At 34.3% G+C, this 230,686-nt stretch carries 192 protein-coding genes, 6 tRNA genes and 3 pseudogenes (2 of these 201 cut by a window edge); 122 read left to right on the forward strand and 79 right to left on the reverse strand.

What is annotated here, in order from left to right:
- Window positions 1–1,528, reverse strand: the 5' portion of a protein-coding gene (gene dxs / locus ACFFVB_RS09090) for a 1-deoxy-D-xylulose-5-phosphate synthase (protein WP_382382409.1). Its footprint begins 245 nt before the window's first position; 1,528 of the gene's 1,773 nt are visible here — the first part of the coding sequence; its start codon is at window positions 1,526–1,528; its stop codon lies off the left edge, out of view.
- Window positions 1,529–1,568: 40 nt separating this feature from the next.
- Between dxs and ACFFVB_RS09095 the strand changes: the two genes are divergently transcribed.
- Window positions 1,569–2,018, forward strand: a complete 450-nt coding sequence (locus ACFFVB_RS09095) for a nucleoside deaminase (RefSeq protein ID WP_382382410.1) — start codon at window positions 1,569–1,571, stop codon at window positions 2,016–2,018.
- Here ACFFVB_RS09095 and ACFFVB_RS09100 read toward each other — a convergent pair.
- From ACFFVB_RS09100 to ACFFVB_RS09135, 8 genes are all read right to left on the reverse strand, one after another.
- Window positions 2,015–2,254 carry a hypothetical protein gene (locus ACFFVB_RS09100; RefSeq protein WP_382382411.1) on the reverse strand — a complete coding sequence of 80 codons (240 nt, stop codon included), beginning with the start codon at window positions 2,252–2,254 and terminating at the stop codon, window positions 2,015–2,017. The genes ACFFVB_RS09095 and ACFFVB_RS09100 overlap by 4 nt on opposite strands.
- A gap of 193 nt (window positions 2,255–2,447) precedes the next feature.
- Window positions 2,448–4,235: a chloride channel protein gene (locus ACFFVB_RS09105; protein WP_382382412.1), complete on the reverse strand. Its 1,788-nt coding sequence runs from the start codon at window positions 4,233–4,235 to the stop codon at window positions 2,448–2,450.
- Window positions 4,236–4,285: 50 nt separating this feature from the next.
- Window positions 4,286–6,079, reverse strand: coding sequence for a chloride channel protein (locus ACFFVB_RS09110; protein ID WP_382382413.1), 1,794 nt, complete (start codon window positions 6,077–6,079; stop codon window positions 4,286–4,288).
- 40 nt (window positions 6,080–6,119) lie between these two features.
- Window positions 6,120–7,874, reverse strand: coding sequence for an aspartate--tRNA ligase (gene aspS, locus ACFFVB_RS09115; RefSeq protein WP_382382414.1), 1,755 nt, complete (start codon window positions 7,872–7,874; stop codon window positions 6,120–6,122).
- A gap of 106 nt (window positions 7,875–7,980) precedes the next feature.
- Window positions 7,981–11,460, reverse strand: coding sequence for an efflux RND transporter permease subunit (locus tag ACFFVB_RS09120; protein ID WP_382382415.1), 3,480 nt, complete (start codon window positions 11,458–11,460; stop codon window positions 7,981–7,983).
- A gap of 9 nt (window positions 11,461–11,469) precedes the next feature.
- Window positions 11,470–12,636, reverse strand: a complete 1,167-nt coding sequence (locus tag ACFFVB_RS09125; protein WP_382382416.1) for an efflux RND transporter periplasmic adaptor subunit — start codon at window positions 12,634–12,636, stop codon at window positions 11,470–11,472.
- A gap of 11 nt (window positions 12,637–12,647) precedes the next feature.
- The gene (locus ACFFVB_RS09130) at window positions 12,648–13,991 is read right to left on the reverse strand and encodes a TolC family protein (protein WP_382382417.1); all 1,344 of its coding nucleotides are present in this window, start codon (window positions 13,989–13,991) and stop codon (window positions 12,648–12,650) included.
- Between the two features lie 3 nt (window positions 13,992–13,994).
- The gene (locus tag ACFFVB_RS09135) at window positions 13,995–14,603 is read right to left on the reverse strand and encodes a TetR/AcrR family transcriptional regulator (RefSeq protein WP_382382418.1); all 609 of its coding nucleotides are present in this window, start codon (window positions 14,601–14,603) and stop codon (window positions 13,995–13,997) included.
- A 129-nt stretch (window positions 14,604–14,732) separates the two neighbouring features.
- Here ACFFVB_RS09135 and ACFFVB_RS09140 point away from each other — a divergent pair, with 129 nt between their 5' ends.
- The gene (locus ACFFVB_RS09140; protein WP_382382419.1) at window positions 14,733–15,707 is read left to right on the forward strand and encodes a polyprenyl synthetase family protein; all 975 of its coding nucleotides are present in this window, start codon (window positions 14,733–14,735) and stop codon (window positions 15,705–15,707) included.
- A 13-nt stretch (window positions 15,708–15,720) separates the two neighbouring features.
- Window positions 15,721–16,071 (forward strand): hypothetical protein, encoded by a 351-nt coding sequence (locus ACFFVB_RS09145; RefSeq protein WP_382382420.1) that lies wholly within the window; start codon window positions 15,721–15,723, stop codon window positions 16,069–16,071.
- A 192-nt stretch (window positions 16,072–16,263) separates the two neighbouring features.
- Here ACFFVB_RS09145 and ACFFVB_RS09150 read toward each other — a convergent pair whose 3' ends face one another.
- Complete coding sequence (locus tag ACFFVB_RS09150) at window positions 16,264–16,401, reverse strand: hypothetical protein (protein WP_382382421.1); 138 nt, start codon at window positions 16,399–16,401, stop codon at window positions 16,264–16,266.
- A gap of 58 nt (window positions 16,402–16,459) precedes the next feature.
- Window positions 16,460–16,891: an alpha-ketoglutarate decarboxylase gene (locus ACFFVB_RS09155; protein WP_382382422.1), complete on the reverse strand. Its 432-nt coding sequence runs from the start codon at window positions 16,889–16,891 to the stop codon at window positions 16,460–16,462.
- A gap of 214 nt (window positions 16,892–17,105) precedes the next feature.
- Here ACFFVB_RS09155 and ACFFVB_RS09160 point away from each other — a divergent pair, with 214 nt between their 5' ends.
- Both ACFFVB_RS09160 and odhB read left to right on the forward strand, forming a co-directional pair.
- A complete protein-coding gene (locus ACFFVB_RS09160) occupies window positions 17,106–19,865 on the forward strand; it encodes a 2-oxoglutarate dehydrogenase E1 component (protein ID WP_382382423.1) in 2,760 nt (919 codons plus the stop codon).
- A 33-nt stretch (window positions 19,866–19,898) separates the two neighbouring features.
- Entirely contained in the window at window positions 19,899–21,116 is a 1,218-nt protein-coding gene (gene odhB / locus ACFFVB_RS09165; RefSeq protein ID WP_382382424.1) for a 2-oxoglutarate dehydrogenase complex dihydrolipoyllysine-residue succinyltransferase, read from the forward strand.
- A gap of 396 nt (window positions 21,117–21,512) precedes the next feature.
- Here the strand turns inward: odhB and ACFFVB_RS09170 are convergent, their stop codons facing one another.
- Window positions 21,513–22,145, reverse strand: a complete 633-nt coding sequence (locus ACFFVB_RS09170; RefSeq protein ID WP_382382425.1) for a DNA-binding response regulator — start codon at window positions 22,143–22,145, stop codon at window positions 21,513–21,515.
- Window positions 22,146–22,164: 19 nt separating this feature from the next.
- Window positions 22,165–22,626 (reverse strand): retropepsin-like aspartic protease family protein, encoded by a 462-nt coding sequence (locus ACFFVB_RS09175; protein ID WP_382382426.1) that lies wholly within the window; start codon window positions 22,624–22,626, stop codon window positions 22,165–22,167.
- 52 nt (window positions 22,627–22,678) lie between these two features.
- Here ACFFVB_RS09175 and ACFFVB_RS09180 point away from each other — a divergent pair, with 52 nt between their 5' ends.
- The 8 genes from ACFFVB_RS09180 to ACFFVB_RS09215 all read left to right on the forward strand — a co-directional run bounded on the left by ACFFVB_RS09180 (window position 22,679) and on the right by ACFFVB_RS09215 (window position 27,925).
- Window positions 22,679–23,446: a TatD family hydrolase gene (locus tag ACFFVB_RS09180; RefSeq protein WP_382382427.1), complete on the forward strand. Its 768-nt coding sequence runs from the start codon at window positions 22,679–22,681 to the stop codon at window positions 23,444–23,446.
- Window positions 23,447–23,452: 6 nt separating this feature from the next.
- Entirely contained in the window at window positions 23,453–24,484 is a 1,032-nt protein-coding gene (locus ACFFVB_RS09185) for an asparaginase (RefSeq protein WP_382382428.1), read from the forward strand.
- A 73-nt stretch (window positions 24,485–24,557) separates the two neighbouring features.
- A tRNA-Ser gene (locus ACFFVB_RS09190) sits at window positions 24,558–24,645 on the forward strand.
- A gap of 88 nt (window positions 24,646–24,733) precedes the next feature.
- Window positions 24,734–25,507: a MotA/TolQ/ExbB proton channel family protein gene (locus ACFFVB_RS09195; protein ID WP_382382429.1), complete on the forward strand. Its 774-nt coding sequence runs from the start codon at window positions 24,734–24,736 to the stop codon at window positions 25,505–25,507.
- Window positions 25,508–25,528: 21 nt separating this feature from the next.
- Window positions 25,529–25,945 (forward strand): hypothetical protein, encoded by a 417-nt coding sequence (locus ACFFVB_RS09200; protein ID WP_382382430.1) that lies wholly within the window; start codon window positions 25,529–25,531, stop codon window positions 25,943–25,945.
- Window positions 25,946–25,951: 6 nt separating this feature from the next.
- On the forward strand, window positions 25,952–26,590 hold the full coding sequence (locus tag ACFFVB_RS09205; protein ID WP_382382431.1) for an ExbD/TolR family protein: 639 nt from the start codon (window positions 25,952–25,954) through the stop codon (window positions 26,588–26,590).
- A 16-nt stretch (window positions 26,591–26,606) separates the two neighbouring features.
- Window positions 26,607–27,092 (forward strand): ExbD/TolR family protein, encoded by a 486-nt coding sequence (locus ACFFVB_RS09210; RefSeq protein WP_382382432.1) that lies wholly within the window; start codon window positions 26,607–26,609, stop codon window positions 27,090–27,092.
- A gap of 113 nt (window positions 27,093–27,205) precedes the next feature.
- On the forward strand, window positions 27,206–27,925 hold the full coding sequence (locus ACFFVB_RS09215; RefSeq protein WP_382382433.1) for a porin family protein: 720 nt from the start codon (window positions 27,206–27,208) through the stop codon (window positions 27,923–27,925).
- On the opposite strand, the gene ACFFVB_RS09220 is transcribed toward ACFFVB_RS09215, so the two are convergent.
- From ACFFVB_RS09220 to rplM, 11 genes are all read right to left on the reverse strand, one after another.
- Complete coding sequence (locus tag ACFFVB_RS09220) at window positions 27,920–28,516, reverse strand: hypothetical protein (protein ID WP_382382434.1); 597 nt, start codon at window positions 28,514–28,516, stop codon at window positions 27,920–27,922. The two genes, ACFFVB_RS09215 and ACFFVB_RS09220, sit on opposite strands and share 6 nt — an antisense overlap.
- Window positions 28,517–28,594: 78 nt before the next feature.
- The gene (gene rpoN / locus ACFFVB_RS09225) at window positions 28,595–30,058 is read right to left on the reverse strand and encodes an RNA polymerase factor sigma-54 (RefSeq protein WP_382382435.1); all 1,464 of its coding nucleotides are present in this window, start codon (window positions 30,056–30,058) and stop codon (window positions 28,595–28,597) included.
- An 87-nt stretch (window positions 30,059–30,145) separates the two neighbouring features.
- Window positions 30,146–31,579 carry an asparagine--tRNA ligase gene (gene asnS / locus ACFFVB_RS09230; RefSeq protein WP_382382436.1) on the reverse strand — a complete coding sequence of 478 codons (1,434 nt, stop codon included), beginning with the start codon at window positions 31,577–31,579 and terminating at the stop codon, window positions 30,146–30,148.
- 49 nt (window positions 31,580–31,628) lie between these two features.
- Window positions 31,629–34,040, reverse strand: coding sequence for an efflux RND transporter permease subunit (locus ACFFVB_RS09235; RefSeq protein ID WP_382382437.1), 2,412 nt, complete (start codon window positions 34,038–34,040; stop codon window positions 31,629–31,631).
- Window positions 34,041–34,099: 59 nt separating this feature from the next.
- Window positions 34,100–35,347 carry a DUF5686 family C-terminal domain-containing protein gene (locus ACFFVB_RS09240; RefSeq protein WP_382382438.1) on the reverse strand — a complete coding sequence of 416 codons (1,248 nt, stop codon included), beginning with the start codon at window positions 35,345–35,347 and terminating at the stop codon, window positions 34,100–34,102.
- Window positions 35,348–35,487: 140 nt separating this feature from the next.
- The gene (frr, locus tag ACFFVB_RS09245; protein ID WP_382382439.1) at window positions 35,488–36,045 is read right to left on the reverse strand and encodes a ribosome recycling factor; all 558 of its coding nucleotides are present in this window, start codon (window positions 36,043–36,045) and stop codon (window positions 35,488–35,490) included.
- Between the two features lie 48 nt (window positions 36,046–36,093).
- A complete protein-coding gene (gene pyrH / locus ACFFVB_RS09250; protein ID WP_382382440.1) occupies window positions 36,094–36,801 on the reverse strand; it encodes a UMP kinase in 708 nt (235 codons plus the stop codon).
- 167 nt (window positions 36,802–36,968) lie between these two features.
- On the reverse strand, window positions 36,969–37,934 hold the full coding sequence (gene tsf, locus ACFFVB_RS09255) for a translation elongation factor Ts (RefSeq protein WP_382382441.1): 966 nt from the start codon (window positions 37,932–37,934) through the stop codon (window positions 36,969–36,971).
- Window positions 37,935–38,035: 101 nt separating this feature from the next.
- Window positions 38,036–38,809, reverse strand: coding sequence for a 30S ribosomal protein S2 (gene rpsB, locus ACFFVB_RS09260; RefSeq protein ID WP_382382442.1), 774 nt, complete (start codon window positions 38,807–38,809; stop codon window positions 38,036–38,038).
- 203 nt (window positions 38,810–39,012) lie between these two features.
- On the reverse strand, window positions 39,013–39,399 hold the full coding sequence (gene rpsI, locus ACFFVB_RS09265; RefSeq protein WP_038526375.1) for a 30S ribosomal protein S9: 387 nt from the start codon (window positions 39,397–39,399) through the stop codon (window positions 39,013–39,015).
- On the reverse strand, window positions 39,399–39,854 hold the full coding sequence (gene rplM / locus ACFFVB_RS09270; RefSeq protein ID WP_382382443.1) for a 50S ribosomal protein L13: 456 nt from the start codon (window positions 39,852–39,854) through the stop codon (window positions 39,399–39,401). Before rplM ends, rpsI begins: the two co-directional genes overlap by 1 nt.
- A gap of 372 nt (window positions 39,855–40,226) precedes the next feature.
- Here rplM and ACFFVB_RS09275 point away from each other — a divergent pair, with 372 nt between their 5' ends.
- The 3 genes from ACFFVB_RS09275 (at window position 40,227) to ACFFVB_RS09285 (ending at window position 42,981) form a co-directional block, all read left to right on the forward strand.
- Window positions 40,227–40,559, forward strand: coding sequence for a DUF2853 family protein (locus ACFFVB_RS09275; protein ID WP_382382444.1), 333 nt, complete (start codon window positions 40,227–40,229; stop codon window positions 40,557–40,559).
- A gap of 399 nt (window positions 40,560–40,958) precedes the next feature.
- Window positions 40,959–42,026 carry a methyltransferase gene (locus ACFFVB_RS09280; protein ID WP_382382445.1) on the forward strand — a complete coding sequence of 356 codons (1,068 nt, stop codon included), beginning with the start codon at window positions 40,959–40,961 and terminating at the stop codon, window positions 42,024–42,026.
- A 154-nt stretch (window positions 42,027–42,180) separates the two neighbouring features.
- Complete coding sequence (locus tag ACFFVB_RS09285; protein WP_382382446.1) at window positions 42,181–42,981, forward strand: aspartate dehydrogenase domain-containing protein; 801 nt, start codon at window positions 42,181–42,183, stop codon at window positions 42,979–42,981.
- On the opposite strand, the gene ACFFVB_RS09290 is transcribed toward ACFFVB_RS09285, so the two are convergent.
- Window positions 42,968–43,882 carry an NAD(P)-dependent oxidoreductase gene (locus ACFFVB_RS09290; protein WP_382382447.1) on the reverse strand — a complete coding sequence of 305 codons (915 nt, stop codon included), beginning with the start codon at window positions 43,880–43,882 and terminating at the stop codon, window positions 42,968–42,970. The genes ACFFVB_RS09285 and ACFFVB_RS09290 overlap by 14 nt on opposite strands.
- 315 nt (window positions 43,883–44,197) lie before the next feature.
- Between ACFFVB_RS09290 and ACFFVB_RS09295 the strand changes: the two genes are divergently transcribed.
- Both ACFFVB_RS09295 and ACFFVB_RS09300 read left to right on the forward strand, forming a co-directional pair.
- Complete coding sequence (locus tag ACFFVB_RS09295) at window positions 44,198–44,758, forward strand: type 1 glutamine amidotransferase domain-containing protein (RefSeq protein WP_382382448.1); 561 nt, start codon at window positions 44,198–44,200, stop codon at window positions 44,756–44,758.
- 140 nt (window positions 44,759–44,898) lie between these two features.
- The gene (locus ACFFVB_RS09300; protein ID WP_382382449.1) at window positions 44,899–45,696 is read left to right on the forward strand and encodes a TspO-related membrane protein; all 798 of its coding nucleotides are present in this window, start codon (window positions 44,899–44,901) and stop codon (window positions 45,694–45,696) included.
- Window positions 45,697–45,982: 286 nt separating this feature from the next.
- Here ACFFVB_RS09300 and ACFFVB_RS09305 read toward each other — a convergent pair.
- Window positions 45,983–46,237, reverse strand: a pseudogene (locus ACFFVB_RS09305) (DUF3427 domain-containing protein); the annotation flags it as partial.
- Window positions 46,238–46,446: 209 nt separating this feature from the next.
- Between ACFFVB_RS09305 and ACFFVB_RS09310 the strand changes: the two are divergent.
- Together ACFFVB_RS09310 and ACFFVB_RS09315 are read left to right on the forward strand one after the other, a co-directional pair.
- A complete protein-coding gene (locus tag ACFFVB_RS09310) occupies window positions 46,447–46,776 on the forward strand; it encodes a hypothetical protein (RefSeq protein ID WP_382382450.1) in 330 nt (109 codons plus the stop codon).
- Window positions 46,776–47,861, forward strand: a complete 1,086-nt coding sequence (locus ACFFVB_RS09315) for an ImmA/IrrE family metallo-endopeptidase (protein ID WP_382382451.1) — start codon at window positions 46,776–46,778, stop codon at window positions 47,859–47,861. The genes ACFFVB_RS09310 and ACFFVB_RS09315 overlap by 1 nt, the downstream gene beginning before the upstream one ends.
- Here the strand turns inward: ACFFVB_RS09315 and ACFFVB_RS09320 are convergent, their stop codons facing one another.
- From ACFFVB_RS09320 to polA, 6 genes are all read right to left on the reverse strand, one after another.
- Complete coding sequence (locus ACFFVB_RS09320) at window positions 47,862–48,773, reverse strand: alpha-glutamyl/putrescinyl thymine pyrophosphorylase clade 3 protein (RefSeq protein WP_382382452.1); 912 nt, start codon at window positions 48,771–48,773, stop codon at window positions 47,862–47,864.
- A complete protein-coding gene (locus ACFFVB_RS09325; protein WP_382382453.1) occupies window positions 48,770–49,564 on the reverse strand; it encodes a hypothetical protein in 795 nt (264 codons plus the stop codon). Before ACFFVB_RS09325 ends, ACFFVB_RS09320 begins: the two co-directional genes overlap by 4 nt.
- Complete coding sequence (locus ACFFVB_RS09330) at window positions 49,565–50,536, reverse strand: thymidylate synthase (RefSeq protein ID WP_382382454.1); 972 nt, start codon at window positions 50,534–50,536, stop codon at window positions 49,565–49,567.
- 128 nt (window positions 50,537–50,664) lie between these two features.
- Window positions 50,665–51,060, reverse strand: coding sequence for a (deoxy)nucleoside triphosphate pyrophosphohydrolase (locus ACFFVB_RS09335; RefSeq protein ID WP_382382455.1), 396 nt, complete (start codon window positions 51,058–51,060; stop codon window positions 50,665–50,667).
- Between the two features lie 19 nt (window positions 51,061–51,079).
- Window positions 51,080–51,328 carry a hypothetical protein gene (locus ACFFVB_RS09340; protein WP_382382456.1) on the reverse strand — a complete coding sequence of 83 codons (249 nt, stop codon included), beginning with the start codon at window positions 51,326–51,328 and terminating at the stop codon, window positions 51,080–51,082.
- Window positions 51,329–51,360: 32 nt separating this feature from the next.
- Window positions 51,361–54,201, reverse strand: a complete 2,841-nt coding sequence (polA, locus tag ACFFVB_RS09345) for a DNA polymerase I (RefSeq protein ID WP_382382457.1) — start codon at window positions 54,199–54,201, stop codon at window positions 51,361–51,363.
- 198 nt (window positions 54,202–54,399) lie between these two features.
- Here polA and ACFFVB_RS09350 point away from each other — a divergent pair, with 198 nt between their 5' ends.
- The 4 genes from ACFFVB_RS09350 to ACFFVB_RS09365 all read left to right on the forward strand — a co-directional run bounded on the left by ACFFVB_RS09350 (window position 54,400) and on the right by ACFFVB_RS09365 (window position 58,198).
- Window positions 54,400–55,029 (forward strand): TetR/AcrR family transcriptional regulator, encoded by a 630-nt coding sequence (locus ACFFVB_RS09350; protein WP_382382458.1) that lies wholly within the window; start codon window positions 54,400–54,402, stop codon window positions 55,027–55,029.
- Window positions 55,022–56,416 (forward strand): aldehyde dehydrogenase family protein, encoded by a 1,395-nt coding sequence (locus ACFFVB_RS09355; RefSeq protein WP_382382459.1) that lies wholly within the window; start codon window positions 55,022–55,024, stop codon window positions 56,414–56,416. Before ACFFVB_RS09350 ends, ACFFVB_RS09355 begins: the two co-directional genes overlap by 8 nt.
- A 108-nt stretch (window positions 56,417–56,524) precedes the next feature.
- The gene (locus ACFFVB_RS09360) at window positions 56,525–57,760 is read left to right on the forward strand and encodes a metallophosphoesterase (RefSeq protein WP_382382460.1); all 1,236 of its coding nucleotides are present in this window, start codon (window positions 56,525–56,527) and stop codon (window positions 57,758–57,760) included.
- Window positions 57,761–57,901: 141 nt separating this feature from the next.
- Window positions 57,902–58,198: a thioredoxin family protein gene (locus ACFFVB_RS09365; RefSeq protein ID WP_382382461.1), complete on the forward strand. Its 297-nt coding sequence runs from the start codon at window positions 57,902–57,904 to the stop codon at window positions 58,196–58,198.
- Here the strand turns inward: ACFFVB_RS09365 and ACFFVB_RS09370 are convergent.
- Window positions 58,195–58,821, reverse strand: a complete 627-nt coding sequence (locus tag ACFFVB_RS09370; RefSeq protein WP_382382462.1) for a polysaccharide deacetylase family protein — start codon at window positions 58,819–58,821, stop codon at window positions 58,195–58,197. The two genes, ACFFVB_RS09365 and ACFFVB_RS09370, sit on opposite strands and share 4 nt — an antisense overlap.
- Before the next feature lie 2 nt (window positions 58,822–58,823).
- Window positions 58,824–62,132 (reverse strand): glycosyltransferase family 117 protein, encoded by a 3,309-nt coding sequence (locus tag ACFFVB_RS09375; protein ID WP_382382463.1) that lies wholly within the window; start codon window positions 62,130–62,132, stop codon window positions 58,824–58,826.
- A gap of 151 nt (window positions 62,133–62,283) precedes the next feature.
- Between ACFFVB_RS09375 and ACFFVB_RS09380 the strand changes: the two genes are divergently transcribed.
- Window positions 62,284–62,356: transfer RNA gene (locus ACFFVB_RS09380), tRNA-Gln, on the forward strand.
- A gap of 126 nt (window positions 62,357–62,482) precedes the next feature.
- Here ACFFVB_RS09380 and ACFFVB_RS09385 read toward each other — a convergent pair.
- Both ACFFVB_RS09385 and ACFFVB_RS09390 read right to left on the reverse strand, forming a co-directional pair.
- Window positions 62,483–63,406 (reverse strand): annotated as a pseudogene (locus ACFFVB_RS09385) (ISAon1 family transposase); the annotation flags it as partial.
- 55 nt (window positions 63,407–63,461) lie between these two features.
- A complete protein-coding gene (locus ACFFVB_RS09390; protein WP_382382464.1) occupies window positions 63,462–63,803 on the reverse strand; it encodes an ISAon1 family transposase N-terminal region protein in 342 nt (113 codons plus the stop codon).
- Window positions 63,804–65,085: 1,282 nt separating this feature from the next.
- Here ACFFVB_RS09390 and ACFFVB_RS09395 point away from each other — a divergent pair.
- A complete protein-coding gene (locus tag ACFFVB_RS09395) occupies window positions 65,086–65,541 on the forward strand; it encodes a hypothetical protein (RefSeq protein ID WP_382382465.1) in 456 nt (151 codons plus the stop codon).
- A 295-nt stretch (window positions 65,542–65,836) separates the two neighbouring features.
- Here the strand turns inward: ACFFVB_RS09395 and ACFFVB_RS09400 are convergent, their stop codons facing one another.
- Window positions 65,837–66,664: a universal stress protein gene (locus tag ACFFVB_RS09400; protein ID WP_382382466.1), complete on the reverse strand. Its 828-nt coding sequence runs from the start codon at window positions 66,662–66,664 to the stop codon at window positions 65,837–65,839.
- A gap of 155 nt (window positions 66,665–66,819) precedes the next feature.
- Here ACFFVB_RS09400 and rimP point away from each other — a divergent pair, with 155 nt between their 5' ends.
- Genes rimP through infB form a run of 3 tightly spaced genes read left to right on the forward strand, consistent with a single transcriptional unit; the run spans window position 66,820 to window position 71,526 of the window.
- A complete protein-coding gene (gene rimP / locus ACFFVB_RS09405; protein WP_382382467.1) occupies window positions 66,820–67,281 on the forward strand; it encodes a ribosome assembly cofactor RimP in 462 nt (153 codons plus the stop codon).
- A 12-nt stretch (window positions 67,282–67,293) separates the two neighbouring features.
- Window positions 67,294–68,526, forward strand: coding sequence for a transcription termination factor NusA (gene nusA, locus ACFFVB_RS09410; RefSeq protein WP_382382468.1), 1,233 nt, complete (start codon window positions 67,294–67,296; stop codon window positions 68,524–68,526).
- A gap of 30 nt (window positions 68,527–68,556) precedes the next feature.
- On the forward strand, window positions 68,557–71,526 hold the full coding sequence (gene infB, locus ACFFVB_RS09415) for a translation initiation factor IF-2 (RefSeq protein ID WP_382382469.1): 2,970 nt from the start codon (window positions 68,557–68,559) through the stop codon (window positions 71,524–71,526).
- Between the two features lie 190 nt (window positions 71,527–71,716).
- Here infB and ACFFVB_RS09420 read toward each other — a convergent pair whose 3' ends face one another.
- Window positions 71,717–72,112: an SPOR domain-containing protein gene (locus tag ACFFVB_RS09420; RefSeq protein ID WP_382382470.1), complete on the reverse strand. Its 396-nt coding sequence runs from the start codon at window positions 72,110–72,112 to the stop codon at window positions 71,717–71,719.
- Between the two features lie 210 nt (window positions 72,113–72,322).
- Here ACFFVB_RS09420 and ACFFVB_RS09425 point away from each other — a divergent pair, with 210 nt between their 5' ends.
- The 13 genes and pseudogenes from ACFFVB_RS09425 (at window position 72,323) to ACFFVB_RS09485 (ending at window position 88,470) form a co-directional block, all read left to right on the forward strand.
- Window positions 72,323–73,615 carry a c-type cytochrome gene (locus tag ACFFVB_RS09425; protein WP_382382471.1) on the forward strand — a complete coding sequence of 431 codons (1,293 nt, stop codon included), beginning with the start codon at window positions 72,323–72,325 and terminating at the stop codon, window positions 73,613–73,615.
- 30 nt (window positions 73,616–73,645) lie between these two features.
- Window positions 73,646–76,930 (forward strand): TAT-variant-translocated molybdopterin oxidoreductase, encoded by a 3,285-nt coding sequence (locus ACFFVB_RS09430; protein WP_382382472.1) that lies wholly within the window; start codon window positions 73,646–73,648, stop codon window positions 76,928–76,930.
- Between the two features lie 31 nt (window positions 76,931–76,961).
- Window positions 76,962–78,383 (forward strand): annotated as a pseudogene (nrfD, locus tag ACFFVB_RS09435) (NrfD/PsrC family molybdoenzyme membrane anchor subunit); the annotation flags it as partial.
- A gap of 39 nt (window positions 78,384–78,422) precedes the next feature.
- Window positions 78,423–78,956 carry a DUF3341 domain-containing protein gene (locus ACFFVB_RS09440; protein WP_382382473.1) on the forward strand — a complete coding sequence of 178 codons (534 nt, stop codon included), beginning with the start codon at window positions 78,423–78,425 and terminating at the stop codon, window positions 78,954–78,956.
- Window positions 78,957–78,965: 9 nt separating this feature from the next.
- Window positions 78,966–79,523, forward strand: a complete 558-nt coding sequence (locus ACFFVB_RS09445) for a c-type cytochrome (protein WP_382382474.1) — start codon at window positions 78,966–78,968, stop codon at window positions 79,521–79,523.
- Between the two features lie 28 nt (window positions 79,524–79,551).
- The gene (locus ACFFVB_RS09450) at window positions 79,552–80,886 is read left to right on the forward strand and encodes a quinol:cytochrome C oxidoreductase (RefSeq protein WP_382382475.1); all 1,335 of its coding nucleotides are present in this window, start codon (window positions 79,552–79,554) and stop codon (window positions 80,884–80,886) included.
- 46 nt (window positions 80,887–80,932) lie between these two features.
- A complete protein-coding gene (locus tag ACFFVB_RS09455; protein ID WP_382382476.1) occupies window positions 80,933–82,006 on the forward strand; it encodes a cytochrome c oxidase subunit II in 1,074 nt (357 codons plus the stop codon).
- Window positions 82,007–82,042: 36 nt separating this feature from the next.
- Window positions 82,043–83,836, forward strand: a complete 1,794-nt coding sequence (locus ACFFVB_RS09460) for a cytochrome c oxidase subunit I (RefSeq protein ID WP_382382477.1) — start codon at window positions 82,043–82,045, stop codon at window positions 83,834–83,836.
- 84 nt (window positions 83,837–83,920) lie between these two features.
- Window positions 83,921–84,739, forward strand: coding sequence for a DNA/RNA non-specific endonuclease (locus tag ACFFVB_RS09465; RefSeq protein WP_382382478.1), 819 nt, complete (start codon window positions 83,921–83,923; stop codon window positions 84,737–84,739).
- 57 nt (window positions 84,740–84,796) lie between these two features.
- The gene (gene ruvB / locus ACFFVB_RS09470; RefSeq protein WP_382382479.1) at window positions 84,797–85,819 is read left to right on the forward strand and encodes a Holliday junction branch migration DNA helicase RuvB; all 1,023 of its coding nucleotides are present in this window, start codon (window positions 84,797–84,799) and stop codon (window positions 85,817–85,819) included.
- 10 nt (window positions 85,820–85,829) lie between these two features.
- Window positions 85,830–86,564, forward strand: a complete 735-nt coding sequence (locus tag ACFFVB_RS09475) for a class I SAM-dependent methyltransferase (RefSeq protein WP_382382480.1) — start codon at window positions 85,830–85,832, stop codon at window positions 86,562–86,564.
- A gap of 14 nt (window positions 86,565–86,578) precedes the next feature.
- A complete protein-coding gene (gene queG / locus ACFFVB_RS09480; RefSeq protein ID WP_382382481.1) occupies window positions 86,579–87,499 on the forward strand; it encodes a tRNA epoxyqueuosine(34) reductase QueG in 921 nt (306 codons plus the stop codon).
- 65 nt (window positions 87,500–87,564) lie between these two features.
- A complete protein-coding gene (locus ACFFVB_RS09485; protein ID WP_382382482.1) occupies window positions 87,565–88,470 on the forward strand; it encodes a hypothetical protein in 906 nt (301 codons plus the stop codon).
- A 167-nt stretch (window positions 88,471–88,637) separates the two neighbouring features.
- Here the strand turns inward: ACFFVB_RS09485 and ACFFVB_RS09490 are convergent, their stop codons facing one another.
- Window positions 88,638–90,509, reverse strand: coding sequence for a BamA/TamA family outer membrane protein (locus ACFFVB_RS09490; RefSeq protein WP_382382483.1), 1,872 nt, complete (start codon window positions 90,507–90,509; stop codon window positions 88,638–88,640).
- A gap of 373 nt (window positions 90,510–90,882) precedes the next feature.
- On the opposite strand from ACFFVB_RS09490, the gene ACFFVB_RS09495 reads away from it, so the two are divergent.
- The 23 genes from ACFFVB_RS09495 to tsaB all read left to right on the forward strand — a co-directional run bounded on the left by ACFFVB_RS09495 (window position 90,883) and on the right by tsaB (window position 118,925).
- Window positions 90,883–93,156 carry an NADP-dependent malic enzyme gene (locus ACFFVB_RS09495; RefSeq protein ID WP_382382484.1) on the forward strand — a complete coding sequence of 758 codons (2,274 nt, stop codon included), beginning with the start codon at window positions 90,883–90,885 and terminating at the stop codon, window positions 93,154–93,156.
- A 74-nt stretch (window positions 93,157–93,230) separates the two neighbouring features.
- The gene (gene ruvA, locus ACFFVB_RS09500) at window positions 93,231–93,812 is read left to right on the forward strand and encodes a Holliday junction branch migration protein RuvA (protein WP_382382485.1); all 582 of its coding nucleotides are present in this window, start codon (window positions 93,231–93,233) and stop codon (window positions 93,810–93,812) included.
- A gap of 6 nt (window positions 93,813–93,818) precedes the next feature.
- Entirely contained in the window at window positions 93,819–101,018 is a 7,200-nt protein-coding gene (gene sov, locus ACFFVB_RS09505; protein ID WP_382382486.1) for a T9SS outer membrane translocon Sov/SprA, read from the forward strand.
- Between the two features lie 67 nt (window positions 101,019–101,085).
- Entirely contained in the window at window positions 101,086–101,466 is a 381-nt protein-coding gene (gene gcvH, locus ACFFVB_RS09510) for a glycine cleavage system protein GcvH (protein ID WP_382382487.1), read from the forward strand.
- A 61-nt stretch (window positions 101,467–101,527) separates the two neighbouring features.
- The gene (locus ACFFVB_RS09515) at window positions 101,528–101,839 is read left to right on the forward strand and encodes a VanZ family protein (protein WP_382382488.1); all 312 of its coding nucleotides are present in this window, start codon (window positions 101,528–101,530) and stop codon (window positions 101,837–101,839) included.
- 57 nt (window positions 101,840–101,896) lie between these two features.
- A complete protein-coding gene (locus ACFFVB_RS09520; protein WP_382382489.1) occupies window positions 101,897–102,616 on the forward strand; it encodes an energy transducer TonB in 720 nt (239 codons plus the stop codon).
- Between the two features lie 119 nt (window positions 102,617–102,735).
- Complete coding sequence (locus tag ACFFVB_RS09525; protein ID WP_382382490.1) at window positions 102,736–103,542, forward strand: energy transducer TonB; 807 nt, start codon at window positions 102,736–102,738, stop codon at window positions 103,540–103,542.
- A 117-nt stretch (window positions 103,543–103,659) separates the two neighbouring features.
- Window positions 103,660–105,759 (forward strand): gliding motility outer membrane protein RemB, encoded by a 2,100-nt coding sequence (gene remB, locus ACFFVB_RS09530; protein ID WP_382382491.1) that lies wholly within the window; start codon window positions 103,660–103,662, stop codon window positions 105,757–105,759.
- Window positions 105,760–105,822: 63 nt separating this feature from the next.
- Window positions 105,823–106,716, forward strand: coding sequence for a heme o synthase (cyoE, locus tag ACFFVB_RS09535; protein ID WP_382382492.1), 894 nt, complete (start codon window positions 105,823–105,825; stop codon window positions 106,714–106,716).
- Window position 106,717: 1 nt separating this feature from the next.
- A complete protein-coding gene (locus ACFFVB_RS09540) occupies window positions 106,718–107,299 on the forward strand; it encodes a cytochrome c oxidase subunit 3 (RefSeq protein ID WP_382382493.1) in 582 nt (193 codons plus the stop codon).
- 44 nt (window positions 107,300–107,343) lie between these two features.
- Window positions 107,344–108,324 carry a cytochrome c oxidase subunit 3 gene (locus ACFFVB_RS09545; protein ID WP_382382494.1) on the forward strand — a complete coding sequence of 327 codons (981 nt, stop codon included), beginning with the start codon at window positions 107,344–107,346 and terminating at the stop codon, window positions 108,322–108,324.
- A 25-nt stretch (window positions 108,325–108,349) separates the two neighbouring features.
- The gene (locus ACFFVB_RS09550) at window positions 108,350–108,730 is read left to right on the forward strand and encodes a cytochrome C oxidase subunit IV family protein (RefSeq protein WP_382382495.1); all 381 of its coding nucleotides are present in this window, start codon (window positions 108,350–108,352) and stop codon (window positions 108,728–108,730) included.
- Window positions 108,731–108,840: 110 nt separating this feature from the next.
- Window positions 108,841–109,557, forward strand: a complete 717-nt coding sequence (locus tag ACFFVB_RS09555) for a hypothetical protein (protein WP_382382496.1) — start codon at window positions 108,841–108,843, stop codon at window positions 109,555–109,557.
- Entirely contained in the window at window positions 109,550–110,296 is a 747-nt protein-coding gene (locus ACFFVB_RS09560) for an SCO family protein (RefSeq protein ID WP_382382497.1), read from the forward strand. Before ACFFVB_RS09555 ends, ACFFVB_RS09560 begins: the two co-directional genes overlap by 8 nt.
- Window positions 110,289–110,837 carry a DUF420 domain-containing protein gene (locus tag ACFFVB_RS09565; protein ID WP_382382498.1) on the forward strand — a complete coding sequence of 183 codons (549 nt, stop codon included), beginning with the start codon at window positions 110,289–110,291 and terminating at the stop codon, window positions 110,835–110,837. The genes ACFFVB_RS09560 and ACFFVB_RS09565 overlap by 8 nt, the downstream gene beginning before the upstream one ends.
- Window positions 110,837–111,058 (forward strand): CAMCR motif-containing small membrane protein, encoded by a 222-nt coding sequence (locus ACFFVB_RS09570; RefSeq protein WP_382382499.1) that lies wholly within the window; start codon window positions 110,837–110,839, stop codon window positions 111,056–111,058. Before ACFFVB_RS09565 ends, ACFFVB_RS09570 begins: the two co-directional genes overlap by 1 nt.
- A 129-nt stretch (window positions 111,059–111,187) precedes the next feature.
- The gene (locus tag ACFFVB_RS09575) at window positions 111,188–111,889 is read left to right on the forward strand and encodes an ABC transporter ATP-binding protein (protein WP_382382500.1); all 702 of its coding nucleotides are present in this window, start codon (window positions 111,188–111,190) and stop codon (window positions 111,887–111,889) included.
- Window positions 111,882–113,126 (forward strand): ABC transporter permease, encoded by a 1,245-nt coding sequence (locus ACFFVB_RS09580; protein ID WP_382382501.1) that lies wholly within the window; start codon window positions 111,882–111,884, stop codon window positions 113,124–113,126. The genes ACFFVB_RS09575 and ACFFVB_RS09580 overlap by 8 nt, the downstream gene beginning before the upstream one ends.
- Window position 113,127: 1 nt before the next feature.
- Window positions 113,128–114,387: an ABC transporter permease gene (locus ACFFVB_RS09585; RefSeq protein WP_382382502.1), complete on the forward strand. Its 1,260-nt coding sequence runs from the start codon at window positions 113,128–113,130 to the stop codon at window positions 114,385–114,387.
- A gap of 18 nt (window positions 114,388–114,405) precedes the next feature.
- Window positions 114,406–115,563: an efflux RND transporter periplasmic adaptor subunit gene (locus tag ACFFVB_RS09590; RefSeq protein WP_382382503.1), complete on the forward strand. Its 1,158-nt coding sequence runs from the start codon at window positions 114,406–114,408 to the stop codon at window positions 115,561–115,563.
- A gap of 52 nt (window positions 115,564–115,615) precedes the next feature.
- Window positions 115,616–116,968, forward strand: a complete 1,353-nt coding sequence (locus tag ACFFVB_RS09595; protein ID WP_382382504.1) for a TolC family protein — start codon at window positions 115,616–115,618, stop codon at window positions 116,966–116,968.
- 3 nt (window positions 116,969–116,971) lie between these two features.
- Window positions 116,972–118,231 carry an efflux RND transporter periplasmic adaptor subunit gene (locus ACFFVB_RS09600; RefSeq protein ID WP_382382505.1) on the forward strand — a complete coding sequence of 420 codons (1,260 nt, stop codon included), beginning with the start codon at window positions 116,972–116,974 and terminating at the stop codon, window positions 118,229–118,231.
- Between the two features lie 19 nt (window positions 118,232–118,250).
- The gene (gene tsaB / locus ACFFVB_RS09605; protein ID WP_382382506.1) at window positions 118,251–118,925 is read left to right on the forward strand and encodes a tRNA (adenosine(37)-N6)-threonylcarbamoyltransferase complex dimerization subunit type 1 TsaB; all 675 of its coding nucleotides are present in this window, start codon (window positions 118,251–118,253) and stop codon (window positions 118,923–118,925) included.
- Here tsaB and ACFFVB_RS09610 read toward each other — a convergent pair whose 3' ends face one another.
- A complete protein-coding gene (locus ACFFVB_RS09610) occupies window positions 118,926–119,744 on the reverse strand; it encodes a mechanosensitive ion channel family protein (RefSeq protein WP_382382507.1) in 819 nt (272 codons plus the stop codon).
- Window positions 119,745–119,984: 240 nt separating this feature from the next.
- Complete coding sequence (locus ACFFVB_RS09615) at window positions 119,985–120,887, reverse strand: NifU family protein (RefSeq protein ID WP_382382508.1); 903 nt, start codon at window positions 120,885–120,887, stop codon at window positions 119,985–119,987.
- A 278-nt stretch (window positions 120,888–121,165) separates the two neighbouring features.
- Here ACFFVB_RS09615 and ACFFVB_RS09620 point away from each other — a divergent pair, with 278 nt between their 5' ends.
- The gene (locus ACFFVB_RS09620) at window positions 121,166–122,167 is read left to right on the forward strand and encodes a PorP/SprF family type IX secretion system membrane protein (protein ID WP_382382509.1); all 1,002 of its coding nucleotides are present in this window, start codon (window positions 121,166–121,168) and stop codon (window positions 122,165–122,167) included.
- A gap of 24 nt (window positions 122,168–122,191) precedes the next feature.
- A complete protein-coding gene (locus ACFFVB_RS09625; protein WP_382382782.1) occupies window positions 122,192–122,713 on the forward strand; it encodes a gamma carbonic anhydrase family protein in 522 nt (173 codons plus the stop codon).
- Here the strand turns inward: ACFFVB_RS09625 and murI are convergent.
- The 8 genes from murI to ACFFVB_RS09665 form a co-directional block, all read right to left on the reverse strand.
- Complete coding sequence (gene murI, locus ACFFVB_RS09630; protein ID WP_382382510.1) at window positions 122,710–123,489, reverse strand: glutamate racemase; 780 nt, start codon at window positions 123,487–123,489, stop codon at window positions 122,710–122,712. The two genes, ACFFVB_RS09625 and murI, sit on opposite strands and share 4 nt — an antisense overlap.
- Before the next feature lie 65 nt (window positions 123,490–123,554).
- Complete coding sequence (locus ACFFVB_RS09635) at window positions 123,555–124,064, reverse strand: OmpH/Skp family outer membrane protein (protein WP_382382511.1); 510 nt, start codon at window positions 124,062–124,064, stop codon at window positions 123,555–123,557.
- A 42-nt stretch (window positions 124,065–124,106) separates the two neighbouring features.
- Window positions 124,107–125,168: an OmpH/Skp family outer membrane protein gene (locus ACFFVB_RS09640; RefSeq protein ID WP_382382512.1), complete on the reverse strand. Its 1,062-nt coding sequence runs from the start codon at window positions 125,166–125,168 to the stop codon at window positions 124,107–124,109.
- A 169-nt stretch (window positions 125,169–125,337) separates the two neighbouring features.
- Window positions 125,338–128,013, reverse strand: coding sequence for a BamA/OMP85 family outer membrane protein (locus tag ACFFVB_RS09645; RefSeq protein WP_382382513.1), 2,676 nt, complete (start codon window positions 128,011–128,013; stop codon window positions 125,338–125,340).
- Window positions 127,946–128,629, reverse strand: coding sequence for an undecaprenyl pyrophosphate synthase (gene uppS, locus ACFFVB_RS09650; RefSeq protein WP_382382784.1), 684 nt, complete (start codon window positions 128,627–128,629; stop codon window positions 127,946–127,948). The genes ACFFVB_RS09645 and uppS overlap by 68 nt, the downstream gene beginning before the upstream one ends.
- Before the next feature lie 63 nt (window positions 128,630–128,692).
- A complete protein-coding gene (gene porG, locus ACFFVB_RS09655; protein ID WP_382382514.1) occupies window positions 128,693–129,388 on the reverse strand; it encodes a type IX secretion system protein PorG in 696 nt (231 codons plus the stop codon).
- Window positions 129,389–129,487: 99 nt separating this feature from the next.
- Window positions 129,488–130,372: an NAD kinase gene (locus ACFFVB_RS09660; protein ID WP_382382515.1), complete on the reverse strand. Its 885-nt coding sequence runs from the start codon at window positions 130,370–130,372 to the stop codon at window positions 129,488–129,490.
- A gap of 2 nt (window positions 130,373–130,374) precedes the next feature.
- Window positions 130,375–131,034, reverse strand: coding sequence for a CBS domain-containing protein (locus tag ACFFVB_RS09665; protein WP_382382516.1), 660 nt, complete (start codon window positions 131,032–131,034; stop codon window positions 130,375–130,377).
- Between the two features lie 91 nt (window positions 131,035–131,125).
- Here ACFFVB_RS09665 and ACFFVB_RS09670 point away from each other — a divergent pair, with 91 nt between their 5' ends.
- The 7 genes from ACFFVB_RS09670 (at window position 131,126) to clpX (ending at window position 137,649) form a co-directional block, all read left to right on the forward strand.
- The gene (locus tag ACFFVB_RS09670) at window positions 131,126–131,839 is read left to right on the forward strand and encodes a pyridoxine 5'-phosphate synthase (protein WP_382382517.1); all 714 of its coding nucleotides are present in this window, start codon (window positions 131,126–131,128) and stop codon (window positions 131,837–131,839) included.
- 21 nt (window positions 131,840–131,860) lie between these two features.
- Window positions 131,861–132,625 carry an alpha/beta fold hydrolase gene (locus ACFFVB_RS09675; protein WP_382382518.1) on the forward strand — a complete coding sequence of 255 codons (765 nt, stop codon included), beginning with the start codon at window positions 131,861–131,863 and terminating at the stop codon, window positions 132,623–132,625.
- A 41-nt stretch (window positions 132,626–132,666) separates the two neighbouring features.
- Window positions 132,667–133,713: an energy transducer TonB gene (locus tag ACFFVB_RS09680; RefSeq protein WP_382382519.1), complete on the forward strand. Its 1,047-nt coding sequence runs from the start codon at window positions 132,667–132,669 to the stop codon at window positions 133,711–133,713.
- A gap of 31 nt (window positions 133,714–133,744) precedes the next feature.
- On the forward strand, window positions 133,745–134,095 hold the full coding sequence (locus tag ACFFVB_RS09685) for a phage holin family protein (protein ID WP_382382520.1): 351 nt from the start codon (window positions 133,745–133,747) through the stop codon (window positions 134,093–134,095).
- Between the two features lie 162 nt (window positions 134,096–134,257).
- Window positions 134,258–135,586 (forward strand): trigger factor, encoded by a 1,329-nt coding sequence (gene tig, locus ACFFVB_RS09690; RefSeq protein WP_382382521.1) that lies wholly within the window; start codon window positions 134,258–134,260, stop codon window positions 135,584–135,586.
- Between the two features lie 94 nt (window positions 135,587–135,680).
- Window positions 135,681–136,355, forward strand: a complete 675-nt coding sequence (gene clpP, locus ACFFVB_RS09695) for an ATP-dependent Clp endopeptidase proteolytic subunit ClpP (RefSeq protein ID WP_382382522.1) — start codon at window positions 135,681–135,683, stop codon at window positions 136,353–136,355.
- A 61-nt stretch (window positions 136,356–136,416) separates the two neighbouring features.
- On the forward strand, window positions 136,417–137,649 hold the full coding sequence (clpX, locus tag ACFFVB_RS09700) for an ATP-dependent Clp protease ATP-binding subunit ClpX (protein WP_382382523.1): 1,233 nt from the start codon (window positions 136,417–136,419) through the stop codon (window positions 137,647–137,649).
- Between the two features lie 173 nt (window positions 137,650–137,822).
- Here the strand turns inward: clpX and ACFFVB_RS09705 are convergent, their stop codons facing one another.
- Window positions 137,823–139,355: a GH3 auxin-responsive promoter family protein gene (locus ACFFVB_RS09705; protein WP_382382524.1), complete on the reverse strand. Its 1,533-nt coding sequence runs from the start codon at window positions 139,353–139,355 to the stop codon at window positions 137,823–137,825.
- Window positions 139,356–139,395: 40 nt separating this feature from the next.
- Here ACFFVB_RS09705 and ACFFVB_RS09710 point away from each other — a divergent pair, with 40 nt between their 5' ends.
- Complete coding sequence (locus ACFFVB_RS09710; RefSeq protein ID WP_382382525.1) at window positions 139,396–140,190, forward strand: DUF2797 domain-containing protein; 795 nt, start codon at window positions 139,396–139,398, stop codon at window positions 140,188–140,190.
- A gap of 63 nt (window positions 140,191–140,253) precedes the next feature.
- Here the strand turns inward: ACFFVB_RS09710 and rpsU are convergent, their stop codons facing one another.
- The 3 genes from rpsU to ACFFVB_RS09725 all read right to left on the reverse strand — a co-directional run bounded on the left by rpsU (window position 140,254) and on the right by ACFFVB_RS09725 (window position 142,198).
- The gene (gene rpsU, locus ACFFVB_RS09715) at window positions 140,254–140,448 is read right to left on the reverse strand and encodes a 30S ribosomal protein S21 (RefSeq protein WP_318496787.1); all 195 of its coding nucleotides are present in this window, start codon (window positions 140,446–140,448) and stop codon (window positions 140,254–140,256) included.
- Window positions 140,449–140,489: 41 nt separating this feature from the next.
- Window positions 140,490–141,353, reverse strand: coding sequence for a sigma-70 family RNA polymerase sigma factor (locus tag ACFFVB_RS09720; protein ID WP_057777960.1), 864 nt, complete (start codon window positions 141,351–141,353; stop codon window positions 140,490–140,492).
- A 140-nt stretch (window positions 141,354–141,493) separates the two neighbouring features.
- A complete protein-coding gene (locus ACFFVB_RS09725; protein WP_382382526.1) occupies window positions 141,494–142,198 on the reverse strand; it encodes a queuosine precursor transporter in 705 nt (234 codons plus the stop codon).
- A gap of 157 nt (window positions 142,199–142,355) precedes the next feature.
- On the opposite strand from ACFFVB_RS09725, the gene folK reads away from it, so the two are divergent.
- A complete protein-coding gene (gene folK, locus ACFFVB_RS09730; RefSeq protein WP_382382527.1) occupies window positions 142,356–143,477 on the forward strand; it encodes a 2-amino-4-hydroxy-6-hydroxymethyldihydropteridine diphosphokinase in 1,122 nt (373 codons plus the stop codon).
- Here the strand turns inward: folK and ACFFVB_RS09735 are convergent.
- Window positions 143,474–144,010 (reverse strand): RNA methyltransferase, encoded by a 537-nt coding sequence (locus ACFFVB_RS09735; RefSeq protein ID WP_382382528.1) that lies wholly within the window; start codon window positions 144,008–144,010, stop codon window positions 143,474–143,476. The two genes, folK and ACFFVB_RS09735, sit on opposite strands and share 4 nt — an antisense overlap.
- 134 nt (window positions 144,011–144,144) lie before the next feature.
- On the opposite strand from ACFFVB_RS09735, the gene mutS reads away from it, so the two are divergent.
- From mutS to ACFFVB_RS09760, 5 genes are all read left to right on the forward strand, one after another.
- Window positions 144,145–146,766, forward strand: a complete 2,622-nt coding sequence (gene mutS, locus ACFFVB_RS09740) for a DNA mismatch repair protein MutS (RefSeq protein WP_382382529.1) — start codon at window positions 144,145–144,147, stop codon at window positions 146,764–146,766.
- A 131-nt stretch (window positions 146,767–146,897) separates the two neighbouring features.
- Window positions 146,898–146,969, forward strand: a tRNA-Gly gene (locus ACFFVB_RS09745).
- A gap of 36 nt (window positions 146,970–147,005) precedes the next feature.
- Window positions 147,006–147,091: transfer RNA gene (locus ACFFVB_RS09750), tRNA-Leu, on the forward strand.
- Between the two features lie 85 nt (window positions 147,092–147,176).
- A tRNA-Leu gene (locus ACFFVB_RS09755) sits at window positions 147,177–147,262 on the forward strand.
- Window positions 147,263–147,774: 512 nt separating this feature from the next.
- A complete protein-coding gene (locus ACFFVB_RS09760) occupies window positions 147,775–148,722 on the forward strand; it encodes a sugar phosphate isomerase/epimerase family protein (RefSeq protein ID WP_382382530.1) in 948 nt (315 codons plus the stop codon).
- 59 nt (window positions 148,723–148,781) lie between these two features.
- On the opposite strand, the gene ACFFVB_RS09765 is transcribed toward ACFFVB_RS09760, so the two are convergent.
- Window positions 148,782–151,103 carry a patatin-like phospholipase family protein gene (locus tag ACFFVB_RS09765; RefSeq protein WP_382382531.1) on the reverse strand — a complete coding sequence of 774 codons (2,322 nt, stop codon included), beginning with the start codon at window positions 151,101–151,103 and terminating at the stop codon, window positions 148,782–148,784.
- A gap of 247 nt (window positions 151,104–151,350) precedes the next feature.
- Between ACFFVB_RS09765 and ACFFVB_RS09770 the strand changes: the two genes are divergently transcribed.
- The 4 genes from ACFFVB_RS09770 (at window position 151,351) to ACFFVB_RS09785 (ending at window position 155,663) form a co-directional block, all read left to right on the forward strand.
- Window positions 151,351–153,600, forward strand: a complete 2,250-nt coding sequence (locus ACFFVB_RS09770; protein ID WP_382382532.1) for a transglycosylase domain-containing protein — start codon at window positions 151,351–151,353, stop codon at window positions 153,598–153,600.
- A 69-nt stretch (window positions 153,601–153,669) separates the two neighbouring features.
- On the forward strand, window positions 153,670–154,659 hold the full coding sequence (mgrA, locus tag ACFFVB_RS09775; protein WP_382382533.1) for an L-glyceraldehyde 3-phosphate reductase: 990 nt from the start codon (window positions 153,670–153,672) through the stop codon (window positions 154,657–154,659).
- A 46-nt stretch (window positions 154,660–154,705) separates the two neighbouring features.
- The gene (locus tag ACFFVB_RS09780; RefSeq protein ID WP_382382534.1) at window positions 154,706–155,158 is read left to right on the forward strand and encodes a GNAT family N-acetyltransferase; all 453 of its coding nucleotides are present in this window, start codon (window positions 154,706–154,708) and stop codon (window positions 155,156–155,158) included.
- A 361-nt stretch (window positions 155,159–155,519) separates the two neighbouring features.
- Window positions 155,520–155,663 carry a hypothetical protein gene (locus tag ACFFVB_RS09785; protein WP_382382535.1) on the forward strand — a complete coding sequence of 48 codons (144 nt, stop codon included), beginning with the start codon at window positions 155,520–155,522 and terminating at the stop codon, window positions 155,661–155,663.
- 75 nt (window positions 155,664–155,738) lie between these two features.
- Here the strand turns inward: ACFFVB_RS09785 and ACFFVB_RS09790 are convergent, their stop codons facing one another.
- Window positions 155,739–156,194, reverse strand: a complete 456-nt coding sequence (locus tag ACFFVB_RS09790) for a hypothetical protein (RefSeq protein ID WP_382382536.1) — start codon at window positions 156,192–156,194, stop codon at window positions 155,739–155,741.
- 101 nt (window positions 156,195–156,295) lie between these two features.
- Entirely contained in the window at window positions 156,296–157,543 is a 1,248-nt protein-coding gene (locus ACFFVB_RS09795) for a 3-deoxy-D-manno-octulosonic acid transferase (protein WP_382382537.1), read from the reverse strand.
- A gap of 156 nt (window positions 157,544–157,699) precedes the next feature.
- Between ACFFVB_RS09795 and ACFFVB_RS09800 the strand changes: the two genes are divergently transcribed.
- The 3 genes from ACFFVB_RS09800 (at window position 157,700) to ACFFVB_RS09810 (ending at window position 160,281) form a co-directional block, all read left to right on the forward strand.
- The gene (locus tag ACFFVB_RS09800; protein WP_382382538.1) at window positions 157,700–158,833 is read left to right on the forward strand and encodes a DegT/DnrJ/EryC1/StrS family aminotransferase; all 1,134 of its coding nucleotides are present in this window, start codon (window positions 157,700–157,702) and stop codon (window positions 158,831–158,833) included.
- On the forward strand, window positions 158,826–159,848 hold the full coding sequence (gene galE / locus ACFFVB_RS09805; protein WP_382382539.1) for a UDP-glucose 4-epimerase GalE: 1,023 nt from the start codon (window positions 158,826–158,828) through the stop codon (window positions 159,846–159,848). The genes ACFFVB_RS09800 and galE overlap by 8 nt, the downstream gene beginning before the upstream one ends.
- A 241-nt stretch (window positions 159,849–160,089) precedes the next feature.
- Window positions 160,090–160,281, forward strand: coding sequence for a hypothetical protein (locus ACFFVB_RS09810; RefSeq protein WP_382382540.1), 192 nt, complete (start codon window positions 160,090–160,092; stop codon window positions 160,279–160,281).
- Between the two features lie 39 nt (window positions 160,282–160,320).
- Here the strand turns inward: ACFFVB_RS09810 and lspA are convergent, their stop codons facing one another.
- Genes lspA through ACFFVB_RS09835 form a run of 5 tightly spaced genes read right to left on the reverse strand, consistent with a single transcriptional unit; the run spans window position 160,321 to window position 164,860 of the window.
- Entirely contained in the window at window positions 160,321–160,821 is a 501-nt protein-coding gene (gene lspA, locus ACFFVB_RS09815; RefSeq protein ID WP_382382541.1) for a signal peptidase II, read from the reverse strand.
- Complete coding sequence (fabD, locus tag ACFFVB_RS09820) at window positions 160,821–161,717, reverse strand: ACP S-malonyltransferase (protein WP_382382542.1); 897 nt, start codon at window positions 161,715–161,717, stop codon at window positions 160,821–160,823. Before fabD ends, lspA begins: the two co-directional genes overlap by 1 nt.
- A 60-nt stretch (window positions 161,718–161,777) precedes the next feature.
- On the reverse strand, window positions 161,778–162,335 hold the full coding sequence (locus ACFFVB_RS09825; RefSeq protein ID WP_382382543.1) for a sugar O-acetyltransferase: 558 nt from the start codon (window positions 162,333–162,335) through the stop codon (window positions 161,778–161,780).
- A gap of 13 nt (window positions 162,336–162,348) precedes the next feature.
- A complete protein-coding gene (locus ACFFVB_RS09830) occupies window positions 162,349–163,908 on the reverse strand; it encodes an NAD(P)/FAD-dependent oxidoreductase (RefSeq protein ID WP_382382544.1) in 1,560 nt (519 codons plus the stop codon).
- Between the two features lie 46 nt (window positions 163,909–163,954).
- Window positions 163,955–164,860 (reverse strand): dihydrofolate reductase, encoded by a 906-nt coding sequence (locus ACFFVB_RS09835; RefSeq protein WP_382382545.1) that lies wholly within the window; start codon window positions 164,858–164,860, stop codon window positions 163,955–163,957.
- Window positions 164,861–165,105: 245 nt separating this feature from the next.
- Between ACFFVB_RS09835 and ACFFVB_RS09840 the strand changes: the two genes are divergently transcribed.
- The gene (locus tag ACFFVB_RS09840; RefSeq protein ID WP_382382546.1) at window positions 165,106–165,402 is read left to right on the forward strand and encodes an isoamylase early set domain-containing protein; all 297 of its coding nucleotides are present in this window, start codon (window positions 165,106–165,108) and stop codon (window positions 165,400–165,402) included.
- 39 nt (window positions 165,403–165,441) lie between these two features.
- Here the strand turns inward: ACFFVB_RS09840 and ACFFVB_RS09845 are convergent, their stop codons facing one another.
- The 5 genes from ACFFVB_RS09845 to ACFFVB_RS09865 form a co-directional block, all read right to left on the reverse strand.
- A complete protein-coding gene (locus ACFFVB_RS09845) occupies window positions 165,442–166,266 on the reverse strand; it encodes a thymidylate synthase (protein WP_382382547.1) in 825 nt (274 codons plus the stop codon).
- Between the two features lie 150 nt (window positions 166,267–166,416).
- Window positions 166,417–168,132 (reverse strand): NupC/NupG family nucleoside CNT transporter, encoded by a 1,716-nt coding sequence (locus ACFFVB_RS09850; RefSeq protein ID WP_382382548.1) that lies wholly within the window; start codon window positions 168,130–168,132, stop codon window positions 166,417–166,419.
- Between the two features lie 17 nt (window positions 168,133–168,149).
- A complete protein-coding gene (locus tag ACFFVB_RS09855) occupies window positions 168,150–168,761 on the reverse strand; it encodes a bifunctional nuclease family protein (RefSeq protein ID WP_382382549.1) in 612 nt (203 codons plus the stop codon).
- Between the two features lie 169 nt (window positions 168,762–168,930).
- Window positions 168,931–169,893 (reverse strand): electron transfer flavoprotein subunit alpha/FixB family protein, encoded by a 963-nt coding sequence (locus tag ACFFVB_RS09860; RefSeq protein WP_382382550.1) that lies wholly within the window; start codon window positions 169,891–169,893, stop codon window positions 168,931–168,933.
- Between the two features lie 53 nt (window positions 169,894–169,946).
- Window positions 169,947–170,693, reverse strand: coding sequence for an electron transfer flavoprotein subunit beta/FixA family protein (locus tag ACFFVB_RS09865; RefSeq protein WP_382382551.1), 747 nt, complete (start codon window positions 170,691–170,693; stop codon window positions 169,947–169,949).
- A gap of 702 nt (window positions 170,694–171,395) precedes the next feature.
- On the opposite strand from ACFFVB_RS09865, the gene ACFFVB_RS09870 reads away from it, so the two are divergent.
- The 5 genes from ACFFVB_RS09870 to ACFFVB_RS09890 all read left to right on the forward strand — a co-directional run bounded on the left by ACFFVB_RS09870 (window position 171,396) and on the right by ACFFVB_RS09890 (window position 179,171).
- A complete protein-coding gene (locus tag ACFFVB_RS09870; protein ID WP_382382552.1) occupies window positions 171,396–172,376 on the forward strand; it encodes a pyruvate dehydrogenase complex E1 component subunit beta in 981 nt (326 codons plus the stop codon).
- Window positions 172,377–172,444: 68 nt separating this feature from the next.
- Entirely contained in the window at window positions 172,445–174,937 is a 2,493-nt protein-coding gene (locus tag ACFFVB_RS09875; protein ID WP_382382553.1) for a DUF5686 family protein, read from the forward strand.
- A gap of 131 nt (window positions 174,938–175,068) precedes the next feature.
- On the forward strand, window positions 175,069–175,596 hold the full coding sequence (locus ACFFVB_RS09880; protein WP_382382554.1) for an inorganic diphosphatase: 528 nt from the start codon (window positions 175,069–175,071) through the stop codon (window positions 175,594–175,596).
- 122 nt (window positions 175,597–175,718) lie between these two features.
- On the forward strand, window positions 175,719–178,052 hold the full coding sequence (locus tag ACFFVB_RS09885) for a sodium-translocating pyrophosphatase (protein WP_382382555.1): 2,334 nt from the start codon (window positions 175,719–175,721) through the stop codon (window positions 178,050–178,052).
- Window positions 178,053–178,172: 120 nt separating this feature from the next.
- Window positions 178,173–179,171: an App1 family protein phosphatidate phosphatase gene (locus ACFFVB_RS09890; protein WP_382382556.1), complete on the forward strand. Its 999-nt coding sequence runs from the start codon at window positions 178,173–178,175 to the stop codon at window positions 179,169–179,171.
- 4 nt (window positions 179,172–179,175) lie between these two features.
- Here the strand turns inward: ACFFVB_RS09890 and ACFFVB_RS09895 are convergent, their stop codons facing one another.
- Window positions 179,176–179,790: a deoxynucleoside kinase gene (locus ACFFVB_RS09895; protein ID WP_382382557.1), complete on the reverse strand. Its 615-nt coding sequence runs from the start codon at window positions 179,788–179,790 to the stop codon at window positions 179,176–179,178.
- 3 nt (window positions 179,791–179,793) lie between these two features.
- On the reverse strand, window positions 179,794–180,573 hold the full coding sequence (locus ACFFVB_RS09900; protein WP_382382558.1) for a hypothetical protein: 780 nt from the start codon (window positions 180,571–180,573) through the stop codon (window positions 179,794–179,796).
- 170 nt (window positions 180,574–180,743) lie between these two features.
- On the opposite strand from ACFFVB_RS09900, the gene ACFFVB_RS09905 reads away from it, so the two are divergent.
- The 3 genes from ACFFVB_RS09905 (at window position 180,744) to ACFFVB_RS09915 (ending at window position 184,545) form a co-directional block, all read left to right on the forward strand.
- On the forward strand, window positions 180,744–181,589 hold the full coding sequence (locus tag ACFFVB_RS09905) for a GLPGLI family protein (RefSeq protein ID WP_382382559.1): 846 nt from the start codon (window positions 180,744–180,746) through the stop codon (window positions 181,587–181,589).
- Window positions 181,590–181,620: 31 nt separating this feature from the next.
- Window positions 181,621–184,326 carry a carboxypeptidase regulatory-like domain-containing protein gene (locus ACFFVB_RS09910; protein ID WP_382382560.1) on the forward strand — a complete coding sequence of 902 codons (2,706 nt, stop codon included), beginning with the start codon at window positions 181,621–181,623 and terminating at the stop codon, window positions 184,324–184,326.
- Between the two features lie 137 nt (window positions 184,327–184,463).
- Window positions 184,464–184,545, forward strand: a tRNA-Tyr gene (locus ACFFVB_RS09915).
- 612 nt (window positions 184,546–185,157) lie between these two features.
- Here ACFFVB_RS09915 and metK read toward each other — a convergent pair.
- From metK to ACFFVB_RS09940, 5 genes are all read right to left on the reverse strand, one after another.
- A complete protein-coding gene (gene metK, locus ACFFVB_RS09920; RefSeq protein ID WP_382382561.1) occupies window positions 185,158–186,411 on the reverse strand; it encodes a methionine adenosyltransferase in 1,254 nt (417 codons plus the stop codon).
- 241 nt (window positions 186,412–186,652) lie between these two features.
- Window positions 186,653–187,879, reverse strand: a complete 1,227-nt coding sequence (locus ACFFVB_RS09925; RefSeq protein WP_382382562.1) for an ammonium transporter — start codon at window positions 187,877–187,879, stop codon at window positions 186,653–186,655.
- Between the two features lie 19 nt (window positions 187,880–187,898).
- On the reverse strand, window positions 187,899–188,237 hold the full coding sequence (locus ACFFVB_RS09930) for a P-II family nitrogen regulator (protein WP_382382563.1): 339 nt from the start codon (window positions 188,235–188,237) through the stop codon (window positions 187,899–187,901).
- Window positions 188,238–188,380: 143 nt separating this feature from the next.
- Complete coding sequence (locus ACFFVB_RS09935; RefSeq protein ID WP_382382786.1) at window positions 188,381–189,676, reverse strand: ammonium transporter; 1,296 nt, start codon at window positions 189,674–189,676, stop codon at window positions 188,381–188,383.
- A gap of 78 nt (window positions 189,677–189,754) precedes the next feature.
- The gene (locus tag ACFFVB_RS09940) at window positions 189,755–190,774 is read right to left on the reverse strand and encodes an outer membrane beta-barrel protein (RefSeq protein WP_382382564.1); all 1,020 of its coding nucleotides are present in this window, start codon (window positions 190,772–190,774) and stop codon (window positions 189,755–189,757) included.
- A gap of 454 nt (window positions 190,775–191,228) precedes the next feature.
- On the opposite strand from ACFFVB_RS09940, the gene gltB reads away from it, so the two are divergent.
- From gltB to ACFFVB_RS09980, 8 genes are all read left to right on the forward strand, one after another.
- Window positions 191,229–195,734: a glutamate synthase large subunit gene (gene gltB / locus ACFFVB_RS09945; RefSeq protein ID WP_382382565.1), complete on the forward strand. Its 4,506-nt coding sequence runs from the start codon at window positions 191,229–191,231 to the stop codon at window positions 195,732–195,734.
- Between the two features lie 5 nt (window positions 195,735–195,739).
- Window positions 195,740–197,206 carry a glutamate synthase subunit beta gene (locus ACFFVB_RS09950; RefSeq protein ID WP_382382566.1) on the forward strand — a complete coding sequence of 489 codons (1,467 nt, stop codon included), beginning with the start codon at window positions 195,740–195,742 and terminating at the stop codon, window positions 197,204–197,206.
- 498 nt (window positions 197,207–197,704) lie between these two features.
- Window positions 197,705–199,390, forward strand: a complete 1,686-nt coding sequence (ilvD, locus tag ACFFVB_RS09955) for a dihydroxy-acid dehydratase (RefSeq protein WP_382382567.1) — start codon at window positions 197,705–197,707, stop codon at window positions 199,388–199,390.
- 9 nt (window positions 199,391–199,399) lie between these two features.
- Complete coding sequence (gene ilvB / locus ACFFVB_RS09960) at window positions 199,400–201,133, forward strand: biosynthetic-type acetolactate synthase large subunit (protein ID WP_382382568.1); 1,734 nt, start codon at window positions 199,400–199,402, stop codon at window positions 201,131–201,133.
- 2 nt (window positions 201,134–201,135) lie between these two features.
- Window positions 201,136–201,663 (forward strand): acetolactate synthase small subunit, encoded by a 528-nt coding sequence (gene ilvN / locus ACFFVB_RS09965; RefSeq protein ID WP_382382569.1) that lies wholly within the window; start codon window positions 201,136–201,138, stop codon window positions 201,661–201,663.
- A gap of 10 nt (window positions 201,664–201,673) precedes the next feature.
- Window positions 201,674–203,176 (forward strand): ketol-acid reductoisomerase, encoded by a 1,503-nt coding sequence (gene ilvC / locus ACFFVB_RS09970; protein WP_382382570.1) that lies wholly within the window; start codon window positions 201,674–201,676, stop codon window positions 203,174–203,176.
- 7 nt (window positions 203,177–203,183) lie between these two features.
- The gene (ilvA, locus tag ACFFVB_RS09975) at window positions 203,184–204,449 is read left to right on the forward strand and encodes a threonine ammonia-lyase IlvA (protein ID WP_382382571.1); all 1,266 of its coding nucleotides are present in this window, start codon (window positions 203,184–203,186) and stop codon (window positions 204,447–204,449) included.
- Between the two features lie 75 nt (window positions 204,450–204,524).
- Entirely contained in the window at window positions 204,525–206,117 is a 1,593-nt protein-coding gene (locus ACFFVB_RS09980) for an NADP-dependent glyceraldehyde-3-phosphate dehydrogenase (protein WP_382382572.1), read from the forward strand.
- A 447-nt stretch (window positions 206,118–206,564) separates the two neighbouring features.
- Here ACFFVB_RS09980 and ACFFVB_RS09985 read toward each other — a convergent pair whose 3' ends face one another.
- Window positions 206,565–209,387, reverse strand: coding sequence for a TonB-dependent receptor (locus ACFFVB_RS09985; protein WP_382382573.1), 2,823 nt, complete (start codon window positions 209,385–209,387; stop codon window positions 206,565–206,567).
- Between the two features lie 210 nt (window positions 209,388–209,597).
- Between ACFFVB_RS09985 and ACFFVB_RS09990 the strand changes: the two genes are divergently transcribed.
- From ACFFVB_RS09990 to azu, 16 genes are all read left to right on the forward strand, one after another.
- Window positions 209,598–210,629, forward strand: coding sequence for a helix-turn-helix transcriptional regulator (locus ACFFVB_RS09990; protein ID WP_382382574.1), 1,032 nt, complete (start codon window positions 209,598–209,600; stop codon window positions 210,627–210,629).
- A gap of 182 nt (window positions 210,630–210,811) precedes the next feature.
- Window positions 210,812–211,981, forward strand: a complete 1,170-nt coding sequence (locus ACFFVB_RS09995; protein ID WP_382382575.1) for an MFS transporter — start codon at window positions 210,812–210,814, stop codon at window positions 211,979–211,981.
- 6 nt (window positions 211,982–211,987) lie between these two features.
- Complete coding sequence (locus ACFFVB_RS10000; protein WP_382382576.1) at window positions 211,988–213,133, forward strand: Gfo/Idh/MocA family protein; 1,146 nt, start codon at window positions 211,988–211,990, stop codon at window positions 213,131–213,133.
- 72 nt (window positions 213,134–213,205) lie between these two features.
- Window positions 213,206–214,258 carry a sugar phosphate isomerase/epimerase family protein gene (locus ACFFVB_RS10005; protein ID WP_382382577.1) on the forward strand — a complete coding sequence of 351 codons (1,053 nt, stop codon included), beginning with the start codon at window positions 213,206–213,208 and terminating at the stop codon, window positions 214,256–214,258.
- Between the two features lie 16 nt (window positions 214,259–214,274).
- The gene (locus tag ACFFVB_RS10010; RefSeq protein WP_382382578.1) at window positions 214,275–215,252 is read left to right on the forward strand and encodes a ThuA domain-containing protein; all 978 of its coding nucleotides are present in this window, start codon (window positions 214,275–214,277) and stop codon (window positions 215,250–215,252) included.
- 515 nt (window positions 215,253–215,767) lie between these two features.
- Entirely contained in the window at window positions 215,768–216,382 is a 615-nt protein-coding gene (locus tag ACFFVB_RS10015; protein WP_382382580.1) for a GNAT family N-acetyltransferase, read from the forward strand.
- A 66-nt stretch (window positions 216,383–216,448) separates the two neighbouring features.
- On the forward strand, window positions 216,449–217,021 hold the full coding sequence (locus tag ACFFVB_RS10020; RefSeq protein WP_382382581.1) for a GNAT family N-acetyltransferase: 573 nt from the start codon (window positions 216,449–216,451) through the stop codon (window positions 217,019–217,021).
- Between the two features lie 32 nt (window positions 217,022–217,053).
- Window positions 217,054–218,235 (forward strand): argininosuccinate synthase, encoded by a 1,182-nt coding sequence (locus tag ACFFVB_RS10025; RefSeq protein WP_382382583.1) that lies wholly within the window; start codon window positions 217,054–217,056, stop codon window positions 218,233–218,235.
- Entirely contained in the window at window positions 218,232–219,209 is a 978-nt protein-coding gene (gene argC, locus ACFFVB_RS10030) for an N-acetyl-gamma-glutamyl-phosphate reductase (RefSeq protein WP_382382584.1), read from the forward strand. Before ACFFVB_RS10025 ends, argC begins: the two co-directional genes overlap by 4 nt.
- A gap of 12 nt (window positions 219,210–219,221) precedes the next feature.
- Window positions 219,222–220,022, forward strand: coding sequence for a pyrroline-5-carboxylate reductase (gene proC / locus ACFFVB_RS10035; protein WP_382382585.1), 801 nt, complete (start codon window positions 219,222–219,224; stop codon window positions 220,020–220,022).
- Window positions 220,019–221,146 carry an aspartate aminotransferase family protein gene (locus tag ACFFVB_RS10040; RefSeq protein WP_382382586.1) on the forward strand — a complete coding sequence of 376 codons (1,128 nt, stop codon included), beginning with the start codon at window positions 220,019–220,021 and terminating at the stop codon, window positions 221,144–221,146. Before proC ends, ACFFVB_RS10040 begins: the two co-directional genes overlap by 4 nt.
- A 1-nt stretch (window position 221,147) precedes the next feature.
- Window positions 221,148–222,083 (forward strand): Rossmann-fold NAD(P)-binding domain-containing protein, encoded by a 936-nt coding sequence (locus ACFFVB_RS10045; protein WP_382382588.1) that lies wholly within the window; start codon window positions 221,148–221,150, stop codon window positions 222,081–222,083.
- Window position 222,084: 1 nt separating this feature from the next.
- Window positions 222,085–222,861 (forward strand): acetylglutamate kinase, encoded by a 777-nt coding sequence (argB, locus tag ACFFVB_RS10050; RefSeq protein WP_382382589.1) that lies wholly within the window; start codon window positions 222,085–222,087, stop codon window positions 222,859–222,861.
- A complete protein-coding gene (locus ACFFVB_RS10055; protein ID WP_382382591.1) occupies window positions 222,861–223,925 on the forward strand; it encodes a M20 family metallo-hydrolase in 1,065 nt (354 codons plus the stop codon). The genes argB and ACFFVB_RS10055 overlap by 1 nt, the downstream gene beginning before the upstream one ends.
- Before the next feature lie 51 nt (window positions 223,926–223,976).
- Entirely contained in the window at window positions 223,977–225,254 is a 1,278-nt protein-coding gene (gene argH / locus ACFFVB_RS10060) for an argininosuccinate lyase (RefSeq protein ID WP_382382592.1), read from the forward strand.
- Between the two features lie 22 nt (window positions 225,255–225,276).
- Window positions 225,277–225,816 (forward strand): azurin, encoded by a 540-nt coding sequence (gene azu, locus ACFFVB_RS10065; protein ID WP_382382593.1) that lies wholly within the window; start codon window positions 225,277–225,279, stop codon window positions 225,814–225,816.
- Between the two features lie 82 nt (window positions 225,817–225,898).
- On the opposite strand, the gene leuB is transcribed toward azu, so the two are convergent.
- The 4 genes from leuB to ACFFVB_RS10085 all read right to left on the reverse strand — a co-directional run bounded on the left by leuB (window position 225,899) and on the right by ACFFVB_RS10085 (window position 230,279).
- Window positions 225,899–227,017 carry a 3-isopropylmalate dehydrogenase gene (leuB, locus tag ACFFVB_RS10070; RefSeq protein ID WP_382382594.1) on the reverse strand — a complete coding sequence of 373 codons (1,119 nt, stop codon included), beginning with the start codon at window positions 227,015–227,017 and terminating at the stop codon, window positions 225,899–225,901.
- Between the two features lie 62 nt (window positions 227,018–227,079).
- A complete protein-coding gene (gene leuD / locus ACFFVB_RS10075) occupies window positions 227,080–227,664 on the reverse strand; it encodes a 3-isopropylmalate dehydratase small subunit (RefSeq protein WP_382382596.1) in 585 nt (194 codons plus the stop codon).
- Window positions 227,665–229,047: a 3-isopropylmalate dehydratase large subunit gene (gene leuC, locus ACFFVB_RS10080; protein WP_382382597.1), complete on the reverse strand. Its 1,383-nt coding sequence runs from the start codon at window positions 229,045–229,047 to the stop codon at window positions 227,665–227,667.
- A 56-nt stretch (window positions 229,048–229,103) separates the two neighbouring features.
- Window positions 229,104–230,279: a 2-isopropylmalate synthase gene (locus ACFFVB_RS10085; RefSeq protein ID WP_382382599.1), complete on the reverse strand. Its 1,176-nt coding sequence runs from the start codon at window positions 230,277–230,279 to the stop codon at window positions 229,104–229,106.
- A gap of 146 nt (window positions 230,280–230,425) precedes the next feature.
- Here ACFFVB_RS10085 and ACFFVB_RS10090 point away from each other — a divergent pair, with 146 nt between their 5' ends.
- Window positions 230,426–230,686, forward strand: partial view of a hypothetical protein gene (locus ACFFVB_RS10090; RefSeq protein ID WP_382382787.1) — the 5' portion only. 1,296 nt of this gene lie beyond the right edge of the window; the window shows 261 of its 1,557 coding nt (coding positions 1–261); it begins with the start codon at window positions 230,426–230,428; the stop codon falls past the right edge of the window.

Below are 230,686 nucleotides of genomic sequence, written 5' to 3' on the forward strand. Positions count from 1 at the left end.
CTAAAGGTTTTATAAATCGCATATTATAAACAGCAATGCTGTTTTGCTCACTTTCGTTTAATAAGCTTAGCGCATCTTCGACGTTATTAGTCATTGTTCCTATACTCAATATGGCAATTTTTGTTCCGTGTTTAAGTATTTCTCCTTTGCCTATTTCTATTTTAGAAAAGGGCTGTTTCCAATTTAATTCTCGACCTCTACCACGCGGATAACGAATGGCAATGGGGTGTTCTAATCCCAATTGAGCCGTATACATAATGTTGCGTAATTCGACTTCGTCTTTAGGTGCAAAAATAATCAGGTTTGGAATACATCGTAAATAGGCTATATCGAAAACACCTTGGTGTGTAGCTCCATCTTCTCCAACCAATCCTGCACGATCCAAACAAAAAATAACGGGTAAATTTTGAATGGCGACATCATGAATAATTTGGTCGTACGCCCGTTGCAAAAACGTCGAATATATATTGCAAAATGGGATAAAACCCTGTGTTGTAAGTCCCGCAGATAAAGTCACAGCATGTTGCTCTGCAATACCAACATCGAAAGCACGATCTGGAAATTCTTTCATCATAAACTTTAAAGAACTTCCTGTTGGCATAGCCGGAGTAATACCAATTATTTTCTCATTGATTTTTGCTAATTCAACTATGGTATAACCAAAAACATCTTGGAATTTTGGAGGTAATATGGTTGTTGATTTCGCAAATAAATCACCGGTTTTAGCATCAAATTTTCCCGGGGCATGATATTTTACTTGATCTAATTCTGCTTGCTTTAATCCTTTTCCTTTAGTCGTTATTAGATGTAGGAATTTAGGACCTTTAACTGTTTTTAATCGTTCTAATTCCGAAATTACCTTAGGTAAGTCGTGTCCGTCAATCGGTCCTGAATAATTGAAATTTAGTGCTTCAAAAATATTATCTTGTTTCTGAGTTTCTCTTTTAACGTTTGTTAGATACATTTTTAAAGCTCCTACACTTGGATCGATTCCAATGGCATTATCATTTAAAATGACCAATAAATTGGCATCGGTAACACCAGCATGATTTAAACCTTCGAAAGCCATACCACTAGCAATAGAAGCATCTCCAATTATAGCAACATGTTGCTTGTTAAAATCACCTTTAAGTTTAGAGCCAATAGCCATGCCTAGAGCCGCCGAAATCGAGGTAGACGAATGTCCTACGCCAAAAGCATCGTATTTACTCTCGTCGCGTTTGGGGAAGCCACTCAAGCCTCCGAGCTGTCTGTTGGTGTCGAAAAGGGCTTTGCGTTCTGTTAGTATTTTATGAACGTAAGCTTGGTGTCCAACATCCCATATTAAAATATCGTCTGGTGTATTAAAAACATAATGTAAAGCAATAGTAAGCTCTACAACGCCTAAACTGGCACCCAAATGTCCTTCTTTAGTAGCGACGATTTGAATAATAAAATCGCGCAATTCTTTTGCGAGTTTCGGTAAATCTTCTTTAGGCAATAATCGAAGATCTGCTGGTGAATTAATATGTTGTAGTAAATGTGTCATGCTGATACAAATGTACGTTTTGAAATTGTATTTTTACATCATGGAAAATATTTTTGATGATTCTTATTTTATGAAGAAAGCACTTCAGGAAGCTGAGGTGGCCTTCGATAAAGGAGAAATTCCGGTTGGTGCTGTTATTGTTATCGATAATAAAATTATAGCCCGGGCACATAATTTAACAGAAACCTTAAACGATGTTACAGCACATGCCGAGATGCAAGCCATTACGGCTGCTGCTAATTATTTAGGCGGAAAATATCTTAAAAAATGTACGTTGTATGTAACGTTAGAGCCATGCCAAATGTGCGGTGGTGCGTTGTATTGGAGTCAGATTGCACATATTGTTTATGGCGCCAGAGATGAATCCCGAGGTTGTATTAATTTGAATACAAAGTTGCATCCTAAAACGATTATAAAAGGTGGTGTGATGGCCGAAGAAGCTTCAACCTTAATGACGCGTTTTTTTGTAGAAAAGCGTAATCTAAATTAAAGCTTTCTTTCGTCGCCTTCCTTTTCTCGCATCTTTTCTAAATTCTCTTTAGTCAGCATATAATCTTTAGGATCTTTATCTTTCCATCGGTAATAAGAAAATATAGGGAATACGACTAGAAACAGGCCAACAACGCCATAGCCGATAAGTTTTTCTGAGTAAGGCAAGTCGAAAATTAGACCTGAAAAAATGCTTCCAAAGGCGAGAAGACCTAGTGTAATTATGAGTTGCTTCATGTTAATTTGTACGGTTTATTAAGTGGTATCTATAAGCCGTTAAAAGTACCAATTACTTATAGATATTTAGTCGTTTATGCCTCTTATAATATTAAATGCTATACTATTAATAATGTTTCGAATCCAAACAATCTAGAGTGTATTTATAGCTTTTTCTTAACTGTTTGGGATTTAATTTAATGCACTCACAACTTTAACTTGTGAATTCTATAAGTTGATGTCTATAGGCTGTTAAAAGTTTAGATTTAGAGATGTAACCATAGTATTTTTCATCTTTAATTACCGGTAAATTCCATGCGCCACTCGTTTTAAATTTATCCATAATTACGTTCATGGAATCTTTATCGTAATCAATAAGACTTACAGGTACTTGCATCAGGTTTGAAACACTAACAGTGTCGTACTTATCTGCGTCAAACATGATGTGCCTGATATCGTCTAGTCTTAGCGATCCTAAGAATTCATGGTTATCGTTGACGACAGGAAAGTGATTTCGTGATGATTTTGACACTGCATTTTTTAAAATATGCCCAAGTTTCATATCGGGTTTTAAAATGATAAAGTTGTTTTCAATAACCTTATCGATATCTAAAACCATGAGTACGTTTTTATCCTTATCGTGGGTCATAAGTTCACCACGTTCGGCCAATCTCATGGTGTAAATAGAATGAGATACGTAGTGTTTTGTTATGGCAAATGAAATGGCAGAAACAATCATTAAAGGCACAAATAATTCATAACCACTTGTAATTTCAGCAATAAGGAAAATAGCCGTAAGCGGTGCGTGAAGCACGCCTGCCATTAGTCCGGTCATGCCAATAAGCGTAAAATTGGTTTCAGATACATGAAAACCAAATCCAATATTGTTAATTATTTTAGCGCAAGCATGTCCTAAAGTGGAGCCCATAACAAGTGTTGGAATAAAAATACCACCCACACCTCCAGCTCCAAAAGTAACGGTCATAGCAATGGCTTTAAACGCTGATATTCCTAAAAGCAGAAGGATAACAATCCAAATGTTTGATAAGTCTACATTAAAAGGCGTATGGCCAATAGCAGTGATGTGATCGCCTTTTAATAGATTATTCATTAGCCCGTAACCTTCACCATAAAGTTGCGGAATAAAAAACAACATGGTGCCAATGGCAACGCCACCTATAAGAAGACGTAAAGCACGACTTTCAAATTGTTTAAAGAACGCTGTAATGTTAAAAAATACTTTTGAAAAATAGACGGAAGCTAATGCTGTAACTAAACCTAATAGAATGTAAAACGGGATGTCTTCGACCATAAATTGATCTATTAATTTAAAATTAAGTAGAACATCGGTTCCTAAAAACAAGTATGAGGTGACCACGGCAGAAATAGATGCTAATAAAAGCGGAACTAAAGAAACGAAAGCGATATCTAAGCTGAAAATTTCTACAGCAAAAACAATAGCGGCTAATGGAGCTTTAAACATGGAAGCCATAGCTCCGGCAGCAGCGCAACCTATTAAAAGCATTCTTGTTTTTGTATTCATATGAAACAATTGCGCCGTGTTAGAACCCAATGCTGCACCAATACTAACGGCTGGGCCTTGTAATCCAACCGATCCACCAAATCCAGCGGTTAATGGTGCTGTAATTAATGAAGCGTAAATGTTGTATTTAGGGATGATGCCGTTTAGTTTTGAAATGGCATGTAATGTCGATGAGATACCGTGTCCAATATGTTTTTTTAGCCAAGTTTGTTTTAATATATAAACAAGTAACAGACCAATAATTGGAAGAATAAAGTATAGCGCACTTTCAGAGTCTTTAAATACATTTAAGTCAAAAAGAGAGCGAATAAAATAGGTGAGGTTTTTAAGAATTACTGTACCCATTCCTGATAAAAAACCAATAAGTATACTCAGGATATAAACAAATTGCCTTTCGGAAATATGTTTGTATTTCCAAATTAAAAATTGGCGAAGAAGGGGTTTTGTGCTGAATGGCATAGTATAAAAATACTAAAAAAAAACGCGTAATTAAATTTAGATTTCAGGTATTAGCTGGTGAAATTAATAAGCTGACGACGGTAGGCTGTAAGTAGTTTAGATTTTGAAATGAATCCGATATACTTATCATCTCTAATTACAGGCAGATTCCAAGCTCCTGAGTCTTGAAACTTCTTCATAATATCTTTCATTCTATCGTTGTGTAAATCTATAATTTCTGGTGGTGCTTGCATCACGTCACGTGCAAAGACTTCTTCATATAAGGTTTGGTCGAACATAATTGGTCTAATATCATCCAAGAGAATAATACCTTCAATTTTTTTCGATTTCACATTGATAACAGGAAATATATTTCGATTCGATTTTACAACGGCTTTATGTACAATATCTCCTAAGTTCATATCCGGGCTAACCTTTACAAACTTGGTTTCAATTAAGGCTTCGATATTCATTAAAGTTAATACCGCTTGATCTTTATCATGAGTAATTAAATCACCTTTTCTGGCTAATTCCATGCTGTACACAGAATATGGTAAGAAGTATTTAGTTACAATAAAACAAATAACAACAGTAATCATTAATGGGATAAATAATTTATAACCACCAGTTAATTCTGCAATTAAGAAAATAGCGGTAAGTGGAGCTTGTAAGACGCCTCCAAGTACACCTGCCATACCGACTAGCGTAAAATTGCTTTCGGATAAATGTAATCTAAAGAATCCTAAGGTGTTTATAAATTTAGCAAATCCGAAACCTAGAACAGAACCCATAAATAAGCTAGGGGAGAAGATCCCACCAATACCTCCAGCTCCAAAAGTAAGCGCACTAGCAATAACTTTAAACATTATTAAACCAAGCAATAAGGCTAGAATTGCCCAATTGTTTGTAATGTCTATATGTAAGAAGTTATCGGTAACGACCTCGTTAAAATTACCTGTAACCATATTGTTTATCACTTCGAATCCTTCACCATAAAGAGGAGGAATAAAAAACACGATAACTCCAAGTCCTGCTCCTCCAATTAATAATCGTTTTATAGGCGACTTAATGCTGTCAAAAAAATCGTGAAAGAAGGCGTAAACTTTAGTAAAATAGATGGATGTTAAAGCAGCTAAAATACCAAATGCTATAAAAAATGGAACTTGTTCGAGTGTAAAAATATCAACCAATTGGAAAGGTAATATCGTATCCGATCCATAGAAAAAATAGGATAATAATACACCAGAAATTGAAGATATTAGAAGTGGGAGTAAAGAGAGTAATGTTAAATCTAAACTAAACACTTCTATAGCAAAAATAATGGCAGCAATAGGCGCTTTAAATATACAAGCAATCGCACCTGCAGCAGCACATCCCATTAATAAGGTACGTGTTGCTTGATTGGTATGGAATAATCTTGAAATATTAGAACTTATCGCTGCTGCCGTTGAAACTGTTGGGCCTTCTAGTCCGACAGAACCACCAAATCCCACGGTAAGTGGCGCGGTAACTAATGCAGAGAACATTTGATATTGTCTCATAATCCCTTTTTTCTTTGCAATGGCGCGAAGGGTAGAGGGAATTCCATGACCAAATTCTTGGCGTACAACGTATTTTTTAACCAAATAGGTTAACGTTAAACCAACTAAAGGAAACAAAAAGTAAAAGGGGTGATGATAACCACTAACGACTTTAGTTTCTATAAGGTGCTGAATGTAGTGTGTCGAATTTTTAAGAATTACAGCACCTAATCCCGCTATTAAACCAACTACAATACTTAAAAAGTACACGAAATTTCTATGGCTAACATGTTTTGTTTTCCAAAGTAGAAATTTTGTAAGTAGAGATTTTTTTTGTGTTGGCATAATTAGAGTTTAAAAATCCCGCATTGGCGGGATTTAATAGTTATGATTTTATGTTTAATTTTAAGCTTAGCTCTTCAAGTTGTGCATCGTCTATTTTAGAAGGCGCATCAATCATCACATCGCGACCAGAATTGTTTTTCGGGAATGCAATAAAATCCCGAATGGTTTCTTGTCCGCCAAGGATGGCTACCAAACGGTCTAGTCCAAATGCTAATCCACCGTGTGGTGGTGCACCATATTCGAACGCATCCATTAAGAATCCAAATTGCGCTTTGGCATCTGCTTCAGAGAAGCCTAAATGTTTTAGCATAATGGCTTGCGTTGCTTTATCGTGAATACGAATAGAACCTCCTCCAATTTCATTACCATTTAAAACTAAATCGTAAGCATTGGCTTTTACCTCTCCAGGATTAGTGTCTAATAATTCTATTTGACCTGGTTTTGGAGATGTAAATGGGTGGTGCATGGCGTGGTAACGCTCAGTATCTTCATCCCATTCTAAAAGCGGAAAGTCCATGACCCATAATGGAGCAAATACTTTAGGATCTCTTAATCCTAAACGCGTTGCTAATTCCATACGTAAGGCACTTAATTGTGCACGAACTTTATTTGTTGGTCCAGAAAGCACACAAACTAAATCGCCTGCTTTGGCATTTGTAATTTCAGCCCATTTTGCTAAATCGTCTTGATCGTAAAATTTATCTACTGAAGATTTATACGTTCCATCCTCATTACAACGAGAATAAATCATTCCTAACGCACCAACTTGCGGACGCTTAACCCACTCGATTAATTTGTCTATTTCTTTACGTGTATAACTGTTTCCGCCAGGAACAGCAATACCAACAACTAACTCAGCATCATTAAAAACCTTGAAGTCTTTATGTTGTGTTACTGCATTTAATTCTCCGAATTCCATTCCGAAACGGATGTCTGGTTTATCGTTTCCATATAAACGCATGGCATCGTCGTACAGCATTCTCGGGAATTTTTCAATCTCTACACCATTTACTTCTTTAAGTAAGTGACGTGTTAAGCCTTCAAATACATCTAAAATATCGTCCTGCTCTACAAACGCCATTTCACAGTCAATTTGTGTGAATTCCGGCTGTCTGTCGGCACGTAAATCTTCATCTCTAAAACACTTTACAATCTGGAAATATTTATCCATACCTCCAACCATAAGCAATTGCTTAAAGGTTTGTGGCGACTGTGGCAAAGCATAAAACTGACCTTCGTTCATTCTTGAAGGGACCACAAAATCACGTGCGCCTTCTGGAGTCGATTTAATTAAATATGGTGTTTCCACTTCAATAAAGTCTTGATTAGAAAGGAAATTTCTAACCTCTTGAGTCACTTTATGACGGAAAATTAAGTTGTTTTTTACAGGATTACGACGAATATCTAGGTAACGATATTTCATACGTAATTCTTCTCCTCCATCGGTTTTATCTTCTATGGTGAATGGAGGCGTTAAAGCCGTGTTCAAAATAGTTAATTCTGAAACTAAAATTTCGATATCTCCAGTAGGAATATTTGGGTTTTTAGAATCACGTTCTATAACCGTTCCTTTAACTTGAATTACGAATTCACGACCTAATTTCTGAGCTTGCTCCATCATGGCTTTTGGTGTGCGCTCTTCATCAAAAATAAGTTGAGTAATACCATAACGATCTCGTAAATCTACCCAAACCATAAATCCTTTGTCACGTACTTTTTGTACCCAACCAGAAAGTGTTACTTCATTATTTATATGAGACGATCTTAGTTCGCCACAATTATTACTTCTATACATATCTAAATTTTTGATGTGCAAATTTAATGAAGATAAATGATTATAAACTAATAAATCCGAAGCATTATACCTCGGATTTATTAGTTTGCGTATTACAACCTTTTCGTTAGTCGGCTACACTTGCAATTCGTTTTTCTGATAACCACATTTTAAATCGTGAGGTTAGGTAGAAGAATACAGGAACGACAATTAGGGTTAAGAATGTTGCTACGAATAATCCGTAGATTACGGTCCAAGCTAAAGGTCCCCAGAATACTACGTTATCTCCTCCAATATAGATGTTAGGATTAAAATCGCTAACCAATGTAAAGAAGTTAATGTTTAATCCAATTGCTAACGGAATAAGACCTAAAATGGTGGTGATTGCCGTTAATAATACGGGACGTAAACGTGCTTTTCCAGCATGTACAATACATTCGAATAAATCATCATGCTCTAAATAGTCGTCATCATCCATATCTAATGCAATTTTCTTTCTATCTATAAGGAGTTGCGCGTAATCTAGAAGTACTACTCCGTTGTTTACTACAATACCAGCTAATGAAATAATTCCCATCATGGTCATCATAATAACAAAAGGATCTCCCGTAATTACTAATCCGCCAAATACACCAATAAAACTTAAGAAAATGGCCAACATAATTATTCCTGGCTTAGATACAGAATTGAATTGGAAAATTAAGATGAAAAAGATAAGAGATAATCCTGTAAAGAATGCACCCATTAAGAATTTCATTTGCTTATTTTGTTCTTCAATTTGTCCGGTATAATCGATTTTTACATCTGCCGGTAAACCTTTAAAGGCTTTCATTTCTCGTTGTACTTTATTCACAATAGCTGCGGCATCTGTAAAACCTGGAGATAAAGCGGAATAAACGGTAACTACTCGTTTCGTGTCTTTATGTTTAATAGCACTATATCCAGAAGTGTTACTTTGTTTTGCTACGGCAGAAACGGGAATTTCTTTAATTTTCCCGGTATTATCTCTAAATGTAATTTTCTGATTAAAAATCGCACTCGTATTATATCTATTGGCTTCGTTAAAACGTACATAGATATCGTAATCGTCTCCATCTTCTTTGTACACTCCAGCTTTACTACCAAAAATTGAATTCCTTAACTGTGTTCCAACCTGACTTGCACTAACACCAAGTTCTCCAGATTTAGCACGGTCTACTTCTACTAACATCGTTGGTTTCCCTTTATTAACATCGATCTTTAATTCATCGATACCCGGAATGCTTTTCTGATTTATAAAATCTCGCATTTCTTGAGCCAAACCAATAAGTTCTTCGTAGTCGTTACCTTCTATTTCAATATTAATAGGCGCACCTGTTGGCGGTCCGTTCTGATCTTTTTCAACCGAAATTAAAATTCCAGGATAAATACCAACTAACGCTTTTTGTACTTTCTGACGTAGTAATTCACTATCTGCACCACGTCTGTATTTGTACTCACGCATGGATGCTGTAATTTTTGCTTTATGAGGCATTTCTGCGGCAGAACCTCCATCGGTTTGTGGATTTCCTGCACCTTCTCCAACTTGCGAAACAGCACTTTCTACTAAAAAGTTATAGTCACCATCTTTATACGCATCGTCGTCTAAAACAGCATATACTTTTTTCTCTATTTCCTTAGTAATCGTATTGGTTTTTTCGATATCGGTACCTTCAGGATATTCTACATAAACAATAATCTGATTGGGTTTGTTATCTGGGAAAAATTCAACTTTTGTACGTTGAGATTTTAACGATGCTCCAAAAGCGATAAATGATACGATTAACCCAATAAACGTAATAATGGTAATAAAAGCCGGCCACCTTTTACTTAATGCACGACGTAATTCACGTTCGTAAAGGTTTTCAAATTTCACCAGGATTTTAGTTTGGAAGGTATTTGACCACTTACGCAAAAACAATCTGTAAATCCAGAGCATTGCACTAGTGAAAAGCATTAGACCACCCAATCCTCTATAGTCTCCACCAAATATTAATATTAGTATACCTATTATTGTAATAATACCAGTTATAGTAACAATATTTTTTAAAGGCATATCTACGTCTTCAACAGTCATGAATTTAGATACCAATACCGAGTTAAAGAAAATAGCAACAATTAAAGATGAACCTAATACGGTTGATAATGTAATTGGGAGAAGAATCATAAACTTACCCATTACCCCAGGCCAAAGTCCTAGCGGAATAAATGCTGCAACTGTCGTAGCTGTTGATATAATAATAGGAAAAGCAATTTCTCCAATACCGACTTTAGCGGCTTTCTTACGGCTCATGCCTTCCTCGTCCATTAAACGGTATACGTTTTCTACAACCACAATACCGTTATCTACCAGCATTCCCAGTCCCATAATAAGACCAAACAGTACCATAGTATTTAAGGTGTAGCCTAGGAAGTCTAATATCATTAAAGACATAAACATAGACATCGGTATGGCGAAACCTACAAAGAGTGCATTTTTAAACCCTAAGAAAAACATTAGGACTGTAATTACAAGGATAACACCAAAAATAATATTGTTTACTAAATCGTCTACTGCCCCAATAGTTACAGAAGATTGGTCGTTTGTAATGCTTACGGTTAAATCTTGTGGGAATACATTTTCTTTGGTGTCTGCTACAATTTGCTGAATTTGCTCTGCAGCATCTACCATGTTTTTTCCAGCTCGTTTTTTTACATCTAACATCACTACACGATGTCCGAATTCTCGAGCATAAGTTGTTCTGTCTTTTTCTTTAAACGTTACACTAGCAACATCTTTTAAGTAAATAGGATTGCCGTTATCCGATTTTATAACAAAGTTATTTAATAGTTGAGGATCTTCAACTTCACCTAAAATTCTAATCGTACGACGCTGTCCGCTTGAAATTAAATTTCCTGCAGACATGGTTACGTTTCCACCGCGTACAGAATTAATAACATCGTCGAAACTCACTTGCGCCGCCATCATTTTATAAATGTCTACTGCAATTTCTACTTCTTTTTCTTGCGCACCACGAATGTCTACTTGTTTGATTTCTTGAAGGTCTTCAATTTCATCTTGAAGGTATTCACCAAAATCTTTCAATTTATCTACTGGATAATCTCCAGAGATATTAATGTTAAGAATAGGCATTTCTTCCGATAGGTTTAAATCGAAAGCATTAGGCTCTACTTTGGCATCGTTAAATGTAGGCCAATCTTCTCCAGCAGTTTCAGAATCTATTTCGTCTTTAACCTTTTGTTTTGCGGCTTCTACAGAAATATCTTCGTCAAATTCTACAACAATCATAGAATAATCTTCCTGAGATGTAGACGTGATTTCAACCACGTTACTTATGGTTTTTAACTTGTCTTCTAAAGGATCTGTTATTAGTTTTTCAATATCTTCTGCTGTGTTTCCAGGGTATATTGAGCTTACATATATTTTTGTTTCTACAACTTCAGGGAAGCTTTCGCGAGGCATGTGGTAATATGCGGTAATTCCTAAATAGAAAATTACAGCCATAATCACATAAATCGTGGTTTTGTTATTAATTGCCCACGACGACATTCCGAATTCTTTGTCGATTTTCTTTTTGTGTTTTGTCATGATTTCGGCTTAGTATTTAATAACTTTTACTGTTTGTCCATCTGTTACACTACGTGCACCTTCTTTAATGATTTCTGCGCCAGCTTCGATACCACTTAATACTTCGATGATGTCGCCTTGTGTTTTTCCTGTTTTAATAATTACACGTTCTGCAAGACCTTCGTTATTTGACTCCTTATTCTTGATAACATAAATATATTGTTCTCCGTTTGCGTTTTCAGAAATGATGCTTAACGGGATTAATACAGCATTTTGATTCGTGTAATCGTTAATTTTAAGCTTAGCAGTTAAGTTAGGCTTTATGTTTTTTTCTTTATTAGGAACAGCAACTTCCACTTTAAAGGTTCTGTTTGCTGGGTTAATAAAATTACTAGCCTGGCGTACTTCTGTGTCTACAGAGGTTCCTAAAACTGGAAATTCTACCTTTACTTGTTTACCTTCAACCACATCTGAAATATAGTTTTCTGGTACTTCCGTTTCTATATACATGTCTTTAAGGTTCACAATTCTAATTAATTGCGATTGTCCCGGCATAACAACACTACCTTGGTCTGTAATAATATCGTCGATTACTCCTGAAAAAGGTGCAACAATAGTTGTTTTAGCCAACTGAGATTTTAATTGATTTACCGCTTGTTCTTGAGCTTCGTACGTTGATTTTGCTTGAAGAAACTGAATTTCACTACCGATTTTTTGATCCCAAAGACGTTTCTGGCGTTCGAAAGTTGTTTCTGCTAAAGCCAATTGAATTTGCATTTGTGCGACTTGTTGTTCTAAACCGCCATCGTCTATTTTAGCTAAAGCCTGTCCTTTACTTACTTGTTGTCCTTCTTTAACAAAAACGTTTTGTAATATTCCAGATAATTCAGGATAGATAACGATATTTTGCTTGGTTTGCACACTTCCTTGTAGTTCTAAATAATGAACAAAGTTTTCTGATACAGCTTTAACCGTAGTTACTAAAGGCAGTTTTTTAGTATCGTCTAGTGATTCGATTTTTTCATCAATTAATCTAATCTGGTCACTTAAAGCGATTTGTTGTGTTTCTAATGCTGTACGTCTTTCACGAATGGTTTCAAGATTTCCTTCTGCTAAAATTTCATCTACAGATTTTTCTTTTCCTCCGCAGGAAATTAATAGAAAAGTAAGTGCGGCGATTGTATATATGTGTTTCATTATTGACATGTTTAGTTGTTTAAATTGCTTAAAATGGCGTCTAGTTCTGCTTTTTTATTTATGATATCTAACATAGATTGTAAATATTCTTGTTGTGCGGAATAGAGTTGTGTTTGTGCTTGACGTAAATCGAAACTTGACGAAATCCCTTCAAAGAATTTTGTTTGGTTTTTACGTTCTATGCGTTCTGCTAGGTTTAAATTTTCTTTTTTGTTTGAATAATCTTCTATAGCATATTGGTATTCGCTCTTAGCAGTTGCAATTTGAAATTTAAGTTGTTGCTCGGTATCAACTAAAGATTCATTTGCTTTATCTAAATCAATTCGAGCTTGCTGTGTTGCTGCCGAACGTCCTAAAGAGCTAAAAATAGGAATACTTAAGTTTACACCAAACAGAGAAGATCCGTACCATTTTTGACTATCTTTAAAGAACCCGAATTCTTCGCCATAGGCGCTATATCCTCCGTTAACAAAAGCACTTAATGTTGGTAAGCCATCACTCATAGCTAACTTTACAAATAAGTCTTTGCTTTCTACATCGTTTTGTGCAATAAGATAATCTATAGTGTTTTCTACATTTTCGTCTGCTGCTAAAGCTTCTAAAGATGTGTATTGCAAGGCTAATATTTCAAGGTTATCTGTAAGTGTTGTATCTGTATTTAAATCGATTCCTAATGTAATGTTTAGCATTTGGTACGATAATACATTTAAACGTTTTACATTATTTAAATCACTGATTAAACCAGAAAGGGTAATTTTAATTTGTTCTACACTTTCTTCTTCCTCTAAACCATTTTCATAAGTTTTCTGAATTTCATTTAAATTCGATTCTAAAATGGCTTTGTTGCTTTCTAAAATATTTAAACTTTCGTTTGTAAGTAATACGTTTCCGTATGCGTTAATAACTGCCTTTCTAACTTCAAGGTCTGTTTTAATTTTAGAGTTTTCAGAAATTTGAAGATATACTTTTGCTGCCTGTAAGCCGACAATATACGAGCCGTCGAAAAGTAACTGATTTAAAGTTGCTGTAGCCCCAATGTTTTGTTTCGGACTAAACTCTACAGGGATAAAGGTGCCTGGAGTTCCACCTACAATTTCGCCTGGAAGTAAGGATACTTGCTGCTTAATCCAGTTTTGGTAATCTACAGCAGCACTAATTTGCGGTAAACCTGTAGCGGTGGTTTCCCATTTTTGCTCTTCTGCAATTTCTATATCTCGAGCCGCATTTTTAACGGTTCTGTTATGTGTTAAAGCGTAATCTATGGCTTCTTGTAAGCTAAATGAAACGGGAACTTCTTGTGCGAAGGCCGTAAAACTTAGGTATAAACTAAAGAGTATTATTAGCTTGTTTCTCATTACTTAATGTTGATTATTGTTTTTTTTTTTTTCGTTTAAAAAGTCAATACCTAGAGGTGTACAGATGCCTCTTAAATGGTATTCAAGGTAATTATCTAATAATTGTGCTAATGTAAATTTGTTAGCAGGAAATATTTCGTCGTCTTTAAGTGCATTCATCGAACTAAAGTAAATTCTTGAAATAAAATCGTTATCTAAATCTGCCCTATAAAGTCCAGCAGCTATTCCTCGGTTTAAATTGTCCTTAATACAGTCCTGCATCACTTCAAATTGTTTTTGTCTTAAAATGGAATGGATACGTGGATAGTATTTTTTTAATTGAAACTCAGGCGATTTTTTTTGATTACTCATGTAGGTTCTAATAAACTCTTTTATTTTAAAAAGTTCATCGATCGGGTTGGCCTCTAAAGTGCAAATAGCATCTATAGATTCCGAAATACGATCAAATTTATAGATGGCCGTAGCTTCTATTAATTTGGTTTTGGTTTCGAAATACTGATAAATGGTTTTTTTAGAAATGGCCATCTCATTCGCAATATCGTCCATAGTCACACTTTTAAATCCTAGATTTAAAAATAACTCAGCCGATTTAATAATAATTTTATCTTTCATTAGCATTTAATTCGGTGCAAATATAGATAAGGAAACTTCTAAAACAAATAAAGTTTCCATAGTTTTAATTGTTTGTTAACATTGAGAAATTCTATGCGGTAATAACGTTTATTCTGTTATTTTTGCAGGATGCAAAACATACCATTTTATCAAGAGGAGTTTATTTCCTTTTTAAAACAATATAAAACAGATAAAGAGCCAGCCTCTTTATACGATCCGATTACATATATTTTACATTTAGGAGGTAAGCGTTTAAGACCCGTTTTAACTTTAATGACGGCTGAAATTTTTAACGCCAATTATAAAACAGCTTTAAATGCGGCTCTAAGTATAGAGGTGTTTCATAATTTTTCATTAGTGCATGACGATATTATGGACGATGCTCCTTTACGTCGTGGAAATCAGACTGTTCATGAAAAGTGGGATGTAAACACTGGGATTTTGTCTGGAGATGCAATGTTAATCATGGCGTACCAATTGTTCGAAAACTACGAGCCTGAAGTCTTTAGAGATTTAGCTCGGCTTTTTAGTAAAACCGCTTTAGAGGTTTGCGAAGGACAACAGTACGATGTAGATTTTGAAAATCGTGACGATGTAACGATTCCAGAATATCTAAAAATGATCGAATATAAAACCGCTGTTTTAGTAGGGGCTGCCATGCAAATGGGTGCAATTGTTGCAAAAGCCTCAAAAGCAGAGCAAGAAGGCATTTATAATTTTGGAAGAAATTTAGGAATTGCATTCCAACTACAAGACGATTATTTAGATGCTTTTGGAGATCCAAAAACCTTTGGAAAGCAAGTGGGAGGTGATATTATAGAGAATAAAAAAACGTTCTTATATTTAAAAGCTTTAGAGTTTTCTGAAGCAGAGCAACAGCAAGAACTTCAAGATTTGTTTAGTGTAAGTCCAACCGATAGTAATGATAAAGTCCAATCGGTAAAGCAATTGTTTATAAGTAGTGGTGCTGCTAGGGCGACAACCAAAGAAATTGAAAGTTATACTAAACAAGCATTTTCTGTGCTAGATGCGTTAGATATTAGCGATAATGAAAAAGATTTATTAAGGCAATTTGGTGAAAATTTAATGACCCGAAAAGTATAAATATCAAATTATTTTGAATCCTCCAGAAACGATACAAGGCCTATTAAACACATCCTTACAATATGAATTGTACGGTAATTTGGTGTTTCAATTAAATAAAGACTTCCGATTGGCAAATGTAGATTTTGATGTAGAATCTACTATTTTACCAGACGAATTGAAAATTCAACTTCACGAAACCGTTTTTCAGTTAATCCAAAATGCATTCGCAGAATATTTAAATCTGCTCTATATTATAGATGTGTCTGAAACACAAATTAAAAGTCTAGATGGTAGCGATACGTTAAAGTTGTCTGAACAGGTTACATTTCTAATATTAAAACGCGAGTGGCAAAAGGTTTGGTTTAAACATCAATATAAGTAAGGCGATTACTGTTATAATCTAATGAAATGGTGTCAAGAATCTTTTGTGGGATTTTGTGACACCATTATAGTTTTTATACTAGTATTTAAGAAAGCATAGATCTTAAGATGCTTTATAATATTTCCTTTTAAAAGAATCAAGTGTGTTAAGGAGTGTTTACGTTACTTAAGTTTATGTCTATTTGGTTATAGTTTAAAACATGTTAAACACGAATCCTAATAACCAATATAGAATTAAAAAAACAACCACAGTTCCTATACACCCACATTTTCCGCCACCTATTTTTTTAGCTCCCCAGGCAGCTCCAATAATTTTTAATAATTTTTCCATGTTATTCTTTTTTTTGGGAAAAGTATAATAAATAAGAATAATAAATTATCGCTATCAATTAAAAATATACTCTTATAAATGGCGCCCAAGGTGTGGCGTAAATACTTTTGTCGTCGTCGTAAAGCACGTCGTAGCGCACGCCAACGGTTACATTGTTTGTTTGGTACCCGACTCCTAAAAGCAAAGCTGGGAACCAATATTTTTCGTCTTCAAATAATACCCTATCATTGTCGTATTTTCTGTTAACGTGTAATTGTTGGAATTCTCCAGACAGTTGGATATTTTGTATTGGATTGAAAAGAGCTGTAAGTGTACCTCCTATTGTAGTAGATTTATAAAAATTCTTTTGAGAGTTGTAAGTGAAATTTAAACCAGCCCCAAAAGCAAATTGAGGATTAACTTGGTAAATGGCTGAAGGTTCTAATGTGCCGCTAAAAAACTCATTACCAAAACTTAATCCAATGCCTCCTCCAAATCTAATATTGTCCATTAAATGTGAATTTTGTGCAGAGATATTCTTAAAACAAAGCGAAAATAATAAAATAAGGATTGCGTTTTTGATAATAAATAAGTCGTTTTTGTTCATTGTTCGAAAAAAAGTGAAGTATAAATCTGTTATAAATATAATAAAATTACATCTAAGTTTAGTAAAATTCGTATTTTTGATAAAATTTTGTCAACGCGAGAATTTCTCAAATAATATAATGGATAAATATTCCTTTTTAAACGCAGCACATACAGCATACTTTGCTGAATTATACGATCAATATTTACAAAACCCAGACTCTGTAGAGCCAAGTTGGAGAGCTTTTTTTCAAGGTTATGATTTTGGTAGCGAAAACGATATCGTGGACGCAGAGGTTCAGGAGAATTTTTCCTGCGACCATGTATCAGAAAACTTAACTAAAGAGTTCCAAGTTGTTCAACTGATAGCCGGTTATCGTACTCGAGGGCATTTGTTTACAAAAACAAATCCTGTTCGCGATCGTAGAACCTATTCGCCAACTTTGGCTTTAGAAAATTTCGGATTGTCTAATAGTGATTTAAACACTGTTTTTTCAGCTGGAGAAATCCTAGGTATTGGATCTCAAACGCTAAAAGAAATTGTTAATCATTTAGAAAAAATATACTGTGATTCTATAGGTATAGAATATATGTATGTTAGAAATCCAGACCGAAAGGCTTGGATTCAAGGTAAACTAAATATTAACGACAATCAGCCTAACTTCGATGCTAATCAAAAGAAGCATATTCTTAAAAAGCTAAACGAAGCGGTTTCTTTCGAGAGCTTCTTGCATACTAAATATGTAGGTCAGAAACGATTTTCACTAGAAGGTGGAGAGTCTTTAATTCCTGCACTTGATGCTGTTATTGAAAAAGCAGCAGATTATGGTGTGAAAGAATTTGTAATGGGTATGGCTCACCGTGGTCGATTAAGTACACTTACAAATATCTTCGGAAAATCGGCTAAAGATATCTTTAGCGAATTTGATGGAAAAGATTACGCCGAAGAAATTTTTGATGGTGATGTAAAATACCACTTAGGTTGGACGAGTAATCGTGAGACCAATAGCGGAAAAAAAATAAATCTAAATATTGCTCCAAATCCATCTCACTTAGAAACGGTTGGTGCAGTAGTAGAAGGTATTGTTCGTGCTAAACAAGACGATAAATATGCAGAAGATCCATCTCAGGTGTTACCAATTGTGGTTCATGGGGATGCGGCTATTGCTGGTCAAGGTTTAGTATACGAAATTGTGCAAATGGCGCAATTAGATGGTTACAAAACCAACGGAACTCTTCATATCGTTGTAAATAATCAAATTGGATTTACAACCAATTATTTAGATGCACGTTCTAGTACATACTGTACAGATGTTGCGAAAGTAACATTATCTCCAGTATTGCACGTAAATGCAGACGATGTAGAAGCTGTTGTTCATGCCACGTTATTCGCATTAGATTTTAGAATGCATTTTAAACGTGATGTATTTATTGATTTATTAGGATACAGAAAATACGGGCATAACGAAGGTGACGAACCTCGTTTTACTCAACCTAAATTATATAAAGCCATTGCTAAGCATAAAAATCCAAGAGATATTTATGCTGAAAAATTAATTAGCGAAGGTGTAATCGATAAAGGTTATGTTAAGGATCTTGAAGAAACTTACAAGGCATCTTTAGAAGAAAAGTTAGTAGATTCTCGTAAAGAGGAAAAAACAGTAATCACACCATTCATGCAAGATGAGTGGCAAGATTTTGTTCGCGTTACCGAGCAAGATATGATGAAGCCTATCGATACTACTTTTTCTAAAGAAAAATTAGCTCAGATAACAGATGTTATTTCTGCATTACCTGAAGATAAAAAATTCATTCGTAAAATTGAACGTCTAGTGAAAACTAGAAAAACAATGTTCGAAGAGGATCGTTTAGATTGGGCTATGGCAGAGCATTTAGCTTACGGGACACTTTTAGAAGAAGGTTTCGATGTTAGAATGTCTGGACAAGATGTAGAGCGTGGTACATTCTCTCACCGTCATGCTGTAATAAAAGTGGAAGATAGCGAAGAAGAAGTTGTCTTATTAAATAATTTAAGTGATACGCAAGGTCGATTCTTTATTTATAACTCTTTATTATCTGAATATGGCGTTGTAGGTTTCGATTATGGTTATGCTATGGCGAGCCCAAAAACATTAACGATTTGGGAAGCACAATTTGGAGACTTTGGTAACGGAGCTCAAATTATGTTAGACCAATACATTTCTGCGGCCGAAGATAAATGGAAACTTCAAAACGGATTGGTAATGTTATTACCACACGGTTACGAAGGGCAAGGTGCAGAGCACTCTTCAGGACGTATGGAACGTTATTTACAATTATGTGCTAAAGACAATATGTTTGTTGCAGATTGTACAACACCTGCAAATATTTATCATTTGTTACGTAAGCAAATGAAATCTAACTTTAGAAAACCATTAATTGTTTTTACACCTAAGAGTTTATTACGTCATCCAAAAGTAGTATCTACTGTAGATGAATTTGCAAATGGAAGTTTCCAAATGTTAATAGACGATGCAGTTGCAAAAGTAGATACAGTAAAATCTCTTGTTTTTGTAACAGGTAAATTCTACTACGATTTATTAGAAGTAAAAGAAGCAGAAGGTAGAGACGATGTTGCCTTAGTTAGAATAGAACAATTATTCCCATTACCAGCGACAGCGATTAGAGACGCAATTGCTAAATATAGTAATGCAGAAGAAGTTGTTTGGGCTCAGGAAGAACCTAGAAATATGGGGGCTTATGCACACATGTTAATGCATTTAGATGAAGCGAGATCATTTAGATTTGCATCTAGACGTCCTTATGGTGCTCCTGCTGCGGGTAGTTCAACACGATCAAAACGCCGTCATAAAGAAGTAATCGATTATGTTTTCGATAAAACAAAAAACAACCAACGATAATTTAAAAATAAGATTAAACTAAAATATTGAACGATGATTTTAGAAATGAAAGTACCTTCTCCTGGAGAATCTATCACAGAAGTTGAAATAGCAACATGGTTAGTACAAGATGGTGATTATGTAGAGAAAGATCAAGCAATTGCTGAGGTTGATAGTGATAAAGCGACACTAGAACTTCCTGCTGAAGAAAGCGGAATTATAACGCTTAAAGCAGAAGAAGGAGATGCTGTTGCCGTTGGTGAAGTTGTATGTTTAATAGATACAAGTGCAGCAAAACCAGAAGGTGATGCTCCTGCAAAAGAAGCTAAAAAAGAGGAAGCTCCTGCGCCAAAAGCAGAAGCACCTAAAGCAGCTCCCGTAGTAGAAAAAACCTATGCATCTGGTACAGCAAGTCCTGCCGCTAAAAAGATTTTAGCAGAAAAAGGGATGGATGCTGCTGGTATTGTAGGTACGGGTAAGGCAGGTCGCGTAACTAAAGACGATGCTGTTCAGGCAAAGCCTTCTATGGGAACTCCTACAGGAGGAAGTAGAGGAGAATCTCGTTCTAAATTATCTATGTTACGTCGTAAAGTTGCAGAACGTTTAGTTGCTGTTAAAAACGAAACGGCTATGCTAACGACGTTTAACGAAGTTGATATGTCTCCAATCTTTACTTTAAGAAACGAGTATAAAGAAGCGTTTAAAGCGAAACATGGTGTTGGATTAGGATTTATGAGTTTCTTTACTTTAGCCGTGGTTAGAGCTTTAGAAATGTATCCTGCAGTGAACTCTATGATGGATGGAAAAGAAATGTTGTCTTACGATTTCTGTGATATTAGTATCGCGGTTTCTGGTCCTAAAGGATTAATGGTTCCTGTAATTAGAAATGCAGAAAACTTAAGTTTTAGAGGTGTTGAAGCGGAAGTAAAACGTTTAGCATTACGTGCTAGAGATGGTCAGATCACAGTAGACGAAATGACTGGAGGAACATTCACAATCACAAATGGTGGTGTTTTTGGTAGTATGTTATCTACACCAATTATTAACCCGCCTCAAAGTGGTATTTTAGGAATGCATAATATTGTAGAGCGTCCAGTTGCTGTAGATGGTCAGGTTGTAATTAGACCTATTATGTATGTCGCATTATCTTACGATCACAGAATTATTGATGGTAAAGAAAGTGTTGGATTCTTAGTTGCTGTAAAAGAAGCTTTAGAAAATCCACAAGAATTTTTAATGAACAATGATGTTAAGAGATCTTTAGAACTATAAAGAATAATCTTAATTTTCAATTATATAAAAAAGGGCAATCTAATAGGTTGTCCTTTTTTTTATATTAATGTATAAAAAATACAACAATATTTAGAGCAACAATAGTTAGAGTTAATACCGATAACCCTATTATAATTGGAAGGTGTTGAGCATTTGTTTTTTTTTCCATGTTATTTGAATTTACGAGTTGAAATAAATTAAAACAAAATATGGGATGGATACATTTAGTAAGTAACACATTGAAACTTGATTTTTTAATGTGTTCATCTTAAAATCAAAAACTCTGCACCATTACAATGCAGAGTTCTCTAAAATAATTCTCCCTAAGAACTAATTAATAGCCTTGTAAAGGTATGTGAAATGAATGTGTCCTGAAATACGTAATTCTACGTATATTTAGAAAAGGTCTCTATTATTCGTTGCCCAAATAAATAAAGCGTTATGTTTTCCTTGAATATTTAACTTGTTTACAATGTTACTTCTGTGCTTGTCTACAGTGCGAGAAGACACATTAAGATTGTCGGCTATTTCTGGACTAGTTTTGTTTAAGGAAATAAGTTTAATGATTTTTATTTCTGTTTTAGTCAGCTTTTTTAAAATAGTAGGATCTACGTTTTTATTAGACTTTTCTAAATTTGGTATAATATCTTGACTAAAATAGGGTGTGTTTTGTATAACGCTTTCAATACAATTTTCAATCTCTTCTACAGCAAACTCTTTTAAGATGTAACCGTAAACATTTAATTCTTGTGCTTTTTCGTAAACATCTTCACGCTTATCAAAAGTGATTAAAATTATTTTTGTGGGAATATTATTATTTTTACAATCTTCTGCTATTTCTAAACCGGATCTTTGGGGCATTCTAATATCTAGAATGGCAATCTCAGGTTTTAGTTTTACAATAAGGTTGTAAGCTGCTTGCCCATCGGTAGCGCTACCTACAATATTATAGTTTATAGAAGTTAAATAGTTGGTCATGCCCTTAAGCATTAACGGGTGATCATCTGCTATAACGATGGAAGATTTCATAATATAGGGCGTATTATAATTAAACCTTTAAAAGTACAATATCTTTTTTAAGATATAAGTATTTTCGGTCGTAGTCTATAATGGCTTTACCTTTTTTAAGTATATCGGCTCCAATAATACCATCTACAGGATTTGAATTATGACTTATTAAAGCGGTATTAACATGTGTCATATTAAACAGGATTAAAGTCAGTTTTTCCTTTTTCCACTTTCCTATTTTTATGCTATTTTTTTTAGAAAGTTGAGTGGTCATATTTGTAGCACCTGCACCAGCTGCTTTAATTTTAGAATCTTTCACCTTTAAATTAAAAGGTTCAATAGCTTCAAACCCTACACACGAACTTGACGCTCCAGTATCTAAGATAAAAACTCCTTTTTTCCCATTTATAGTCGCTTTTATTTCAAAATGATTGGTTTTAGTCAGTTTTAGTTTCACTTTAACGTAATCTCTTTCTAATAAAAAATCTTGAAGTGTTTTCATCTTAAAAATAATTTAGGCAAAGATAGTAATGTAAAACCATTAATTTTGCAGAATGATTATTACAGACACACACACACATTTATATAGTGACGCTTTTGATGAGGATAGACATGAAATGGTAAATCGTGCTATTGAAGCTGGTATTACTCGGTTTTTTATTCCAGCAATCGATTCAACTTTTACAGAAAGTATGCTTCAGCTTAATAAGGATTTTCCAGAACATACATTTTTAATGTCAGGTTTGCATCCTACACATGTAAAGGAAAATTATGAAGAAGAACTACTTCATGTTGCCGCTTTACTAAGTCAGCATAAATACTATGCAATAGGAGAGATTGGTATCGATTTATATTGGGATAAATCGACTTTAGGCATACAGCAAGATGCGTTTAGAAGACAAATTCAGCTAGCTAAAGTTCACAAATTACCAATAGTGATTCATTGTAGAGAAGCGTTCGATGAGGTTTTCGAAATTTTAGAAGCAGAGCAGGGAGATGATTTATTTGGAATTTTTCATTGTTTCACAGGGAATCTAGAACAAGCCAAATTAGCCATTTCGTATAATATGAAATTAGGAATTGGTGGTGTGGTAACGTTTAAAAATGGTAAAATAGATAAGTTTCTTAATGAAATCGATCTAGAGCATATCGTTTTAGAGACCGATTCGCCATATTTAGCACCAACACCTTTTCGCGGTAAACGAAACGAAAGTTTTTATGTTTTAAGAGTTTTAGAAAAACTTTCCGATATCTATCAGATTTCAGAAGAAGAAGTCGCACATATTACAACCCAAAATTCTAAAGCCGTTTTCGGTATTTAAAAGAATATGACGAAATCTAGACCAAACATTTTACTTATTTACACGGGAGGAACCATTGGTATGGTTAAAGATTTTGAAACAGGGGCTCTAAAGGCTTTCGATTTTAAAAATCTGTTAGATAGGATTCCTGAATTAAAGCATTTGGATTGTGATATTGAAACTTTTTCGTTTGCAGAACCAATAGATTCTAGCAATATGAATCCGAAGTATTGGGTTGAAATTGCTGAAATTATAGAATCTAATTACAACCTTTTTGATGGTTTTGTTGTGCTTCATGGTAGTGATACTATGAGCTATACTGCATCTGCTTTAAGTTTTATGCTAGAACATTTAGCAAAGCCTGTTGTGTTTACAGGTTCCCAATTACCAATAGGGGATTTACGAACAGACGCTAAAGAGAACTTAATTACTTCCATCCATGTGGCGTCTTTGCAGCATTTTAATGAACCCGTAATTAAGGAGGTAACCTTGTATTTTGAGTATAAATTGTATCGCGCAAATCGAACAACTAAAATAAACGCAGAGCATTTTGAAGCATTTGCATCCTTAAATTATCCAGATTTAGTGACTTCTGGAGTCCATTTAAAGGTGAATACCGACTATTTATTTAAGCCAAACACTAAAAAAAGGTTCAAAGTAAACAAGAATTTTGACACTAATATTGCGCTTGTAAAGCTGTATCCTGGAATTTCTGAAGCACTTTTGCGAGCCGTTTTTAGCACATTTGGGTTAAAAGGTGTCATTTTGGAATCTTACGGAGCGGGAAATTGTACTACCGAAACGTGGTTTTTAAACATTTTAAAAGAGGCTATTTTAAATGGTATTCAAATCATAAATGTAACGCAATGTTCGGGAGGAAGTGTGCTTATGGGGCAATATCAGTCGAGCGAATTGTTGTTAAAATTAGGTATAATCTCCGGAAAAGACATGACAACGGAGGCTGCAGTATGTAAATTAATGTATTTACTAGGACAGAATGTTTCCTCTAAAGTATTCAAAACCATATATGAAACATCTTTACGTGGAGAATTGACTTAAAATTAACTGATAAAACTTTCCGGTCTAAAAGATTTTTTGTTATTTGCCATACGTTAATTAAAATACAAATTATAGAGAGGTGGCCGAGTGGTCGAAGGCGCACGCCTGGAAAGTGTGTATACGCCAAAAGCGTATCGAGGGTTCGAATCCCTTCCTCTCTGCAGATAAATCTGATAGCATTTTTTGTTTTTTAATTGCAATTTTTTTATATCTTTAACACTTTAACTAATAAAATTAAGATCAGAACAAATGAAAAGATTATTTTCTATCCTAGCCATTACACTAATGGTGGCATTCGGAACTGTTAATGCAACTACAACTAGCGCTGCTACTGTAGCAACTACCGTAGTTTCTTCAATTCAAGACGATGCAGCAGCGACTGCAACTGAAGATTTAGGTTTTCATCAAGAATTAAAAAAGCGTTTTATAGAAGGAGGCGCTGGATTCATGGGAATCGTATTATTATGTTTAATTCTAGGATTAGCGATTGCTATCGAGAGAATTATCTTTTTAAATTTATCTTCAACAAACACTAAAAAATTAACTCAAAAAGTAGAAGATGCATTACAATCAGGTGGTGTTGAGGCTGCAAAGGAAGTTTGTAGAAATACAAAAGGACCTGTTGCTTCTATTTTCTATCAAGGTTTAGATAGAACCGATGAGGGTATCGAAGCTGCTGAGAAAGCTGTTGTAGCTTATGGTGGTGTTCAGATGGGTCAATTAGAGAAAAACGTATCTTGGATTTCATTATTTATCGCCTTAGCTCCGATGTTAGGATTCATGGGAACGGTAATTGGTATGATTGCTGCCTTCGATAAGATTGAAGCTGCTGGAGATATGCAACCATCACTTGTTGCTGGGGGTATTAAAGTAGCCTTATTAACAACTGTATTTGGTTTAATTGTTGCAATTATTCTTCAAATTTTTTACAATTACATTATCGCTAAAATTGATAGTATCGTTAACGATATGGAAGATGCTTCGATTACATTAATGGACTTGTTAATTAGATACAAGAAGTAATAATTTAAAACACATTAAACGATGAGTTTACATAAAATAATAACAATTATTGTTGGAATACTTTCAGTAATCGGTATCATCTTTGCTTTGATGATTATGTCTGGAAATGATAGTATGATTGACAATTTGCTATATGTTACTTATGCAGTCCTTGTTTTAATATTAGCTTTAGTTCTAATATTTGTAATTACAGGATTGTTTAAGGGAGACATTAAAAAGACCCTATTCTCTGTAGGTGCATTTGTAGCGATTTTATTTATCGCTTACGCAATGTCTTCAGGAACAGATTTAGATTTAACTCCTTTTATTGATAAAGGAATGGATGTTTCAGAATCAACATCTAAGTATGTTGGAGCTGGACTATATGCTTTTTATATCTTAGGTGTTATCGCGATAGGATCTATGGTATATGCTAATATTAAAAAATTAATAAACTAAGTAATTATGGCAAAAAGATCAGCACCAGAAGTTAATGCAGGCTCTATGGCTGACATCGCTTTCTTACTTTTAATATTTTTCTTAGTAACTACTACAATTGAAACTGATTCTGGTTTAAGTAGAAAACTTCCTCCTATGGATGACACTGAACAACCAGATGTAATTATTAAGGAGCAGAATATTTTTCAATTACAGGTTAACAAAACAAATGATCTGTTATTGACAACTGGAGGAGAAGAGAAAGTGATTGAGATTAAAGAGTTGCGTCAAGCAGCAGTTGATTTCTTAGATAACGGATCTGGAACAGGACCAAATGCTTGTAAAAATTGTGAAGGAAAGAGGAATCCTAAATCTTCTGTTAATTTCGATAAAGCAATTATTTCTCTTCAGAACGATAGAGCAACTAAATATGATGTGTACATCGCTGTACAAAACGAAATATTAGCAGCCTATAATCAGCTTAGAAATAGGGAGTTTAAAAAAGCGTTTCCTAATGAGAATATGAATTTTGTTGAAGCAGATAAGAAATATTCTGACGCACGAACTTCATCTTCTGAAAAGGAAAAGTTAAAAGAGAAATTAGAGACTATTAAAGTATTAGTACCTCAAAAGTTCTCTGAAGCAGAGCCTAAAAAGTCTAATTAGATAAACACAAAAATTTATGTCTAAATTTAAAAAGAAATCAGGAGGAGATTTGCCTGCAATATCTACCGCATCATTACCGGATATTGTATTTATGTTATTATTCTTCTTCATGGTTGCTACTGTTATGAGACAGAATACTTTAATGATTGAGAACAAATTGCCAGCTGCAGATCAGGTTGAAAAACTTGATAAAAAAGATTTGGTAATGTATATCTATGCAGGTAAACCTAGTGATAGGTTTCAAAGTCAATATGGTACGGAGTCTAGAATTCAATTAAATGATAAGTTTGCAGATGTATCTGAAATCGCATCATTTATTGCAGCAGAAAGAGCCTCTAAACGTGAAGAATTAGTACCTTTTTTAACGACAGCTTTAAAAGTTGATAGTAAAGCCAATATGGGTTTAGTATCAGATATAAAGCAAGAATTACGTAAAGTAAATGCGTTAAAAATTAATTACACAACTAGAAAGGGTGATGCACTTGCTGGTTTAAAAAAGTAAGTTTACTCTTAATTTTATATTATATAAAGGTGTTTTGATTTATCAAAACACCTTTTTTATATTTATAATATATTGCCTACCCTTTTTTACTAAGTTTAGCAAACTGGTCTACTATGAAAACGTATTGCATTCTATTTTTTATTATAAGTTTTGGGTTCTCTAAAGCTTGTTTCTCTCAGGGAGATATTCCTGTGCCTTCTAAGGTCATAGACTCGTTATATAAAGAAGATCAATTTTACCTTGGGTTAACTTATAATATTTTAGTAAAACTACCAACTGGGGTTAAACAAACGGGTTTCTCTTTAGGATTACAAGGGGGATTTATTAAAGATATTCCTTTAAATAAGAGACGCAACATTGCTATTGGTTTAGGAATTGGTTATTCGTATAATTCGTATAATCAAAATATTGGTATTATTAAGGACGATAGTAACGAGGCTAAATACTTTGTCCTAGACGACACTTATGAGTTTGACTATACTAAAAACAACTTTTATCAGCATGCAATAGAATTACCTATTGAATTTAGATGGAGAACATCTACTCCTGAAAGTTATCGATTCTGGCGTATTTACACTGGGTTTAAAGTGGGGTATCTGTTTAGTAATATTAGTAACTTTAAAGGTGAAGTAGGATCGCTACGATATAACGATATAGACGGCTTTAACGACTTGCAATATGGACTAACGCTTAGTGCCGGTTATAATACATGGAATTTTTATGTGTATTATGCATTAAATCCGATGTTTAACGATGACGTTAAAACAGCTCTGAAAGGTGAGCGTATTGAAATGAGTGCTATAAAACTTGGATTGATATTTTATATTTTATAACCATCTAGAGATTAGCATAAGTTGAGGAGTTATACCAATTAAACATCCCATTAAAATCTCTATATTGGAGTGCGCATTTAAACTTAATCTAGAAGTGGCAATGGCGCCCATAATAAATATAACCAAGGCAATACTTCCAAGTATATTGATGCTAAAATGTACACTTAATGCAATAAAGAAGGTTAAAATTCCTGATATGGCTAACATATGTATGCTAACTTTAAACTTCAGCACATTTAGTAATATGGATGCTAATGTAGATACTAATACACCTACATAGAAATAATAGAGTTCTATAAATTCATAAGGTGTTAATACACGTTTTACTACAATTAATATAATAATACTATAGATTAATAAAGGGATAATGCGTTCTTCGGTTGTTTTTAATTCTAAAGATTCTATTTTACCAATCGATTTTAATAAGACGTTTACTAAAAGAGGAAGAATTAAGGTTAGGATTACAATAGGAACTAATTTCGTTTGAATTAGTGCTAATGGAATAAATCTAGGTGATTTAGAAAAATAGAAGAGTACGCCTATTAGCGGCATGAAAATGGGATGAAAAATGTATGAAATACTTTTTTGCATATGTTAACTATATAGGTGTAATCTGGTTTAAAACCTTAAAAGCAATCTAAATAAATCGTTTTGTGAGTAGGTTCAGGATTAAATTTTCTTCCTCAATCGCGCCACTGGTACATCTAATTGTTCTCTATATTTAGCTACAGTACGTCTAGCGATAGGATACCCTTTTTGTTTTAATATGCCGGCAAGATTTTCGTCGGTTAAAGGTTTTCTTTTATCTTCCTCATCTATAACCGTCCCAAGAATCATTTTAATTTCACGCGTAGACACATCTTCACCTTGGTCATTTTTCATGGACTCAGAGAAGAACTCCTTGATTAATTTTGTTCCGTAAGGTGTATCTACATATTTACTGTTTGCTACTCTAGAAACCGTTGAAACGTCCATGTTAATCTCGTCTGCGATATCTTTAAGAATCATGGGTTTTAGATTACGCTCATCACCAGTTAAAAAGTATTCTTTCTGGTAATGCATAATCGCACTCATGGTTAAAAATAATGTTTGCTGACGTTGCTTTATGGCTTCAATAAACCATTTCGCGGCATCTAATTTTTGCTTGATAAAAGATACAGCATCTTTCTGTGACCTAGACTTGTCTGTGGTGTCTTTATACCCTTTAAGCATCTCGTTATATTCTCGAGAAACATGTAGTTCGGGTGCATTTCTACCGTTTAATGTAAGATCTAATTCGCCATCGGTTATTCTAATTGCAAAATCAGGAACGACATGTTCTACAATTCTGTTATTTCCAGAATACGAACCTCCAGGTTTCGGATTTAATCGTTCTATTTCTTCTATGGCATCTTTAAGTTGATCTTCGCTAATATCAAACTTATGCAATAGTTTCTGATAATGCTTTTTAGTGAATTGATCGAAAGCATCATCTATAATTTGCGTTGCTAAAACAATATCGGCAGCTTTCTCTTTTCTATGTAATTGAATGCTTAAACATTCCTGAAGATTTCGTGCTCCAACACCAGAAGGATCCAATTGATGGACAATATTAAACACCTTGTTTATGAGTTCTTCAGAGGTATATACGTTTTGTGTAAAAGCCAAATCATCCATAATATCTGGAGTCGATCGGCGTATATAACCACTTTCGTCTACGCTTCCTACTAGAAACTCAGCAATATCACGTTCCTCATCAGTTAAACGAAACGTGTTTAATTGAGAGATTAAATGTTGTGTAAATGACGTTCCCGCTGCATAGGGCATAGTTTTTTCTTCATCGTCACTACTATAGTTGTTTGCTTGTGTTCTATAATCAGGGATTTCATCGTCGCTTAAATATTCATCAACATTAATGTCTTCTGAATTTATAGTTTCCGAATCGTCGTTATAGTCGTCTTGTGTATTGTCGAAATCGTCATCAAACTCATTCTCTTGCTCTTCTTTTCCGCTATCTAAAGCTGGATTTTCCTCAAGTTCTTGCTTTAAGCGTTGTTCAAATGCTTGCGTAGGCAACTGAATCAATTTCATTAATTGAATTTGTTGCGGCGATAATTTCTGCGATAATTTGAACTGTAAGTTTTGCTTAAGCATAAATTTTGATGCGATTTAACATAAAAATAAAAAAAACAATCTACATACAAGGTGTACGTAGATTGTTTTTATGAGTAATTTATGAGATTAAAATTCTGCGTTCTGTGGTGTTCTAGGGAAAGGAATCACATCGCGTATGTTAGACATACCCGTTGCAAACATAACTAAACGTTCGAAACCTAAACCAAATCCAGAGTGTACAGCACTACCATATTTTCTTAAATCTAGGTACCACCAAAGTTCTTCTTCATCAAGACCTAAGACAGCCATTTTTTGTTTTAGTACATCTAAACGTTCTTCACGTTGTGCTCCACCAACAATTTCTCCAATACCTGGGAATAAAATATCCATAGCACGAACCGTTTTACCGTCTTCGTTTAAACGCATATAGAATGCTTTAATATTTGCAGGGTAATCGAATAATATTACAGGACATTTAAAGTGTTTTTCTACAAGAAAACGTTCATGTTCACTTTGTAAGTCTGCACCCCATTCGTCGATAATATATTTAAATTTCTTTTTCTTGTTTGGTTTACTATTACGTAAAATATCTATCGCCTCAGTATAGCTAACACGCTTAAAGTTATTGTCGGCTACGAAACGTAATTTTTCAAGTAATGATAGTTCATTACGTTCTGCTTGTGGTTTTTTCTTATCCTCGTCTTGTAAACGCTGATCTAAAAATTCTAAATCTTCAGCGTTATTCTCTAGGATATAATTAATAACAGATTTCATAAAATCTTCAGCTAAATCCATGTTCCCAGCAAGGTCCATAAATGCAACTTCAGGTTCTATCATCCAGAATTCTGATAAGTGTCTAGACGTGTTAGAATTTTCTGCTCTAAACGTAGGGCCAAAGGTGTATACTTTACCTAAAGACATCGCATAAGTTTCGGCTTCTAATTGACCAGAAACAGTAAGGTTTGTTTCTTTTCCGAAGAAATCTTCTGTATAATTTACTTTTCCATCTTCTGTAAGTGGTGGATTTTTAGCATCTAAATTGGTTACTCTAAACATTTCACCTGCACCTTCTGCGTCACTACCAGTAATAATTGGCGTGTGTACATAGAAGAATCCATTTTCATTAAAATATTTATGAATAGCAAAAGATAAAGACGAGCGTAAACGCATTACCGCACTAAACGTACTTGTTCTGGTACGTAAATGAGCATTTTCTCTTAAAAATTCGAAAGAGTGTTTTTTAGGCTGAATTGGATACGTTTCTGGATCAGAATCTCCTAAAATTTCAATCGAAGTTACTTTAATTTCAACAGACTGACCTTTACCTTGACTTTCTGCTAATTCTCCTTTTATATGAACTGCAGCACCTGTAGTGATACGTTTTAGTACGTCTTCATCTGTATTTTCAAAATCTACAACACATTGAATGTTTTGTAATGAAGAACCATCATTTAAAGCAATAAATCGGTTTGCTCTAAAAGTTCTTACCCAGCCTTTAACTTCTACCTCATGTAGAGAAGCGTCTTGTTTTAGTAATTCTGAAATTGTAATTGGTTTCATTTTTAATATTTTTAAACATGCAAATATAATTCTTTATGCACAGGATAATTTAATTGTTGGTATTGTTTTCGTCTTCTTCATCATCACTTTCATTAGGTATGATGTTTATTGTAGGCTCTCTTAATACCGTTTTGTTGGCTATATTACGTTCTAAAGACAATAGTAATGAAGGTAATAATAATAGGTTAGACAACATAGCGAATAAAAGGGTTACAGATACTAAACCTCCTAAAGCGACGGTTCCTCCAAAACTAGATATCATAAAGACTGAGAATCCGAAGAATAAAACAGTCGATGTATAAAACATACTAACTCCAGTTTCGCGCAATGCACCATAAACCGAGCGTTTAATTTTCCAGTTACTAGCTTGTAATTCTTGACGGTATTTCGCTAAAAAGTGGATCGTATCATCTACAGAAATACCAAAGGCTATACTAAATACTAAGATGGTCGATGGTTTTAAAGGTACACCTAAATATCCCATTAAACCTGCAGTAACAAGTAATGGTAATAGGTTAGGGAGGAGGGAGATTATTATCATTTTAAAGGACCTAAACATATAAGCCATAAATAATGAAATAAGTATAATCGCTAATGATAATGAAATGGCTAAATTTTTAACCAAATAAGTCGTTCCTTTTTGAAAGACTAACGCTTTACCCGTCATCGTGACTTTGTAGCGGTCTACAGGGAATAATTTATTAATTTTGGTTTGTAGCACGTCTTCTATGTCTTGCATTTTATCTGTACCAATATCCTTCATAAAGGTGGTAATACGTGCATAACGACCTGTACTGTCTACAAAACTATTAAGCATCTTCGTATCGTTAGACGAGTTTTTTGCATAAGACAAGATAAAACTACTCTCTTGCGATGTTGGTAATTGATAGTATTTTGGATTCCCGTTATAATAGGCTTGTTTAGAGTATTTCACTAAACTAACTACAGAAAGCGGTCTAGATAATTCAGGAATATCAATAATGGCTTCCTCTAATTCATCTATTTTTTTAAGCGTGCTTAACTTCATAACACCCTTTTTACGTTGGGTATCAATCATTAATTCTAAAGGCATAATACCGTCAAACTCTTGTTCAAAAAACTCAATATCTCTAAAGAATGAGGTTTTCTGAGGCATATCTTCTAATAAACTACCAGAAATTTTTATCTGATAAATTCCAATAATACTCACGATTAATAGCACAATAGACGTAATGTAAATAGTAATACGTCTGTGTCTTACCATACGCTCCATCCAGCCCACAAAAGAATTGATCCAACGTCTGTTTAAATGTTCTAAATGGCGCTCCTTAGGATAAGGCAAGAAGGAATATAAAATCGGAATAATAAGCAGACATAAAATAAATATAGAGACTATACTTAACGATGCGACAATTCCAAACTCCTTTAATAACGTGCTTTCTGTTAGAATAAATGTAGCAAATCCAGACGCTGTAGTAAAATTAGTCATTAGGGTGGCGTTACCAACTTTAGTAATGACGCGTTGTAATGATTTAATTTTATTTCCGTGAGACTTAACTTCTTGTTGATATTTATTAATTAAGAAGATACAGTTAGGGATACCAATTACAATAATTAGTGGCGGAATAATCGCTGTTAAAACTGTGATTTCATATTCAAAGAAGCCAAGAATCCCCATGGTCCACATCACGCCAACAGATACTACAATTAGTGATATAAAGGTGGCTCTAAACGACCTAAAGAAGAAAAAGAATATCAGTGAGGTTACTAGTAATGCGGCGCCTACAAAAAGGCCCATTTCATCTACTATATTTTGAGAACTTAAAGTTCTTACATAGGGCATTCCCGAAATGCGAACATCTATATTGGTCTCTTTTTCGAATGTTTTAACTCTAGGAATAAGTACATCCATCACAAAATCTTTTCGTGCCGATGTATTTACTATACTTTTATCCATAGAGATAATCGTACGGATGGTCTTTGTTTTTCTATTAAAAAGGAAATTATCGTAAAACGGATATTTATTAAATAGCTCGTCTTGTAAGGTTTTTAATTGCTTATTACTTGATAGGGAGTCTTTTATAAAAGGCTCTAAAGTGAATTTTTTAAGGCTATCGTTTTTAATTAATTTTTGTAAATCTTTAATAGAGATTACGGCTTCAATTTCCTTAGATGATTTAAATGACTCCGCAAGTGCATTCCAAGCGTTAAGTTTCTCAACAGTAAAAAAGGTACTATCCTTAACTCCTATAACAATCATATTTCCCTCTTCACCAAAAATATTTAAAAACTCGTTATAGGTTTGGTTAACCTCATGGTGGTCGGGTAATAAATTAGCTTCGGTAAATGTAAAACGTATATTTTTCCATTGCGTGCTAAAAAGGATAGTTACTAAAACAATTGCAATTAAAATGGCAATCCTATTTCGTAATATAAGTCTAGCTAGACGTTCCCAAAAGCTATTAGTAAATTGTTTAATCATAAGTCTATTAAAGAACCGCAAATGTAGAAAAAAGCAATGTATTACTTAGGTCTAAAGTATTATAATGTAACGTTAAAAGTGAATTTCAAGGCGATATTATCTTCTATTTCGGGTAAATGATATGCGCCGTAGCGATACGTTAAGCTAAGTCCGAAACCAAATATAAGCTGATTCAATTCGAAGCCCGATTCCAAATACCCTTTATCTAAGGTATTAAAAGTAATGCCTTCATGGCGTTCGGGATGTTGCATATCTCCAATAGCAAAGCGTGACAATAATACCAATTGAGGTCTTGAGAATGTGGAATGATAAAAAGGTTTGAAGAAGTGCTTAAACTGCAGTATTGAAAACATATCAGAAAAGAACTCATTAAAATACATGGTTTCAAAACTATTTAAACCCGCTACAGAAAAACGTTGCATGATTGTAGCCTTGGTTATATTGTTAGGATATGCATGGTACAAATGTGTAAGTGGTGCATCTCCAATAGCAACTCCCGAAGCAAAATCTAGTTCGGTGTGGGATTCTTTATTGTGAATGAAGTGATAAGAAGCCTTAAAATCTAATTTTTGAAAATTGAATTGACCATCCAAAGGTCCATTAAAACTCTGTGTATATTGTAGTGTTAATTTAGGAAATGCATTGTGGGTTTTCTTTACACCACCCTCAATGGGTTTGTAAATATCAAACGGACTCCAAAGCAATGCTATTTTTGCTACTGTTAGATCGTAACTTGTAAAAGCACCTTCGTCGGTAACAAATGTATAATCAAATTTCGGATCAATATTAGTGGTGTAAAATTGAGTCTCGGTATTTAATCTAGGAGTATAATCATGTTGTAATGAAATAGATTTAGTGACATGATGATAAAACAAACTGATATTCAGTAAACGGGGTTCGAAAAATTGAAATATGCGTTTGTCAGTTAAGTATTTTGTACTTGCTGCTTCTTGAAGGTCGTCGGTATAGGCGGCATTTAGCCACGTATTATGGGTTTCGTTTATGCGAAATCCGGCACCTATGCTATATTTATACTTACTATCTTTAAAACCATAAACGGTATAACCATTTATTCTAAATTTTTCAGATAATTTATCACTTGTTGTTCCTCCTAAACCAGTACGAATTCCTTCATATTGGTTGAATTTTATTAGGTATCTTAAATCTAAATTAAAGTATTTTAGAGGAATATAACCATTACCAAAATTATGAATAAAATCTGCTTTTCTTTTTGCTTTTAGACTGTCTTGTGCGCGACTCATATCACTTTCTAAAACTTGAGTTCTACCTATTGCGATAGAGAACAAAAATATAAAGCTTAGATAGTATTTTAGCATGTAGGTTAGAGTCGTGAATTAAACGGCTACAAAGTTAAGACAATAATTGTAATAACGGCTAAACTGATTATATGGTATAAAAAAAAGCGACTCTAAAGTCGCTTTAATTATTATACTGTCATGATTTCCTTTTCTTTAACAACAAGAACTTCATCTATCTTTTTTACATAAATATCTGTGAGCCTTTGTATTTCGGCTTCAGTGTCTTTTTTTATGTCTTCGGAAACGTCGTCTAATTTTTTAACGTCGTTATTTCCTTCTTTTCTAGCATTTCTAACTCCGATTTTTCCATCTTCAGCTTCAGCTTTTGCTTGTTTTGCTAATTCACGTCTGCGTTCTTCAGTAAGTGCAGGAACGTTTATAATAATCATGTCGCCATTATTCATAGGGTTAAATCCTAAGTTAGCATTCATAATTGCTTTTTCTATTTCGTGAAGCATTTTTTTCTCCCAGGGCTGAACACTAATCGTTCTACCATCTGGAGTGTTTACGTTTGCAACCTGGCTTAAAGGGGTTTGCGAACCGTAATAATCTACCATAACACTACCAAGCATTGCTGGACTTGCTTTTCCTGCTCTAATGTTTACAAATTGTTTTTCAAGATGTCTAACAGCAGCATCCATAGCTTCTTTTGCTGAATCTATAATAAATTGAATATCTTCATTCATGGTATAAAAACTTTACTTTAATATATCTTTAAAAATTAAATATTAAGATTAAATGGTTACTTGTGTACCTATGTTATGTCCAGAAATTACTTTAAGTAAATTTCCTTTAGTGTTCATATCAAAAACAATGATAGGCAATTTATTTTCTTGACTCAGTGTAAAAGCAGTAGTATCCATAACTTTTAGACCTTTCTTTAGAACATCGTCGAAAGAAATATTATCAAACTTCACTGCTGTACTATCCTTTTCTGGGTCTGCTGTATAAATACCATCTACACGTGTACCTTTAATAATTACATCGGCTTCAATTTCGATTGCTCTTAATACGGCAGCAGAATCTGTAGTAAAATACGGATTTCCTGTTCCACCACCAAAAATAACAACGCGACCTTTTTCTAGGTGACGCATCGCTTTTCTACGGATAAATGGTTCTGCAACTTCGTTAATTTTAATAGCTGTTTGCAAGCGTGTAGGAATATCTGCATCTTCCAGGGCACTTTGTAATGCTAAACCGTTTATAACAGTTGCTAGCATCCCCATATGATCGCCTTGAACACGATCCATACCGTTACTTGCTCCAGAAACACCTCTAAAAATATTACCTCCACCAATTACAATTGCCACTTCAACACCAGCGTCTGTAACGGTTTTAATGTCTTTGGCGTATTCGGCTAAACGTACTGGGTCTATACCATATTGACGTTCGCCCATTAAAGCTTCGCCTGATAATTTTAAAAGGATGCGATTAAATTTCATAGTCTGTTTTATAGAAGTTGTGCAAAATTACATAAATTTTTTAAAATGACTATTTAAAATTTAGTTTCCTAAATTCTAGTCATAGGTATTAAAAAAAAAAGACCATTAGCTCTAATACGAGTAATGGTCTTTTATAATTGTACTGAAAATATTCAGTGTATTTTATGTTATCCTAAAGCAACACGTGTAAAAGCAGTTACAGATACACCGTCGAAAGTTTCAACGTATTTTGCAACAGTTACTTTTTCATCTTTAATAAATCTCTGATCTAATAAACATTGTTCTTGATCTAAAGTTGTGTTGTCTGAGATGTAACGTTCCATTTTTCCTGGAAGAATTTTATCCCAAATTTTCTCTGGTTTATTTTCTGCCTTAAGTTCAGCTTTAGCAGTTTCTTCTGCTTGAGCTAATACTTCAGGAGTAATTTGAGCCATAGAAATATATTGAGGTACGTTTTTAAGTGTTTTACCTAAACGACCTAATTCGATATTATCTTTTTCGATAACTGCAATTCTAGCTTCAGTTTCTGATGCTACGAAAGCAGGATCAAAATCTTTATAAGATAAAGAAGAAGCACCCATAGATGCAACTTGCATAGCTAAATCTTTAGTTAAGACATCTGCATTGTCTACAACAGCAGAAAGTCCTACTAAAGCAGCAATTTTATTAATGTGAACGTAAGAACCTACATAAGGAGCTTCTAATTTAGAGTAATCTTTAATCTCTAATTTTTCACCGATAACACCAGTTTGTTCAACTAATTTATCAGCAACAGTAAGACCGTCAAAATCTGAAGCTAAAAGTTCTTCTTTTGAGTTTACAGTCATTGCGATATCAGCAAGTTTATTTGCTAATGCAACGAAGTTTTCGTTTTTACCAACAAAATCAGTTTCACAACCTAATACTATAGATACACCTACAGTGTTAGTATCGTTTACTTTAGCTACGGCAGCACCTTCGCTAGAATCTCTATCTGCTCTATTTGCAGCAACTTTTTGACCTTTTTTACGTAAGACATCGATTGCTTTATCGAAATCTCCTTCAGCTTCAACTAACGCTTTTTTACAGTCCATCATCCCTGCACCAGTAGCTTGTCTTAGTTTGTTTACCTCTGCGGCTGTTACTTTTACCATAATTTCTAAGTAATATGAGTTAAAAAAAAGTCGTTCAATTATTTTTCTGCAAAGAAAAGAACTAAACGACTTATTTATATTATGTAATGATTATTTGTAGTTTATTCCTCTTCTTCTGTAGATGTTGCTTTTGCTTTAGGAGCAGAAGGTTTTTCATCTTTTACAGAGTCTTTAGAATCTTTTTCAGCTTTACGTTCAGCTAAACCATCTGCAATAGCACCAGTTACGTGAGTTAAAACTTTATCGATAGATTTAGAAGCATCATCATTTGAAGGGATAACGAAATCAACCTGACGTGGGTCAGAGTTAGTATCTACCATTGCAAATATTGGAATGTTTAATTTTTGCGCTTCTTTAATCGCGATATGCTCACGTTTAATGTCTACTACAAATAAAGCTGCTGGTAAACGAGTCATGTCGCTAATAGAACCTAAGTTTTTCTCTAACTTAGCTCTTAAACGATCTACTTGTAAACGTTCTTTCTTAGAAAGCGTTAAGAATGTACCATCTTTCTTCATTCTATCAATAGAAGCCATTTTTTTAACAGCTTTTCTAATAGTTACAAAGTTAGTTAACATTCCACCAGGCCATCTTTCAGTAATGTAAGGCATGTTAATTGCCCCAGCTTTTTCTGATACGATGTCTTTAGCTTGTTTTTTTGTTGCAACGAAAAGGATTTTACGTCCAGAAGCAGCAATTTTGCTTAAAGCTTCACCAGCTTCATCAATCTTAGCTGCTGTTTTATATAAATTGATAATATGGATACCGTTACGTTCCATATATACGTAAGGAGCCATGTTTGGATCCCATTTACGAGTCAAGTGACCGAAGTGTACACCTGCTTCAAGTAAGTCTTTTACTTCTACTTTTGCCATTTTGTAATAGTTTACGTTCTGTTGAATTAGCAATGTTCCATCTCGTTTTAAGTATAAGACTTTAAACTTTTTGGCTGCATTTAGATGCTAAACTAAATCCTGTTTTTCAACTAGGACAACAATAACTTGTTTTTAATTTTTTGAAAATCAACCAGATTGAGAGCGCTATGACGCAATTCTCAATCGAGTTGAGGATGGTAATATTAACGTTTCGAGAATTGGAATTTCTTACGCGCTTTCTTCTGACCGAATTTCTTACGTTCAACCATTCTAGGATCTCTAGTTAATAAACCTTCTGGCTTAAGAATTAATCTGTTTTCTGCATCGATCTCACACATAACGCGAGAAATTGCTAAACGGATTGCTTCTGCTTGACCAGTAATACCTCCTCCGTATACATTTACTGTAATATCAAAGTTGCCATCATTGTTAGTCATGGTTAAAGGTTGGTTTACTTTATACTGCAAAGTTGCAGTAGTAAAATAATCCGCCACGTCTTTTTTGTTGACTGTAATCTTACCCTCACCTGGGGCAACATATACACGAGCAACAGCCGTCTTTCTACGGCCGATTTTGTGAATTACTTCCATTACTTAAATTCGTTTAAATTGATTGTTTTTGGTTTTTGAGCATCATGAGCATGAGCTGTACCAGAAACAACTGTTAGATTACGGAATAAAGCGGCACCTAATTTGTTCTTAGGCAACATTCCTTTTACTGATTTTTCTACTAACCTTGCTGGATCTTTTCCAAACAATTCTGTAGCAGTTAAACTTCTTTGACCACCTGGATAACCCGTGTGACGAATGTACGTTTTGTCATTCCACTTGTTACCTGTTAAGTTGATTTTTTCTGCATTGATAACTATTACGTTATCCCCGCAATCAACGTGTGGTGTGAAATTAGGTTTGTGTTTACCTCTAATAAGTTTTGCAACTTTAGAAGCTAAACGACCTAAACTTTGACCTTCAGCATCAACTAAAACCCACTCTTTATTAACAGTAGCTTTGTTGGCTGAAATCGTTTTGTAGCTTAATGTATCCACACTAATTAATTTTATTTATTAAACATTCCTCTCTTAAAAAGAGTTTGCAAATTTACGATAATCTATGTGATTACCAAATTGTAGGGTGCTATTTTTTTGGTTTTTAATATTATAGCTCATTTTTAAGGCTTAATAAAAGAGTTTCAGTAATTTATGTGATTGTTCTCTCTGTTTTTAAAACTGGATAGAAATTTGAATTTTCAACTTAATAAAATAAAGCAGACTATTTAGTTTACTGCTCGCGATTTTTTAATACTAAGTGTTGAGATTCAAGTGGTACCGAAATAATAAATTCATTTAAAGCATAGCTCTTTTATGATTTATTTTTTAACTTACTACTTTATAATTATCAAATCAATAAAAATTTATATTATGAGTGATGTACAAACCAAATTAGCTCAACTAAAAGCAACTGCCGAAAAACAATTAGGCGATTGTGGTGTAAGTAATATAGACCATGAGAAATTGGATGGCTATGTAAACAGTTTAAAAACGATGGTAAATAATAAGGATGCCGTTTTAGTATCTGGATTAGATCCCTCCGAATTAGAAACTGTGAGACGTAATTTTATAGAAAAGAAATTAGGAGTAACCGATAAAGACAAAGCAATGGCCGCTATTACAGCTGTGGTCGATAAAATGTCTGGAATTAAAATGAAAAGTAGACCTGCATTTTACTATTTAGTGTCTGAAGCATTAAGTTAGTATAAAGGGCCTTATTCAATTAATAATAAAAGAGGTTACCAAATTTAGGTAGCCTTTTTTGTATCTATTATCTGTATTGTTACTACTCTGAATCTCATTATAATTAGGCGATGAATTTATGCTTAAGTATTGATAGATAATAATATAGTAAATGCGATGTTATAGGGTTTAATAAAGTATCTTTGCAATTGTATTATTTATCTGTTGATATTAATTGTTTTCTTTCGCACAACTTCAGCGAAGTATATTGACTTTCACTTAAAGTCTTTGTATTGATTAATCTAAACTCTAGTGGCCATTTAATGCCTGATTGCTAGTAAGTAACTATGTTATAGTAATTTTAATCTTACGCTTTGCTTTCCTCATTACTCTGCAATCCGTTTTTATTTAAGTCAAACGATGATTACAGATATACGTGTAAACAAACCCATGCCCTTTTTTTCAGAAGAGCCCTTAATATTCTTTAATCGTACCACAAATGTGTCGCTTACCATAAAAGCACTAGAAGCTGGTAAACCTGTATTGATTTCTGAATTTTATAATAACGGTTTGGACTTGCTTAAAGCGCTTCATCAGTATTTAAAAAAGCAATTTCCTAATCAGACGTTTAAAGAACAGCGTGCGTATCGTATAGCCTATCAAAAGTTATCCAAGCTGATTTATATAGAAATTGTAGATCATAAATTGAATGTTAAGAAAGCACCTTCTATTGGCTGGTTACTTAAACTGTATCCGGAACATAGTAGTTTTTTATTGCCCTTTACCAAAGTACAAGGTTTAAACAGTGCTTGGCAATGGTACCAAAACGGAATGGACCTTCCGGTGTTAAGAAGTAAAATTCATCCGTATTATGGCGTTTATTTTCCTACACGTTTCGATCATTTAATTCTTTTCGATAATTGGTTGAAACGTTACAGCGGACCAAAAAAATCGGCTATAGATGTCGGTATAGGAAGTGGAGTGTTGGCTTTGCAAATGGTTAAGTTTGGTTTTCAGAAAGTGTTTGGTACCGATACCAATCCGAATGCCATTGTCGGACTTACAGAATCTATGGGAGATACAAAAATGTCTCGGAAAATAGAACTGGATTTTGCGCCGCTTTTTGGTAAATGGGAGAAGCAGACCGAACTTATTGTTTTTAATCCGCCGTGGTTGCCAGCAGCTCATGATCTGGATAAAATTGATGAAGCTATTTCTTATCCCGAAACATTGTTTCCTGATTTTTTCGAAGCGGCAAAAAAACGCTTATTGCCCGACGGAAAGCTTGTTCTTATATTTTCTAATTTGGCACAAATAACACAGGTTACAGAGGCGCATCCTATAGAAAAGGAATTAGCAGAAGGCGGACGTTTTAAATTAGAACAGTGTTTAAAACGCCCCGTAAAAGCGGCTTCAAATCAGACCAAACGCGATCAGAATTGGCGTGCGGCCGAAGAAGTCGAGTTGTGGATTCTCGTTCATGCTTAATTATGCTTTTTGGACATGGTTGATGAGACATGTTCTTCTATATTCAACATTAAAAATGAAGTTTAAAGCAAGATAATTGAGGTTTTTGTTTTTGAAAAAAATGATATCTCGTAACCGTTGGTTTTTGATTTTAAAAAGCTATATTTTTGTTGTTATGGAAACAAAAACATTAGCAATTGTAGGTTGTGGTAGGCTTGCAAGTATCGTATTACAGGCCTTAGATAAGGGCTTGTTATCTGACTATAAAATTATTGGAACCTATTCAAGAACTTTCGAAAAAGCTGAAAGTTTCGCAAACTTTATTCAGCAATCAGAACATGGAGGTGCCTGCACACCATGTCATTCTTTGGAAGCGTTATTAGATTTAAAACCGGATTATATTGCTGAAATAGCTTCTCCAGACTCTTTAAAGGAATTGATTATTCCGGCATTGAAAAACGGATCTTCAGTAATCACACTTTCCATCGGAGGATTGGCCGATCCTGAATTTTATGAATTGGTTAAAAAAACAGCTTCAGAACATGGTACACGAGTACACATTGCATCTGGAGCCATTGGTGGTTTCGATGTGTTAAGAACAGTCTCTTTAATGGAAGAAAGTACTGTGACTTTCGATACAACAAAAGGGCCAAGACCATTAAGACACACCGCTGTTTACGACGAAGCTATAGAAAGTGAAACACGTAAAGTTTTTGAAGGGAATGCTGTCGAAGCTATTAAACTATTTCCGCGACAAGTAAATGTTTCGGTAGCAGCTGCATTGGCATCTACGGGACCTGAAAATGTAAACGTGTCTATTACGTCTGTTCCAGATTATGTTGGGGACGATCACCGTATTGAAATAAAAAGCCAGCAAATTCATGCTGTTATAGACGTGTATAGTCAAACAGCACAAATTGCAGGCTGGAGTATTGTTAATACATTAAGAAATATTACATCTCCTATTGCTTTTTAAAGTAGGCGGTAATGTTAGCTAAAACTTTTTCGCTTAATCTTACAAAGGCTTGTTGGGTTCTACCAGTAGAAACTTCAAGGCAATTAACGTTTGGTTTACTTAAAAGGTCTTTATCTCCTAAAGCACCAAGAGTGTCACAATACACAACATTGTCGCCTGTGTCTAGCCATTTTTTAAATGGTTCTGCATCCCAAGCAGGCGACAATCCTGTGTTGAATAGCATTTTATGATTCCCTAGTTTAGAGAACTCATTCTCATGTAGTAAAACAGTGTTTTTATTTAAACAAGCAATAACAACTTCATTGACTTCTAGTAATTCATCTAGCGGTAAAAATTCATAGCCTTTATCTTTAGCGTCTTGCTTTTCACTACGGGCAAAGTACGTAATATCTGCACCAAAAAAGCGAAGCGCATCGGCAACCATACCTCCAGATTTTCCTAATCCTACAATACCAACTTTTAATCCGGTAATTTCTCGTGGAATACCACTCCAAGGGTTTCTAGGCTTACCATCAGGAGTTTTTCCAATACCGTGTAAACATCTTACTAGCTCACTAACTATATATTCTACAACACCTTCATCTCCATAATCGCGAACACCTTTAACTATAATGCCTTGGGAATTCGCATAATTAATATCCACATTCGCGCTTTCTGGCGCATACAAAGAACAACACATGCCTATGTATTTTATATTAGGGCAACGTTCTAAGATGTCTTTGGTTAGTGTTACTCTGTGACTTAATAAAACGGCATCGGCATCACCAATACGATCTACAATAGCATCTGCACTGGTAGGTGTGTCTGTATGTAGTATTAGTGTTTCTGTAAAAGATTCTAAAGCTTTGTCCGCAGAAGGAATGAGTTGTAAGGGATCGATCCCTATCATTTTTTTAAACATAATATTTCTATTTATGGGCATGGCGCACCTTTAATCTGATTTGTTTTTAGTTCTAATATGCAAAGATAAGATCTTAAGAGCAATCACGTGTTGCTTCGAATTTTTTATTGACTGGTATACTAGAAAGTGCTCCAAACTATAAGCTTATAACTTTTTATTTGCGTTCACTTTTCATGTATTTGAATCAATAGTAATGCAATCTGTTTCTGAACTTTGTACTATACAAAGACGAAAGGATTATAGGGTCGAGTTATTTTAGAACTCCCAATAGATAATTCATTTCGTAACGTTTAATGCACATTAAAAATTATTAAAATGAAAGATTTAAAAAATAAGACTGTTGCTATTTTAGCAACCAACGGATTTGAAGAAAGTGAATTAAAATCGCCTAAAAATGCTTTGTTAGAAGCAGGAGCCGAGGTACACATTGTATCCTTAGAATCTGGAGAAATTAAAGCATGGGCAGATGGAGATTGGGGAGATACCTATAAAGTAGATAAAACTTTAGACGAAGTGTCTCAGTCAGATTATAACGCTTTGGTGCTTCCCGGAGGAGTCATCAATCCAGATTTATTAAGACGAGAAACGAAAGCGATAAGTTTTGTGAAGTCGTTTTTTGAAAACCATAAACCAGTAGCAGCTATTTGTCATGCGCCTTGGTTATTGGCAGAAGCCGATGTTTTAAAAGGACGCAAAGTAACGTCTTTCCATTCTATAAAAACCGATATAATTAACGCGGGTGCAGAATGGGTAGATCAGGAAGTTGTGGTAGATCACGGTTTAGTGACTAGCCGTTCGCCAGAAGATTTACCAGCATTTAATGCGAAGGTTATAGAAGAAATTAAGGAAGGTAAGCACGATATGCAAACCGCATAGACTTAAGAAAACTGATTTTACAAAAAGGGTTAGATGTATTAAAATCTAACCCTTTTTAATGTGTGAGATTTAAAACACTCGCATAAAAACATTAAATTACAATAGGTTTTAATGCATAATGACTTCATAAAAAGAATGGTATGAAAAAGCAACTACAAATAGTAAATGGAATTAGTTTTATATGCATGGTTATCTTGAATTATGTTTCGAATACCGGCATATTAAATAATACAACAATTGGAGAAGTTTCTAAACAATACCATACTTTGTTTACACCTGCAGGTTATGCGTTTTCCATTTGGGGATTAATTTATGTGTTGGTTTTAGGGTTTGTAATATATCAAGGGCGAAGTCTTTTTGTTAAGGTAAGAGACGACGATTTTGTATTAAAAACAGGCTGGTGGTTTGTGCTGTCTTGCGTTGCCAATTGCCTATGGATTCTAGCATGGATTTACGAGTATACTTTATTGTCTTCTGTATTTATTTTTTTACTACTCTTTTCGTTGATTCAGATTGTGCTAAAAAACAGGATGCAATTATTTGATGGTCCAATTTCAGTGATCGCTTTTCTCTGGTGGCCCTTTGTGTTTTATAGTGGTTGGATTACCGTGGCAAGTATTGCTAACGTTTCGGCGGTTTTAGTAAAATACAATTGGGATGGTTTTGGTCTGTCGCCAACATTTTGGACGCTTCTACTTATAGGTATAGCTACAGCAATAAATCTAGTAGTAACCTGGAAACGAAACATGAGAGAATTTGCTTTGGTGGGCGCTTGGGCTTTGGTTGCTATTTATGTGGCGAATAGTGACGAAAATATGGCCGTGGGGTATACCGCAATGGGATCTGCTATCCTTTTAGTGATGAGTAGTCTGTATCACGGCTATATAAACCGAGCAACAAATCCGGCTGTAAAACTTAAGGCATATTTTGAGGAGTGATAGGAGACTTTTTATTTGTGCTTTTTAGATGCCGATATACTGTATTTATATGCTAGCTTACTCAATCCTATTCTAGCATGAATAACTTCTAATTTAGTTAAGGCATGTCTATACAATAACCACGCTATAACCATAAGGTATCTATGGCTTTGGTATGGCGTATGATTTGTATTAAAATAATTATACTGTTTTTAATATGGAGTAAAAGAATATGGTGATTTGAAGGGTATATATTTGTTGTTGAATAGTAGGTTAGGAAATTGTTTGGGAAGTTGAAACACTTAATCTAGCCAACAGAAAGTTTTGCTGCATCTTTCCATAAATAATGAGGCATAGGTTCTTTAAGGTCCCAATTAATACTCATTGGTTTCGAACCATAAAAATCTTTCAATTCGCCTTCACCAATAAAAACGTAACCTAAACTATTTCCAAACTCGTTTTTTGCTTTTTCTCGGATAAAAAGTAGTACTCTTTTTTCAGTTTCTTTATGTTTTACATAAGATAAGCCTTTGCCCGAATCTGGTCTAGCCGAATTTTGCGTTTGCCAATGAAATCATCATAAGTTGTTGCTAGATAAAAGTTTTTTGGACGTTATTATTTTTATAAATACATGAGTAAGTATAGTTTAAGTTTTATAGTATCAAATTTTAAACTAAAATTGTTCTTATTTCTTTACTTTCAAATTTTGTTCATAAATTAGCATCAAATTTTTGACTTGAATCTCCATAGAATATTTAAAAGAATTAATTTTTGATTGTTGCATTTAAAGATATAGTTTTAAGGGATTTATGCGAAGATGAGGATAAATGTATTCTTATATATGGTCAAGAAGCGACTACTCAATTACAAAATAGACTTTTAGATTTATTTGCAGCTGAAAGTATTTTAGATATTCTAGTTGGAAATTTAAAGGAAATAAGGTTTGGCGATACATTATCTTTTCAATTAGATCTTGATAATAAATATTTTTTAGAATTAGTGCCTAACCATACTGATTTGAAGGATTTTAATCAGGAAAATTTAATAGACAAGTCAGAGATTAAAAGGATAAAAATTATTGCAATTAACAAAAAGATATAATGATAAATTTTGAGCCAAATTGGACTTCATCTCCAGGTAACACAATAAATGATATCTTAAATAGTAGAAATATTGGCGTTGCAACTTTTGCTGAGAAAATAGATGAATCCACGGATTTAGTATTAAAACTAATTGAAGGATCAATTAAAATAAATAAGGAATTGGCATCTAAATTATCTACAGAGTTAGGTGCATCACCCTTATTTTGGATTAATCGAGAAGTACAATATAGAGATTTATTAAAAATTAATCAGCCAAAGTTGTTATCTAATTGGATAAGTTCACTTCCAATTAAGGATATGATTAAGTTTGGTTGGATCAAAGGAGTTGAAAATTTAGAAAAGGAATGTTTGAATTATTTTGGAATTAGTGATGTGCATTCATATTATAAAAAATATCCAAATGTCAATTCTCTTTCTTTTAGAAAAACCGATACTTATAAATCGGATTTGGCGGCAATTTTTAGTTGGATAAGACGAGGTGAAATACTTTCAGATAATTATCCATTAAATGAATGGAACAGACAAAAATTTCTAGATTCTTTAGATGAGATTAAGACTTTAACTAGAGAAAAAAATCCAAAAAAGTTTTTACCCAAACTTATTTCAACATGTGCAGGTTGTGGAGTTGTATTAACAATTGTTCCTACTCCAAAGAATTGCCCTGTTAGTGGTGTTGTTAAATTCATTGATAATAGAGCCTTAATACAAATGAGTTTTAGGTACTTGTCAGATGATCAATTCTGGTTTACCTTTTTCCATGAAGCGGGTCATTTAATTTTGCATAATCCAGAAAATCCAATTTTAGAAACTAACAAAAGCGATATTGATGAAAAGGAAAATGAGGCAAATGCTTTCGCTCAAGAGGTTTTAATTCCTTATTATTTGAAAGAAGAAATGATGAGCATCAGAGGAAATAAAAAGAAAATAGTTGGTTTTTCCGTTAAAGCTGGTGTTTCTCCTGGTATTGTGGTTGGTCAATTACAACACCTAAAAATAATTAAATTTGAATATTTAAATGGTTACAAAAGAAGATATAATTGGTCTGATATAAATGAAACTTTAGGTAGTCTAAATTTATTATAATTACCCTCTGAAATGAATATATTTACTTGGACTTTTCTGCCAATTACATATAGAATCTTCTATTATTTGCATTCCAAAATTTAAACCTAAATGAGCTTCTAAGGCGTTAATCTTAATATTTAAACTTTTTTTAGATTTGTCATTAAAAAGTTTTTTAGCACCCTCATATGGTCCTGTGGATTCATTTAAATAAGTTGAGTCAGGTTCTATATTAACTATTCCAAGCTTACCAATCATTGTTAAATAGTCAAATTTCGCAAGTCTTCCAAAATATTTTACTACACTCATAGACTTGTAAAGTTTGTTGAATAAAGTTTTTGGATCAGAACCTGCAGTTGCAATTAAATTTTGAATGAACCATTCATGACTTTTACTTGGTCCTATCCAATTAACATAACTTTCAAATGTAGCTCCTGTGCCTTTATCTTGTATACTTACATATTTTCTGTGATTACTGAATGTTCCTTTCTGTTTTAAATTTTGATGATTTCTTCTCAACCATGTTCTAAATAAAGAAGGGTCATTGGATATAGTTTGCCAATCCCAAACTATTGAAGAGCCTAACCCATTATAGGTGAACCTTACTAAATTCCATCCATGTTCTTTGTGCTTACCATAATGTGTAGCTAAAAAGATTAACCAAAGTGCTTCATCGATATCTCTATTTTGAAAATGGTAACATGCAGCTGTTAATGGATTAAAAGAAGTTTTACTTGGGTCGCAAACGATAGAGCTATAACTTTTGGATTTAAAAATTTGGGCAATTTTGATTCTCCTATCACTATCAATAATTTGACGAATTAAGCAATCTTTATCTGAAGGATCATTTATTCCAGGCATGCTATGAATCTTTGTAAATTCAGTCAATTTTGTCTCTAAGTTGTTATATAGTACTTTGTCTTTTATTCTCATACTTTAATTTTATTTGAAAGCCAATCTCTAATAGATTTTTGAACAATACTTGTTACACCAAAACTACTTTGAATATTATGATTAAAACCAAAGACTTTAATTGCTTGTTTTAATTTAACTCCACCAATTTTATTTACATCACCTTCAAAAGAATACCCATTTACGTTTTTACCGTTTTTTCTATTTAAAACCCAATTTGTTTGTAGTTCTTTTGTATATGAAATATCGCTAATTTGTTCAAAGGTTTTAATAACAGTGCTTCCATTTAATACTAAATAATTAATATTTGAGTTTCTTAAAAGGTGACCAAATAATAAAGAGGATTTATCTAGTAAAAAATGTTTTTGATTTGGACTTAGATCTGACCATTTCTTTGATGTCGCATAAGGTATTAGGTCTAAATGGCATGCTTCAGTTGATGGGAAGTAATAGGAGTATGATGAACCGGAAATTAAATAATCTAACTTTTTAAACCACTGATCGTAAGGGTTTCTGCTGAAATATTCATCACAAAGTGTCTTAATGGAATTTGTTTTAGTATTGTCGATCTCTGTCCAATTATTGATGTTTAATGATTTTAGAGTATGGAATCGTCTATTGTTTTCGTTTAATTCAATACCATTTAAATCTTCGAATTCTCTATTGCTAGGGTTTATGCCAAGAGTTGCAATTTTCGAATTAGAAATACTACCAAAAGAGTAAATTGGTGTACTCCAGGGTATAACATCTGCATATTTAATATCTGCATCTGTTAATGTGTTATTTATTAATTTAAGAATTTTTAGTTTCATCTAAAGTCTTCTAATTTTTTGCTTTGTTTTAACTCTTTGATCAATAAAACTATTATATATAGAATTATTGATTTCTTTTTTTATTTCTTCTATTTGGGTGTATTTGTTTCTTTTTAGTAAGGTGTGAATTTTTAACAAGGATACTAGATCTTGCCAGTATGGTTCTAGCTCGTTAGTATTTATTTGGTCGAATTTCTCTTCGCTTATTAATTTCTCTATTGAAATAATTTTTTCTAACGAGTTCCAGGGATTGATTAAAGGCATTTTTGGCATCTGATAATGGGTTGATTGCGTGCCTTCACTTAGATACTTTTCAGCATTTTTTTTGTTTTTTTTATATAAATGTAAACTTCCAACAGTATGATAATAAGAACCTATTTCGATACCTAATGTTGTAGCTATTATTTCTTGTAACATAGTGAAACAAAAAATATCATGCGATAGACCAAGAAAAGCATCATTAGATCTCATAGAAGTCATCATAATTAATTTGTCCTTTCTGATTGTAAATTGTAAAGTTGTGGTACAGGGAATATCTTTGTGCTGATCAATTAAATCTTTCGCATCAAAAAGTTGAATTACTGCTCTTCTGGAACTTGGCTTTTTTCTTAAAATGGCAATGACATTCTCAACTTGATTTATGTGTCCGTCTTTTTTAAAGAGTCTTGGACCATAACCTCCATAAATTGTTTCATTATCGTCAGAAGATTTTACATATTGGGGTATGTAATATTTAATATATTTTAATGCATTAGTTTTGCTTAAATACCATAGTAATTCCCCTAAAGAACTAAATGCTTTTCCTTTTGTTTCAGTAATACTTAATCTGGCCCTTGGATTTTGTAATTCTATTAAACAACCAAATATTTCAGAACTAGCTCCTTTTGTCGGGACTATATCAAACGGTTGTTTTAGAAGTTCTGTAAAAACTCTATTTAAAAGATCATCTAAGGTTTTTTCTTTTATATGCATTAAGGAATTTTATCAAAATATGAATCTTTAGGCTAAAAGTCATGATTAATAAAAATTTTATTTATCAATAAAATTTTTCTTTATAAAAAATATAGAATTAACAAAGTTTATTGAATTTCTTATTAATATTACAACTCATAATTAGATAAAAAATATTTTAAAACAAACAAATCAGCTTCAGCCCAATCTAAATTAAGCAATTCCTCCACATTAGCAAGCAAGAAGTTAGAATGTTCTCTTAATTTTAATTCACCCGAAAGGTATTCCGAAACAAAAGGAATTAATTTAATTTTAAAATCTGGATATTGATGCGTAACAGGAGTCAGTCTTTCTTTGATATCAATTTGAATATTTAATTCTTCAAAAATCTCTCTTTTAATACAATCGACTTCAGATTCTCCTGCTTCAATTTTCCCTCCTGCAAATTCCCATTTTAAAGGAAGCTTCATGGTTCCGCTTCTTTGAACAGCTAGAATTTTAGTGTCAAATTTTATGATAGCACAAGTTACAAGAATGGTTTTCATTAATTTATTGTTAACTTTTCTATGCAGCTAATTTCTCTTCAGTTAAAAAGAGATCAAGTGCATCCTCGGTATCGAAATGAAAATTACTATCTGATTTATTTAAGAAAAAATTTATTAAATCTAAATGAGATTTGAACACTCTAAACGAGACTCCTTCGTAGTTATAAATAAAAAAGACTTCATTTAAATTCCCATTCGTAACTAATACTGTTTCTATGGTTCTTGATGCTCTTAGGTATTCTACTTTTATGGCTCTATAAGTATTCATCTTTCGTAATCATTTTCTAGTTTACTTATTCCTTAATGCGCCTCCAACCAGTTATCGCCAGTATCCATTTCTACATCCAACGGAACATCCATTATAAAGGCATTTTCCATTTCGGTTTTTACTAGTGTTTTTATGGTTTCTAGTTCAGGTTTGTAAACATCGAACACCAATTCATCGTGTACTTGTAGTAGCATTTTTGTTTTAAACTCGCCAGCGACTAATTTCTCATGAATATTAATCATGGCCAGTTTTATAATATCGGCAGCACTTCCTTGTATTGGGGCATTAACAGCATTTCGTTCGGCAGCACCACGAACTACGCCATTTCTAGAATTGATGTCCTTTAAATAACGACGACGCCCTAAAACGGTTTGTACATAGCCATTGTCGCGAGCAAAATCTACCAACTCACTCATATATGTTCTAAGTTTAGGGTAGGTTTTGTAATAGGTATCGATAAGGTCTTTAGATTCACTTCGCGATAAATCGGTTTGATTGCTTAATCCAAAAGCAGACACACCGTACACAATTCCGAAGTTCACAGTTTTCGCATTGCTACGTTGTTCTCTAGTCACTTCTTCTAAAGGCACGTTAAAGACTTTGGCCGCAGTCGAAGCATGAATGTCTTCACCGTTTTTAAAGGCTTCAATCATGGTTTCTTCCTGACTTAAAGCCGCGATAATACGAAGTTCAATCTGCGAGTAATCGGCAGCTAGTAAAGTGTACTCTTCATTTCTTGGAATAAAGGCTTTTCTAACTTGGCGACCACGTTCGGTACGGATAGGAATATTTTGTAAATTCGGGTTGTTACTACTTAAACGCCCCGTTGCAGCAACGGTTTGCATATAATCGGTATGCACGCGACCTGTTGTTGGCTCGACTTGTAATGGCAAGGCATCGACATAGGTGCTTTTTAATTTTGCAAGTCCGCGGTAGTCTAAAATATGCTGAATAATTTCATGGTCTTTGGCCAAGTACGATAAAATATCTTCTGAGGTTGCAAATTGCCCAGACTTGGTCTTTTTAGGCTTATCGACTAACTTGAGTTTGTTGAATAAAATTTCTCCCAATTGTTTAGGCGAAGCAATATTAAATTCTTCACCAGCTTCAGTATATATTTTCTCCTGAAGTGAAGCGATATCGTCATTCAATGCAATGGCTAAATCATTTAAAAATGGAATATCTAGATTAATACCTTCCAATTCCATGTCTGCAAGCACACGAAGTAACGGCACTTCAATATCATCAAATAATTTTTGGGTATTGGCCTGTCCTAATTCGTTTTCAAAATGTTCTTTGAGTTGCAGGGTAATATCGGCATCTTCAACGGCATATTCGGTTTGTTTATCAATAGGAACTTGTCGCATTGATAACTGATTTTTTCCTTTCTTACCAATAAGATCTACAATAGAAATTGGCGAGTAATTTAAATAGGTTTCGGCCAAAATTTCCATATTGTGACGCATATCTGGATTGATTAAATAATGCGCTAACATGGTATCGAATAACTTGCCTTTAACCGTAATGTTATATTTGCGAAGGACTTTAATATCGTATTTTAAATTCTGACCAATTTTCTGAATGTCTTCCGACTCGAAAAACGGACGAAGTATCTCGATTAAATCTTGAGCTTCGGTTTTATCTTCTGGAAATGGTATGTAAAATCCTTTACCGGTTTCCCAAGAAAATGCAATACCAACTAATTCTGCAGTAAGCGGATTTAAGCCTGTTGTTTCAGTGTCAAAACACACGCTAGTTTGCTTCATTACATTTTTAAGGAATAACTTGGTGGCCATACCAGAGGCAACACTTTGGTAAAAATGCGACGTGCTTTCGGCAGTCTTTCTTTGGTTAGGGTCTTCTACTGCTGTATTTGAACTTGGTGCAGGATCTCCGCCAAATAACGAGAATTGTCCGGCTCCTGCATTTGCTGATTCGGTAGCTGTTGGTCCTGCGTTTGTCGTTTTGTTTTCTGTTGAGGCTTCAGTTTGAACCGTAAATATTTTTTCAAAACTATCTACAAGTCGTCTAAATTCTAAATCTTGGAAAATGCCTTTTACAGCATCGATATCTGGATGAGACATTTCAAAATCTTCAGCATCAAAATCTACAGGAACATCCAACATAATGGTCGCTAATTTCTTAGATAATAATCCAAGTTCTTTAGCGGCTTCAATCTTCTCTTTCATCTTTCCTTTTAGCTCGTGTGTATTTGCTAAAAGGTTTTCCATGGTTCCGTATTGTGCCAAAAATTTCTTTGCTGTTTTTTCTCCAACACCAGGAAGTCCAGGAATATTATCGGCAGAATCTCCCATCATTCCAAGAAAATCTATGACTTGTTCTGGGCGTTCAATTTCGAATTTTTTCAAAACTTCAGGAATTCCCCAAGTTTCGTAACCGCCACCAAAAACAGGGCGGTACATAAAAATATTTTCAGAAACCAACTGTGCGAAATCCTTATCTGGCGTGACCATAAAAGTTTTATAACCTTCCAATTCTGCCTTTTTAGCTAGGGTTCCAATAACATCATCGGCTTCAAAACCTTCCTTAACCATAATAGGAATATGCATGGCTTTTAAAATCTCGTAAATGTAAGGCACAGCGATTTTTATAGCTTCTGGCGTGGCATCGCGATTCGCTTTATAGGCTTCAAACATTTCTACACGATCTGCACTTCCTCCTTTGTCAAAACATACGGCCAAATGGTCTGGACGTTCACGTTTAATAACGTCTAATAACGAATTTGTAAACCCTAAAATGGCCGATGTATCTAGACCTTTAGAATTAATTCTTGGGTTTTTAATAAAAGCATAATAGCCACGAAATATTAGGGCGTAGGCATCGACTAAAAAAAGACGTTTTTGTTCTGACATGATTCTATTTTTGTGAGAATGTCAAAACTACAAAAAAAGGGTTGGTATTTAGAATTAAAATCAAGACGGCATACTTTTGAAACCATATTTCGATGAAGTATTGAAAACTGTCACTGTTTAAAGGGAATTGTGATAGTTTATGACATGTTTACGTGTTATTTATGTACTTTTATTTTCTGACAAAATAGAGAATGGATCATGCTGAAGCCTAGTAGACGAGAACTAAATAAGATTGAGAAAAGAGAACGGATAATTATGGCGTCGCTAAGTTTGTTTTCTGAAAAGGGGTTAGAGAATACGTCTATTAGTGATATTGTAGAGTTAAGTAATATTGGCCGAGGTACATTTTACAATTATTTTAATACGCCAAAGGACGTGTTTTGTGAGATTTTAGATCGCTTAAATTGTGAAATTAATTTTGAAGTGAAGCAGGCCCAAGCAGGAGTAACGTCTGCGTATTGTTTTTTGCACGCGTCTTTTAAAGCGTATTTTGATTTGGTTACTTCGGATGAAATGGTGATGTTTCATAAAAATAATCAAAATCAGATTCGGAGTGTGTCTTACGGAAGTGAAGGTATTTTAAGTCTTGTTAAGAACATGAAGGAAGATTTAAAACGATTCCCAGAAGTGTCTTTTACAGACGATAAATATTTTGAAATGTTTAGTTTAATCGCTATTTCTTCGGCCTCAGAATTATTAGTGTGTCTATATCATAATTATTTTGAAGCATCTAAAGAAGAAGTGTCTCACTTTTTAGCCAATGTATTTGTGAGCGGATTGAAAAATTATTCGAATTTTAATACCGAAAATGTAGTCGCAGATGAATAGTTTTCAAAATGTATTTGACGCTCAGAAAAGCAATCAGTTTAATGTTGGACAAACAACCTACAAAGAACGGATCGCAAAACTTAATGCTTTGAAGCAAGCGATTGAAGTGGATTATAAACAAGCTATTCGCGAAGCCTTATACGCCGACTTTAAAAAGCCTTTTATAGAAACCGATTTAACCGAGATTTATCCTGTTCTAGGAGAAATTAAATACGTGAGTTCACAATTAAAAAAGTGGATGAAGCGACAAAAAGTAAAAACACCAATATCGTTTTTAGGAACTTCATCTTGGTATATAAACGAACCTAAAGGTGTTTGTCTAATTATATCGCCATGGAATTTTCCTTTAAATCTAAGTTTTGGTCCGCTAGTATCTGCGATTGCAGCAGGAAATACGGTTATTATTAAACCATCGGAAATGACACCCCATATTTCGGAAGTAATGCGTGAAATAATCACGAAATTATTTCCTGAAAACGAAATTACGCTTGTGCAGGGAGAAGTCGAAGTCTCTACAGAATTACTTAAGTTACCGTTTAATCATATCTTTTTTACGGGATCTCCAAATGTTGGGAAAGTCGTTATGGAAGCTGCTTCGAAACATTTAACCTCGGTGACTTTAGAGTTGGGAGGGAAGTCGCCAACAGTAATAGAGGCTTCTGCAAATTTACAACAAGCGGCAACACGAATTGCATGGGGGAAGTTTATAAACAACGGACAAACTTGTATCGCGCCAGATTATATTTTAATAGATGAAAGTATTAAGGAGGCGTTTATAGTGGCATTTAAGGACGCTGTTGAACTGTTGTACGAAGATCCAAAAACGTCTAAAGCCTACGCTAGAATCGTTAATAATCGGCATTTTGAAAGACTTCAGAGTCATTTAGAAGATGCTAAATCTCTAGGAGCGATTATAGAATTAGGAGGACGCTGTGTAAGTGATGATAATTTTATCGAACCGACGGTGGTTTCTAAACTTCCAGAACATTCAAGTTTACTTCAAGAAGAAATTTTTGGGCCTATTTTACCTATAAAAACCTATCAGACTATAGATGAGGCTCTAGCGTATATTAATGCGAAAGAGAAACCTTTAGCGCTTTATATCTATAGCGAAAACAAAAAGCAGACTCAGTATATTATAGATCGTACACGAGCAGGAAGTACAGCTGTTAATACAAATGTGTTGCAATATATTAATCATTATTTGCCTTTTGGGGGAAGTAATAACAGTGGTATTGGTAAGGCGCACGGCATTTTTGGATTTCAAGAGTTTTCTAATATGCGCTCCGTTTTAAAACAACATATAAAAGTGAGTGTCGAGTTCTTGTTTCCGCCATATACAGACTTCAAGCAAAAGTTAGTAGATATTACTTTAAAATGGTTTTAATTGGAATACGTTCTTAGAGTAAATGAGTTAAACACGGAGTAAGCTTTAACACTTAAATAAGACAAATTGGAAAGGGTATTTGCTAATTTTACCCATTAAATTATTCTTATGTTGCGTTGGGTTATCTTTTTTGCACTTTATATCTTTTTAGATTGGTACGCTTTTAAGGCGTTTAAATCCATCACAAAGCATCGATTTATTTATTGGTTATATTGGATGTTAAGCGCATTAGTTTTAGGGAATTTTGTTTACGAAATACTCCTTAATCCGAGTCATTTAAAAGTACTTACACATTCTAAAAGTTACGCCTTAGGTTTTTTACTTGTTGCATTAGCACCTAAATTAATCTTGTTAATCATTTTAGGTTTCGAAGATCTGGTTAGGCTACCTCAAGGCGCTTATCGGTTTTATAAAAAAGATAAAACAGAATTAGGTTATTTTCCAGCACGTCGTGCCTTTATAAGTAAAATAGCTATTGGTTTGGCAGCTATTCCTTTTGCAGGTTTATTATACGGTATGTATAAGGGGAAATACGATTTTCGGGTTTTAAAATACACCCTTACTTTCGACGATTTACCAGATGCTTTCGATGGTTATAAAATCACACAAATAAGCGATATACATAGTGGTAGTTTCGATGACCGCGAAAAGATTGAATATGCTATAGATTTAATTAACGAACAGCAGTCCGATGTGTTATTGTTTACCGGCGATATGGTAAATAATGTATCTTCGGAAATGGATCCTTGGAAAGAAACGTTTGGGAGATTAAAAGCGAAAGACGGTAAGTTTTCGGTTTTAGGAAATCATGATTATGGAGATTACGTCGAGTGGGATTCTGAAGCAGAAAAGGAGCAGAACCTCGATGAATTAAAGGCGATTCAAAAAGAAATAGGATTTGATCTGATTTTAAATGATAATCGATTTCTTGAAAAAGGCGGTGATCGTATTGCACTGGTTGGTGTCGAGAACTGGGGGAGAGGCCATTTTAAAAAAGCCGGAGATTTAAAGCAGGCGGCTTCTAAAATTGATGCTAAGGATTTTAAAATACTTATGAGTCACGATCCATCCCATTGGGAGGATCAAGTTATAGACGATGATTACTTGTATCACTTAACATTAAGCGGACATACACATGGGATGCAATTCGGAATTGAAATTCCGGGTTGGATTAAATGGAGTCCAATTAAATGGCGTTATAAATATTGGGCAGGTATTTATAAAGAAAAAGGACAGTTTATTAATGTAAACCGTGGATTTGGCTTTTTAGGCTATCCAGGACGTGCAGGTATTTGGCCAGAAATAAGTGTTATAGAGCTTAAAAAAAGTCCTAAAAATGCGTAATGTTACATAATTGTTATTATTAAAATAGAATTGTGTATTTTTATATTACATAACTTGAGCGAAAACACTGTGTTTTTTGTTAATTTTAATTGTTTTCAGGAATTCTTGAACATTTTAAAATACGCTCTTAAAGACTAAAAGATGTCAAAATTTGGAGATTTAATAGATGTTAATATTCCGGTATTATTAAATTTCTTTACGGAATGGAATGAGCAATCTACAGCTATGCACCCTGTGTTGCGAGATGTGGCTGCTGCGCTTGGTGATAAAGCCAAAGTGATTAAAATTGATGTAGAAAAAAATAAGGAATTGGCAGAGGCCCTGCGTGTAAAAGGTTTACCTACTTTAATTGTATACAAAGCGGGTGAAATGAAATGGAGGCATAGTGGAGAGAAAGATGCAAATTCGCTTATCACTATTGTTCAAGAATATCTTTAAACCGAAAGTGATTTAAAATCGTAACCTTTTTTACTAAAATAGTCTAATACTTTTGGTAATGCATATTGCATGTTTTGCGATGCTTTTACACTATCGTGAAATACTATAATATGTCCGTCTTCTGCGTGCTTAATAACATTACTTAGGCAATCTTCTACCGAAAGGCTGTGTTCCCAGTCAAACGAAATTATACTCCACATAATAATGTGATAGCCTTGTTGCTTTAAAAGTTTGGCTTGGCTATTTTTAATTTTCCCATAAGGCGGTCTGAATAATTTTGAAGGAATTAAATCTGCTGCTTTTTCAACATTTTTTATATAGTCGTCTGTGTTTGTTTTCCATCCTTTTAAATGATTATAAGTGTGGTTTCCTATAGCATGACCTTCGGCTTCAGTTTCTATATGTACTTCAGGATATTTTCTAACGTTATCACCAATACAAAAAAAAGTTGCTTTTGCATTATAGGGTTTAAGTGTGTTTAAAACCCAAGGTGTGATTTCGGGATGCGGACCATCGTCGAATGTTAAATAGATTGTTTTTTTATCTAATAAAGGCATATCCCAAACGTAGTTTGGGAATATGCCTTTTATAATTTTTGGTGTTTTAATAGGTATTAATCCCATATTTATTCTACTGGTACAATAGCACTATCATTAGGTCGGATATCTAAATCTGTAGGTTGTATCGCTTCAGGTTCTGGAGTGCTTCCGCCGTAAAAGTGTTCGAATAACTTTAAATGGTTGTTAAACGTCTCCATTTCTGTTTTAGCAAACTCACTGTCATGTCTTAGTAAAACATCCACTAACGATTTGTAACGTTCAATATTGGTTACAATCTCTTCAGCGATTTCGTATTGCTTTTCTATTTTTAAAGTGCTGTAATACGCTAAGTATTCTTGGTATTTAGTAGCGACTTCTTTAAATAATTTTCTAGCTTTTTCGTCTGCACCAACTTCATAGTAACCGCTTACATAAGGTTCTAAAAGCGTGTAATAGCCGAAGTATTCAACAGGCATGTTTTCCATAGCAATATCTGCTACTTCTTCAGCCTTGTCTAATTTCTTATCGTTAATTAACTGCTCCATTAATCGCGCTAAGTTTCCGCGGTAAGAAATAGAATTTTTACGGGTTTCTGGGTCGTGGTAAATTTCAGAGCTTCCGCTGTTACCCCAATCCCAAGATTTCACTTTGTTGTACATTAAGTCTGCATCTACACGTCCCATATCAAACGGATTATTTCTATTAATTGGTGTTTTAATCGGTACCAATTTGTAGCACATGCCGTCTAATTGCAGGTAATCTTTCATCCATAAATAATCGTCGTCTCCAAAACTACCTCCAGTAAAGTAAATCGGACGCTTCCAATCGTTATTAGCTATTATATCTAACATTAACAATCGGTTTTTCAATAAAGCACTATTACTGATTTTTAAATTAATTTCATCTACAATTTTATCGGCATCTTTTAAAGCCACTATACCGTTATCTAATACTGTTTTTTTGTTTACAGAAACCGTAAGATTTTCTACTGGGAAATAATTAGAGTTTTGAAGTTGAGATGGGTAATAACTAGGATCCTCACCTTGCATTTCTAAAATGTATTTAAATTTTGTTTTCGGGTTATCGCTACCCACAAAATTTATAAAATCTTTAATGTTCATGGTGTCTTCAGAAACAATACGTTTCATAATATAATCACGTGTTCCGTAACGGTATTGTTCGTGAGTTAATTGAGAAGGAATAGGATCGCTCTGGTACGCTTTACGCTTCATTTGGTCGATATACCAGTCTGTTTGGAATAAACTCGTGTTTACAATACGCACATCTGTACGGTAGCCTTCAATTTCTTGAGCATACCAAAGCGCAAAGGTGTCGTTATCTCCAATGGTAAATAAAATAGCATTTTCTGCACAAGAATCTAAATACATTTTCGCCATAGAACGGGCGGTGTATTTGTCTGATCTGTCATGGTCGTCCCAGTTGTTAGCGGCCATAATTCCTGGAACAAGAACAAGGCAAGCCAATGTTATTGCAGGTGCTAGCATAGGTGATTTTACATATTTCTTTAAAGTTTCGTAAATGGCATATACACCGAAACCGATCCAAATGGCAAAGACATAGAATGATCCTACAACGGAATAATCCCGTTCTCGAGGTTCAAACGGCCTCACATTGGTATACACTTGTATGGCAACTCCGGTAAATAGGAAGAATACGAAAAGCACCCAAAACATTTGTTTGTCTTTATTGAATAAAAAGAATAGACCTAATAAACCTAAAATAAACGGTAAGAAATAATAGGTGTTTCTTGCTTTGTTGTTTTCTACATCGCTAGGTAAATTAGATTGTGGCATGCCTAAATGCCATTCGTCAATAAAATTAATACCACTTAACCAATTTCCATGATCATCGTATTTACCCTGAATATCGTCTTGTTTTCCAACATAATTCCACATAAAATATCTCCAGTACATATATCCCAATTGGTACTGAAACATATAGACGATATTACTCGCTAACGTTGGTTTTTCAATATCTAAATATTGTCCGAATTGTTTTAGAAAACTGTTATAGTCTTGATAACCTACGTTACCTAGAGCGACATCATTTTTAAAGTTTGCAACAGAAGTGCGCAGTTGGTTTTCCGTTTGGTATTCTGGTTTTATTTTAAAATCTAAATACCCCGTAAAGATCATGTAGTTTTCGGCATGTTCCGAACTCCACATTCTAGGAAGTATAGATGCGTGATTAGAATTGTAATTCTGTTTAGCACGTTCGTAATCGTTTACAATAACGTATTCACCTTTTGCTTCATCCTTTTCGTAGTTAGGCTTGTCGTCTATGTATGGGTTGTTTTTATCTAAACCAGCATACTGATCGGTAAATTGAGGTCCGTAAAACAAGTGCGTTTCAGGATATTGTTCTAAATTATAATATGCTAAAAGTTCACGAGCATCAGATGGATTGTTCTCATTCACAACAACATTGGCGTTGGCACGAATAGGAAGCATGATCCAAGACGAGAACCCAATAAAGATAAATAATAAACAAAGCGCTAAAGTGTTTAGGTGAATGTAGCCTTTTTGGCGCGTGTATTTTAAAGCAAAATAAAAGGCTGCTATAAGTAGTACAGCGGCAATTATAGTTCCAGAATTAAAAGGTAGCCCTAAAGAGTTAATGAAAAATATTTCCGAAGTACTAAAGAATTTCAGTGCGTTAGGTAGAAGTAATTTAAATATGAATAATAAAATCGCTACGGCTACAACATTTGCTATAATGAAGTTTTTAACTGTAATCGTTTTATAATTTTTAAAATAATATACAAGTGCGATACCAGGAATAGTTAATAATCCCATAAAGTGCACTCCAAAAGATAAACCAATAACGAAGGCAATTAAAACCAACCAACGGTTTCCTCTAGGTGTATTCATATCTTGTTCCCAGCGTAAACCTAACCAAAACATAGCAGCCATCATTAACGTTGCCATGGCATAAACTTCTGTTTCTACAGCATTAAACCAAAACGAATCGGTAAAGGTAAAGGCTAAACTTCCAACTAAACCACTACCAAGAATTGCAATTGCTTTAGATTTTGAAAGTGTTTCATGTTTAGAAATAATATTTTTTAAGAGTAAAGTAATGGTCCAGAACATGAATAAAATAGTGAAGGCACTAGCGACGGCACTCATTAAATTCAACATATAACCTACTTGCTCAGGTTCTAGAGCAAACATAGAGAAAAAGGCACCTAGCATTTGAAATAGTGGTGCTCCTGGAGGGTGTCCCACTTGAAGTTTGGCAGAAGTTAAAATATATTCTCCAGCATCCCAATAGCTAACGGTTGGCTCTACAGTTAGTCCGTAAGTAACTAAAGCGATGGCAAAGGCAACCCAGCCTAAGATGGTATTCCACTTTTTAAAGTTGAATTGTGTCATGAAATTCAGTATTTATTCGGTAGGCGAATTTAATAATAAATATGTAACAGTGAAGCGTTTTAAGTAAAGGTTAGTACTTAGATGAAAAAAAAATAAAAAAAAGTTTGCGTGTATTGTGAAATGTTCTATATTTGCACTCTCAAATTAATGATGGCCCATGGTGTAACTGGCAACACGTTGGTTTTTGGTACCAAAGAGTCTAGGTTCGAGCCCTAGTGGGCCAACAACAAACCCCAATCTTGAAAAAGGTTGGGGTTTTGTTATTTTATAGGTTTTCTTAACTATAGGTATTCGCCAGTGTTATTTGTGATTTTCTTGGATCAAGACGTATTTCTGGGGGGCCGTATAAATTATGCATATAATTTAGTTAATCTATAGAGAAAGAACTTGACATCTCTGACTCCTCTAAACTGCGCTCTAAATTCCTTTATTTTAGCATTAAAAGATTCCGCCGAAGCATTTGTACTTCTATTATTAAAGTAATTTAATATAGAGTCATAGTGGGTTTGTATTGATTTGGCAATCGTGTTAAAAGATTTAAATTCTGATTTTTCTACTTTATCATACCAATGCGCTAATTTTAATCTTGCTATACTTTTGCTAGTATTAGTTTGGAAAATAAAGCTTAGATCCTGAGCAAGATTGTATGCTTTTTCAATTGTTGGATACAGTTTAAATAGAATCTCAGCTCTTTCTATTTGATTTACCGTCCACTTAGCCTTTGATTTGAATAATAGATATCTACTTCTAGCTAATAATTGTCTGAGCGTATCTCCATTAGATAGAAGTTCAGGTTGATATACTTTTCCTTTATTTCGATCTTCTTCAATGGCTTTGTTTTCAGCTTCTATGATTTCCCATCTTAGTCTTATCCGCTCCTCTTGAACAGCTTCAGAAGCTAGTTTTTGAACATGAAACCTATCAGTAACGATGTCTGTTTTTGGAAAACATTTTTTTGCGATTAGGTTCATGTTTCCTGCCATATCTACAGTTACCTCTCTAACCATTTTTCGTCTTTCTATAGGGATCTGGTTAATCACATCGATGACATCCTGTGCTTTGGTGCCTTTTATAATAGCTACAATACTTCCTTTTTTACCATGAGCGTCTTTATTGGTTACAATGGTATAAAGTTCTCCATTAGAAAGTGAGGTCTCATCTAGGCTTAAATATTTACTTAGATTTTTACCGTAGAGTAACCAATTACTAGCGTGATCCTTTTGAGTCCAATCCTTAAAGTCACTAAGATGATTTTTATAGTGAAACTGAAGTGTTTTTCCTTTTAACTTATAATAATCACCAAAGCGTTTAGCGCTTACAGGGTGATTATCAAGAGAGTTTTTTTAAAAAAGAGGCAAACTCGTTAGTAATCCGAGTGCCCTTAGCAACCAAATTCCAATCTCTTTTTATGATTTTGCCAGTATCAACGAGTGTCCAACGTCTTCTTTTTATATGTAGAAGTACAGGTTTTCCTCGAAGTGGAAAATCTTCAATAGTGATCTCTGACAAAAAACCTTTTGATTGTGCTATTTCTGACTGATATTCTTGAGGAAGTATATTTTTCTCTTCCAAGTAGAAATGCGTTTTTTGTGATGTGCTCTTATCAGAAACAATATCAAAATATTCTAACAGGCCTTCTGGTAATAAATAACGGGCTAATTCTATATTCAAAATCTAAACACTTTTTATTCAAAGATAACATTCTCCCCAAGTTTTCCGTTTGACCCATTTTCTTTCCTTTTAAATACTATATAGTGCTTGTTTTTAGTGTGTTAAGATGGGTTTTTGTCTTGTTGCTCTTTAATGTTTATATGCTATCGCATTTAAGTGTTGTTCTATTTTTAAAATGCAAATTCATTTTTCTGTTCTCGACTCTGCTCGGACACCCTAGAAAAATATAGTGTTTTTACTGTTTAGATATGATCTAGAAGAGTGGTTCAAAGATTGAGAATAGAAATTTAAACGGTCTTCGAGCAGAGTCGAGAAGTGTACGTGGTAAACTAGAACTTAGTAATTAAAGGGATGTTGTTTATTATCAAATTAAAATGAGGTCAGTATATTCTTCTTAAATTCTGTTCTCGACTCCGCTCGAACGCCCTGGGAAATAAGTCGTTATTAAACGGTCTTCGAGCGGAGTCGAGAAGTGTATGTGATAAACGGGGGCCTGGAAATTAAAGGGATGTTGTTCATCTTCAAGTTAAAATGAGGTCAGGATATTTTTCTTAAATTCTGTTCTCGACTCTGCTCGAACGCCCTGGGAAATAAGTCGTTATTAAACGGTCTTCGAGCGGAGTCGAGAAGTGTATGTGATAAACGGGGGCTTGGAAATTAAAGGGATGTTGTTCATCTTCAAATTAAAATGAGGTCAGGATATTCTTCTTAAATTCTGTTCTCGATTCCGCTCGGACACGCTGGGAAATAAGTTTGTTTTTACCGTTTAGATATGATCTAGAAGAGCGGTTGAAAGATTGAGAATAGAAATTTAAACGGTCTTCGAGCGGAGTCGAGAAGTATACGTGATAAACTAGAACTTAGTAATTAAAGGATGTCGTTCATTATCAAATTAAAATGAGATAAGGATATTCTTCTTAAATTCTGTTCTCGACTCTGCTCGAACGCCCTGGGAAATAAGTCGTTATTAAACGGTCTTCGAGCGGAGTCGAGAAGTGTATGTGATAAACGGGGACTTGGAAATTAAAGGGATGTTGTTCATCTTCAAATTAAAAAGAGGTCAGGATATTCTTCTTAAATTCTGTTCTCGACTCCGCTCGGACACGCTGGGAAATAAGTCGTTATTAAACGGTCTTCGAGTCAAGTCGAGAATTCGCCATAACAATCTACAAATCACGAAATAATTTCTCTTGCTTTGACTGATAGAGTGATTTGAGATTGAGCTATTTTAGGAATAAAATAATATATTCGTAAGACTATTAATTAATCTAAATAATTTAAAATGAAAAAATTTTTACTTGTGTTAACGGTGCTATGCGCTTTTAATATGACTGCACAAGATGCAGAAATGGAAGCTTTTAAGGATTTGTATAATTCTGAAAAGAAAACAGTTATTGGTGAGTACTTGGAATTAGATGCGACGAAGGCTATGACTTTTAATGGTATTTATGATGAGTATACTTTGGAGCGTAAAGCTATTGCGAGTAGTCGCATGTCACTTTTAGAGAGATATGTTGATCAGCATGAAACGATGACCGACGAGCAAGCAGATGTTTTGGTTAAGGAAACATTTTCTGTAAGAGCAAAAAACGAAAAGCTTCAAAAAAAGTATTATAAAAAAATTAAAAAAGAGTTAGGTGCAAAAACAGCATCTCAATTTGTGCAGTTTGAGCGTTATGTGCAAACATCTATAGATGAGGTGTTGCAAGAAGCGTTGCCTTTAATAGGTGAGAAGTAAATTTAAAATCGACCAAATTTTAAAACCACCTTTTTAGGTGGTTTTTTTATGTGCAAATTTTCAAATGATTATAGATTGTGTTTTGTGAATCGGTAATAGGATTGTTTAATGGGGTGGAAATTAGAGTAAACAGTTTCTATTAAAACTTGTGTTTAATGTCAGTTTTTTACAACAATTCTAATTATTCAATCTGTTTTAGCGGTATTTTAAAGCGTTATTTTGCTTAGTTGTAATCATAAAAAAAGCGTCTAATTCACTAAGTGAAGTAGACGCTTTAAGAAAGAGTATGTGTGTTTTATATTTTAAAAGTAATAACAGGTCTAATGGCGTGGTTAACGATGTCTTGACTAACGCTTCCGTTAAAGAAGTGTGCAATACCTTGTCTTCCGGTAGTGCTTATGCCTATAACATCTGCTTTAATATCTTCCGAGAAATTTAGAATTCCTTTTTCAATCGTGTCGTCATTATAAATATTTACAGTGTAGTTGGTGTAGTCTGAAGTCTTAATAATATTAGCAATTCGTTTTTTTGCTTCAGAGGTTGAACAAAAGTTATTAGGTGTGTTTACAAGTAATAAGTGGATTTTTGAATTGAATTTTTCAGCAAAATCAACGGCTTGCTTGTAAGTGTGGACGCTGTTAAATTGAAAGTCTGATGCAAAAACAAGGTGGTCTGCTTTAAATTCTTGCTCATTTTCTTTGATAACCAGAACTGGTACTTTAGAGGTACGAACGACTTTTTCTGTGTTAGATCCAATAAATATTTCTTTAAATCCGGCAGCACCATGTGATCCCATAATTATTAAATCGATATCTAATTCTTCGGCAGTTTCGTTTATACCTGCAAAAGTAGAGTCTGTTTTAATAGAGTGGTGGACGGTAATGTTATCTAAAAAATCTTGAGATAATAGCTCGTTAAAGCGTTTAGCTGCAAGTTTTATAAAAAATAAAGCTTCAGGAACTTCACTGTTAGATGGGTGTGTTTTGTCTAATTCCGTATTAGGAAGATCTATCATATGGACGAAGAAAATTTCGGAACCAAATTTTGCAGCAATTTTTGCAGCTGTTTTTGTTGCAAACTCAGCTTCTTTCGAAAAATCTGTTGGGACTAATATGCGTTTCATGATTGTAATTTTTGTAGTTAAATAACTATATAAAAATACGGATAAAAATTGGTATTTGAAAGCTTGTAATTGTCAAAAAAAAAGTTGTATATTTGCCCCGTTGTAAGAAAAAAGAATATGCGAGGGGACAGAGTCCCCTCTTTTTATACTAAAAAATGTTTAGAACAACTGTTGAGAATTTATTAGAAAGCGCCTTACAAGAACGAAATGATTTGTTTTTGATTAGTTTAACTGTTTCTGGAGAGAATGCTGTAAAGGTTATTATCGATGGAGATGAAGGTGTGAGTGTTGAGGATTGTATGTTTATAAGCCGTGCAATTGAGAATGATATAGATAGGGAAGAACATGATTTTTCGCTAGAAGTTATGTCGGCAGGAGCAGCGTCTCCTCTATTACAGAGTAGGCAGTATGCTAAAAATATAGGGAGAACACTAGAGGTTAAAACCCAAACAGATACAATCGAAGCTGTTTTGGTAGATGCTAATGAAGACGAAATAGTTTTGGAATGGAAAGCTCGAGAGCCTAAACCCGTAGGGAAAGGTAAAGTTACGGTTCAGAAAAAAGCAAATATTTCTTATAGCGATATAGTAGAAGCGAAAGTTATGATTAAATTTTAATTCAAAAGAGTTATGGAAAATCTTGCGTTAATTGATTCTTTTTCAGAATTTAAGGACGATAAATTAATAGATCGTGTAACGTTAATGGCGATTTTAGAGGATGTTTTTAGAAATGCCTTGAAGAAAAAGTTTGGAGACGATGATAATTTTGATATTATTATAAACCCAGATAAAGGTGATTTAGAAATATGGAGAAACCGTATTGTAGTTGCCGATGGTGAAGTGGAAGAGCCTAATCAAGAGATTTCTTTAACAGCTGCTCGTAAAATTGAGCCTGATTTTGAAGTTGGTGAAGATGTTTCTGAAGAAGTGAAGTTAATAGATTTAGGTCGTCGTGCTATTTTAGCATTACGTCAGAATTTAATTTCTAAAATTCACGAACACGACAATACTAATATCTACAAGCAATTTAAAGATTTAATTGGAGATATTTATACTGCCGAAGTGCATCACATTCGTCACAAAGCAATTATTTTATTAGATGATGAAGGAAACGAAATCATCTTACCAAAAGAAAAACAAATTCCATCGGATTTTTTCCGAAAAGGAGATAATGTAAGAGGAATAATTGAAAACGTAGAATTAAAAGGAAGTAAGCCAGGCATTATCATGTCTCGTACATCACCTTTATTCTTAGAAAAGTTATTCGAACAAGAAATACCAGAAGTTTTTGATGGATTAATCTCTGTTAAAAAAGTAGTAAGAATTCCTGGGGAAAAAGCTAAAGTAGCTGTAGATTCTTACGATGATCGTATAGATCCAGTTGGTGCCTGTGTAGGTATGAAAGGATCTAGAATTCACGGGATTGTTCGTGAATTAGGTAACGAAAATATAGACGTTATCAATTATACAAATAACCTTCAATTGTACATCACTAGAGCGTTAAGTCCAGCGAAAGTGACATCGATTAAAATTGATGAAGAAAACAAACGTGCAGAAGTTATTTTAAAGCCTGAAGAAGTTAGTAAAGCCATTGGACGTGGTGGACACAATATTAGATTAGCTGGACAATTAACTGGTTATGAGATTGATGTGTTTAGAGAAGGTGCAGAAGAAGATGTTGAATTAACAGAATTCTCTGATGAAATTGATAAGTGGATTATTGATGAGTTAAGCAAAGCTGGGCTTGATACAGCAAAAAGTGTTCTTGAGCAAGATGTAGTAGATTTAGTGAAAAGAACCGATTTAGAAGAAGAAACAATTAACGAAGTTATTAGAATTCTTAGAGAAGAGTTTGAAGAATAACTTATATTTGGAGTATATTAAAGGCAATTTATGGCTGAAACAATAAGATTAAATAAAGTTTTACGTGAGTTAAACATCTCTATCGACCGTGCAGTAGATTTTTTGGAATCTAAAGGTATGGAAATCGATAAGCGTCCTACCACAAAAATTACTCAGGAAGTATATAACGTACTTTCTGGCGAATTTCAAACGGATGCTAATAAAAAGGTGGCCTCTCAAGAAGTAAGTGAAGCAAAGCTGAAAGAAAAAGAAGCCTTGCGTGAACAGCGTGAGCGTGAACTTGAAGCTAAACAAAAAGAAGAAGCTAAGAAGGAAGAAGCAAGGAAAGAGCAGGAAGTAGTAAAAGCCAAATCAACGCTCTCAGGTCCGAAGCAAGTAGGAAAGATCGACTTAGATCCAAAACCTAAACAAGTTTCTAAACCTGTAGAGAAAAAGGAAGAACCTGTTCAGCCAAAAGCTGAAGACGTTAAACCTGAAGTTGTTGCTCCTAAAGTAGAAGCTGTTAAAGCGGAAGTTAAGGACGTTAAGGTAGAAGAAAAACCTGTTGTTAAAGCTGAAGCTATTCCGGAGAAGAAGGAAGAAAAACCTGTTGTTAAACAAGAGGAAGCTAAAGTTCAAGACACACCAAAAGTGGAACATAAGCCAAAACCAGTTACTCCTCCTTCAAAACCTGCAAAATCTACTCCACCTCCAACTACTCCAAAACCTGTTCAAGAGGTTAAGAAAATAGAAACTCCAAAACCATCTGTGCCCGTTAAAAAAGAAGAGCCAAAAGCTGAAGAAGAAAAACCGGTAGATGAGCGTATAGAAACGAAGTATACTAAACTTTCGGGACCGAAAATCGCAGGAGAGAAGATAGATTTATCTCAGTTTAATAAGCCTAAAAAGAAACCAGTTGTTAAACCTGGCGATAATGCAGCTGCAAATAAGAGAAAACGTCGTCGTATTAGTAAACCTGGAGATAACAAGTCTACTCCTGCTAAACCAGGAGGAACTGCTGGAGGACCAGGAAGACAAGTTAGACCAAGTACTTATAAAGGTAAAAGACCAGGTGGACCAGGTCAAGCTAGACGTCCGATTGTAAAAGAGGAGCCTAGTGAAGCAGATGTTCAAAAGCAAGTTAGAGAAACCTTAGAAAAACTTCAAGGTAAATCTAGTAAAGGTAAAGGTGCTAAATATCGTAGAGATAAAAGGGATCACCATAGAGAACAAAGTCAGAAAGATCTAGATCAGCAAGAAGTAGAAAGCAAAATCTTAAAAGTAACAGAATTTGTTACGGCTAGTGAAGTTGCAACTATGATGGATGTTCAAGTAACACAAATTATCTCGGCTTGTATGTCGTTAGGTATGATGGTTACGATGAACCAGCGTTTAGATGCAGAAACACTTTCTATTGTTGCAGACGAATTTGGTTACCAAGTAGAGTTTGTAACTTCAGATCTTGAAGATAATATAGAAATAGTTGAAGATAAACCAGAAGATTTAATAGAACGTGCGCCGATTGTTACGGTAATGGGTCACGTAGATCACGGTAAAACTTCATTATTAGATTATATCCGTAAGGAAAATGTAATCGCAGGAGAATCAGGAGGAATTACACAGCATATTGGTGCTTATGGGGTTCAATTAGAAGGCGGACAAAAAATCGCATTCTTAGATACACCAGGTCACGAGGCCTTTACAGCGATGCGTGCTCGTGGTGCTCAAGTTACCGATTTAGCTATTATTGTAGTTGCTGCCGATGATGATATTATGCCGCAAACAAAAGAGGCTATTGCGCATGCTCAAGCAGCAAATGTGCCAATTATCTTTGCGATTAATAAAATTGATAGACCTGCAGCGAATCCAGAACGTATTAAAGAACGTCTGGCACAAATGAACTTATTAGTAGAAGATTGGGGTGGTAAAATACAATCTCATGATATCTCTGCAAAAGTAGGAACAGGAGTAAAAGAATTATTAGAAAAGGTATTACTTGAAGCTGAATTATTAGAGCTTAAAGCAAATCCAAATAAATTTGCTTCAGGAACAGTTGTTGAAGCTTTCTTAGACAAAGGTCGTGGTTATATATCTACGATTTTAGTTCAAGCTGGAACATTAAAAATTGGTGATTACGTATTAGCTGGTAAAAACAGTGGTAAGATAAAAGCCATGCATGATGAACGTGGTAACGAAGTGAAACAAGCTGGACCAAGTACACCTGTATCGATTCTAGGTTTAGATGGTGCGCCACAAGCCGGTGATAAATTCAATGTATTTGAAGACGAACGTGAAGCAAAACGTATTGCAACCAAGCGTACTCAATTACAACGTGAGCAATCTGTACGTACACAACGTCATATTACTCTAGATGAAATTGGTCGTCGTATTGCTTTAGGTGACTTCCAAGAATTAAATATTATTCTTAAAGGGGATGTTGATGGTTCTGTTGAAGCATTAACAGATTCATTCCAGAAATTATCTACTGAAGAGATTCAAGTCAATATTATTCATAAAGGTGTTGGTGCCATTACAGAAAGTGATGTGTTATTAGCTTCTGCATCAGATGCGATTATTATCGGATTTAATGTAAGACCAATGGGTAATGCTAGAACAATGGCAGATAAGGAAGAAATAGACATCCGTACTTACTCAATTATCTACGATGCCATTAACGATCTTAAAGATGCAATGGAAGGTATGTTATCTCCAGAGCTTAAAGAAGAGATTACAGGTACTGCAGAAATTAGAGAAATCTTTAAAGTATCTAAAATTGGTAGTATTGCAGGTTGTATGGTAACTAGCGGTAAAATTGTTAGAACAAACGGTATTCGTTTAATTAGAGACGGTGTTGTAGTTTATACAGGTGAATTAACCTCTTTAAAACGTTTTAAAGACGATGCTAAGGAAGTTGCTAAAGGATATGATTGTGGTATGCAAATTAAGAACTACAATGACATTAAGGAAGGCGATGTAATTGAATCGTTCCATGAAGTAGAAATTAAAAAGAAACTTAAATAAGTTTTATATATAGTAATAAAAAAGGCGACCATTTGGTCGCCTTTTTTTATGCCTTTTAAAATGTGTAATGTGAGTCTTTCAATTGGTGCCTACCCAAGATTAATATGTTTAAAACAATGACATATGTCATTGTTTTGAATACGGCCCATTTTCGACCATTATTTGGTTAGAATGACTCTCAATATTAATGCTAATTTTTTGCCTTCGGTTTAAAGATAAATCCGTTTGGATACTTTTGTTTTATCTCTTTTAATGCGCGATCTGCCTCTAATCGGGTACGGTAACTTCCAATCCATATCTTGTAGTTAGGTGTCTCGTAAACTAAAGTGCTTTCCCATTGGTCAAACGCATTTTTATAGGCGCTTAAAGTGCCTTCTGCATCGGCGCGGTTTCCAGAGTATATCTGGATTTTATAGCGATCTGTAGCGTTTTCGTCTTTATTCATTTCCTTTTTAATATCCAGTAGCTTTGTTATTTTTTCATCTTGATTAATGACTATACTACTTTCTTGTGAAAAGGTTTTCGTAGATAATGCAAACACGGATAACCCGGTTAGTGTAATAAGCTTTATATTCAATAATTTCATTTTCAAGTTATTTGCTGCAAATGTAAATGTTATTCGTATAAAGATATAATTATTTTTTATTTAGAATTTTTCTAAATTACATTTAACGGATCTATAACGTTTTTACAATCCACTTTAAATGTTATTTTTGTTCCAAATTTTATAACTGATTTTTATCTGCTTTAGATTACTAAGTCATTCAAAAGTTAAGAAGTTAATTCAACAAATAATATGAAACAGGTGATTCACCGTAAATTAAGCAAAAACATCTTCCGTTTAGCTATAGTTTTTTTACTTGCGTTTACAACCTCTCTTTCGGCTCAAGGCGACCCGGCAAAAGGAAAAGCATTGTTTAACTCTAATTGTGCTGCTTGTCACCAGTTAGATAAAAAAATGACAGGACCTGCGTTGCGTGATATTGAAACACGTTTAAGTGAGGAAGCAGGAGTTGATAAAGAATGGATACATTCTTGGATACGCAACAGTTCTGGACTTATTAAGTCTGGAGACGATTATGCCAATAAAATATTTAATGAGTATAATGGTGTTCCAATGACAGCATTCCCTCAGTTATCTGACGACGACTTAGATAATATTTTAGCATATACTGCAGAAAAGAAAGCAGCTCCGGCTCCGGCAGCAGCTGGCGAAGTGGGGATGTCGAAAGCAAGTGGTGAAGGTGATGGTATTTCTAATAAGATTATATTAGGAGCATTAGTGCTTTTATTTGGTTTGTTAGCAATGGCTTTAGTCTTAGTAAGACAAACTTTAAACCGTTTTGCAGAAGCTAAAGGAGTGGAGGTTAAAAAATCTTCTCGCTTACCAATTTGGAAAGCATTTGTTCAAAATCAATTTTTGGTTTTAGTTACAGTTGTTGTTTTGCTTTTAATGGGAGGTTATTATGTTTATGGCTATCTGATGCAAGTAGGAGTAGATCAAGGTTACGAACCAGTGCAGCCTATTCATTACTCTCACAAAATTCACGCTGGTGATAATGGTATCGATTGTAAATACTGTCACTCTTCAGCTAGAGTAAGTAAAACATCTGGAATCCCATCTTTAAATGTATGTATGAACTGTCATAAATCAATTTATGAAGTTGCAGAAAGTACAGCAACACCAGAATACAGTAAAGAGTTTTACGATGGTGAGATTCAGAAATTATACAAAGCTGTTGGTTGGGATGATACCGAGCAAAAATATACAGGAGAGACGCAACCAGTTAAATGGGTGAGAATTCATAATTTACCGGATTTCGTTTACTTTAATCACTCACAACACGTTACTGTTGCAGGTGTAGATTGTCAGACGTGTCATGGTCCTGTTCAAGAAATGGAAGTTATGTATCAACATGCTCCATTAACAATGGGATGGTGTATTAACTGTCACAGAGAAACAAATGTAAAAGTTAAAGACAACGATTACTATACAAAAATCCACGAAGAATTATCTAAAAAGTACGGTGTTGAGGAGCTTACAGCTGCGCAAATGGGTGCTTTAGAATGTGGTAAGTGTCATTATTAATTTATTTAAGAAGTAATTCAATTATACAATATGTCATCAAACAAGAAATACTGGAAAAGTGTTGAAGAGCTAAACGAAAACAGCTCTATTGTTGAGGCGCTAAAACAAAACGAATTTGTTGAAGAAATTCCTACGGACGAGTTTTTAGGTGATAAAGCAACGCTTGAATCATCTTCTACTACACGAAGAGATTTCTTAAAATATGTTGGTTTTAGTACAGCGGCCGCATCGCTTGCAGCTTGTGAAGGGCCAGTTATTAAATCGATTCCCTATGTAGTTCAGCCAGAACAAATTATTCCTGGTGTTGCTAATTATTATGCAACAACTATAGCAGATGGTTTTGATTTTGCTAGTGTTTTAGTAAAAACACGTGAAGGACGTCCTATTAAAATTGAGAATAATTCATTAGCTAAAACTAATGGAAGTGCTAACGCAAGAGTTAATGCTTCGGTATTAGGTTTGTATGATAGTTTAAGAGTTCAAGGTCCAACAAAAGCAGGAAATCCTGTGTCTTGGAGTGATTTTAATGCTGAAGTAGCTTCTAAATTATCTAATCTTAGTAGTGCAGGAAAGGAAATCGTTTTGTTAACTCAAACATTTTCTAGTCCATCTACCGAAAGATTAATCAATACTTTTAAAGAAAAATACGGTAAAGTTCGTCACGTAGTGTATGATGCCATTTCGGAATCTGCAGCTTTAGACGCTTACCAAGCAAAATATGGCCGTCGTGCTTTAGCTGGATATAATTTTGCTCATGCAGAAACTATTGTTTCTTTTGGAGCAGATTTTATTGGTGATTGGCAAGGTGGAGGTTTTGACGCTGGTTATTCTGTAGGACGTATTCCTCAGGAAGGTAAAATGTCTAAGCATGTACAGTTTGAGGCTAATATGTCTTTAGCTGGTGCAAATGCAGATAAACGTGTGCCTTCAACTCCAAGTCAACAAAAAATAGCTTTAGCTAAGTTATATAGCTATGTTGTTGGAACTTCGGTTTCAGGAACACTTCCTGAACATATTGATGCCGCAGTAAAAAATGCAGCCTCTCTACTTAAAAAATCAGGTAGAGCAGGAGTTGTTATTACTGGTCTTCAAGATGTAAACGCGCAAGCTTTAGTTTTGGAAATTAATGCAGCTTTAAATAGTAGAGCGTTTAACCCAAGAGTTCCTATCTTAACGAGACAAGGTAACGACAAGGATGTTGCGCAATTAGTGGCAGACATGAAAGCTGGTCGTGTTGGTGGTATTATTATGAGTGGAGTGAATCCATTATATAGCTTACCAAACGCAGCAGATTTTGCCGAAGGATTAAAGAAAACTGAATTAGCTGTTACCTTCTCGATGAAATCGGATGAAACGGCTTCTCAAACAGAATATATTGCTGCAGCTCCTCATTATCTAGAATCATGGGGTGATGTAGAATTAAAACGTGGACACTATGCGTTAACACAACCTACTATTCGTCCTTTATTCGATACAAAACAATTTCAAGATGCTTTATTAACTTGGACAGATAATTCATTGTCTTTCCATGATTATATTAAAGAAACGTGGAATGCTAGTGTCTTAGGTGGAGCGTCTTTTAATCAGGCTATTCATGATGGTTCGTTTATAGCAGGTGGTCTTGGAGCATTAGTAAATGGTGGTTCTAATGAAGCAATTCAGGAAACTACGACTGTTTTAAAAGATAAGAAAGAAAGAACTTGGGCTGGTGGTGTTATTCATGACGCAGCAGTTGGAATTGGTTTAGTAGATGAAGATCAAGATGAGTATACAACATCTACGACTACGAGGAATTCACCAAATAGTAATCCTATTTTAGGAGGTGAAGGTTTTGTTATCAATGAAATTTCTGGATCAGCAGCAGCTTCAGCATTAGTTGGCTCTGCAAAATCTGAAGGTTTAGAATTGGTTTTATATTCTAAAGTTGGAATGGGAGACGGTCAACAAGCCAACAACCCATGGTTACAAGAATTTCCAGATCCGATTACAAGAACATCTTGGGACAATTACTTAACGGTTTCTAAAGCAGATGCAGATGCATTAGGTTTTACAAATCATAATGTTGCCAATGGCGGTCTAAACGGTAGTTATGCTAGTGTTACTGTAAATGGCTCTACTTTAGAAAAAGTACCTGTACTTATTCAACCTGGTCAAGCTAAAGGTTCTGTAGGTTTATCATTTGGTTATGGTCGATCTGCTGGATTAAAAGAAGAAATGCAAACTGGTGTAAATGCTTTCCGTTTATATCAAAATTTTAATACCATTCAAAATGTTAGTGTAAGTGTTGTAGGTGGAGAACATGAGTTCGCTTGTGTACAGTTACAAAATACATTAATGGGACGTGGAGATATTATTAAGGAAACGACTTTAGAAATCTTTAATACTAAAGATAAGCAAGAGTGGAATCCTATGCCAATGGTTTCTCTAAACCACGTTGAAACTCCGGTTACTTCTCCTGATGTTGATTTATGGGGTGAATTTGATCGTTCTATTGGACATCACTTTAACCTATCTATCGACTTAAATTCGTGTACTGGATGTGGAGCATGTGTTATTGCATGTCATGCAGAAAATAACGTGCCTGTTGTAGGTAAGAGTGAAATTCGTCGTAGCCGTGATATGCACTGGTTACGTATAGATAGATATTATTCTTCAGACGAATCGTTTGAAGGTGATAACGAGAAAAAAGAAGGGTTCTCTGGTTTATTTGGTGAGAAAGGATCTTTAGGAGGATTTGGAGAGTTAGAACATCCTTCAGACAATCCGCAAGTGGCTTTCCAACCTGTAATGTGTCAGCACTGTAATCACGCCCCTTGTGAAACTGTTTGTCCTGTAGCGGCAACATCACATGGTCGTCAAGGTCAGAATCATATGGCATATAACCGTTGTGTGGGTACACGTTACTGTGCTAACAACTGTCCTTATAAAGTACGTCGTTTTAACTGGTTCTTATACAGTGGTAATGATGAGTTTGATTATCATATGAATGATGATTTAGGACGTATGGTATTAAACCCTGACGTTGTAGTACGTTCTCGTGGTGTTATGGAAAAATGTTCTATGTGTATTCAAATGACACAGAAAACAATTCTTGACGCTAAACGTGATGGACGTGTAATTAAGGATGGAGAATTCCAAACAGCTTGTTCTGCTGCATGTAGCAGTGGTGCAATGATATTTGGGGATGTTAACGACAAAGAAAGTAAGGTAGCACACCTTAAAGAAGATAATCGTATGTATCACTTGTTAGAGCATATTGGGACAAAACCTAATGTGATTTACCAGACAAAAGTGAGAAATACAACAGAAGCATAATTAACGAATTAAGAAATAATTAGATAAGGATATGGCGTCTCATTACGAAGCACCTATAAGAAGACCCTTAGTTACAGGAGAAAAGTCTTACCACGATGTAACTGTCGATGTAGCAAGACCTGTAGAAGGAAAAGCAAATAAATTATGGTGGATAGTTTTTTCTATTTCCTTAGCTGCTTTCCTTTGGGGAATAGGATGTATTATATACACAGTATCAACTGGTATTGGAACTTGGGGTTTAAATAAAACCGTAGGTTGGGCCTGGGATATTACTAACTTCGTTTGGTGGGTTGGTATTGGTCACGCAGGAACATTAATTTCTGCAGTACTTTTATTATTCCGTCAAAAATGGAGAATGGCAATTAACCGTTCTGCGGAAGCGATGACCATTTTCGCTGTTTTCCAGGCGGGTTTATTCCCAATTATTCACATGGGACGTCCTTGGTTAGCATATTGGGTACTACCTATTCCAAACCAATTTGGATCGTTATGGGTAAACTTTAACTCACCTTTACTTTGGGATGTATTTGCGATTTCAACGTATTTATCTGTATCATTAGTATTCTGGTGGACAGGTTTATTACCAGATTTCGCTATGTTAAGAGACCGTGCTGTGAAGCCTTTCCAAAAGAAAATTTATTCTTTACTAAGTTTCGGTTGGTCGGGTAGAGCTAAAGATTGGCAACGTTTCGAAGAAGTATCTTTGGTTCTTGCAGGTTTAGCAACACCACTTGTACTTTCTGTACATACTATTGTATCTTTTGACTTCGCAACTTCTGTTATTCCAGGATGGCATACTACCATTTTCCCTCCTTACTTCGTTGCAGGAGCTGTATTCTCAGGATTTGCAATGGTAAACACACTTCTTATTATTATGAGAAAAGTGTGTAACTTAGAAGACTATATTACTGTACAACATATCGAATTAATGAACATTGTAATCATGATTACAGGTTCTATAGTTGGTGTGGCATATATTACGGAGTTATTTATGGCTTGGTACTCTGGTGTAGAATACGAACAATACGCCTTCTTAAACAGAGCAACTGGACCTTACTGGTGGGCTTACTGGTGTATGATGAGTTTTAACGTTTTCTCTCCACAATTTATGTGGTTCAAGAAATTAAGAACAAGTATTATGTTCTCTTTCTTTATTTCGATAGTTGTAAACGTCGGGATGTGGTTCGAACGTTTTGTAATTATTGTAACGTCGCTACACAGAGATTACTTACCATCTTCATGGACAATGTTCTCTCCTACATTTGTAGATATAGGAATATTTATTGGAACAATAGGATTCTTCTTTGTACTTTTCTTATTGTACTCTAGAACATTCCCTGTAATTGCACAGGCAGAAGTTAAGACTATATTAAAGTCTTCTGGAGAACGTTATAAAAATATTAGAGAGCGCGGAGATAGTTTAGTCGGTACTGGTGCAGATGCTAGAACCTCTGGAACTTCAGTTAATAATTCAAAAAACTAAAAGTAGCATATGGAATCTACAAAAGTTATTCACGCTATTTATACAGACGACGATATTTTAATGGCTGCCGTTAAAGATGTACGTTTGGCAAAACACCATATCGAAGAAGTATATACACCATTTCCGGTTCACGGACTAGATAAAGCAATGGGATTAGCGCCAACACGTTTGGCTATCACAGCTTTTATTTACGGATGTATTGGTTTAATTTTCGCAACAGTTATGATGAATTTCATTATGATTGAAGACTGGCCACAAGATATTGGTGGAAAACCAAGTTTTAGTTATTTAGAAAACATGCCGGCATTTGTGCCTATCATGTTCGAACTTACAATATTTTTTGCAGCGCATTTAATGGTTATTACATTTTACTTACGTAGTAAAATATGGCCATTTAAAGATGCAGAAAATCCAGACCCAAGAACTACTGATGATCATTTTTTAATGGAAATTTCTGTAGCTAATAACAATGAGGAAGAAATTGCTGAATTGTTAAAAAGTACAGGTGCAGTAGAAATTAATTTAGTAGATAAAGCACATTAATACAGACCAATGAAAAGCTTAATAAAAATATTTGCAATAGCCGTAGTTTTAATATCTGTCGTTTCATGTCAAGAAAATGGTAGACCTAACTATCAGTTTATGCCTAACATGTACGAGTCTGTTGGATACGAAACTTATAGTGAATCTACTGCGTTTAGAAATGGAGTAGAAGCACAATTACCTGCAGAAGGTTCGGTTGCAAGAGGACATATCCCATTTGAGATCGCTAACGATTTGGATGGTTATAATTTGGCAAAAGAAACTCTAATGAGTCCTTTAGATTCAACTCAAATTGATACTAAAAGAGGAAAAGAATTATACGATATCTATTGTGGAATTTGCCATGGTATGAAAGGTGATGGACAAGGTACTCTTGTAAAAAGAGAAAAAATTCTTGGAGTTCCTAAATACGATGACGCTGGACGTAATATTACCGTTGGTAGTGTATATCACACTATTTATTATGGAAAAAATGCTATGGGATCTTATAACAATCAATTGTTAGAAGAAGAACGTTGGCAAGTAGCTGCTTATGTTATGGAATTAAAAGCAGATTTAGAAAAGTAAGTCGATTAGATAAAGATTATATATAGATATGTACACACTTTCAAATAAATTAAGAACATTTTCTTTCGCTCTAATAATCTTAGGATTTATAGGGGTAGTATATGGTTTTATGTCTTCTCATAAATCTTTAGACGAAGTAAAAACTATGTTAGCCGATGAGGCTGCACATCATGGTGGCGGACACGCAGTAGACGAATCTACTCATGTGGTCGATGCACATGATATGCACGCAGAAGCAGATGCCCATCATGGTGATGCGCACGCAGAACATGTTCAACATCAAATAGCAAATAGACCGTGGTCTGCATTATATGTGGCTGCTTTCTTTTTTATGATGATTGCATTAGGTGCATTAGCATTCTATGCTTTACAATACGCATCTCAAGCAGGATGGTCTCCAGTACTCTTTAGAGTTATGGAAGGAATCACTGCCTACTTGTTGCCAGGGTCTTTAATTGTACTTTTAATAGCAGTTGCCTCTGGTACAATAGGTCATTATAATCTTTTTGTTTGGATGGACCCAGAAGTTTTGGCTCACGATAAATTACTTCAAGGAAAAGCCGATTGGTTAAATATTGGATGGTTTGCTGTAAGAGGTTTAATTTTTATTGCAGGTTGGTCTTTATACAGACACTTCTCTCGTAAATTTTCTATCGCTCAAGATGATGCAGATGATAACAGATTCTTCAAAAAGAACTTCCGTATTTCTGCAGGATTTTTAGTATTCTTTATTTATTCAGAATCTATTATGTCTTGGGATTGGATTATGAGTGTAGATCCACACTGGTTCTCAACATTATTCGGTTGGTACGTATTCGCTAGTATGTTTGTTAGTGGAATTACAGTAATCGCATTAGTTACAATCTACTTAAAATCTAGAGGTTTATTGCCATTAGTTAATGATAGTCATATTCATGATTTAGCTAAATTTATGTTCGGTATTAGTGTATTTTGGACATACTTATGGTTCTCTCAATTCATGCTTATTTGGTATTCAAACATTCCAGAAGAAGTAACGTATTTTGTAACACGTATCGAAGATTATAATTTACCGTTCTTCGGAATGGTAGCTCTAAACTTCCTTTTCCCATTATTAGTTTTAATGAATAGTGATTACAAACGTGTAAATTGGTTTGTAGTAATGGCTGGTGTTGTTATTTTATTCGGACATTACTTAGATATTTTCAACATGATTATGCCTGCAACCGTAGGAGATAGATGGTTTATTGGAATACCTGAAATAAGTTCAATATTATTATTTGCTGGATTGTTTATATTTATCGTATTTACAGCCTTAACTAAAGCACCATTACTTGCAAAACGTAATCCTTTAGTTAAAGAGAGTGAACAATTTCATTATTAAGCATCGCGCAAGTAACAGTAACATATAAAGAACAACAAGAACGAATATGACTGCTTTATTTATAATTTTAGTTTTAGTATTTATAACAATTGCCATTTGGCAAATGATTAAAATTTTTGATCTGGCTCAAGTAGGGCTAGAACAAAATGACCAAATTGCTACAGATAAGGATAATACCTTGAATGCCTATCTTATGATAGCATTCTTAGCTTTCATTTATATCATTACAATCGTTTGTGTGGTTAAATGGGGAGACTTGCCTCTATTATCTAATTCAGCTTCAGAACATGGACCTGAAATCGATAACCTAATGATGATCTCGTTAGTGCTTATTTTTGTAGTACAAACTATCACGCAATTCTTACTTCACTATTTTGCTTTTAAATATAAAGGTGAAAAAGGGCGTAAGGCATTATTCTTTGCAGATAACAATACTTTGGAAGCGATTTGGACTATTATTCCAGTAATCACTTTAGCAGGTTTAATAATCTACGGATTATTTACGTGGACAAGTATTATGAATGTTAGTGAAGATGATGATCCCATAGTTATCGAGTTGTATGCACAACAATTTAACTGGAAAGCGAGATACGGTGGAAACGATAATACATTAGGTAAAGCCAATGTAAGATTAATTGATATCGATAAAGCAAATATCTTAGGTTTAGATGAATCTGATCCTAATGCTCAAGACGATATTATTACTTCAGAATTATACTTACCTGTAGGGAAACCTATTTTGTTTAAAATGCGTTCTCAAGATGTTTTACACTCAGCTTATATGCCTCACTTTAGAGCGCAAATGAACTGTGTACCAGGAATGGTAACTCAATTTGGATTTACACCTTCTGTAACAACTGCAGAAATGCGTCAGAATCCAGATATCGTTGAGAAAGTAAAGAACATTAACGACATTAGAATTGAAAATAGTAAAGAATTAGTTGCTAATGGTGAAGAATCTTTAGATGCTTATGAGTTTGACTATTTATTACTTTGTAATAAGATTTGCGGAAAGTCTCACTATAATATGCAAATGAAAATTATTGTCGTGACTCAAGAGGAATATGATGCTTGGCTTAAAGAGCAAAAGATTTTCAAAAATTCATTAGTTCAAAATTAATTCAATCCAAAAGATTTAAAAAACCTAAAATAGATTATGTCAGCACACGCAGATACTCACGTTCACGAAGACGACCACGGACATCATCATAAACAAACGTTTATCACAAAATATATATTTAGTACAGATCATAAAATGATCTCTAAACAATTTTTGATAACTGGAGTTTTTATGGGAATAATAGGGATTCTTATGTCTATTATGTTTCGTATGCAAATCGCATGGCCAGGAGAACCTAATGTTTTATTTGAAATGTTATTAGGTAAATGGGCCCCAGATGGTGTTATGGATGCCGATATATATTTGGCATTAGTAACTATTCATGGTACTATAATGGTATTCTTTGTATTAACAGCTGGATTAAGTGGTACGTTTAGTAACTTATTAATTCCATTGCAAATTGGAGCACGAGATATGGCTTCAGGGTTTTTAAACATGGTTTCATACTGGTTATTCTTTATATCTAGTATCATTATGTTATCGTCTTTATTTGTTGAAGCTGGACCAGCTGCTGCAGGTTGGACAATATACCCACCGTTATCTGCTCTTCCTATGGCATCTAGTGGTTCTGGAATGGGAATGACACTTTGGTTAATCTCTATGGCTTTATTTATTGCATCATCTCTTATTGGTTCATTAAATTATATCGTTACGGTTATTAACATGCGTACTAAAGGTATGTCTATGACTAGATTACCATTAACAATTTGGGCCTTATTTGTAACTGCTATTATTGGTGTGGTTTCTTTCCCAGTTTTATTATCTGCCGCTTTATTATTAATAATGGATAGAAGTTTTGGAACATCATTCTTCTTATCAGATATTTTTATTCAAGGAGAAGTTTTACATTACCAAGGAGGATCGCCTGTATTATTCGAACACTTATTCTGGTTCTTAGGTCACCCTGAGGTATATATTGTGATTTTACCTGCAATGGGACTTGTTTCAGAAATTATGGCTGCCAATTCACGTAAACCTATTTTTGGTTACCGTGCCATGATTGCTTCAATCTTAGCTATTGCTTTTCTTTCAACAATCGTTTGGGGTCACCATATGTTTGTCTCTGGAATGAATCCATTTTTAGGTTCTGTATTTACATTTACTACTTTATTAATTGCTATTCCTTCAGCTGTAAAAGCCTTTAACTGGATTACAACGATTTGGAAAGGTAATATACAAATGAATACAGCCATGTTATTTTCTATCGGTTTCGTTTCTACTTTCATTACAGGAGGTTTAACAGGAATTATTTTGGGAGATAGTGCTTTAGATATAAACGTTCACGATACGTATTTCGTTATTGCTCACTTTCACTTAGTAATGGGTATATCTGCGCTTTACGGAATGTTTGCAGGGATTTACCATTGGTATCCAAAAATGTTTGGTCGTATGATGAATAAGAACTTAGGTTATGTTCATTTCTGGATCACTGCAGTTTGTGCTTATGGAGTATTTTTTCCAATGCACTTTATTGGAATGGCAGGTTTACCAAGACGTTACTATACAAACTCTGCTTTCCCATTATTCGATGATTTAGCCGATGTAAATAAAGTAATTACAATCTTTGCTATTGTTGGCGCAATATTCCAAATCGTATTCTTGTATAATTTCTTTGCAAGTATCTTTATTGGTAAGAAAGCAACACAAAACCCATGGAGATCTACTACTTTAGAGTGGACAACACCTGTAGAACACATTCACGGAAACTGGCCAGGAGAAATTCCAACAGTATACCGTTGGGCTTACGATTATAGTAAACCTGGACATGATGTAGATTTCGTTCCTCAGAATATTCCATTAAAAGAAGGAGAAGAAGAATTACAGCACTAAGCGTAATTCACCAACATATAAAAAAAGCCTTTTCATTTCGTTTGAAAAGGCTTTTTCTGTATATTTTAGATTCGTAATTAAAGTATGAAGAAATTTTTATCTATAGTAGGTGTTCTCTTAATTATTGGTGTTTATGTATACGAACAATACCTTAAAACTACCGACACAAATACCGTTGAATCACCTTACTCACAAGAAGAAAATCTTAGTCGCAAGAAAGATAATGCCTATTACCTGCCTTCGTCTACTACAGGTGCTGTTGTGTACCATAACGACTATGCTTTGTCCTATAGTGAACAGCATGAGCAGGCCGAATGGGTGGCCTATTTGCTAAAGAAGTCTGATATTGTTTATACCAAAAGAAAGCGGCCTTATTTTAATGAGGATAAATCGGTAAAAACGAAGTCTGCGGATTGGAGAAGTTATAAAAACTCAGGATACGATAAAGGACATTTGTGTCCAGCGGCAGATAGAAGGAAAACGGTCGTTTCATATAATGAAACTTTTTTAACCAGTAATATTTCCCCACAAAACCATGATTTTAATGCTGGAATTTGGAACGAGTTAGAACAAACTGTGCGTACTTGGGCGAAGTCTTATAACGATGTTTATGTGGTTACCGGTGGTGTTTTAAAAGGGAATCTGAAAACCATAGGAAAAGATCGTGTTTCTGTACCTAATTACTTTTATAAGATTATCTTTAAAGACCAGGGAGATTCATCTAAAATGATTGGATTTATTATTCCGAATAAACCAAATGAAGATAAGAAGTTACAAAGCTATGTTGTATCTATAGATAAAATTGAAGCAGAAACGGGTATCGATTTCTTTTCTAAATTAGATGATGCTTTAGAGGCAAGTCTGGAATCTTCTATAAATACTAACGGTTGGCGATTTAGATAAATGAGTTAATATTTCCAATCGACTCAATTAATGATTTACTTTGCTTTTTTATAAACTATGAACGAAAACTTGAATCCAGAAAAAGAACATTTCTCATCGGAAGAGATGGATGTTGAAAAAGCGTTAAGACCCTTATCGTTTGATGATTTTGCTGGTCAAGATCAGGTATTAGAAAATCTAAGTATTTTTGTTGAAGCGGCAAATCGTCGTGGAGATGCATTAGATCACACCTTGTTTCATGGCCCTCCTGGACTTGGTAAGACCACTTTAGCGCATATCTTGGCAAATGAGTTAGGCGTTGGTATTAAAGTAACATCAGGTCCTGTTTTAGACAAACCAGGCGATTTGGCTGGTTTGTTAACTAATCTGGATGAGCGTGATGTGTTGTTTATTGACGAAATCCATAGGTTAAGTCCTATCGTAGAGGAGTATTTGTACTCTGCAATGGAAGATTATAAGATTGATATCATGATAGAATCTGGACCAAATGCTAGAACGGTTCAAATTCATTTAAATCCGTTTACACTTATTGGTGCGACTACGCGCTCTGGGTTGTTAACGGCACCTATGCGTGCACGTTTCGGGATCAGTAGTAGACTTCAATATTATTCTACCGAATTGCTTTCAACGATTGTTCAACGTAGTTCAGAAATATTAAATGTTCCTATGCATATGGATGCTGCCATAGAAATTGCTGGTAGAAGTCGTGGTACACCTCGAATTGCAAATGCATTATTACGTCGTGTGCGTGATTTTGCCGAAATTAAAGGAAATGGAACTATTGATTTGGCCATAGCCCAGTTTGCATTAAAAGCTTTAAATGTAGACGCTCATGGTTTAGACGAGATGGATAATAAAATTCTTACGACTATTATTGATAAATTTAAAGGTGGCCCTGTTGGAATTACAACTTTGGCTACTGCTGTAAGTGAAAGTGCCGAGACTATTGAAGAAGTTTACGAACCTTTCTTAATTCAGCAAGGATTTATAATGCGTACTCCACGTGGTCGAGAAGTTACCGAAGCTGCATATCTGCACTTAGGCCGTACTAAAGGTGCTGTGCAAGGTGGCTTATTTTAAATTAAATTTTATGTACTTTAAAATTAAGCAGGCGGTAAAACACATTATTCCTGAAAAATGGTTACAAAAACATCAAGATAAATTACGTCCAATAGTCGCGTTGTTTTATAAAGGAGAACGCTTTCATTGTAATATTTGTCATTTTAAAATGGCTCAATTTATTACACTTACGGATGAAAAAGTTTTGTGTCCCAATTGTGGAAGTTTGTCTCGAACTAGGCGTTTATGGCATATTATAGAACCGACGTTACCTCATAAAAAAGTATTGCATTTTTCACCGCCTAGAGGATTTTCTAAAGTACTAGAGAATCTAAATGATATGATTTATGAGCCTTCAGATTATATGGGCGAATTTCAGGCTAAAAGGCGATTTAATATTGAAGCGATCGATGCTCCGAGTAACACCTATGATGTTATTATTTGTTATCATGTTTTAGAACATATAAACCAAGATCTTCAAGCGATGACAGAATTATATCGTGTTTTAAAACCTCAAGGCAAGTGTTACATTCAAACCCCTTTTAAATTTGGTGATATTTATGAAGATGAAACAATTAAAACACCTTCCGATAGATTAAAACATTTTGGACAAGAAGATCATCTACGCGTATATTCTGTCGAAGGCTTAGATAATAGATTGAAATCTGTTGGTTTTAGTACAACAGCGATCAACTTTACTGAAGATAAAGATAATTATAATGGGTTTAATATAACCGAAACGGTGATTGTTGCCCAAAAGATTTAAGCGATAACTATTGTATGAATACTAAAGCAAAACATACAAACATTATTAAAACCGAAGCCAAACGCCTCGGTTTTTTGTCTTGTGGTATCAGTAAATCAGAATTTCTAGAAGTCGAAGCACCACGATTAGAACATTACCTCAAACAAAATTTCCATGGCCAAATGCAGTACATGGAAAACCATTTTGATAAACGTCTAGATCCAACAAAATTGGTAGAAGGTTCAAAATCTGTTATTTCATTGCTGTTGAATTATTATCCGCACGAACTTCAGTCGGAAAGCACATTTAAGCTCTCTAAATATGCTTACGGTATGGATTATCATTTTATCATAAAAGAAAAACTCAAAGAATTTCTCCATACCATTCAATCAGAAATAGGAGAGGTTCATGGACGCGCTTTTGTAGATTCTGCTCCAGTTTTAGATAAAGCATGGGCGGCAAAATCGGGATTAGGTTGGATTGGAAAACACAGTAACTTACTGACAAAAGAAGTAGGCTCGTTTTATTTTATAGCTGAATTGATTGTAGATTTAGAATTGGATTACGATGGTATTACAACCGATCATTGTGGTAGCTGTACAAAATGTATAGATGCCTGTCCAACCGATGCCATTACAGATCCCTATGTTGTGGATGGCAGTAAATGTATTTCGTATTTCACTATAGAATTAAAAGATGCATTGCCCGAAACCGAGAAAGGTAAATTCGAAGATTGGATGTTTGGTTGCGATATTTGCCAAGATGTCTGTCCGTGGAATCGCTTTTCAAAACCCCATAAGGAACCCCTTTTTAATCCGCATCCTGAATTACTCGACATGAGCAAAAAAGATTGGGAAGAAATTACGGAAGACACTTTCAAAAAAGTATTTCAAAAATCAGCAGTTAAGCGTACTAAGTTCTCCGGTTTAACACGTAATATAAATTTTTTGAAATAATGTGCCTGCCTTTTGAAAGGTTGGTAGTTTCGCCCGACTAAAATTAATTAAATAAGAAAAATTCTATGAAAATAATAACTCCACTTTTAGGTTTGTTTTTAGCGTTAAGTGCTTTGGCTTGTAAAGAAACTCCTAAAACAGAAACAACAACTCAAAAAGAAGTAGAAACTGTTGCTTCTGAATACCATATTCCAAACTCATGGATTCAGAAAAGAGTTGAAGATGCCAATAAAAGATTACATGCTACAGACGCAGGTAAAGTGTTATGGAGTGCCATGGAAGCCCACGGTGGATTAGAAAAATGGTATTCTAACGGTTATTTTTCTTTTCATTTTGATTACAAACCTTTAAACGGAAAAGGGATTAGAGATTCTTACCAAACTATAGATACTTGGAGTAATAAAGCAAGACATAATAGCATTACAGACCCATCAAATACGTATGGATGGGATGGAGAAGAAGCTTGGGTAAAAGCGAAAGATAGTACGTCTTTTGAATACGATACTAAGTTTTGGGCTTTAACGCCATTGTATTTTTCTGGACAACCTTTTGTACTGGATGGAGAAGGTGTAAATCTTGAATTATTACCAGAGGTAGAATTTAAAGGAACATTACAAAAAGTGGTAAAGGCGACTTATGATGCCGGTGTAGGATCTGCTCCAGACGATTATTATATTTTGTATATAAATTCTAAAACAAACTTGGTCGATGCTTTTAAATACATTGTCTCTTATCCAGAGTATTTTCCAGAAGGCGGACATGCACCTGAAAAAATTACAGTTACTCAAGGAACGACTACTGTAGACGGGATTGTTTTAGCTAAGGGGTTTAAAACATATTGGTCTGCAGAAGCTAAAGATGGATTAGGAGAATATATTACAGATATAAATGTGAGTGATATTAGCTTTTCTCCAACGGTAACAGATAATTTCTTTTCTAAACCAGAAGGTGCTAAAGTTTTAAACGACTAATTATAGTCTAAAAATACTTATTACAATATATAAGCCTGAGAAATTACAAAGTAAATTCTCAGGCTTTTTTGTGTTTAAATAATAAATAGAAATTCTTAAAAATTGTTTTTTAGAGTCATTCCTTTAAAGCTTATCCCGTATTAAATACAGAATTATCGAGGATGTTTTTATGGATATAATAGCGTGCTAGGTTTCCCGAAATTAAGAGCTTGGAATCCAAAATCATCTGTTTCAAAAGAATTGGTTTTAAAAATATTATTTCCTTGGCCCGGAATTTCGGGATAGTAAGAAAGAGATAATTGAAAAGAACTAAATACCAGATAATCGTTTCGTATTATAAATCCTACTCCAAAAGAAGAATAAATTTTGCTGCTAGAAAGCGAATTTTGATTACCTCCAATAGTACCTGCTGTAAAATTTAGATAAGGATTTAGCCTAAAACCTAAAAGATTCCAAGGGGAATAAAACTGAGTTTGCATAGCTAACAGTACTTTTTTGGTTCCGTACATATCAGCATTAAAACCAGGAATACCGGCAGAATAAGTGTTTCGTAAATAATAATTCCGATCGAACCCTAAAGGTTCCACATTCTCATTTAAAGACACACGGTCGGCAAGCGAATTTAACCTATCAAAACCTAAAATAATCTGTGGTTTTATAAATTGTCTCATTTTCCATTTTGAGCCCAACGGAATCAGATTTGTAAAATACGTTGCACCAATATTAATAGTGGATTGTTCAGATTTAGAATTATTAAAAAACGATTCTGCACCAATAGAGCCACTTAAATAGCCCCATTTAAAATATTCTGAAATCGTAAAATTAGTTCCCAAATAATAACGGTTTTCTTCGTTTTTTCGCTGATATCCAGAAGTTATTGAAGCGACTAAACCAATAGGAACATCCTCTATTAGTCCATCTCTAAAAAGATAGCGGTCTTGAATAAACTGCCTAGAAGCGATTGCTACACTTCCTAGATAAAAATTCTCATTCGAAAAATAATTAATAGAATCGTATTCGGTAGTTGGAGATTCCTTGTAAGCCACATTAAGATAACGGACAGACGTAATTAAATTAGTGGTCCGTTCTTCGATTGATTTACCTTTAAAAATGTTGAAAGCATGTCCTGCCCAAAAATCATTAGTTCTGTATTTAAACTGTTCATAACTACGTTCATTTTGATAATTAGGCAGGGAATCTTTTCTAAACTGTTCATCCAAATAAATTCCACCAGCCCATTTTGTTAAAGGGGAGTAAAAAGTACGTTCTATATTTAATTTTTTTTGATAAAAGCCTTCAACATCTATATTATAGTAGATTTCTGATCTAACAAAGGAGTTGTTTATATTAGGAACTACATAATTAAACCGATAACCTGTATTATCATTGTCATACCTTTTTTCTATAGCATTGTTAAATTCATGTCCGAACCCTAAAAAATTACGCTCGTTAAGAATAACTTTAGTTTTGGATGTAGAAATAGCACCTTTTACAATAAAACTCCAAGAATCTAAAACTCGAATTTTAACATCGACAGAATCCGAAGTTTGATTTGCTTTTGTTGCCTCAATGTTTACACTCCTAATAAAACTTTGAGAACGTATTAATCGTTCAGATTCATTTAAGAGCAAGGTGTCTAAATCTGTTTTTTCCTTAAAAAGCAATATATTTCGAATGGCGAAATTCTTAGATTTAATGTGTGCCTTGTTTCCGAATTCATCAATCCATTTATCAGGTGTTTTAGTCGAGTCTGTTGCAGAATAACCAAAAGGATCTAAGGTTTCAATTGTGATGCTTCTAATGGGATTACCATGAAAGGACAAGTATGCTCTTTTTATATCATCATTTGCTTTTTTAGGTTTCGTCCTATTGGGTGATTTAAAAATAAGTTTATGTATGGCCTTTGTGAATTTTCTCTCTTTAGAATAGGTTTGAATTTTCTCATAGATCTGAGTACTATCTTTCGCTTTAACTTGTGCCTTCGCTGAAAAAGTCAGTAACGACATAAACGCTATTAGATATAAATATTTTATACGCATTGATTATAAAGACTATTAATTCTGAAGTTATTTAAAGTAGGGAATATATCTTGAAAATTGGCGTAAATTTAGTCGCTTTTTAGGTTTTATTTGACTTAAATGCCATTGTTTTTTAACTCATTACGATTGTGTTGGTTTTTATTATTTCATTGTTTTAGATCGAAAATAAGCATTACATGTTGTACAGACACCATCTACTAATCTAAACTAGATTTATTAAGGTGTTTTGTGATTTTTGTTAATTAATTGTTAGTATTCCTAAACATTGATGCATATAATGGTAATTTAATAAAACTATATCGTTTGCGTGAAAAATAGATTAGAGTTTCATCTTTAGGATTGTTACATTTGTTAGTCATTAACAATTGTAATTATGAGTAAACAAAGCAAGAAAAGTGAAGCATTAATTTACCATTCCCACCCAACACCAGGGAAAATAAAAGTTGTTCCAACAAAAAAATATGCTACCCAAAGAGACTTAGCATTGGCTTATTCGCCAGGAGTTGCAGAGCCTTGTTTAGAAATAGCAGCAAATAAAGAAGATGTTTATAAATACACTACTAAAGGAAATTTAGTAGCCGTAATCTCTAATGGTACTGCCGTTTTAGGATTAGGAAATATTGGTCCGGAAGCCTCTAAACCCGTAATGGAAGGTAAAGGATTATTGTTTAAAATTTTCGCAGATATCGATGTTTTCGATATTGAGGTAGATACCGAGAATGTTGAAGAATTTATTCAAACTGTAAAAATGATTGCTCCGACTTTTGGAGGAATTAATTTAGAAGATATTAAAGCACCCGAAGCTTTTGAAATTGAACGTCGTTTAAAAGAAGAATTAGATATTCCAGTAATGCACGACGATCAGCATGGTACCGCAATTATTTCTGCGGCGGCCTTAATTAATGCATTGGAAATTTCCGAAAAGAAAATTGAAGATGCTCGTATTGTAATTAGTGGGGCAGGTGCTGCAGCCATTTCATGTACGCGTTTGTATCAAGCTTTCGGAGCACGACGCGAAAATATTGTAATGTGCGATAGTAAAGGAGTGATCCGTAATGATCGTACAAATTTAACTTCAGAAAAAGCAGAATTTGCAACAGATCGCGATATCGATACACTAACCGACGCGATGAAAGATGCCGATGTTCTTATTGGTTTATCTATGGCTGATGTGGTTACTCCAGATATGTTGTTAATAATGGCCGACAATCCTATTGTGTTTGCCATGGCAAATCCAGATCCGGAGATTGGTTACCAATTAGCGATAGATACGCGAGACGATATTATTATGGCAACAGGACGTAGCGACCATCCTAACCAAGTTAATAATGTTTTAGGTTTCCCTTTTATTTTTAGAGGTGCTTTAGACGTTCGTGCGACAAAAATTAACGAAGAAATGAAAATGGCAGCGGTTGTTGCTTTAGCAGAAATGGCTAAAGAACCTGTGCCAGAACAAGTAAATATCGCATATGGCGAAACCCGTTTAACGTTTGGTAAAGATTATATTATTCCTAAACCATTCGATCCAAGGTTAATTTCGAAAATTCCACCAGCAGTAGCAAGAGCAGCTATGGAAAGTGGTGTTGCAAAAAAACCAATTTTAAATTGGAACGATTACGAAACAGAGTTAGAAGGACGATTAGGTACAGATAATAAATTAATTAAATTATTATTTAACCGTGCTAAAATGAATCCGAAGCGTGTTGTTTTTGCTGAAGCTGATAAAATTGAAGTTTTAAAAGCAGCACAAATTTCATTTGAAGAAGGTATCGCAATTCCTATTTTATTAGGACGTCGTGAAACTATTCTTGAGCTTATGGAAGAACTTGAATTCGATGCTGAAGTAGAAATTATCGATCCGAAATCCGATCATGAGCATGATCGTAAAATGCGTTATGCTAAAGTATATTGGGGACAACGCAAACGTCGTGGTGTCACTTTATATGCAGCAGAAAGCTTAATGCGTGAGCGTAATTATTTCGCTGCTATGATGGTTAATGAAGGCGATGCAGATGCATTAATATCTGGATTCTCTAGAGCATATCCAACAGTGGTGAAACCTATGTTAGAAGTTATTGGTATGGCAAAAGGGGCAACTCGAGTAGCAACAACCAATTTAATGATGACACAACGTGGTCCTATGTTTTTTAGCGATACAGCTATTAACATAAACCCGACAGCAAAAGATTTAGCAACCATTGCAAGAATGACGGCAACTGCGGTAAAAATGTTTGGTTTGGAACCTGTAATCGCAATGACGTCGTATTCTAATTTTGGATCTTCAAATAACGATGGAGCTTCAAAAATACGCGAGGCCGTTTCGTATTTACACAGACAATATCCTAAATTAATTGTAGACGGAGAAGTACAAACAGATTTTGCTTTAAACAACGAATTACTGCAAGAAAAATTTCCGTTTTCTAAATTAGCAGGAAAAAAAGTAAACACACTTATTTTTCCAAATTTAGATGCTGCAAACATTACCTATAAAATGCTTAAAGTATTAAATAATGCGGAATCTATTGGTCCAATAATGTTGGGTATGCGTAAACCTGTTCATATTTTACAATTAGGAGCTAGTGTAGACGAAATAGTAAACATGACGGCAATTGCTGTGGTAGACGCACATCAGAAGTCAAAACGCTAAAAATAATGCATCATACAGAATGATTTAAAATGTGAAAAAAAATGTTACATTTGGAGTTATAACAAAACAAGCAAATGATTTCACATATTCATGGGAAATTGGTAGAAAAGAACCCAACAGATGTCGTTATAGACTGTAATGGAGTAGGTTATTTTTTAAACATTTCTTTGCATACATATTCTCAAATTCCTGATCAGGAAAATATAAAACTATATACTCAACTTTTAGTAAAAGAAGACTCCCATACTTTGTATGGGTTTTCTTCTATTGCCGAACGCGATATGTTTAAACTGCTTATTTCTGTAAGTGGTATTGGAGCAGGTACAGCACGTACTATGTTGTCTTCGCTAACACCAAAACAAGTTCGAGAAGGAATCGCTAAAGAAGATGTTGCTTTAATCCAATCGATTAAAGGAATTGGTATAAAAACAGCGCAACGTGTTATTATAGATCTAAAGGATAAAGTTTTAAAGATTTACGATATTGATGAAGTTTCTTTATCTGCGAGCAATACCAACAAAGATGAAGCGTTATCTGCTTTAGAAGTTCTTGGTTTTGTAAAGAAGCAAGCAGAACGTGCTGTCGATAAGATTGTTACCGCAGATCCTGATGCATCGGTAGAAACCATCATAAAACAAGCTTTAAAAAATTTATAATAGATTTTGAATACAACCAGATTTAACGCTATTTTTTCTACAATTAAAACATGTGTTTTTTGTTTTGTTCTGTTATTAGTAAGTGCAAGTGCTTTTGCTCAAGTTGCACCTATAACAGCGCAGGATAGTGTTCAGACTGGTCACAGTTTGGGACGTATTAATATCGCTAATCCAACGAGTATTGTTTCAAGATATACCTATGATGCCTTTACAGATCGCTATATTTATACAGAATCTGTAGGTGAATTTAATATAAATTATCCAGTAATTTTAACACCATCAGAGTTTGAAGAGTTGGTGCAAGCCGAAAATTTAAAGTCGTATTACAAGCAAAAAATTGATGCTTTCGATGGAAAAAAAGACGGTTCGGAAGATGAAATTAAAAATTTACTACCTCAATTTTATGTGAATTCAAGCTTTTTCGAATCTATTTTTGGAGGAAGTACTATTGATGTTATTCCGCAGGGATCGGTAGAAATGGATTTGGGAGTCTTATTTTCTAAACAAGATAATCCTGCATTTTCGCCACAAAACAGAAGCAATTTTAGTTTCGATTTCGATCAGCGTATTAGTTTAAGTTTATTAGGAAAAGTGGGTACGCGATTACAAGTGACTGCGAATTACGATACCCAATCTACATTCGATTTTCAGAATTTAATAAAATTAGAATACACACCAACCGAAGACGATATTATCCAAAAAATTGAAGTCGGTAATGTAAGTATGCCTTTAAACAGTTCTTTAATAACAGGAGCTCAGAGTTTATTTGGTGTAAAAACACAATTGCAATTTGGTAAAACACGGGTAACCGGAATTTTCTCTGAACAGAAATCGGAAACCAATACAGTCGTCGCACAAGGTGGAGGTACTTTAGAGGAGTTCGAGTTATTTGCTAGAGACTACGACGAAAATCGTCACTTTTTCTTAGCACAATATTTTAGAGAAAAGTATGATGCTGCTCTGTCTAATTACCCATATATCAATACTAATGTTCAGATTACCCGTATGGAGGCGTGGATAACTAACCGAACAAATAGTACAGAAAATGTAAGGAATATAGTCGGTTTTCAAGATTTAGGAGAATCTAATCCAGAATTTATAGGTTCGGCAGTTAATGTTTTTGGTAGCCCGGGAGCATATCCCGATAACGGAAATAACGCTTACGACCCAACAGCAATCGGTCAAGGAAATTCTCAATTAACAACCGCAGTTAGAGATGTTGCAACGGTACAGTCAGGTATCTTGGTTGGTGGTACAAGTGAAGGAAAAGATTATGCTAAACTTGAAAATGCTAGAAAATTAGTTCAGGGCACAGAATATCTTTTAAATACCCAATTGGGATATGTGTCCTTAAGTCAGCGATTAAACAACGATGAAATCTTGGCAGTAGCATTTCAATTTACTGTTGGAGGCCAAGTGTATCAGGTGGGGGAATTTGCTAATGATGGTGTAGATGCTACGGGTATTGTAGATAGCGGCGATGATTCTCCACAAATTGTAACCAATAATAATTTAGTTTTAAAATTACTTAAAAGTCCAATCACGAGTGTAGATCAGCCGATTTGGGAGCTGATGATGAAAAACATTTACGATACTGGAGCCTATCAATTAAGTCAGGAAGATTTCAAATTAAACATTTTTTATAACGAAGCGTCGCCTTTAAATTATATAAGTCCTGTAAGTGGAGATTTTGGGACAGATTTCGGTGGTGTGCCTATTCAAGAAGTGCCTTTACTGCAATTATTCAACCTTGATAAGCTAAATTATAATGGAGATCCCCAAGCAGGAGGAGATGGCTTTTTCGATTATGTAAATAATATAACGGTAATACCTTCAAACGGAAAAATTGTATTTACCAAAGTGGAACCTTTCGGGGAGTATTTATTCGATGTTTTAGATGTTCCAACAGATTTTGGGAATTACGACGATCCAACGACATATAACGCGAATCAGAAAAAATATGTTTATAACGAGTTGTACGACGTTACTAAAACAAAGGCATTAGATTATGCCGAAAAGAATAAGTTTCAAATCGCTGGACGTTACAAATCTACTGGTGGCGAAGGGATTTCTATTGGGGCTTTTAATGTGCCAAGAGGTTCGGTTTCGGTTACTGCTGGAGGTCGTGTTTTGGTTGAAGGGATTGATTATACCGTAAATTATCAGTTAGGTCAAGTTCAGATTTTAGATGAAGCTTTAAAAGCATCAAATACACCGATTCAAGTTTCTACAGAAAATAATGCTGTATTTGGTCAGCAAACCAAGCGTTTTATGGGGGTGAATGTAGAGCATCAATTTAGTGATAAATTTGTGTTAGGTGCGACCTTATTAAATTTAAACGAGCGACCAATTACTCAAAAAGCAAACTACAGTACAGAACCTATAAATAATACCATTTTCGGATTTAACGGAAACTATTCAACAGAAGTACCATTCTTAACGCGTTTAGTTAACAAGCTACCTAATATAGATACGGATGTCCCTTCTAACTTATCCCTTCGTGGTGAATTTGCCTATTTAAAACCAGGCGCTCCAAAGGGGACCGATTTTGATGGAGAAGTTACGGCTTATGTCGACGATTTCGAAGGCTCACAAAATGCGATTTCATTACTGTCTCAACAATCTTGGTTTTTATCTAGTAGACCTTTAGAGGTCAGTCTTGCAGAAAATCCAAATGGCGATCTTAATGGTATTCAGAACGGGTACCAACGTGCCTTATTAAACTGGTATACTATAGATCCTATTTTTTATTCTAGTCAGCGTCCTTCAGAGGTGTCCGACGAGGATATGTCTAGTATATATACCAGTCGTGTATTTATCCAAGAATTATTCCCAGAACAAGGGATTGCACAAGGGCAAACCACCGTGATAAACACATTAGATTTAGCCTATTATCCAGAAGAACGCGGACCTTATAATTTCGATCCCAATACTAAAAATGGTACAATTCCTAATCCTGATGCCAGTTGGGCAGGGATAACAAGAGCACTAACATCTACCGATTTTGAGCAGGCCAATGTAGAGTATATCGAATTTTGGTTACAAGATCCATTTCAGGAAAACGAAGACAATCCAGGAGGTAAATTAGTTTTTAACTTAGGGAATATCTCTGAAGATCTTATAAAAGATGGTAGAAAGCAATATGAAAATGGGTTGCCTAAGGATGGAAATTCTGGATTATTACCAACTACAGAATGGGGGACAGTTGTACCCCAAAACCAAGCTTTAATATACGCTTTCGATTCTCAAGGAAGTGAACGTACAAATCAAGATGTGGGTTACGATGGATATAATGATGCTGAAGAAGGCGTTGTTTTTGGCATTGATTTCGGACCAGATCCATCTAACGATAATTATGTGTATTATTTAAATACAACGGGAGATATTTTCGAACGATATAAACGGTATAATGGCGTAGATGGGAATTCGCCAGATGTGTTTAGCGATACCAATAGAGGAGCTACGACATTACCGGATGTAGAAGATATTAATCGTGATAATACCATGAACACGATAGATAGTTATTACGAATACGAATTAGATTTAACACCTCAAAATTTACCTAATAGCTCTAGCGATTTAGGAAATGTTTCGCCGTCAAATCCATTAGGTGAATATATAAAGGATATAAAAGTAGAGCCTAGATTATTAGCAAATGGGCAGTCCACTAATATTAGATGGTATCAATTTAGAATTCCTGTAGAGAGTGCGAATGCAAAATCTGTTGGAGGCATTAGTGATTTAAGATCGATTCGATTTGCACGTATGTATCTTAAAGATTTTAGTGAAGAAACGATATTTCGTTTTGGAACACTGGATTTAGTGCGAAGTGATTGGAGACGGTATACGTTGGCTTTAGATGAAGACGATGTGACTCCAGACGATCCTGAAACAGAGTTTTCTGTAGGTGTTATTAGTACTTTAGAAAATGATGGTATTTACCAATCGCCTCCAGGTGTAGATCCAGAAGAATTATATAATAATAATACGGTTATTCAGCAAAATGAACAATCTTTAGTTGTTGAAGTTTGTGAGTTAGAAGAAAAAGATTCAAGAGCTGTTTATAAAAATATTAGTATCGATATGCGTCAATATAAACGCATACGTATGTTTGTGCATGCCGAAGAAGATGGTATTTTAGGATTGGAGGATTATCCAGTCGCATTTATAAGAATGGGTAACGATTTAACTCAGAATTACTATCAGATTGAAATTCCTTTAAAAGTAAGTGAAGGCTCTACTAGAGATGCACTTTGGCCAGAAGAAAATGAGATTAATTTACCCATAGAATTACTGCAAGAAATAAAGGCAATCGGTTTATCTGATGGTACTTTGTTAAACGAAGACCCTACATTTTACGATGTAGTTGGTAGCGATTTAAATGCTGTAGCCGATCAATACAGTGGCTATGTTTTAGGACAACACCGTATTGGGATTAAAGGAAATCCGAATTTTGGAGATATTAGAACGTTAATGCTTGGTGTTAAAAATGCATCGTCTAACAAACAATGTGGTGTATTTTGGTTTAACGAATTACGTTTATCCGATATGGATAACGAAGGTGGTTGGGCTGCGATATTAAGTATGGATTCTAACATCGCAGATTTTGCAAATGTAAGTGCTACAGGACGACAAAGTACATCTGGTTTTGGTACAATAGAGCAAGGACCAAGTGAGCGTAGTCTTGAAGATGTACAACAATACGATTTGGTTACCAATGTTAATTTAGGACAATTGCTACCTAAAAAATGGGGCGTGCAATTGCCATTTAATTACGGACAAAGCGAAGAAAGAATTACCCCTAAATACGACGAATATTATCAGGATTTAGAATTAGAAGCCATTTTAGATAACTCGAACAATAAAGATTCTGTGCTTAATGTAAACGAAAACTACACGAAGCGAAAGAGTATTAATTTTATTGGAGTTAGAAAAATTAGAACTACCGAGGCCAAACCTCAGTTTTACGATGTAGAGAACTTTACTTTTAATTATTCATTCAATAAGGTAGAACATCGGGATTTCGAAATTGAAAACTCCGTCGATAAAACCGTGCGCTTAGGTGCAAATTATGCTTATAATTTTACGCCAAAATCGATAGAACCTTTTAAGAAAAACGATTCACTTTTCATGGGTAAATATTGGAAGGTGTTAAAAGACTTCAATTTTAATTACCTGCCTACAACATTTACCGTAAGCTCTAATTTTTTAAGAAATTACAACAAACAAAAGTATAGAGAAGTTGAATTGTCTGCTGGTAATATTGGGTTAGACGATTTGTATAGACGTAATTATACATTCGATTTTCAATATACGTTTAGCTATAATATAACCAGAGCGCTTCAAGTAAACTTTACCACTTCAAAAAATAATATAGTAAGAAATTATTTCGAGGATAATATTATTAATGGTGCTCAAGATCCTACTTTGGATGTCTGGGATGGATTTTTAGATATTGGAGATCCAAATAGGCAATACCAACAACTTGGTGTGAATTATGAATTACCATTATATAAAATACCGTTCTTAAGCTTTTTACAAGCGACCTATTCGTATACGGGAGATTTTCAGTGGCAGAAAGGATCGGATTTATATGGCGATTTGGAAGTAGATGGCCAAACGTACGATTTAGGGAATACGATACAGAATGCCAATATACATAACATAAATACATCTATGGAGATGAGTAAGTTCTATAGGTATATTGGTTTAGTGAAGAAGCCTACTATTAAAGATAGACGCGGACCTGTATCGGCTAGAAGTCCGAAGGGAGCAGAACAACCAACATCCGACAGTAAAAGTAATGCTTGGGTAAATGCCGCAATAGATATTGCGACTATGGTAAAACGTATTCAGGTAAATTATCAGGAAAACAACGGAACTTACTTGCCAGGATATTTAGAAACGCCAGGATTTTTAGGAACTGTTAGACCTACTTTTGGATATACCGTAGGTAGCCAAAGCGATATTAGACAATTAGCAGCGAGTAAAGGATGGTTAACCGTTTATCAAGATTTTAACGAGCAATACATAGAAACCCATAATAAGCAATTAGATATTTCTGCGAATTTAGAACCGGCAACAGATTTAAAAATTGATTTAATCTTTAACCGATTATATTCTGAAAGTTTATCAGAAAACTATGTTGTCGATCAGATTAATAACGATTATCAATATCAAGCGTTAACGCCGAGTACCTATGGGAATTTCAATATTTCTACTTTATTAATTAAAACGGCATTCGGGAAGAGTGATGAAACAAGTTCTCAAGTCTTTGACGAATTTAGATCCAACCGATTAATTGTGTCTAGACGCTTAGCAGCACGTGCAGGTGTAGACATGGCGAATCCGGATAATTTCGAAGGCGGGAATATAGAGGGGTATGCATTAGGATTTGGAAAAACAAGTCAAGCGGTATTGTTACCATCATTTTTATCGGCTTATCAAGGCTTAGGAGCGAACGACGTGAGTTTAGGTGCTTTTAGAAACATACCATTACCGAACTGGGATTTAAAGTACACAGGGTTTATGAAAATGGCTTGGTTTAAAAAGAACTTTAGACGATTTTCAGTCGGCCATGGTTACCGTTCAACATATACAATTAACCAGTTTTCAACAAATTTAGACTATAATAGAGTAAATTATTCTTTAGATTACGAGAATCAGCCGGATTATGTCTTCAATCAGTCAGGAGATTATAAAAGCGAAAATCTATATAGTAATATCAATTTAACAGAGATGTTTAGTCCGTTAATTCGATTGGATTTCGAAATGCAAAATTCAGTAAAAATTCTTGCTGAAGTTAGAAAAGATAGATTATTGTCGTTGAGTTTCGATAACAATTTGATGACAGAAATTATAGGAAACGAATACATTGTGGGACTAGGATATCGAATTAAAGATGTCCGTATGAAATCTAAGTTAGCAGGTCCAAATCAGACCATTGTGAGTGATATTAACATGAAAGCAGATGTGTCTTTAAGAGAGAATAAAACAATAATTAGATACTTAGATTTAGATAATAATCAAATTACATCGGGGCAAACCATTTGGGGTTTAAAATATACGGCAGACTATGCGTTTAGCAAGAACTTGTCGGCTATATTTTATTTCGATTATACCTTCTCTGAATATGCGATATCGACGGCATTTCCGCAAACAACGTTGCGCTCAGGGTTAACAATGCGATATAATTTTGGTAATTAAATCATTTAAGTTTGTAATTTAGCTTTGAATAAATACATTTGTTAAACCTAATTAAATAAGATAAATAATGAATATTCCATCAGAATTAAAGTACACTAAAGACCACGAATGGGTTAAAATTGAAGGCGATGTTGCTACGATAGGTATTACCGATTTCGCACAAAGCGAATTAGGAGATATCGTTTATGTAGAAGTTGAAACTTTAGATGAGACTTTAGATATTGAAGAAGTTTTTGGAACCGTTGAAGCTGTAAAAACAGTATCAGACTTATTTTTACCTTTATCTGGTGAAGTTATCGAATTTAACGAAAGCTTAGAAGATGCTCCAGAAGTAGTAAATTCTGATCCTTATGGAGACGGTTGGATGATAAAACTTAAGTTTAGTAAGCCAGAAGAATTAGATACTTTATTGTCTGACGCCGATTATAAGGCTCTAGTTGGTGCTTAAAAAAAGGGTTCTAATACCTGCTGCGTTTCTATATACTGGTGCATTAGCGACCCTAAGTTTAATGAATTTAGGCAATATTACAGAAGGAACTCCTAAGAATACCGATAAGGTGTTTCATTTTTTGGCATATTGTTTGTTAAGTTTATTATGGTATATCGTATTTAAATACGGTTACAAGTGGGCACAAGCTAAGGCACTTCTAATAACAGGAGTTGTGTCTATAAGTTTCGGGGTATTAATAGAATACCTTCAAGGTGCTCTTACCGAAACACGTCAATTTGACGTTTTAGATATTTTCGCAAATAGTGTAGGTGTTATTTTAATGCTCTTAGTTTTAGCGATAAAGAATAAAATTCAATATAAAAAAATATAAACGCTTGCTTTTTTGCCAAATAAATGGTTATTTTAGCAATCCTGAAAACAATATATTATGGAACCTAAGAAGAATCCTAAAGCAAATGTGTCTCGTAACAGTGCTTTATACTTTGCGATTGGTTTAGCAATGATGTTAGCCTTAACTAATTTCGCAATTAATTACAAAACTTACGATAAAGAAGCCATCGATATCGGTCTGATAAGTATGGATGAAGAAATGGATGAAGAAATTCCCATTACTGAACAAATTAAGACACCACCACCACCACCACCACCACCAGCAGCTCCAGAAGTTATTGAGGTTGTAAAGGATGAGGTTGAAATTGAAGAAACTGTAATCGAATCTACTGAAACTAGTCAGGAAGAAGAAATTGCTGAGGTAGAAGAAGTATTTGTAGAAGAGGTTGAAGAAGATGTAGAGGTTCCTTTCTCAATTATTGAAAACGTACCTGTTTTTCCTGGATGTGAAAAAGGGAATAACGCTGATAAGAAAAAGTGTATGTCTGATAAAATTTCAAAATTTGTCGGTAAAAACTTTAATACAGATTTAGCAGGAGAATTAGGTTTATCAGGAAGACAACGTATCAACGTAATCTTTAAAATTGGTAAAGATGGAAATATTACAGGTGTACGTGCTAGAGCACCACACCCTAAATTGGAGCAAGAAGCTGCACGTGTAATTAATAAATTACCACAGATGAAGCCAGGTATGCAACGTGGAAAGGCCGTAATTGTACCTTATTCACTTCCAATTGTATTCCAAGTACAAGATTAAATACAATATTGTTTATATATTAAAATCCCGATACGGTTGTATCGGGATTTTTTTTGTTATTTTTTTGCGGCACACTTATTGTTAATTTATCATAATATTAACATTTAAATTTAAATATTATGAAGGAATCTGTGAAAAAAGAATCAGTTTTGTTTAAAAATAACAATAAAAAAGATGTTATTCTTGGCAAGGATGTGAAGCTGAAGAACAATACGATGATTTATTTCCAAATTGGATTGATTGTGTGCTTGCTCATGGTCTATGGTTTGCTTGAGACGTCCTTTAGTCAGCAGCCCTTACCTAAGGCGGATTTTGCTGCACATATTGAAGAATCTTCAGAATACACGATGGATAATTTTATAATTTACGAAGCTCCTAAAGAGGCTCAATTAATCGAAGAGAAACCTGTTAAGACAACCATTTTAAGTGATACACCAACCATAGTAGATAATGATGCTTCAGTTGAAACAGATTTTAAAGATGTATTTACTCAGGCTGATGATGCTCCAATTTTAAAAGATGCATCCGACCTTATAATCGTCGAAATACCAGAAGATGAAGATGAAATTTTTAACATGATGGGCGTCGAGGTAGTGCCTGTATTTCCAGGTTGTGAATCCGCTAAATCTAACGAAGCTCGTAAAACGTGTATGTCTGAAAAGCTTTCCAAATTGATTCAAAGAAAATTTAATACCAACTTAGCTTCAGAAGAAGGACTAACTGGAATTCAAAAAATACAGGTTCAGTTTAAAATAAACAATAAAGGCGAGGTTACTGAGGTGAAAGCACGCGCGCCAAATAAAACACTAGAGAACGAAGCCAAACGCGTAATTGGGGAAGTGCCAAGAATGATTCCGGGGAAGCAACGTAACAAAAATGTGAGTGTAATGTACACCATGCCTATTCTATTTAAGGTTCAGAATTAAAAACGCTTAGAAAAGCAACTAAAAGTCGATATGATGTATAATCGTATCGGCTTTTTTGATTTTTGTATTCTTAAAAAACAGTATCTTTCGGCATTAAACTAACTGTTACCATTTTTTATGAACAGATTATTTGCATGCCTACTACTTTTACAATCCTTAAGCGTTTTTGCACAAGAACAATCCTTTTACGAAAAACCACCTGTTTTTAAATCGTGTGAAAATGCTGTATTCGAAGATCTTCAACCGTGTTTCGATAAGACGGTTTATAATTTTGTTTACAATACATTCCAAATGCCAGAAGAGGTTATTACCGATCAATATAAAGGTGATTTGGTTGTCTTGTTTGAAGTGAATACAAAAGGTGATTTTAAGGTGCTGTATACAGATGCCGTTTATAATTCGTTGCAAGATGAAGCTAGACGTGTTTTTAATCTGCTACCAAATGTAGAGCCTGCGACCTATAGTGGGAATCCTATTTTTAAACAGTATTCAGTCACTTTCAAAATACCACTAACGCCATATTTGGAGCAAACAGATGTTTCTGTGCCTGTTGTAGCTGTTAATCCAATAGAAAATCGTGTAAAGAACGAATTGGACAGTATTAGTAAATCGGTAAAATTCAATACAAAAAAGCTATTTAAGAGTACTTTAAATATTCCATTTAGCCATAGTTATTATGCGAAGTTCGATCGCAATATTAATTTAATTGGAACAAATAGTCATACGGCATCCAAACCTTTACTGTATACGGATGTCGATAATTACTACGATTTTGAAGCAGAAGAGCAGAAAACTAAAAAAGACGTATCTACTTGGTTAGGACGTAAGGTTTGGAATGATCATTTGGTAGAAGTTGAAGGAGAGAATTATTGGTTTTTAGCCGATTTTGTAATGGATTTGCAAGTCGGACACGATACCGACTCCGATTTTGGAACAACATTCTTGAATACGCGAGGTGTTGTGTTTCAAGGAGGACTGGGGAAGAACTTTAGTTTTTCTACTTCGTTTTATGAAAGCCAAGGGCGATTTGCTCAATATTACAACGATTATGCCGAAAGTATAAAAGCATGGGGTCCTGATCCAGCTTTAATTCCTGGGCGTGGGATAGCTAAAGATTATAGTGGAGATGCTTACGATTTTCCTGTTGCCGAAGCGTATATGTCATATTCACCAGTAAAATTTCTGAACCTTCAATTTGGTCATGGTAAAAATTTTATAGGGGATGGATACCGTTCGTTATTAGTTAGTGATGTTGCTGTTCCTTCACCATACTTAAAACTAAATGTTTCTTTTTGGAAACTAAAATATACTAGTACGTGGTCTTGGCTTAAGGATGTGCGTCCAGAGGTTACCGAAGACAAAACATATCTTACAAAATACATGTCTAATCACTATCTAAGTTTAAATGTTACTGAGCGTTTAAATATAGGGCTGTTCGAATCTGTTGTTTGGAGTAATACAAACGATAGAGGTTTCGATGTGAATTATTTAAACCCGATTATCTTTTTAAGAGCAATAGAGTTCGAAACAGGTCAGGGGGCAGGAAATGCAATTATGGGATTTACTTCTAAATATAAACTGAACGATAATATGAATCTTTACGGACAGTTTATTCTAGATGAATTTTCGTTAAGTGATGTTACCGGTGGTGATAAAAGTTGGAAGAATAAATTCGGATTTCAGTTGGGGTATAAATACTATAACGCCTTTAATGTCGATAATTTATATCTCCAGGCAGAATACAATCAGGTACGACCATATACCTATTCTCACGATACCGTAACTTTAAATTATGGTAATTACAATCAGTCTATGGCGCATTTATGGGGAGCTAACTTTAGAGAGTTTATCTTAATTGGGCGTTATAATTACAAACGTTGGTTTGCAGATGCTAAACTAATTTTAGGAGTACGCGGATTAGATTTTAATACTTTAGAAGACGGCTTTAGCTATGGAGGTGATGTTTTTAGAGATTATAATGACAGGCCTTACGATACTAATGTTAAAATTGGCCAAGGAATAAAAACAAAAACGGTGAATGCAGAACTTCAGGCGGGATACTTAATTAACCCAGCTACGAATTTAAAATTGTTCACTAATATTAGTTATCGAAATTTTAATCCAGATGCCACGACAACAACAACTTTTAAAAGTAATACCGCTTGGTTTAATATTGGAATAAGAAGCGATCTATTTAATTGGTATTTTGATTTGTAGAATTAACTTTTCAAGGTATATTTGCGCACTTTGAATTAATAATTGCGATAAGTAATCGAGACCTTGAGTAGTACACAGCCGTCTGTAAAGACACATTCCATAATTTCAGATTTTAAAGAGATCACCAAGATGCGCCTGTCTATTAGCGTGGTGTTTTCTTCATTAACTGGATACTTACTTGGTGTAGATACTGTAGATCTAACAACCTTGGTATTATTAGCCTTTGGAGGTTATTTTATGGTCGGTGCCTCTAATGCATACAACCAAATAATTGAAAAGGATCTAGATATTTTAATGGATCGTACTAAAGATCGTCCAGTTCCTGCTGGAAGAATGTCTGTAAATACGGCTTTCATAATAGCCACTGTATTTACGATACTCGGTCTTATTGTTTTATATACAATTAACCCTAAGACATCTATGTTTGGGGCCATTTCCATATTTATTTATACTTGTGTTTATACGCCTTTAAAAACAAAAACGCCCTTATCTGTATTTGTAGGAGCTATTCCAGGAGCCATACCGTTTATGTTAGGTTGGGTTGCTGCTACCAATAGTTTTGGTATAGAACCAGGTGTGTTATTTATGTGGCAATTTTTTTGGCAATTCCCTCACTTTTGGGCTATCGGTTGGTTTTTATTCGACGATTATAAAAAGGGTGGATTTTTTATGCTACCCACAGGGAAACGAGATAAAGGTACCGCGGTACAAATAATTATATACACGGTTTGGACTATTATTATTTCTGTTATTCCGGCAATTGGGATTACGGGTAAGTTGTTTTTGTCTCCAATAGCAGCTGTAATAGTATTTCTATTTGGTTTAGTGATGCTATATTATGCCATTCTTCTATTTAAGAAAATGACGGCTATAGCAGCGAAACAACTTATGTTAGCCAGTGTATCTTACATTACATTAATTCAGATTATATACGTACTAGATAAATTTTTAAGATAGCATGGACTTAACTCAAGGTACAATAGAAGAAAAAACATACAGAGCAAAAAAAGTAATGCTTTGGTTCGGGATTATTTCCTTAATTATGTCTTTCGCAGGATGGACGAGTGCATTTATTGTAAGCAGTAAACGACCAGATTGGTTAACCGATTTTCAGCTTCCCAATGCATTTATAATTAGTACTATTCTAATTTTAATTAGTAGTATTACATTCTATTTTGCAAAGAAAGCACTCGAAAAGGGAAACAGACAAACTACAACGATATTATTATTTGCAACCCTAGGTTTAGGAATTGCATTTATATATAATCAGTTTTCAGGCTTTAAAGAGATCATAGATGCAGGCTATTATTTTACTGGTCCTACTAGTAATATTACCATGTCTTATGTTTATGTTATAGCTATAATGCATATTATACACGTAATTGTTGGGCTAATTTGTCTGATAGTTGTAATTTATAATCATTTTAAACAAAAGTATAGTCCCACGAAAATGCTTGGGTTTGAACTAGCAGCGACGTTTTGGCATTTCGTAGATTTTCTATGGCTTTACCTCTTTTTGTTTTTATATTTCTTTAAATAAATAATTTGTATATTTTTGACTAATAATAAAACCAAACAATTAATATGAATACTACAGTTGTAAATACTGGTACCGAAGGTAAGACTTGGGGAGGAGGCAACGAACCACTTCGCTCAAGTTACGGTAAAATGATGATGTGGTTTTTCATCGTTTCCGATGCCTTAACCTTTTCTGGCTTTTTAGCAGCCTACGGATTTTCAAGATTTAAATTTATCGATTCATGGCCAATAGCAGATGAGGTGTTTACTCACGTTCCATTCTTGCATGGTCAGGACTTACCAATGATTTTTGTTGCTTTCATGACATTTGTCTTAATTATGTCTTCTGTAACTATGGTGTTAGCCGTAGATGCAGGTCATCATTTAAATAAGCAGAAAGTAACCATTTATATGTTTTTAACCATTATTGGTGGTATCATCTTTATTGGTTCTCAAGCTTGGGAATGGAGTACTTTTATTAAAGGTGAATATGGTGCAGTTCAAACCCGTTCAGGGAACTTGCTTCAGTTTGTCGATACCGATGGGCATCGTGTGGCAATTAGTGATTTTGCGATTGCTAGCCATTCAGAGAGAACTGTGCATGAAAACAATAATGGACTTTGGTTTACAAGTGAAGGAACGCTTCCTTCGTATTCAGTAGACGAGGTAGTTAAAGGTTTAGAAGCAAATGATAATATATTGATTAGAACAGAACTTCTAAATGAAGAGGGACATAAGACTGTCTTGTCAAGATCTGAATCATTAAAACAATTAAAATCTAACGGTCAGTTAGTGGTTGAAGGTGCAAATCTTCAAGTTAATGAATACGGAAAACCAATATTTGCCGATTTCTTCTTCTTTATTACAGGATTTCACGGATTTCACGTTTTATCTGGAATCATATTAAATATTATTATATTTTTCAATGTAATTGTAGGGACTTACGAAAAAAGACGTAGTTACGAGATGGTTGAAAAGGCCGGATTGTATTGGCACTTTGTAGATTTAGTTTGGGTATTTGTATTCACATTCTTCTACTTAGTTTAATTTTTAAGATATAATATTTCAGAACATGGCAGAAACACATAATTTAGCGATATTTAGAGGGGCATTAAAGTTTAAGTCCAATAAAGAAAAAATCTGGGGAGTATTAATATTACTTTCAATTATTACGGCTTTTGAAGTTGTTTTAGGGATTTACAAACCAGAAATCTTAATGGGATATATTGCTGGAATGAAAGTTTTAAACTGGATTTTCATCATATTAACTATTGTAAAAGCATATTATATTGCATGGGATTTTATGCACTTAAGAGATGAAGCATCTGGATTAAGACGTGCTATCGTATGGACAGGTATTTTCTTAATTAGTTACTTATCTTTTATATTATTAACAGAAGGGGGCTATATCGAGCATGTATATTCTTCAGGTTATATAACACACGATTTTTAATAACACATTTAGTGTTAAATCAAAGTATTAAGGCGGTTTATTAAACCGTCTTTTTTATTTTTGCACGATATTTAAAATTTGATATCAAATTTTTTCTCAAACCTCCATTTATGAATGCAAAACGAATAAAAAGAAACGCGGTAATAGGTATATTGTTTTTCCTTCCAGTTACCTTTTTATTGTTTTTATATCCTGCACAGCACAACTACAATACTTTAGATGTCTTACGTACTAATGTTAGGGATTTAAACGGGTTTACTTCAGATACAGAAGCACCTATTCTTTTAGAAGATCATTTAACGGTTATAGGGTTCTTCGGAATGCATCCGTTGGAAAAACATACTACAGGTTCAAACCTAAAAGAATTAATCTACGATAAATTTAAGGGCTTTAAGAAATTTCAGGTGGTAATTCTTCTCGCTGAAGGTACCGAAGCCGAAGGTCAGGAATTGAAAAAGGAACTTATGAAATATGAGGAGCTTAAATACTGGCACTTTGTATACGGTTCACCAAATGCTATTAAAGCGATTCATAAGGGTTTAAATGTGCCTGATGCATTAGATTCTAATCTCGCAACAAACAATGTTTATATAGTCGATAAAGAATTAAATTTAAGAGGACGTTTAGACGATAGAGCAGATAACGAATTGGCACATAATAGTCCAGCATATTCTAAATATGCTTACGATGCAATTAAAGTAGCCGACTTAAAAAATAAAATGAGTGAAGATGTAAGAATCTTATTTACCGAGTATCGCCAAAAGCGTAAAGGTAATTTCGATTCAACATCACGACGAGCAAACGATTTAAACGGAACAGATGAGTAGTAAAACTAATTATTCGTACATAGGTATTGCCTTTATTCTTTTGGTATTTGGAATTCTTTTTGTTCCAAAAATTGTAGATCGCATTAAAAATGATGATGTGGCCCGTAGTGATAGAATGAGTAATACACCTGATAATAATTTTTCTAATACTGAAGATTTATTATTTCTAGAAATTAATGGTGAAACTAAAAAAGTACCGGAATTTAGTTTTATTAATCAGGATGGGAAAACCATTACAAATAAAGACTATTTAGGTAAAGTATATGTTGTAGAGTTTTTCTTTACAACGTGTCCAACCATTTGTCCGGTTATGAATGAGAACTTGATTCAAATTCAAGACCGTTTTAAATCTATAGATAATTTTGGAGTGGCTTCGTTTACAATAAACCCGAGCCACGATACTCCAGAAGTATTAAAAGCATATGCCGAAAAATATGGGGTAACCAATCCGAATTGGAATATGCTTACGGGAGACAGAGATGCGATTTATAATTTGGCAAATTTAGGTTTTAATCTATATACCGCTCAAGAAGATTCTGCCGCTGGTGGCTTCGAACATTCAGGAAACTTTGCTTTAATCGATAAAAATGGATTTATACGATCTAGAAGTGATCAATTTGGTAATCCTAAAATCTATTACCGTGGTACAATAACTGAAAAGGATAAATACGACGAAGACGGTGAAGAAGAAGAGATAAGTATGCTTAAAGAAGATATTAAAAAGCTTTTAAATGAATAATCAAGATAATAGTGTAGATACTCAAAAAGCGGCTAAATATAACAAATGGGTTGTTGTTTTATCTGTTGTAATTCCTATAGCTGTAGCTATTTTATTTGGTGTAAAAATTCCGAATGTAGAACCATTAACTTTTTTACCTCCAATTTATGCGACTACAAATGCTTTTACAGCCTTTGTTTTGGTATTAGCATTTAATGCTATTAAGAATGGAAAAGTAAAACGTCACGAATCGTTAATGAAGTTAGCAATTGCACTTTCAGTAGTGTTTCTAGTCTTGTATGTGGCATATCACATGACGAGTGATTCTACTAAATTTGGTGGGGAAGGCGTTATAAAATATGTCTATTATTTTATCTTAATAACGCATATAATCATGTCTATAATAGTCATTCCTTTCGTGCTCATAACTTATGTTCGTGCAATTACAAACGATATTGAGCGTCATAGAAAGATCGCTAGAATTACCTTCCCACTTTGGTTATATGTTGCAATAACAGGAGTTGTTGTGTATATATTAATTTCTCCTTATTATATTTTCTAATGAAAAAATCATACATCATTCTATTCTTTTTATTATTAGCTTTTAGTGTGTCTGCAACAGCGCAATGTGCTATGTGTAGAGCTGTTTTAGAAACTGAAGAAGGGCAGGGAACCGCAGAAGGTATTAATGATGGTATTGTATATTTAATGTCTATTCCTTATATCTTAATTGCCGGAATTGGATACGCGATGTACTTAAAATTCTTCCGTACTAAAAAATAGTTTTCATTTGTTGTAACAAATTAGGAACTACGTAGTCTTTTAATAGAAGGGTATTTCTAAACATGAACAATTTGGATTTAAAAAACTGTTTACTATTTATTTAATACTGTATACTTTAAGCTATCTAATATGATTGAAATTAACGATTTACATAAATCCTATCACATGGGAAATAATTCACTTCATGTGCTAAAAGGAATTGATTTTAGTGTAAAAGAAGGCGAACTTGTTTCTATAATGGGGTCTTCAGGGTCAGGTAAATCGACTTTACTTAACATTTTAGGTATGCTTGACGAAGCTGATTCTGGTAGTTATACACTAGATGGTTTTCCGATTAAAAATCTAAATGAAAAAATTGCGGCCAACTACCGAAATAAATTTTTAGGATTCATATTTCAATCGTTTAATTTAATCAATTATAAATCTGCTTTAGATAACGTTGCTATGCCATTATATTATCAAGGTATTAAGCGTAAAGAACGTATAGAAAAGGCAGCTCACTATTTAGAAAAAGTGGGATTAGCCGATTGGTCTCACCATTTACCTAGCGAAATGTCTGGGGGACAAAAACAACGTGTCGCCATTGCAAGAGCTTTAGCAAGTGACCCTAAAGTACTTCTAGCCGATGAACCTACAGGAGCATTAGATACAAAAACCTCTTACGAAGTAATGGACCTTATTCAAGGCATTAATGAAGAAGGTAAAACCATTTTAATTGTAACTCACGAGCCAGACATTGCACAAATGACAAAGCGTATTGTGAATTTAAAAGATGGTTTAATTATAAATGATACCAAAGTAGAACAAGTTAGAGCCATACAGAATGTTTGATATTGAACGATGGCAAGAAATTTTTGAGACCCTAAGAAAAAACAAGTTAAGAACGTTTCTTACGGGGCTTTCTGTGGCTTCCGGGATATTTATTCTAGTCATTTTATTGGGATTTAGTAGAGGTATTAAAAATGGAATAACGACACAGTTTGAAGGTGATGCTTCAAATTTAATTGGAGTCAATTCAGGAACAACGACTAAAGGATACAAAGGCTTAAACCCGGGCCGAGACATTCAATTTAAAAACAACGATTTCAATACGCTTTCAGAAAAATATGAGAGTAGCATCGATTATAAATCATCTTTCTACACCATTTGGGGCGGATTGGTTAACTATAAGAATGAATCCGGAAGTTACCGTATTCAAGGTGTCTTGCCAGGTAATCAATTTATAGAAAATGCAGATATTGGTCAAGGGCGTTTTATAAATTATAACGACGTAAAAGAAGCACGGAAAATTGCAGTTATCGGAAACCGGGTAAAAAAAGATTTGTTTAAAGACGAAGATCCTATAAATAAAAATATTTCTATTAAGGGAATTAACTATAAGGTTGTGGGGGTCTTTTTTGATCCAGGAGGGGAGCGCGACGAGAGTAAAGTATTCTTGCCTTTAGAATCTGCACAACGTGCTTTTAATGGTGCAGATACCATTAGAAATATGATGTTTACTATCAAGATGTCTGATAATTTTGATAAAGCCTTCGAAGACTCAGAGGCACTTACCGAAGCTATATTAACAGATTTGAGACAAAAACATACAGTTTCTCCAGACGATATAAGTGCAATACGTGTCTATAATACCATGGATTCTGCTAAGAAAATTTACTCGCTTATCGCAACAATTTCTACCGTCTTTTGGTTTGTTGGTATTGGAACGATAATCGCTGGTGTAGTAGGAGTAGGAAACATTATGCTTATTATCGTAAAAGAGCGGACTAAAGAGATTGGTATTCGAAAAGCATTAGGAGCACAGCCAATGTCTATTGTAGGCATGATTCTTCAAGAATCGGTTTTTGTGACCATGTTTTCAGGATTATTTGGATTAATACTCGGACTAGGTTTATTAGAAATAGTTGGGCCTTTAATAGAGAGTGATTTTATAAAATATCCTCAAGTCGATTTTAATACCGCTTTAATCACCGTTTTTATTTTAGTATTTGCGGGAGCTTTGGCAGGCTTTTTTCCAGCATATCGCGCCGCGCAAATAAAACCAATAATCGCTTTAAGAGACGAATAGTATGTTTAGTAAAGATAGATGGGAAGAAATATTAGAAGCCTTAAGTGCAAACAAGTTCAGAACCTTGTTAACAGCTTTTGGTGTGTTTTGGGGAATTACAATCCTGGTGTTATTATTGGCTTTAGTTAACGGATTAAAAAATGGTGTAACAGCCGATTTTGGAAATTTTGCAACAAACTCCATGTTTATGTGGACGCAGCAAACATCTATCTCTTATAAAGGTTTACCAAAAGGAAGATCGTATGATTATAAGATAGGAGATGTCGAAGCTTTAAAAGCAGAAATTCCTGAACTTAAATATGTATCTCCTAGATTACAGTTAGGAGGCTTTAATGGCGCAAATAATGTCACTCACGGTACTAAAACAGGTGCCTTCCAGGTTAATGGCGATTATCCGGAATATATAAAACAACAGCCTATGGATATAACCAGTGGGCGATTTATTAGCTATTCGGATATAAATGCTAAAAGAAAATCTTGTGTTATTGGAACAGATGTCGTGAAAGGACTTTACAATAAAGGTGAAAATCCGTTGGGGACATATGTCAAGATTAATGGCGTAAATTTTATGGTTGTCGGTACGTTTAAAGCAAGTAATTCACAAGGTGATCAAGAGGAAGATGCTAACACTATTTTTGTACCATTTACAGCTTTTGCACAAGCATTTAATAGTGGAGATGATGTGGGGTGGATGGCACTTACGGCCCAGGATGGTATGAGTATTACAGATATAAAACCAAAGATATTCGACATTATAAAATCGCGACATAACATTCACCCAGACGACGATCGAGCGATCGGTAATTTCGATTTATCGGAAGCGTTTGGTCGTGTTAATGGTTTGTTTTCTATTTTGGGTTTTGTGGGCTATTTTGTAGGTTCTTTAGTTTTAATGTCTGGAATTATAGGTATTAGTAATATCATGTTAATTGTGGTAAAAGAACGCACCAAAGAAATAGGGATTCGTCGTGCTTTAGGGGCATCGCCGTGGACCATTAAATCACAAATTTTACAAGAGAGCTTATTGCTAACTATAGCTTCTGGAATGGTGGGTATTTCATTTGCTGCTGGAATTATTTGGATACTGAATTATGTTTTAGATAGTAGCGGCCCTGTCGAAAATTTTGCGAATCCAAGTGTAAGCATGTCAGTTGTATTTATAGCCTTATTTATATTAGTAATATCTGGCTTACTAGCAGGTCTAATTCCTGCAAATAGTGCCACAAAAATGAAACCCGTAGACGCGTTAAGAATAGATTAAAAAGTAAAGAATTAATAAATGAAAAGATCATCAACCGTAATCGTATTAATCCTAATTGTTGTAGTGTTTACAATATCTCTACTTTACTTGTGGAAGAAAAATCAGGAAGATCCTATTACTTACACTACAGATGTAGCAACAGAGCAAACTATTGTAGTAAAAACAGTAGCCACGGGTAATATTGTCCCGAAAGAGGAAGTGCTTATTAAACCGAATATTTCTGGTGTAATTGAAGAAATTTATATCGAAGCTGGGGAATATGTAGAGTCAGGCGATCTAATTGCCAAAATACGTGTTATTCCTAATGTGTCGTCTTTAACGAGTGCAAAAAATAGTATTGCAACCAATCAAACGGCTTTGCAAACAGCAAAAATAAATTTTGAGACTCAAGAATCTAATTATCAAAGACAGAAAGCATTGTTTGATAAAGGTGTGATTTCAGAAAATGATTTCGAGGGTATTAAAAATACGTATTTACAAACGAGACAAGCAGTGTCTCAGGCCGAAATTAACGTAACTTCTGCAAAACAAAATTTCGATATTATAAAAACGGGAACAACAACGGGTCTAGGTAATATTGCGCAAACATTAATTCGTTCTACAGTATCAGGGATGGTTTTAGATGTGCCAGTAAAAGCAGGGAATCAGGTTATTGAAGCCAATAATTTTAACGAAGGAACATCTATAGCATCTTTAGCGGATGTTAGTAAAATGATTTTCGAAGGAAAAGTAGACGAAAGTGAAGTGGGGAAGATTAAAGAAAATCTGCCACTAGAAATTACTGTTGGTGCTATCGAAAATAAGAGTTTTGATGCTGTATTAGATTATATTGCACCAAAGGGTGTAGAAGAAAATGGTGCCATTCAATTTGAGATTAAAGGAAGTCTGAAAAATATGGATGATACTTTTATTCGTGCAGGTTTAAGTGCCAATGCATCTATTATTTTAGATAAAGCAGAAAATGTTCTAGCTATAAAAGAAGCGTTGGTTCAATACGACGAGAAAACGAAGCTTCCTTTTGTAGAAGTTGAAGAAGGCGATCAAAAGTTCGTGAAGAAAGATGTAGAGTTAGGGATAAGCGATGGTATTTTTGTGCAGGTGAAAAGCGGAATTTCAAAAGATGATAAAATTAAAGTTTGGAATCAAATTCAAGGAACTCCAAAATATGCACAATAAATTATCTATTGGGTGTAACACTTTTAACTATTTTTAGACTGATAATGTAATTATGAAAAAAATAACACTTTTAGGCCTTTTCTTTTTTGGAGGGATATCTATTTATGCACAGGATAACAATAAATGGACTATTGAAGAATGCGTAAATTATGCGTTAGAAAATAATATCTCTATTAAGCAATCTGAATTAGATACCAAATTGGCAGATATTGATAAGTCGCAAGCGACTATGGCCTTCTTACCGTCATTAAACGCGAATACATCGTATAATATTAATACAGGAGCCAACGTTAACCCGGCGACTAACCAATTCGAGAATCAGACGTTTAGATCTGCGAGTGGAGGAGTAAATACTGGTGTTAATTTGTTTTCTGGATTACAAAACTGGAAAGCATTACAGCGTTCTAAAATAAATATTATCGCTTCACAGTATCAATTAGATAAGATGAAGGATGATATTTCAATCTTTGTCGCAAATGCTTTTGTTCAAATTTTGTTCAATAAAGAGCAAATAAAAGTTTTAGAAGCTCAGAATAAAATAACGAAAGAAAATTTAGACCGTACAAACGAACTTGTTGAGGCTGGTGTGTTGCCAAAAGGAGACATGTTAGAAATAAAGGCGACAGATGCTACGCAAATTCAACAAATTATCGCGGCAGAAAACGATTTGTTTATTTCTAAGATAGGACTGGCTCAATTATTAAAGATTGAAGATTACAAAACTTTCGATATTGCAGAAGTAGATTATGGTTTGTTTGCAGATACAATTTTAGAAGAAGATGCTTCAACAATTATAGCAAAAGCAAAAGAAGAAGTTTACGATGTTAAAGTCGCAGAGTCTAATTTAGAATTGGCGGCAAAAGATTTAGAACTTTCAAAAACGCAATATTATCCTCAATTAAGTGCTTTTATGGGGTATAGTACACGTTGGTCTAGTACAAATTTAGATTTTATAACTGGTCAAGAAATGCCATTTTTAGATCAATTGTCTACTTTTGATGGTACTTCTTTCGGATTACAACTTAGTGTGCCTATATTTAATGGCCTATCTGTAAGAAATAATGTAAGACGTAGTCAAGTAAATGTAGAGCGTTCTGAGTATTTATTAGAACAGGCGAATTTAGATTTAGAGTCGCAAGTCTACCAAGCTTACAACGATGCTAAGAATGCAAAGAAATCTTACGAAGCTGCCAATCAAACGGCTGAAGCTAGAAAGTTAGCTTTCGAATATGCACAAGAGCGCTATACTGTTGGATTAACCAATGCTTTCGATTTTAGTCAAGCATCTATTAATTTCGAAAACGCGCAATCTGATGTCGTAAGAACCAAATACGAATATATTTTTAAAATAAAAGTTTTAGAATTCTATTTCGGAATTCCAATCGATCAAATAAATCCTAACTAAGCCATGAACAGGAAAAAGTTAATTCTTATTATTTCAATAGTTGTAGTACTTCTTGCGTTGCTTGTCATCGGGAAAAAAGCAGGTTGGTTTGGTAAGCAAGCAAATTTTAAGGAAGTTGAAACAAAAGAACTTACCACGTTAGATATTATTGAAACGGTATCTGCGACAGGTAAAATTCAGCCAGAAATAGAGGTTAAATTGTCTAGTGAGGTCTCTGGAGAGATTATTGCTTTGCCCGTACGTGAAGGACAGGAAATACAAAAAGGGGACTTATTAGTTAAGATAAACCCAGATATTTATCAGTCTAGTTTAAGCCGTTCGCAAGCGACACTTCAGAATGCGAAATCAGGATTAGACCAAGCACAAGCCTCATTAAAAGAAGCTAAATCAAGTTACGAGAGAAATAAAACCTTATTCGATAAAGGTATTATTTCTAAAGCAGATTGGGATAAGGCAGTGTCTACTTACGAGGTTGCAGAAGCTTCTAAGGCATCTGCATATTATAATGTGCAAAGTGCTGGTGCAACAGTAAACGAAGCAAACGATAACTTGAATAGAACCACTATTTTCGCTCCAATGAGTGGAACAATTTCTAAATTAGATGCCGAATTAGGTGAACGTGTTGTAGGAACACAGCAAATGGCTGGAACCGAAATTATGCGTGTTGCTAATTTAAATAATATGGAAGTTGAAGTCGATGTTAATGAAAATGATATCGTAAAAGTTAGCATTGGAGATTCTACTATAGTTGAAGTAGATGCTTATTTAAAGAAAGAATTTAGAGGTATTGTTACTGAAATTGCAAATTCTGCAGACGAAACATTAACTTCAGATCAGGTTACAAACTTTAAAGTTAAAGTTAGAATTTTGGAAGAATCGTACCAAGATTTAGTCGCAGGTAAACCGGAATCATATTCACCTTTCCGTCCGGGGATGACTGCAACGGTAGATATTATTACTAAGAAACGTAAAGATATTATAGGTGTGCCTATTAGTGCTATTGTAATTAAAAATGATACGGCAGTATCTAATTCTGAAACGCCAAAAGATATACTTTCAACAGAAAAACTTGAATGTGTCTTTATAAAAGAAGGTGATTTAGCTAAATTACGAGTAGTTAAAACAGGAATACAAGATAATTCGAATATCGAGATTATTTCTGGTTTAGAATCGGGTGATGAAGTGATTACAGGACCATACAATATGGTGGCTAAAACACTGAAAAACGGAGATAAAGTAGGTTTAAAAGAACTTGAAAAATAATTAAAATAAAACACATACTGTGGCATTATTATTAAATATAGAAACAGCAACAACGAACTGTTCGGTCTCACTATCTAAAGATGGTGAGACTTTTGCTTTAAAAGAAGATAACGATAAAGGCTATTCTCATGCAGAACGGCTACATGTTTACATTAAAGCATTGTTCGAAGAAAATAATATAGAAAGCTCACAAATAGATGCTGTAGCCATTAGTAAGGGACCAGGGTCTTATACCGGTTTGCGTATAGGCGTTTCTGCCGCAAAAGGGCTTTGCTTTGCGTTAGACAAACCTTTAATCTCTATATCGACATTAGAGGCTTTGGCTCACCAAGTCAAAACAGTTGAAGGAGTTATTGTGCCCATGTTAGATGCACGTCGTATGGAAGTTTATGCTTCTGTTTTTGATTCTAATTATAACGAAATCCGTGAAATTAAAGCAGAGGTATTAGATGCAGATTCTTACGCTTCTTATTTAGAACAAGGTAAAGTGTATTTTGTAGGTAATGGTGTCGAGAAGACTAAAACCATTATTAATCACCCGAATGCAGTATTTGTGGATGATAAACTACCTTCTGCAAGAGAAATGGGAGCTTTGGCAGATGTAAAGCATAAAAAAAGCGACACCGAAGATGTCGCTTATTTTGAACCTTATTATTTAAAAGATTTTGTGGCGTTAAAGCCAAAAGCTAAATAATTAACCTTGTTTTTGTATTTCAACAGAATGTGGGTAAGGAATTTCGATTCCTGCCGCATCAAGTTGTAATTTAATAGCTTCTGTATTTTCAAAATGAACATCCCAGTAATCTGAGTTTTTAACCCAACCTCTAACTGCGAAGTTTACAGAACTGTCTGCTAATTCTGTAACAGCTACCATTGGTGCAGGATCTTTTAAAACTTTAGGATTAGATGTTAACACATTCATTAAAACTTCCTTAGTTTTCTTAATATCATCATCGTAACTCACACCAACAATCATGTCTAAACGAATTAATTCGTTAGCACTATAATTTGTAATATTACTATTAGATAATGGTCCGTTAGGAACTATAACCTTACGGTTTTGAGGTGTTGCCAATTCGGTAGTAAATATTTTAATTTCTTTTACAGTCCCTGATTCTCCACTTCCTGTGATGTAATCTCCAACTTTAAAAGGTTTGAATAATAAAATTAATACGCCTCCAGCAAAGTTAGCAAGCGAACCTTGTAAAGCTAAACCAATGGCTAAACCTGCAGCTCCAATAATTGCAGCAAATGAAGTTGTTGGTATACCTAATACACCTAGAAGTGTAATAACTAATAATATTCTTAAACCCCAGCTAACAAGATTTAACAAGAATTTTTTAAGGCTCTCGTCATAATCACTTTTAGCCATTAAATTTCTCGAAGTTTTAAGAATCGTTTTAATTACCCAAGAACCTATGATCCAAAAAACAATTGCTCCAATAACCTTTAAACCATAAGTGGTTCCTAAAGTTATTAACTTCTCTGTCCAGTATTCTAAATTTGTTTCCATATATATTACTTAATTTTTAGATTACAAATTTAAAAAAACTGATTAAAACCTGCGTTTATTCTAGATGAAAGAATTGATAAATAGGATATCGAAGGAAAAAGCACACAGATTTTAAAAAATTTGTGTGCTTTTTTTGATATAATTATAGAATATTGTCAACTTTAAATCTGAGTACAAAAATAATTTTAAACTCAAAAACCTCAATTTTCTAATAGAAGTATTTATGCTTATTATAGAGTTCTACCCGTTTACCGCTTCAACGATTTCTACTTTGTCTTTAAGCATTTCTTTAAGCATGTTTTCGATACCATTTTTTAATGTGAATGTCGACGATGGACAACCGCTACAAGCACCTTGAAGAATTACTTTTACCGTTTTCGTATCTGCGTCGTAAGATTGAAATTGAATATTTCCACCATCGCTAGCTACTGCGGGTTTAACGTATTCTTCCAAAATATTTATTATTTCTTTCGAAATATCATCTAAAGCTTCGAAAGATTGGTCGATTTGTGGTGTTGTTTTACCAAGTGTTTCTGGAGCTTCAGGAAGTACTACATCTTTACCTTGTTCTATAAAACCACGTATTAATTCACGTAATTCTACGGTAATATCTTGCCATTCTGCAACATCATATTTTGTAATAGACACGTAGTTTTCATCAATAAAAACACTTTTTACAAACGGGAAGTGAAATAATTCTGATGCTAATGGCGATAGTTTAGCTTCATCAATAGATGTAAATTCAAACATGGCCGTTACCAATTTTTTATTCGCCACAAATTTCTGAACAGCAGGATTAGGTGTGCTTTCTGCATATACTGTAACCGCAGTTTTCTTTGGAGCGCTATCGTCTAGTACCACAACACCGTCGTTATTTAAATACTCCTCAATTTGTTTTGAAACGTCTTCCTGAACATCTTTCCATTCTACGATATTGAATCGTTCTACAGCTATAAAATTAGCAGAGATGTACACTTTTTTTACAAAAGGTAAATAGAATAATTGTTGAGCTAGGGGCGAATTTTTAGCTTCATCTATATTTTGAAATTCATAACTTTGGTATTTAGTGATGAATTGATTTAATTCAAATTTTATAATTGCTGGATTGGTAGTTTCCTGAACGGAAACACTAAATGTTTTCATTTGACAAATTTTTACAAAATTAATAAAACAAAATTTCAAATGTGTTGTAAAAAGTTTAAATTAAAGCGGAATTAATTATTGTGTTATAAAAGAAAGACTAATTTTACAGCATGTTTTTATATGTAAATGTTTATTATGTGCATCAATTACAGGTAATTGGTGTTTGTAATGTTTTAAACCGTTTATTAATTTATATATTTAAATTAAATAACATGCGTTTTGATGATCTCTAAACGCTGTGTTGCTCCTCATTTACTAATAGCTAATCTCATTTCAATATGAATTTAAGGTTTTATGGCCTAATTCTTACTTTCTTATTTCTCTCTCCCTTTTGTAGGGCTCAAGAAGGTATGCCTATTTACTCCGATTATTTAACCGATAATTATTATTTAATTTTTCCATCTATGGCTGGTGTCGCTAGTTGTACCAAACTGCGTTTAACAGCGCGACAACAATGGCTTGGTCAGGATGAAGCTCCAGCGTTATTAACCGCTAGTCTTAATGGACGAATAGGAGAGACCGCTTCTGCCGTTGGTGGAATTCTATATACCGATAAGAATGGGTATCATTCTCAAAACGGTGGATATTTAACTTACGCACATCATCTTATGTTTTCTAGAAATGAAATAGATTTAAGTATGTTATCGTTTGGTCTAAGTGCTGGCTTTATTCAATATAAACTAGACGAATCTTCCTTTTTAGCTGGTGGTTTCGATCCTTTAATTTCCGGAATTCAACAAAGTTCTACAAATTTTAATGTAGATATAGGGATGTCTTACCATTTTATAAACTCTTATGCTCATTTTTCGGTAAAGAATCTGTTGAAGAACGATGGAATTAATAATGATATTGAGGTTACTAATAACTTAAGAAGATATTTGTTCGCAGTAGGAAACGTGTTTGAGACAAAGCACGAAGGCTTAACTTACGAGCCATCTATTTTAGCTCAGTATGCAGAAGGAACAAAAGGAACTACTTTAGATTTCAACTTTAAATTGTACAAAGCCTTAGAAGAAGCTAAAATGTATTTTGGTTTATCGTACCGATTGGGTTTAAATAGTACCGAATATCTTGATGGTTCGGGGACAAGTAAACAAAATCTTATGTATTTAACGCCTTTAATGGGGGTGACTTACAAGCAATTTACGATTGCGTATAATTACAGTTATCAGGCCAATTCAGTGGTGTTTAACAATGGTGGTTTTCATCAGTTTTCTATAGGTTATAATTTTAATTGTAGAAAGGTAAAATATGAGTGTGATTGTCCATCAGTTCACTAACTTTGTGAATATTTAATACATTTCATTATGATTATAAAATCAGTTAGGGGAAATACACCCCAAATTCCCGATGATTGTTTCGTTGCTGAAAATGCAACTATTGTTGGAGAAGTAAGCATGGGAAAGAATTGTAGTATTTGGTTTAATGCTGTACTTCGTGGAGATGTTCATTTTATTAAAATGGGCGATAAAGTAAATGTTCAGGATGGAGCAGTTATTCATGCAACATATCAAAAGTCACCTACCACTATAGGTAATAATGTTTCTATTGGCCATAATGCTTTAGTGCATGGTTGTACGATTCACGACAATGTTTTAATTGGAATGGGTAGTATCGTTATGGACGATTGTATTATTGAAAGTAATTCTATTATTGCAGCAGGTGCTGTAGTTACTAAAAATACCGTTGTGGAGTCAGGTAGTATTTATGCCGGTGTTCCCGCAAAGAAAGTAAAAGATATTAGTGAGGAATTAATTTCTGGTGAAATAAACAGGATCGCCGAGAATTATGTGAAATATTCTGGTTGGTTTAAAGACGAAAATTAAAACTTTAGAAATTCTACCTTGTGTTTTTTATCTAGAAGTAGATGCATAACTTCTGTACTTCCATTGGTGTAAAATTGATGGCGTGCAGTTGAAGTTTGCGTGTTTATAATATTTTGCGTTTCTAAAATGGCTTTTGTTTGCCTTGCGACAGCTTCGCCTGAATCTATTATTTTTACATGATTTGGTAGTATATCTAAAAGTAGAGGAAGTAAGTAGGGGTAATGTGTACACCCTAAAACTAAATAATCTATATCGGCATCTATCATAGGTTCCAAGTAGATGGTAAGTAAGGTCCTCATTTCGCTACTTAATGTTTTTCCTGCTTCAATAAGAGGTACTATGCCTTCTCCGATTTGCTCAATAACCCGAACATCATTTTTATATAAATTCGTCGTGTTATGGAATAACTGACTACTTAGCGTTCCCTTTGTGGCTAATATACCGACGGCTTTTGTTTTGCTATTTAAAGAGGCGGGTTTAATAGCTGGTTCTATACCTATAAATGGGACGTTATAAGACGCTCTTAAAGCTGTAATGGCATTTGTGGTTGCCGTATTGCATGCGACAACAATAAGTTTACAATTTCGACTTAAAAGAAGCTCTGTATTTTTAATAGATAGTCTTAAAATGTCTTCGGCTGATTTATTGCCATAAGGCGCATTAGCACTATCTGCCAAATAGATAGTGTTTTCGTTTGGAAGAAGTGCTTCAATTTCTTTGTAAACTGAAGTGCCTCCAACTCCAGAATCGAATATGCCTATAGGTTGATTACTCATAATTTCAAAAATAAAAAAAGCTGCTTTATAAAAGCAGCTTTTTAAATATTCTTAAAGGTATTAAATTAGAAACCTAATTCTTTTTTAACATCCGTTAATAAATCTTTTCCATCTGCCATGATTACACCACCACCTTGAGAAGCGTCTAATACATAGTTAAAACCTTGCGCTCTTGCTACTTTTAAGATTGCAGCTTTAGCTTTTTCTGTAATAGGCTTTAATAAGTCAACTTCTTTTTGTTGCATATCTTTTTGAGCCTGTTGTTGGTACTGACGGATATTTTGTTCCATTGTCTGTACTTCTTGAACACGTTTAGCATTTTCTTCCTGAGTTTTTGTAGCAGACTCAGCATCGTATTGCTTTACTTTAGTATCAAGTTCAGTTGCCATATTTTTAATATCAGCTTCATAGGTTTTTCCTAATTTCTCCATTTGCGCTTGAGCAGATTTCATTTCTGGCATTGAAGAAACTAATTCTTGAGTACTTATATGAGCAACTTTACTTTGTGCTTGTACAAAAGATGAAGCCCCAATAAATAAAGCTGTTGCTATTAAAAGTGTTTTAATTTGTTTCATTTTTAAAGTATTAATTGTGTTATAAATTGTTAATTATTATTCTTAGTTATTATTTTCTAGAGCTTCACGTTCTAATTTTGCTTTTGCACGTTCTTCTAGAATACGTTGTTTACGTGCTTCTAATTCCTGTTCTCGAGCTTCGCGATCTCTAATTTTTTGCTGTTTACGCTCTTCAGCTATTTCTTCTTTACTTTTCGTTTCAGTCTTTACTTCGGACTTCTCTTCTAAGTCATATTCTGTAGGCGCTGTTGCGTTACTATTTTCTGTTGCATCATCAGAAGGCGCTAATTTATCATTATTTTCTGAATTTTCTACACCTTTATTGCGAGCATCTAATTTTTCTTGTTTTGCAGCTTCCCTGTCATCAAGAATTTTTTGTCTGCGATCTATTGCTTCTTGTTTGTTTTTAGCACGTTCGTCTAGTATGTCTTGGCGACGTTGTTCTTCAAGTGCCTCACGTTCTAAAAGTTTGTCTGCTTGCGCTTTTTCTCTAGCTTCTAATTCTGGATTGTAATCTGGTACAATATCTTCGTTTGCAGCTGCGCGACGTTCGTCTTTAGTTTGTGCTTGTTGGCGTTTAGAAGTTCTATTTATAGTTCGTAAAACAAGTTCGCTTATATCGTAGCGTTTTTCAGAATATAGCATGACTAAATCTGCTGATTTATCGAATATAAAATCGTACTGTTTATTTGCCGCGATGTCTTGTACTGCTGAAAATATCTGATCTTGAATAGGCTGTATTAATTGCTTTTTCTGAATCATTAAATCTCCGTTTGGACCAAATCGTTTTTGTTGTTGATCTAAGATTTCTTTTTCTTCGAAGTCTATGTCTTCCTTACGTTCTTCATAAAGCTCCGATGTTAGTAGTGCTTTTTCATTACTTAAGTCTTTACGCTTTTGGTTTACATCTTTTAATTTAATATCGATATCTGCTTTCCAACGTTGCACTTTATCGCTTAGTTGGGTTGTGGCATCTTGGTATTCAGGAATATGTTCTAAAATATATTCTGTATCAATATAACCAATTCTTACACCGCGTTGCGCTTGCGAGGTAAGACTTAGTAAACCAACTACAGTCATTAAAAAAAGAACGTGTATTTTCATCTGTTTCATTTTAATAAGATTATTAACTACTAAACTTTACAAACGACAGATGAATTAAATTATTCTGTCTCTTCCTGAATTAAAGTTTTCAAAATTAACAAATTTTAACTTTATAACTTTTAAATCTTGAAGTAAATACATAAAGGGTTATAGAAAATATCATGCCAAATTAAAACTGTTGTCCAATAATAAAGTGTGTTTCCCAACCATTAGGCTCAGATTGTCCTGGTAGAGAATCGAATCCGTAACCAAAATCTATACCTAATAAACCAAATGCAGGCATAAATACTCGTAAACCAATACCGGCAGATCGTTTTAATTGGAATGGGTTGTAGTCTCTAAATGTATTAAATGCGGCTCCACCTTCAACAAAGGTAAGTGCATAAATTTTTGCTGATGCGGCTAATGTAATAGGGTAACGCAATTCTAAAGAAAATTTGTTGTAAATGGCAGCTCCGTCGTCGGTAGTATTACCGTTTCTATCTACTGGTTGGATAGATTGGTTTGGATAACCACGTAAAGCAACTGCTTCTCTACCATCTAAACTATAACTTCCTAGACCATCTCCTCCTAAATAAAAACGTTCGAAAGGAATAACACCTCTTGATTGGTTATAAGCGCCTAAGTATCCAAATTCTATTGTTGGTTTTAATACCAATTTACCAATAATACTTGTGTACCATTCTCCTTTAAATTTAATCTTGTAGAATTCTAACCAGTTAAAACGCTCTTGGTCAATTTCACCCATACGTGTGTAAGCCGCGTTTTGCTCGGATGCAGAAGCATCTGGATTGTTATAGATAGATTCTTCTTCTTCACGTTCCGTTTCTAAGCCTTCGTAATCTACACCATTCCATAATGAGTATGGTAAAGATAGTTTTGCACTTACATTAAAGTTAGATCCTCCTAAAGGGAATACTGGGTCATTCCAAGTATTGTTTCTAGTTAATCCAATAGTGTATGCTAAACTGTTAGAATATCCATCTGCGAATGTAAATAATCCTGTACTATAGTTTTTAAGGTTATAGTGTTGGAAACTTATCGCTTGCGACAAGGTGAAAAAATCATCTGGAACTGTTAAACGTTTCGCTAAACCAACTGTAACACCTAAGATGTTAAATCGTCTATCGGTATCTGCTTCTCCTGTACTAGAATCGTATAAGAACTGATTAGAATACGATATAGATGTAGAAAACTGTACTGGTTTTTTACCACCCATCCATGGTTCTGAAAATGAGAAACTGTAGGTTCTGTAAAACTGACTCGCCTGTAAACGTAGCGATAGTTTTTGACCATCTCCCATTGGTAAAGGCTTGTAAGATTCTAAATTGAAAATGTTTCTTAATGAAAAGTTATTAAATGAAAGCCCTAAGGTTCCAATAAATCCACCTCCACCGTAACCACCTTGTAGTTCGATTTGGCTAGATCCTGTTTCCTCAACAGCATATTCCATATCGATAGTTCCTTCGTTAGGATTCGGGTTGTTGAAATTTGGAGATAATTTTTCGGCGTCGAAATATCCTAACTGACTTAATTCACGAACGGTTCTTACAACATTTTCTTTACTGTATAATTCGCCTGGACGTGTACGTAATTCACGGTAGATCACGTGGTCATTCGTTTTTTCGTTTCCAACTACAGATACATCGTTAAAATGAACAGGTTTCCCTTCCGAGATTCTAATCTCCATATCAATAACTCTCCCATCGGCATTCGTTTCTACAGAGTTAATGGTAGAGAATAAATACCCGTTATTTTGGTATAAGTTAGTAATATCTTGACCATCTGGTCTGGTTTCGTCTGCAATTCCTTTTTCTAATAAAACACCATTATAAGTGTCTCCTTCACGAACGCGTAGAATAGCATTTAAATATTGGTCTGTATATACTGTGTTTCCAATAAAATCAATTTTACCAAAAGTGTATTGCTCACCTTCTTCAACGTTGATATTAATTGAAATGGTCTCGTCGTTATTAACGAAAATACTATCAGAAATAATTCGAGCATCTCGATACCCATTTTCTTTATACGTATCTATAATACTTACTAAATCCGTTTTATAATCGTCTTCAATAAATTTTGAACGTTTCCAAACACGACCAAACACTTTCTTTTTAGTGTTTTTCATACTGGAAGCAAGTTTGGAATCTGTAAGTACTGTATTTCCAATAAAATTGATGTCTTTAATTTTTACCTTCTGACCTTTGTCTATGGCCACAATCATGTTTACACCTGGTTTTGTGTTTAAAGAATCTTTAACAGGAATTACATTAATATTCACCTTAGTAGAATAAAAACCATCTTTTCTGTATTTAGATTCTAAATAGTTTTTAGTGGTTGTTATTAAGTTTTCGGTAACTTTTACACCCTCGTTAAGGTTATTATCTTCAATAATTTCATCGAATTTACCTTTTTTAACACCGGTAATTCTTAAATTATGAAGGGTAGGTAAGTCGTATAAGTGTATTTCTAAACTTGCTACATTGTCTTTTACGTCCTTAATATATATTTCTATATCACTAAATAAACCAGATTTCCAAAGCTTTTTTATGGCTTCACTAATTTCTTCTCCAGGGATTAAAATTACGGACCCTTTTCTTAGTCCAGAATACGTTACAATGGTTTGTTCGCTAAAGCTAGAACTTCCAGAGACTGTAATTTCGGAAATGGTATATTTTTCTCCAGAAGGTTGAGCTATCTGGGCATTAACAACCGATGTTGTTAAAGATAAAAGTAAAATAAAAATGTAAGGTAAATATGTTTTCAATGATAATGTATTAGCTAAGTTGTTCACTTGTTTTTCCAAAACGGCGTTCTCTTTTTTGATAGTCAATAATAGCATCATACAAATGTTGCTTAGTAAAATCTGGCCATAGTACATCTGTAAAATATAGTTCGGCATATGCGATTTGCCAAAGTAAGAAATTGCTTATGCGTTGTTCGCCGCTAGTGCGTATAAGCAAATCTACGTCGGGTAAATTTCGCGTGTAAAGATGCTTATTTATAACTAATTCGTCAATACTTTCAGAAGAAATTATATTATTTTTAACTTTATCACTTATTTCTTTAACTGCAGAGATTAATTCTTCTCTAGACCCGTAACTTAAAGCTAATGTAAGGGTCATACGTGTATTATTTTCTGTTTTAGAAATAACTTCGTGTAACTCTTTAAACACTTTTTTAGGTAAAGAATTTAAGTTTCCTATGGCATTTAATTTAATATTATTGTCTTGAAGTGTTTTAATTTCTTTTTTAAGAGAACTCACTAAAAGCTTCATTAAGGTGTCTACTTCTAATTTTGGACGATTCCAATTCTCTGTAGAGAAAGCATATAGTGTAAGGTTTTCTATACCTAATTCTGCAGAAGTTTCTACTGTTTCTCGAACAGATTTAGTCCCATTTTCATGGCCAATTGCTCGCAAGAAACCTTTTTGCTTTGCCCAGCGTCCATTACCATCCATAATAATGGCAATGTGTTTGGGTAATCTATCTTTAATAATATTGTCTTTCAAAATCTATTTTAATTAATCGCAATAACAAGGTTGTCTCCCGAAAGTATAAGTTAGTGTAATACCGGTAAATACATACCAATCGTTATTGTTTAAGTCTCCGAATCGCATATCTATTTGTGGATCAGAATCTGTTGCTTCTTTAAATATGTCACTGTCATCTAAATTATCGGTAAACAGATATCGTGCTCCAATTTCTGCTCCTACAATAAAGGAATGATTTAATTTAAGCTTATAACCTAAGATTATCGGTATTCCTATTGCAGGTTTTACACGTTCTTTAAGTTGGTTTTGATTGTTTATGTAAACATCTTTAAACGTTGCTGCACTAATACCTGTATATAAATAAGGTGTTTGGTGTAAACCTGCTTTATGTAAATCAAATTCGAAAAAATTAAATTCGATTCCAGCAGATATTTCACCTATTGTTTTCACTGTTTCATAACCGCGTTGATTACGGCTATTGTCTTTAGAGTCACTATCAATCATTTCAAGTTTAGTAATTATTCCAGAAATTCTCCAAGCGTATCTAGGACTTCTATTCCATTTATAAACACCTCCAATAGCGAGTTTTTTAGGTGATATAAAACGGGTAGAGCCAACATCTCCTATAAAGTTGCTTCCTCCCATAAATATACCCAACTCATGTGTTTGTGAGTAACTAGCGTGTATAAAAAAAAGATTTAAAATAAGTATTATTATATACTTCATAAAGTTTCAAAGTTTGCAAATATAACAAATAAGATATGCACTTAACAAATTGAATGCAATTGTACTAGTGTAAAAACTGAATTAGCGCTATATTATTGTTTAATTGCGTTTGTCTTCTCCCCACAATAGTTTTTTTCTAAGGGTGTTTAAAAAACTTTCGTCTAATAATTCTATCATTTTAACATTAAAATCGGCTTTTTTAATGGTTAAAATGGTTTCGTTGTTTATAGTTGCAATCCTGGAATCTAAAGATACTAAGTATGTGTTTTCTCTACCGCTAACTTTTAATTTAATTTCTGTTGAATCTGTTATAACTAAAGGTCTTGCGTTTAAATTGTGAGGTGCAATTGGCGTTAGTGTTAAACTGTTTGTGTCTGGCGTAATTACCGGTCCGCCACAACTTAAAGAGTATCCCGTAGATCCAGTTGGTGTCGAAATTATTAATCCGTCGCTCCAATACGAGGTTAAATATTCATCATTTAAATACGTTTCTACGGTAATCATTGAGGTTGTATCTTTTCTGCTGACTGCAATTTCGTTTAAGGCGAAATTCATGTTTTTTATATCCTCATTTTCTGGAGAAGTGGTTATAGAAAGGAGGCTACGTTCAGAAATTTTATAGTTTCCGTTTAAAATATCATCAATTGCTTTTTCTATATCTTCTTTAGGAATCGTTGCTAAAAAACCTAAGCGCCCAGCATTAATACCAACGATTGGGATGCCTAAATCTTTTACAAACGTTACCGCTCTTAGAATAGTTCCATCTCCTCCAATACTTATAAGTAGGTCGAAGGAAGAATCTAAAGCATCAAATGTTTTGAAAACATCATATTTCTGATCGTCTTCAATTTCACTATGTATTAAGTCAAAAAAGTGGCGTTCGATATGGATATCGGCATTCTTTTTTAAGAGATGCCTGAGTAACGTTTCTACAGGAACGTCAGAGTTTTTATGGTAAAATTGTCCGAAAATGGCTATTTTCATAATTACATGTTTAGGTATTTATTTAAATAATCCGATCGATCTTTAAGGTTTTCAATATAACTATCGTCTTCGTGACCAGAAATAATGGTATAATTATAGCGTCTAAAAGTCTGAATAATATCGTTTAAACTCGCGTTTCCAATTTTTAAGGTAAACTGTACTAAATTGTTTTGCATTTTAGAAATAAAAGCCCCTAGCAGTTTTCCTTTATTAGATTCTACGATTTGAGAAATCTCACTAAACGAATAGTCGTCCAGTCCTTTTTCGATAACTAAAGTCCCTCCATCTTCTGCGAAAAAGGGTGTTTGGTTAAATAAAGTTATAATATCATTTAGTTCATAATAGCCTAAATATGCATTTTCAGCATTTAAAACAGGCATAATATTAGACGAATTTTGAGCAAAAGTTTCTAAAACATCTAACCAAATAGCATCTTCACGAACAAAAAAACCTTCGGATGCGTAACTATAATCTTGAATAAATTTATCCCTTTCAAAACAATATACATCGGTTTCAGAAAGACAACCAATATAGGTGTTTTCTGAGTTCTTAATGGGGATGTGCGTATATGTAAGCTGATTAAAAAGCAATTGTAAATCGCTAATTTTATCTGCGGTACTTAACGGTTTAATATCGTTTATAATATATTCGGAAAGGTTCATTTTATCCTAATTTATATGTGTGCAAATTAATTAAAAAATAGTACAATAAGCCTCTTCTACTTTGTATTTTTGTGGTATTAAAATAGGATTCATGACAAAGTTAAGTGTAAATATTAATAAAATAGCCACGCTAAGAAACTCTCGAGGCGGTGATTTGCCAAATGTTGTTCAATTTGCTAAAGATGTTCAGCGGTTTGGAGCAGAAGGTGTAACCATACATCCAAGACCAGACGAGCGCCATATTCGTTATCAAGATGCGTTCGATTTAAAATCTGAAGTATACACCGAATATAATATTGAAGGAAATCCTATTAAAAAGTTTATGGATATGGTTTTAGAGATAAAACCAACACAAGTTACCTTGGTTCCAGATGGCGACGATGCGATTACGTCTAATGCGGGTTGGGATACGATAAGGCATAAAGATTTTCTGTCTGATATTATTAAAGAGTGTAAACGAAATAATATACGGACATCTATTTTTGTAGATCCTGATTTAAAACAAATTGAAGGGGCGAAAGAAACAGGAACAGATCGTATCGAATTATATACCGAAGCCTTTGCGCACCAATTCGGATTAGGGAATTCAGATAGTATTTTACCATATACAGAATGTGCCGTTTTAGCCGAACGTTTAGGTCTGGGGATAAATGCTGGTCACGATTTGTCTTTAGATAACATTAAGTTTTTTAAAGATAATATTCCTGGTTTACTAGAGGTGTCAATTGGGCATGCTTTAATTTCAGAAAGCTTGTATTTAGGTATTGAGAACGTAGTAAATATGTATTTAAATAAACTGAAGTAAATAGTTCAAAATAAAAAAGTAATGCAATTACATTCAAATATATTAGGAGAAGGGACACCCTTTATTATTCTTCATGGTTTTCTAGGGATGAGTGATAATTGGAAAACTCTGGGGACTAAATTTAGCGAGCTTAATTATCAGGTTCATCTTTTAGATCAGCGTAATCACGGGAGAAGTTTTCATAGCGACGATTTTAGTTATGAACTTTTAGTAGAAGATTTAAAAAGCTATTGCGATGCCAACAATTTAAAAGACATTGTGCTTTTAGGGCATTCAATGGGGGGGAAAACAGCCATGTTATTCGCTACAAAATATCCGGAATATGTTTCCAAATTATTGGTTGCCGATATTTCACCTAGATTCTATCCAGTGCATCACGATGCTATTTTAAACGGATTAGGAGCTTTAGATTTTGCTGAAATAAAATCAAGAGGTGCTGCAGATAAAGAGCTGGCGCAATATGTATCTGATTTTGGAACCCGTCAGTTTTTACTAAAGAATTTATATTGGGTAGAAAAAGGTCAATTAGGATTGCGTATAAACGTTGAAGCGTTAACAGAGAATGTTTCCGAAGTTGGAGAGGCCTTGCCGATTCATGCTGAATTTGATGGAGATACTTTATTTCTTCGCGGAGATAAATCTGAATATATAGCACTACAAGACGAAAGTATAATAAAAACACATTTTCCGAAGGCCACAATTGTGACAATAAAGAATGCAGGACATTGGTTGCATGCCGAAAATCCTGAAGATTTTTATAATGAGGTGATTCGTTTTATAAAATAGAATAGTATATTTATAAAGAGGACGTTAATTATAAATAAACTATGAAAATTTTTATTACGTGCGTAATCGCTTTATATTCAATTTGTATGTGTGCCCAAAGATTACATGAAGATGGACCATTTAAATTGTATTACGAGAATGGAAATTTAAAAGCTGAGGGTGTTTATAAAAACAATTCTAAAGTAGGTAGGTGGAATGATTATTTTTCTAATGGTCAGTTAGAGAAAGAAAGATTCTATCACGAAAATAGAGATTGGGCAGGCTTTATACGGACGTATTCCGAGGATGGAATCTTGGTAAGAGAAGAACAATTAAATCATGAAGGTAATATTGAGGTAAAGCATTATTTTGAAGATGGGAGTGTGCATAGAGCATATTTAAAGAAGCCGGTTAACGAAGGTAAATCTTTTTTATTAACAGGTTTGTATCAAGAGTATTATGCAAACGGGGTGCTTAAAGTTGAAAGTCATTTTAGTGAAAATGAACTTATAGGGACGTGGAAACAATATTATCCAAACAAAAATATAGAGTGGGAAGTCAATTATGTTGACAGTTATAAGCAAGGTTTATATAAGCAGTTTTATGAAAATGGTCATTTGAAAATTGAAGGTATCAATGATTTAGATTTGAAAAATGGAGATGAAAAACATTTTGATTCTAATGGAAATTTAAGACAAACGCTTAAATATAAAAAGGGATCACTTAAAAATGCCTCAAAGGATTCAGATCAAGTTGAAATTCCAGAGGGAGTATTAGAGCGCGTACCTATTTATCCTGGTTGTGAAGGAGCATTAGGGAATGCAGGAAAAAAGAAATGTATGTCTTCAAAAATAGCCCGATTTGTAGGGCGAAAATTTAATAATTCTTTTAAAAGTGATACAAACTTAAGAGGGATTCAGAAAATTCATGTAATTTTTAAAATTGACAAAAATGGACATGCAATAGATGTAAGTGCCAGGTCTGTTCATGAAGCTTTCGAGACAGAGGCTATTCGGGTAATAAATTTATTGCCTCAAATGATTCCTGGTTATCAATTTGGAGAACCAGTAGAGGTTCCTTATAGTTTTCCTATAAATTTTAAAATATAATTAATTAGTAAATTCATTAAAAATTAACATTATGAAACAAATAATTAGATTCCTATTAACAGCTTTAATCGTTGTTTTGTTAGGTCGATTTTTATCCGGTATACATGTAGACGATTATATTACAGCTATTATTGTAGCCTTGGTTTTGGCGGTGCTTAATATTATTGTAAAACCACTTTTGCAAATTTTAACCTTTCCAATAACCATAGTCACTTTTGGCCTATTCTTATTCGTAATTAATGGGTTAATTATCTTGCTTGCGGGATATCTAGTTGGTGGTTTTCATGTAGATTCTATTTGGTCCGGAATACTCTTTAGTATACTATTAACTATACTTCAGTCAATAATATATAGCATAGTAGGAGAAGAAGATAAAAAATAGTCTGAAATACAAGACGTTAAAAACTTTGTAGGGTTGTAAAAATGTTTTATTTTTGCAGCCCGTTTTTAATTAGAAAAATCAAGGAGAATCTGTACTTTTAAGTTAAAAAATCAGAACAGAAACTTATGTTAAATGCCCAAGCTGGGTTTTATATCATTTAAAATGAATATTACAAGAGAGAACATTGATGCATTAAATGCTGTAGTAAAAGTTGAGATCGTTAAAGAAGATTATAGCGAGAAAATAGATAAAATCTTAACAGATTACCGAAAAACAGCTAACATTCCTGGTTTTAGAAAAGGTCATGTACCAATGGGAATGGTAAAAAAGCAGTACGGTAAAGCCGTTTTGGTAGACGAAGTAAATAAAATATTACAAGAAGCCTTAAATAAATATTTATCTGAAGAGAAATTAGATGTATTAGGGCAACCTCTTCCTAAAGCTCAAGAAGGTATCAATTGGGATGCTGATGCATTTACTTTTGAATTCGAACTAGGTTTAACTCCTGAATTCGAAGTTGAATTAAAAGGTGATAAAGCAATTACTCAATATAACATTGTTGCAGACGATAAAATGATCGACGAACAAATTGAGAATATCAAAAAACAATACGGAAAATTAATTCCTCAAGATGTTATAGAAGAAGACAGTGAAATCACTGGAACTTTTAAAAACGAAGAGAAAGAGATTGAAAATACAATTACTTTAACTTTAGATAAACTTAAAGGGAAAGCTAATGCTAAGAAATTTGTTGGATCTAAAGTTGGTGATGTTATCACACTTAAAACAAAAGGTCTTTATGCAGACGATCACGATTTAATGAATGCTTTAAAAGTAGCTCATGATGATGCTCATGGATTAGAAATTGAAGTAACATTTACTATTTCTGAGGTTAACAAACGTGAGGCTGCAGACTTAGATCAAGAATTATTTGATAAATTATTTGCTGATGGTTCTGTAAAATCTGTTTCAGATTTAAAAGACAAAATTAAAGAAGATGCTGAAAAGCAATTCGTACAGCAAGCAGATCAAAAGCTTTTAAACGATATTACTGAATATTTAATAGAAAGTACAAAATTTGATTTACCAGCAGAATTTTTACAAAAATGGATTCAAGCGTCGGGTGAAACTGCTCTTGATGATGCCGCAGCTAAAGAAGAGTTTGAAAAGTCTGAAAAAAGCATGCGTTACCAATTAATCGAAGGTAAATTAATTACTGCTAATAACATCCAGATTACTATGGATGATATTAAAGATCATGCAAAAAACATGATTAAAGCACAAATGGCTCAATTTGGGCAAATGAATCCTTCAGATGAAGAATTAGAAGGTATCGCTGCACGTGTTCTTGGAAATCAAGAAGAAGCACGTCGTATTTCTGAGCAAATCGTTAGTCAGAGACTATTAGAGGTGTATAAAGAAAAAGCAAATTTAGAAGTGAAAGAAGTGACTTACGAAAACTTTGTTAAAGAAGTTTACGGAGACAAATAAGTCAACTGTTTTAAAGAATAATCATTATATTTAGGCGTTGAATAGGTTTTATTCAGCGCCTATTTTATTCATTTTTTTAATCTAAAAGAACATTATGAATTACGGAAAAGAATTCGAAAAATTCGCTATAAAAGATCAAGGGATTAGTAGTACATATTACAACCAAATTATTGGGAGTATGTATCCTACAAATTTAACTCCAAACATTATTGAAGAACGCCAAATGAATGCTGTATCTATGGACGTGTTTTCACGTTTAATGATGGATCGTATTATCTTTATGGGTACTGGAATTAACGACCAAGTTGCTAACATTATTCAAGCACAATTATTGTTCTTAGAAAGTACAGATGCTAATAAAGATATTCAAATTTACATTAATTCTCCAGGAGGAAGTGTATATGCAGGTCTAGGTATCTACGATACTATGCAGTTTATTAAGCCAGATGTAGCAACAATTTGTACAGGTATGGCAGCATCTATGGGAGCTGTTTTATTATGTGCAGGAGCAAAAGGAAAACGTAGTGGTTTAACACACTCTCGTGTTATGATTCACCAACCTTTAGGTGGAGCGCAAGGACAAGCTAGTGATATTGAAATTACAGCTCGTGAAATTTTAATATTGAAAGAGGAATTGTATAAGATTATTAGTAAGCATTCTGGTCAAAGTTACGACAAAGTACATACTGATAGTGATCGTGATTACTGGATGAAAGCTGATAAAGCTAAAGATTACGGTATGATTGATGAAATATTAGTAAGAAGCTAATACAAATCAAAAAAAATAGTAGCATTTGGCTGGTATTTAAAAGTGAAATTTAAAAAGATTTATGGCAAAGGAAGAATTAGAATGTTCGTTTTGTGGAAGAAAAAAACCTGAAACTAGTTTATTAATAGCAGGTTTAGATGCGCATATATGCGATCGTTGTATCGAACAAGCACACGGTATTGTTGTAGAGGAATCTAAGCAAACGGATAATAGTGAATTATCTGCCGAATTAATGTTGCGTAAACCACTTCAAATTAAACAATTTTTAGACGAGTACATTATTGGTCAGGATATGACTAAAAAGGTAATGTCTGTCGCTGTATATAACCATTACAAACGTCTGTTACAATCGCCTTCTAAAGACGATATTGAAATACAGAAAAGTAATATCATGATGGTTGGGCAAACAGGTACAGGGAAAACATTAATGGCTAAAACCATTGCTAAAATGTTAAACGTACCTTTAGCTATAGTAGATGCTACGGTATTAACTGAAGCAGGTTATGTTGGTGAAGATGTAGAAAGTATTTTAACACGTTTATTGCAAGCTGCAGATTACAGTCTAGAAAAAGCTGAAAAAGGAATTGTTTTTATTGATGAAATTGATAAAATTGCTCGTAAAAGCGATAACCCTTCAATAACTAGAGATGTTTCTGGAGAAGGTGTGCAACAAGCATTATTAAAACTTTTAGAAGGAACAACTGTTAACGTGCCACCAAAAGGAGGTCGTAAGCATCCAGATCAGAAGTTTATTGAAGTGAATACGGAAAACATTTTATTTATCGCAGGAGGAGCATTCGATGGTATCGAGCGTAATATTTCTAAGCGTTTAAATATGCAAGCTGTAGGGTACAGTGCTTCTAAGTCTGATGATATAATCGATCAGAATCATTTGTTGCAATATATTATTCCAAAGGATTTAAAAGATTTCGGATTAATTCCTGAAATTATTGGACGATTACCTGTATTAACTTACATGGACCCGCTTGATGCTAAAACCTTAAGAGCCATTCTTACAGAACCTAAAAATGCCATTATAAAACAATATGAGAAGTTGTTCGAAATGGATGATATTGAATTTCATATTACCGATGGTGCTTTAGATTTTATTGTGGAAAAAGCGATAGAATATAAGTTAGGTGCTCGTGGATTACGTTCGTTATGTGAAGAGGTGTTAACCGATGCGATGTTCGAACTTCCTGGTACAGATGAGAAGGAACTAAGGGTGACAAAAGCATATACCGAGAATAAATTAAATAAAACAACGATTAAAAAGTTGAAAGCAGTGTCTTAATACTTTTTATAATAGTTTATCAAAAAAAACCACTCAATTGAGTGGTTTTTTTTTTTGATTGGTGTGAAATATTTTTAGCGACTATGATTGAGTATAAGCTGATTAATAGCATGGTAACCGTATCGTGTAACCGAGTATTATAAAAGAATGACTTAATTCTTAGTTGATTCTTCTTATTTATCAGAACAGCAATTGGTGTTTAACGTTAATAATTCATCAATGTATTCTCTAGAATTTGAAAGTCTCGGAATTTTATGTTGTCCGCCAAGTTTATTGTGTAGTTTAAGCCAATCGTAAAATAGATTTTGTCTTCCAATATGTATTTTAGGTTTGTTTAATGTCAGGTTATTATAGCGCTTGGCTTCATAATCAGAATTTAAGGCCTTTAATGCATTGTCAAATAGTTCATTAAAATAATTAATATCATTTGGTGCTTTTTTAAACTCTATAATCCATTCATGTGCGCCTTTTTCTTTGCCAACCATAAATATAGGAGCCGCAGTGTAATCCACAATTTCGGCTTTGGTACGCTTACATACCTTTTTTAAAGCATCTTCAGCATTTTCAATAATGAGTTCCTCTCCAAATACATTTATGTGGTGTTTGGTGCGTCCAGAAACTTTTATTTTATACGGAGAAAGGGAGGTAAATCTAACGGTATCTCCAATTTTATATCTCCATAATCCTGCATTTGTCGTGATAACTATGGCGTAATTTTTTTTCAATTCAACTTCTGCTAATGGAATAATTCTTTGGTCTACTGTTCCATAAGTATCCATCGGAATAAACTCGTAGAAAATGCCATAATCTAGCATGAGTAATAGATCCTTACTGTCATTTTGATCCTGTATGGCAAAGAACCCTTCAGAAGCATTATAGGTCTCGTAATATTTGAAACTAGAATCTGGCAGTATTTTTTTGTATTGATCTGCATAAGGGGTAAAACTCACGCCGCCATGAAAATATACTTCTAAATTAGGCCAAACTTCATGTAAGTTTCCCTTACCAGTTGTTTCTAGAACATTGTTTAATAACACCAACATCCAAGAGGGAACACCTGCAAAGCTAGTCACGTTTTCCATTATAGTTTCATCTACTATGGCTTGCATTTTAGTTTCCCAATCACTCATCAACGATACTTTATTACTTGGGGTACTGCTAAATTCAGCCCAAAAAGGCATATTGTCAATTAATATTGCCGATAAATCACCATATATGGTTCCGTTTTCTTTGTATAATTCTTTGCTTCCGCCAAGACGAAGTCCTTTTCCTGTAAAGAGTTGAGAGTTTTCGTTATTATTTAAATACATACAAAGCATATCTTTTCCTGCGGCATAATGGCAATCTTCTAAAGACTCATTACTTACAGGGATAAATTTACTTTTTGCATTAGTTGTTCCGCTAGATTTAGCAAACCACTTGATGTGCGATGGCCAAAAGATATTTTGTTCGCCAACACGTGCACGTTCAATTACATCTTGATAATCTTCGTAGGTAGAAATAGGAACGCGTTCTGCGAATGTCCTATAATTTCGTATTGTACGAAATTCATGCTGTTTACCAATTTTAGTATCTCGAGCGGTGTAAATTAAGTTTAATAGTAATTCTTGCTGTACCTCATTAGGGTATTTTAAAAATAGTTCAATTTGATGAAAACGCTTTTTTAGAAACCAAGAGGCAATTGAGTTTACTATAGTAATTGGCATATTTACATTATATTTATGAACTAAAAATAATACTTTTTTTATGACTTACGAGGGTGTTCTAACAAAAATGGAAACCGAATATGCGAAACCTATTCAATATTATTTAGTTTTTGATTCTGACTTTTTAAATATGAATCAGTTACTAAATAAAACTTTAAATATTAAATTCCTTAAATATCAATGTTTGAATTGCGGATTAGATAAAAAGATCTACAGACAGGGCTATTGTAAGAGTTGTTTTTTTGAGGTTCCTCAGGCTGCAGATTGGATTATGAAACCGGAATTGAGTAAAGCACATTTGGACGAAGAAGACCGAGATTTAGCATTTGAAAAGAAGGTGCAGTTGCAACCTCATATTGTGTATTTGGCAAATTCTGGTAAGGTTAAAGTTGGGGTAACACGAAAAGGTCAGGTGCCAACGCGATGGATAGATCAAGGGGCTCATGAAGCCATAGAAGTTGTTGAAGTTCCAAACAGATATCTAGCAGGAATTACCGAAGTGGCGCTTAAAGATTATGTGTCTGATAAGACCAATTGGAGAACGATGCTTAAAAATGAAATTGAAGATGAAAATTTGGTAGAATGGAAAGATAAGTTGAAAGCTTATATTCCGGAAGAAGCAAAACCGTATTTTATCGATTCCAATTCGGAAACGGAAATTGAATTTCCAGTCCTGCGCTATCCTATAAAACCAAAATCCTTAAATATTGAAAAAATGCTCGAGTATACAGGAGTGTTAAAAGGGATAAAAGGACAGTATCTTATTTTTGAAGACGACACTGTTTGTAATGTTCGTGGTAACGAAGGGATGTATGTCTCTATCAGTATAGACTAAAACTGAAAAAACACGCTTTAGATAAATATCTGAGCGTGTTTTTTCTTTATATAAAGTCGACAATTAAATATCTTCTTGATCTCTCAAGTTTTGGATATAAGCCGCTTTTTGATTTTCTCTTCTTTTCTTAACAGAAGGCTTTGTGAAAAATTGATTTTCTCTTAGGTTTTGCATCACCTTTACGTTTCTGTGTTTTCTCTTGTAACGTTTAAGGGCGCGATCGATTTGCTCGCCTTCTTTTACTATAATTTTAAGCATCTAAATTCTGGTTTTAAGTAATTATTAATAAGTTTTCAGGATTATCCTAAATAAGTTTTCAATATTTTGTTTTTAGAACTATGACGTAAACGTCTAATTCCTTTTTCTTTTATTTGTCTAACACGCTCGCGAGTTAAATCGAATGTTTCTCCAATTTCGTCTAAACTCATCGGTGCTTCATTACTCAATCCGAAAAACAAACGCAATACATCACTTTCTCTAGGAGATAATGTGTCTAATGCTCTGTTAATTTCAAGATTTAAAGATTCGTACATTAAGTTGTTGTCAGGATTTGGTGATTCACCAGATTTAACAACATCATATAAGCTAGACGTTTCTCCTTCTTTTAATGGTGCATCCATAGAAAGATGACGACCAGAATTTTTAAGAGACTGTTTTACTTCGCTTACTGTCATGTCTAATTCGTTTGCAATTTCGTCTGCACTTGGCGGACGTTCATGCGATTGCTCTAGAAATGAATAGGCTTTATTAATTTTATTAATAGAACCAATTTTGTTTAATGGTAATCTTACAATTCTAGATTGTTCTGCTAGAGCTTGTAAAATTGCTTGACGAATCCACCATACGGCATAAGAAATAAACTTAAAACCACGTGTTTCGTCGAAACGCTTTGCTGCTTTTACCAAACCAGCATTACCTTCGTTAATTAAATCGGGTAATGTTAAACCTTGATTTTGGTATTGTTTTGCAACTGAAACTACAAATCGTAAATTAGATGTCGTTAATTTATCTAAAGCTACTTGGTCTCCTTCTCGTATACGCTGCGCTAATTCAACCTCTTCCTCGGCTGTAATTAATGGCATTTTACTTATGTCTTGTAAGTACTTGTCTAACGATTTAGATTCCCTGTTCGTTACTTGCTTTGTAATCTTTAATTGCCTCATGTATCTGTTTTAGTTTAATGCGTATCTATCAATATAAACGAATTTTTAACAAATCCTAATAAAACACCGTTTAATTCATTAAAAATGAATAATTAAGGTGTTTTTAAGTAAATACTCATCTCAAAGAGCAAATTTCATGCCTAATAAAGTTGTATTTCATCGTTCACTTTTAGATCGAAACGTTTTCTAAAAAGATAAACGCCTAAATATAAAAACGGAGTATCAAATAAAGCCATTAAGACTTTAAATAAAAATCCGCTGATTAATAACCCGGCAAATTTAGTCCATTCTAGTTTACCAAAAAAACAAAGTAGCAACAAAACAGTAAAAGTGTCGATAAATTGTGATAAAAAAGTGGAAAAATTGTTGCGTAACCACAAATGTTTCCCTTTTGTAAGTTTTTTCCAGTAGTGATAAATCTGAATATCGATAAATTGAGCGAATAAATAAGCCATCATACTCGCTAAAACAGCAATTACGGTGCTTCCAAAAACACTCGTAAATTTAGCATCGTTTACCGGAGACCAAGAAGTTGCCGGAACAGCATCGGAAGCATAAATAATAGCCATAGAAAATATAGAAGCGAATATTCCTGTAATAACAATTTGATTGGCGGCTTTTTTTCCATAAATCTCACTTATTAAGTCCGTAATTAAAAATGTAATGGGATAAGGAAGAATTCCAACCGAGATTTCAAATAAATTGGCGCCAAAAATTGTGATGTTAAACGGGTGCCAATAAAAGAATTTCTGAAAGATAAGATTCGAGACCACTAGAGAGGTCATGAATAAAGCACCTAGTAACAGGTAGATACGATGTGCTAAAAAAAGGTCTTTTTTATTCATGTTTCTTTGTTTCAATAGCAAACCTACATATTTAATTTTGAAATGACATTTTCGTAATTAAAAGACTCCTGTTTCATGTTGAATTTTTATCTGTCTTTAATAGAAAAATTCAAGTTTAAGTAAATTACTTTTCTTTAATTTGCTCATATTTTAGTTCATGGCAAAACACGTTTACATATCTATAGGAAGCAATAAAGGCGACCGATTTCAAAATTTACAGAATGCAATACAGCGTATTTTTGAAGTTGTAGGTTCTGTGGAAAGCTTCTCGAAAGTGTATACGTCTCCTGCTTTCGGATTCGAAAGTGATGAATTTTTAAATGCCTGTTTAATTGTTAAAACAGAACTTCGGCCGGATGAAGTTATGCAATCCTTATTAGATATTGAAACAGAATTAGGACGTACACGAACAGAAGGTGCGGGTTACGAGGCACGTGTAATAGATTTAGATATTATCTTTTTTGAAGATGAAATTATAAATACCGAATTGCTAAACGTTCCGCATCCAGAAATGCAAAAACGACGATTTGTAATATTACCTTTAAATGATATTGCCTCGAAACATAAGCATCCTGTTTTAAAACAAACGGTAAAAACGTTATTAGATGTCTGTGAAGATTCAAGTGAATTACATGCGATTAGTGAAGTGCTAGAAAACCCGATATCTGCTTTTAATTTTATACAACAAAATTTTATTGCTATCGAAGGAAATATTGGTGCGGGAAAAACAAGTTTAGCGACTAAAATATCTGAAGATTTTAATGCGAAGTTGGTTTTAGAACGTTTTGCCGACAATCCGTTTTTACCAAAATTCTATGAAGATGCGCCGCGTTATGCGTTTCCTTTAGAGATGTCTTTTCTGGCAGACCGTTACCAACAAATTTCAGACGATTTATCTCAGTTAGATTTATTCAAGGATTTTATAGTTAGCGATTACGATGTGTTTAAATCTTTAATTTTCTCAAGAATCACCCTGCAAGAAGACGAGTTTAAACTCTACAGAAAGTTGTTTTATATTATGTATAAAGAAATTGCTAAGCCTGATTTGTACATCTATTTGTATCAAAATACAGAGCGTCTTCAGCAAAATATAAAAAAACGTGGTCGTGATTACGAACAACACATCGAGGACGATTATCTTAATAAAATCAATTTAGGGTATCTTGAATTCTTAAAAAATCAAACGGAATTAAAAGTCAAAATTATCGATATTTCTGATATGGATTTTGTGTCAAATCGCGCAGATTATTTGGCTGTTTTAGAACAAATTAATTCTTAATTAAGAGCCTTCATTTTACTGAATATATCCCAAATTAAAACACCTGCACTTACCGAAATATTTAATGAGTGCTTGGTTCCGAATTGAGGAATTTCAATCACCATATCGCTTTTAGAAACAACATCTTGAGCCACGCCTTTTACTTCGTTTCCAAATACTAAAGCGTAAGTTGTGTCTACTTCTGGAGTAAATTTATCAAGCATGGTAGCGTTTTCAACTTGTTCAATACTTAATACTTTTACATTTTTAGCTTGTAGTTTTTCAACAACATCTAACGTGTGTTCTGCATGTTCCCAAGCCACAGTTTCTGTACTTCCTAAAGCTGTTTTATGTATGTCTTTATGTGGAGGCGTTGCAGTAATGCCGCAGAGGTAAATTTTTTCAATCAAAAAAGCATCACTCGTTCTAAATACCGAACCAATATTGTTCAAACTTCTAATGTTGTCCAATACTATAATAACTCGTGTTTTTTTAGTGTCTTTAAAATCTTCAACACTTAATCGGTCTAACTCGCTATTTTTTAATTTACGCATACTATTTAATTTCTGTATTCTTTAATTCTATTGATTTTCTGAATAGGGTCGAACATATTTTCAAAAAAATCAAATTATGGTTACATTGCAACGGTATTTAAAATGCAAAAATAACACTAAAAAACGTCTTACCCTTGGCAAAAAAAACTAAAAAAGAAACGCCGTTAATGAAACAGTATAATGCGATTAAAGCAAAGTATCCCGATGCTTTGTTGCTATTTCGTGTAGGCGATTTTTACGAAACCTTTGGTTCAGACGCTGTTAAAGCAGCTGGGATTTTAGATATTACGCTGACAAAACGTGGTGCAGGAAGCGAAAGTGAGATAGAATTGGCTGGATTTCCGCATCATTCTATAAATACATATTTACCAAAATTGGTTAAAGCAGGCGAACGTGTTGCGATTTGCGACCAGTTAGAAGATCCAAAACAAACCAAAACGATTGTAAAACGTGGCGTAACGGAATTAATTACGCCAGGAGTTTCTTTTAACGATGAGGTTTTAAAATCGAAATCGAATAACTTTCTGTGTGCGGTACATTTTGGAAAAACCAACATCGGAATTTCATTTTTAGACATTTCTACGGGGGAGTTTTTAACCTCGCAAGGAAACGAAGAATACATCGATAAGTTACTTCAGAATTTTACTCCGAGTGAAATACTAGTATCCAAACAGAAACGGAAGACGTTTAAGGAGTCTTTTGGAGATGATTATCACGTATTTCATTTAGAAGATTGGGTGTATCAAACCGATTATACCAATGAAACCTTATTGAAACATTTCAACACAAAAACATTAAAAGGTTTTGGTGTCGAAAATTTAGAAGAAGGGATTATTGCTTCGGGGTCTGTGTTGCATTATTTAGGCGAAACACAGCATAATAAATTAGAGCATATTACCTCTATTTCGCGTATTGCAGAAGATGATTATGTGTGGATGGACCGTTTTACCATGCGTAATTTAGAGTTGTATAATTCTACCAATAATAATGCCGTTACGTTATTACATATTATAGATAAAACCATTTCGCCAATGGGCGGGCGTTTATTAAAACGATGGTTAGCACTGCCTTTAAAGGATGCTGAAAAAATAAAACAACGTCATGAGGTTGTCGATTTCTTAACTAAAGAAAAAGAAACACATCAAAAAACACGTCAGCATATTAAGCATATAGGCGATTTAGAACGCTTAATTTCAAAAGTGGCTACGGCAAAAGTGAGTCCGCGTGAGGTTATTCAGCTTAAAAATTCACTTGAAGCCATTGTGCCAATAAAAGCATTAGCGTCTCAATCTAGTAACGATGCCTTAAAGATTATAGGTGATAAATTACAAAGTTGTGATGTGTTGCGAGCAAAAATAAAAGAGACTTTAAATGAAGAAGCACCTGTAAATGTCTTAAAAGGACATACGATTGCTGAAGGATTTTCGGCAGAGTTAGATGAGCTTCGTGGCTTATCGACCTCCGGAAAGAATTATTTAGATAAGATGTTACAGCGTGAAAGTGAACGCACGGGAATAACGTCTTTAAAGATTGCGTCGAACAACGTGTTTGGTTATTATATAGAAGTTAGAAACACGCATAAAGATAAAGTTCCTGAAGAGTGGATTAGAAAACAAACTTTAGTGAGTGCCGAGCGTTACATTACTGAAGAATTAAAAGAATACGAAGCTAAGATTTTAGGAGCAGAAGAACGTATTTTAGCTATCGAGCAGAAGCTCTTTGGAGATTTAGTGGCTTGGTTGAGCCAGTATATTAAACCTGTTCAACAGAATGCATTTCTAATTGGACAATTAGATTGTTTATGCGGATTTGCACAATTGGCAACCGATAACAATTATGTGTATCCAGTTTTAGACGACACGTTTGATTTAGAAATTGTTGAAGGGCGTCATCCTGTGATTGAAAAGCAATTACCAATAGGCGAAGCTTATATTGCTAACGATGTGTTTTTAGACCGTTCGTCTCAGCAAATCATCATGATTACGGGGCCAAACATGTCCGGTAAATCGGCTATTTTGCGCCAGACAGCACTTATTGTGCTCTTGGCTCAAATCGGGAGTTTTGTGCCTGCTAAATCGGCTAGAATAGGTGTGGTCGATAAAATTTTCACTAGAGTAGGAGCGAGCGATAATATTTCGATGGGTGAATCTACGTTTATGGTCGAAATGAATGAAACGGCATCTATTCTAAATAATATGTCGGAGCGTAGTTTGGTATTATTAGACGAAATCGGACGTGGAACAAGTACCTACGATGGGATTTCTATTGCTTGGGCCATTAGCGAATATTTACACGAGCATCCTGCAAAAGCTAAAACGTTGTTTGCCACGCATTATCATGAGTTGAATGAAATGACGGAAACTTTTCCGAGGATTAAGAATTTTAATGTCTCTGTAAAAGAATTAAAAGACAACGTCCTATTCTTGCGTAAACTGGTTGAAGGTGGTAGCGAGCATAGTTTTGGTATACACGTGGCTAAGATGGCGGGAATGCCTCAGCAGGTTTTAAACCGTGCGAATGCCATATTAAAGAAATTAGAAAAATCGCATTCTAGTGAGGAGTTAACGGATAAGGTTAAAACACTATCGGACGATTTACAATTAAGCTTTTTTAATTTAGACGATCCGTTATTAGAGAATATTAAGGAAGAAATTATAAATACTGATATTGATACGTTAACGCCAGTTGAAGCATTAATGAAGTTGAATGAAATAAAACGCATGCTTGTTAAACCAAGTAAAACAGCGAAAAGTTAAAATATTTGATATTGATTCTCAGTAGCTTAAAAATTATTTGAAATTATTTTTCAAAAAAGCTTTGAGATGCCAAGAAAAGTTCTAAATTTGCATCCGCAATAGCAATGTTGCTACGTTCATTAAAAGACTACGCGAAAGTAGCTCAGGGGTAGAGCATCACCTTGCCAAGGTGGGGGTCGCGGGTTCAAATCCCGTCTTTCGCTCTATACTGTTTTGATTTTCAAAAAAATATACCAAATGCTGAAATGGTGGAATTGGTAGACACGTTGGACTTAAAATCCAATGGGTAGTAATGCCCGTGCGGGTTCAAGTCCCGCTTTCAGTACTAAAGCCTTTATCGTAAGATAGAGGCTTTTTTATTATGAATCGTAGTTCTTTTATATAGACTGTATTATAAAATTTTATACCATGCTGAAATGGTGGAATTGGTAGACACGTTGGACTTAAAATCCAATGGGTAGTAATGCCCGTGCGGGTTCAAGTCCCGCTTTCAGTACAAAGCCTTTATCGTAAGATAGAGGCTTTTTTGTTTTATATACTTTTTTAATATCCAATCATTTTCTTCTTTCTAATTTCTCTTGAGTATAACGTGGATTCCATCTTAAAATTTGCGTTTAGTAATGAAATTGAGTTTGATCTTTGTAAACAAGAAATACATTTAATTTGTCATTAAGTCCTCTAGGTTGCATGTAAAATAGTAAAACACATGTTTTTTAGGGTGTTCGAGCGGAGTCGAGAACATAAAAAAGGAGAACAAGTGCTTCTGAAAAATATTTTAATTCAAAAATTAAGACTTTTAGAAGTCAGTTTAAAAATCTAGAATTCTGTCTTTTTCGATTAACTAAAATATGAACAGAAATACAACAATTAGGCATGATCCATAATGTGTCTACTTTATAATGTATATAATTATGACTGAATAAAAACGTTGTTTATCGAAAACTAGAATAAAATCAGTATCTTTTATTCATTAAACTTACACGTCAGAAACCAATTATTAAATTCGATATGAGTATATCTAGAAGAGATTTTATAAAAAAGACGACTGTAGCAGCATCGAGTTTACCGTTACTAGGAATGCCTTTTTCAATGGCAAATAATTTTCAATTTGAAGCAGATTTAGATGTTAGTATATTCTCCAAACATTTACAGTTTTTAGATTATAAAGAAACAGGACAGATTGCTTCAGAATTGGGGTTTAACGGTGTGGATTTAACTGTGCGACCAAAAGGACATGTGTTTCCCGAAGATGTGAAAACCAAACTTCCTATTGCAATTCAGGATTTAAAATCATCGGGTTCAGATTGTAAAATGATTACTACAGCGATAGAAAGTGTAGAGCATCCGTTAGATGTCGATATTATTAAAATGGCAGGGGATAATAATGTCTCTTTTTATAGAACCAATTGGTATAAATATAAAAAGGAGTTGTCTATGCCACAGTCCTTGGAATATTATAAAAAACAAATTGAAGCATTAGGAGATCTTAATAAAGAGCATAACATTATTGGTTGTTATCAGAACCATGCTGGACGTAGTGTTGGTGGCTCTTATTGGGAGATTTACAAGCTATTAGAAACTGTAAACCCAAAATACTTTGGAACCCAATACGATATCCGACATGCTCTTGTTGAAGGAGGCTTGTCATGGGAGAACGGATTAGAATTACTTCAGAAAAGTATAAAAGTCATCGTTCTAAAAGATTTTAAATGGGGACAGGAAAGCGGACAATGGAAACCTATAAATGTGCCTATAGGTGAAGGGTCGGTCGATTTTTATACATACTTTAAATTACTAAAAAGTTATGGCCTAAATCCTCCGGTATCTTTGCATTTAGAATACCCGTTAGGTGGTGCCGAAAAAGGAAACACGACACTAACTGTGGATAAGAAAGTGGTTTTTGACGCGATGCGAAAAGACCTAAATACTATTCGCAAGATATGGAAGGAAGCTTAAATAATCTTAAGCGTGATATCCAGTGTATTTAGTGAAAAAGATTTAGGTCTTGCCTTTTTTTATCGTCCTATAGGGATACCAATTCCGAAAAATAATCGAAATTTATCTGTATTATTAACCCAAGTGAAATCTAAGTCTATAGGGCCAATCATAGACAAGTAGGAAACTTTTGTACCTATAGAATACAAGCTACTCGTATCTAAATTATCTTTCCATTCGCCGTCTGGCGAGAATGCATTTTCAGAATACTCTTTAAAGTCTCCAAATCCTACTGTTGCTAAATCAAAATGAGGTATGATATAACATTTTTTAATGAATTGATATTGTAAAGCTATGTTAGCACTCATAAACTGACTTACGGGTAATTCGTCTTCTAGTAAACCGTAAAACACAAAATCGTCTTTTCTTGGACGTCTTAAATTCCCTCCTAAGTAATAGTTGGCTCCATATCCAAATTGCTGAAAGGAAAGGTCGTCGTCTTGCGATTTATCCATAAACGTTAACCCCATATTGGCACCTAATTTTAGTGTCAGTTTTTCATTAAAAGTTTTTACAGTTTCAAAGTTCAGTCTTAATTTTGTAAAATCATTTACATGCCCAGATTGATTTTTACTTATTGACGTATCGACATAGTTAATATCTACATTATTACGTATTGTTCGTCCAACTCTCACCTCTAGATTATAACCATCTGTAGGGTAAAATACGGTGTTTAAAGTATTGTACACATATTGACCATAAAGCTCGGTGGTATTAAATTTGTAGTCATCTAAATTTAATATATTATTTACAATTTGAGGATTAGCATCTGGTCTAAGGCTCGTATGTTGGTAGTCAATTCCGAAACCAGCATAACTGTTTAATGTGTGGATATTGCGATTAATTTCATTATCAAACTGTAAATATTTGTAATTCATTTCGTCTGTAGCTTCCCCTTGAATAAAAATATCTTGATCTAATTTTTGTCCGAAGACTTCCGATCTAAACCACCAATTTTTATCTTCCCCGTATATCTTTTGATATTGTGCTTTAAATTTAGGTTGTTCGGCAATATCTAAAGTAACTAACAATCTTGAAGAAGCTCCTATAATATTTCGTCCCGTGTAATTTAATAATAAACCTACACCGCGAAAGTCGTCAAAATGAGCTGCTAATTTTACTTGATTATGAGCTTTTTCTATGGCGGTAATTTCTAGACCTATTTTGTCGCCATTAATAATTGGGTTTGTAGAGATTGAACTAAAAAGATTAGTACCTAATATTCTATTTATATGTGTTTCTGCTTCTTCAACCGTGTATTCTTCTTTTTCTTTTAATCCCGACCTTGTGGTTACTAATCTTAAATTATCTTCACTAATCCCTTTGTATACAATAGTGTCTAATGCGACAAGCTTTTTTTGAACAGGCATTACATGCGCTCTCTGTTTGAATGGTTTTAATGATTTAGCAAGAGCTACTAATTGATCTTCATTGTCTATAACTGCTTTTTTGCCTTCTTCATAAATAATAGCGCTTTTGTCAAAATCCCCAGGTGTGTATTTAAGATTAGGTACATGGTCTAATAAAATATCACATTCCTTTTTATGTTTTGCAACGAGTAAATTACTAGAAAGCATTCCGGTTTGGAATAATAAATTTTCTAGATTCCCTAATTGCTCTTTAGTTTGTAATCCGCCACTAACTTCACTTCCAATAATAAAATCTGCACCTAAACTTTTAGCAATATCAACAGGAAAATTATTTAAAACACCACCATCTACAAGTAATGTGTTTTTATATTCTACAGGTTTAAATACGCCAGGAATAGACATACTTGCACGCATAGCGGTACTTAGAGAGCCGTGGTCTAAAATAATTTGTTTTCCGTTTACAATATCTGTTGCCATAGCTCTAAACGGGATCGGGTAATCGTCGAACTTGGAAATGTTATAAACAGGATATGTTAGCACGCTAAAAAAATCTCTTAAATTCTGGTCGTTTAATATTGCGATTACCGGTTTTGGTTTTTTATCTACCACTTCAAACCCTATAGAGTAGCGTCCAAATTCACTTTTCTCTTCATTACTTACACTAGTAATAGACGCTCTACCTCCAAAAAGAGCATCCCAATCTGCATTTTTAGAAATCTCGGCAATTTGGTCACCAGTATAACCTACAGAATATAATGCACCTACAATACTTCCCATACTCGTTCCTACTATTAAGTCAGGAACGATACCAAGGGAGTCTAATTTTTGTAAGGTTGGGATGTGTGCGATTCCTAATGCACCTCCACCACTTAGTACTAAGGCGACTTTAGGTTTGTCAGCATCCTGAGCGTAGGTAGTTAGGGAGAATGAAAAACAGACTAAGAGAATAAAAAACGTGTAGAATTTATTCATAAATATTTTTAAAAAAAGAGTTAGTAGTGCGTCAAAAAGAATGACCTATACAAATGTAAGTGAAATTAATTTAGACGATATAAATCTTGTCTAGAATACAAAATAAAAAATCTCAAATAGAAATAAAAATAGCTGTAAAACAAATTCTATTTGAAAGTTGAATTCTCTTTCCTAGCTTTACAAGATTAAGTGTGTTTTTACGTTAAATTTAGTAGCGCATTATAATTAATCATTTTAAACTGTACAATTGAAAAAGAAAATAGCTAAAAAGAATAAAAATTGGTTTGTCTTAGTTTTAAAACTCATTGGTTTTGGTTTACTTCTATTGTTATTATTTATCGGCAGTATTTATATTGGTCTATGGGGGAAAATACCTTCTAAAACCGATTTAGCCGATTTAAAACAAGCCGAGGCAAGTCTTATATTAGACAAAAATGAAGAATTACTTGGAAAGTATTTTGTGTTCGATAGAAGTATCGTCAGTTTTGAAGATCTTCCCAAGTATCTTGTAGACGGATTAGTAGCTACCGAAGATGCGCGTTTTTACGAACATGGCGGTATCGATTATCCGAGTTTTTTCAGAGTGTTTTTTAAAAGTGTATTGCTGCAAGATAATTCTGCAGGAGGCGGAAGTACAATCACACAGCAATTGGCTAAAAATCTCTTCGGAAGAAAAGACTATTGGATGTTATCTATGCCAATAAATAAAATCAAGGAAATGATAGTAGCGACGAGAATTGAGGACGTTTACGATAAAAACGATATCATTGCTTTGTATTTAAATACGGTTCCTTTTAGCGAAAACACCTTCGGAATCGAGAGCGCATCTTATCGTTTCTTTAATACATCTACTAAAAATTTAACGCTTTCCGAAGCTTCAACTTTAGTCGGTACGTTAAAAGCAAATCATAGTTATAATCCGCGATTATTCCCAGAGCGAAGTCAGCTAAGACGAGATGTTGTCCTTCAACAAATGGTAAAATATGGTTATATAGATGAAGACGCAAGACTAAATGTTAGTAACCACCCCGTAGAAATCGATTATCATAAATTCACATATAATGAAGGTTTAGCTCCTTATTTCCGAGAAAATGTTCGTAAACAGGCGTCGCAAATTTTAGATAGTATAAATAATAGTGGCGATACAGAATATGATTTGTATAAAGATGGTTTAAAAATTACAACCACTTTAGATAATACCATGCAAGAGTATGCCGAAAAAGGAATGACTAAGCATATGGAACGTTTACAGAGTCAGTTTGAAAAAGCATATGGATCTAATGCACCTTGGTTAAAAGATGAGGTTATGATAACCGAATTAATTAAAAAAACACCGAAATATGAGCTTCTAAAAAAAGAGAATTTATCAGAAGCTGAAATCATGGTAGCACTGAATAAAAAATCTAAAAAACCTATTTTTAGTTATGAAGGGGATACCATTGTCTCTATATCGACTATAGATAGTCTAAAGCATTATTTAAAATTTTTAAATACAGGATTTGTAGCTCTAGAACCTAATACGGGAGCGATAAGGGCTTACGTTGGCGGAATTAATTTCGAGCATTTTAAATACGACCACGTGTCTATGGGGAAACGACAAGTGGGATCGACATTTAAACCTTTTGTATATACAACAGCATTAGAATCTGGGATGGATCCATGTACCTATATTTCGGTAAAAGAGGTAACTTATACTAATGAGGAAGATTGGACGCCTTCTAACGGTTCGAAAGATGAAACCGATCCGCACATGAATTTTTCATTAGAAAAAGCATTAAGTCAATCTATAAATACTATTGCTGTAAAATTATTAGATAAAGTGGGAATACCTGCGGTTATTAATCAAGCGCGAAAAATGGGAGTGACTTCAGAATTGCCTGATGTTCCGTCTTTAGCTTTAGGAACAGCAGAATTATCGCTTTTAGAATTAACGGCATCATATACAAGTTATGTGAACAAAAGTGTTCCGTCTAAGCCTTATTTTGTAGAGAAAATCGAAGATAAAAATGGCAAGATTCTTTATGAATACAAGCCTTCAAAACCAATGGATCCTGCGTTTAGTGAGAAGACGAGACAAACCATGATCGAGTTTATGAAAGCGACCATAAATGAAGGAACTGCAAAGCGTATGCGATCAACGTATGGCTTGTCTAATGATATGGCAGGAAAAACAGGAACGACACAAGATAATCGCGATGGTTGGTTTATGGCAATTACACCAAATTTAGTCATGGGATCTTGGGTTGGAAACGACGATCACCGTATTGGTTTTAGTAATACATCTATTGGTCAAGGGGCAAATTCTGCATTACCAATAGTGGCTAATTTTGTGTCTCAATTAAATAAAAATAATGATTTCAATAGCATAACAAAAGCTAAATTTGAAACACCTTCAGCCGAGGTTTTAGAAGCTATAGATTGTAACCCAGATAAACGGGATGGATTCTTTAAGCGACTTTTTGGAAAGAAGGAAAAAGAGAAAGCATTTGGGGAGTAATTTTAGATGAAAATTATCACCTAATAATGTCTCATTTTTTTAATACTAGTAAATTAAATTATAGCACTTATGTATCAAGCAAACGAGAATAGATATAAAGACATGTCTTACCGAAGATGTGGGAAAAGCGGTATTGTTTTGCCTCCCATTTCATTAGGGTTATGGCATAATTTTGGAGATGTAGATGTTTTAGAAAACGGAAAACAAATGTTACATACAGCTTTCGATAATGGGATTACACATTTCGATTTAGCTAATAATTACGGTCCGCCTCCTGGAAGTGCAGAGCGTAATTTTGGAGAAATCTTAAAGGCTAGTTTTTTGCCTTATCGCGACGAGCTTATTATTTCTACAAAAGCAGGTTACGGCATGTGGTCGGGGCCTTACGGCGATTGGGGATCTAAAAAATATTTGGTATCTAGTTTAGACCAAAGTTTAAAGCGTATGGGGTTAGATTATGTCGATGTTTTTTATCATCATCGTCCAGATCCAAATACACCCTTAGAGGAAACCATGTCGGCACTAGATTTAATAGTAGGACAAGGAAAAGCGTTATATGTTGGTGTCTCTAATTACAATGCAGAAGACACCTTAAAAGCTTCGAAGATTTTAAAGGAATTGGGTACACCGTGTTTAATTCATCAGCCACGATATAGTATGTTCGATCGTTGGGTAGAAGATGGATTGTTAGATGTTTTAGGCGATGAAGGTATAGGAGCGATTGCATTTTCTCCATTAGCACAAGGCCTTTTAACTAATAAATATATTAATGGTGTTCCAGAAAATTCTCGAGCTTCTAAAGCGACTGGATTTCTTCAAAAGGAGAGTGTAACTCAAGACGTGATTAATAAAGTAATTAAGTTAAATGCTATAGCCGAAAACCGTAATCAAAGTCTAGCGCAGATGGCTGTCGCTTGGTTGTTAAAAGACGATAGGATTACCTCTGTTTTAGTTGGAGTAAGTACAGAAGCACAATTATTGGATAATTTAGGAGCGTTGAAAAATTTAGATTTTTCCGACTCCGAATTAGAGGCCATAGAAGTCGTTTTAAAAGGCTAGATAATACAGTGATTTTACAACCCCATTTGTCTTAAAAGCAATTTAAATGATAAAAATTATACGGACGGATTCTAAGAATGAAGACTTTATTGAATTGGTAAGACATTTGGATTCCGAATTGGCAGAACGCGACGGCGAAGAGCATTCGTTTTACGATCAGTTTAATAAAGTAACAGAAATAAAATATGTGGTGGTTGTATACGTAGCAGATTTAGCGATTAGTTGCGGTGCTGTAAAGGAGTACGATAAAAATACGATGGAAATTAAACGCATGTACACGACTGAAGCTTATCGCGGAAAAGGAATAGCCTCCAAAGTACTTGCCGAATTAGAACAATGGACTTCAGAATTAGCGTATACAAGTTGTGTTTTAGAAACCGGACTTAAGCAACCTGAGGCCATTCGGCTTTACGAAAAAAATGGCTATAATTTAATTCCTAATTATGGTCAATATGCTGAAGTCGTAAATAGCAGATGTTTTGAGAAAATAGTAAACTGATATTTTAATTGATTTTTATTTATCCTGAATATGCGAAATCTTTTATTAATTAATATCGATTTTTAAGTTCTGATTAAATTATTAGAATTTGGTTATTCTAACCACAAACGTTATTAATTATAAAAAACCATTAAATTATTTATGCTTTATTGTATTTGTCTATTTAACGATTCAAGCGCAAGATATTAAATTGCCTTCTCTAGATTTTTCAAAAGATTTAGTTTCTACTTTAAAGCCTAGTAAAGATATTTAGGGTTGTCTTCTGGAGTCTCTTCTGGGGTAGAAAAAAGAGAATAAAAGCTTTGCAAGCGATGTTGGGATTATGAGTGGTTCTGGGGACGATGCTTCTAGGAAATTAAAAATGAACGATAGAAAAAAGAAAAGAGATGGGGTGTTAAGAAAAGCCTTTGGATCTGATAATGCCGTGCTGTCTTATAAGAAAGATATTAAAAAACAAATTACACCATTTAAGAGAACGTATATATTAGCATCATTAGTTTTATAATAGGTATAACGCTAAAGCATAAAAAAGCCCTTGTAAATTTTACAAGGGCTTTTTTTGTATGAAATAGAAAGCAAATTACTTTCCTTGGATTGCTTTATTTGCATCGTTAGCTGTCTTCTTTACAGCATCATTAGCGTCTTTTGCAGCACCTTCAACAGCTTTACCTGTATCTTTCATTGCTTTGTCAGTTGCATTTACAGCATCTTTAGTAGCGCCTTCAACAGCGTTACCTGCATCGTTTAAAGCTTTATCAGTTGCATCAACAGCATCGTTTACAGCATCTTTCGCGTCGCTAGCAGCTCCGTCAACAGCATCAGCTGCGTCATCCATTGCATCTCCAGTTGCATCAACAGCGTCATTTACAGCATCTTTAGTTGCATCTGCAGCATTGTCTAAAGCGTCTCCTGTTTCTTTAGCAGCGTTTTCTACAGCATCCCCTGCACTTTCAGATTTTTCTTTTACGTCTCTACAAGAAGTAAATGTTGTTCCTAGTGCAAATACAAGTGCTGCGCTTAAAATTAGTTTTTTCATGATTTTAGTGTTTTGTTAATTTTTATGCAGCCAAGGTAATAACTTCTAGGCAATCATTAAATCTTAAATGTTAATTTTTTTAACAAATTCAATAAAAGTCATTAATTAGAACTTTTTGGAGTCAAATATTTAGAAATCAGATCTATTGCTCCTGCGTTTTTATGAATGTAATCGCTATTTTTACCTCCTGAAACATCTCTAAATTGAGAATTGTTGGCTAATTGGTTAATGATTTTGTTTAACTCAACTTGATTATTTACCGCAAACATACCTTGGTTTTTTATCATTGCTTTTGCCTCAGGAAATTTTTCGTAGTTATTTCCAATAATAACGGGTACACCAAAGACAGCGGCCTCTAATGTATTGTGTAATCCCGTAGTTCCCATGGCACCACCAATGTAGGCTATATCTGCATAGTTGTAAATTTTTGTAAGAATGCCAATGGTATCTATTATAAAGACTTGTGCTGTTGATAAATCTGCAGTATCTTTTTCTGAATATAATATGGTATTAACCCTTAAACTATTTTTAAGTTGCTGAATTTGATTGGGTTTAATGTTATGTGGAGCTATTATAAATTTTAAAGTACCAGGTGCTGTTGTGTTTATGTAATTTACAAGCAGTTTTTCGTCTTCGGGCCATGTGCTTCCTGCAACAAAACAGAGTTGATTGTTTTTAAATTCAGCGATAAAATTTAAAGAATTATCAATTTTTAATTGGTTTGACACTCTATCGAAACGCGTGTCTCCAGAAATACTTGTCGTATTATAATTTATAGATTGTAGTAGTTGTTTGGAGGCTCCATCCTGCGTAAAAATATGTTCGAAGGTGAATAATGCCTCTTTCATAAAGGTACCGTAGGATTTAAAAAACAGTTGTTCTTTTCTAAATAATGCCGAAATTAAAATGGCGCGTCCTTGTCTATGTTTTAATTCGGCTAAAACATTTGGCCAAATATCGTATTTAACAAATACAGTCAGGTCCGGATGTACTAAATCGAGAAAAGTTTTAGCATTATGTTTGGAATCTAAGGGGAGATACACCACACAGTCTGCAAGTGGAGAATTCTTTCTGATTTCATAACCCGATGGAGAAAAAAAGGAAAGGATGACTTTATGGTTTGGATATTGTTTTTTTATCTCAGCAAACACGGGTAACCCTTGTTCGTACTCACCTAAAGAGGCGCTGTGAAACCAAAGTGTCTTGTCTGTTTTAGAGATGGATTGCTTTAATTTACTATAGGTTTCACGTCTCCCTATTACTCCAGATTTTATTTTAGAATTAAAGAAGCCTATTAATGGAAGTAAAAGACTTGCTAGGGAAATGGAAATATTATATATAATTTTCAAATTAAAATGCTTTGAAACAAAAATAGTATTTCTTTAGGAAAATTTGATTGGTAAACGTTCCTGATTTTCGTAAATTCGTAAGCATAATGTCCCAAACGGATTTATTAATATTCATGGTTCAAACACGTTGATGTTGTGGACCTTAATTTCTTTCAAATGAGAAAAATTCAAATGGTTGACTTAAAAAGTCAATATGCAAGAATAAAGGATGTTGTAAATGATTCTATACAAGAAGTTTTAGAAACTACAGCATTCGTAAACGGACCAAAGGTTCACGAATTTCAGAAAAATTTAGAACAGTATTTAGGTGTAAAACATGTAATTCCATGTGCTAACGGTACAGATGCGTTACAAATCGCGATGATGGGTTTAGGTTTAAAACCTGGAGACGAAGTTATTACTACAGACTTTACATTTGCGGCAACTGTTGAGGTGATTGCTTTATTGCAATTAACTCCTGTTTTAGTAGATGTTGATCCGGATACATTTAATATAGATGTAGAGGCTGTTAAAAAAGCCATTACACCTAACACCAAAGCTATTGTTCCTGTACATTTATTCGGTCAATGTGCTAATATGGAAGGGATTATGGCCATTGCAAAAGCAAATAATTTATTTGTAATTGAAGATAATGCGCAGGCTATAGGTGCAAATTACACGTATAAGGATGGTACTAAAGTGAAAGCAGGAACTATTGGAGATGTGTCTGCAACATCATTTTTTCCTTCTAAAAATTTAGGTTGTTATGGAGATGGTGGAGCTATTTTTACAAACAATGATGACTTAGCACATACTATTCGTGGGATTGTTAATCATGGAATGTACGAACGTTACCATCATGATGTTGTTGGTGTAAATTCTCGTTTAGATGCCATTCAAGCTGCTGTTTTAGGTGCTAAATTACCAAATTTAGATGCGTATAATAAAGCAAGAATAGCTGCTGCGAATAAATATGATGCTGCGTTTAAGGATGAAAAGCACATAAGTACACCTTTTAGAAGTGGAGCAGAAGATAATCATGTTTTTCATCAATATACTTTAAAAGTAACAGGCGTAGATCGTGATGCTTTAGCTAAATATCTAAACGAAAATGATATTCCTTGTGGTGTATATTATCCAATTCCGCTTCATAATCAAAAAGCGTATTTAGATGAGCGTTATAAAGAATCTGATTTTAAAGTAACAAACCAATTGGTAAAAGATGTTATTTCTTTGCCAATGCATACCGAATTAGACGACGACCAAATAGAATATATAACCACAAAAGTAAAAGCGTTTATCAATGAGTAAAATATTAGTAACCGGAGGTCTTGGGTTTATTGGATCTCATACCGTAGTAGAGCTTCAGAACGAAGGTCATGATGTTGTAGTGATCGATAATCTTTCAAACTCTTCAAGAGATGTATTAAAAGGTATTTCTAGTATTTCTGGAAAAGAGCCTATTTTCGAAGAGCTTGATTTAAGAAATAAACAAGACGTTCAAAACTTCTTTAAAACGCATAGTGATATAAATGGAGTGATTCATTTTGCCGCTAGTAAAGCTGTTGGAGAGAGTGTTGGTAATCCGCTTTTATATTACGAAAACAACATAAATACCTTGGTATATGTGTTGCAAGAATTAGACAAATTAAAAGATGCTAATTTTATTTTTAGTTCGTCTTGTACGGTGTATGGCCAAGCAGATGAATTGCCAATTACAGAAAATGCACCTGTAAAACCTGCAGAGTCTCCTTATGGAAATACAAAGCAGATAGGCGAGGAAATTATAAAAGATAGCTGTAAAGTAATCCCTAATTTAAATGCGATCGCTTTACGTTATTTTAATCCTATAGGTGCACACGAGACTGCTTTAATTGGAGAGTTGCCAATAGGAGTGCCTCAGAATTTAGTGCCTTTTATTACACAAACGGCAGTTGGTTTACGTGAGCAGTTGTCTGTTTTTGGAGATGATTATCCAACTTCAGATGGGACTTGTATTCGTGATTATATTCATGTTGTAGATTTAGCAAAAGCGCATGTAATCGCTTTAAAACGATTATTAGATGAGAAAAATAAATCTAATTTTGAAGTGTTTAATTTAGGAACAGGAACAGGAAGTTCTGTGTTAGAAGTAATTCATTCTTTTGAACGCGTTTCTAATGAAAAATTAAACTATAAAATAGCGCCACGTCGTGAAGGCGATGTGATTTCTGCATATGCCAATACGGAAAAAGCAAATGATGAGTTGGGATGGAAATCAGAATTAACCTTGGACGATGCTATGAAATCGGCTTGGAAATGGGAACAAAAAATTAGAAATAAGTAAATTAATTAGTGTTAATTTAGTAAAAACCTTCTCTATAAAGTGCTGTAGAGAAGGTTTTTTTATATCATCTTTTTTGTAATATCGTTGGTTTTTATGTTGATTATCAATGAGATATTTTTAACAATCTTTAGATTTTGTTGAAAAAAATGTAATTCTATAGTTAAATGATAGGGTAATGATCGGTAATCTAGGTTTTATATATTCGTTTAAGTACCTTCGGCTTATAATGAAATCTGATAAAATGAAATTGATTACAGTAAAACGGGAAACTAAGAATGAAGCGAGGTTCACCAAAAAAATGGGAGTCTTACAAATTAAAGTCACGTATATTAAAATGTTGTTTTTAAATATACCGATTAAAACACTGCATAAATACAGAGAAACGTATTACGGAGAAATAAAAGATTGCGACGATTGTCTCCTTCAAGCGTAATAATAAAAAAGCCCTTAAGATTATTCTTAAGGGTTTTTTTTATGCGTTTTGTTTTGCTTTCTTATTTACAACGAAATTAGAATAGAGTAGTAGTCCCATTCCCAACATAACAGACATGTCGGCGACATTAAAAACACCAGTCCTAAAAACGCCTCCTAAGTCAATATGCAAAAAGTCGGTTACAGAACCATATAAAATACGGTCGTAAACATTTGCAATTCCACCACCAATAATACAGGAGAAACCAATAACCGAAAATTTGTCTAAATCCTTTTGGGTTAAAATGTAATAGGTTACATAGGCTAATACGGCTATGGGCAGAATTAGAAGAAAAATACTTTTCAATGTTGGATTTAAATCACTTCCTAAACTTAAAAAGGCACCAGAATTTTCTACATTGGTTAAAATAAATTTATCGCCAAGTAATTCTGTACTTTTATAAGGTGTAACGTAAGCTCTAACCGCAAATTTAGAAATTTGATCGAGCGCTATGTTAAGGGCTATTAACCCTAAAATAAATGGAGTTCTAGAAAGCTTCATTAATTTTGTTCAGTTTCAAAGGTTGCAGATGCAGTTTCTGCAGTTCTGTCAATTTTCTTTACTAAACCTTGTAATACTTTCCCAGGTCCTACTTCTGTAAAATGTGTAGCACCATCAGCAATCATTTGTTGTACCGATTGTGTCCATCTTACGGGAGCAGTTAATTGCAAAATTAAATTTGCTTTTATTTCATTCTCATCGGTAACTGCTGTAGCTGTTACGTTTTGATATATTGGGCAATTTGGTTTGCTAAATGTTGTAGCCTCAATAGCGGCTGCTAATTCTTCACGAGCAGGTTCCATCATTGGAGAGTGAAATGCGCCTCCAACAGGTAATAATAATGCACGTCTTGCTCCAGCTTCTTTTAGTGCTTCGCACGCTTTTTCGACAGCAGAAGTTTCTCCTGAAATAACTAATTGACCAGGACAATTGTAGTTTGCAGCAACTACAACACCGTCTATAGAAGCACAAATATCTTCAACAATACTATCTTCTAGACCTAAAACAGCAGCCATGGTGCTAGGAGTAATTTCACATGCTTTTTGCATAGCTAAGGCACGTTGAGATACTAATTTTAAACCATCTTTAAAGGTTAATGCTCCAGCAGCAACTAAGGCAGAAAATTCACCCAACGAATGACCAGCAACAAGTTCTGGTTTAAAACTATCTCCTAAAACTTTTGCAAGAATAACAGAGTGTAAAAAAATTGCAGGTTGTGTTACTTTAGTTTGTTTAAGATCTTCGGCAGTGCCTTCGAACATAATATCTGTAATATGAAAACCTAAGATACTATTAGCTTGTTCGAATAATTCTTGTGCGATTTTTGAGTTTTCGTAAAGATCAAGACCCATTCCTGAAAATTGAGCTCCTTGACCTGGAAATATATATGCGTTCATAGTTTTAATTTTGAATTTGTAAAAATAAGAATAATAATTAGATTAAAAAGGTTTGAAGTCCTAGCTGTTATCTATGTCTTTAATCACTTTAGCTGGGTTACCCGCAATAACAACATTTTTAGGAAAGCTTTTTGTGACTACAGAACCTGCACCAACAACAACATTATCTCCTAATGTAACTCCTGGACAAATGGTGCTATTGCCTCCAATCCAAACATTATGCCCTATGGTTATAGGTTGTCCTAGTTTTTGTCCGCTATTTCTAAGTTCGGCAGTTAGAGGATGTGTAGCAGCGTATAGTTGTACATTCGGGGCAAACATTACATTATCTCCAATAGTAACTAAGCCAACATCTAAAATGCAACAATTATAGTTCAGGAACAGATTTTTTCCTGCTTTTATATTCGATCCATAATCACAATAAAAGGGTGGCTCTATCCATAAGTTTTCACCACAATCTAATAATTCATTGTAGATAACATTACGTTCTTCTTTATAGTCCTCTGTTATGCTATTTGCTTTCTGAAAAAGTAATCGTGCTCGCAATCGTTCCGCTGTTAAATCGGGATCTGATGGACGATATAATTCGCCTGCCAACATTTTTTCTCTTTCAGTCATATTTAGAAATTTACTATAATCCTATTATCGCAGCTTCAGCACAACGTTCACCATCCATAGCTGCAGAAACAATACCTCCTGCATATCCGCCTCCTTCTCCACAAGGAAATAGGCCTTCAATTTGTGGATGTTCTAATTTTTCTGTTCTCGGAATACTTACGGGTGATGAGGTTCTCGATTCTACCCCAATAATATTGGCTTCAGCAGTATAATATCCGTGCATTTTTTGTCCGAAAGACTCAAATCCTTTACGCAAACTTTTTCCTATTAATTTTGGAAGTAGAGAATGTAAAGGGACGCTTTTTAAACCAGGCTGGTAAGATGTCGGATTTAAATCTGCGGATAGTCTGCCTTCAACAAAGTCGGTTAATCGTTGGGCTGGTGCAACTTGACTTCGCCCTCCAGAAGTAAAGGCTAATTTCTCTAAATCCTTTTGGTATTCTAAAGCTTTAAGTGCTCCAAACTGCTCGTATTTATATAAATCTTTATCTGCATTAATTTCGACTACAATACCAGAGTTTGCAAATTCATTATTTCGTTTCGATGGCGACATGCCGTTAACCACAACTTCTCCGTTTGCAGTGGCAGCCGGAACTATAAATCCGCCAGGACACATACAGAAAGAATATACACCACGACCGTTTACTTGTTGCACCAAACTATAGGCTGCTGCAGGTAATAATTCGCTTCTCTCTCCGCTACAATGGTATTGAATAGAATCTATAATATGTTGCGGATGCTCTACACGAACGCCCATTGCAAAAGATTTTGCTTCAATAGCGATTTTCTTTTTGTCTAATAGGTAGAATATATCTCTAGCCGAATGTCCAGTTGCAAGAATAACACGTTCTGTCGCTAGTTCTTCGCCATTGAGTAATTGAATGGCTTTTATTTTATTATTTGTAATCGTGAAATCGGTAACTCGCGTTTCAAAATGAACTTCGCCACCATGTTTTAAAATGGTTTCACGGATATTAGTTACTACTTTAGGAAGTTTATTTGTTCCGATATGCGGATGTGCATCGACCAAAATCTGATCGGTTGCACCGTGGTATACTAAGTTTTCAAAAATACGACGGACATCACCACGTTTTAAGCTCCGGGTGTATAGTTTTCCATCAGAATAGGTTCCGGCTCCACCTTCACCAAAACAGTAATTAGAATCTTCATTTACAAAATGATCCTGATTTATCGCTTTTAAATCACGTCGTCTGTCCTGAACATTCTTACCGCGTTCTAAAACAATAGGTTTAAATCCTAATTCTATACAACGTAAAGCGGCATACATTCCAGCAGGACCAAAGCCAATAATATGAATAGGTTTTGCTTTAGAAACATCTTTATAATCGAACGTGTAAGCTGAGGTTTCAGGTAGAGGTTCGTTAATATAAACGGCAACTTTATAGTTGAAAATTATAGCAGGTTTTCTAGCATCGATAGATTTTCGAAGTACTTTAATTCCTGATATTTTTTCCTTTGGAAGGTCTAGCTTTTTAGCCGATTGTAGCCATAAACTATCTAGATGTCTCGACTCTTCCTGAAGCGATATACGAAGTTGAATTTCTTTTACCATGCTGCAAATTTACAGAAATTTGCAAACAACTAACTTGCAAAAATTATTAAATACGTTCGTAGGTCATAAACGAGAAAGCGTAGTCGTTATTTTCATCCTTTGGATGATGGATATTTTGAATTTCTCTCCACACGCTTGGATCTAATTCAGGGAAATGTGTATCTGCCTCGAATGTTTCATGTACTCGTGTTAATTCAATCCTATCTGCAAAAGGAAGTGCTTGTTTATAGATTTCTCCTCCTCCAATAACATAGGGATGCTTGTCTTCTAAAGCAGCATCTAGAGCATCGTCCATATTATGAACTACGATAACACCATGTGGCGCTTTATATTTTTGTTGATTAGTTACGACTATATGCGTGCGATTTGGTAAGGGTTTAGGGAAGCTTTCAAATGTTTTGCGGCCCATGATAATACAATGACCAGAAGTTAAGGATTTGAAACGCTGTAAGTCGTCTCGTAAATGCCAAATTAACTGGTTGTCTTTTCCGATAGCATTATTCTCTGATGCAGCTACAATAAGGGTTAAATTTTGTTTGTTAGTCGGTTTCTTATTGCTTATTAAAGCAGTTGCAGTAGTTTCTGAATTGGGTAATTTTGCTTTTAACTTTTCTATGCCCTCTTTTTGTTTCGCGACAAGAAGATCTAATTGCTCTTGTTGCCAGCTAGAGCCCATAAAGCGGTGAATAACAAATACATTAAATGCATGGTAAACTAAAAACACAGACCATGCAGCAATCACTAAAACAAACCAATCTGTACCTAGAGGTCTAAAGGTTTCTCCCATATGAAGACCTAAATTGGCAACAATTACGGCTACAGATCCAATTAAAAAAAGGATGAAATGGGTGTAAAGTCCTTTCTTTTGTTTGATTCGTTTTTGAGCATGTTTTATAAGCTCTAATTGCTCCTTATCTATTTGAGGAATTTCTTTTTTTTTAGTACCGAACATAGGTTTAAAAGTGTTAGTCGTGTAAAAATACTATTTCTACTACAATATTGGAAACTTTTGTAAAAATGATATCAATGTGCTGAAAATTCAACTAATAATAATAAGAAAAAATAACATTTTAATTTGGAACATTAAGTCATATTTAAATCTTTTTTAAGAAAATCATAATTATTTGTCTTAGAGGTAATTATTAGTATCATTATAAAAAATTCTTTCTTACTTTTATATTACTAAAAAATAATATTATGGCAATTTCAAAACAATATTTAAAAAGTAAGCCTGTATGTAAAGTTACATTTACAGTGCCTGCTGAAGATGCAAAAGAGGTAACTGTAGTTGGTTGTTTTAATGAATGGGATGCTAAAGCTACTCCTTTAAAAAAGTTGAAAAACGGAACGTTTAAAGGTGTTGTGAGCTTAGATGCAGATAATTCTTACGAGTTTAGGTATTTAGTCGATGGGTCATTTGCAAATGAAACAGATGCAGACGAGCAAATATGGAATGATTTTGCAGGAGCAGAAAATAGTGTGTTAAAGTTATAGTATAAAAAAAAGTGTTTCTAAATTTAGAAACACTTTTTTTTATATTGCAACAGCACCTTTTATATGCGGGTGCGGATTATAATCGATTAAACTAAAGTCTTCGAATTTAAAATCGAAGATGTCTTTTACATCTGGATTTAATATCATTTTTGGAAGCGGTTTAGGACTTCTGCTTAACTGCAGCTTAACTTGCTCAAAATGGTTACTATATATGTGTGCATCTCCAAAGGTGTGAATAAATTCTCCCACTTGGTATCCGCATACTTGTGCCATCATCATAGTGAATAATGCATAAGATGCGATGTTAAAGGGCACGCCTAAAAAGATATCTGCGCTACGTTGATATAATTGGCAAGATAACTTTCCATCTGCGACATAAAACTGAAAAAAAGCATGGCAAGGTGGTAATGCGGCTTTTCCATCTGCTACATTCTCACTAAACGATTTTGAATTATCTGGTAATACAGAAGGATTCCAAGCAGAAACAAGCATACGTCTGCTGTTCGGATTGGTTTTTAAAGTTTCAACAATTTCCTTAATTTGGTCAATTTCGTCATTATTCCAATTGCGCCATTGGTGTCCATATACGGGGCCCAAATCACCATTTTCATCTGCCCATTCATTCCAGATTTTAACACCGTTTTCGGTTAAATAATTGGTGTTAGTATCACCTTTTAAAAACCAAAGTAATTCATGAACAATAGATTTTAAGTGCAGTTTTTTTGTTGTAACCATAGGGAAACCTTCACTTAAATCGAATCGCATTTGATATCCAAATACGCTTTTTGTACCCGTTCCTGTGCGATCTCCTTTTTCGTTTCCTGTCTCTAAAACGTGGTTTATAAGGTCTAAATATTGTTTCATGAGTCCATTTTCCGTCTTCCCAAAGGGAAGAAACTTTAAAAGTTAATAACTGCAAAAATAATAAAAGGAGATTTTATTTTAGGTGAAATATAAATCTAATATAAATAGTTTTCCCCTTTTCGGGAAATGTCCGTAAGAAAAAGAGGCTGTTTATCCGATAATCATACCTGCAATAGTAGCCGATAGTAACGATGCAATTGTTCCTCCAATTAAGGCGCGGATACCAAATTCTGAAAGGGTCTTACGTTGCCCAGGAGCTAAAGAGCCAATCCCTCCAATTTGAATTCCAATAGATGCAAAATTCGCAAATCCGCACAGCATATAAGTGGCCATGATGATAGATTTTTCGTATTGAAAATGAATAGGATTTGCAATATTTTTAAGCTCAGCTAGCTGGATATAACCCACAAATTCGCTGGCAGCAAGTTTAATACCTAATAGTTGTCCCATAAGTGCCATATCTTGTTTTGCAACACCGATAACCCACATTAAAGGAGAGAAAATATATCCTAAAAGAAATTCTAAAGAAAGTGCAGCATATGGTGTGTTGTGAGAAATCCAAGTATTCAGTCCACCAATTAATCCTATTTTTCCAAACCCGTAATTTATCATAGCAATAAAGGCTACAAAAACCAATAGCATCGCACCAACATTTGCTGCTAGTTTTAGTCCTTCGGTAGTTCCATTTGCAATGGCATCTAATATGTTTGAACCTATGTTGTCTTGAGAAACTTCGAGTTCTGCATTTATTTTTTCTTGTTGTGGGTATAACATTTTAGAGATTACAATAGCACCAGGGGCAGCCATTACAGAAGCTGTTAATAAGTGTTTCGCATAAAATATTTTTAATGCTTGATCTTCACCTCCTAAAAACCCTATATATGCAGCTAATACACCACCGGCTACAGTAGCCATTCCTCCAACCATAACAAGGAGTATTTCGGACCTTGTCATGCGTTCTAAATACGCCTTAATCATTAATGGTGCTTCGGTCTGACCTAGGAATATATTTCCTGCGACACTTAAACTTTCAGCTCCAGAAATACCTAATAACTTGGTTAATACCCATGCCATTCCTTTTACTACTATTTGAATTACACCTAGGTAAAACAATACCGATGTTAAAGCTGAAAAGAATATAATAGTTGGTAAAATTTGAAAGACAAAAATGAATCCGAAACTATCAACATTCATCATGTCTCCTAATAGAAACTGACTTCCAGCTTGTGTAAATTCTAGGATTTTGACGAATATTTTTCCGACGAATTCGAAACCATCTTGTACAAATTCAATCTTTAAAACACCAATAGCTAGTATGGCTTGAGCGCTAAGTCCGGCTCCAATAGTTTTCCAATTTATGGCTTTTCTATTGTTACTTAATGCATAACATATAACTAATAATACAAGCATACCAAGTAAACCACGAAGTAAACTATTAGTAGAAAAACCTTGACTAGGAATTATAGTATCTGTTTCTGCAGAGGCAATAGCACTTGGGGAAACAGAGAGTGCTGTTTTAAAAGAATAGGTGTTTTCAAGTTCTGAAAACACTAAGGTAGAATCTGTTAATTCTGTAATTTTGTAATGCTGAATATCGTCTCTAGGCGTATTATAATAAAAAACCAATAGATTATTCTGTAGCATATAATTTCCGCTAGCAGTTATAGAATCTTGATCTTTAAATGTAATATCGAATTCTCCGTCTTCAAGGTTTAGAGATTCTAAAGTTTTATTTGCCGTTTGGGTAGAATCTTTAGTTGTGCTTTCAAGCTGGTCTAGCTGCCATAGTTTTTCTATGCTTTGTGCCTGAACGTTTAAAAACATTCCGGAAAAAATAAAAGCAATGACAAATAAAAATTGTTTCATAATTATATAAATGGGCTTTAACGTTTCGAAATTTCATCTCGAATTTTAACAGCTTTTTCGTAGTCTTCATTCATGACTGCTTCTGTTAATAATTGATTCAATTCGTCTAAAGTTTTACTCTTATAAACATCTTGAGTAGATGGTTTTTCATGTTCTTCAGCAATGAAATCTTCAACCAAAACATCTTTATTATCCGACGCTTCGTTTTCAGGATTCACTTTTAAATAAATTCCTGCTTTGTCCAAAATGTTTTTATACGTAAAAATAGGGGCTTGAAAACGTAAAGCCAATGCAATCGCATCGCTTGTTCTAGCATCTATAATTTCTTCAATTTTATCGCGCTCGCAAATCAGGCTAGAATAAAACACACCATCTACCAATTTATGAATAATTACCTGTTTAACAGTAATATCAAATCTATCGGAAAAATTCTTAAATAAATCGTGGGTTAATGGGCGCGGAGGCCTAATCTCTTTCTCAAGAGCTATGGCAATAGATTGTGCTTCGAATGCACCAATAACGATTGGCAATTTGCGATCGCCGTCTACCTCATTGAGTATTAAAGCGTAAGCGCCATTTTGCGTCTGGCTGTAGGAAATACCTTTTATATTAAGTCTAACTAAACTCATAATTTAAAAACACAAAAGACTGTTTAAATTAGGACTTTACCAAACCTATTCCTAGTTTTTTGTCAAAACTAAAAAATGAAAATAGGGGAACTCCTTTAAATTTTAATTAAAATTTGAAGGGTAGGAGTCTTTTAAACAGTCTTTGATTATAATATCAAGTTAATATAAATTATGCGTTTTGGGCTTTAAACGCTTTTAATTTTTCGATTAGTGCAGGTACAACTTCAAAAGCATCGCCAACAACACCGTAATCTGCCGCCTTAAAGAAAGGAGCTTCTGGGTCTGTGTTAATTACTAATTTTACTTTAGAGGCATTAATTCCTGCTAAATGTTGAATTGCTCCAGAAATTCCGATTGCAATATACAAGTTCGATGCGACTGGTTTTCCTGTTTGCCCAACATGCTCACCGTGTGGTCTCCATCCTAAATCAGACACTGGCTTAGAACAAGCTGTTGCAGCGCCTAATACTTCGGCTAAATCTTCGATCATTCCCCAGTTTTCCGGACCTTTTAATCCGCGACCTCCAGAAATTACAATTTCTGCATCTGCAATAGTTACTTTATCTGTGGCTTTATCTACAGATTCTACATGCACGCCGTTTTCAGGAATAGATGGAGAATAATTAGTGACTTCTGCTTCAGTTTCATTCTCTTTTAAGCCGAAAGCATTTTTAGAGACTCCAATTAATTTAATATCTGTACTAATGCTTGTTTCGTTAAATGCTTTATTGGTAAACGCCGTACGTTTTACGGTAAAAGGAGATATACTTGAAGGAGCTGCAACAACATTAGAAGCGTAACCCGCTTTTAAAGCGATTGCTAATAGGGGGGCTAAATATTTACTATCTGCGCTAGAACTTACAATAACAACTTTAGAGCCTTGTTCGTCGGCTGCTTGGTTGATAACGTTGGCATAAGATTTGGCGTTAAATGCACTTAATTTTTCATCGGTAATATTTAATACTTTAGTTACGCCGTAGGCTCCTAAAATTGAAGGGTCTTCTGCATTAATAGAAATGGCAGTAACCGACGTTCCTAATTGGTCGGCAACAGCTCTGGCGTAAGATGCTACTTCGAAAGCAACTTTCTTAAATTTACCTTGTTCTGATTCTGTATATACTAAAACTGACATAATGTTTTGATTTTAAATTTCAATAGAAAATTCTTTGTGGTATTGAAATGTGATTAAATGACTTTGGCTTCGTTGTGAAGTAAATTAACCAACTCGTCTAAATTATCTGGAGATACTAATGTTACTGCTCCTTTAGGTGTCGGTTTTTCAAATTTAACTGAAACTGTTTCTGTTGAAGCGTCAATAGGCTCTAGGATAGTTAATGGTTTTTTACGTGCCATCATTATACCTCTCATATTAGGAATACGTAAATCACTTTCTTCTACTAATCCTTTTTGTGCACCTATAACTAAAGGTAAAGCTGTAGAAACGGTTTCTTTTCCACCGTCAATTTCACGAATCGCTTTTACATTAGTGCCATCAATTTCTAGACTAATACAAGTGTTTACAAAATTAGCGTCTGTTAATCCCGCAATCATACCTGGAACCATTCCGCCATTATAATCTATAGACTCACGACCAGCAATAACTAAATCGTAAGCACCGTCTTTTACCACCTTTGCTAACTGTTCTGCAACAGCATAACCGTCTAATGCAGGGGTGTTAACGCGAATAGCGCCATCTGCACCAAGTGCTAAGGCTTTGCGTAAAGTAGGTTCAGTTTCAGGTCCGCCAACATTTACAACATCTACACTAGCGCCTTGCTTTTCTTTAAACCACATGGCACGTGTTAAACCATATTCATCGTTAGGGTTAATTATAAATTGTACACCATTGGTGTCGAATTTAGTATCTCCTTCTGCAAAATTTATCTTAGATGTCGTGTCTGGAACGTGACTTATACACACTAATATTTTCATAATATTTATTTGTTATTATATATTAAGTATAGTTTTATTTGGTTACGAAGTTATTGAATTTTATTTTAATTTTACTATGCGTGCATAGTAAAAATGTAAAAAAAAGAGTTAATTTTTGCTAAATATGGAATTCGGCGCTTGGTAATCAAGATATGTGATAGGCGTGTATATGTACTAGAAACGAGAATATATACACGCATAAGAAGATTATCTAGGACAACATATAATCAGATTTTACAGACTCCTCATAAAATTATTTGCACTTAATTAATGAATCCGTAATTGATTTTATAGTGTAATTCTACTTTTTTTAAGTAACCAGTTGCTGGAGTATAAAAGTGCCAATTTCTTTTTTTGTATGACATCAATTTTAGCGACACTATTTATTATACTGATGAATTTGAAAAAGATGATTGTGTTACTTTTTTTAAACAAGCATTTACCGCTTTAGGCCCGTATTGGAAGATGTAATTAAAATCGTTTTCTATTTCTATTTTATGCATTAATTATTAGTATTAACTAGAAGGAAATAAAGGACAAGAGGGTGTTAGTTTTTAAAAATAAGAGACTGCTTTTTTGAGTTTTTAAACACAATAGAAGAGCTTTTGCGAATTTTATTTTCAATTTAATAAATTAATAAGAATTCTTTTATCGAAAGTTTTGCATTTATTGTTATTTTTGTGGTCTTATAAAACATGATACATGAGAACAATTCAATTCAGAGAAGCGATTTGTGAAGCCATGAGTGAGGAAATGCGCAGAGATGAGAGCATTTACTTAATGGGTGAAGAAGTTGCTGAATACAACGGTGCGTACAAAGCATCAAAAGGAATGTTAGACGAGTTTGGTGCAAAACGTGTTATCGACACACCAATTGCAGAATTAGGTTTTGCAGGTATAGCTGTAGGTTCTACTATGACTGGTAACAGGCCAATCGTAGAATATATGACCTTCAACTTTTCGTTAGTAGGAATTGATCAAATTATAAATAATGCGGCTAAAATCAGACAAATGTCTGGTGGACAATTTAAGTGTCCAATCGTATTTAGAGGACCAACAGGTTCTGCAGGACAATTGGGAGCAACACACTCTCAAGCTTTCGAAAGCTGGTTTGCTAACACTCCAGGTTTAAAAGTAATTGTACCTTCTAATGTATACGATGCTAAAGGACTTTTAAAAGCAGCCATTCGTGACGACGATCCAGTAATTTTTATGGAGAGCGAACAAATGTATGGTGATAAAGGTGAAGTGCCAGAAGGAGAATATGTTATTCCTATTGGTGTTGCTGATATTAAGCGTGAAGGAACTGACGTTACTATCGTTTCTTTTGGTAAAATCATTAAAGAAGCATATAAAGCTGCAGATGAATTAGCTAAAGAAGGTATCTCTTGTGAAATTATAGATTTACGTACTGTGCGTCCATTAGATATAGATGCTGTTTTAAAATCTGTTAAGAAAACAAATAGATTGGTAATCTTAGAAGAAGCTTGGCCTTTTGGAAATGTATCTACAGAGATTACTTACCAAGTACAAGAAAAAGCATTCGATTATTTAGATGCTCCAATTATAAAAATAAATACAGCAGATACACCTGCACCTTATTCTCCAGTATTATTGGCAGAATGGCTACCTAACAGCGACGAAGTTGTTAAAGCTGTTAAAAAGGTAATGTATAAAAAATAAGTTGCATTATATTGCATAATTAAAACTTCATCAACATAATTTATTGCTGGTGAAGTTTTTTTTTAACTATGAATTTAAAACTTAGCCTCACATTTTTCCTCCTCGGATGCTTATCCATACTAGCCCAAACAAAAGTTAGCGGAAACGTCTACGACGAAAGTAACGTACCAGTAGCTTATGCTAACGTTATTTTTAAAGGTTCCTCTCAAGGAACCATTACCAATGAGGACGGTAAATTCTACATGGAATCCGATTCTGAATGGGATACACTTTCCATTTCTTTTATCGGGTACATCACACAAGATATTTCATTATCTAAAAAAACGAATTACAACCTAAAAGTTGTTTTAGAGGAAGAAACCGCACAATTGGACCAAGTGGTTATTGTCGCTGGTAAACAGCCTAAAAAGAATAATCCCGCGATCGATATTTTGAGAAAAATATGGGAACACAAACGGAGAAATGGACTCCAAAAAGTTGATCAATATGAATACGATAAGTACGAGAAAATTGAGTTCGACTTAAATACCATAGACAGTTCTTTAATGCAAAGCAGAATTTTTAAAGGCATGGAATTTGTCTTTGAATCTGTAGATACTTCTAATGTTACAGGGAAAACTTACTTGCCTATTTTTGTAAACGAATCGGCTAGTAAAGTATACGGTAATAATGTAACTTCAAAAGAGCGCGATGTTTTAAAAGGAAACAAAATGTCTGGTTTTAGTAATAATCAATTCATTTTAGATTTTATTAAAGACTTGTATTCTCAGTATGATGTTTACGAAAACTATTTAAAATTCTTCGATAAAAGTTTTGTCAGTCCCTTATCAAAAACAGGAATAAACGTATATAATTATGTCTTGTCAGATAGTGCGTTTATAGATAATAAATGGTGTTATAATATTATTTATTATCCGCGTCGTAAAAACGAGTTAACCTTTAAAGGAGATTTTTGGGTAAATGATTCTACGTTTGCTATCAAAAAAATAAACATGCAAGCCTCAAAAAGTGCGAATATAAATTGGGTAAAAGAAATTTATATAGAGCAGGAATTTGATGTCTTAAACGATTCTATATTTCTTATAAAACGCGACTATTTTATGTCGGATTTTGCATTTAAGAAAAAGGAGGAAGCGCGAGGTGTTTATGGGAAACGTACCACACTTTACGATAATTATCTTTTCGATAAACCTCAAGTAGATGAGTTTTATGACGAGGAAGTTTTTGAATACAATACCGATACTTATAATAGAGATGATGCCTTTTGGGATAGCAACAGACTGGAAACCTTAAGTAAAGACGAAAAGGGAGTTTATAAAATGCTTGATACGTTACAAACCGTAAGGAAATTTAAACGTTTGTATAGTGCCGGAACGGTTTTGGCTTCAGGTTATGTTGAAATGGATCAGTTAAATATAGATTATGGTCCGATTTTTTCAACCTTTGGATATAACGAAGTCGAAGGTCTGCGTATTCGAGGTGGAGGGAGAACTTATTTTGGAGCAAACGATCCTTGGCGTTTAGAGGGGTTTGGAGCTTATGGTTTTCGTGATGAAAAAATAAAATATGGGATCTCAGGAAAATGGTTAATTAATAAAGAAAACCGATTTATAATCTCTGGAGGACACCGAAAAGATATAGAACAAATAGGTGCAAGTTTAACAACGTCTACAGATGTGTTAGGACGTAGTTTAGCGTCGTCTGCACTATTTGCTAAAGGGACTAATGATAAATTGTCGAATATTGAATTGACTAGTTTGGCATTCGAATTGGAACCTATAAAGAATATGGTCTTTAGGTTAGGTGCAGATTTTAGAACGTTAAGTTCGGCTTCAGAAACCTTTAATTTAGATTACTATATAGACGATACATATACCGAAGTTGCTTCAGAAATAAAACAATTCGAAACCGCTTTATCTATAACCTATTTTCCAAATAGACGTATGACGGGGTATGGTGTAGAACGTTCAAGTGCGAATAACGACTATGCAACTTTGTTTGCTCAAGTAAGTCATGGTGAGAAAAACTTATTAAAAAGTGATTTCGACTATACTAAAGTCCAGTTTTCATACACACAACCATGGCAAGTTGGTGGATTTGGAAGACTGTTAACTACTGTAGAAGCGGGGAAAACATTTGGGGAAGTTCCTCTAGGTTTATTAAGTGTGGTTCCAGGGAACCAAGCTTACTTTTCAATTTATAATACCTTTTCTCAATTAAACTATTACGAATTTATCACAGATACGTATGTGTCTGCCCATATGGAGCATAATTTTAACGGAAGATTATTTTCTAGAATCCCTTTCTTACGTAAGTTAAACCTTAGAGAAATTGTGGGGTTAAGAGGAGTCTGGGGAGAAATTTCTGATGAAAATATAGCCTTGAGTGCTTCAGATGTGCCGTATCGCGCACCTAGCGATAAAGTGTACTATGAGTACAGTTTTGGGATAGGAAACATCTTTAAAGTTTTTAGAATAGATTTTAACTTTAGAGGAAATTATTTAGAAAATCCAGATGCACGTAATTTTGGTGTTACAGGTACTTTTGGATTCTATTTTTAATTTTACGGCTTTAAATTGTAAGAATTATCATTTTAGAATGGTTTAATTCTGATTATATAAAAATCAATTCATTTTTAGGTTGCCTATAATTGTAGGGTTCAGTACATTTACCTACACTAAACATAGTTAATATGAGTCCAGAAAAACACGAAACTTTTGATGTATTAATAGAAATTCCTAAAGGAAGTAGAAATAAATACGAATACGATTTTAAATTACATAAAATTAGATTCGATAGAATGCTGTTTTCTTCAATGATGTATCCAGGAGATTATGGTTTTATTCCTGAAACTTTAGCATTAGATAAAGATCCATTAGATGTACTTGTACTAGGGCATCAACCAACTTACCCAATGACGGTTATGGAAGTGAGACCTATTGGAGTATTCCATATGACAGATGAAAAGGGGCCTGATGAGAAGATTATCTGTGTACCAGTTTCAGATCCTATTTGGAATAACAAAAATGATATCTCAGATTTAAACCCACACCGTTTAAAAGAAATTGAACACTTTTTCCAAGTTTATAAAGATTTAGAAGAAAAGAAAGTAGATACAGGTGGATGGAGTGATGCTGCAACAGCTTTAAAGGTGTATCATGAATGTGTAGACCGTTATAACAATAGTGAACATAAAGCAAAAGGAGATTTTAAAATCTAATTTTATTTTAAAAAAATAGTAAAAACCACATTTAACATGACAAATGTGGTTTTTTTGTATTCTTTATTTAGGTATTTTTATAGTTACATAATTAACTAACTTTTATAAATTATCATTGAAATATGGAATATTTAGTAAAATTTTTACCACTCTTTGGGATTCTCGCATTAGTCTTTGTTTTCCTAAAAAGTGGTTGGGTATCTAAACAGGAAGTAGGTGACGAAAAAATGTCACGTATTGCCAAAAACATAGCAGATGGTGCTATGGCATTTTTAAAAGCAGAATATAAAGTTTTAGCCATTTTTGTGGCTGCTGTAGCAGTTCTGCTATATTTTAAAGGTGTTTCTGAGGTTGGATCTAGTGGAATTGTAGCCTTATCTTTTGTTGTAGGTGCTATTTGTTCTGCCTTAGCAGGATTCATTGGGATGAAAGTCGCAACCAAAGCCAATGTTAGAACAACACAAGCAGCAAGAACATCATTAGGCAGGGCTTTAGAAGTTGCTTTTGCCGGAGGTGCAGTAATGGGCTTAGGTGTTGTTGGTTTAGGTATTTTAGGTTTAAGTGGGTTATTTATGCTGTATCAGAGCATGTGGCCAGGTGCAGAAAACTTATCTATGGTATTAAATGTGCTTTCAGGATTTTCTTTGGGAGCATCTTCTATAGCCTTATTCGCCCGTGTTGGTGGAGGTATTTATACTAAAGCAGCCGATGTTGGTGCCGATTTAGTAGGGAAAGTGGAAGCAGGTATTCCTGAAGATCACCCATTAAACCCTGCAACTATAGCAGATAACGTTGGAGACAATGTTGGAGATGTAGCAGGTATGGGAGCCGATTTATTCGAATCGTATGTTGGTTCTATTATTGGTACTATGGTGTTAGGTGCTTTTATTTTAACACCTGAATTCGATGGTTTAGGAGCCGTGTATTTACCTTTAGTTCTAGGAGCTGTTGGTATTGTAATGTCTATTTTAGGAACATTCTTCGTAAAAGTAAAAGATGGTGGAAATCCACAAACAGCATTAAATATTGGAGAATTTGGTTCTGCAGGTTTAATGGTTGTCGCGTCTTATTTTATAATTAAAGCTTTAATCCCAGAATCTATTGAAGGTTTACCATTCGGATCTATGGGGGTTTTCGGAGCAACTGTTGCTGGTTTAATAGCTGGTTTAGGAGTTGGAAAAATAACCGAATATTATACAGCAACTGGTAAAAAACCAGTAATGTCTATTGTAAAACAATCTGAAACAGGATCGGCTACAAATATTATTGCAGGTTTAGGTGTTGGGATGATGTCTACAGCAATTCCGATTTTATTAATTGCAGCAGCAATTATGGTATCTCATTATTGTGCAGGTTTATATGGTATCGCTATCGCGGCAGTAGGAATGTTGGCAAATACAGGAATTCAATTGGCTGTAGATGCTTATGGACCTATTTGTGATAATGCTGGAGGTATTGCAGAAATGGCAGAATTACCAAAAGAAGTACGTGAACGTACCGATAAACTAGATGCTGTTGGTAATACAACTGCAGCTGTAGGAAAAGGATTTGCTATTGCTTCTGCCGCCTTAACGGCTTTAGCGCTTTTTGCAGCCTTTATGAAAACAGCAAATGTAACAGCTATCGACGTGTCTCACCCAAGTATTATGGCAGGACTTTTAGTAGGAGCTATGTTACCTTTTGTATTCTCTGCGTTATCGATGAATGCTGTTGGTCGTGCTGCTATGGCAATGATCGAAGAAGTACGTCGTCAGTTTAGAGATATTCCTGAATTAAAAGCGGCTTTAGTAGTAATGCGTAAGTATGATTCAGATATGACTAAAGCATCTGTAGAAGATCGTGCTATTTTCGATAAAGCAGATGGTGTTGCAGATTATGGAAAATGTATCGATATTTCAACTAAAGCATCGATTAGAGAAATGGTATTACCAGGATTATTAGCTATTGCAGTACCTGTTGCTGTTGGTTTTATTGGTGGTGCAGAAATGTTAGGAGGATTACTTGCCGGAGTTACATCGTGTGGTGTGTTAATGGCTATTTTCCAATCTAACGCTGGTGGTGCATGGGATAATGCTAAAAAAACAATAGAAGAACAAGGTAGAAAAGGTACAGATGCACATAAAGCTGCAGTTGTAGGAGATACTGTTGGAGATCCATTTAAAGATACTTCAGGACCTTCTTTAAATATTTTATTGAAATTAATGTCGGTTGTGGCTTTAGTTATCGCACCAAGTATCGCTTTATCAGCAGATAAACTTACAGATTACAATGAAAGTAATATAGGCGCTCAAACTGAAATGATTCAAGAAATTAGAAAAGAGGTTGAGATAAGTATTGACGAAACTGGAGAAAAAATTGCAGAAGTGACTACTATTAAAACCGTAAATGGTAAAGAAGTTGTAGAAACAATAATTTATGAAGGTGAAGATGTAAATCAATTCGTTCGTAAAAAATAGAAAATTAATTTAGTTCTCATTAAACCGTCTAGAAAGTACTTTTTAGACGGTTTTTTAATGAATTATAATTTAAGGTTCGGTAATAATCCGGTATTTTTACAGTCAGTTTTAAAATTATGTATGTTTAAAAAAGATCCGTTACAAATTATTGCATTTCAGAGCTATGGAACCAATACGCATTTTTATTTGCGTGGTAGAGCTTTGGAAGATGAAACCATAGATTTGCAGCAAAAAGGATTGTTTAAACTTTTAATAAATACATATAAACGATTTGAAAGTGATGAGGTTAAAAATATCGAGCTGAATTTACGTCTACCAAATGATAAGGTGGTAAAGGTGAAAACCGATGCTCATGGTTATTTTAAATCGGAAGAAAAATTTGAAAATCTACAGGATTTAACTAATGATGAAGGTTGGTTGCAAATTGTAGCATCTTATAGTGATGTAAATATTAAGCGAAAAATTACCAACGACAATCGGTTCCCCGCAGAAATTTTAATTCCTTCTAAGTCTGTTGCTTTTGGAGTAATTAGCGATATAGACGATACTATAATACACACAGGTGTTGCTTCATTTTTAAAATGGAGGGTGCTTATAAATACCTTTTTTAAAGGTGCTTTTAAACGGATTCCTTTAGAAGGTGCAGCAGAATTTTATCATATGTTACATAAGGGAAGTTCTGGAGTAAATGCAAATCCTATTTTTTATGTGAGTCATAGTCCCTGGAATTTATACCGTTACTTAAAATTTTTTCTAAAGACTAATGATTTTCCTAAAGGACCAATTCTCTTACGGAGTATGAATAGTATTTTCAAAAGAAAAAAAGCAAGTGAGAAGCCTGAAAAACAAAAGGAAATTATAAATATTCTTAAAATGTATCCCGAATTAAACTTTATTCTTATTGGGGATAGTGGCGAACACGACGCCGATATTTATATAGAAATTGCAGAATTATTTCCTAAACGTATTTTAGCTATTTATTTAAGATCTGTAGATCACAAAGAAAAAATGCTACGCGTAAAAGGGATCTTTGACGCGTATAAAACAACTCCGGCTTTATTAGTGAATTCTAGCAAGGAAGCTATAGACCATGCTAGAGAAAGTGGGTTTATTCAGTAATACTCTAGAATAAACCGTTTATTTCAGCATCAATTCTGTTAATTACATAACCTAAATCTTCTGGGTTATCTACAAAATCTAAATTGTCTACATCAATTATTAAAAGTTTCCCTTTGTTATAACCATGAATCCAAGCTTCGTAACGTTCGTTTAATCGACTTAAGTAATCAATACTTATCGAGTTTTCGTAATCACGACCACGTTTTTGGATTTGTCCTACTAAATTAGGAATAGAACTTCTTAAATAAATTAATAAATCAGGACCTTGAACAACAGATTCCATTAAATCGAAAAGTGAGCGGTAATTCTCAAAATCACGATTCGTCATTAAACCCATAGCATGTAAGTTAGGGGCGAAAATATGAGCATCTTCATAAATCGTGCGGTCTTGAACAATATCTTTTCCGCTTTCTCTAATCTGAAGTACTTGTCTAAAACGGCTATTTAAAAAGTACACTTGCAGATTAAAACTCCAGCGTTCCATCTGATTATAAAAATCGTCTAAATACGGGTTGTCTACAACATCTTCTAATTGGGCTTCCCATTTAAAATGTTTAGCAAGTAATTTGGTTAGCGTTGTTTTTCCAGCGCCAATATTTCCGGCAATTGCTACATGCATAATTTAGAGTGTTTTTAAATGGAATTGATTCAGAGTTTTCAGGTCGTAAATATACAAGGTTTCATTGGTAAGCAAAAACTGTTTTATTAATAAATCAGGTAGCTCTATTTTAACGAAGTGTGTGGTCCCTTTCTTAAGATAGAATAATTCATCTTTTTTCTGAAGTACTAAATTCTCGTTGCTTTCATCTAATTTGGTAAAGCCTTCATTTTTAATTTTTTGAATCAAAGAGCCGACGTAATTAAATTGATAGATATACGCTTTAGTGAGTAACCAACACCAGTTATAATTGCTTGTAATATCTAAAACTTCAGAATTTATAGGTGTTGTAGACGCTCTTAAAGTATTTGTTTTATAGTCGAAAAGCTCTAATTGTTGTGTGTTGTCGTTAAATAACCACAAGGTCGTGTCGTATCCGGTAGAAATATGTGATGGATTTCTGTACGGTGCGATAGTATTGAAGTCTATTTTGAAAATTTCAGCCAAGCGATTATCTAAAATGATAATGGTATTAAAATTCTGATAAAACAAATTCAAACGCAACGGATTAAAAGTATTAACCGTGTGTATTGTGCCTAACTGAAGATTGGTATAATGTAAAGTTTGTTCGGTAGTTTGTTTAGAAAATTCATTACGATTAATATAATATGTCGTTTCTAAAGCATCTGCATCTATAAAAGAAGACACCTTAAGTTGTTCAGATTTTTTTAAAGAAGCTTGAATGGAAGGTTGGCTATGTAAATATAGCGTTGTAAATAGGAAAACGTAGCTTATGAATTTCATAATTGAAAAGTACAAAATTAGAGTGTTTATTTCATGAAATTCTTCGGTATGTATCTTTTACAATTGATTTTAAAATAATAAATAAAAAAAAAGAGGACTAATTCATTAAACGAATAGTAAAAAGGTAAGTCTTAGAATAACATATTAACCCGGAATAATTACAATTAGATATGAAATCACAATTTTTTAGAATGATCTTAGTGTGTTTATGCACTGTTTTTTCAATGCAATTATTTGCTCAAGCAGATTTTCAAGGACAAGCTGTTTACGATTCAAAAACGTCAGCAGAAATGCCGGATTTTGGAGACAGGCAGATGAGTGAAGAGCAGAAAAAAAGGTTCCAAGAACGTCTGAAGTCTATGTTTGAAAAGACGTACGTATTATCGTTTAACCGTTCCGAGTCTATTTATAAGGAAGAAGAAAAATTAGAGTCTCCAACATCTGGTGGTAGAGGATTTAGAGGATTGGATATGTCTGCTGGAGCGAAGTATAAAAATATTAAAACAAATGAGGTTATTGTAGATCAAGAGTTTTTTGGAAAGCAGTTTCTTATAAAAGATAGTTTACCAAAGTTAGTTTGGAAAATGGAAAACGAATCTAAGCAAATTGGTCAGTATACCGCTTTTAAGGCAACAGCTGTTAAATTAGCTAGTGCAGCAGACATAACTAGTTTTGGAGGTCCTAGAAAAGAAGACGGTGCAGAGAAAAATAAGGAAGAAAACGATAAGCCTAAAGAAATCTTGGTAACGGCTTGGTATACGCCGCAAATTCCGGTGAACCAAGGGCCTGGAGATTATTGGGGATTACCAGGATTGATATTAGAAATTAGTGCTGATAAAACGACTATTTTATGTTCTAAAATTATTCTAAATCCTAAAGAAAACTACGAAATTAAAGTGCCTAAAAAAGGGAAAGAGGTTACACAAGCAGAGTACGATGAAATTGTGAAGAAGAAGATAGAAGAAATGCGTGAGATAGGTGGTAATCGTCGTCCAGGTGGTGGAGGTAGACGTTAATATTTAAATTTAAGAAGATATAAATTAGATAATGAAAAAAGGATTAGTAATAGTATTGCTATTTGCTGTAAACTTAAGTTTCGGGCAATTAAAATTGGAAGGAATTGTTAAAGATAGTATAGGAAACCCGTTAGAGTTAGCCAATATTATAGCTATAAATACAGAGACCCAAGCATTAGAATCTTATGGGATTACAGATCCTAATGGGGTGTATAAATTATCGATTTCTAAAAACTCAAATTACAATGTACAGGTTAGTTATATTGGAATGAGAACAGAACAATTAGCTGTAGAAACAACCGATAAAAATATTTACAAAACCTTTGTTATGTATGGCGATAATACATTAGACGAGATAGAGTTGATTTATGAAATGCCAGTTACTGTTAAAGGAGATACTATTATATATAATGCCGATTCTTTTAAAAACGGTACAGAACGAAAATTAGAAGATGTTCTTAAAAAATTGCCTGGTGTCGAGATAAATGATGATGGCGAAATTGAAGTGGAAGGTAATGTAGTGAGTAAGGTCATGGTCGATGGCAAAGATTTTTTCGATGGTGATTCTAAATTAGCAACAAAAAATATCCCATCTAATGCAATAGATAAAATTGAAGTATTAAAGAATTTTGCAGAGGTTGGGCAGTTAAGTGGTGTTACCAATAATTCTGAAAATGTGGCGATAAACATCCGATTAAAAGAGGGGAAAAAGAATTTCTGGTTTGGAGATATTACAGGAGGTTCTGGAATAGCCGATGAGAATGGTTTGTATATTTTTCAGCCGAAGTTATTTTATTACAGTCCTAAATACAGTATTAATCTAATTGGAGATTTAAATAATATTGGAGAAATCGCTTTCTCGAGACGAGATTATTTCAACTTTACAGGCGGATTTAAATCACCAAGCAGATCGAGTGGTACAAATATTGATTTGGGAAGTAATAGTTTAGGTTTTTTATCACTTCAGAATAATAGAGCACAGGATATTGTTACAAAATTTGGAGCAGCTAATTTTAGCTATTCGCCAAATGAAGCCTTAGATCTTAGTGGTTTTGGTATTTTCTCTAGTAGCAGAATTGGCATGCAGATAAATAATAGTATTACTTATACGAATACGGATTTAGGCGTTCCAGATGAGGTTACCGAGAGTAAAACGAAACAGCGTAGCGATTTAGGAATGTTAAAACTTAGTGTGGGCTATAAGCCAAATACCGATAACCAATTGGATTACGATGTGATGGCGAGAATATCTAAAGAATCTCAAGATCAGTTTGAAATATCTTCAATACTAGGAAACACAATGCAGTACGAGTCTTCTAGTCCGTTTAGTATTAATCAAAATTTTAATTACTACTATACTTTAGACGAAAAGCATATCTTTTCTACAGAAATACAACATTTGTGGCAAGACGAAGACCCTTTCTATAATGCCATTATAGAGAACAAAACGACTTACGAAACTACGGGTGATGCTTTAGGTTTAAACGATCAGCAAATAGATTATAATGTTAATCAAGATAAGCGTGTAAAATCAAATCAAGTAGATGCGAAAGTGGATTACTTTAATATCTTGAATGCAAAAAGTAATTTAAATGTAACCGTAGGAACGATATATAGTCATCAAAAATTTAATTCTAATATCTTTCAGTTATTAGACGATGATTCGGTTTTTGATCCTACACCAACGATTAACGATGGTTTGTCTGAAAATAATATTCAATATTCCTTTTCTGATTTATATGTCGGACTACATTATACCTTAAAGACTGGTATATTTACTTTTACACCAGGTGCATCGGTACATTCTTATAGTAGCAATAATGAGCAATTTGGTGAAGAGTTTCAGGATGATTTCTTTAAAATTCTACCAGATATGGATGTTCGACTTCAGTTTAAAAAAACGGAGCGTCTAGTTTTAAATTATAGTATGCAAACGCAATTTACGGATGTTACACAATTAGCAGGCGGGTTGGTTATGAATAGTTATAACTCGTTCTTTAGTGGGAATGAAGTATTAGACAACGCTATTTCTCATGCGGTACGTTTGTCTTATTCAAGCTTTAATATGTTTAATTATACCAATGTTTTTGCTAATGTAAACTATAATAAGAGTATCGATAATATTAGAAATATTACCAATTTCGAAGGTGTAATCCGTTCTAATTCGCCTTTTAACTCGGCTTATGCAGATGAAACTGTTTCGGCTAGTGGACGTTTTCAGAGACGTTTTGGTAAGTTTCAAACGTCGGCGAATGCACAGTTTAATTATTCAAAATTTAATCAGTTTATTCAAAATAACAGATCTGTAAACGAAAACTATACTCAGAATTATGGGTTAGAATTACGTTCTAATTTTAATGATGCACCGAATTTTGGAATTGGATATAATTACAGTATTCAAGATAGTGATCAAGGAGATACGCGTACTAAGTTTTTCACATCGTCTCCTCGTGTCGAATTTGATGCCTTAATATGGAAAGTGTTAACCTTTAAAACAGATTATACGTATAACGATTTTAGAAATGAAGAACGTTCTTTAAACGATTACGAATTTTGGAACGCATCTTTAGCGTATCGAAAAGATGAAGATAGTAAATGGGAATTCGAATTAAAGGCGACCAACTTATTAGATACAAAAACACAGAGTCAAAGTAGTACATCAGACATTTCTGTAAGTGCAACAGATTACTACATACAGCCGAGATATGTTACTTTACGTGCTATTTATTCGCTTTAATTGAAATAAAACTAAACTGAAATAAAATATTTTAGAATCTTAAATATTGATTTTCAGGGCTTAATATTTTAGTTCTTAAAAAGGGCTTAATTTTTATTTGAAATATTAAAAAAAGTTATATATTTGCCACCGGTTTTGGGGAGATACTCAAGCGGCCAACGAGGGCAGACTGTAAATCTGCTGACTACGTCTTCGTAGGTTCGAATCCTACTCTCCCCACAAAAAAGCAAGCTATAATAGCTTGCTTTTTTTATGTCTAAATATTTCTAAGGCACAAGAATGGTGTAAATATCGAATTGATCTTCTTGTGTGTATTCTGCATTCTGAACTTCAATCGCCTTGTAATTTGTAAAGCTACAGCAGTCTTCGTCTTTACGTTCAGCATCTATATATAGATTGAATATGATCTCGTCTTTAATTTTAACTTCTAAATTTACTATCTCGGTTTTCCAACCAATAGAATTAATTTGAATGATATTGTAATTGTCTTCATCTATAAATTCAAACTCAGCTTTAGTATTAGTATCTAAAGAATTGTTGATTTTTATATCTTCAGGACTATATGTGCCGTTTGTGAATAGATTTTCTCCTGAATTTTTATCGACGAGTTCAAAAAGAAATGGTGGGGGAGGCGTAAAGCAGCTATAATCTTCGCAATCGTCGGTATTACAGGAGAGAAAGGTTAGAGTTGTGCATATTATATTAAATAAATTTTTTTCATAATAGGGGGTGTTTATTGTCTTCTAAAAGTAGGGCGTTCGTTAGGGATATGAAAACAAAAAAAGCCATTTTCAATTAAGAAAATGGCTTTGTATAATAAGGTGTAGTCTGTTATAAGCTAAATGCAGCTTTTACTACGTCTACGTAATCTAGTTTTTCCCAAGTGAATAATTCTACATCTAAAGTTGTAGATTCTCCGTTTGGTTGAGTAAAAGTCTTAGTCACCGTTTCAGGTGTTCTTCCCATGTGTCCGTAAGCAGCAGTTTCGCTATAAATAGGTTGACGTAGTTTTAAACGTTTTTCTATTTCGTTAGGACGCATATCGAATATTTTAGAAATTTTATTTGCAATTTCTCCATCTGTCATATTAAACGGACAAGTTCCGTAAGTATTTACATAAATCCCCATAGGTTCTACAACACCAATAGCGTAAGATACTTGTACAAGAATTTCTTCACATACACCAGCAGCAACTAAGTTTTTTGCAATGTGACGTGTTGCGTATGCCGCACTACGGTCTACTTTACTCGGATCCTTTCCTGAGAAAGCACCTCCACCATGGGCGCCTTTTCCGCCGTAAGTATCTACGATAATTTTACGACCAGTTAATCCAGTGTCACCATGAGGTCCACCAATAACAAATTTACCAGTTGGATTAATGTGGTACTTAATGTCGTCGTTAAATAACTCTTGAATACTTTCAGGTAATTTTGCGATTACGCGAGGAATTAAAATCTTAACGATATCCTCACGGATTTTAGCTAACATAACATCGTCTGTTGCGAAATCGTCGTGTTGTGTCGAGATTACAATAGCGTCAATACGTTGTGGCACGTTGTCGTCGCTATACTCGATAGTCACTTGGCTTTTAGAATCTGGACGTAAATAAGTAATCTCCTTATTTTCTCGTCTTAATAAAGCTAATTCTTTTAATAAAGTATGTGATAAGTCTAGAGCTAAAGGCATGTAATTTTCTGTTTCGCTTGTTGCGTAACCAAACATCATTCCTTGATCTCCTGCACCTTGTTCTTCTTTTGTTTCTCTGTCTACTCCTCGGCTAATATCGTCCGATTGCTCATGTATGGCAGAAAATACACCACAAGAACTTCCATCGAACATATATTCTCCTTTTGTATAACCAATTTTGTTAATGGTATCTCTTGCTATTTTTTGAACATCTAAATAGGTTTTAGATTTTACTTCACCAGCAAGAACAACTTGTCCTGTAGTAACTAAGGTTTCGCAAGCGACTTTAGAATCTGTGTCGAATGCTAAGAAATTATCTATTAAAGCGTCGCTTATTTGATCTGCAACTTTGTCTGGGTGTCCTTCAGACACACTTTCGGAGGTAAATAAATATGCCATAATCTAATTTAAATTATTAAATATGGAGGGGATTTGACGAAAACGTCTCAGGAAGTAAATACTGTCCTTTAGCATTTTTTATGGAGGTTGCAATCAGTCAAATCTTTCCTCGTTATTAGAAGGCAAAAGTACATATAATATTAGAATATTAAAATAACATGTTGTTAATAAAAATTAAAAATTAAAAAAGCCTTTAGAAAAATAATTCTAAAGGCTTTATATAGTGTATTAAAACGGATGTTTAATGTTCGTTCATTCTAAAGTCTGGATATGCATCCATTCCATGTTCGTGAGCATCTAATCCTTCTAATTCTTCTTTTTCAGAAACACGGATTCCTATTGTCTTCTTAAGAGTAAAGATAATAAGGAAAGATGTGATTATACAGAAAACAGCATAAGAAGCCACTCCAATTAACTGACTAATAAACTGATCCATTCCAGCTAAATTACCGAAAATACCAACAGCTAAAGTTCCCCAGATTCCACAAATTAAGTGAACTGCAATTGCTCCAACAGGATCGTCTAATTTTAATCTATCAATAAAACTTACAGCAAATACAATTAATCCTCCTGCTACAGATCCAATAAGGATAGCATCTGTAGGACTCATTTGGTCTGCTCCGGCAGTAATACCAACTAATCCTCCAAGAATACCGTTTAGAAACATAGTTAAATCTAAGTTTTTAAACATGGCAGTAGATACAAGCATACAAACAACTCCACCTGCAGCAGCAGCTAAACAAGTTGTCACTAATGTTAATGAAGTTAATGCTGGGTCTGCAGATAAAACAGAACCTCCGTTAAATCCGAACCAACCTAACCAAAGGATTAGTACCCCTGCAGTAGCTAAAGGTATGTTGTGACCAGGAATGGCTTGAGGCTTTCCGTCTTGGAATTTTCCAATACGTGGACCTAATAAGCAAACAGCTACTACTGCTGCCCATCCACCAACTGAGTGCACTAAAGTTGAACCAGCGAAGTCGTAAAATCCTAATTCATCTAAGAATCCACCTCCCCATTTCCAAGATCCTGCTACTGGGTAAACGAACCCTACATATATAATAGCAAAAATCATGAATGGTACAATTTTCATACGTTCGGCTACGGCTCCAGAAACAATTGTTGCTGCTGTTGCTGCAAACATCCCTTGGAATAAGAAATCTGTCCAGTATGTGTAACCTTCGTTATATGTTAAATCTAATGCACCATCGGCGGTAAGAGGTGAGTCTAATCCGAATCCTGCGAATCCGAAAAACCCATTAAATTCTCCTGGGTACATTAAGTTGAATCCAACTAAGCAATAAAGTAAGAGACCAATAGTAATAATAAAAATATTTTTAAAAAGTATGTTTAGTGTGTTTTTTTGACGTGTTAAGCCTATTTCTAAAAATGCAAATCCAAGGTGCATAAAGAAGACTAGGGCTGTACAGATCATCATCCATACATTATTGATAGTTAATACTTCCATGTTTAAGTTTTTTGATTAATTATTTTAAAGTTTCTCCTCCTTTTTCTCCGGTTCTTATTCTGTAACATTCTGTAATGTCTGAAACGAATATTTTTCCATCACCTACGTCTCCTGATTTTGCGGATTTTAGAATAGTTTGAATCGTAATGTCTTCAAAATCATCATTAACGACAACAGAAAGGTATCTGCGTTGAATGTCGCTAGTGCTATAGCTAACACCTCTATAGACATGTCCAGCTTTTTCGTTTCCAAGACCGGTAACATCCCAGTATGCGAAAAAATTAACACCGATTCCGTGAAGTGCTTTTTTTACTTCAGAGAATTTAGATTTTCTAATGATTGCTTCTATTTTCTTCATAATTAATTAAGGTTTTTCATTTTAGTTAATTTGAATGTATTCATAAAATTTTGATTTTATATTTATTTTAATTGTTTTTTACGTTAAAAAGATGCCTTGCTAGCGCAAGGCATCTTGATAAGTATTATTAGTGTAAGATTATTTTATTCAAATTCTCTTGTTCTTTTTCCGTGGTAAGCGATAGAACCGTGTTCAGAAATATCAAGTCCTGCTATTTCTTCTTCTTCGGTTACTCTTAATCCGCCACATGTTTTCTTGATTATAGTAAGGAATATGTATGATAAAACAATTGCCCAGAAAGCATATGCTAAAACTCCAATGGCTTGTGCTAATAATTGAGATGCACCACCACCATTAAATAATCCAATACCAGTATCTCCGTCAATTCCCCAAAGTCCAATCACTAAGGTTCCCCATACTCCGGCTACACCGTGTACAGAAATGGCGCCAACGGCATCATCTACTTTTAATGTTTTTTCAATAAAACCAATTGATAATACCACAAGGATACCTCCAATTAATCCCGCTAAAACAGCGCCACCTTCAGACATGTTTCCACACCCTGCAGTAATACTTACTAAACCAGCAAGAGCTCCGTTTAATGTCATAGATAAATTCGGTTTTCCGTTTTTAAACCAAGTAAATAATAAAGCACTTAATGCTCCTGCCGAAGCAGCTAAGTTGGTTACTAAAATCACTTGTGAAGCAGCAACAGAATCGTCACCTCCCCAAGCTAATTGAGAACCACCATTAAATCCGAACCATCCTAACCAAAGAATAAATACACCTAGAGTAGCGTACATTTGGTTGTGTCCGTGCATTTCTACAGGTTTACCATTAAGGAATTTTCCTATTCTTGGACCTACCATCCAAGCAGCAACTAAAGCTGCCCATCCTCCTACAGAATGTACAATAGAAGAACCTGCGAAATCGATAAATTCTGCTGGCATCCATTCAGCATTTAGCCATCCGCCATTCCATTCCCATCCACCAGCGATTGGGTAAATTAAGGCGGTTAATATGATACTAAAAATAGCATAGGTTGTATATTTTGTACGCCCTGCAATTGCTCCAGATACAATAGTTGCTGTTGTTGCAGCGAATACTGTTTGGAAGAATAAATCTGCTGGACCTTGTGAGAATATAAATCCACTCCAGTGAAAAAATCCACCTTCGGTTACATCTGCACCGTACATTAAAGAGTATCCTATAAACCAAAAGGCTAAAGATCCTACAGCAATATCCAAGAAATTTTTCATGGCAATATTTACTGCGTTTTTAGAATCTGTCATTCCAGATTCTACTAAAAAGAATCCTGCTTGCATAAAGAATACTAAGATACCTGCGATAAGCATCCAAAGCATGCCCATATCGTCTTTAACGGCTGCGGCCACTTCGGCTGCATCTTGAACTGCAGATATTGTGTTTAAAAATAACATCATAAATAAAAAATATTAGGGGTTAGTAGTTAGTGAAAATTAAGACGTGGTTGTCTTTTCAAGTATTCGCACTTTTATTTAGAATGCGTAGATAGCAGCTATGGTAAATGCAGCTAAGTTATCTGTAGCCTCTCCGTCGTTATCTAAGTAAGGCGTAGCGTCAGACCAAGAATCGATTCTGATTTCTGGCTTAATAATTAAGTTGTCAATTGTATAACTTCCTGTAAGTGTAAATGCAACTACGGTTTCATCTTCAACATCAGCGGCGTCAAAATATTTTCCGTAAAATTCACCTCTTAATCCTAAGCTAAAATCATCTGTAGCTGCAAACTGTGGGTATAATGCAGTACCGTAGAAACCAGATCCGTCATTTTCGTTATAAGCTGCGTTGATTCCTAAGTAAAAAGCATCTGTTAAATCGAAACCTCCTGTGTAATCTACTTCAAAACCTAAACCGTCATTGTTTCCGCTATCGTAATATAAGTTTAAGTATTGTCCTTTATATCCTAATTGTGCTCCTAAAGCGTATTCTCCTGTTGCAGACGTGTCGTTAACATCCCAAGGGTTGGTTACAGCTAACATTAAGCTTAAATCTTCTGAAAGGGCAAAGTCGGCTTTTAAACCCATGTGAGAAAATGGCCCGCTTGAGAAAAGGTAAGACGTACTGTAGTTAAAGTTTGCAGCAGGTGCAATAACTTCGTAACCTAAAAATGTATTCCAGCGTCCAAATGTTAATGTTGTTTTATCAGACACATTCCAGTAAACGTATGCTTGATTAACGATTCCATCAACGATGTTACTGTTAAAAGTAGCTTCTTCTCCTCTTGGTCCAACTACTAGATCAAGTACAGCTCCTGTTTTTGCACCTTCGTAAGAAAGAATTACATTTCCCATCCCTAAAGCAAATCCACTTTTCTTGGCAAATGCTGTTCCGAAATTTTGACCTGCGTCATCTGGTGCTGTTAGATACGTTTGGAAATATGCGTCAACACTACCGCTAATACTGAATTTTGGTTTTTCTTCAACTTCTACTGTAGTGTCCTGAGCATAAATGCTAATCGTAGCAAAAAGAAGTGCTAGTGTAAAGATTTTTTTCATATTAAATATTGATTTGTTGAGTTAATAACGATCCAAATCTATGTAAAAAGTATTTACACCGCCAAAAAAATAGGGGGTCAGGCATAATTTTTATGATTAATTCAGTTTTACCCCTTAAAAAATGAGGGTATCTTAAATAATTGTTAATAAAAGCTGGTTTTGAAAATTATTTTTTTGGCAAAAATTTAAGTTTTTATAAAATTTTGTGAGTAAAATGCATTCAAATTCTCTTTGTATTAAGAAGAATTTTACTAATTATTGAATTTGTTGCGTTTTCGTGTTTTATAAACGATAATGAATTCGTAAATTACATCACTAATTAATTGTAATAAGAAAATAAAACTTTAAGTATACCTATAATGTCATAAAAGTTTAATCACTATTATTACAGTTATAAGTATACTGCTATATTAGTGCTTGCTAGTAGCAAAAATTAACTAAAATATTAATGATTATGTTGAAGAAACAGGGGCTGTATTTGCCAGAATTTGAACACGACAATTGTGGGGCGGGATTTATATGTAGTTTAACCGGAAGTAGATCTAACGATATTATCCATAAAGCACTAGAGATTCTAGTGAAATTGGAACATAGAGGTGCGGTGAGTTCTGATGGTAAAACAGGAGATGGTGCTGGAATTTTAATAGATATACCTCATGACTTCTTTGTAAAGTATTGTGATTTCGAATTGCCTTCTCGTGGTGAGTATGCGGTGAGTAATATGTTTTTGCCAAAGAAAGAGAATCAGCGTGATTTTTGTATCGATACGTTTGAGAAATGCATTGCAGAACAAGGACTTAAATTAATAGGGTGGCGTAATGCTCCTGTTAATAATAACGTAATTGGGAAAATAGCAGCAGCTAGTGAACCTTTTATTAAACAAGTTTTTGTTGGTAAAAATAAACCTGAACAAACTGATTTTGAATTTAATTTAAAATTGTTTTCTGCAAGGAAAATAGCAGAACATGCTGTTTACAACTCTAAGTTATCTGAATCTTCATATTTTTACTTCCCAAGTTTATCAACCAAGACTATTATATATAAGGGACTGTTAGTTCCTGAAGATATTAAAGAATATTATTTAGATTTATTGAATCCGCTTTTAGATGCTAAACTAGCTTTAGTGCACCAGCGTTTCTCTACAAACACATTCCCGACATGGGATTTGGCTCAGCCTTTCCGTTATATGTGTCATAATGGTGAGATTAACACTCTAAGAGGAAATGTGTCTCGTATGTTTTCTCGTGAAGAAATCATGGAGAGCGAATGGTTTGGAGACGATATTAAACGTGTAATCCCTACCATATTAAAAGGAAAGTCGGATTCGGCTTCTATGGATATGGTGGTAGAATTGTTATTAATGACTGGTCGTTCGTTACCGGAAGTTATGATGATGTTAGTGCCAGAAGCATGGGAAAAGAACAATACCATGTCTGATGCTAAAAAAGCATTCTACGAATTTAACTCATGTTTAATGGAGCCGTGGGATGGTCCTGCATCTATTCCGTTTACCGATGGAAGTTATATTGGAGCGGTATTAGATAGAAACGGATTACGTCCGTCTAGATATACAGTTACAAAAGATGATTTCGTAATTATGTCATCAGAAACAGGGGTTGTAGATATCGAACCAGAAAACATAAAATTCCATGGTCGTTTAGAGCCAGGAAAAATGTTTTTAGTTAATATGGACGAAGGTCGTATTATTAACGATGAAGAAATTAAAGAAAAGATTGCGACTCAGCATCCATATAGAAAGTGGTTAGATAAAAATTTAATTCACTTAAAGGATATTCCTTATAGTTCGGATCCTGTAACTCACGAAGAAGAAGATTTAGTAGTAAGACAAAGTGTTTTTGGGTATACTCAAGAAGATTTAAATACTATTATTAAGCCAATGGCACAAGGTGGTAAGGAGCCAATTGGTTCTATGGGTAGTGATACTCCAATTGCTATTTTGTCTGAGCGTCCGCAATTAATATACAATTACTTTAAGCAGTTGTTCGCACAAGTAACGAATCCGCCTTTAGATGGTATTCGTGAAGAATTAATTACAGATATTAGTTTAACACTAGGAAGTGATACTAACATTTTTGAAATTAATGAATATCACTGTCGTAAGTTAAAGATTCAGAATCCTGTAATTTCTAAGCAAGATTTAGATAAAATTAAACATCACGATAAAAGTCCAGACTACCAAGTTACATCAATTTCAATTTTATATGATGTGTCTAAAGGAGTTAATGGTCTTGAAAATCGTTTAGAAGAGATTGTAAATACAGCTGAAAAATCTATCGATTCTGGAACAAATATTATTATCCTTTCCGATAGAAATGTAAGTAAAGTAAAAGCACCAATTCCTGCATTATTAGCATGTTCTTATGTTAATCACGCATTATATAAACGAGGAAAACGTTCTCAGATTAGTTTAATTATTGAGTCTGCAGAACCTCGTGAAGTACACCATTTTGCATTATTATTTGGTTATGGAGCAAGTGCAATTAACCCGTATATGGTTAACGAAATTGTTGAACAACAATTAGTAGCACAAGACCTTACTGGTTTAGATTTCGAACAAGCAATTGCAAATTATAATATTGCAGTTGGAAAAGGAATTTTAAAGGTGATGAATAAGATTGGGATTTCTACTTTAAATTCTTATCGTGGTTCTCAACTTTTCGAATGTATCGGAATTAACACTAAAGTTGTAGAAAAGTATTTTCCAACAACGGCAACACGTATTCAAGGTATTGGTTTAAACGAAATAGAAAAAGAAATTTCTTTACGTCACGAATGTGCATATAAAGTACGTGAAGTAGATGCTAATTTAGATTTAGAAATTGGCGGACAGTACAGATGGAGACGTAACGGAGAGAAGCATTTATTTAATCCGTTAACGGTTGCTAAATTACAAGAATCTGTACGTACTAATAAAAAGTCTACGTATCAAGAATATGCAGAACTTGTAAATAATCAGTCAAAAGATTTAATGACAATTCGTGGTTTATTCGAATTTACAAACTACGATCCAATTTCAATAGAAGAAGTAGAGCCTTGGACAGAAATCGTAAAACGTTTTAAAACGGGAGCGATGTCTTACGGGTCTATTAGTAAAGAAGCACACGAGAATTTAGCTATTGCTATGAACCGTATTGGTGGAAAAAGTAATTCTGGTGAAGGAGGAGAAGATCAAGAACGTTTTTACAAAGATCCTGATGGAGATTGGAAAAACAGTGCAATTAAGCAAGTCGCTTCAGGGCGTTTTGGAGTAACATCTAATTACTTGACGAGTGCAAAAGAGATTCAAATTAAAATGGCACAAGGAGCTAAACCTGGAGAAGGCGGACAATTACCTGGGCCAAAAGTGAATCCTTCAATCGCAAAAACACGTAATTCTACACCTTATGTAGGATTAATTTCACCACCACCGCATCACGATATTTATTCAATTGAAGATTTATCTCAATTAATTTACGATTTAAAATCGGCTAACAGAGAAGCTAGAATAAACGTAAAATTAGTATCTGAAGTAGGAGTTGGAACAGTAGCAGCTGGTGTTGCAAAAGCAAAAGCCGATGTTATTTTAGTTTCAGGTTTCGATGGAGGAACTGGAGCATCTCCATTAACCTCTTTAAAACACTGTGGTTTACCATGGGAATTAGGAATTGCTGAAGCACAACAGACTTTAGTAATGAACGATTTAAGAAACCGTATCGTTTTAGAATGTGATGGTCAATTAAAAACGGGTCGTGATGTTGCTGTAGCATGTTTATTAGGAGCAGAAGAATTTGGTTTCGCAACGGCGCCATTAGTAGCTTCAGGTTGTATCATGATGCGTGTATGTCACTTAAATACATGTCCTGTAGGTATCGCAACTCAAAACCCGGAATTACGAAAGAAATTTAAAGGGAAGCCAGAACACGTTGTAAACTACATGTATTTTGTAGCTCAAGAATTACGTGAAATAATGGCACAATTAGGATTTAGAACTATAAACGAAATGGTTGGACAATCTCAGAAATTAGATCGTAACCACGCTATCGAACATTATAAAGCTTCAGGAATCGACTTAACTCCAATTTTACACAGAGTTAAAACAGAGCCTTTCGTGAAATTATATAATACAGAAAAACAAGAACACAATTTAGATGTTCATTTAGATTTCGAAATTATTAATAAAGCGCATCCAGCGCTATTCCGTAAGGAGAAAACATATTTAGATTTTAAAATCACAAACATAGACCGTGCAGTAGGAGCTGTTATTAGTAACGAAATTTCAAAAATTTACGGGGCTCAAGGTTTACCAGAAAACACGCTTAACTTAAACTTTACAGGTTCTGCAGGACAGAGTTTTGGAGCATTTGCTACAAAAGGTTTAACAATGATTGTAAACGGAAACACAAACGATTATTTAGGTAAAGGATTATCTGGAGCTAAAGTAATTATCAAGGTTCCTGAAAGAGCAACTATTGTTCCTGAAGACAACGTAATTACTGGAAACGTAACCTTATACGGAGCAACATCTGGAGAGGTTTATATAAACGGTAAGGCAGGAGAACGTTTCTGTGTAAGAAACTCAGGAGCTCAAGCTGTTGTTGAAGGTATTGGAGATCACGGTTGTGAGTACATGACAGGTGGTGTTGCAGTAGTACTTGGTGAAGTTGGAAGAAACTTTGGAGCAGGTATGAGTGGTGGAATTGCTTTTATTTTAGATAGTAAAGGTACATTTACTAATAACTGTAATTCTGAAGCCCTTAACTTAGATCCTGTGGTTTTAGAAGAAGATATTACGCTATTAAAAACGTTAATCACAAATCATTATAACGCAACTTTAAGTCCGCAAGCACAACGTATTTTAGAACAATGGGAACAATATTTGCCTAAGTTTATCAAGGTTTTACCAGAAGAATATAAGCAGGCTTTAATTAAATTAGAACAAGAAAACCTTGTAACGCAATAGATATTATGGGAAAAATAACAGGATTTTTAGAATATAAACGTGAAGTTGAAGGGTACGAACCGGTAGAAGATCGTATTAAGGACTATAATGAATTTACAATTCCTTTATCTGAGCCTCATATGAAGGATCAAGGTGCGCGTTGTATGGATTGCGGAATTCCATTTTGTCATAGTGGTTGCCCACTTGGTAATTTAATTCCAGATTTTAACGATAAAGTATATAAAGGAAGGTGGAAAGAAGCTGCGGCAATCTTACACTCTACAAATAATTTTCCAGAGTTTACAGGTAGGTTATGTCCTGCACCATGCGAAGAAGCTTGTGTGTTAGGTATTAACGAAGACCCTGTAACTATTGAGAATATTGAAAAACAAATAGTTGAAACAGCCTTTAAAGAAGGTTGGGTTGTTGCACATCCTCCAAAAAATCGTACCGGTAAAAAGGTCGCTGTTGTTGGTGGTGGACCATCAGGTTTAGCTGCTGCACAACAATTAAATCGTGCTGGACATTTAGTAACGCTTTTTGAAAGAGACGATAAAGTTGGTGGTTTATTAAGATATGGAATTCCAGATTTTAAATTAGAAAAACAAATCATCGACCGTCGTGTAAAAGTTATGGAAGAAGAAGGAATTACGTTTAAAACCAATGCTCATGTTGGTGAAAATGTAGATTCTGAGCAGCTTAAGCAAGACTTTGATGCCGTCGTATTATGTGGTGGAGCAACGGTAAGACGTGGTATGCCAATTCCAGGAGCAGAATTAAACGGTGTTGTTCAGGCTATGGATTTCTTAAAGCAAAACAACAAACGTGTAAGTGGAACTCAGACATTCGAAAACGAGATAAAAGCTACAGGTAAAAACGTCATTGTTATTGGTGGTGGAGATACGGGATCGGATTGTATTGGGACGTCTAATCGTCATGGAGCAACATCGGTTACAAACTTTGAAATTTTAGATAAGCCATCAGAAGGAAGACCTGCGCATCAGCCTTGGCCGTATTGGCCAATGAAATTACGTACAAGTACATCTCATAAAGAAGGTGTAGAACGTTTCTTCAGTATTTCAACTAAAGAATTTTTAGGTGACGAAAATGGAAATTTAAAAGGTTTAGTAACTGCTGAGGTAGAATGGATCTTTAAGCCAGGCGAGCGTCCGCAATTAAAAGAACTTCCGGGAACTGAAAAAACTTGGGATTGTGATTTAGCATTATTAGCTTTAGGTTTTACAGGTGCTGAAAAAACACTTCCAGAACAATTAGGTTTAGATATGGATTTCAGAACCAATATTAAGGCAGATACTAACGATTATATGTCTAACGTACCTGGAGTATTTGTTGCGGGAGATATGCGTCGCGGACAATCGTTAATTGTTTGGGCAATTTCAGAAGGAAGACAAGCTGCATATCATGTAGATAAGTACTTGATGGGGGAATCTAATTTACCTCTTAAAACAGGAATTGATTTGCCAAGAGTCTAATACATAGTAAAATTGTCAAATATTTTAGTTTTTTATAGGTTACTATTCAAAGAATTAAGATATTTGAGTTATATATGAAAAATTTTATAATATATATTTCTATTCCTGTCGTTGTGATTCGTTCGTGAGGATAAAGGGGGGAAATATGTATTAAGAATATAATTAAAGCCTTCCTTTTTTCGGGAAGGCTTTTTTGTGTTAAATCAGTTTTTAATTAATCAATTTTAGCTTGTGATTAATTGCAAAAGGACTCGTTTTTGGGAGTGAATTTTGATTTCCACGTTTATTTGGAAAAAAGTTGATTTTTTTATCAAAAAAAGAAGGCATTGAACATCATATATAATAGTATTTAAGTGATTGTAGATCAGTTATTTAAATATGTAATACAACGAATGAGTTTAGTCTAAACCTGTCGGACCAAATTCGTTTAAAATTGACAAAAAATTAATTTAGAGCTCTCAAAGAGAATAGAATTTAGAGCAAAAGCTTTTAAAACATATGAAAAATTTAAAAAAGTATAGTCACGCGATCACTCAAGATCCTTCATTGCCTGCCGCTCAAGCGATGTTGCACGCTATCGGATTAACAGATGAAGATTTGCAGAAACCATTTATTGGTATCGCAAGTACAGGTTACGAAGGGAACCCTTGTAATATGCATTTAAATGACTTAGCTACACATGTTAAAAAAGGAACCCAAAATGCAGATTTAATTGGTTTAATTTTTAACACCATTGGGATTAGTGACGGTATATCTAACGGTACACCTGGAATGCGTTATTCATTGGTGTCTCGCGATATTATTGCAGATTCTGTGGAGACTGTTGTCGAGGGGATGAGTTATGATGGTTTAGTTACTGTTGTAGGTTGTGATAAAAATATGCCTGGTGCTTTAATAGGAATGTTAAGATTAAACAGACCTTCGATTTTAGTGTATGGTGGTACAATTGCTTCGGGTTGTCATAAAGGTGAAAAGCTTGATATTATCTCGGCTTTTGAAGCTTATGGAAAAAAGGTTGCTGGAACTATAGGAGAATCAGAATTTAAAGAAGTTGTACATAAAGCATGTCCAGGAGCAGGAGCTTGCGGAGGAATGTATACGGCAAATACTATGGCGTCTGCAATCGAGGCTTTAGGTATGTCGTTGCCATTTAACTCGTCCACACCAGCTGTTGGAGATGATAAATTAAAAGAAAAAGAATGCGTTAAGGCGGGTGAAGCTTTACGTTATTTATTAGAAAATGATATAAAACCTTCAGACATTGTCTCTAAAAATTCGTTAGAAAATGCCTTTAGATTAGTGACTGTTTTAGGAGGTTCTACAAATGCAGTACTTCACTTTTTAGCAATTGCTAAAGCTGCTAGAATTGAATTCACTTTACAAGATTTTAAAAGAATTAGTGACGACACACCTTTATTGGCAGACTTAAAGCCAAGTGGTAAATATTCTATGGAAGATTTACATGGTGTTGGTGGTATTCCTGGTGTATTAAAATACATGTTAGAAAACGGTATGCTTCACGGCGATTGTTTAACAGTAACAGGAAAGACTATTGCCGAAAACTTAAAAGATGTTCCTAATTTAATTGAAGGACAAGATATTATAAAAACACTTGATCAGCCAATTAAAGACACAGGACATATCCGTATTCTTTTTGGAAACTTGGCGACTGAAGGTGCTGTAGCGAAAATTACAGGAAAAGAAGGGCTTTCGTTTAGAGGAACAGCTAATGTTTTTAATAGTGAAACCGAAGTTAATGAGGGCATTAAAAATGGTAAGGTAAATAAAGGAGATGTAATTATTATTCGTTACGAAGGTCCGAAAGGAGCTCCAGGAATGCCAGAAATGTTAAAGCCTACATCGTCTATTATGGGTGCTGGATTAGGAAAAGACGTTGCAATGATTACCGACGGACGTTTCTCTGGAGGTTCTCATGGTTTTGTAGTTGGTCATGTTGCGCCAGAGGCTCAAGATGGAGGAAATATTGCATTAGTAGAAAATGGAGATATTATCTTTATCGATGCTGAAAATAATACTATTGATATTGAAATCTCGGAAGAGTTATTAGATAAAAGACGCGCAAATTGGGTCGCTCCAAAATTAAAAGCGGAACGCGGCGTGTTATATAAATATGCGAAAACAGTATCGTCTGCATCAAAAGGATGCGTGACTGATGAATTTTAATTTTTTACTATGAACACAGAAACAGTAAAAACGACTAAGACAGCTACCGAGAAAACAGTACGTATTTCTGGTAGTGAGGCGATCATTAAATGTATGTTGGCCGAAGGTGTTGAGATTCTTTATGGGTATCCAGGAGGAGCTATTATGCCGGTTTACGATGAACTTTATAAATATAGAGATCAAATTCATCATGTCTTAACGCGTCATGAACAAGGTGCTGCACATGCAGCTCAAGGTTATGCGCGTATTTCTGGAAAAGTAGGAGTTGCAATAGCTACTTCTGGTCCAGGAGCTACAAATTTAGTAACCGGTATCGCAGATGCTCAAATAGATTCTACACCTTTGGTCTGTATTACAGGTCAAGTGGCTTCACATTTATTAGGTAGCGATGCGTTTCAAGAGACAGATATTGTCGGGATTTCTACGCCAGTAACAAAATGGAATGTCCAAATTACCAAAGCGTCAGATATTCCTGAAGTTATGGCTAAGGCATTTTATATTGCTAAAAGCGGCAGACCAGGTCCTGTTCTTGTAGATATTACAAAAGATGCTCAGTTCGAAGAATTCGATTTTAAATACGAAAAATGTACTTCGGTACGTAGTTATAAAGCATCTTGTAAAATAGATATTGAAGCTGTTCAAAAAGCGGCAGACTTAATTAATGGCGCTAAAAAACCAATGATTGTTTGGGGACAAGGTGTTATTTTAGGAAAAGCTGAACAAGAGCTAAAAACTGTAATTGAAAAAGCAGGAATACCTTCCGCTTGGACCATTTTAGGAGCTTCGGCCGTACCAACAGAACATCCTCTAAACATAGGAATGGTTGGTATGCACGGTAATTATGCGCCAAATATGTTAACTAACGAATGTGATGTGTTAATTGCAATCGGTATGCGTTTCGACGATCGTGTTACAGGCAGTTTATCAACATATGCAAAGCAAGCTAAGGTTATTCATTTTGAAATAGACCCTGCCGAAATTGATAAGAACGTAAAAACAGATGTTGCTGTTCTTGGAGATTCTAAGTTGAGTTTGACAGAATTGATTCCGCTTTTAAATGAAAATTCACATCCAGAATGGCATCAGAAATTCAAAGATTTATATGCTATCGAATTTGAAAAAGTAATTAAAGACGATTTACACCCAACCAAAGACGGATTAACAATGGGAGAGGTAATAAATCAAATAAACATACAGTCTAAGGGGGATGCTGCTATCGTTTCAGATGTAGGGCAACACCAAATGATTGCATGCCGTTATGCGAAATTCAATAAAACGAAAAGTAATATTACTTCTGGTGGATTAGGAACTATGGGCTTTGCTTTACCAGCGGCAATTGGAGCGAAAATGGCTGCGCCAGATCGTGATGTTGTAGCTATTATTGGTGATGGAGGTTTCCAGATGAATATTCAAGAATTGGGAACTATTTTTCAACAAAAAGTAGCTGTGAAAATAGTCGTACTAAATAACGAATTTTTAGGAATGGTTCGCCAATGGCAACAGTTGTTTTTCGATAAGCGTTATGCCTCTACGGAAATGACAAACCCTAACTTTGTAGCGATTGCTGAAGGCTATTACATAAAATCTAAACGTGTTACAAAACGTGAAGAATTAGCAGATGCTGTTGCAGAAATGATGGCACATGACGGTGCATATTTCTTAGAAGTATGTGTGGAAAAAGAAGGAAACGTTTTCCCAATGATAGCAACAGGAGCTTCAGTTTCAGATATTAGATTAAGTTAATTATGGAAGATACTATAAACACATATACCATCTCGATTTATACCGAGAATAATATTGGTCTTTTAAACAGAATTTCAGCAATTTTTCAAAGAAGACATATAAATGTAGAAAGTATAAATACATCTGCAACAGAAATTATAGGTGTGTCAAGATTTACTATTGTAGTAAACCTTGCAGAAGATCGGATGAAGAAAATCATAGGTCAGATCGAAAAGCAAGTCGAGGTAATAAAGGCTTATTATCATACAGATGAAGAAACAATTTATCAAGAGTCTTGTATGTTTAAATTGAAATCTGATTTATTATTTGAAGAACGTGAAATTCAGAATATAATTAAAGAAAGCAACGCAAGAATTGTACATGTTAATAAGGAGTTTTTTGTGCTTGAAAAATCAGGTAAAAGAAATGAAATAGAACAATTGTATCGCGAATTTAGTGCCTATGGCATTATGCAGTTTGTTCGTTCAGGACGAATTGCAGTAACTAAAGAAGAAATGAAAATATCACAAATGCTAACAGCATTTAATTAATTTAAACACAATGGCAAATTATTTTAACACCTTATCACTAAGAAATCAATTAGAACAATTATCAAAATGTCGTTTTATGGCATCTTCAGAATTTGAAGATGGTGTAACTGCATTAAAAGGTAAAAAGATCGTCATTATAGGTTGTGGCGCACAAGGATTAAACCAAGGATTAAACATGAGAGATTCTGGTTTAGATATTTCTTATGCTTTACGTGCGGCAGCAATTAAAGAAAAGCGTGCTTCTTTTGTGAATGCTTCAGAAAACAACTTTACTGTTGGAACTTACGAAGAATTAATCCCAACTGCAGATTTAGTTTTAAACTTAACTCCGGACAAGCAACATACAAATGTTGTTGAGACGATTATGCCTTTAATGAAAAAAGGTGCTACATTGTCTTACTCTCACGGTTTCAATATCGTTGAAGAAGGTACTCAAGTACGTGAAGATTTAACCGTTATTATGGTTGCTCCAAAATGTCCTGGTACAGAAGTACGTGAAGAATATAAGCGTGGATTTGGTGTGCCAACATTAATTGCTGTGCATCCAGAAAACGATCCAGAAGGAAAAGGTTTAGTGCAAGCTAAAGCTTATGCAGTTGCAACAGGAGGAGACAAAGCAGGAGTTTTAGAATCGTCTTTCGTCGCTGAGGTTAAAAGTGATTTAATGGGAGAGCAAACTATTTTATGTGGTGCGTTACAAACAGGATCTATTTTATGTTTCGACAAAATGGTTGAAGAAGGTATAGAGCCAGGTTATGCTGCTAAATTAATTCAGTATGGTTGGGAAACTGTAACGGAAGCTTTAAAGCATGGTGGTATTACAACGATGATGGACCGTTTATCGAATCCAGCTAAAATAAAAGCGTTTAAATTATCTGAAGAATTAAAAGATATTTTACGTCCACTTTTCGAAAAGCATATGGATGATATTATCTCTGGTCATTTCTCTAAAACAATGATGGAAGACTGGGCAAACGACGATGTTAATTTATTAACTTGGAGAGAAGCAACTGGTGAAACAGCTTTCGAAAAAACAAAATTAACTTCAGATAAAATTTCAGAGCAAGAGTATTTCGACAATGGTGTACTTATGGTTGCTATCGTTAAATCTGGTGTAGAATTAGCTTTCGAAACTATGGTAAGCGCAGGAATTATCGAAGAATCTGCATACTACGAATCACTTCATGAATTACCATTAATTGCGAATACAATTGCAAGAAAGAAACTTTATGAAATGAACCGTGTTATTTCTGATACAGCAGAATACGGATGTTACTTATTCGACCATGCAGCAAAACCAATGTTAGTAGATTTCATGAAAGGAATTAAAACTGATGTTATTGGTAAGCCATTCTCAACATCTAACGAAGTTGATAATATTGAATTAATTGCGGTAAACGATGCGATTAGAAATCACCCTATCGAGGCGATTGGAAAATCGTTAAGAACAGCCATGACAGCAATGAAAACAATAAAATCTGAAGTAGAAGAAGACGCTTCAGTGTTAGCCTAATATAATTATGCAAACCGAAAACAAAACATATTTTCCAAGTTTAAAAGCAGTACAAGCAGCAGCCGAGCGTTTAAAATCGGTTGCTGTTTCTACGCCTTTAACACAAAATCTACAATATTCTAAACGTTTTGGCGCAAATGTGCTTTTTAAACGTGAAGATTTACAATTAGTTCGTTCTTATAAAATTCGAGGGGCATACAATAGGATGTCGTCTTTAACGGAAGAACAAATGAAAAATGGTATTGTATGTGCAAGTGCAGGTAATCACGCCCAAGGTGTGGCTTTATCCTGTAAGTTGTTAAAGATAAAAGGTACTATTTTTATGCCTTCGCCAACACCCAATCAGAAAATTGAGCAGGTAAAAATGTTTGGTGAAGATTATACTACTATTGTTTTGGTTGGCGATTCTTACGACGATGCATATCATGCATCTATGTTAGAGTGTGAGCGTTTAAATAAGACATTTATTCATCCGTTTAACGATCAAAAAGTGATTGAAGGGCAAGCTACTATAGGACTTGAAATATTAAGTCAGATCGATGCGCCGTTAGATTACGTTTTTGTTCCTGTTGGAGGTGGTGGATTAGCTTCAGGCTTATCTACGGTATTTAAACAATTATCTCCAGATACAAAAATTATAGGGGTCGAGCCACAAGGCGCACCTTCTATGAAAACATCTTTAAAAAACGGATATAACACAGAATTAAAAACGATCGAGAATTTTGTCGATGGTGCTGCGGTAAAAAAAGTAGGCGATAGAACGTTTGCTATTTGTAAGCAGAATTTAGATGATATGATTACCGTTCCAGAAGGCAAAATCTGTGAAACCATTTTAGAACTTTATAATAAAGATGCTATTGTTGTCGAGCCTGCAGGTGCTTTAAGTGTTTCTGCTCTCGATTTTTACGCTGAAGAAATTAAAGGTAAAAATGTGGTTTGTGTTATTAGTGGTAGCAATAACGATATTACTAGAACAGCCGAAATTAAAGAACGCGCTTTATTGTATACCAATTTAAAGCACTATTTTATCGTGAAATTTCCACAACGTGCTGGAGCATTAAAAGAGTTTGTTGCCGAAATTTTAGGACCTAATGATGATATTACCTATTTCCAATATGCTAAAAAAACCAATCGTGAAAATGGTTCGGCCGTAGTTGGTATTGAATTAAAATCATCTAAAGATTTAGGGCCATTAATAACTAAAATGAAACAGAAGAATTTTTACGGAGATTATTTAAACGATAATCCAGATCTGTTTCAGTTTTTAGTATAAGCTTAACTATTATGTAAACTACTAAATACGATTAAAGAGTTATTTTTAAACTTAACTGTAAATTAAAATTATATTATGCACACATCTTTTTTAGAGATTCCGGATCAATATAAAGTTACAACTGAAATTAATCAAAACACATATTTAGTAGGTGGTGAATTAAAAAAATGGACGGGAGAAACTGCAGACATATATTCGTCTGTATCATCAACGCCAGAATATAAGCCAACACGACTTGGTAAAATACCTCAACTAGGGAAAGAACAAGCCTTAGATGCCTTAAATGCTGCTTGTAAAGCCTATGATAAAGGCCAAGGCGAATGGCCAACAATGAAAGTGATCGATCGTATCGCTTGCATGGAAAAGTTTGTTGAACAAATGAAAACCAAGCGAGAAGATATCGTGAAATTACTAATGTGGGAAATTGGTAAAAGTTTACCAGATTCTGAAAAAGAATTCGATAGAACAGTAGATTATATTTACGACACTATTGAAGAGTACAAACAACTAGATCGCGATAGTGCTAAATTTGAAAAGCACGATGGCGTTTACGCTCATATAAGACGTGGTTCGTTAGGTGTTGTGTTGTGTTTAGGTCCATATAATTATCCGTTAAACGAAACTTTTGCACTGTTAATTCCTGCCATTATTATGGGAAATACAGTGATTTTTAAGCCTGCGAAACATGGTGTATTATTAATGACACCGTTGTTAGAAGCGTTTCAAAATAGTTTTCCAAAAGGCGTTGTAAATATTATTTACGGTCGTGGACGTGTTGTAGCAACACCAATTATGGAAACTGGTAAGGTCGATGTCCTTGCTTTAATCGGGAATAGTACGTCTGCAAATGCACTTCAAGAAAGTCATCCAAGACAAAATAGATTGCGTTTGGTTTTAGGTTTGGAAGCTAAAAATCCTGCAATTGTTCTACCTGATGCAGATTTAGATTTAACGATAGATGAATGTATTGCAGGAACCTTGTCTTTTAACGGACAACGTTGTACAGCTTTAAAAGTATTATATGTTCACGAAAATATTGTTGAAGAATTCAATAAACGTTTTGCGGCTAGAGTAGATGCGCTACAATTTGGAAATCCATGGGATCAAGGAGCAAAACTAACTCCGCTTCCGGAACCAGGAAAACCCGCTTATATTCAAGGGTTAATAGATGATGCTTTAGAAAAAGGTGCGACTATTTTAAATGAAAAAGGAGGTAAAACAACGGAGAATTATATTTTTCCAGCGGTATTGTATCCTGTAAGTAAAGACATGCGCGTATTTCTAGAAGAACAATTCGGGCCAGTAGTTCCTGTGTTGCCTTTTAAAGATATTCAAGAACCTTTGCATGATATGGCAGAATCTAATTATGGACAACAAGTAAGTGTCTTTGGTCAGAATGTAAAAACATTAGCGCCATTGGTAGATACTTTAGTCAATTTAGTGTGTCGTGTTAACTTAAATAGTTCTTGCCAACGTGGACCAGATGTTTATCCGTTTACGGGAAGAAAAGATTCTGCTGTAGGAACATTAAGTGTGCATGATGCTTTAAGATCGTTCTCTATTAGAACGTTTGTAGCTTCAAAAGATAATACTTATAATAACGCTATTTTAAATGAATTGCTTGATACTAAAGCATCTAATTTTATAAGCACTGATTATATACTGTAGATAAACAGTATGATACATCCTTTTTAAATTCTAAGATTAAATATTTTTTATTCAAAGGTTTATACTAGTCCAATTTTTTTTCACCGAAAAATTCTGCACTAGTATAAACCTTTATTTGTATGAGATAGATTTTTTGTACTGTATAATTAGCAATAAAACATTAAGATCTAGATGTGCATTGTTTAAGTACAAACTAACCAAATCAAAAATCAAACTTATTTATTGTTCACTAAGTGTACCTATAAAAACTATTTCTTTAATTAGTTCATTGAGTTGGGCTTTTTGCAAAGTGATAAGTAAAGCTAAAAAGTGAAATCTATAGCATTTTGTAGTGATTAATTGGTCGCGAAAAAAAGGGCTGAACCTTATTAAGATGGTTCAGCCCTTTTTAATTCTATACTAATCTAAAATGCTTATTCAGATTAAATATTCAGTGTTTTTTATACTTTAAAACGTGTAGTTTAATTGAAGTAAAGTCGCACGAGGTAAAATTGGAATAACAATAAAACTAGCATCAGGATTGTTCTCTATAAATTCTGAAGTCGCACCGTTAGCATTTGCTCCAAATGAATTTGCTCCCATAAAATTAGCCAAACCATCGGAATTAAAAATATTAGTCATTAAAAGATTAGCGCTTAAATTTCTGTTTATTTGATAACCTAAACCGGCATCAAAAACACTGTAGGCATCAAGCTGAAACGCATTGGCTACATTGGCTTCTCGTTTTCCTGTATATCTCCATTTTAAAAAAGAAGAGACTTTATTTTTGCTGTATTCAATAGCAAAATTAAACATAAGTTTCGGGTTAAAAGGTAAGGTGTTTCCTGAGTAATCTACGGTGCTATCGTCTGCGGTGTCTGCGGTTCCAGCAGCATCGTAAAGATTCCATTTGGTTGCTTTAGGATCTTGAATAATTCCATTAAATCGGAATGCTATGTTTTGGAACGGTTTGTAAATAGTTTCCCATTCTAAACCTAAAGTTCTAGAGGTGTTAAATAGAATTGGTGTATAGAAAATACTACCTGTATCGCCATCATATTCAAAGTTAGAAATACCAATGTCTTTTAATTCACTCCAAAATACTGTGGTGGTAAAAGAGAAGTCTTTAAGAATAGATTTTAGTCCAACTTCGACTTGGTTTATTTTCTGCACTTCTCCCGCTTGATTAATAGGGACATTAGCATAATTATTAAAATAATAATTTAATTCTGGAGCTTTGTTTCCTTTAGATAATCTTCCGAATACCGATGCGTCTTCTGTTAATTTATAATTTAAACCAAAAGAATACGAGACATAATTGTAAGTATAGTCAAACTCGTCTACTTCTCCTGTTGGAGCTAATATATTATTGTCGTAAGCTGTGGTTTCATCTTGATCTAATCCTCCGTTTTGTGTAAATGGCGCATAGCGATCGTTACTACCTTTATGGGTAATCGATTCAAAACGAACTCCTAAATCAAGTTGGATTTTGTCTGAAACTTCCCAATGGTCGTTTGCAAACCCGGCTACTTGACTAATTTTAGCACGACTATTCGTAAAGAATAAACCACCATAATTACTAACGCCATATTCGTCTGATAATGCCATAACAGGTTCTCCAGGATTTTCTAAAGTAACTTGTAACATTTGCGGATTGTTCTCGTAGGTAGAAAAAGCAAAGCTTCCTTGTGTAAATACCGAGGTGTCGGAAAATCCTGTAGCAAAACCAAAATTTAAGTCGTGCTTATCCCACGATTTATTCAATGTTAATTGTTGCATAAATTCATCTGCAGTATTGTCCTTATACCAGGTAGATGTTCCCATAATAGCATCGTTAGGTAGTGTGCCACCTGTTAAATACTCAGAAGAGTTGCCCGAGAAAATACCACTGTTGTCAATTCGTGCGAGCTCTGCTCCAGAGTTTGCATTTTTAAATACAATTTGTCCCACAGGAAACGGATTTCCGTTACTCACTAAATAATATGCCGTAGGATCGCTAATAGAAACAAAAACATTACTTATTGCTGTTTGCCAATTCGCGCTTTTAGAAGAGAACTTCATGTTGTTTTTTATAGACCAGTTATTCCCTAAATTTTGAAATAAATCGAAACCAACAGCTAAGTCTTTTGCATGAACTCCATTTGAAGGGTTAAAGCTATTCGTACCTCCTTCAGATAAATTTCGACCGTCAGGAATAGTAGCGTCAAAACTAGGCATTAATAACGCTGAGTTATTAAAGTTCTGTCCGAAAGCAGCTTCTGGGTTGTCCCAATTAGTAGCAGCTACACCATTATATCTGTTTGTATAATCGTTAAGATATTTTCCGTAAAGTTTAAAATAACCTCTCGAATTTTCTTTAGTAAGGTCGAATTTAAACTGTCCACCTTTACTAAATGTAAAATCTGTATTTCTTGCACCATCGTCATGTCTGTAATGTCCACCAGAATTAAAAAACCAATTATTCCCTAATGCACCACCTAAAACTGCGTCTACTCTATAGAGCATATTGCCTTCGCCTTGAACGCCTGTTTGTAATTGCACTTCTCCATTTAAATCTTCAGAAGAATTTCTAGAAATAAAATTGTAAACACCACCCGGAGCATTCATTGCAGTTATAGATGCACTTCCGCCACGTAAAGCTTCGACTTTGTTTGTGGTTAAATCTACGCGATTAAAGATGTCTGGGCTGTAATAGGAGTGTTGTACTAAACTTACAGGTAATCCGTCTTCTTGTAAAGAGACATAGTACCAACCCATATCGTCTTCTGCCGCTGCAGAGATACCACGCGTATATACTTTTGTAAAAACCTCTCCGGCAGATGCGTCGGTAAAGGTTCCCGGTATATTTTCTAATAGGTTTGCTGTGCCTCTAGGATATACTTTTTGTATTTGTTCAGAATCGAGTGTGCTTACAGATGTACTAGATTCTAACTGATCTTTAGGTGTGAAATTCCCCGTTATAACTACCGTATGAAGGTTAAGTAAATCGGTATCTAAAATATATGAAAAAGACCTGTCAGTTCCATTCACTTCAATCTGTTCTTTTATAGGTTTAAATCCTAAGTGTGAAATGCTTAATGTGTATTGTCCAGTAGGAATATTTTCTAGATTAAATTCACCTTCAGAATTGGTTATATTGTAAATATTAGGTTTGGCATTTACAATAACAGTAGCTCCAGATATGGGCTGGTTGTTGCTGTCGGAAACGGTCCCACCAATTGTAGATTGAGCGTTTAATAAAAAAGGTTGAGTTAGTATCAATAAAGCTACTAAGCATTTAAATAAATTCATAGGTAAGGGAGTGAGGTTGTTGTTTTTTAATTTGAACATAAGGATGTAAAACTAGTAGTAATTTCTCTTTATTCAAAGACACTGAAAGAATTCATACAATCTATTACATATGTTGTGTGTAATTTGAGTATTTCTTGTTTTAACGGAGCTAAAATTTTTAATTCGCAAAAAAAGTGTATTTTGCATAGCACTTATATTTAAATAATTTCAGTGAAAGTAAACAAAATAAACATAGAGCCTTATAAAGCTTATGGTGTGGTTTATCACGCCGATACTTGTTTGCCATTACTTGATGCGTTTAATCGAAAAAAAATAAAATTTAAAGCACTCGCTAGGCATACTTATCCTGGCGATCGATTAGATGAAAATACTGTAGGTTTAAATAGTATTGGATACTGGGACGCTAGCGAACCTCAAGATTGGGGATTAGATTGGCATAGAAATGAAGGGATCGAATTTCATTTTTTAGAGTCTGGTAGTATGCCTTATTCTCAGGAAAATAAAGAAGTTTTACTAACGCCTAATCACTTAACAATTACCCGTCCATGGGAAGCCCACAAAGTAGGAAATCCATACGTTGGTATGGGAAAATTCTATTGGGTTATTATCGATTTAGGAGTAAGAAGACCACACCAAGAATGGGTATGGCCTGATTGGATTACTTTGGTTCCGAAAGATTTAGATCGATTGACTGCCATTTTAAGACAGAATGAAAAATCTATCTGGAAAACAGATCAAAAAGTTCGTGACTGTTTTGTTAGAATAAACAAAGCAATTGATACAGATGTTAATGGTAGTAGTGCATCTCGCATAAGGTTACTAGTTAATTACTTACTGATTCTCTTGTTCGACTTATTAAATACCGAAGATATTGTGTTAAATGAAAAATTAACCGATAGCTCTCGAAGTGTAAAATTTTTCTTAGATGAATTAGGCAATAATTTATCCGAAAATTGGACTGTCGATCTTATGGCAGAGTCTGCAGGCGTTGGAGTAACGCGATTTACTCACCATTGTAAGCGTTTAACAAATGTAACGCCTATGCGTTATTTAATGATGAAACGTCTTAACCTGTCAAAAAGAATGCTTCTGGAAAATCAAGAATTAACTATTGCAGAAATCGCGTATACGTGTGGTTTTGCTACAAGTCAATACTTCGCGACTGTGTTTAAAAAGCATGAAAAATGTTCTCCAAATGCTTACAGATTAAAGCTTACCGTTGAAAATACGGAATGTGTTTAAAATATTTCACTGAATAAATATACACCTCTTTTCGAAATCTATTTTCTATTTTCACTACGTAGAAATTTTCAAGATAGTTTTTTAACCTTTTCAATGAATCTTACTTCATTGAAAATACTTTTTAGTTTTAAAACTCTATTCCTTTAATTTCTGCACAAACAAACTAAACCACAGACATAATAATGGAAATTAATAAGAAAAGACTCTTTCTTGGGAGCTGCTTGGCTCTAATTACAACCGCAATGACTTTTGCTATTCGAGCAAGATTAGAAACCGTTTTTGGCCCAGAGGGCGTAGGTTTAACCCTAGAACAAATTGGATATGCGTTTACACCTGCTTTTTTCGGGTTTACGCTAGCGATGATTTTTGGCGGACCGTTAGTAGATTTTATTGGGATTAAAAAAATTACTTGGATTGCCTTTATAATGCATGCCGTAGGTATTGTCTGGACTATTATGGCAGATTCTATGAGTTCCTTATTTCTTGCAACATTGTTTGTAGGGATTGGTAATGGTATGGTAGAAGCAGCTTTGAACCCGATGGTAGCCTCAATGTATACCAACGAAAAAACAAAAATGCTTAACAGATTTCACGTTTGGTTTCCTGGAGGAATCGTTATTGGTTCCATTGTGGGGTGGTTAGTTATGGATGTTTTCGGTTTTAGTTGGCAAATCATGGTGTCAACTTTATTTATTCCACTAATTTTATATGCAGTCCTGTTTTTCGGACAAAAATTTCCTGTAACAGAACGTGTTCAAATGGGAATTAGTAATAAAAGAATGTTTGCAAGTATTGGTAAGCCTCTATTTCTTTTTATGGTGTTTTGCATGTTATTAACAGCGGCCTCAGAGTTAGGGACTACGCAACGTATAGAATCACTTTTAAAAGAATCTGTAGCCGTACCGCTTTTAGTATTGGCATTTATTAATGGAATTATGGCGTTAGGTCGACTTTTTGCAGGACAAGTGGTTCATAAACTGCAGCCTTCAGGAATGTTATTATATTCAGCAATATTTACGTTTATCGGTTTGTGGTTATTAACCATAACTACAGGAGGAATGACGTTTGTTGCAGCAGCCGTTTTTGCTGTTGGAGTTACATTTTTCTGGCCAACAATGTTAGGGTTTGTAGCAGAATATTTACCAGAAACAGGTGCTTTAGGACTTTCAATTATGGGTGGAGCAGGAATGTTTTCTGTATCTTTAGTCTTACCAATTATGGGAAAATTAATGGACGATGCGAATGCTGTAGAAGCTTTAAGAACAATGTCAATTTTACCTGCAATTCTTATTCTGGCCTTTTTAGGGTTGAATATTTATATGAAAAAAAGAAATAAAATAGAACAAGCATAATTTAGTATGGCAAGAAAATTAAGAATGGGAATGATTGGTGGTGGCACCGGTTCATTTATAGGAGATGTACATAGAAAAGCGTCGTCAATCGACGGTATGATTGAATTGGTTTGTGGTGCTTTTAGTAGTAGTGCAGAAAAATCAAAAGCATCTGGAAAAGCATTATATCTGCCAGAAGATAGGTGCTATGGTAGTTTTGAAGAAATGATCTTAAAAGAAAAAGAATTACCAGAAGGCGATCGTATGGATTTTGTGTCTATTGTAACTCCAAATCATATGCATTTCGCTCCTGCAAAATTAGCTTTAGAGCATGGGTTTCATGTGGTGTGTGATAAGCCAATGACACTAACTTTGGATGAAACAATGGAATTAGAAACTAGTGTTCAAAAAAGTGGTAAGATTTTCGCTCTAACACATAACTACACAGGGTATGCCATGGTAAAACAAGCGCGAGCTATGGTTGCCAAAGGCGATTTAGGAAAAATAAGAAAAATACAAGTACAATATTTACAAGGTTGGTTGTCTACCGCAGTAGAGCAAACAGGACAAAAACAAGCATCTTGGCGTGTAGATCCTGCTAAATCCGGAATTGGAGGTGCTTTAGGAGATATAGGAACGCATGCTGCGAATTTAGCAGAATATATTACCGGTTTAGATATCGAAGAACTGGCTGCCGATTTAGGAACATTTGGTGAAGGCCGTGTTTTAGACGACGATGGTAACTTGTTACTTCGTATGAATAATGGAGCAAAAGGTACCATGTCTATTTCCCAAATAGCATTAGGCGAAGAAAATAATTTAGCAATTAAAGTTTATGGAGAAAAGGGGAGCTTAGAGTGGCAACAGGAAAATCCGAATCAGTTAATTACACATTGGCTTGAAGATCCAGTAAAAGTATTTACGCCAAACGGTAATAATTTATATGAAGAAGCCCTTGTTGTATCGCGTATACCAGCGGGACATCCAGAAGGGTATTTAGAAGCATTTGCTACTATTTATAAAAATTTCGCGACACATGTTATGGCGATATTAAATAATGAAACTATTGAAAAACCAGATTATCCAACAGTAAAAGAAGGTGTTCGTGGGATGCAGTTTATTTATGCTGCCGTAGAAAGTGATAAGAATAATGCTGCTTGGGTAAAAATTTAAAAATAATTAACGTACTTAATTTTTAAAAAGAATTGAGGAATAAATTTCTTCTGTCATGGAGAGTATTAGTATATGAAAACAATAAAAGGACCGGCAATTTTTTTGGCACAATTCGCAGGAAGTGAGGCACCATTCAATACTTTAGATAATTTATGTAAATGGTCGGCGGATTTAGGATATAAAGGAATTCAGATTCCTACTTGGGAAACAGGATTAATCGATATTGAAAAAGCTGCCGAGAGTCAGACGTATTGCGATGATTTAAAAGGAAAAGTAAATTCTTACGGTTTAGAAATCACAGAATTATCAACACATTTACAGGGGCAATTGGTTGCTGTAAACCCAGCTTACGATACCATGTTTGATGGTTTTGCTCCCGATGCTTATAAGAATAATCCAAAAGCTAGAACGGAGTGGGCTATAGATTTTGTTAAAAAATCAGGAACAGCAAGTGGTCGTTTAGGGTTGAAATCCCATGCAACATTTTCCGGGGCATTATTATGGCACACAGTATATCCTTGGCCTCAGCGTCCGCAGGGTTTAGTTGAAATGGGTTTTGAAGAATTAGCAAAACGTTGGTTGCCTATTTTAAATCATTTTGATGAGCAAGGTGTGGATGTTTGTTATGAACTTCATCCGGGCGAAGATTTACACGATGGGGTGACGTTCGAGCGTTTTTTAGAAGCGACGGGGAATCATCAACGTGCCAATATTCTCTACGATCCGAGTCATTTTGTGCTTCAGCAGTTAGATTATTTAAAGTTTATCGATTATTACCACGAACGCATTAAGTCGTTTCATGTAAAAGATGCCGAATTTAATATGTCAGGTAAACAAGGTGTTTATGGCGGATATTCAGATTGGCAAGACCGCGCTGGTCGTTTTAGATCTTTAGGAGATGGGCAAGTCGATTTTAAAAGTATTTTCACAAAATTAACCAAATACGATTGCGATGTTTGGGCTGTTATGGAATGGGAGTGTTGTATTAAATCTTCAGATCAAGGAGCAAGAGAAGGCGCACCTTTTATTCAAAAGCATATTATTGAAGCTGCCGAACGTAGTTTCGACGATTTTGCAGGAGCGAAACCCGATGAAGCGTATCTGAAAAGCATTTTAGGAATTTAAAAAAATCAGTTTTATTATGAAAAAACATATCGTTTTATTGCTTTTTAGTCTTTGTTTTATATCGCAATCGTATTGTGCAAGCGAGGCTAGTCGTAAAATAAAAGTACTTATTGTCGACGGACAAAATAATCATGATGTATGGCCAAAATCGACTATTATGATGAAACAATATTTAGAAGAAACAGGATTATTTACTGTAGATATTGCAAGAACAAAGTTTTTATCCAAAAGTGAAAAGCATAAAGATTGGTTAAATTACGCTAATGTTGCTCCAGGTGTTGAAGGGGAACCAAAGACAGATCCAGACTTTAATCCTAAATTCTCAAAATATGATGTAGTTATTTCTAATTTCGGATACAAAGCAGCGCCATGGCCAGAGAAAACTCAGCAAGCTTTTGAGAAATATATTGCAAAAGGTGGTGGATTTGTAAGCGTACATGCTGCCGATAATAGTTTTCCTAATTGGGAAGCTTATAATGAGATGATTGGTATTGGTGGCTGGGGAGGTCGAACTGAAAAAAGTGGACCGTATTTATATTTAGATAAAAACAACGAACCTAAAAAAGATTACTCACCAGGACCAGGAGGAAAGCACGGAAAGCGTGAAGATTTTGCTGTAACTAATTATAACGAGGAACACCCAATTACTAAAGGCTTGCCTAAAGTGTGGATGCATGCAGACGACGAATGTTATGCTTTATTAAGAGGCCCTGCGAATAACGTGAGTATTTTATCTGCAGCAGTATCAACTTTAAAAGACCCTGCTTTAGAACAGAAAGAACCGGTGGTAATGACTATTAATTATAAAAAAGGAAGAATATTTCATACCACATTAGGTCATGATGTAAATGCTTTCGAATGTGTTGGTTTTATTACACTATTAAATAGAGGTGTAGAGTGGGCCGCAACTGGAAAAGTAACTCAGACAGAAATACCAAGCGATTTTCCGTCGTCGACAGAAGTGTCAAAGCGTAGTTTTACTTATAAAAACTAGTTTGGTATCTAAAACAAGATTTTAAATTATTGATATATTACGAATCCTCTAAAATTGAATGTTTTAGAGGGTTTTTATTTTCTATAATGTAGTATATGTATTAAATATTGAATTATTTTAAATAAAAGTGTCTAAAAGCAAGATTATCAATAATTTTCGATGAGAAACGTATAATTGTTGTTGCTCATTTCAAATTAAAATTATAGATTTACAATATGGAAAATTTAAAAAATAACATACGTTACGTATTACGCAGGTTGCCCGCAAGTGCACCGCGCCGCCGCTTTTAATCTTCAATTAAAGCAAATTTTTTACGTAATTTTAATTTTTTCATAGTGTCCAAATTTTTTATCATAGTAAATTTAAACAAAGTTAATATTTCAATTAACAGGATTCCTATGCGCCGTATTTTTGTCCGTCGCCCTTAGGGGTATTTTATAATTTTATTGAACTAAGGTGAGTCCGGTTCAGCTATCGAAAAAAATAAATTACAGACATTCAATACACGTTTAAAAATGGAAATTGTTATTGCCGACAAGTCGCATATTGTTTATGCAGAAATTATTTGTGAAACCATAGCGGATTCTGCTAGAGTAAGAGGAACCGGTATTGCAAAAAGAACGCCTGAGTACGTTATACAAAGAATTATAAACGGAAACGCTGTTATCGCTTTAGAAAACGGAAAATTTGCTGGTTTTTGCTATATCGAAGCCTGGGGACACGGTAAATTTGTTGCCAATTCCGGTTTAATTGTTCATCCTGATTATAGAAACAGAGGATTAGCAAAAGATATTAAACATGAGATTTTTGAGCATTCTAGGAAAAAATTTCCAAAAGCAAAAGTGTTTAGTATTACTACGGGATTACCTGTAATGAAAATGAATTCCGATTTAGGTTACAAACCTGTAACATTTTCAGAGTTAACAGACGATCAAACATTTTGGGACGGGTGTCAAACCTGTAAGAATTATGATGTTTTACAACGTACAGAACAAAAAATGTGTTTATGTACAGGAATGTTGTACGATCCAGATAAGCAACCTCCAAAAGATCAAAAGGAAGTAAAATCAAAAGTATTTCAACGTTTAAAAAGTATTAAGGAGCATTTGCTTCTTAAAAAAATAAAATAAATAATACGGGTTTAGTTATCGTAAACAAAATCGAATTTGACAAAAAAAGCAGTCGTTAAAAATAAAATGAATACACGCGTTGATACAATTATTGGAATTGATCAAATCATTCAGCAAGCTGAAACTTTTTGTGAGGAAGAAGGTATAGAACTAAAATTGGTCTATAGGCTTTCTAATAAATCTTTGGAAATTATTTCAGAGCGGTCGAGAGCACTTCCTACTTTGTATTTTGTAAGTGTAGAAATGCTGAAGAAACGTGTTGAAAACGGATGCTTCATACTAACAAAAGATAATAATATTTGCGGACACATTTTTGTTCACGAACATCAAGTTAAAGAACATTTAGTGTACGAAAGATCATCCTTGTGGGTCGATAACGATTATAGACAATTCAATCTTGGTTTGTTGCTAATGGCTCGATTAACCGAGTATTTTAGCGAAACGTTCTTAATTTCAGTAGCACAAACAACTAAAGTTCATTATTACAACGAATTATTAGGCATGACTCACGTAACTTTATCAAAAATGTCTGTTGTATTGGTTGAAGAGCTTGAGAAATTAGGGAAATTGCGAGACGAATTAAATTTTAGATATTATGTAAATGACTGTTTTGCAAAAGAAATAGGTCAAATCAAATAAAGGAGTAATTAAGTTATATAAAATATAGTAAAATGAAAAAATTAGTAATAGCATACAGTGGAGGTTTAGATACATCATACTGTGCAGTAAGTTTATCAAAAGAGTACGATGTTCATGCAGTAAGCGTAAACACCGGCGGTTTTACTAAAGAAGAAATTAGCCATATAGAAAGTAACGCTTATAAAATGGGCGTATCTACTTATAAAAATATTGATGCAGTTGCTACATTTTACCAAAAGGTAGTAAAGTATTTAATTTTCGGAAATGTGTTGAAAAACAATTCATATCCGTTATCTGTAAGTGCAGAGCGTATTATTCAAGCTATTGAAATTGTAGAATATGCAAAAAGCATCGATGCAAAATATATCGCTCACGGTAGTACAGGAGCAGGAAACGACCAAGTGCGTTTCGATATGATTTTTCAAATCCTAGCGCCAGGAATTGAAATTATTACACCTATTAGAGATCAGAAATTAGCAAGACAAACAGAAATCGATTATTTGGTTGCAAATGGTATCGATATGAACTGGGCAAAAGCCAAATATTCAGTTAACAAAGGTCTTTGGGGAACTAGTGTAGGTGGAGAAGAAACATTAACTTCAGAAAAACCTTTACCTAGTGAAGCGTATCCGTCTCAATTAGAAAAAACAGATGAGCAAAAAGTAACGTTAACGTTCAAAAAAGGTGAATTTGTTGCTTTTAACGGAACAGAAGCAACTCCAGAAAAAAATATTGAAGCTTTAAATGATGTGGCTTCTAAATATGCTATCGGAAGAGATATTCATGTTGGAGATACTATTGTTGGAATTAAAGGACGTGTTGGTTTTGAAGCTGCAGCTGCTTTAATTACAGTAAAAGCACACCATTTATTAGAAAAGCACACACTTACAAAATGGCAAATGCAACATAAAGATTACTTATCTAGTTTCTATGGTATGCATTTACACGAAGGTCAGTTTTTAGATCCGGTAATGCGAGATATGGAAGCTTTTTTAACAAGCAGCCAAGAAAATGTAACAGGAGATGTTGTTGTAACGCTTAAGCCTTACCATTTCTCTTTAGATGGAATTTCGTCTAAACACGATTTAATGAATTCTACGTTTGCAAGTTATGGTGAAGAAAATAAAGGGTGGACAGCAGATGATGCTAAAGGATTTATAAAAATACTTGGAAATCAAAATAAGATTTATCAACTCGTAAATAACAAATCATGATACAAGCCGGAATTGTAGGAGGAGCAGGATATACTGCAGGAGAACTGATTAGAATATTAATGTATCATCCACAGGTAAATATCGATTTTATCTACAGTACTTCTAATGCCGGGAATCTGGTAAGTAAAGTGCACCAAGATTTAATTGGATCGACAGATTTAAAATTTACAGATGCGATTAATGCAGATGTAGATGTGTTATTTTTGTGTTTAGGCCATGGGAATTCTACAGCATTTTTAGAAAAAAATAGTTTTTCCGAATCCACTAAAATTATTGATTTAAGTAATGATTTTAGATTAGAAGCAGATGCTAATTTTAATGGTATGGAATTCGTTTACGGACTTCCAGAACTAAATAAAGAGGCTATTATTAATGCAAATTATTTAGCAAATCCAGGATGTTTTGCAACGGCTATTCAATTAGCGTTATTGCCATTAGCATCAGATGGGAAATTTAAAGATGATGTTCATATTAATGCTGTAACAGGAGCAACAGGAGCCGGGACGTCATTATCTGCGACCACACATTTTACGTGGAGAGATAATAACTTTTCGTATTACAAGCCTTTTACGCACCAGCATTTAGGAGAAATTAATCAGTCGGTAAAGCAATTACAAAATGATTTTAATTCTGAAATCATTTTTATGCCAAATCGTGGTGATTTTTCACGCGGAATTTTTGCTACGGCTTACACTAAGTATGATGGTACTTTAGAAGACGCAAAAGCATTGTATAAATCATTTTATAAGGACGCTAAATTTACAGTGGTTTCAGATGAGGATATTCATTTAAAACAAGTGGTAAACACTAATAAATGTATCCTTCATTTACATAAACATAATGACAAGTTGTTGGTAACAAGTGTTATCGATAATTTATTAAAAGGCGCTTCAGGACAAGCGGTTCAGAATATGAATTTAATGTTCGGATTTGAAGAAACCGAAGGGGTTCAATTAAAAGCTACTTACTTCTAAAACGATAACCATATGAAAATTGCTATAATCGGAACTGGGAATTTAGGGCATTCTATCGCAAAAGGTTTAATTATCGACAATGCGTTTACTACCCTTTATTTAACCAAAAGAAATTTAGAATCATTAGAAGAATTTAATGGTTACACAAATGTGACTATTACTAGTGATAATATTGAAGCGACAAAAAAATCGGACATTTTAATATTTGCAGTACAACCTGCACATTTTGAAAAAGTATTGGCTGAAATTGAACCGTATTTAACAGAAAAGCACGTGTTAATCTCTACAGTTACAGGATTCTCAATTCCTAAAATGGAATCAATTGTTGGTGAAAATCAATTTGTAATTCGTGCGATGCCAAATACTGCCATTGCAGTTGGTAAATCGATGACATGTATTTGTAGTAATATTCAGGGTGCAAAACGTATTAAGATTTCGCAGGCTATTTTCAATCGTTTAGGGCATACCTTAATTATTCCAGAAAGTCAGATGCAAGCAGCAACGGTTATTTGTGCTAGTGGTGTTGCGTTTTGGATGCGATTAATCCGTGCCACTACACAAGCTGCAATTCAATTAGGTTTCGATGCCGAAGAAGCACAAGAATTATCGATGTATACTTGCGAAGGAGCAGCTAGTTTACTAATCCAAACAGGGAATCATCCAGAAGAAGAAATCGATAAGGTTACAACGCCTAAAGGATGTACTATTGAAGGGTTAAACGAAATGGAACACAAAGGTTTAAGTTCGTCTTTAATTCAAGGAATGGTAGCGTCTTACAATAAAATTAGCAACATTAAAAAAGAACAAATATGAGTTTGTTTCCAGTATATCCGCTTTACGATATTACCCCAGTAAAAGCGAAAGACGTTTTTGTTTACGACGACAAAAATGTAGAGTATTTAGATTTATACGGTGGTCATGCTGTAATTTCAATAGGACATGCGCACCCAACATATGTAGATCGTTTAACACGTCAGTTAAAAGAGATTGCTTTTTATAGTAATGCCATTCAGAATCCTTTACAGGAACAATTAGCTGAAGAATTAGCCGATTTTTCAGGATGTAAAGACTATCAGTTATTTTTATGTAATTCAGGAGCAGAAGCTAATGAAAACGCATTAAAATTAGCTTCTTTTCATAATGAAAAATCTAAAATCATTGCCTTTAAGAACGGATTCCACGGAAGAACTTCTGCCGCTGTTGCAGCGACCGATAATCCTAAAATTGTGGCGCCATTAAACGCGCAACAAGATGTTGAGTTCTTTGAACTTGGTGATTTATCAGGTGTAGAACAAGCGTTGAAGAACAACGATGTTTGTGCTGTAATTATAGAATTTATCCAAGGTGTTGGAGGTTTAGACGAAAGTACAACTGAATTCTACCAAGGACTTGAAAAATTATGTAAAACGTATAATGCATGTTTTATTGCCGACGAAGTACAGTCTGGGTTTGGTAGAACAGGAGATTTCTTCGCGTTTCAAAAACATAATATTACGCCAGATATCATTTCAATGGCAAAAGGTATGGGGAATGGTTTTCCGATTGGAGGTATTTTAATTCATCCAGATATTAAAGGCCGATTCGGATTATTAGGAACTACTTTTGGAGGAAATCATTTGGCTTGTGCGGCTTCAATTGCTGTTTTAGATGTGCTTAAAGCTGAAAATTTACTAGCGCACACTAAAGAAATTTCAGAATACTTTATTGAAAAAGCAAACCAAATACCACAATTAAAAACAATTAAAGGTCGTGGTTTAATGTTAGGATTAGAATTCGATTTTCCGATTTCTGATCTTAGAAAAAACCTTATTTTCGACCATCATATATTTACTGGAAGTGCCAAAAATCCTAATTTATTAAGAATACTTCCACCATTAACGATTCAGAAGAAACATTTAGATGTCTTCTTTGAAGCATTAAAAACAGAATTAGCTTAGCATGAAAAAATACACGCAAATATCAGATATTTCAAATCTTTCAGAAACTATAAAAGAAGCGATTCTTTTAAAAATGAATCCTTTCGAACATAAACATTTAGGTAAAAATAAAACCTTAGTGATGTTGTTTTTTAATTCGAGTTTACGGACCCGGCTAAGTACAGAAAAAGCGGCGAAAAATTTGGGAATGGAAGTGATGAGTCTGAATGTAAACGATGCGTGGAATTTAGAGTTTGAAGATGGTACGGTTATGAATGCTGGAACTTCCGAACATGTAAAAGAAGCAGCTGCCGTTATTTCTCAATATGCAGATATGATTGCTGTACGTGCTTTTCCAAGCCTAATCGATAGAGATAAAGATTATGCTGAAATGGTAATTAATAGCTTCGAAAAATACGCCACTGTGCCTATTGTAAATATGGAAAGTGCTACGGCACATCCGTTACAAGCGTTAGCAGATGCGATTACGATTTCAGAATTATCAGAAAAAGCACGTCCAAAAGTGGTAATATCTTGGGCGCCGCACCCCAAAGCGTTACCGCAAGCTGTGCCGAATTCGTTTGTAGAAATGATGATAAAAATGGATGTCGATTTAACCATTACACATCCAGAAGGTTACGAGCTAAACCCTGAAATCACGAAAGACACACCAATTAATCATAATCAAGAAGAAGCTTTAAAAGATGCCGATTTTGTATATGCTAAAAACTGGAGTAGTTATTCTGACTATGGAAAAATTTTGAGTAATGACCCGAATTGGATGATTACAAAAGAAAAATTGGGACATGCTAAATTTATGCACTGTTTGCCAGTAAGAAGAAATGTAATTGTTGAAGATGCTGTTCTAGATAGTGACCAATCTATTGTGATGCAGGAAGCTAATAATAGAACATACGCGGCTCAAATTGTGATGAAAGGAATTTTAGAAAACCTATAATATGAAAACATTAAAAGTTGTAAAAATAGGTGGCAATATTATTGATGATGATATCGCTTTAGCTGATTTTTTAAAAGGTTTTGCTGCAATTGACGGTCCGAAAATATTAGTACACGGTGGAGGGAAATTAGCGACTAAAATGGCTAAATCTATGAATATCGAAGTGCAAATGGTAGACGGAAGACGTATTACCGATGCAGATACTTTAGATATTATTACGATGGTTTATGGCGGAAAAATCAACAAGAATATTATTGCGCAATTACAAGCTAATAAATGTAATAGCGTTGGGTTTACGGGTGCAGATGGAAATGTAATTGTTTCAGAAAAACGCCCAGTAAAAACTATAGATTACGGATTTGTAGGCGATGTAAAACAAGTGAATACAAAAGTGCCTAAAGTGCTTTTAGAAAACGATATTACCCCCGTATTTTGTGCGATAACACATAACGAAAACGGACAGTTATTAAATACAAATGCGGATACTGTAACTTCCGAATTGGCAATCGCTTTTGCAGATTTATATCAGGTAGAACTTTATTATTGCTTCGAGAAAGATGGGGTTTTATTAGATGTAAATGATTCCAGTTCAGTAATTGAAGATATCAATACGTCGAATTATGCCACTTTAAAAGCAGATGGTGTAATCACAGACGGGATGCTCCCCAAACTAGATAATTGTTTTTATGCCATTTCTAATCACGTGAGTAAAGTGTGTTTAGGAAAACCAGAAATGCTATTTAATCAGAACACAAAACATACAACCATTCAAGCCTAATGACAACGCAACAATTAACCGAGGAAGCGATATTATTGCTTAAAAACCTGATAGAAACCCAATCTTTTTCTTCGGAAGAAGATAAAACAGCAGAGCTTATCGAAGCTTGGTTTATTCAAAAGGAGATTCCGTTTACACGAACTAAAAACAACGTATGGGCTACGAATAAAGATTTCACAGAAGGCAAACCAACGCTACTTTTAAACTCGCATCACGATACGGTAAAGCCTAATACGGCATATACAAAAGACCCGCTTAAAGCGATAGTAGAAGATGGTAAATTATATGGTTTAGGAAGTAATGATGCAGGCGGATGTTTAGTGTCCTTAATTGCAACATTCACCTATTTTTATAATAAACCAAATTTAAAATACAATTTGGTCATAGTCGCTTCTGCCGAAGAAGAGAGTAGTGGTCCAAATGGATTAAATAGTATGTTATCTATTATTCCTAAAATAGATGTTGCTATTGTAGGAGAACCGACTTTAATGAATTTGGCAGTTGCAGAAAAGGGCCTTGTGGTTTTCGATGCAAAGGTTAAAGGAACGCCAAGTCATGCCGCACATCCGAATAACGATAATGCTATTTATAACACCATTGAGGTGCTTAATTGGTTCAAGGATTATAAGTTCGAGAGATCTTCTGAAGCTTTAGGTGATGTTAAAATGACGGTATCCCAAATTCAAGCAGGAAAACAGCATAATGCGATTCCGGCTGAGGTTGATTTGGTGATAGATGTACGTGTGAACGATAAATATACCAATGCAGAAATCAATGATATTTTAGTGAATGAATCGCCTTGTACAGAAATTAAAGCAAGAAGTTTACGATTAAATTCGTCTTCAATTCCTAAAGATCACGAATTGGTAAAAGCAGGTGTCGAAATCGGTCGTACAATGTACGGATCACCAACCTTATCCGATCAAGCTGTGTTAACCTGTTCGTCTTTAAAATTAGGACCTGGTGACAGTACGAGATCGCATTCTGCAGATGAGTTTATTTACTTGAATGAAATTGAAGAAGGTGTTGCAATTTATATTCAATTATTAGAAAAAATACTTTAATTATTTAAGAGAGGCGTTAGACTTCAATCTAAAATATAAAAACATATAGTTATGAAACTTTGGGACAAAGGTCTTACAATCGATAAAAAAATAGAGCAATTTACGGTTGGTAACGATAGAGAAATAGATATACATATTGCTAAATACGACGTGATTGCTTCTAAGGCACACGCCATAATGCTAGAAAGTATAAACATTATTACTGCTGAAGAATTAAAACAATTACTTGGCGGATTAGATGTTTTAGAAGCTCAGATTGAAGATGGGACATTTGTTATCGAAGAAGATTTTGAAGATGTACATTCTAAAATAGAATTCGAATTAACAAAAACTTTAGGCGATGTAGGGAAGAAAATACATACAGCACGTTCTAGAAACGATCAAGTTTTAGTAGCGCTTCAATTGTATTTTAAAGAAGAATTAAAAGTAATTCAGGATAAAACAAAAACGTTTTTTGATACGCTTATTGGGTTAGCCGAAACTCATAAAGGTTCGTTATTACCTGGTTATACGCATTTACAAGTAGCCATGCCATCGTCTTTCGGGATTTGGTTTTCTGCTTATGCAGAGTTGTTGATTGATGATGTTTATATGCTACAAGCTGCACAGAAAGTAGCCGATCAGAATCCGTTAGGTTCTGCTGCAGGATACGGTAGTTCTTTTCCAATAGATCGTGAATTAACGACTAAAGAAATGGGGTTCTCAACCTTGAAATATAATGTGGTTGCGGCACAAATGAGTCGTGGGAAAAGCGAACGTACCATTGCAGCTTCATTAGGAAGTTTGGCGAATACATTATCGCGTTTTGCAATGGACATATGTCTTTATAACAGTCAGAATTTCGGATTTATAGCCTTTCCAGACGAGTTAACTACGGGAAGTAGTATTATGCCACACAAGAAGAATCCAGATGTTTTTGAATTGATTCGTGGAAAATGTAATAAAATCCAAGCGCTTCAAACAGAGATGGTCTTAATTACGAATAATTTGCCTAGTGGATACCATCGTGATTATCAGTTGTTAAAAGAGAATATGATTCAAGCTTTAGAAGACATGAAGAATATCTTAGATATTTTTAATTTCTCTATAGCACAAGTTAAAGTGAAGGATATCGATTTACACGACGAGAAATATAAGTTCTTATTTACCGTAGATAATATTAATACTTTAGTGGTAGAAGGGATGTCTTTTAGAGATGCTTATAAAAAAATTGGGGGAGAAGTTGAGGCAGGAACTTATGTGCCAGACGATTCCAAAAAACATACCCATTTAGGAAGCATTCATAATTTGGGATTAGCTGAAATTAGTCGTAAATTTCCTAAACTTTAAAACAAACTTTAAAAACAAAACTATGAAATATCTAAAATTAACGGTATTGATGTTAAGTTCTGCATTCTTAATGAATTGTGGAGGAAAAGATGAAAAGAAAAAAAGCTTTTCTTACGACACAGAGACAGAAGCACCTGCAGCAAAATCTGAAACACCCGTAGCAGCAGATACTGCCACAGCAACTGATGGAGTTGTAGAAGTTATGCTTCATGGAGATGATAAAATGACTTTTAATTTAAAAGAAATTAAGGTTAAAAAAGGTCAGAAGGTGAAATTAACTTTGATGCACACTGGTAAAATGCCTAAGAATGTAATGGGACATAATTTCGTGCTTCTTAATAAAGGCGTAGAATTAGCTACTTTTGCATCTAAAGCAGCTTCTGCAGGAGATCATGATTATGTGCCAGAAGGTTCTGAAGATGTTATTGTTTACACTAAATTACTTGGTGGTGGAGAATCTGATGTTATTGAGTTTGATGCTCCTGAAGCTGGAACTTACGATTTCTTATGTAGTTTCCCTGGACATTACGCTTTAATGAAAGGTAAATTTATTGTTGAGTAAATTCAGAATAAAATAGAGAAAAATTAAAAAAGCGTCTTAGTAATTAAACTAAGACGCTTTTGCTTTATATAAAATACTGTAATTATATTATGGTAGATTGTCCTAAGTGAATATTCGAAAAATTATGATTTGAATCTTTAGGATTACTAATAAAATCAGCAATAAAATCACCTACTTTAGAGGTTGTTATATTGTCGTATTTTGTATTTAAATCTGGTGTTGTAATATGAAGTGCTAACGATTTATCGACAGCAGTTCTAATTAAATCAGCTTCGTCGTTTAAATCGAAATGATCTAATAACATCGCTGCAGATAAAATTGAAGCAATAGGATTTGCAATCCCTTTGTTTGTTGCTTGAGGGTAAGACCCGTGAATAGGCTCGAACATCGCATATTTGTCTCCTACAGAAGCAGAAGCTAATAATCCGATAGATCCGCCAATAACACTTGCTTCGTCACTAATAATATCTCCAAACATGTTTTCAGTTAAAATAACATCAAATTGTTTCGGATTTAAAATCATTTGCATAGCAGCGTTATCTACAAATAAGAAATCTAATTCTATATCCTTATAGTTTGTAGCTACCTCTTTAACCACTTTACGCCATAAACGAGACGTTTCTAAAACGTTTGCCTTATCTATTAAGGTTAATTTTTTTCTACGTGATTGCGCGGCTTTAAATGCTAAATGCGCTACGCGTTCAATTTCTATACGAGAATATTCGCATAAATCTGAAGCTGTATCTCCATCTGCACTTGTTTCTTTTTTTCCGAAGTAAATACCTCCAGTAAGTTCACGATATATGCTAATATCTGTTCCTTTAATAATGTCCTTTTTTAAAGGCGATTTACTTAAAAGTGTATCGTAAGCTTTAACAGGTCTAATGTTAGCATATAAACCTAAAGATTTTCTTAAAGCAAGTAAACCTTGCTCTGGGCGTACTTTTGCAGAAGGATCGTTATCGTATTTAGGATCTCCAATTGCACCAAATAATATAGCATCGCTATTTTTACACTGTTCTAAAGTTGCTTCAGGTAAGGGATTTCCGGTTTCATCTATAGCAATAGCTCCGACAGGAGCGTATTTAAAACTAAAAGAATGATCGAATTCTAATGCAATGGCTTTAAGGACTTTTATGGATTGTGCAGTGACTTCTGGTCCAATTCCGTCTCCTGCTAATACTGCTATGTTTAGTTTCATAAGAATTATTTTTTAGTTTGCTACTATAGCACAACTAATTGATAATGGTTAGAAGTTAATTGTTAGGCCTTAGTTTCGAAGGCTAAAATATCTTCTTTTTTACTTAATAAATAATCGATGTCGTCGTAACCATTTAAAAGACAGGTTTTCTTATAAGGATCGATTTCAAAAGTCTCCGTTAAATTAGTGTCTTTAATAGCAATGGTTTGAGCTTCTAAATTTACACTAATTATTGTTTCCGGGTCTGTAGTTATATGATTAAATAATTCTTTTAAGAATTGAGGAGTAACTTGCACAGGAAGAATCCCATTGTTAAGAGCGTTTCCTTTAAATATATCTGCAAAGAAACTAGATACAACTACTTTAAATCCGTAATCGCCTATAGCCCAAGCAGCATGTTCACGACTTGAACCACAACCAAAATTATCTCCGGCTACTAAAATGCTTCCTAAATAAGTTGTGTCGTTTAAAGGGAAATCCTCGTTTAAATCTCCATTTTTATTAAATCTCCAATCTCTAAATACATTGTCTCCAAAACCTTCTCTGTCTGTTGCTTTTAAGAAACGTGCAGGAATTATTTGATCTGTATCTATATTTTCTATGTCTAATGGAATGGCTCTAGACTGAAATGTTGTAAACTTTTCCATTTAGTTTAATTGTTTTGTAATGTCAATAATTTTTCCTTCAACCGCAGTAGCTGCAGCCACTAAAGGACTTGCTAAAATTGTTCTAGAACCTTGTCCTTGTCTACCTTCAAAATTTCTATTAGAAGTAGATACACAATATTCATTTTGCGGAATTTTGTCGTCGTTCATAGCTAAACAAGCAGAACAACCGGGCTGACGAAGTTCGAAACCTGCATCTGTAAAGATGTCTTTTAGGCCTTCTTCAATAATTTGCGTTTCCACCAATTTACTTCCCGGTACTAACCATGCTGTTACATTTGGTGCTTTTTGTTTGCCTTTAATATATTCGGCAGCTACTCTAAAATCTTCAATTCTAGAGTTGGTACAGCTACCAATAAAGACAAAATTAATTGGTTTGTTTATAAGAGATTCGCCTTTTTTGAAATCCATATATTTCAATGATTTTTCAAAAGAAGCGTCGTTAAGTGTAGGAATGTTTTCTGTCACTTTTATCCCCATACCCGGGTTTGTACCATATGTTAACATAGGTGCGATATCTTCGGCGTCGAAGACATATTCTTTATCGAAAGCTGCGCCTTCATCTGTAGGTAATGTTTTCCAATACGCTACTTTATTTTTAAAATCTTCACCTTTTGGTGCAAACTCACGACCTTCAACATAGTCAAAAGTTGTTTGGTCAGGTGCGATCATACCACCACGAGCACCCATTTCAATACTCATATTACAAACCGTCATACGGCCTTCCATACTCATGTTTTCAAAAACGTCTCCAGCATATTCACAGAAATATCCTGTACCTGCATTTGTTCCTAATTTTGCAATTATATATAGAATAACATCTTTAGGAAGTACGCCTTTCTTTAATTTTCCATTTACAGAAACACGTAAACTTTTAGGTTTCGTTAAAAGTAAACATTGACTAGCAAAAACCTGAGCAACCTGACTCGTACCGATTCCAAAAGCAATTGTTCCAAATGCACCATGTGTAGAGGTATGACTATCTCCACATACGATTGTCATCCCAGGTTGTGTGATACCTAATTCGGGAGACATAACATGCACTATTCCATTGTATTTGTGACCTAATTCAAAAAGTGTGATTCCGTTTTCGGTACAGTTTTTTGACAGCTGCTCAAGCTGATGTCTAGATAATTTATCTTGTATTGGTAAATGTTGATTCGTTGTTGGCGTGTTGTGATCTGCTGTAGCCACAATTTGGTTGGGTCTAAATACAGGAATATCTCTGTCTTTTAACTCGTTAAAAGCTTGTGGGCTTGTTACTTCATGTATTAAATGTTTGTCGATATACAATATTTGTGGTCCGTTTTCTATAGCGTCTACCACATGTGCATCCCAAACTTTATCGAATAATGTCTTTTTCATTTTTTAAGTTTATGCTATTTTATACAAAGATAAAAATAGACTTTTAGCTTCGTATTTTAAGCTGAAATAATTTGATTATAAATACTACTAGTTTCAATGATTTGATGAATATCAGAATCGTCTACTTCTTTTTTGATATCGGCGAAATCTAAAAAATTAGCATACACGACATCTAACTGTAATTTTGTTAATTCGTAACCTACTTTTTTAGCTCTGTAAGCTAATGCCGCTCTACCACTTCTTGCTGTTAAAACAATAGCAGATTCTGTAACGCCAACATCTTTAGGGTCTATAATTTCGTAAGTTTCACGATTTTTAATCACACCATCTTGGTGAATTCCAGAACTGTGAGCAAATGCATTCGCACCAACAATTGCTTTGTTTGGTTGCGTGTAAATCCCCATATGTTCCGATACCATTTGGCTCGTACTATATAGTAAAGAGGTGTTTATGTTTGTGTCTAAATTTAATGTTGGATGTTGTTTTAAAATCATAACAACTTCTTCTAAAGCTGTATTTCCAGCACGTTCACCAATACCATTAATAGTACATTCTATTTGTCTAGCACCGTTAATTACACCTTCAATAGAATTTGCTGTAGCTAATCCTAAATCGTTATGGCAGTGGCAAGATAAAATAGCTTTTTCTATCCCTCTAACGTTTTCTTTTAAGTATTTTATTTTTGCACCATATTCATTAGGTAAACAGTAACCTGTAGTATCAGGAATGTTTAAAACAGTTGCACCTGCAGCAATTACAGCTTCGCAAACTCGAGCTAAATAATCGTTATCTGTACGTCCTGCATCTTCTGCATAAAATTCTACGTCTTCAGTAAATGTTTTTGCATATCGAACAGCTCTTACAGCACGTTCGATAATGGCATCGCGATTAGAATTGAATTTAAATTTTATATGAGAATCAGATGTTCCAATTCCTGTGTGAATTCTAGGTTTTTTGGCGTAACGTAATGCTTCACCAGCAACTTTAATATCATTTTCTACAGATCGTGTAAGACCACAAACTGTTGCATTCTTTACGATTTTTGAAATGGCTTCAACCGAAGCAAAATCTCCAGGACTTGACACAGGAAAACCCGCTTCAATAACGTCAACTCCTAGTAGATCAAGTCTTTCAGCAATTATTAATTTTTGCTCTTTGTTTAACTTGCAACCTGGGACTTGTTCGCCATCGCGTAACGTTGTGTCAAATATTTGAATGTTAGAATGTGACATATATCTAGTTTAATTTCTTATTGTTCTACGAATTTATATTATACTTTTGTTAAACAATACTTCATAATTGTGCTTTTACGATGTTTAAACGTGTTTAAATGTATTCATTTAACTGTAAATCAGCACATTATAACACTTATTATTTGATGATAAAAGACCAAAAAGATAATTTATTTTTACTTGTAAAGTCATTAACCAAGTCTGAAAAACGACAGTTTAAACTTTATGTAGGGCGGTTGGGTGTAAATAATGATTCTAAGTTTTTGAACTTATTTAACATCCTTGACAAATTATCGGTTTACGATGAAGATTTTATTTTAAAGAATGGCGATGTAAAAAAGCAACAATTGGCTAATGTTAAGGCACACTTGTACAAGCAGATTTTAATTAGTTTAAAATTAAACCCT

Origin of the sequence: Formosa undariae (assembly GCF_042427615.1) — a bacterium.
Lineage (GTDB): Bacteria > Bacteroidota > Bacteroidia > Flavobacteriales > Flavobacteriaceae > Formosa > Formosa undariae.

What these genes read in the sequence shown, in the direction of transcription:
- azu (WP_382382593.1), top strand. Translation starts at nt 225,277, where the DNA reads ATGAAATATCTAAAATTAACGGTATTGATGTTAAGTTCTGCATTCTTA.
- ACFFVB_RS09295 (WP_382382448.1), top strand. Translation starts at nt 44,198, where the DNA reads ATGAAAGATTTAAAAAATAAGACTGTTGCTATTTTAGCAACCAACGGA.
- ACFFVB_RS10000 (WP_382382576.1), top strand. Translation starts at nt 211,988, where the DNA reads ATGGCAAGAAAATTAAGAATGGGAATGATTGGTGGTGGCACCGGTTCA.
- ACFFVB_RS09430 (WP_382382472.1), top strand. Translation starts at nt 73,646, where the DNA reads ATGTCATCAAACAAGAAATACTGGAAAAGTGTTGAAGAGCTAAACGAA.
- tsf (WP_382382441.1), bottom strand. Translation starts at nt 37,934, where the DNA reads ATGGTAAAAGTAACAGCCGCAGAGGTAAACAAACTAAGACAAGCTACT.
- ACFFVB_RS09235 (WP_382382437.1), bottom strand. Translation starts at nt 34,040, where the DNA reads ATGATTAAACAATTTACTAATAGCTTTTGGGAACGTCTAGCTAGACTT.
- ACFFVB_RS09110 (WP_382382413.1), bottom strand. Translation starts at nt 6,079, where the DNA reads ATGCCAACACAAAAAAAATCTCTACTTACAAAATTTCTACTTTGGAAA.
- ACFFVB_RS09910 (WP_382382560.1), top strand. Translation starts at nt 181,621, where the DNA reads ATGAAAAAAGGATTAGTAATAGTATTGCTATTTGCTGTAAACTTAAGT.
- ACFFVB_RS09880 (WP_382382554.1), top strand. Translation starts at nt 175,069, where the DNA reads ATGAGTCCAGAAAAACACGAAACTTTTGATGTATTAATAGAAATTCCT.
- argH (WP_382382592.1), top strand. Translation starts at nt 223,977, where the DNA reads ATGAAACTTTGGGACAAAGGTCTTACAATCGATAAAAAAATAGAGCAA.
- ACFFVB_RS09675 (WP_382382518.1), top strand. Translation starts at nt 131,861, where the DNA reads ATGCAATTACATTCAAATATATTAGGAGAAGGGACACCCTTTATTATT.
- ACFFVB_RS09555 (WP_382382496.1), top strand. Translation starts at nt 108,841, where the DNA reads ATGAATGCAAAACGAATAAAAAGAAACGCGGTAATAGGTATATTGTTT.
- ACFFVB_RS09590 (WP_382382503.1), top strand. Translation starts at nt 114,406, where the DNA reads ATGAAAAGATCATCAACCGTAATCGTATTAATCCTAATTGTTGTAGTG.
- ACFFVB_RS09420 (WP_382382470.1), bottom strand. Translation starts at nt 72,112, where the DNA reads ATGAAATTATTGAATATAAAGCTTATTACACTAACCGGGTTATCCGTG.
- ACFFVB_RS09835 (WP_382382545.1), bottom strand. Translation starts at nt 164,860, where the DNA reads ATGTTCGGTACTAAAAAAAAAGAAATTCCTCAAATAGATAAGGAGCAA.
- ACFFVB_RS09940 (WP_382382564.1), bottom strand. Translation starts at nt 190,774, where the DNA reads ATGAAAAAAATCTTTACACTAGCACTTCTTTTTGCTACGATTAGCATT.
- metK (WP_382382561.1), bottom strand. Translation starts at nt 186,411, where the DNA reads ATGGCATATTTATTTACCTCCGAAAGTGTGTCTGAAGGACACCCAGAC.
- ACFFVB_RS09275 (WP_382382444.1), top strand. Translation starts at nt 40,227, where the DNA reads ATGAGTGATGTACAAACCAAATTAGCTCAACTAAAAGCAACTGCCGAA.
- ACFFVB_RS09930 (WP_382382563.1), bottom strand. Translation starts at nt 188,237, where the DNA reads ATGAAGAAAATAGAAGCAATCATTAGAAAATCTAAATTCTCTGAAGTA.
- ACFFVB_RS09670 (WP_382382517.1), top strand. Translation starts at nt 131,126, where the DNA reads ATGACAAAGTTAAGTGTAAATATTAATAAAATAGCCACGCTAAGAAAC.
- ACFFVB_RS09790 (WP_382382536.1), bottom strand. Translation starts at nt 156,194, where the DNA reads ATGAAAAAACTAATTTTAAGCGCAGCACTTGTATTTGCACTAGGAACA.
- clpP (WP_382382522.1), top strand. Translation starts at nt 135,681, where the DNA reads ATGAATTACGGAAAAGAATTCGAAAAATTCGCTATAAAAGATCAAGGG.
- ilvN (WP_382382569.1), top strand. Translation starts at nt 201,136, where the DNA reads ATGGAAGATACTATAAACACATATACCATCTCGATTTATACCGAGAAT.
- ACFFVB_RS09220 (WP_382382434.1), bottom strand. Translation starts at nt 28,516, where the DNA reads ATGCAAAAAAGTATTTCATACATTTTTCATCCCATTTTCATGCCGCTA.
- ACFFVB_RS10005 (WP_382382577.1), top strand. Translation starts at nt 213,206, where the DNA reads ATGAAAACAATAAAAGGACCGGCAATTTTTTTGGCACAATTCGCAGGA.
- pyrH (WP_382382440.1), bottom strand. Translation starts at nt 36,801, where the DNA reads ATGAAATTTAATCGCATCCTTTTAAAATTATCAGGCGAAGCTTTAATG.
- ACFFVB_RS09610 (WP_382382507.1), bottom strand. Translation starts at nt 119,744, where the DNA reads ATGGAAACAAATTTAGAATACTGGACAGAGAAGTTAATAACTTTAGGA.
- ACFFVB_RS09595 (WP_382382504.1), top strand. Translation starts at nt 115,616, where the DNA reads ATGAAAAAAATAACACTTTTAGGCCTTTTCTTTTTTGGAGGGATATCT.
- ACFFVB_RS09785 (WP_382382535.1), top strand. Translation starts at nt 155,520, where the DNA reads ATGAACGATAGAAAAAAGAAAAGAGATGGGGTGTTAAGAAAAGCCTTT.
- ACFFVB_RS09370 (WP_382382462.1), bottom strand. Translation starts at nt 58,821, where the DNA reads ATGGGATTAATACCTATTAAAACACCAAAAATTATAAAAGGCATATTC.
- ACFFVB_RS10020 (WP_382382581.1), top strand. Translation starts at nt 216,449, where the DNA reads ATGAATACACGCGTTGATACAATTATTGGAATTGATCAAATCATTCAG.
- ilvB (WP_382382568.1), top strand. Translation starts at nt 199,400, where the DNA reads ATGAACACAGAAACAGTAAAAACGACTAAGACAGCTACCGAGAAAACA.
- ACFFVB_RS09720 (WP_057777960.1), bottom strand. Translation starts at nt 141,353, where the DNA reads ATGAGGCAATTAAAGATTACAAAGCAAGTAACGAACAGGGAATCTAAA.
- ACFFVB_RS09365 (WP_382382461.1), top strand. Translation starts at nt 57,902, where the DNA reads ATGTCAAAATTTGGAGATTTAATAGATGTTAATATTCCGGTATTATTA.
- ACFFVB_RS09140 (WP_382382419.1), top strand. Translation starts at nt 14,733, where the DNA reads ATGCAAAACATACCATTTTATCAAGAGGAGTTTATTTCCTTTTTAAAA.
- ACFFVB_RS09205 (WP_382382431.1), top strand. Translation starts at nt 25,952, where the DNA reads ATGGCAAAAAGATCAGCACCAGAAGTTAATGCAGGCTCTATGGCTGAC.
- ACFFVB_RS09540 (WP_382382493.1), top strand. Translation starts at nt 106,718, where the DNA reads ATGGACTTAACTCAAGGTACAATAGAAGAAAAAACATACAGAGCAAAA.
- ACFFVB_RS09895 (WP_382382557.1), bottom strand. Translation starts at nt 179,790, where the DNA reads ATGCATGTAGCAATTGCCGGAAATATTGGCGCTGGAAAAACAACGCTA.
- ACFFVB_RS09395 (WP_382382465.1), top strand. Translation starts at nt 65,086, where the DNA reads ATGAAAAAATTTTTACTTGTGTTAACGGTGCTATGCGCTTTTAATATG.
- aspS (WP_382382414.1), bottom strand. Translation starts at nt 7,874, where the DNA reads ATGTATAGAAGTAATAATTGTGGCGAACTAAGATCGTCTCATATAAAT.
- ACFFVB_RS09465 (WP_382382478.1), top strand. Translation starts at nt 83,921, where the DNA reads ATGAAGAAATTTTTATCTATAGTAGGTGTTCTCTTAATTATTGGTGTT.
- rpsU (WP_318496787.1), bottom strand. Translation starts at nt 140,448, where the DNA reads ATGCTTAAAATTATAGTAAAAGAAGGCGAGCAAATCGATCGCGCCCTT.
- ACFFVB_RS09925 (WP_382382562.1), bottom strand. Translation starts at nt 187,879, where the DNA reads ATGGAAGTATTAACTATCAATAATGTATGGATGATGATCTGTACAGCC.
- ACFFVB_RS10085 (WP_382382599.1), bottom strand. Translation starts at nt 230,279, where the DNA reads ATGTCACATTCTAACATTCAAATATTTGACACAACGTTACGCGATGGC.
- ACFFVB_RS09455 (WP_382382476.1), top strand. Translation starts at nt 80,933, where the DNA reads ATGACTGCTTTATTTATAATTTTAGTTTTAGTATTTATAACAATTGCC.
- ACFFVB_RS09150 (WP_382382421.1), bottom strand. Translation starts at nt 16,401, where the DNA reads ATGGAAAAATTATTAAAAATTATTGGAGCTGCCTGGGGAGCTAAAAAA.
- ACFFVB_RS09550 (WP_382382495.1), top strand. Translation starts at nt 108,350, where the DNA reads ATGGCAGAAACACATAATTTAGCGATATTTAGAGGGGCATTAAAGTTT.
- rimP (WP_382382467.1), top strand. Translation starts at nt 66,820, where the DNA reads ATGTTTAGAACAACTGTTGAGAATTTATTAGAAAGCGCCTTACAAGAA.
- ACFFVB_RS09475 (WP_382382480.1), top strand. Translation starts at nt 85,830, where the DNA reads ATGTACTTTAAAATTAAGCAGGCGGTAAAACACATTATTCCTGAAAAA.
- porG (WP_382382514.1), bottom strand. Translation starts at nt 129,388, where the DNA reads ATGAAGTATATAATAATACTTATTTTAAATCTTTTTTTTATACACGCT.
- asnS (WP_382382436.1), bottom strand. Translation starts at nt 31,579, where the DNA reads ATGAAACCAATTACAATTTCAGAATTACTAAAACAAGACGCTTCTCTA.
- ilvD (WP_382382567.1), top strand. Translation starts at nt 197,705, where the DNA reads ATGAAAAATTTAAAAAAGTATAGTCACGCGATCACTCAAGATCCTTCA.
- ACFFVB_RS09735 (WP_382382528.1), bottom strand. Translation starts at nt 144,010, where the DNA reads ATGCGTAAATTAAAAAATAGCGAGTTAGACCGATTAAGTGTTGAAGAT.
- ACFFVB_RS09875 (WP_382382553.1), top strand. Translation starts at nt 172,445, where the DNA reads ATGAATTTAAAACTTAGCCTCACATTTTTCCTCCTCGGATGCTTATCC.
- argB (WP_382382589.1), top strand. Translation starts at nt 222,085, where the DNA reads ATGAAAACATTAAAAGTTGTAAAAATAGGTGGCAATATTATTGATGAT.
- ACFFVB_RS09900 (WP_382382558.1), bottom strand. Translation starts at nt 180,573, where the DNA reads ATGAAATTCATAAGCTACGTTTTCCTATTTACAACGCTATATTTACAT.
- ACFFVB_RS09645 (WP_382382513.1), bottom strand. Translation starts at nt 128,013, where the DNA reads ATGATGCTATTATTGACTATCAAAAAAGAGAACGCCGTTTTGGAAAAA.
- ACFFVB_RS09160 (WP_382382423.1), top strand. Translation starts at nt 17,106, where the DNA reads ATGGATAAATATTCCTTTTTAAACGCAGCACATACAGCATACTTTGCT.
- leuD (WP_382382596.1), bottom strand. Translation starts at nt 227,664, where the DNA reads ATGGAAAAGTTTACAACATTTCAGTCTAGAGCCATTCCATTAGACATA.
- ACFFVB_RS09640 (WP_382382512.1), bottom strand. Translation starts at nt 125,168, where the DNA reads ATGAAAATACACGTTCTTTTTTTAATGACTGTAGTTGGTTTACTAAGT.
- ACFFVB_RS09685 (WP_382382520.1), top strand. Translation starts at nt 133,745, where the DNA reads ATGAAACAAATAATTAGATTCCTATTAACAGCTTTAATCGTTGTTTTG.
- ACFFVB_RS09400 (WP_382382466.1), bottom strand. Translation starts at nt 66,664, where the DNA reads ATGAAACGCATATTAGTCCCAACAGATTTTTCGAAAGAAGCTGAGTTT.
- ACFFVB_RS09935 (WP_382382786.1), bottom strand. Translation starts at nt 189,676, where the DNA reads ATGTTATTTTTAAACACAATATCTGCAGTTCAAGATGCAGCCGAAGTG.
- ruvB (WP_382382479.1), top strand. Translation starts at nt 84,797, where the DNA reads ATGAACGAAAACTTGAATCCAGAAAAAGAACATTTCTCATCGGAAGAG.
- ACFFVB_RS09905 (WP_382382559.1), top strand. Translation starts at nt 180,744, where the DNA reads ATGAAATCACAATTTTTTAGAATGATCTTAGTGTGTTTATGCACTGTT.
- polA (WP_382382457.1), bottom strand. Translation starts at nt 54,201, where the DNA reads ATGTCAGAACAAAAACGTCTTTTTTTAGTCGATGCCTACGCCCTAATA.
- ACFFVB_RS09175 (WP_382382426.1), bottom strand. Translation starts at nt 22,626, where the DNA reads ATGAAAACACTTCAAGATTTTTTATTAGAAAGAGATTACGTTAAAGTG.
- mgrA (WP_382382533.1), top strand. Translation starts at nt 153,670, where the DNA reads ATGTATCAAGCAAACGAGAATAGATATAAAGACATGTCTTACCGAAGA.
- ACFFVB_RS09520 (WP_382382489.1), top strand. Translation starts at nt 101,897, where the DNA reads ATGGAACCTAAGAAGAATCCTAAAGCAAATGTGTCTCGTAACAGTGCT.
- ACFFVB_RS09560 (WP_382382497.1), top strand. Translation starts at nt 109,550, where the DNA reads ATGAGTAGTAAAACTAATTATTCGTACATAGGTATTGCCTTTATTCTT.
- ACFFVB_RS09825 (WP_382382543.1), bottom strand. Translation starts at nt 162,335, where the DNA reads ATGACTGAAAGAGAAAAAATGTTGGCAGGCGAATTATATCGTCCATCA.
- ACFFVB_RS09780 (WP_382382534.1), top strand. Translation starts at nt 154,706, where the DNA reads ATGATAAAAATTATACGGACGGATTCTAAGAATGAAGACTTTATTGAA.
- ACFFVB_RS09485 (WP_382382482.1), top strand. Translation starts at nt 87,565, where the DNA reads ATGAAAATAATAACTCCACTTTTAGGTTTGTTTTTAGCGTTAAGTGCT.
- ACFFVB_RS09710 (WP_382382525.1), top strand. Translation starts at nt 139,396, where the DNA reads ATGACTTACGAGGGTGTTCTAACAAAAATGGAAACCGAATATGCGAAA.
- ACFFVB_RS09170 (WP_382382425.1), bottom strand. Translation starts at nt 22,145, where the DNA reads ATGAAATCTTCCATCGTTATAGCAGATGATCACCCGTTAATGCTTAAG.
- ACFFVB_RS09810 (WP_382382540.1), top strand. Translation starts at nt 160,090, where the DNA reads ATGAAATTGATTACAGTAAAACGGGAAACTAAGAATGAAGCGAGGTTC.
- leuC (WP_382382597.1), bottom strand. Translation starts at nt 229,047, where the DNA reads ATGAAAAAGACATTATTCGATAAAGTTTGGGATGCACATGTGGTAGAC.
- ACFFVB_RS09130 (WP_382382417.1), bottom strand. Translation starts at nt 13,991, where the DNA reads ATGAGAAACAAGCTAATAATACTCTTTAGTTTATACCTAAGTTTTACG.
- ACFFVB_RS09135 (WP_382382418.1), bottom strand. Translation starts at nt 14,603, where the DNA reads ATGAAAGATAAAATTATTATTAAATCGGCTGAGTTATTTTTAAATCTA.
- ACFFVB_RS09360 (WP_382382460.1), top strand. Translation starts at nt 56,525, where the DNA reads ATGTTGCGTTGGGTTATCTTTTTTGCACTTTATATCTTTTTAGATTGG.
- ACFFVB_RS09890 (WP_382382556.1), top strand. Translation starts at nt 178,173, where the DNA reads ATGTTTAAAAAAGATCCGTTACAAATTATTGCATTTCAGAGCTATGGA.
- ACFFVB_RS09440 (WP_382382473.1), top strand. Translation starts at nt 78,423, where the DNA reads ATGGAATCTACAAAAGTTATTCACGCTATTTATACAGACGACGATATT.
- ACFFVB_RS09580 (WP_382382501.1), top strand. Translation starts at nt 111,882, where the DNA reads ATGTTTGATATTGAACGATGGCAAGAAATTTTTGAGACCCTAAGAAAA.
- ACFFVB_RS09885 (WP_382382555.1), top strand. Translation starts at nt 175,719, where the DNA reads ATGGAATATTTAGTAAAATTTTTACCACTCTTTGGGATTCTCGCATTA.
- ACFFVB_RS09095 (WP_382382410.1), top strand. Translation starts at nt 1,569, where the DNA reads ATGGAAAATATTTTTGATGATTCTTATTTTATGAAGAAAGCACTTCAG.
- ACFFVB_RS10010 (WP_382382578.1), top strand. Translation starts at nt 214,275, where the DNA reads ATGAAAAAACATATCGTTTTATTGCTTTTTAGTCTTTGTTTTATATCG.
- ACFFVB_RS09845 (WP_382382547.1), bottom strand. Translation starts at nt 166,266, where the DNA reads ATGAAACAATATTTAGACCTTATAAACCACGTTTTAGAGACAGGAAAC.
- murI (WP_382382510.1), bottom strand. Translation starts at nt 123,489, where the DNA reads ATGAGTAATCAACCTATAGGCATATTCGATTCTGGAGTTGGAGGCACT.
- leuB (WP_382382594.1), bottom strand. Translation starts at nt 227,017, where the DNA reads ATGAAACTAAACATAGCAGTATTAGCAGGAGACGGAATTGGACCAGAA.
- ACFFVB_RS09760 (WP_382382530.1), top strand. Translation starts at nt 147,775, where the DNA reads ATGAGTATATCTAGAAGAGATTTTATAAAAAAGACGACTGTAGCAGCA.
- ACFFVB_RS09725 (WP_382382526.1), bottom strand. Translation starts at nt 142,198, where the DNA reads ATGAATAAAAAAGACCTTTTTTTAGCACATCGTATCTACCTGTTACTA.
- ACFFVB_RS09340 (WP_382382456.1), bottom strand. Translation starts at nt 51,328, where the DNA reads ATGAATACTTATAGAGCCATAAAAGTAGAATACCTAAGAGCATCAAGA.
- rpsI (WP_038526375.1), bottom strand. Translation starts at nt 39,399, where the DNA reads ATGGAAGTAATTCACAAAATCGGCCGTAGAAAGACGGCTGTTGCTCGT.
- ACFFVB_RS09620 (WP_382382509.1), top strand. Translation starts at nt 121,166, where the DNA reads ATGAATTTAAGGTTTTATGGCCTAATTCTTACTTTCTTATTTCTCTCT.
- ACFFVB_RS09355 (WP_382382459.1), top strand. Translation starts at nt 55,022, where the DNA reads ATGAATAGTTTTCAAAATGTATTTGACGCTCAGAAAAGCAATCAGTTT.
- ACFFVB_RS09680 (WP_382382519.1), top strand. Translation starts at nt 132,667, where the DNA reads ATGAAAATTTTTATTACGTGCGTAATCGCTTTATATTCAATTTGTATG.
- ACFFVB_RS09665 (WP_382382516.1), bottom strand. Translation starts at nt 131,034, where the DNA reads ATGAACCTTTCCGAATATATTATAAACGATATTAAACCGTTAAGTACC.
- ACFFVB_RS09575 (WP_382382500.1), top strand. Translation starts at nt 111,188, where the DNA reads ATGATTGAAATTAACGATTTACATAAATCCTATCACATGGGAAATAAT.
- ACFFVB_RS09330 (WP_382382454.1), bottom strand. Translation starts at nt 50,536, where the DNA reads ATGCATATAAAAGAAAAAACCTTAGATGATCTTTTAAATAGAGTTTTT.
- ACFFVB_RS09300 (WP_382382449.1), top strand. Translation starts at nt 44,899, where the DNA reads ATGAAAAAGCAACTACAAATAGTAAATGGAATTAGTTTTATATGCATG.
- ACFFVB_RS09635 (WP_382382511.1), bottom strand. Translation starts at nt 124,064, where the DNA reads ATGAAACAAATTAAAACACTTTTAATAGCAACAGCTTTATTTATTGGG.
- ACFFVB_RS09375 (WP_382382463.1), bottom strand. Translation starts at nt 62,132, where the DNA reads ATGACACAATTCAACTTTAAAAAGTGGAATACCATCTTAGGCTGGGTT.
- ACFFVB_RS09515 (WP_382382488.1), top strand. Translation starts at nt 101,528, where the DNA reads ATGAATTTAGGCAATATTACAGAAGGAACTCCTAAGAATACCGATAAG.
- ACFFVB_RS09800 (WP_382382538.1), top strand. Translation starts at nt 157,700, where the DNA reads ATGAGAAAAATTCAAATGGTTGACTTAAAAAGTCAATATGCAAGAATA.
- folK (WP_382382527.1), top strand. Translation starts at nt 142,356, where the DNA reads ATGGCAAAACACGTTTACATATCTATAGGAAGCAATAAAGGCGACCGA.
- ACFFVB_RS09615 (WP_382382508.1), bottom strand. Translation starts at nt 120,887, where the DNA reads ATGAAAACATTTAGTGTTTCCGTTCAGGAAACTACCAATCCAGCAATT.
- ACFFVB_RS09350 (WP_382382458.1), top strand. Translation starts at nt 54,400, where the DNA reads ATGCTGAAGCCTAGTAGACGAGAACTAAATAAGATTGAGAAAAGAGAA.
- argC (WP_382382584.1), top strand. Translation starts at nt 218,232, where the DNA reads ATGATACAAGCCGGAATTGTAGGAGGAGCAGGATATACTGCAGGAGAA.
- ACFFVB_RS09950 (WP_382382566.1), top strand. Translation starts at nt 195,740, where the DNA reads ATGGGAAAAATAACAGGATTTTTAGAATATAAACGTGAAGTTGAAGGG.
- infB (WP_382382469.1), top strand. Translation starts at nt 68,557, where the DNA reads ATGGCTGAAACAATAAGATTAAATAAAGTTTTACGTGAGTTAAACATC.
- ruvA (WP_382382485.1), top strand. Translation starts at nt 93,231, where the DNA reads ATGATTTCACATATTCATGGGAAATTGGTAGAAAAGAACCCAACAGAT.
- ACFFVB_RS10055 (WP_382382591.1), top strand. Translation starts at nt 222,861, where the DNA reads ATGACAACGCAACAATTAACCGAGGAAGCGATATTATTGCTTAAAAAC.
- lspA (WP_382382541.1), bottom strand. Translation starts at nt 160,821, where the DNA reads ATGAAGCTTTCTAGAACTCCATTTATTTTAGGGTTAATAGCCCTTAAC.
- ACFFVB_RS09490 (WP_382382483.1), bottom strand. Translation starts at nt 90,509, where the DNA reads ATGCGTATAAAATATTTATATCTAATAGCGTTTATGTCGTTACTGACT.
- ACFFVB_RS09870 (WP_382382552.1), top strand. Translation starts at nt 171,396, where the DNA reads ATGAGAACAATTCAATTCAGAGAAGCGATTTGTGAAGCCATGAGTGAG.
- ACFFVB_RS09450 (WP_382382475.1), top strand. Translation starts at nt 79,552, where the DNA reads ATGTACACACTTTCAAATAAATTAAGAACATTTTCTTTCGCTCTAATA.
- ACFFVB_RS09985 (WP_382382573.1), bottom strand. Translation starts at nt 209,387, where the DNA reads ATGAATTTATTTAAATGCTTAGTAGCTTTATTGATACTAACTCAACCT.
- ACFFVB_RS09215 (WP_382382433.1), top strand. Translation starts at nt 27,206, where the DNA reads ATGAAAACGTATTGCATTCTATTTTTTATTATAAGTTTTGGGTTCTCT.
- ACFFVB_RS09315 (WP_382382451.1), top strand. Translation starts at nt 46,776, where the DNA reads ATGATAAATTTTGAGCCAAATTGGACTTCATCTCCAGGTAACACAATA.
- ACFFVB_RS09425 (WP_382382471.1), top strand. Translation starts at nt 72,323, where the DNA reads ATGAAACAGGTGATTCACCGTAAATTAAGCAAAAACATCTTCCGTTTA.
- remB (WP_382382491.1), top strand. Translation starts at nt 103,660, where the DNA reads ATGAACAGATTATTTGCATGCCTACTACTTTTACAATCCTTAAGCGTT.
- queG (WP_382382481.1), top strand. Translation starts at nt 86,579, where the DNA reads ATGAATACTAAAGCAAAACATACAAACATTATTAAAACCGAAGCCAAA.
- ACFFVB_RS09125 (WP_382382416.1), bottom strand. Translation starts at nt 12,636, where the DNA reads ATGAAACACATATATACAATCGCCGCACTTACTTTTCTATTAATTTCC.
- ACFFVB_RS09830 (WP_382382544.1), bottom strand. Translation starts at nt 163,908, where the DNA reads ATGGTAAAAGAAATTCAACTTCGTATATCGCTTCAGGAAGAGTCGAGA.
- fabD (WP_382382542.1), bottom strand. Translation starts at nt 161,717, where the DNA reads ATGAACGCATATATATTTCCAGGTCAAGGAGCTCAATTTTCAGGAATG.
- ACFFVB_RS09495 (WP_382382484.1), top strand. Translation starts at nt 90,883, where the DNA reads ATGAGTAAACAAAGCAAGAAAAGTGAAGCATTAATTTACCATTCCCAC.
- ACFFVB_RS09120 (WP_382382415.1), bottom strand. Translation starts at nt 11,460, where the DNA reads ATGACAAAACACAAAAAGAAAATCGACAAAGAATTCGGAATGTCGTCG.
- ACFFVB_RS09980 (WP_382382572.1), top strand. Translation starts at nt 204,525, where the DNA reads ATGCACACATCTTTTTTAGAGATTCCGGATCAATATAAAGTTACAACT.
- ilvA (WP_382382571.1), top strand. Translation starts at nt 203,184, where the DNA reads ATGCAAACCGAAAACAAAACATATTTTCCAAGTTTAAAAGCAGTACAA.
- nusA (WP_382382468.1), top strand. Translation starts at nt 67,294, where the DNA reads ATGGAAAATCTTGCGTTAATTGATTCTTTTTCAGAATTTAAGGACGAT.
- gcvH (WP_382382487.1), top strand. Translation starts at nt 101,086, where the DNA reads ATGAATATTCCATCAGAATTAAAGTACACTAAAGACCACGAATGGGTT.
- ACFFVB_RS09660 (WP_382382515.1), bottom strand. Translation starts at nt 130,372, where the DNA reads ATGAAAATAGCCATTTTCGGACAATTTTACCATAAAAACTCTGACGTT.
- ilvC (WP_382382570.1), top strand. Translation starts at nt 201,674, where the DNA reads ATGGCAAATTATTTTAACACCTTATCACTAAGAAATCAATTAGAACAA.
- ACFFVB_RS09105 (WP_382382412.1), bottom strand. Translation starts at nt 4,235, where the DNA reads ATGCCATTCAGCACAAAACCCCTTCTTCGCCAATTTTTAATTTGGAAA.
- ACFFVB_RS09335 (WP_382382455.1), bottom strand. Translation starts at nt 51,060, where the DNA reads ATGAAAACCATTCTTGTAACTTGTGCTATCATAAAATTTGACACTAAA.
- ACFFVB_RS09280 (WP_382382445.1), top strand. Translation starts at nt 40,959, where the DNA reads ATGATTACAGATATACGTGTAAACAAACCCATGCCCTTTTTTTCAGAA.
- ACFFVB_RS09570 (WP_382382499.1), top strand. Translation starts at nt 110,837, where the DNA reads ATGAAAAAATCATACATCATTCTATTCTTTTTATTATTAGCTTTTAGT.
- ACFFVB_RS09325 (WP_382382453.1), bottom strand. Translation starts at nt 49,564, where the DNA reads ATGAAACTAAAAATTCTTAAATTAATAAATAACACATTAACAGATGCA.
- ACFFVB_RS10025 (WP_382382583.1), top strand. Translation starts at nt 217,054, where the DNA reads ATGAAAAAATTAGTAATAGCATACAGTGGAGGTTTAGATACATCATAC.
- ACFFVB_RS09210 (WP_382382432.1), top strand. Translation starts at nt 26,607, where the DNA reads ATGTCTAAATTTAAAAAGAAATCAGGAGGAGATTTGCCTGCAATATCT.
- galE (WP_382382539.1), top strand. Translation starts at nt 158,826, where the DNA reads ATGAGTAAAATATTAGTAACCGGAGGTCTTGGGTTTATTGGATCTCAT.
- rpsB (WP_382382442.1), bottom strand. Translation starts at nt 38,809, where the DNA reads ATGGCAAAAGTAGAAGTAAAAGACTTACTTGAAGCAGGTGTACACTTC.
- ACFFVB_RS09545 (WP_382382494.1), top strand. Translation starts at nt 107,344, where the DNA reads ATGAATACTACAGTTGTAAATACTGGTACCGAAGGTAAGACTTGGGGA.
- ACFFVB_RS09285 (WP_382382446.1), top strand. Translation starts at nt 42,181, where the DNA reads ATGGAAACAAAAACATTAGCAATTGTAGGTTGTGGTAGGCTTGCAAGT.
- clpX (WP_382382523.1), top strand. Translation starts at nt 136,417, where the DNA reads ATGGCAAAGGAAGAATTAGAATGTTCGTTTTGTGGAAGAAAAAAACCT.
- ACFFVB_RS09320 (WP_382382452.1), bottom strand. Translation starts at nt 48,773, where the DNA reads ATGAGAATAAAAGACAAAGTACTATATAACAACTTAGAGACAAAATTG.
- ACFFVB_RS09995 (WP_382382575.1), top strand. Translation starts at nt 210,812, where the DNA reads ATGGAAATTAATAAGAAAAGACTCTTTCTTGGGAGCTGCTTGGCTCTA.
- uppS (WP_382382784.1), bottom strand. Translation starts at nt 128,629, where the DNA reads ATGGATGGTAATGGACGCTGGGCAAAGCAAAAAGGTTTCTTGCGAGCA.
- ACFFVB_RS09705 (WP_382382524.1), bottom strand. Translation starts at nt 139,355, where the DNA reads ATGCCAATTACTATAGTAAACTCAATTGCCTCTTGGTTTCTAAAAAAG.
- ACFFVB_RS09195 (WP_382382429.1), top strand. Translation starts at nt 24,734, where the DNA reads ATGAAAAGATTATTTTCTATCCTAGCCATTACACTAATGGTGGCATTC.
- ACFFVB_RS10040 (WP_382382586.1), top strand. Translation starts at nt 220,019, where the DNA reads ATGAGTTTGTTTCCAGTATATCCGCTTTACGATATTACCCCAGTAAAA.
- proC (WP_382382585.1), top strand. Translation starts at nt 219,222, where the DNA reads ATGAAAATTGCTATAATCGGAACTGGGAATTTAGGGCATTCTATCGCA.
- ACFFVB_RS09855 (WP_382382549.1), bottom strand. Translation starts at nt 168,761, where the DNA reads ATGAGTTTAGTTAGACTTAATATAAAAGGTATTTCCTACAGCCAGACG.
- ACFFVB_RS09445 (WP_382382474.1), top strand. Translation starts at nt 78,966, where the DNA reads ATGAAAAGCTTAATAAAAATATTTGCAATAGCCGTAGTTTTAATATCT.
- ACFFVB_RS09860 (WP_382382550.1), bottom strand. Translation starts at nt 169,893, where the DNA reads ATGTCAGTTTTAGTATATACAGAATCAGAACAAGGTAAATTTAAGAAA.
- rpoN (WP_382382435.1), bottom strand. Translation starts at nt 30,058, where the DNA reads ATGCTTAAGCAAAACTTACAGTTCAAATTATCGCAGAAATTATCGCCG.
- ACFFVB_RS10045 (WP_382382588.1), top strand. Translation starts at nt 221,148, where the DNA reads ATGAAAAAATACACGCAAATATCAGATATTTCAAATCTTTCAGAAACT.
- ACFFVB_RS10015 (WP_382382580.1), top strand. Translation starts at nt 215,768, where the DNA reads ATGGAAATTGTTATTGCCGACAAGTCGCATATTGTTTATGCAGAAATT.
- ACFFVB_RS09200 (WP_382382430.1), top strand. Translation starts at nt 25,529, where the DNA reads ATGAGTTTACATAAAATAATAACAATTATTGTTGGAATACTTTCAGTA.
- ACFFVB_RS09600 (WP_382382505.1), top strand. Translation starts at nt 116,972, where the DNA reads ATGAACAGGAAAAAGTTAATTCTTATTATTTCAATAGTTGTAGTACTT.
- ACFFVB_RS09865 (WP_382382551.1), bottom strand. Translation starts at nt 170,693, where the DNA reads ATGAAAATATTAGTGTGTATAAGTCACGTTCCAGACACGACATCTAAG.
- ACFFVB_RS09765 (WP_382382531.1), bottom strand. Translation starts at nt 151,103, where the DNA reads ATGAATAAATTCTACACGTTTTTTATTCTCTTAGTCTGTTTTTCATTC.
- ACFFVB_RS09100 (WP_382382411.1), bottom strand. Translation starts at nt 2,254, where the DNA reads ATGAAGCAACTCATAATTACACTAGGTCTTCTCGCCTTTGGAAGCATT.
- ACFFVB_RS09460 (WP_382382477.1), top strand. Translation starts at nt 82,043, where the DNA reads ATGTCAGCACACGCAGATACTCACGTTCACGAAGACGACCACGGACAT.
- ACFFVB_RS09290 (WP_382382447.1), bottom strand. Translation starts at nt 43,882, where the DNA reads ATGTTTAAAAAAATGATAGGGATCGATCCCTTACAACTCATTCCTTCT.
- ACFFVB_RS09565 (WP_382382498.1), top strand. Translation starts at nt 110,289, where the DNA reads ATGAATAATCAAGATAATAGTGTAGATACTCAAAAAGCGGCTAAATAT.
- ACFFVB_RS09185 (WP_382382428.1), top strand. Translation starts at nt 23,453, where the DNA reads ATGACGAAATCTAGACCAAACATTTTACTTATTTACACGGGAGGAACC.
- frr (WP_382382439.1), bottom strand. Translation starts at nt 36,045, where the DNA reads ATGAATGAAGATATTCAATTTATTATAGATTCAGCAAAAGAAGCTATG.
- tig (WP_382382521.1), top strand. Translation starts at nt 134,258, where the DNA reads ATGAATATTACAAGAGAGAACATTGATGCATTAAATGCTGTAGTAAAA.
- gltB (WP_382382565.1), top strand. Translation starts at nt 191,229, where the DNA reads ATGTTGAAGAAACAGGGGCTGTATTTGCCAGAATTTGAACACGACAAT.
- odhB (WP_382382424.1), top strand. Translation starts at nt 19,899, where the DNA reads ATGATTTTAGAAATGAAAGTACCTTCTCCTGGAGAATCTATCACAGAA.
- ACFFVB_RS09155 (WP_382382422.1), bottom strand. Translation starts at nt 16,891, where the DNA reads ATGGACAATATTAGATTTGGAGGAGGCATTGGATTAAGTTTTGGTAAT.
- ACFFVB_RS09525 (WP_382382490.1), top strand. Translation starts at nt 102,736, where the DNA reads ATGAAGGAATCTGTGAAAAAAGAATCAGTTTTGTTTAAAAATAACAAT.
- ACFFVB_RS09180 (WP_382382427.1), top strand. Translation starts at nt 22,679, where the DNA reads ATGATTATTACAGACACACACACACATTTATATAGTGACGCTTTTGAT.
- ACFFVB_RS09850 (WP_382382548.1), bottom strand. Translation starts at nt 168,132, where the DNA reads ATGAAACAATTTTTATTTGTCATTGCTTTTATTTTTTCCGGAATGTTT.
- ACFFVB_RS09840 (WP_382382546.1), top strand. Translation starts at nt 165,106, where the DNA reads ATGGCAATTTCAAAACAATATTTAAAAAGTAAGCCTGTATGTAAAGTT.
- ACFFVB_RS09585 (WP_382382502.1), top strand. Translation starts at nt 113,128, where the DNA reads ATGTTTAGTAAAGATAGATGGGAAGAAATATTAGAAGCCTTAAGTGCA.